This window comes from Haloglycomyces albus DSM 45210 (genome assembly GCF_000527155.1).
Taxonomy (GTDB): Bacteria; Actinomycetota; Actinomycetes; order Mycobacteriales; family Micromonosporaceae; genus Haloglycomyces; species Haloglycomyces albus.
In genome coordinates, this window is sequence record NZ_AZUQ01000001.1 from 917,788 (window position 1) to 1,148,473 (window position 230,686).

General features: G+C 60.3%; 207 protein-coding genes, 2 tRNA genes and 3 pseudogenes (2 of these 212 running past the window's edge). 87 read left to right on the top strand and 125 right to left on the bottom strand.

Going from position 1 to position 230,686, the window contains the following annotated elements:
* Both HALAL_RS0104300 and HALAL_RS0104305 read left to right on the top strand, forming a co-directional pair.
* Positions 1 to 362, top strand: the end of a protein-coding gene (locus tag HALAL_RS0104300) for a sulfite exporter TauE/SafE family protein (protein WP_025272819.1). 571 nt of this gene lie to the left of the window's left edge; only the last 362 of its 933 coding nucleotides appear in the window; its start codon lies off the left edge, out of view; the stop codon is at positions 360 to 362.
* A gap of 24 nt (positions 363 to 386) precedes the next feature.
* Positions 387 to 1,235, top strand: coding sequence for a P1 family peptidase (locus HALAL_RS0104305; RefSeq protein ID WP_211240422.1), 849 nt, complete (start codon positions 387 to 389; stop codon positions 1,233 to 1,235).
* On the opposite strand, the gene HALAL_RS16500 is transcribed toward HALAL_RS0104305, so the two are convergent.
* Positions 1,232 to 2,155 (bottom strand): polysaccharide deacetylase family protein, encoded by a 924-nt coding sequence (locus HALAL_RS16500; protein ID WP_051462726.1) that lies wholly within the window; start codon positions 2,153 to 2,155, stop codon positions 1,232 to 1,234. The two genes, HALAL_RS0104305 and HALAL_RS16500, sit on opposite strands and share 4 nt — an antisense overlap.
* 230 nt (positions 2,156 to 2,385) lie before the next feature.
* Complete coding sequence (locus HALAL_RS0104315) at positions 2,386 to 2,802, bottom strand: hypothetical protein (protein WP_025272822.1); 417 nt, start codon at positions 2,800 to 2,802, stop codon at positions 2,386 to 2,388.
* A gap of 306 nt (positions 2,803 to 3,108) precedes the next feature.
* On the opposite strand from HALAL_RS0104315, the gene HALAL_RS0104320 reads away from it, so the two are divergent.
* Both HALAL_RS0104320 and arfB read left to right on the top strand, forming a co-directional pair.
* On the top strand, positions 3,109 to 4,329 hold the full coding sequence (locus tag HALAL_RS0104320) for a glycosyltransferase (RefSeq protein ID WP_025272823.1): 1,221 nt from the start codon (positions 3,109 to 3,111) through the stop codon (positions 4,327 to 4,329).
* 85 nt (positions 4,330 to 4,414) lie between these two features.
* A complete protein-coding gene (gene arfB / locus HALAL_RS0104325) occupies positions 4,415 to 4,954 on the top strand; it encodes an alternative ribosome rescue aminoacyl-tRNA hydrolase ArfB (protein WP_245598033.1) in 540 nt (179 codons plus the stop codon).
* 263 nt (positions 4,955 to 5,217) lie between these two features.
* On the opposite strand, the gene HALAL_RS0104330 is transcribed toward arfB, so the two are convergent.
* Complete coding sequence (locus HALAL_RS0104330) at positions 5,218 to 6,609, bottom strand: UDP-glucose dehydrogenase family protein (RefSeq protein WP_051462728.1); 1,392 nt, start codon at positions 6,607 to 6,609, stop codon at positions 5,218 to 5,220.
* A gap of 496 nt (positions 6,610 to 7,105) precedes the next feature.
* Between HALAL_RS0104330 and HALAL_RS19170 the strand changes: the two genes are divergently transcribed.
* Positions 7,106 to 7,228: a hypothetical protein gene (locus HALAL_RS19170; RefSeq protein ID WP_281171598.1), complete on the top strand. Its 123-nt coding sequence runs from the start codon at positions 7,106 to 7,108 to the stop codon at positions 7,226 to 7,228.
* Positions 7,229 to 7,605: 377 nt separating this feature from the next.
* Complete coding sequence (locus HALAL_RS0104340) at positions 7,606 to 8,769, top strand: acyl-CoA dehydrogenase family protein (protein ID WP_025272826.1); 1,164 nt, start codon at positions 7,606 to 7,608, stop codon at positions 8,767 to 8,769.
* Between the two features lie 589 nt (positions 8,770 to 9,358).
* Here HALAL_RS0104340 and HALAL_RS0104345 read toward each other — a convergent pair.
* The 3 genes from HALAL_RS0104345 to HALAL_RS0104355 form a co-directional block, all read right to left on the bottom strand.
* A complete protein-coding gene (locus HALAL_RS0104345) occupies positions 9,359 to 9,808 on the bottom strand; it encodes a hypothetical protein (protein ID WP_025272827.1) in 450 nt (149 codons plus the stop codon).
* A 319-nt stretch (positions 9,809 to 10,127) separates the two neighbouring features.
* Positions 10,128 to 12,059 carry an acetoacetate--CoA ligase gene (locus tag HALAL_RS0104350; RefSeq protein WP_029767366.1) on the bottom strand — a complete coding sequence of 644 codons (1,932 nt, stop codon included), beginning with the start codon at positions 12,057 to 12,059 and terminating at the stop codon, positions 10,128 to 10,130.
* Positions 12,060 to 12,197: 138 nt separating this feature from the next.
* On the bottom strand, positions 12,198 to 13,457 hold the full coding sequence (locus tag HALAL_RS0104355; RefSeq protein ID WP_025272828.1) for a CynX/NimT family MFS transporter: 1,260 nt from the start codon (positions 13,455 to 13,457) through the stop codon (positions 12,198 to 12,200).
* A 403-nt stretch (positions 13,458 to 13,860) separates the two neighbouring features.
* On the opposite strand from HALAL_RS0104355, the gene HALAL_RS0104360 reads away from it, so the two are divergent.
* Entirely contained in the window at positions 13,861 to 14,337 is a 477-nt protein-coding gene (locus HALAL_RS0104360; protein WP_025272829.1) for an RrF2 family transcriptional regulator, read from the top strand.
* 93 nt (positions 14,338 to 14,430) lie between these two features.
* On the opposite strand, the gene HALAL_RS0104365 is transcribed toward HALAL_RS0104360, so the two are convergent.
* The gene (locus HALAL_RS0104365) at positions 14,431 to 14,727 is read right to left on the bottom strand and encodes a type II toxin-antitoxin system Phd/YefM family antitoxin (protein ID WP_156937594.1); all 297 of its coding nucleotides are present in this window, start codon (positions 14,725 to 14,727) and stop codon (positions 14,431 to 14,433) included.
* Positions 14,728 to 14,985: 258 nt separating this feature from the next.
* On the opposite strand from HALAL_RS0104365, the gene HALAL_RS0104370 reads away from it, so the two are divergent.
* On the top strand, positions 14,986 to 15,873 hold the full coding sequence (locus HALAL_RS0104370; RefSeq protein WP_025272831.1) for a YihY/virulence factor BrkB family protein: 888 nt from the start codon (positions 14,986 to 14,988) through the stop codon (positions 15,871 to 15,873).
* Here the strand turns inward: HALAL_RS0104370 and HALAL_RS0104375 are convergent.
* Together HALAL_RS0104375 and HALAL_RS0104380 are read right to left on the bottom strand one after the other, a co-directional pair.
* A complete protein-coding gene (locus HALAL_RS0104375) occupies positions 15,870 to 16,934 on the bottom strand; it encodes a PLP-dependent cysteine synthase family protein (RefSeq protein WP_025272832.1) in 1,065 nt (354 codons plus the stop codon). The two genes, HALAL_RS0104370 and HALAL_RS0104375, sit on opposite strands and share 4 nt — an antisense overlap.
* Positions 16,935 to 16,941: 7 nt before the next feature.
* Positions 16,942 to 17,397, bottom strand: a complete 456-nt coding sequence (locus HALAL_RS0104380) for an Lrp/AsnC family transcriptional regulator (RefSeq protein WP_025272833.1) — start codon at positions 17,395 to 17,397, stop codon at positions 16,942 to 16,944.
* 570 nt (positions 17,398 to 17,967) lie between these two features.
* On the opposite strand from HALAL_RS0104380, the gene HALAL_RS16505 reads away from it, so the two are divergent.
* The gene (locus HALAL_RS16505) at positions 17,968 to 18,210 is read left to right on the top strand and encodes a BldC family transcriptional regulator (protein ID WP_025272834.1); all 243 of its coding nucleotides are present in this window, start codon (positions 17,968 to 17,970) and stop codon (positions 18,208 to 18,210) included.
* Positions 18,211 to 18,277: 67 nt separating this feature from the next.
* Here HALAL_RS16505 and HALAL_RS0104390 read toward each other — a convergent pair whose 3' ends face one another.
* Complete coding sequence (locus HALAL_RS0104390; protein WP_025272835.1) at positions 18,278 to 18,952, bottom strand: UbiX family flavin prenyltransferase; 675 nt, start codon at positions 18,950 to 18,952, stop codon at positions 18,278 to 18,280.
* Positions 18,953 to 19,475: 523 nt separating this feature from the next.
* Here HALAL_RS0104390 and HALAL_RS18785 point away from each other — a divergent pair.
* Positions 19,476 to 19,766 carry a hypothetical protein gene (locus HALAL_RS18785; protein ID WP_035534358.1) on the top strand — a complete coding sequence of 97 codons (291 nt, stop codon included), beginning with the start codon at positions 19,476 to 19,478 and terminating at the stop codon, positions 19,764 to 19,766.
* Between the two features lie 296 nt (positions 19,767 to 20,062).
* Positions 20,063 to 21,256 (top strand): amidohydrolase, encoded by a 1,194-nt coding sequence (locus tag HALAL_RS0104400; protein WP_035534945.1) that lies wholly within the window; start codon positions 20,063 to 20,065, stop codon positions 21,254 to 21,256.
* Positions 21,257 to 21,295: 39 nt separating this feature from the next.
* On the opposite strand, the gene HALAL_RS0104405 is transcribed toward HALAL_RS0104400, so the two are convergent.
* Positions 21,296 to 21,748: a gamma-glutamylcyclotransferase family protein gene (locus HALAL_RS0104405; RefSeq protein WP_025272838.1), complete on the bottom strand. Its 453-nt coding sequence runs from the start codon at positions 21,746 to 21,748 to the stop codon at positions 21,296 to 21,298.
* A gap of 62 nt (positions 21,749 to 21,810) precedes the next feature.
* Between HALAL_RS0104405 and HALAL_RS0104410 the strand changes: the two genes are divergently transcribed.
* Positions 21,811 to 23,190 carry an NAD(P)H-quinone dehydrogenase gene (locus tag HALAL_RS0104410; protein WP_025272839.1) on the top strand — a complete coding sequence of 460 codons (1,380 nt, stop codon included), beginning with the start codon at positions 21,811 to 21,813 and terminating at the stop codon, positions 23,188 to 23,190.
* On the opposite strand, the gene HALAL_RS17340 is transcribed toward HALAL_RS0104410, so the two are convergent.
* The 4 genes and pseudogenes from HALAL_RS17340 to HALAL_RS0104430 form a co-directional block, all read right to left on the bottom strand.
* Entirely contained in the window at positions 23,187 to 24,059 is an 873-nt protein-coding gene (locus HALAL_RS17340; RefSeq protein ID WP_025272840.1) for a thioredoxin-like domain-containing protein, read from the bottom strand. The two genes, HALAL_RS0104410 and HALAL_RS17340, sit on opposite strands and share 4 nt — an antisense overlap.
* A gap of 35 nt (positions 24,060 to 24,094) precedes the next feature.
* Positions 24,095 to 24,388 (bottom strand): annotated as a pseudogene (locus HALAL_RS19260) (type II toxin-antitoxin system Phd/YefM family antitoxin).
* Positions 24,389 to 24,717: 329 nt separating this feature from the next.
* Positions 24,718 to 25,167 carry a hypothetical protein gene (locus HALAL_RS0104425; RefSeq protein ID WP_025272841.1) on the bottom strand — a complete coding sequence of 150 codons (450 nt, stop codon included), beginning with the start codon at positions 25,165 to 25,167 and terminating at the stop codon, positions 24,718 to 24,720.
* 1,434 nt (positions 25,168 to 26,601) lie between these two features.
* A complete protein-coding gene (locus HALAL_RS0104430) occupies positions 26,602 to 26,952 on the bottom strand; it encodes a hypothetical protein (RefSeq protein WP_156937595.1) in 351 nt (116 codons plus the stop codon).
* A gap of 914 nt (positions 26,953 to 27,866) precedes the next feature.
* Here HALAL_RS0104430 and HALAL_RS0104435 point away from each other — a divergent pair.
* Both HALAL_RS0104435 and HALAL_RS0104440 read left to right on the top strand, forming a co-directional pair.
* Positions 27,867 to 28,121 (top strand): hypothetical protein, encoded by a 255-nt coding sequence (locus tag HALAL_RS0104435; RefSeq protein WP_025272843.1) that lies wholly within the window; start codon positions 27,867 to 27,869, stop codon positions 28,119 to 28,121.
* A gap of 11 nt (positions 28,122 to 28,132) precedes the next feature.
* Entirely contained in the window at positions 28,133 to 28,735 is a 603-nt protein-coding gene (locus HALAL_RS0104440) for a hypothetical protein (RefSeq protein WP_025272844.1), read from the top strand.
* Positions 28,736 to 29,350: 615 nt separating this feature from the next.
* Here the strand turns inward: HALAL_RS0104440 and HALAL_RS0104450 are convergent.
* From HALAL_RS0104450 to purB, 6 genes are all read right to left on the bottom strand, one after another.
* Positions 29,351 to 29,584 (bottom strand): hypothetical protein, encoded by a 234-nt coding sequence (locus HALAL_RS0104450; protein WP_025272846.1) that lies wholly within the window; start codon positions 29,582 to 29,584, stop codon positions 29,351 to 29,353.
* A gap of 69 nt (positions 29,585 to 29,653) precedes the next feature.
* Positions 29,654 to 30,562 (bottom strand): hydroxymethylglutaryl-CoA lyase, encoded by a 909-nt coding sequence (locus tag HALAL_RS0104455; RefSeq protein ID WP_029767375.1) that lies wholly within the window; start codon positions 30,560 to 30,562, stop codon positions 29,654 to 29,656.
* Positions 30,563 to 30,687: 125 nt separating this feature from the next.
* The gene (gene purL / locus HALAL_RS0104460; protein WP_025272848.1) at positions 30,688 to 32,979 is read right to left on the bottom strand and encodes a phosphoribosylformylglycinamidine synthase subunit PurL; all 2,292 of its coding nucleotides are present in this window, start codon (positions 32,977 to 32,979) and stop codon (positions 30,688 to 30,690) included.
* On the bottom strand, positions 32,976 to 33,659 hold the full coding sequence (purQ, locus tag HALAL_RS0104465; RefSeq protein ID WP_025272849.1) for a phosphoribosylformylglycinamidine synthase subunit PurQ: 684 nt from the start codon (positions 33,657 to 33,659) through the stop codon (positions 32,976 to 32,978). The genes purL and purQ overlap by 4 nt, the downstream gene beginning before the upstream one ends.
* A complete protein-coding gene (gene purS / locus HALAL_RS0104470; protein ID WP_025272850.1) occupies positions 33,656 to 33,907 on the bottom strand; it encodes a phosphoribosylformylglycinamidine synthase subunit PurS in 252 nt (83 codons plus the stop codon). Before purS ends, purQ begins: the two co-directional genes overlap by 4 nt.
* Positions 33,908 to 34,227: 320 nt before the next feature.
* Complete coding sequence (purB, locus tag HALAL_RS0104475; RefSeq protein ID WP_029767378.1) at positions 34,228 to 35,649, bottom strand: adenylosuccinate lyase; 1,422 nt, start codon at positions 35,647 to 35,649, stop codon at positions 34,228 to 34,230.
* Positions 35,650 to 35,854: 205 nt separating this feature from the next.
* Here purB and purD point away from each other — a divergent pair, with 205 nt between their 5' ends.
* Both purD and HALAL_RS0104485 read left to right on the top strand, forming a co-directional pair.
* Positions 35,855 to 37,075, top strand: a complete 1,221-nt coding sequence (gene purD, locus HALAL_RS0104480) for a phosphoribosylamine--glycine ligase (RefSeq protein ID WP_025272852.1) — start codon at positions 35,855 to 35,857, stop codon at positions 37,073 to 37,075.
* Between the two features lie 173 nt (positions 37,076 to 37,248).
* A complete protein-coding gene (locus tag HALAL_RS0104485; protein ID WP_025272853.1) occupies positions 37,249 to 37,977 on the top strand; it encodes a ComEA family DNA-binding protein in 729 nt (242 codons plus the stop codon).
* Positions 37,978 to 38,094: 117 nt separating this feature from the next.
* Here the strand turns inward: HALAL_RS0104485 and HALAL_RS0104490 are convergent, their stop codons facing one another.
* Together HALAL_RS0104490 and HALAL_RS17345 are read right to left on the bottom strand one after the other, a co-directional pair.
* Positions 38,095 to 38,514, bottom strand: a complete 420-nt coding sequence (locus HALAL_RS0104490; RefSeq protein ID WP_025272854.1) for a DUF4190 domain-containing protein — start codon at positions 38,512 to 38,514, stop codon at positions 38,095 to 38,097.
* A 56-nt stretch (positions 38,515 to 38,570) separates the two neighbouring features.
* Positions 38,571 to 39,137: a DUF4190 domain-containing protein gene (locus tag HALAL_RS17345; protein WP_025272855.1), complete on the bottom strand. Its 567-nt coding sequence runs from the start codon at positions 39,135 to 39,137 to the stop codon at positions 38,571 to 38,573.
* 491 nt (positions 39,138 to 39,628) lie between these two features.
* On the opposite strand from HALAL_RS17345, the gene HALAL_RS16515 reads away from it, so the two are divergent.
* Both HALAL_RS16515 and hisC read left to right on the top strand, forming a co-directional pair.
* Positions 39,629 to 40,468 carry an RDD family protein gene (locus tag HALAL_RS16515; protein WP_025272856.1) on the top strand — a complete coding sequence of 280 codons (840 nt, stop codon included), beginning with the start codon at positions 39,629 to 39,631 and terminating at the stop codon, positions 40,466 to 40,468.
* A gap of 74 nt (positions 40,469 to 40,542) precedes the next feature.
* Positions 40,543 to 41,607, top strand: a complete 1,065-nt coding sequence (hisC, locus tag HALAL_RS0104505) for a histidinol-phosphate transaminase (protein ID WP_025272857.1) — start codon at positions 40,543 to 40,545, stop codon at positions 41,605 to 41,607.
* Between the two features lie 648 nt (positions 41,608 to 42,255).
* Here hisC and HALAL_RS0104510 read toward each other — a convergent pair.
* On the bottom strand, positions 42,256 to 42,609 hold the full coding sequence (locus HALAL_RS0104510; protein ID WP_025272858.1) for a hypothetical protein: 354 nt from the start codon (positions 42,607 to 42,609) through the stop codon (positions 42,256 to 42,258).
* 407 nt (positions 42,610 to 43,016) lie between these two features.
* On the opposite strand from HALAL_RS0104510, the gene HALAL_RS0104515 reads away from it, so the two are divergent.
* From HALAL_RS0104515 to HALAL_RS0104535, 5 genes are all read left to right on the top strand, one after another.
* Positions 43,017 to 43,736, top strand: coding sequence for an FHA domain-containing protein (locus tag HALAL_RS0104515; protein ID WP_025272859.1), 720 nt, complete (start codon positions 43,017 to 43,019; stop codon positions 43,734 to 43,736).
* Positions 43,737 to 43,970: 234 nt separating this feature from the next.
* Positions 43,971 to 44,453: an FHA domain-containing protein FhaB/FipA gene (locus HALAL_RS0104520; RefSeq protein ID WP_025272860.1), complete on the top strand. Its 483-nt coding sequence runs from the start codon at positions 43,971 to 43,973 to the stop codon at positions 44,451 to 44,453.
* Positions 44,454 to 44,483: 30 nt separating this feature from the next.
* Positions 44,484 to 45,770 (top strand): PP2C family protein-serine/threonine phosphatase, encoded by a 1,287-nt coding sequence (locus HALAL_RS16520; protein ID WP_051462736.1) that lies wholly within the window; start codon positions 44,484 to 44,486, stop codon positions 45,768 to 45,770.
* A 245-nt stretch (positions 45,771 to 46,015) separates the two neighbouring features.
* Entirely contained in the window at positions 46,016 to 47,686 is a 1,671-nt protein-coding gene (locus HALAL_RS0104530) for an FtsW/RodA/SpoVE family cell cycle protein (RefSeq protein ID WP_025272861.1), read from the top strand.
* On the top strand, positions 47,683 to 49,152 hold the full coding sequence (locus HALAL_RS0104535) for a penicillin-binding transpeptidase domain-containing protein (RefSeq protein WP_025272862.1): 1,470 nt from the start codon (positions 47,683 to 47,685) through the stop codon (positions 49,150 to 49,152). Before HALAL_RS0104530 ends, HALAL_RS0104535 begins: the two co-directional genes overlap by 4 nt.
* A 167-nt stretch (positions 49,153 to 49,319) precedes the next feature.
* Here the strand turns inward: HALAL_RS0104535 and HALAL_RS0104540 are convergent, their stop codons facing one another.
* The 4 genes from HALAL_RS0104540 to HALAL_RS17350 all read right to left on the bottom strand — a co-directional run bounded on the left by HALAL_RS0104540 (position 49,320) and on the right by HALAL_RS17350 (position 53,053).
* Positions 49,320 to 49,652 carry a DUF1416 domain-containing protein gene (locus HALAL_RS0104540; protein ID WP_025272863.1) on the bottom strand — a complete coding sequence of 111 codons (333 nt, stop codon included), beginning with the start codon at positions 49,650 to 49,652 and terminating at the stop codon, positions 49,320 to 49,322.
* A 39-nt stretch (positions 49,653 to 49,691) separates the two neighbouring features.
* On the bottom strand, positions 49,692 to 50,540 hold the full coding sequence (locus HALAL_RS0104545) for a sulfurtransferase (protein ID WP_025272864.1): 849 nt from the start codon (positions 50,538 to 50,540) through the stop codon (positions 49,692 to 49,694).
* 551 nt (positions 50,541 to 51,091) lie between these two features.
* On the bottom strand, positions 51,092 to 51,820 hold the full coding sequence (locus tag HALAL_RS0104555; RefSeq protein WP_025272865.1) for an LmeA family phospholipid-binding protein: 729 nt from the start codon (positions 51,818 to 51,820) through the stop codon (positions 51,092 to 51,094).
* Positions 51,821 to 51,838: 18 nt separating this feature from the next.
* Positions 51,839 to 53,053 (bottom strand): hypothetical protein, encoded by a 1,215-nt coding sequence (locus HALAL_RS17350; protein WP_025272866.1) that lies wholly within the window; start codon positions 53,051 to 53,053, stop codon positions 51,839 to 51,841.
* A gap of 508 nt (positions 53,054 to 53,561) precedes the next feature.
* On the opposite strand from HALAL_RS17350, the gene HALAL_RS0104565 reads away from it, so the two are divergent.
* Positions 53,562 to 54,290 carry a winged helix-turn-helix domain-containing protein gene (locus HALAL_RS0104565; protein ID WP_025272867.1) on the top strand — a complete coding sequence of 243 codons (729 nt, stop codon included), beginning with the start codon at positions 53,562 to 53,564 and terminating at the stop codon, positions 54,288 to 54,290.
* Here HALAL_RS0104565 and nagA read toward each other — a convergent pair.
* Positions 54,287 to 55,396, bottom strand: coding sequence for an N-acetylglucosamine-6-phosphate deacetylase (gene nagA / locus HALAL_RS0104570; protein WP_245598036.1), 1,110 nt, complete (start codon positions 55,394 to 55,396; stop codon positions 54,287 to 54,289). The genes HALAL_RS0104565 and nagA overlap by 4 nt on opposite strands.
* Positions 55,397 to 55,543: 147 nt before the next feature.
* Here nagA and HALAL_RS0104575 point away from each other — a divergent pair, with 147 nt between their 5' ends.
* Entirely contained in the window at positions 55,544 to 56,329 is a 786-nt protein-coding gene (locus HALAL_RS0104575) for a DeoR/GlpR family DNA-binding transcription regulator (protein ID WP_025272869.1), read from the top strand.
* Between the two features lie 17 nt (positions 56,330 to 56,346).
* Here HALAL_RS0104575 and HALAL_RS0104580 read toward each other — a convergent pair whose 3' ends face one another.
* Positions 56,347 to 57,411, bottom strand: coding sequence for a glycosyltransferase family 2 protein (locus tag HALAL_RS0104580; RefSeq protein ID WP_025272870.1), 1,065 nt, complete (start codon positions 57,409 to 57,411; stop codon positions 56,347 to 56,349).
* A 363-nt stretch (positions 57,412 to 57,774) separates the two neighbouring features.
* On the opposite strand from HALAL_RS0104580, the gene HALAL_RS0104585 reads away from it, so the two are divergent.
* Positions 57,775 to 59,043, top strand: a complete 1,269-nt coding sequence (locus HALAL_RS0104585) for a nucleotide sugar dehydrogenase (RefSeq protein ID WP_025272871.1) — start codon at positions 57,775 to 57,777, stop codon at positions 59,041 to 59,043.
* Between the two features lie 84 nt (positions 59,044 to 59,127).
* Here HALAL_RS0104585 and HALAL_RS0104590 read toward each other — a convergent pair whose 3' ends face one another.
* The 9 genes from HALAL_RS0104590 to HALAL_RS0104635 form a co-directional block, all read right to left on the bottom strand.
* Positions 59,128 to 60,933: an ABC transporter substrate-binding protein gene (locus tag HALAL_RS0104590; protein ID WP_025272872.1), complete on the bottom strand. Its 1,806-nt coding sequence runs from the start codon at positions 60,931 to 60,933 to the stop codon at positions 59,128 to 59,130.
* The gene (locus HALAL_RS0104595; RefSeq protein WP_025272873.1) at positions 60,930 to 61,118 is read right to left on the bottom strand and encodes a hypothetical protein; all 189 of its coding nucleotides are present in this window, start codon (positions 61,116 to 61,118) and stop codon (positions 60,930 to 60,932) included. Before HALAL_RS0104595 ends, HALAL_RS0104590 begins: the two co-directional genes overlap by 4 nt.
* A complete protein-coding gene (locus HALAL_RS0104600) occupies positions 61,115 to 62,128 on the bottom strand; it encodes an ABC transporter ATP-binding protein (protein WP_029767390.1) in 1,014 nt (337 codons plus the stop codon). Before HALAL_RS0104600 ends, HALAL_RS0104595 begins: the two co-directional genes overlap by 4 nt.
* Positions 62,121 to 63,164 carry an ABC transporter ATP-binding protein gene (locus tag HALAL_RS0104605; RefSeq protein WP_029767391.1) on the bottom strand — a complete coding sequence of 348 codons (1,044 nt, stop codon included), beginning with the start codon at positions 63,162 to 63,164 and terminating at the stop codon, positions 62,121 to 62,123. The genes HALAL_RS0104600 and HALAL_RS0104605 overlap by 8 nt, the downstream gene beginning before the upstream one ends.
* A gap of 7 nt (positions 63,165 to 63,171) precedes the next feature.
* Positions 63,172 to 64,056, bottom strand: a complete 885-nt coding sequence (locus tag HALAL_RS0104610; protein WP_025272876.1) for an ABC transporter permease — start codon at positions 64,054 to 64,056, stop codon at positions 63,172 to 63,174.
* A complete protein-coding gene (locus tag HALAL_RS0104615) occupies positions 64,056 to 65,159 on the bottom strand; it encodes an ABC transporter permease (RefSeq protein ID WP_025272877.1) in 1,104 nt (367 codons plus the stop codon). The genes HALAL_RS0104610 and HALAL_RS0104615 overlap by 1 nt, the downstream gene beginning before the upstream one ends.
* A 545-nt stretch (positions 65,160 to 65,704) precedes the next feature.
* Complete coding sequence (locus HALAL_RS0104620; protein ID WP_025272878.1) at positions 65,705 to 65,995, bottom strand: type II toxin-antitoxin system prevent-host-death family antitoxin; 291 nt, start codon at positions 65,993 to 65,995, stop codon at positions 65,705 to 65,707.
* A 1,320-nt stretch (positions 65,996 to 67,315) separates the two neighbouring features.
* Positions 67,316 to 68,077, bottom strand: coding sequence for an ABC transporter permease (locus HALAL_RS0104630; RefSeq protein ID WP_025272880.1), 762 nt, complete (start codon positions 68,075 to 68,077; stop codon positions 67,316 to 67,318).
* Positions 68,078 to 68,083: 6 nt separating this feature from the next.
* Positions 68,084 to 69,049, bottom strand: a complete 966-nt coding sequence (locus HALAL_RS0104635) for a daunorubicin resistance protein DrrA family ABC transporter ATP-binding protein (protein ID WP_025272881.1) — start codon at positions 69,047 to 69,049, stop codon at positions 68,084 to 68,086.
* A 167-nt stretch (positions 69,050 to 69,216) separates the two neighbouring features.
* Between HALAL_RS0104635 and HALAL_RS17355 the strand changes: the two genes are divergently transcribed.
* The 3 genes from HALAL_RS17355 to HALAL_RS0104650 all read left to right on the top strand — a co-directional run bounded on the left by HALAL_RS17355 (position 69,217) and on the right by HALAL_RS0104650 (position 73,503).
* On the top strand, positions 69,217 to 69,876 hold the full coding sequence (locus HALAL_RS17355) for a PadR family transcriptional regulator (protein ID WP_025272882.1): 660 nt from the start codon (positions 69,217 to 69,219) through the stop codon (positions 69,874 to 69,876).
* A gap of 95 nt (positions 69,877 to 69,971) precedes the next feature.
* Positions 69,972 to 71,711, top strand: a complete 1,740-nt coding sequence (locus HALAL_RS0104645; RefSeq protein WP_025272883.1) for an acetyl/propionyl/methylcrotonyl-CoA carboxylase subunit alpha — start codon at positions 69,972 to 69,974, stop codon at positions 71,709 to 71,711.
* A 337-nt stretch (positions 71,712 to 72,048) separates the two neighbouring features.
* Positions 72,049 to 73,503 carry a GuaB1 family IMP dehydrogenase-related protein gene (locus HALAL_RS0104650; RefSeq protein WP_025272884.1) on the top strand — a complete coding sequence of 485 codons (1,455 nt, stop codon included), beginning with the start codon at positions 72,049 to 72,051 and terminating at the stop codon, positions 73,501 to 73,503.
* 420 nt (positions 73,504 to 73,923) lie between these two features.
* Here HALAL_RS0104650 and HALAL_RS0104655 read toward each other — a convergent pair whose 3' ends face one another.
* Positions 73,924 to 74,952: a C40 family peptidase gene (locus tag HALAL_RS0104655; RefSeq protein ID WP_156937597.1), complete on the bottom strand. Its 1,029-nt coding sequence runs from the start codon at positions 74,950 to 74,952 to the stop codon at positions 73,924 to 73,926.
* A gap of 219 nt (positions 74,953 to 75,171) precedes the next feature.
* Here HALAL_RS0104655 and HALAL_RS0104660 point away from each other — a divergent pair, with 219 nt between their 5' ends.
* The 6 genes from HALAL_RS0104660 (at position 75,172) to HALAL_RS0104685 (ending at position 77,481) form a co-directional block, all read left to right on the top strand.
* Positions 75,172 to 75,522, top strand: a complete 351-nt coding sequence (locus tag HALAL_RS0104660) for a metal-sensitive transcriptional regulator (protein ID WP_025272886.1) — start codon at positions 75,172 to 75,174, stop codon at positions 75,520 to 75,522.
* 91 nt (positions 75,523 to 75,613) lie between these two features.
* The gene (locus HALAL_RS0104665) at positions 75,614 to 75,871 is read left to right on the top strand and encodes a heavy-metal-associated domain-containing protein (protein ID WP_211240426.1); all 258 of its coding nucleotides are present in this window, start codon (positions 75,614 to 75,616) and stop codon (positions 75,869 to 75,871) included.
* A 131-nt stretch (positions 75,872 to 76,002) separates the two neighbouring features.
* Positions 76,003 to 76,554: a TetR/AcrR family transcriptional regulator gene (locus HALAL_RS0104670; protein WP_025272888.1), complete on the top strand. Its 552-nt coding sequence runs from the start codon at positions 76,003 to 76,005 to the stop codon at positions 76,552 to 76,554.
* Positions 76,551 to 76,904: a DMT family transporter gene (locus tag HALAL_RS0104675; protein ID WP_025272889.1), complete on the top strand. Its 354-nt coding sequence runs from the start codon at positions 76,551 to 76,553 to the stop codon at positions 76,902 to 76,904. Before HALAL_RS0104670 ends, HALAL_RS0104675 begins: the two co-directional genes overlap by 4 nt.
* A complete protein-coding gene (locus HALAL_RS0104680; RefSeq protein WP_025272890.1) occupies positions 76,901 to 77,221 on the top strand; it encodes a DMT family transporter in 321 nt (106 codons plus the stop codon). Before HALAL_RS0104675 ends, HALAL_RS0104680 begins: the two co-directional genes overlap by 4 nt.
* Positions 77,222 to 77,280: 59 nt before the next feature.
* Positions 77,281 to 77,481: a hypothetical protein gene (locus HALAL_RS0104685; RefSeq protein ID WP_025272891.1), complete on the top strand. Its 201-nt coding sequence runs from the start codon at positions 77,281 to 77,283 to the stop codon at positions 77,479 to 77,481.
* Positions 77,482 to 77,529: 48 nt separating this feature from the next.
* Here HALAL_RS0104685 and HALAL_RS0104690 read toward each other — a convergent pair whose 3' ends face one another.
* Entirely contained in the window at positions 77,530 to 79,059 is a 1,530-nt protein-coding gene (locus HALAL_RS0104690) for a peptide MFS transporter (protein ID WP_025272892.1), read from the bottom strand.
* A gap of 361 nt (positions 79,060 to 79,420) precedes the next feature.
* Here HALAL_RS0104690 and HALAL_RS0104695 point away from each other — a divergent pair, with 361 nt between their 5' ends.
* The gene (locus HALAL_RS0104695) at positions 79,421 to 80,068 is read left to right on the top strand and encodes a GNAT family N-acetyltransferase (protein ID WP_025272893.1); all 648 of its coding nucleotides are present in this window, start codon (positions 79,421 to 79,423) and stop codon (positions 80,066 to 80,068) included.
* 402 nt (positions 80,069 to 80,470) lie between these two features.
* Here the strand turns inward: HALAL_RS0104695 and trxA are convergent, their stop codons facing one another.
* The 6 genes from trxA to murJ form a co-directional block, all read right to left on the bottom strand.
* The gene (gene trxA, locus HALAL_RS0104700) at positions 80,471 to 80,812 is read right to left on the bottom strand and encodes a thioredoxin (RefSeq protein WP_025272894.1); all 342 of its coding nucleotides are present in this window, start codon (positions 80,810 to 80,812) and stop codon (positions 80,471 to 80,473) included.
* Positions 80,813 to 80,840: 28 nt separating this feature from the next.
* Positions 80,841 to 81,770 carry a thioredoxin-disulfide reductase gene (gene trxB / locus HALAL_RS0104705; RefSeq protein ID WP_029767400.1) on the bottom strand — a complete coding sequence of 310 codons (930 nt, stop codon included), beginning with the start codon at positions 81,768 to 81,770 and terminating at the stop codon, positions 80,841 to 80,843.
* Positions 81,771 to 81,908: 138 nt separating this feature from the next.
* Positions 81,909 to 82,718 (bottom strand): hypothetical protein, encoded by an 810-nt coding sequence (locus HALAL_RS0104710; RefSeq protein WP_025272895.1) that lies wholly within the window; start codon positions 82,716 to 82,718, stop codon positions 81,909 to 81,911.
* Positions 82,719 to 83,381: an RNA polymerase sigma factor SigM gene (gene sigM, locus HALAL_RS0104715; protein WP_025272896.1), complete on the bottom strand. Its 663-nt coding sequence runs from the start codon at positions 83,379 to 83,381 to the stop codon at positions 82,719 to 82,721. It abuts the gene before it with no gap.
* A gap of 95 nt (positions 83,382 to 83,476) precedes the next feature.
* A complete protein-coding gene (locus HALAL_RS0104720; RefSeq protein ID WP_025272897.1) occupies positions 83,477 to 85,048 on the bottom strand; it encodes a protein kinase family protein in 1,572 nt (523 codons plus the stop codon).
* A 65-nt stretch (positions 85,049 to 85,113) separates the two neighbouring features.
* Positions 85,114 to 86,745: a murein biosynthesis integral membrane protein MurJ gene (gene murJ, locus HALAL_RS0104725; RefSeq protein WP_025272898.1), complete on the bottom strand. Its 1,632-nt coding sequence runs from the start codon at positions 86,743 to 86,745 to the stop codon at positions 85,114 to 85,116.
* Positions 86,746 to 86,833: 88 nt separating this feature from the next.
* On the opposite strand from murJ, the gene HALAL_RS0104730 reads away from it, so the two are divergent.
* Positions 86,834 to 88,261 (top strand): CCA tRNA nucleotidyltransferase, encoded by a 1,428-nt coding sequence (locus tag HALAL_RS0104730; protein ID WP_025272899.1) that lies wholly within the window; start codon positions 86,834 to 86,836, stop codon positions 88,259 to 88,261.
* 67 nt (positions 88,262 to 88,328) lie between these two features.
* Here the strand turns inward: HALAL_RS0104730 and HALAL_RS17360 are convergent, their stop codons facing one another.
* From HALAL_RS17360 to HALAL_RS0104770, 7 genes are all read right to left on the bottom strand, one after another.
* Positions 88,329 to 89,957, bottom strand: coding sequence for a hypothetical protein (locus HALAL_RS17360; protein ID WP_025272900.1), 1,629 nt, complete (start codon positions 89,955 to 89,957; stop codon positions 88,329 to 88,331).
* Positions 89,958 to 89,960: 3 nt separating this feature from the next.
* Entirely contained in the window at positions 89,961 to 90,746 is a 786-nt protein-coding gene (locus tag HALAL_RS0104740; RefSeq protein WP_156937598.1) for a hypothetical protein, read from the bottom strand.
* 27 nt (positions 90,747 to 90,773) lie between these two features.
* Positions 90,774 to 91,103, bottom strand: coding sequence for a hypothetical protein (locus tag HALAL_RS0104745; protein ID WP_025272902.1), 330 nt, complete (start codon positions 91,101 to 91,103; stop codon positions 90,774 to 90,776).
* Positions 91,104 to 91,504: 401 nt separating this feature from the next.
* Positions 91,505 to 91,840 (bottom strand): hypothetical protein, encoded by a 336-nt coding sequence (locus HALAL_RS0104750; RefSeq protein WP_025272903.1) that lies wholly within the window; start codon positions 91,838 to 91,840, stop codon positions 91,505 to 91,507.
* 323 nt (positions 91,841 to 92,163) lie between these two features.
* Positions 92,164 to 93,627: a glycosyltransferase family 87 protein gene (locus HALAL_RS0104755; protein WP_084472071.1), complete on the bottom strand. Its 1,464-nt coding sequence runs from the start codon at positions 93,625 to 93,627 to the stop codon at positions 92,164 to 92,166.
* 30 nt (positions 93,628 to 93,657) lie between these two features.
* Entirely contained in the window at positions 93,658 to 95,034 is a 1,377-nt protein-coding gene (locus tag HALAL_RS0104760) for a hypothetical protein (protein ID WP_156937599.1), read from the bottom strand.
* 1,332 nt (positions 95,035 to 96,366) lie between these two features.
* Entirely contained in the window at positions 96,367 to 99,627 is a 3,261-nt protein-coding gene (locus tag HALAL_RS0104770) for a transglycosylase domain-containing protein (protein WP_156937600.1), read from the bottom strand.
* A 779-nt stretch (positions 99,628 to 100,406) separates the two neighbouring features.
* Here HALAL_RS0104770 and HALAL_RS0104775 point away from each other — a divergent pair.
* From HALAL_RS0104775 to HALAL_RS0104790, 4 genes are all read left to right on the top strand, one after another.
* Positions 100,407 to 101,066 (top strand): PadR family transcriptional regulator, encoded by a 660-nt coding sequence (locus HALAL_RS0104775; RefSeq protein WP_025272907.1) that lies wholly within the window; start codon positions 100,407 to 100,409, stop codon positions 101,064 to 101,066.
* Positions 101,059 to 102,144 carry an inositol-3-phosphate synthase gene (locus tag HALAL_RS0104780; protein WP_025272908.1) on the top strand — a complete coding sequence of 362 codons (1,086 nt, stop codon included), beginning with the start codon at positions 101,059 to 101,061 and terminating at the stop codon, positions 102,142 to 102,144. The genes HALAL_RS0104775 and HALAL_RS0104780 overlap by 8 nt, the downstream gene beginning before the upstream one ends.
* A gap of 247 nt (positions 102,145 to 102,391) precedes the next feature.
* On the top strand, positions 102,392 to 103,714 hold the full coding sequence (locus tag HALAL_RS0104785) for an MFS transporter (RefSeq protein WP_025272909.1): 1,323 nt from the start codon (positions 102,392 to 102,394) through the stop codon (positions 103,712 to 103,714).
* Positions 103,689 to 104,675: a peptidylprolyl isomerase gene (locus HALAL_RS0104790; RefSeq protein ID WP_025272910.1), complete on the top strand. Its 987-nt coding sequence runs from the start codon at positions 103,689 to 103,691 to the stop codon at positions 104,673 to 104,675. The genes HALAL_RS0104785 and HALAL_RS0104790 overlap by 26 nt, the downstream gene beginning before the upstream one ends.
* Before the next feature lie 10 nt (positions 104,676 to 104,685).
* Here HALAL_RS0104790 and HALAL_RS0104795 read toward each other — a convergent pair whose 3' ends face one another.
* The 8 genes from HALAL_RS0104795 to HALAL_RS0104835 all read right to left on the bottom strand — a co-directional run bounded on the left by HALAL_RS0104795 (position 104,686) and on the right by HALAL_RS0104835 (position 112,752).
* Positions 104,686 to 105,369, bottom strand: a complete 684-nt coding sequence (locus HALAL_RS0104795; protein ID WP_245598038.1) for a lysophospholipid acyltransferase family protein — start codon at positions 105,367 to 105,369, stop codon at positions 104,686 to 104,688.
* A gap of 119 nt (positions 105,370 to 105,488) precedes the next feature.
* Positions 105,489 to 106,157, bottom strand: a complete 669-nt coding sequence (locus HALAL_RS0104800) for a bacterial proteasome activator family protein (RefSeq protein ID WP_025272912.1) — start codon at positions 106,155 to 106,157, stop codon at positions 105,489 to 105,491.
* A 191-nt stretch (positions 106,158 to 106,348) separates the two neighbouring features.
* On the bottom strand, positions 106,349 to 107,044 hold the full coding sequence (locus tag HALAL_RS17365; protein WP_156937601.1) for a peptidoglycan-binding domain-containing protein: 696 nt from the start codon (positions 107,042 to 107,044) through the stop codon (positions 106,349 to 106,351).
* A 674-nt stretch (positions 107,045 to 107,718) separates the two neighbouring features.
* A complete protein-coding gene (locus HALAL_RS0104810) occupies positions 107,719 to 109,659 on the bottom strand; it encodes a DUF7927 domain-containing protein (RefSeq protein ID WP_169732404.1) in 1,941 nt (646 codons plus the stop codon).
* Positions 109,660 to 110,066: 407 nt separating this feature from the next.
* Positions 110,067 to 110,149 (bottom strand) — tRNA-Leu (locus HALAL_RS0104820).
* A 123-nt stretch (positions 110,150 to 110,272) separates the two neighbouring features.
* On the bottom strand, positions 110,273 to 111,253 hold the full coding sequence (locus HALAL_RS0104825; protein ID WP_025272916.1) for an asparaginase: 981 nt from the start codon (positions 111,251 to 111,253) through the stop codon (positions 110,273 to 110,275).
* A gap of 10 nt (positions 111,254 to 111,263) precedes the next feature.
* Positions 111,264 to 112,313, bottom strand: a complete 1,050-nt coding sequence (ygfZ, locus tag HALAL_RS0104830; RefSeq protein WP_029767408.1) for a CAF17-like 4Fe-4S cluster assembly/insertion protein YgfZ — start codon at positions 112,311 to 112,313, stop codon at positions 111,264 to 111,266.
* Entirely contained in the window at positions 112,306 to 112,752 is a 447-nt protein-coding gene (locus HALAL_RS0104835) for a Fur family transcriptional regulator (RefSeq protein ID WP_025272918.1), read from the bottom strand. The genes ygfZ and HALAL_RS0104835 overlap by 8 nt, the downstream gene beginning before the upstream one ends.
* A 38-nt stretch (positions 112,753 to 112,790) precedes the next feature.
* On the opposite strand from HALAL_RS0104835, the gene HALAL_RS0104840 reads away from it, so the two are divergent.
* Positions 112,791 to 113,639, top strand: a complete 849-nt coding sequence (locus HALAL_RS0104840) for an aminotransferase class IV (RefSeq protein ID WP_025272919.1) — start codon at positions 112,791 to 112,793, stop codon at positions 113,637 to 113,639.
* 422 nt (positions 113,640 to 114,061) lie between these two features.
* Here HALAL_RS0104840 and HALAL_RS0104845 read toward each other — a convergent pair whose 3' ends face one another.
* Positions 114,062 to 114,964 carry a serine hydrolase gene (locus HALAL_RS0104845; protein ID WP_156937603.1) on the bottom strand — a complete coding sequence of 301 codons (903 nt, stop codon included), beginning with the start codon at positions 114,962 to 114,964 and terminating at the stop codon, positions 114,062 to 114,064.
* 205 nt (positions 114,965 to 115,169) lie between these two features.
* A complete protein-coding gene (locus HALAL_RS0104850) occupies positions 115,170 to 116,195 on the bottom strand; it encodes a hypothetical protein (protein ID WP_025272921.1) in 1,026 nt (341 codons plus the stop codon).
* Between the two features lie 389 nt (positions 116,196 to 116,584).
* On the opposite strand from HALAL_RS0104850, the gene HALAL_RS0104855 reads away from it, so the two are divergent.
* On the top strand, positions 116,585 to 118,384 hold the full coding sequence (locus tag HALAL_RS0104855) for a hypothetical protein (protein ID WP_025272922.1): 1,800 nt from the start codon (positions 116,585 to 116,587) through the stop codon (positions 118,382 to 118,384).
* A 5-nt stretch (positions 118,385 to 118,389) separates the two neighbouring features.
* Here the strand turns inward: HALAL_RS0104855 and HALAL_RS0104860 are convergent, their stop codons facing one another.
* Positions 118,390 to 118,872 (bottom strand): nitrogen regulation protein NR(II), encoded by a 483-nt coding sequence (locus tag HALAL_RS0104860; protein WP_025272923.1) that lies wholly within the window; start codon positions 118,870 to 118,872, stop codon positions 118,390 to 118,392.
* Positions 118,873 to 119,113: 241 nt separating this feature from the next.
* Between HALAL_RS0104860 and HALAL_RS0104865 the strand changes: the two genes are divergently transcribed.
* The 9 genes from HALAL_RS0104865 (at position 119,114) to HALAL_RS0104905 (ending at position 132,835) form a co-directional block, all read left to right on the top strand.
* Positions 119,114 to 119,992: a hypothetical protein gene (locus HALAL_RS0104865; RefSeq protein ID WP_025272924.1), complete on the top strand. Its 879-nt coding sequence runs from the start codon at positions 119,114 to 119,116 to the stop codon at positions 119,990 to 119,992.
* A 242-nt stretch (positions 119,993 to 120,234) separates the two neighbouring features.
* Positions 120,235 to 121,875, top strand: coding sequence for a chaperonin GroEL (gene groL / locus HALAL_RS0104870; RefSeq protein ID WP_025272925.1), 1,641 nt, complete (start codon positions 120,235 to 120,237; stop codon positions 121,873 to 121,875).
* A 397-nt stretch (positions 121,876 to 122,272) separates the two neighbouring features.
* Positions 122,273 to 124,225, top strand: a complete 1,953-nt coding sequence (locus HALAL_RS0104875) for an ATP-binding protein (RefSeq protein ID WP_156937604.1) — start codon at positions 122,273 to 122,275, stop codon at positions 124,223 to 124,225.
* A gap of 71 nt (positions 124,226 to 124,296) precedes the next feature.
* A complete protein-coding gene (locus HALAL_RS0104880; protein WP_025272927.1) occupies positions 124,297 to 125,958 on the top strand; it encodes an ABC transporter substrate-binding protein in 1,662 nt (553 codons plus the stop codon).
* 219 nt (positions 125,959 to 126,177) lie between these two features.
* Positions 126,178 to 127,005 carry a prolipoprotein diacylglyceryl transferase gene (locus tag HALAL_RS0104885; RefSeq protein ID WP_156937605.1) on the top strand — a complete coding sequence of 276 codons (828 nt, stop codon included), beginning with the start codon at positions 126,178 to 126,180 and terminating at the stop codon, positions 127,003 to 127,005.
* 207 nt (positions 127,006 to 127,212) lie between these two features.
* Positions 127,213 to 129,816 carry an ATP-dependent chaperone ClpB gene (gene clpB, locus HALAL_RS0104890; RefSeq protein ID WP_025272929.1) on the top strand — a complete coding sequence of 868 codons (2,604 nt, stop codon included), beginning with the start codon at positions 127,213 to 127,215 and terminating at the stop codon, positions 129,814 to 129,816.
* 125 nt (positions 129,817 to 129,941) lie between these two features.
* Positions 129,942 to 130,313 (top strand): holo-ACP synthase, encoded by a 372-nt coding sequence (locus HALAL_RS0104895; RefSeq protein WP_025272930.1) that lies wholly within the window; start codon positions 129,942 to 129,944, stop codon positions 130,311 to 130,313.
* Between the two features lie 11 nt (positions 130,314 to 130,324).
* Complete coding sequence (locus tag HALAL_RS0104900; RefSeq protein WP_025272931.1) at positions 130,325 to 131,758, top strand: NAD(P)H-hydrate dehydratase; 1,434 nt, start codon at positions 130,325 to 130,327, stop codon at positions 131,756 to 131,758.
* A gap of 120 nt (positions 131,759 to 131,878) precedes the next feature.
* A complete protein-coding gene (locus HALAL_RS0104905; RefSeq protein WP_025272932.1) occupies positions 131,879 to 132,835 on the top strand; it encodes a C40 family peptidase in 957 nt (318 codons plus the stop codon).
* Positions 132,836 to 132,841: 6 nt separating this feature from the next.
* Here the strand turns inward: HALAL_RS0104905 and HALAL_RS0104910 are convergent, their stop codons facing one another.
* Entirely contained in the window at positions 132,842 to 133,543 is a 702-nt protein-coding gene (locus tag HALAL_RS0104910; protein ID WP_245598040.1) for a CDP-alcohol phosphatidyltransferase family protein, read from the bottom strand.
* A gap of 425 nt (positions 133,544 to 133,968) precedes the next feature.
* On the opposite strand from HALAL_RS0104910, the gene HALAL_RS0104915 reads away from it, so the two are divergent.
* Both HALAL_RS0104915 and HALAL_RS0104920 read left to right on the top strand, forming a co-directional pair.
* On the top strand, positions 133,969 to 135,465 hold the full coding sequence (locus HALAL_RS0104915; protein ID WP_025272934.1) for a glutamate-cysteine ligase family protein: 1,497 nt from the start codon (positions 133,969 to 133,971) through the stop codon (positions 135,463 to 135,465).
* A 320-nt stretch (positions 135,466 to 135,785) separates the two neighbouring features.
* Positions 135,786 to 136,856: a type I restriction endonuclease gene (locus tag HALAL_RS0104920; protein ID WP_425402655.1), complete on the top strand. Its 1,071-nt coding sequence runs from the start codon at positions 135,786 to 135,788 to the stop codon at positions 136,854 to 136,856.
* A 149-nt stretch (positions 136,857 to 137,005) separates the two neighbouring features.
* On the opposite strand, the gene rplI is transcribed toward HALAL_RS0104920, so the two are convergent.
* From rplI to rpsF, 4 genes are all read right to left on the bottom strand, one after another.
* Positions 137,006 to 137,467: a 50S ribosomal protein L9 gene (gene rplI / locus HALAL_RS0104925; protein ID WP_025272936.1), complete on the bottom strand. Its 462-nt coding sequence runs from the start codon at positions 137,465 to 137,467 to the stop codon at positions 137,006 to 137,008.
* Positions 137,468 to 137,482: 15 nt separating this feature from the next.
* Positions 137,483 to 137,728 (bottom strand): 30S ribosomal protein S18, encoded by a 246-nt coding sequence (gene rpsR, locus HALAL_RS0104930; protein WP_025272937.1) that lies wholly within the window; start codon positions 137,726 to 137,728, stop codon positions 137,483 to 137,485.
* 24 nt (positions 137,729 to 137,752) lie between these two features.
* Complete coding sequence (locus tag HALAL_RS0104935) at positions 137,753 to 138,241, bottom strand: single-stranded DNA-binding protein (protein ID WP_025272938.1); 489 nt, start codon at positions 138,239 to 138,241, stop codon at positions 137,753 to 137,755.
* 64 nt (positions 138,242 to 138,305) lie between these two features.
* Positions 138,306 to 138,596, bottom strand: a complete 291-nt coding sequence (gene rpsF / locus HALAL_RS0104940) for a 30S ribosomal protein S6 (RefSeq protein WP_025272939.1) — start codon at positions 138,594 to 138,596, stop codon at positions 138,306 to 138,308.
* A gap of 243 nt (positions 138,597 to 138,839) precedes the next feature.
* Here rpsF and HALAL_RS0104945 point away from each other — a divergent pair, with 243 nt between their 5' ends.
* The 4 genes from HALAL_RS0104945 (at position 138,840) to HALAL_RS0104960 (ending at position 145,186) form a co-directional block, all read left to right on the top strand.
* Complete coding sequence (locus tag HALAL_RS0104945; RefSeq protein WP_025272940.1) at positions 138,840 to 140,483, top strand: fumarate hydratase; 1,644 nt, start codon at positions 138,840 to 138,842, stop codon at positions 140,481 to 140,483.
* Between the two features lie 378 nt (positions 140,484 to 140,861).
* Positions 140,862 to 142,526 (top strand): hypothetical protein, encoded by a 1,665-nt coding sequence (locus tag HALAL_RS0104950; protein WP_156937606.1) that lies wholly within the window; start codon positions 140,862 to 140,864, stop codon positions 142,524 to 142,526.
* A 360-nt stretch (positions 142,527 to 142,886) separates the two neighbouring features.
* Positions 142,887 to 143,756, top strand: coding sequence for an MHYT domain-containing protein (locus HALAL_RS0104955; protein ID WP_025272942.1), 870 nt, complete (start codon positions 142,887 to 142,889; stop codon positions 143,754 to 143,756).
* A 473-nt stretch (positions 143,757 to 144,229) separates the two neighbouring features.
* Entirely contained in the window at positions 144,230 to 145,186 is a 957-nt protein-coding gene (locus HALAL_RS0104960) for an MHYT domain-containing protein (protein ID WP_025272943.1), read from the top strand.
* A 70-nt stretch (positions 145,187 to 145,256) separates the two neighbouring features.
* Here the strand turns inward: HALAL_RS0104960 and HALAL_RS0104965 are convergent, their stop codons facing one another.
* The 3 genes from HALAL_RS0104965 to HALAL_RS0104975 all read right to left on the bottom strand — a co-directional run bounded on the left by HALAL_RS0104965 (position 145,257) and on the right by HALAL_RS0104975 (position 148,033).
* Complete coding sequence (locus tag HALAL_RS0104965; RefSeq protein ID WP_051462751.1) at positions 145,257 to 146,510, bottom strand: glycosyltransferase 87 family protein; 1,254 nt, start codon at positions 146,508 to 146,510, stop codon at positions 145,257 to 145,259.
* Between the two features lie 54 nt (positions 146,511 to 146,564).
* The gene (locus HALAL_RS17370) at positions 146,565 to 146,957 is read right to left on the bottom strand and encodes an ATP-binding protein (protein WP_025272944.1); all 393 of its coding nucleotides are present in this window, start codon (positions 146,955 to 146,957) and stop codon (positions 146,565 to 146,567) included.
* A 272-nt stretch (positions 146,958 to 147,229) separates the two neighbouring features.
* Entirely contained in the window at positions 147,230 to 148,033 is an 804-nt protein-coding gene (locus HALAL_RS0104975; RefSeq protein ID WP_084471860.1) for a glycerophosphodiester phosphodiesterase family protein, read from the bottom strand.
* Between HALAL_RS0104975 and larB the strand changes: the two genes are divergently transcribed.
* Both larB and larC read left to right on the top strand, forming a co-directional pair.
* Positions 148,006 to 148,725, top strand: coding sequence for a nickel pincer cofactor biosynthesis protein LarB (gene larB, locus HALAL_RS0104980; protein ID WP_025272946.1), 720 nt, complete (start codon positions 148,006 to 148,008; stop codon positions 148,723 to 148,725). The genes HALAL_RS0104975 and larB overlap by 28 nt on opposite strands.
* The gene (gene larC, locus HALAL_RS0104985; RefSeq protein ID WP_245598042.1) at positions 148,722 to 149,915 is read left to right on the top strand and encodes a nickel pincer cofactor biosynthesis protein LarC; all 1,194 of its coding nucleotides are present in this window, start codon (positions 148,722 to 148,724) and stop codon (positions 149,913 to 149,915) included. Before larB ends, larC begins: the two co-directional genes overlap by 4 nt.
* Here larC and HALAL_RS0104990 read toward each other — a convergent pair.
* Positions 149,900 to 150,166, bottom strand: coding sequence for a hypothetical protein (locus HALAL_RS0104990; RefSeq protein ID WP_025272948.1), 267 nt, complete (start codon positions 150,164 to 150,166; stop codon positions 149,900 to 149,902). The two genes, larC and HALAL_RS0104990, sit on opposite strands and share 16 nt — an antisense overlap.
* Before the next feature lie 111 nt (positions 150,167 to 150,277).
* On the opposite strand from HALAL_RS0104990, the gene HALAL_RS0104995 reads away from it, so the two are divergent.
* The 3 genes from HALAL_RS0104995 (at position 150,278) to HALAL_RS0105005 (ending at position 153,273) form a co-directional block, all read left to right on the top strand.
* A complete protein-coding gene (locus HALAL_RS0104995) occupies positions 150,278 to 151,423 on the top strand; it encodes a cystathionine gamma-synthase (RefSeq protein ID WP_025272949.1) in 1,146 nt (381 codons plus the stop codon).
* 205 nt (positions 151,424 to 151,628) lie between these two features.
* Complete coding sequence (locus tag HALAL_RS0105000; RefSeq protein WP_169732405.1) at positions 151,629 to 153,068, top strand: amidase family protein; 1,440 nt, start codon at positions 151,629 to 151,631, stop codon at positions 153,066 to 153,068.
* A 129-nt stretch (positions 153,069 to 153,197) separates the two neighbouring features.
* A tRNA-Ala gene (locus HALAL_RS0105005) sits at positions 153,198 to 153,273 on the top strand.
* Between the two features lie 66 nt (positions 153,274 to 153,339).
* On the opposite strand, the gene HALAL_RS0105010 is transcribed toward HALAL_RS0105005, so the two are convergent.
* Genes HALAL_RS0105010 through HALAL_RS0105020 form a run of 3 tightly spaced genes read right to left on the bottom strand, consistent with a single transcriptional unit; the run spans position 153,340 to position 156,538 of the window.
* Positions 153,340 to 154,527 (bottom strand): site-specific integrase, encoded by a 1,188-nt coding sequence (locus tag HALAL_RS0105010; RefSeq protein WP_025272951.1) that lies wholly within the window; start codon positions 154,525 to 154,527, stop codon positions 153,340 to 153,342.
* Positions 154,524 to 155,897, bottom strand: a complete 1,374-nt coding sequence (locus tag HALAL_RS0105015; protein ID WP_211240427.1) for a replication initiator — start codon at positions 155,895 to 155,897, stop codon at positions 154,524 to 154,526. Before HALAL_RS0105015 ends, HALAL_RS0105010 begins: the two co-directional genes overlap by 4 nt.
* Positions 155,894 to 156,538 carry a hypothetical protein gene (locus tag HALAL_RS0105020; RefSeq protein ID WP_025272953.1) on the bottom strand — a complete coding sequence of 215 codons (645 nt, stop codon included), beginning with the start codon at positions 156,536 to 156,538 and terminating at the stop codon, positions 155,894 to 155,896. Before HALAL_RS0105020 ends, HALAL_RS0105015 begins: the two co-directional genes overlap by 4 nt.
* A gap of 109 nt (positions 156,539 to 156,647) precedes the next feature.
* Between HALAL_RS0105020 and HALAL_RS0105025 the strand changes: the two genes are divergently transcribed.
* On the top strand, positions 156,648 to 157,370 hold the full coding sequence (locus HALAL_RS0105025; protein ID WP_211240428.1) for a helix-turn-helix transcriptional regulator: 723 nt from the start codon (positions 156,648 to 156,650) through the stop codon (positions 157,368 to 157,370).
* Complete coding sequence (gene cutA / locus HALAL_RS19440; RefSeq protein WP_051462756.1) at positions 157,354 to 157,674, top strand: divalent-cation tolerance protein CutA; 321 nt, start codon at positions 157,354 to 157,356, stop codon at positions 157,672 to 157,674. The genes HALAL_RS0105025 and cutA overlap by 17 nt, the downstream gene beginning before the upstream one ends.
* 790 nt (positions 157,675 to 158,464) lie before the next feature.
* On the opposite strand, the gene HALAL_RS0105030 is transcribed toward cutA, so the two are convergent.
* The 4 genes from HALAL_RS0105030 to HALAL_RS16545 form a co-directional block, all read right to left on the bottom strand.
* Entirely contained in the window at positions 158,465 to 158,860 is a 396-nt protein-coding gene (locus tag HALAL_RS0105030; protein WP_025272955.1) for a hypothetical protein, read from the bottom strand.
* Between the two features lie 128 nt (positions 158,861 to 158,988).
* Complete coding sequence (locus HALAL_RS0105035; protein WP_025272956.1) at positions 158,989 to 160,227, bottom strand: ATP-binding protein; 1,239 nt, start codon at positions 160,225 to 160,227, stop codon at positions 158,989 to 158,991.
* 854 nt (positions 160,228 to 161,081) lie between these two features.
* Positions 161,082 to 161,315, bottom strand: a complete 234-nt coding sequence (locus HALAL_RS0105040) for a hypothetical protein (protein ID WP_025272957.1) — start codon at positions 161,313 to 161,315, stop codon at positions 161,082 to 161,084.
* Positions 161,316 to 161,499: 184 nt separating this feature from the next.
* A complete protein-coding gene (locus HALAL_RS16545; protein WP_025272958.1) occupies positions 161,500 to 162,690 on the bottom strand; it encodes an MFS transporter in 1,191 nt (396 codons plus the stop codon).
* 851 nt (positions 162,691 to 163,541) lie between these two features.
* Between HALAL_RS16545 and HALAL_RS17375 the strand changes: the two genes are divergently transcribed.
* The gene (locus HALAL_RS17375; RefSeq protein WP_025272959.1) at positions 163,542 to 164,819 is read left to right on the top strand and encodes a L,D-transpeptidase; all 1,278 of its coding nucleotides are present in this window, start codon (positions 163,542 to 163,544) and stop codon (positions 164,817 to 164,819) included.
* 111 nt (positions 164,820 to 164,930) lie between these two features.
* Here HALAL_RS17375 and HALAL_RS0105055 read toward each other — a convergent pair whose 3' ends face one another.
* The 6 genes from HALAL_RS0105055 to HALAL_RS0105080 form a co-directional block, all read right to left on the bottom strand.
* Positions 164,931 to 165,944, bottom strand: coding sequence for a cation diffusion facilitator family transporter (locus HALAL_RS0105055; RefSeq protein ID WP_025272960.1), 1,014 nt, complete (start codon positions 165,942 to 165,944; stop codon positions 164,931 to 164,933).
* A 238-nt stretch (positions 165,945 to 166,182) separates the two neighbouring features.
* Positions 166,183 to 167,019, bottom strand: coding sequence for an ECF transporter S component (locus HALAL_RS0105060; protein ID WP_025272961.1), 837 nt, complete (start codon positions 167,017 to 167,019; stop codon positions 166,183 to 166,185).
* Entirely contained in the window at positions 167,012 to 168,616 is a 1,605-nt protein-coding gene (locus HALAL_RS0105065) for an ABC transporter ATP-binding protein (RefSeq protein ID WP_025272962.1), read from the bottom strand. The genes HALAL_RS0105060 and HALAL_RS0105065 overlap by 8 nt, the downstream gene beginning before the upstream one ends.
* The gene (locus HALAL_RS16555) at positions 168,613 to 169,710 is read right to left on the bottom strand and encodes an energy-coupling factor transporter transmembrane component T (protein ID WP_084471862.1); all 1,098 of its coding nucleotides are present in this window, start codon (positions 169,708 to 169,710) and stop codon (positions 168,613 to 168,615) included. The genes HALAL_RS0105065 and HALAL_RS16555 overlap by 4 nt, the downstream gene beginning before the upstream one ends.
* Entirely contained in the window at positions 169,697 to 170,317 is a 621-nt protein-coding gene (locus tag HALAL_RS17380; protein WP_025272963.1) for a hypothetical protein, read from the bottom strand. The genes HALAL_RS16555 and HALAL_RS17380 overlap by 14 nt, the downstream gene beginning before the upstream one ends.
* Before the next feature lie 180 nt (positions 170,318 to 170,497).
* Positions 170,498 to 171,679, bottom strand: a complete 1,182-nt coding sequence (locus HALAL_RS0105080; RefSeq protein WP_025272964.1) for a prenyltransferase/squalene oxidase repeat-containing protein — start codon at positions 171,677 to 171,679, stop codon at positions 170,498 to 170,500.
* A 259-nt stretch (positions 171,680 to 171,938) separates the two neighbouring features.
* On the opposite strand from HALAL_RS0105080, the gene HALAL_RS0105085 reads away from it, so the two are divergent.
* On the top strand, positions 171,939 to 172,544 hold the full coding sequence (locus HALAL_RS0105085; protein ID WP_025272965.1) for a TetR/AcrR family transcriptional regulator: 606 nt from the start codon (positions 171,939 to 171,941) through the stop codon (positions 172,542 to 172,544).
* Here the strand turns inward: HALAL_RS0105085 and HALAL_RS18455 are convergent.
* Positions 172,448 to 173,257 carry a hypothetical protein gene (locus HALAL_RS18455; protein ID WP_156937608.1) on the bottom strand — a complete coding sequence of 270 codons (810 nt, stop codon included), beginning with the start codon at positions 173,255 to 173,257 and terminating at the stop codon, positions 172,448 to 172,450. The two genes, HALAL_RS0105085 and HALAL_RS18455, sit on opposite strands and share 97 nt — an antisense overlap.
* Positions 173,258 to 173,670: 413 nt before the next feature.
* Positions 173,671 to 174,861: pseudogene (locus HALAL_RS16565) on the bottom strand (ISAzo13 family transposase).
* Between the two features lie 191 nt (positions 174,862 to 175,052).
* Here HALAL_RS16565 and HALAL_RS0105100 point away from each other — a divergent pair.
* Entirely contained in the window at positions 175,053 to 175,772 is a 720-nt protein-coding gene (locus tag HALAL_RS0105100; RefSeq protein ID WP_025272967.1) for an endonuclease V, read from the top strand.
* 61 nt (positions 175,773 to 175,833) lie between these two features.
* Here the strand turns inward: HALAL_RS0105100 and HALAL_RS0105105 are convergent, their stop codons facing one another.
* The 5 genes from HALAL_RS0105105 to HALAL_RS0105125 form a co-directional block, all read right to left on the bottom strand.
* Positions 175,834 to 176,283 (bottom strand): toxin-antitoxin system YwqK family antitoxin, encoded by a 450-nt coding sequence (locus HALAL_RS0105105; RefSeq protein ID WP_025272968.1) that lies wholly within the window; start codon positions 176,281 to 176,283, stop codon positions 175,834 to 175,836.
* 12 nt (positions 176,284 to 176,295) lie between these two features.
* A complete protein-coding gene (locus HALAL_RS0105110; RefSeq protein ID WP_025272969.1) occupies positions 176,296 to 176,823 on the bottom strand; it encodes a YwqJ-related putative deaminase in 528 nt (175 codons plus the stop codon).
* 220 nt (positions 176,824 to 177,043) lie between these two features.
* Positions 177,044 to 177,763 (bottom strand): WXG100 family type VII secretion target, encoded by a 720-nt coding sequence (locus tag HALAL_RS0105115; protein WP_025272970.1) that lies wholly within the window; start codon positions 177,761 to 177,763, stop codon positions 177,044 to 177,046.
* A gap of 1 nt (position 177,764) precedes the next feature.
* Positions 177,765 to 178,085, bottom strand: a complete 321-nt coding sequence (locus HALAL_RS16570) for a WXG100 family type VII secretion target (RefSeq protein ID WP_169732406.1) — start codon at positions 178,083 to 178,085, stop codon at positions 177,765 to 177,767.
* A gap of 12 nt (positions 178,086 to 178,097) precedes the next feature.
* Positions 178,098 to 178,532 (bottom strand): YbaB/EbfC family nucleoid-associated protein, encoded by a 435-nt coding sequence (locus HALAL_RS0105125; protein ID WP_156937609.1) that lies wholly within the window; start codon positions 178,530 to 178,532, stop codon positions 178,098 to 178,100.
* 375 nt (positions 178,533 to 178,907) lie between these two features.
* Between HALAL_RS0105125 and HALAL_RS0105130 the strand changes: the two genes are divergently transcribed.
* Both HALAL_RS0105130 and HALAL_RS16575 read left to right on the top strand, forming a co-directional pair.
* On the top strand, positions 178,908 to 179,798 hold the full coding sequence (locus tag HALAL_RS0105130) for an HhH-GPD family protein (protein ID WP_025272973.1): 891 nt from the start codon (positions 178,908 to 178,910) through the stop codon (positions 179,796 to 179,798).
* A 1,041-nt stretch (positions 179,799 to 180,839) separates the two neighbouring features.
* Positions 180,840 to 181,346 (top strand): hypothetical protein, encoded by a 507-nt coding sequence (locus tag HALAL_RS16575; protein WP_051462761.1) that lies wholly within the window; start codon positions 180,840 to 180,842, stop codon positions 181,344 to 181,346.
* Positions 181,347 to 181,665: 319 nt separating this feature from the next.
* On the opposite strand, the gene HALAL_RS19445 is transcribed toward HALAL_RS16575, so the two are convergent.
* The 4 genes from HALAL_RS19445 to HALAL_RS0105160 all read right to left on the bottom strand — a co-directional run bounded on the left by HALAL_RS19445 (position 181,666) and on the right by HALAL_RS0105160 (position 184,672).
* Complete coding sequence (locus tag HALAL_RS19445) at positions 181,666 to 181,956, bottom strand: helix-turn-helix domain-containing protein (protein WP_084471866.1); 291 nt, start codon at positions 181,954 to 181,956, stop codon at positions 181,666 to 181,668.
* 53 nt (positions 181,957 to 182,009) lie between these two features.
* Positions 182,010 to 183,023, bottom strand: a complete 1,014-nt coding sequence (locus HALAL_RS18460; RefSeq protein ID WP_156937610.1) for a hypothetical protein — start codon at positions 183,021 to 183,023, stop codon at positions 182,010 to 182,012.
* Between the two features lie 104 nt (positions 183,024 to 183,127).
* Positions 183,128 to 183,559 carry a hypothetical protein gene (locus tag HALAL_RS0105155; protein WP_025272976.1) on the bottom strand — a complete coding sequence of 144 codons (432 nt, stop codon included), beginning with the start codon at positions 183,557 to 183,559 and terminating at the stop codon, positions 183,128 to 183,130.
* A gap of 219 nt (positions 183,560 to 183,778) precedes the next feature.
* The gene (locus tag HALAL_RS0105160; protein WP_156937611.1) at positions 183,779 to 184,672 is read right to left on the bottom strand and encodes a hypothetical protein; all 894 of its coding nucleotides are present in this window, start codon (positions 184,670 to 184,672) and stop codon (positions 183,779 to 183,781) included.
* Between the two features lie 479 nt (positions 184,673 to 185,151).
* On the opposite strand from HALAL_RS0105160, the gene HALAL_RS18005 reads away from it, so the two are divergent.
* The 3 genes from HALAL_RS18005 to HALAL_RS0105180 all read left to right on the top strand — a co-directional run bounded on the left by HALAL_RS18005 (position 185,152) and on the right by HALAL_RS0105180 (position 188,861).
* Positions 185,152 to 186,393 carry an efflux RND transporter periplasmic adaptor subunit gene (locus HALAL_RS18005; protein ID WP_084471867.1) on the top strand — a complete coding sequence of 414 codons (1,242 nt, stop codon included), beginning with the start codon at positions 185,152 to 185,154 and terminating at the stop codon, positions 186,391 to 186,393.
* Positions 186,390 to 187,607 carry an ABC transporter permease gene (locus tag HALAL_RS18010; protein WP_025272980.1) on the top strand — a complete coding sequence of 406 codons (1,218 nt, stop codon included), beginning with the start codon at positions 186,390 to 186,392 and terminating at the stop codon, positions 187,605 to 187,607. Before HALAL_RS18005 ends, HALAL_RS18010 begins: the two co-directional genes overlap by 4 nt.
* A gap of 408 nt (positions 187,608 to 188,015) precedes the next feature.
* Positions 188,016 to 188,861 carry an alpha/beta fold hydrolase gene (locus HALAL_RS0105180; RefSeq protein WP_025272981.1) on the top strand — a complete coding sequence of 282 codons (846 nt, stop codon included), beginning with the start codon at positions 188,016 to 188,018 and terminating at the stop codon, positions 188,859 to 188,861.
* Positions 188,862 to 189,329: 468 nt separating this feature from the next.
* Here HALAL_RS0105180 and HALAL_RS0105185 read toward each other — a convergent pair whose 3' ends face one another.
* The 8 genes from HALAL_RS0105185 to HALAL_RS0105220 all read right to left on the bottom strand — a co-directional run bounded on the left by HALAL_RS0105185 (position 189,330) and on the right by HALAL_RS0105220 (position 194,934).
* Positions 189,330 to 189,614 (bottom strand): hypothetical protein, encoded by a 285-nt coding sequence (locus HALAL_RS0105185; protein WP_025272982.1) that lies wholly within the window; start codon positions 189,612 to 189,614, stop codon positions 189,330 to 189,332.
* Between the two features lie 139 nt (positions 189,615 to 189,753).
* Positions 189,754 to 190,188: a hypothetical protein gene (locus HALAL_RS18790; RefSeq protein WP_025272983.1), complete on the bottom strand. Its 435-nt coding sequence runs from the start codon at positions 190,186 to 190,188 to the stop codon at positions 189,754 to 189,756.
* A 635-nt stretch (positions 190,189 to 190,823) separates the two neighbouring features.
* Complete coding sequence (locus HALAL_RS0105195) at positions 190,824 to 191,075, bottom strand: hypothetical protein (protein ID WP_025272984.1); 252 nt, start codon at positions 191,073 to 191,075, stop codon at positions 190,824 to 190,826.
* Positions 191,076 to 191,867: 792 nt separating this feature from the next.
* Positions 191,868 to 192,410, bottom strand: a complete 543-nt coding sequence (locus tag HALAL_RS0105200) for a hypothetical protein (RefSeq protein ID WP_025272985.1) — start codon at positions 192,408 to 192,410, stop codon at positions 191,868 to 191,870.
* A complete protein-coding gene (locus HALAL_RS0105205; protein ID WP_025272986.1) occupies positions 192,407 to 193,009 on the bottom strand; it encodes a hypothetical protein in 603 nt (200 codons plus the stop codon). Before HALAL_RS0105205 ends, HALAL_RS0105200 begins: the two co-directional genes overlap by 4 nt.
* Positions 193,010 to 193,042: 33 nt before the next feature.
* Positions 193,043 to 193,297, bottom strand: a complete 255-nt coding sequence (locus HALAL_RS0105210) for a hypothetical protein (RefSeq protein ID WP_025272987.1) — start codon at positions 193,295 to 193,297, stop codon at positions 193,043 to 193,045.
* 19 nt (positions 193,298 to 193,316) lie between these two features.
* Entirely contained in the window at positions 193,317 to 193,574 is a 258-nt protein-coding gene (locus HALAL_RS0105215; RefSeq protein ID WP_025272988.1) for a hypothetical protein, read from the bottom strand.
* A gap of 316 nt (positions 193,575 to 193,890) precedes the next feature.
* Positions 193,891 to 194,934, bottom strand: a complete 1,044-nt coding sequence (locus HALAL_RS0105220) for a hypothetical protein (protein WP_156937613.1) — start codon at positions 194,932 to 194,934, stop codon at positions 193,891 to 193,893.
* Positions 194,935 to 195,170: 236 nt separating this feature from the next.
* Here HALAL_RS0105220 and HALAL_RS0105225 point away from each other — a divergent pair, with 236 nt between their 5' ends.
* Complete coding sequence (locus tag HALAL_RS0105225) at positions 195,171 to 195,857, top strand: hypothetical protein (RefSeq protein ID WP_025272990.1); 687 nt, start codon at positions 195,171 to 195,173, stop codon at positions 195,855 to 195,857.
* A gap of 185 nt (positions 195,858 to 196,042) precedes the next feature.
* Here HALAL_RS0105225 and HALAL_RS0105230 read toward each other — a convergent pair whose 3' ends face one another.
* From HALAL_RS0105230 to HALAL_RS0105265, 8 genes are all read right to left on the bottom strand, one after another.
* Complete coding sequence (locus HALAL_RS0105230; RefSeq protein WP_025272991.1) at positions 196,043 to 197,707, bottom strand: beta-N-acetylhexosaminidase; 1,665 nt, start codon at positions 197,705 to 197,707, stop codon at positions 196,043 to 196,045.
* A gap of 105 nt (positions 197,708 to 197,812) precedes the next feature.
* A complete protein-coding gene (locus tag HALAL_RS0105235) occupies positions 197,813 to 198,829 on the bottom strand; it encodes a hemolysin family protein (RefSeq protein WP_025272992.1) in 1,017 nt (338 codons plus the stop codon).
* Complete coding sequence (locus tag HALAL_RS0105240; RefSeq protein WP_025272993.1) at positions 198,826 to 200,178, bottom strand: hemolysin family protein; 1,353 nt, start codon at positions 200,176 to 200,178, stop codon at positions 198,826 to 198,828. The genes HALAL_RS0105235 and HALAL_RS0105240 overlap by 4 nt, the downstream gene beginning before the upstream one ends.
* A gap of 81 nt (positions 200,179 to 200,259) precedes the next feature.
* The gene (locus HALAL_RS0105245; protein ID WP_029767431.1) at positions 200,260 to 200,682 is read right to left on the bottom strand and encodes a heat shock protein transcriptional repressor HspR; all 423 of its coding nucleotides are present in this window, start codon (positions 200,680 to 200,682) and stop codon (positions 200,260 to 200,262) included.
* Positions 200,683 to 200,802: 120 nt separating this feature from the next.
* Positions 200,803 to 201,927 carry a molecular chaperone DnaJ gene (dnaJ, locus tag HALAL_RS0105250; RefSeq protein WP_025272995.1) on the bottom strand — a complete coding sequence of 375 codons (1,125 nt, stop codon included), beginning with the start codon at positions 201,925 to 201,927 and terminating at the stop codon, positions 200,803 to 200,805.
* A gap of 91 nt (positions 201,928 to 202,018) precedes the next feature.
* A complete protein-coding gene (gene grpE, locus HALAL_RS17385) occupies positions 202,019 to 202,729 on the bottom strand; it encodes a nucleotide exchange factor GrpE (protein ID WP_025272996.1) in 711 nt (236 codons plus the stop codon).
* Positions 202,729 to 204,582 carry a molecular chaperone DnaK gene (gene dnaK / locus HALAL_RS0105260; RefSeq protein ID WP_025272997.1) on the bottom strand — a complete coding sequence of 618 codons (1,854 nt, stop codon included), beginning with the start codon at positions 204,580 to 204,582 and terminating at the stop codon, positions 202,729 to 202,731. The genes grpE and dnaK overlap by 1 nt, the downstream gene beginning before the upstream one ends.
* A 304-nt stretch (positions 204,583 to 204,886) precedes the next feature.
* On the bottom strand, positions 204,887 to 205,363 hold the full coding sequence (locus tag HALAL_RS0105265; RefSeq protein WP_156937614.1) for a hypothetical protein: 477 nt from the start codon (positions 205,361 to 205,363) through the stop codon (positions 204,887 to 204,889).
* 329 nt (positions 205,364 to 205,692) lie between these two features.
* On the opposite strand from HALAL_RS0105265, the gene HALAL_RS17390 reads away from it, so the two are divergent.
* The 3 genes from HALAL_RS17390 (at position 205,693) to HALAL_RS0105280 (ending at position 207,157) form a co-directional block, all read left to right on the top strand.
* Positions 205,693 to 206,292 (top strand): copper resistance CopC family protein, encoded by a 600-nt coding sequence (locus HALAL_RS17390; protein WP_025272999.1) that lies wholly within the window; start codon positions 205,693 to 205,695, stop codon positions 206,290 to 206,292.
* Between the two features lie 87 nt (positions 206,293 to 206,379).
* Complete coding sequence (locus tag HALAL_RS17395) at positions 206,380 to 206,751, top strand: hypothetical protein (RefSeq protein ID WP_025273000.1); 372 nt, start codon at positions 206,380 to 206,382, stop codon at positions 206,749 to 206,751.
* Entirely contained in the window at positions 206,738 to 207,157 is a 420-nt protein-coding gene (locus HALAL_RS0105280) for a hypothetical protein (RefSeq protein ID WP_025273001.1), read from the top strand. The genes HALAL_RS17395 and HALAL_RS0105280 overlap by 14 nt, the downstream gene beginning before the upstream one ends.
* Here HALAL_RS0105280 and HALAL_RS0105285 read toward each other — a convergent pair.
* Complete coding sequence (locus tag HALAL_RS0105285) at positions 207,150 to 207,764, bottom strand: hypothetical protein (protein ID WP_025273002.1); 615 nt, start codon at positions 207,762 to 207,764, stop codon at positions 207,150 to 207,152. The genes HALAL_RS0105280 and HALAL_RS0105285 overlap by 8 nt on opposite strands.
* Positions 207,761 to 210,178, bottom strand: coding sequence for an FtsK/SpoIIIE domain-containing protein (locus HALAL_RS0105290; protein ID WP_025273003.1), 2,418 nt, complete (start codon positions 210,176 to 210,178; stop codon positions 207,761 to 207,763). Before HALAL_RS0105290 ends, HALAL_RS0105285 begins: the two co-directional genes overlap by 4 nt.
* A gap of 281 nt (positions 210,179 to 210,459) precedes the next feature.
* On the opposite strand from HALAL_RS0105290, the gene HALAL_RS0105295 reads away from it, so the two are divergent.
* Positions 210,460 to 211,101, top strand: a complete 642-nt coding sequence (locus HALAL_RS0105295; RefSeq protein WP_025273004.1) for a hypothetical protein — start codon at positions 210,460 to 210,462, stop codon at positions 211,099 to 211,101.
* Here HALAL_RS0105295 and HALAL_RS0105300 read toward each other — a convergent pair.
* Positions 211,087 to 211,701, bottom strand: coding sequence for a TetR/AcrR family transcriptional regulator (locus tag HALAL_RS0105300; protein WP_025273005.1), 615 nt, complete (start codon positions 211,699 to 211,701; stop codon positions 211,087 to 211,089). The two genes, HALAL_RS0105295 and HALAL_RS0105300, sit on opposite strands and share 15 nt — an antisense overlap.
* 151 nt (positions 211,702 to 211,852) lie before the next feature.
* Between HALAL_RS0105300 and HALAL_RS19265 the strand changes: the two are divergent.
* Positions 211,853 to 211,976 (top strand): annotated as a pseudogene (locus tag HALAL_RS19265) (TFIIB-type zinc ribbon-containing protein); the annotation flags it as partial.
* 314 nt (positions 211,977 to 212,290) lie between these two features.
* On the opposite strand, the gene HALAL_RS0105310 reads toward HALAL_RS19265, so the two are convergent.
* Positions 212,291 to 212,674: a VOC family protein gene (locus HALAL_RS0105310; RefSeq protein ID WP_025273007.1), complete on the bottom strand. Its 384-nt coding sequence runs from the start codon at positions 212,672 to 212,674 to the stop codon at positions 212,291 to 212,293.
* Positions 212,675 to 212,928: 254 nt separating this feature from the next.
* Here HALAL_RS0105310 and HALAL_RS16595 point away from each other — a divergent pair, with 254 nt between their 5' ends.
* Positions 212,929 to 213,438 (top strand): DUF3995 domain-containing protein, encoded by a 510-nt coding sequence (locus tag HALAL_RS16595; RefSeq protein ID WP_025273008.1) that lies wholly within the window; start codon positions 212,929 to 212,931, stop codon positions 213,436 to 213,438.
* A gap of 350 nt (positions 213,439 to 213,788) precedes the next feature.
* On the opposite strand, the gene HALAL_RS0105320 is transcribed toward HALAL_RS16595, so the two are convergent.
* The 4 genes from HALAL_RS0105320 to HALAL_RS0105335 form a co-directional block, all read right to left on the bottom strand.
* On the bottom strand, positions 213,789 to 214,964 hold the full coding sequence (locus HALAL_RS0105320) for a mechanosensitive ion channel family protein (RefSeq protein ID WP_084471869.1): 1,176 nt from the start codon (positions 214,962 to 214,964) through the stop codon (positions 213,789 to 213,791).
* A 78-nt stretch (positions 214,965 to 215,042) separates the two neighbouring features.
* Positions 215,043 to 216,896: a glutamine--fructose-6-phosphate transaminase (isomerizing) gene (gene glmS, locus HALAL_RS0105325; protein ID WP_025273010.1), complete on the bottom strand. Its 1,854-nt coding sequence runs from the start codon at positions 216,894 to 216,896 to the stop codon at positions 215,043 to 215,045.
* A gap of 153 nt (positions 216,897 to 217,049) precedes the next feature.
* Positions 217,050 to 219,035 carry a PQQ-binding-like beta-propeller repeat protein gene (locus HALAL_RS0105330; protein ID WP_025273011.1) on the bottom strand — a complete coding sequence of 662 codons (1,986 nt, stop codon included), beginning with the start codon at positions 219,033 to 219,035 and terminating at the stop codon, positions 217,050 to 217,052.
* A 113-nt stretch (positions 219,036 to 219,148) separates the two neighbouring features.
* Positions 219,149 to 219,871, bottom strand: coding sequence for a glycosyltransferase family 2 protein (locus HALAL_RS0105335; RefSeq protein ID WP_025273012.1), 723 nt, complete (start codon positions 219,869 to 219,871; stop codon positions 219,149 to 219,151).
* Positions 219,872 to 220,056: 185 nt separating this feature from the next.
* Between HALAL_RS0105335 and HALAL_RS0105340 the strand changes: the two genes are divergently transcribed.
* The 6 genes from HALAL_RS0105340 to pstB all read left to right on the top strand — a co-directional run bounded on the left by HALAL_RS0105340 (position 220,057) and on the right by pstB (position 226,195).
* Positions 220,057 to 222,228, top strand: a complete 2,172-nt coding sequence (locus tag HALAL_RS0105340; protein WP_156937615.1) for a hypothetical protein — start codon at positions 220,057 to 220,059, stop codon at positions 222,226 to 222,228.
* A 50-nt stretch (positions 222,229 to 222,278) separates the two neighbouring features.
* On the top strand, positions 222,279 to 222,854 hold the full coding sequence (gene dcd / locus HALAL_RS0105345) for a dCTP deaminase (RefSeq protein ID WP_025273014.1): 576 nt from the start codon (positions 222,279 to 222,281) through the stop codon (positions 222,852 to 222,854).
* Between the two features lie 123 nt (positions 222,855 to 222,977).
* Complete coding sequence (locus tag HALAL_RS16600) at positions 222,978 to 223,769, top strand: mechanosensitive ion channel family protein (protein WP_025273015.1); 792 nt, start codon at positions 222,978 to 222,980, stop codon at positions 223,767 to 223,769.
* Positions 223,770 to 223,999: 230 nt separating this feature from the next.
* Positions 224,000 to 224,260, top strand: coding sequence for a hypothetical protein (locus HALAL_RS0105355; protein WP_025273016.1), 261 nt, complete (start codon positions 224,000 to 224,002; stop codon positions 224,258 to 224,260).
* A 68-nt stretch (positions 224,261 to 224,328) separates the two neighbouring features.
* A complete protein-coding gene (locus HALAL_RS0105360; protein ID WP_025273017.1) occupies positions 224,329 to 225,210 on the top strand; it encodes a DUF6042 family protein in 882 nt (293 codons plus the stop codon).
* 163 nt (positions 225,211 to 225,373) lie between these two features.
* A complete protein-coding gene (gene pstB / locus HALAL_RS0105365; protein WP_051463048.1) occupies positions 225,374 to 226,195 on the top strand; it encodes a phosphate ABC transporter ATP-binding protein PstB in 822 nt (273 codons plus the stop codon).
* Positions 226,196 to 226,262: 67 nt separating this feature from the next.
* On the opposite strand, the gene HALAL_RS0105370 is transcribed toward pstB, so the two are convergent.
* Positions 226,263 to 227,708, bottom strand: coding sequence for an aldehyde dehydrogenase family protein (locus HALAL_RS0105370; RefSeq protein ID WP_035534378.1), 1,446 nt, complete (start codon positions 227,706 to 227,708; stop codon positions 226,263 to 226,265).
* Between the two features lie 211 nt (positions 227,709 to 227,919).
* On the opposite strand from HALAL_RS0105370, the gene HALAL_RS17400 reads away from it, so the two are divergent.
* Entirely contained in the window at positions 227,920 to 228,582 is a 663-nt protein-coding gene (locus tag HALAL_RS17400; protein ID WP_156937616.1) for a single stranded DNA-binding domain-containing protein, read from the top strand.
* Positions 228,583 to 229,192: 610 nt separating this feature from the next.
* On the opposite strand, the gene HALAL_RS0105380 is transcribed toward HALAL_RS17400, so the two are convergent.
* The gene (locus HALAL_RS0105380; protein ID WP_025273021.1) at positions 229,193 to 229,438 is read right to left on the bottom strand and encodes a DUF3073 domain-containing protein; all 246 of its coding nucleotides are present in this window, start codon (positions 229,436 to 229,438) and stop codon (positions 229,193 to 229,195) included.
* A 204-nt stretch (positions 229,439 to 229,642) separates the two neighbouring features.
* On the bottom strand, positions 229,643 to 230,686 hold the 3' portion of the coding sequence (locus HALAL_RS0105385; protein ID WP_025273022.1) for a Glu/Leu/Phe/Val dehydrogenase dimerization domain-containing protein. 36 nt of this gene lie beyond the right edge of the window; only the last 1,044 of its 1,080 coding nucleotides appear in the window; the start codon falls outside the window, past its right edge; the stop codon is at positions 229,643 to 229,645.

Sequence of the window (230,686 nt, forward strand, 5' to 3'; positions counted from 1 at the left end):
GCTTCTGGTACTCCCTGGCGGACACCATGACGGTCATGTGGCCCGTCGTCATCGGCCTGGTCGCCGGCGGAGTCGTCATATCCCCCCTGGCCGCCTGGGCGACACGTCGCATCCCCACCCGACGCCTCGGCCTCGTCATCGGGTTCCTGGTCGTCGTGCTCAACCTGCACAAGTTCTTCCAACACATCGACATCGCCACCGCCGCTGTCGTCGTCATCTACCTGTGCATCAGCGCGGCAGGGGTGTACCTCCTGATCGCCGGACGCCTTAAATCGCGTTCCAGCACGAAGGTGCCCGCTCCCCGCGAGACCGAACCCGCTCACACGGAACAACCGGTGGAGCAAGTGTCCAAGGACCAATAGGCTCACGTGGCCTACGATTGACCGGTGACGATTCAACAGCATGTGGGCTTTCGGCTCGGACACGGCGAACGGGACCATTCCGGCTGCACGGTCGCGCTATTCGACCGGGCAACCGTAGCCAGCGGCGAGATTCGCGGCGGCTCGCCCGCCACACGCGAGTTCGATCTCCTCGAGCCACAACGAGCCAACCAAGGCATCGACGCGGTGGTATTGAGCGGCGGATCGGTGTTCGGCCTCGCCTCCGTCGACGGCGTCGTACGTCATCTCGCCGAGCAGGGCCGAGGAGTACGTTTCGGCAACCAGACCATTCCCATCGTCCCCGCCATGGGAATCTTCGACCTCAACCAGTCCCGACCCACCCCACCGACCGCAGAGACCGGTATTGCCGCCTGTGAGAGCGCCACAGCGGACATCGGACCGTTCGGCCCCGTGGGAGCCGGCCTCGGTGCCACCGTCGGTCAATGGCGCGGAATCAGCCGACCGTCCGGAATCGGCTGGTCGTACACGCGGTTTCGCGATGTCATCGTAGAGGCCGTCGTCGTGGTCAACGCCTTCGGAGAGCCCGGACAACACTCGGCAATCCAAGCGAAAGACCGCTTCCACTGGCCAGAAGAATCATTCCTCCCCGCCGAAGGCGGCAACACCACCATCGGAGTGGTATCCACCAATGCCATGCTCAATAAGCTGGAATGCCACCTGATCGCGCAAGGTGCCCACGACGGACTGGCGCGGGCGATCACTCCCCCGCACACCCGCGCCGACGGCGACGGATTCATCGCCGCGGCCACGGGCACCGCGAAAACCCGCCTCGACCCCGACGTCGTCCGGACCATGGCCATGACCAGCGTGGAAACAGCCATACAGGAAGCCTAAAGAGCGGTATAGCCGTAGCCTCGATCGGCGAACTCAGAGACGATCGCCTCCAACGCCGGGAACATGCTTTCCTGATTACCCGCACCGTCATGAAGCAGAATGATCGCGCCCGGCGAGGACTTCTCCAACACATGGTCCTCGATATACGAACGGGACGTCCCGCTGTTCCAGTCCCCTGGATCGACCGTCCAGTGAATCGACTCCATACCCAACTCGTCAGCCACCGAAATGACCCGCTCAGTCCACTGCCCGCCAGGCTGGCGATAGTAGGGAATCTCCACGTTCGGCCCCGCCGCCTCGCGAATCGCGGCATTGGTACGCAACATGTTCTCTTCGATATCCTCACGATCCTGCGAACCGAGATCGTGCTCGTGATACCAAGCGTGATTGCACAAGGTATGCCCCTCAGCGGCTATCCGCTTCACCAAATACGGATAATCCTGGGCATACTGCCCGATCAGACAGAACGTAGCGTTAATGTCGTTCTCCGCGAGGAAATCGAGAACCGTCGGGGTCCACTCCGGGCTGGGGCCGTCGTCAAAGGTAAACGCCACCTCATCGGCACCAACGAGGTCGCGCGTTCCCAACGGGCCACCGTACAAATCCTCGTCGGCCACCGGTTTGCCCTCAGGCTCGCTCGGAGACGACGGTTCCGGTTCGACCTCTTCCGGATCAGAAGAATCGTGAGAGCTTGGGGACGAATCGGGACTCGGCGATTCAGAGGGAGTCGTTTCGTCATCGCTCGGTCCGACAGAATTGGCAGGAGCCGATGCCGCAAGGATCGGCTCATCCGTACTGACGACGTCATCGGCGGTCTCAACCGCTTCACCCTGCCAATACCAGGTCCCCAGACCAAGAATGGCAAAAACGGCCAAGATGCTTATCAGCCAACGATGTCGCCCAATAAATGAGGACACCATTTTCACAGTCTACGGTCAAAAACCTTCGGAAGGAACCGAGTTATATTCTTAAATTCAATTTCGATCGGGCCACATCGCCGCCAATCCAATACTCAACATAGTGAATGCCCTGCACAGTCAGACCACGAGTGCAGCCGGGAACCATGGGAATCCAGCTGAACAACGAACGAACACATACCGTTCAATAGTGACCAATCCGGGGCAAAACGACGATTGCCGACAAGTGGCCCTCAACCACGCCGAATGGCCGTAGCCTGAACGACCGCACAGACACCGACCACCACGAACAGCTCGAACCATCCCGAAAACAGCGCATTCGCAAGGGAAACCACAGCCACCATGAAAACTGCAAGAACTACTGCTATACCGGCGGAAAGCGCCTGCACGGCTTGGAACGCCGTCCGAGACACGGAACGTCCGGTCAGCAACGCCGCCTGGTAAGCAAGCGACACGGTCCAGATTGCCGTCGCAGCAAAATACAGCCCCAATGAACCGAGATTGTCATACGGCCAGAGAACAATAGGTATGAACAGGCGGATGACAAACCCGAGGTTGACGGCCGTCGCTATCGCGCAGACCAGGGTCCATCGCACCTGTTGCTTGTCGATACGACTCTTGTCCACGGGTTGCTCAGCACTCTCCGCCATAGGCCGATTCTATGCCGGTCGTCCGATTCAGCATTGGACGGCAAGAGGAAAGCGCGATTTTCGGTGCTGCCGGAAAGAACCCCCACTTCACGCTTCCCATGGATGAGCCGATTGGCGGGCCACTCACAGCATGTGCCCCAGACGTATGAATGCGTCGGTAGAGCCGAAATGGGCTCTCCCTCCTTGGGGTCTCCAGTATATCGAGGTATTCGAGCCTGTCCGCTCCCGCTGGGGGCCCGATATGACCTGGTACTTCGTGCATACTCGGCGCATATCAACGGAAACCGCGGAAGGGAGCGGCACGGAATGCGTGTGGTTTTGTCGGCCTACGGGTCAAGGGGAGACATCGAGCCCATGGTCGGGCTCGGAGTGGAATTGAAGGCGCTCGGGGTGGAGGTCGTGGTGTGCGCACCGCCGGACTTCGAGGAGCGGCTGGCAAGGGACGGCCTGGAATCGGTCCCGGTCATCCAGTCGGTGCGTGAACTGGTGTCCTCCAGGCCGCAGAAACCGGGCCAGTCCTACATTCAACAGGTCGCGACCGGACTAATTGCAGACCAGTACAACGCGATCATGGAGGCGGCGGATGGTGGCTGCGACGCGGTGTTGGGAACCGGCCTGTTCCCGGCGTCGGCGGCGGCGAGGGCCGCTGCGGAGAAGTTGGGCGCTTACTACACCCTGGTCGGGTTCTACTCGAAGGTGATTCCGTCGCCGCACCACGCTCCGATGGCATATCCGGGACATCCGCTGCCGGAGGGGGTCACGGACAACCGCGCCCTGTGGGAGCACAATCGTGAGGCCATGAACAGCCTGTTCGGAGGCGTGGTCAACGACTTCCGGACGTCCATCGGGATGGCGGAGGTCGACGACGTCCGCGGCCACGTCTTCACCGACCGACCCTGGATCGCTTCGGACCCGGTGCTGGACCCGTGGAAGAACGCGGCGGGGTACGAGGCGTTTCAGACCGGGGCGTGGATCCCGTCGGACGAGCGAGCGCTGCCGGACGAGCTGGAGGCCTTCCTGAACGACGGTGAACCACCGGTGTACGTCGGATTCGGCAGCATGGCAATGCGGGAGGCGGAAGACGTCGCTCAAGTAGCCATCGAGTCGGTGCGAACACAGGGACGCCGCATCCTGCTGTCCAGCGGTTGGGCCGGCCTGGACCTGAACGAGGCGCGGGACGACTGCTTCGGTGTGGGAGAGGTGAACCAGCAGGCCTTGTTCGGCAGAGTCGCCGCCGTGGTCCACCACGGCGGAGCGGGCACCACGACGACCTGCGCCAGAGCGGGAGCACCCCAGGTGATCGTACCGCAGATCGCGGATCAGCCCTACTGGGCGGAACGAGTGGCGGACCTGGGGATCGGCGCGGCGCACGACGGTCCGGTACCGACGGTCGAGTCCTTGTCGGCGGGGCTGGAGAAAGCGCTCGCACCGGGGGTGGCGCAACAAGCGGAGTCCGTGGTGGAAAAGGTCCGCACGGACGGAGCGTCGGTGGCCGCAAAACGCTTGGTGGACCTGACCGACCGGTAGGCGGATACCGGCACCGGATTCGGTGGCGGAGCGCGTCGACGGACGGGGCATCAATTTGAGGGCCGTCCGTAGCAGCAAGGAGTTCGTGGACGAGAGGAACCAGGGATTCGGGAGGGCGGAAACCCCGACGCGTCGAGGAGACGCCTCGGGTAGTCTGGCCCGGTCCCCACCACCCACGACCAGAGGAAACCGGCGCGCCACCATGTCACCGATCTATCTCACCGAGGGCATCGTCATCCCTGACGCGGACCTCTACTGGCGCTTCTCACGTTCAAGCGGGCCGGGCGGCCAGGGCGTCAACACCACCGATTCGCGCGTCGAATTGTCCTTCAACCTGGCCGGGACCACGGCTCTCCCGCCACACCTGCGCCAACGGGCAATAGAGAATCTGCGGAAGCGGATGGCCGGAGGAGCGGTGACGGTCGCCGTCTCCGAACACCGGTCCCAGCTCCGCAATCGTCGGACCGCCCTGGAGCGGATGGAGGCGCTGCTGCAGAAGGCCATCGCCCCGCCCCCGCCGAAACGCAAACCGACGAAGCCGACGAGGGGATCGGTGCGGCGGCGTCTCAAGGAAAAGAAGCGCCGGAGCGACATCAAGAAGCTGCGGCGCAACACCGAGGATTAAATGAGCCGCAAGCACTGAAAGTGCGACGCGGTGGTAGAGCTACCTGCACTTTCAAGACCAACTCGACCACCGCATAAGCCCCTGACTGAACTGGCGAGCCGCGAACGAAGCGCCACAGGCGCAAGTGCAGCGGCGGTAGAGCTGGAGAAGAGCTCAGGTTGTTCCAGGTGCTTCAGATTTGCGCGAGGAGGATTCGTCGCGACCTTCAGGTCGTGAGAATCCCCCACAGCGTAAATATGGAGTGCCTGGGGCAACCTGAGCGGTCACCGTCCTGTCCCCTTGTAGGTCCATCCGGCTGCGCGCCAGCGGGCTGGTTCCAGAACGTTCATGCCGTCGAAGATGCGGCGCTGTCCGACTTGGGCTCCCAGGCTTTCGGGGTCAAGGGTTCGGAATTCCTCCCACGGCACGAGCATGCTGATGACATCGGCGTTCTCGACCGCGTCGGACAGGGTTTTGGCGTAGGACAGCTCGGGTGCTTCTACTCGGGCGTTGTCCAGGCCCTCTGGGTCGTAGACGATGACCTCACCGCGTGCGGCGGCGAGTTTGCGTGCGATCGCCAGGGCTGGGGAGTCGCGGACGTCGTCGGTGTCGGGTTTGAAGGTCGCGCCGAGGACGGCGACTTTCAAACCTTCGAGGTTGGGCCCGGCCGGACCGCTGGGACGGTCCGCGAGTTCGGAGATGGCGCGAACCGCTTTGGTGCGACGCCGGGTGTTGATGGTGTCGACTTCGTTGAGGAAGTGGAAGGAGTCGCCGACGCCGAGTTCTTCGGCGCGCGCGGTCAGGGCGCGCAGGTCTTTGGGGAGGCAACCGCCGCCGAAGCCGATTCCGGCGCGGAGGAATTTGTTTCCGATGCGACCGTCGTAGCCGATCGCGCGGGCCAGACCGGCGACGTCGCCACCGGCGGTTTCACAGAGGTCGGCCATGGCGTTGATGAAGGAGATCTTGGTGGACAAGAATGCGTTGGCGGCGACCTTGACCAGCTCGGCGGTGGCGAAGTCGGTTTCGACGACTGGAACTTCGCGGTCTTCCAACGCGGCGAGCTCGAGAATTCCCTGGTGGGCGGCGCGCAGGAGGTTGAGAGCCCATTCGCTGCGGGCGGCGTAGACGATGCGGTTGGGGCGCATGACGTCGTGCATGGCGTTGGATTCCTGGAGGAATTCCGGGGACCAGCCGACTTCGATACCGTATTCTCCGCCGGTGTGGCGTTCGATGAGTTCTTCCACCCAGGTGGCGGTTCCTACCGGAACGGTGGACTTGCCGACCACGAGGCACTTGCGCTTGAGGTGCTGTGAGAGTGAGACGACGGCCGATTCGATGTAGGTCAGATCGGCGCTGTGTTCGCCGGGGCGTTGCGGGGTTCCGACGCAGATGAAGTGCACGTCGGCGGCGTCGGCTACGTCGGCGATGTCGGTAGTGAAGCGCAGTCGACCGGATTCCAGGTTACGCCGCAGCATTTCCGGCAGGCCTTTTTCCACGAAGGGCAGAGTGCCGGTATTGAACGCGTCGATTTTTTCCTGATCGATGTCGTATCCAATGACTTCGTAGCCCATCTCGGCGAAGCAGATGGCATACGTTGCTCCCAGGTAGCCGCAACCTAGGAAGGATACTGTAGGGCGCGCGGTCGGTGTCTGGTTCGAATGCGCCTCATAGCTCATTGAGAAGTCCTTACGTTGATTGGTCGAATGCCGTCGGCGTTTCGCCGGGGTGGTGACGGGCCTGTGAAGGCGATCCACCGGTAGGCAGCACAGTGTCAGGTTAACTCACGGATGAGGGTTACACGCTTTCACGGCGAGGTGAGAGTGGCGCGAACGTGATATGAAGCTGGTGCTCAGCCAGGTTGTCGAGAATCGCGTTAAGTGTCATTCATGTTATCGCTCGCATTAATTCTCAATCCGTTCATTTGCAACACCGCGCAAGGCACGGTTTGGTTGCAGCGGACATTGAGCGGCCTGACTCAGATACCGCTCTCGTTCCACGCGTCATGGTAAGAATATGTACCGGGAGAAACGAAAACTCTGATGACCAGCACATCGACATGTGCCGACAAAGGATACGACCATTAAAGACCCGCGTTATCGCCGCTCCGAACCCCAGATTACCTCCGTGGAATATAGCATTGATCGACAGAATTCAGAGGTGTTCTGGTGCCGGATGGGGATCGCAAATGCAACCGAGGGAGAGCGTGAGCGGCTGTGTGCCGAGGTGGAGGAGGCGGCGAATACCCTCACCGAGGGCTTGGCCGACGAGGATTGGAGCCGTCTTGAGCAGGAGTGAGGTGTACTCGCTGTTCTCAAGGCCCCAAGGGGACACGAAGCCGGCGCGACCGACTCCCTTTCTTCCACACCACCCCATGACACCGGACTGGTCGTTACCATCGTTCGTTCTCGCCATCTGGACGGAAACACGGCGGAGGTCCCGAACGGCACCCCATGGACGAACCGCACAGCGATCGATTGACGAGCTTACTCTGGTTCCTTATATGCTGGTAAGACGCCCAGTTCCGCAGAAGAAAGACCTGTGAGCCATACTTGGCTTTAACTCCATCACAGATGGAGCCGACATTCTCACACCGTGCGCGGCTTCACGTGGTCGCGGTTCGCACGGTAGAATTGTTATAGAAATTACTGACTAGTAACAACCGGGAGCCATCGATGACCACCGGATTCACTCCGTATGAGATGCCTGACGACTACGCCGACATTCGTTCGGGAGTTCGTGAGGTCGCTGAAGCCGAACTTGCGCCGCGAGCCGCCGAGGTCGATGCCACGGCCTCGTTCCCGCAAGCCTCCTATGACGCCTTGAAGGCCGCTGACCTGCACGCTCCCCACATCCCCACCGAATACGGTGGAGCGGGGCTGGACGCACTTGGTTTTGCCATCGTCATCGAAGAGCTCTCCCGCTGCTGCGCGTCGACCGGGCTCATGCCGGCGGTCACCAAGCTGGGCACCACCCCCCTGTTGCTGGACGGGTCTGAGGAGCTGAAGCAGAAGTACCTGCCTCCGGTAGCACGAGGAGAGGGACTGTTCTCCTACTGCCTGTCCGAGCCCGAAGCCGGTTCCGACGTGGCCAATATGAAGACCAAGGCCGTTCGCGACGGAGACGGTTGGATTCTCAATGGCGTCAAGCGCTGGATCTCCAACGCCGGGGTCAGCGACTACTACACCGTGTTCGCCGTGACCGATCCGGAGGCCGGACCACGCGGTATCACCGCGTTCGTCGTGGAGAAGTCCGACCCGGGCGTCTCCTTCGGCGCTCCGGAAAAGAAGCTCGGCATTAAGGGTTCACCCACCTGCGAGGTCTACCTGGACGACGTCCGCATCCCCGGCGACCGTGTGATCGGCGAGGTCGGCAAGGGATTCCACCTGGCCATGAAGACGCTGGACCACACCCGCATCACCATCGCCGCACAGGCCCTCGGCATCGCGCAGGGTGCTCTCGACACCGCGACCGAGTACGCCAAGGAGCGTGAGCAATTCGGTAAGTCCATCACGCAGTTCCAGGGCGTCCAGTTCATGATGGCCGATGCGGCCATGCGCATAGCCGCAGCACGCGAGCTGACCTACTCGGCCGCCGCCAAATCGGAGCGCGTGGAAGAGAATCTCACCTTCTACGGTGCCGCCGCCAAGTGCTACGCCTCGGACGCGGCCATGGACATCACCACCGACGCCGTCCAGATCCTCGGCGGTTACGGCTACACGAGCGATTTCCCCGTCGAGCGCATGATGCGCGACGCCAAGATCACCCAGATCTACGAGGGAACCAACCAGATCCAGCGAGTGGTCATGGCCCGCGAAATGTTGCGTGGGAAGAACTAAGCGCTGACCTACCTGGAATACGGTTTTCGCAACTGAACTGAGGCGGCACCGACGAGGCGATCCGGTGCCGCCTCAGTTCTGTCTCAGGATCGCGCGTCTCGGCCACAGGAGACCCCGATCAGGTGTCGCCCCGGCATCGACACCAACCCAACACTTTGAGAATTGCCGATTCCTCGCTTTATTGAGGCTGTTCAACTGTGGCGATCCTGAACGATCCGCCCTACCCGTTGACGTCGGTGGGCAATGTGAGTCATACTGAAGCGGGCATTTGTTACTCACGAGTAGGTGGCAGGAATTTCGTAGAGACTCCTGCCACCGGCGGAAACGGATACGATCCGTTTCCGCCGGGTTGACGGGCCCAATCGGAACCTACGAGTGGCCTTGAGTCGTGAGCTGCTTAAAGGCAAGGTGTAGATCAGGACCACAGCATAGGCCGGGTTTGAGCACCCCAACTACTGTTGTCAAACCCGGCCCGGTCACTCGTGGCGTGAGGGGATGCGTTCAGAGCCGCATCCCCTCACGTATTTGAATGAACAACCAGTATGGCCTATTCGATCAGCCGCGCGATGGCGGCCGACGACCTGCGTGCCTACGAAGCGGAGTGTCGCAGGTTTTCCGGTGGCTTGCGCCCCGGCAGTAGCGCGAGGAACGCCAGGCCGATGAGCCCGAAGGAAAGTCCCACTTGTTTGGGTGTGGACATCTCCAGCCAGGCGTCCGATTCCGATCCTTCCTTTCGGTCGTCGCCGGCAGGAGTACCGTCCTCTTCGGATTCGGTATCGCTATTGTCCGAATCGGACTCTTCACCTTCCGGAGGCTCGGCCTCCTCAATGATGTTTCCCTCGCGGTCCACTTTGTTTCCGTCTTCATCGATGTAATACGGTGGCAAGGAAGGCGGGTCTTCCTCATTGACTCCATCGACCAAGACCCAAGCGGGTTGCTCGGGTGCGGAGTCCGTCGGGGTTTTAAGCAGCAGAAGACCGGTCACCGCCGCGCAGGCAATGACCAGAGTTCCCAGGATCAAACTCCGTTCGGTACGCACAAACTCACATTATCCTGTTATTGCCACCTTCGCTCTGTATTACATCCCATTCGACGCACGACCGTCTCAAAACGAAAACAGCTCGCATTAACAGTGCTCACGGCATCTCCCACCTGTTCGAATCCCCTGCGGTTCAAGCCTAATCGCCGGGTAAAGCTCCCGACAAGTCGTCGGGCCGTTACCCTTCTTTCAGGTGAACGTAACGATAGAATCAGGAAACACCCACGCGGAGAACGTCCTCCACTGTGGACAAAAGAGTCGAAGCCCCGTCACCGCGCACTCACTGACGGACAGGGCTTCAACTACGTCTCTTCAACGTCTAAGGGGCCCACTTCAAAAAATCGTTCATCGCATCCGGGTTGGCCAGGGACTCCAATGACACCGCTTGTGACACTGGGATTCCCTTGAGGATCTTTTTCAGGGGGACTTCGATCTTCTTCCCACTGAGGGTGCGCGGAACCGCGCCGACCTCGTGGATCTCGTCGGGAACGTGCCTTGGGGACAGTTCCGCACGGATCGCCGTCGAAATCCGGCCACGCATGTCATCGTCCACTGACACGCCCTCCGTAGGTTGCACGAATACGATCAGGCGATCGTCGTCATCGTCGAGGTGCACCACGAGGGAATCAACGACACCGTCGATACCTTCCACCACGGTGTAGAACTCCGAAGTTCCCATCCGAACCCCGCCCCGGTTCAAGGTGGCGTCCGACCGTCCCGAAATGATCGCCGAGCCGCGATCGGTGATGGTAATCCAGTCACCGTGACACCAAATCCCGGGAAAGGCGGTCAGATACGTATCGCGGTATCGATCGCGCAGAGGGTCGCCCCACAGGCTCACCGGCATCGAGGGCATCGGTTTGGTGATTACCAGTTCCCCTTCGCGCTCCAGTGCGTGATGCCCATCGGGGTCGAAGGACTCCACTTTTGCGCCCAGGCACAGGCACGACAGTTCCCCGCGCCATACCGGTACGTTCGGGGCTCCACCTACGAACCCGGTGCACAGGTCGGTGCCGCCGGACAGGGACTGCAGTTGCGCAGTGTCACTGATGGCCTCATACACGTAGTCGAAGCCGACACCCGGCAGTGGGGCACCCGTGGAGCCGATGCCGTGAATCCGGGACAGATCGGCCACGTCCTTGGGAACGATGCCTCTGTCACGACAGGCCATGAGGAACGGAGCCGAGGTACCGAAGTACGTGACTTCGGCGTCTTCGGCCATGCGCCACATGCCTTCCGGATCCGGAGCACCGTCGAACGTCACCAGAGCCGCTCCCACCAGCGGAGCGGAGGCGAGATAGTTCCACATCATCCAGCCGGTCGTGGAGTACCAGAAGAAACGGTCTCCCGGGCCGAGGTTCTGGTGTAGCCCCAGCATCTTGGCGTGCTCTAGGGCGATTCCGCCGTGCCCGTGGACGATCGCCTTGGGCAATCCGGTCGTTCCGGACGAGTAAAGGATGTAAAGGGGATGTTCGAAGGGGAACATCTCAAAGTCCAGTTCACCTTCGGCGGCGGTGAACTCTTCCCAGCTCTTGCCGACCCCGGTTTTCGAACCGAGGTAGTTGAACGTGACGATGGAGCGCAGGTCTTCCTCCATCGTCTCCACGACCTGTTCGATCTCCTGGCGACGTTCAATCCTCTTCTTGCCGTACATATATCCGTCGGTAACGAACAGGATCGTGGGTTTGACCTGCTGGAATCTGTCGATCACGGCCTTGGCCCCGAACTCCGGAGCGCACGAGGTGAACACCGCACCGATAGAGGCCGCGGCCAACATCAAGGCGTGGGTCTCGGGAATGTTCGGCATCCACGCCGCCACGCGGTCGCCCTTCTGCACGCCGTGGGCCAAGAGCCCCGTTCGCAGACGCGCGACCATGGAACGCAACTCGTCGAGAGTCCACTCGAAGGTGTCCCGTGTATCGGAATAGGCGCGAATCGCCACATCGGTATCGGCCATGCCGGGTGCGTTCAGGACGGCCTTGGCGTAGTTAAACCCCTGGTCGGGAAACCACACCGCTCCCGGCATGGAATCCTCCGTCAAGACGCGGTGTGAAGGGACCGGCTCGCCCAGTTGGAAGTACTCCCACACCGCGCCCCAGAACGTCGCCGGATCATCTACCGAGAACTGCCATAGATCCGGATACGAGGTCAGGTCGGTTCCGACCTGACGGGACAACCGGGAACCGAACTCCCCGATATTGGTGGTGTCCACCGCGTCCGGGCGCGGCAGCCATAGAACCTCGCTGGTCACTAATGCCTCCCTGTATCTACAACTCAACCACGGCCTTGTGGTTTAGCGCACTCCCATGGTGCCAAAGAAGGGAGACGGTGACGCTACCGGGTGGACGGCGCGAGGTCGGCGTCGCCGTCGACATGATTCCGAGAGCCGTTACCTGGCCGCGGCGATCTCGTCCTCCACATAGCGATTTCCGGACACGTAGAATCCGGCGACCACCTGAACGGCGATTAGGACGAACATGAACATGAAGGGCAGGTCGAAACCGCCACTGGCTCCGAACAGCGCTCCCACCGCGAAGGGCCCCAGCCCGGCCATGAGGTAACCGGCCGACTGAGTGAAGGCGGAGAGCGCTTCGGTTCCTGCGGGAGTGCGGGCGCGCAGCGTAAACAGGGTCAAGGCCAAGGGGAACATCCCCATTCCGAAACCGAAGAGAACGACCCACAACCACGTCAAGGGCCCTCCGATGAACCACAGGCCGAGCAGCCCCAAGGGACTGAACGTCGACAGGCAGACGAAAAGCAGTCGTTGGCTACCGCGAGAGGCCGCCAGCATGGGAACCACCATGCTCGGCACGATGACCACCAGGGTGTACAGGCCGAAGAGCGCACCGGCCTCGTGGGCGTCCAAGCCGTTGTACCGCAGGATACGCGGCAACCAGCCCATACCGATATAGGCGATCGACGCCTGGCCTCCGAAGAACAGCATGAACATCCACGCCAGTTTCGTGCGCAGGACACCGTCCAGCTTCGCGTTCTCTCCCCCGGATTTCGCGGCCGCCGGCTGTGGCCACACCAACCAGACCGAAGCCGCCAGCAGAGCGGGGAGAGCCCAAATAGCCAGCGTGAACGCCCACGAATCGGTCATATCGTGGATCGGGACGGTCGTAGCGGCCGCGATCGCCGTTCCCACGGCCAGCGAAACCGAGTAGGTCGTCATGAGCGGACCGATTTTGGAGGGAAAATACTGTTTGACGATCCCCGGCACGGCGACGTTGCCGACCGCGCCGCCCGCCAAGGCACAGGCGGAAAAGACGAGAAAAAGAAGAGGTCCGTCCACGCTGACCCGCGCCAACAGGCCGAAGCCCATCACCAGCAGCGACCCGGACATGACGGCCTTGGCACCCCATTGGCGCATGAAGCGCGGGGTCAATGCCCCGAGGAAGGCAAAGGCGATGACCGGGAGCGTGGTCAAGACTCCTGCGAGTGTCTCCGACATTCCCAGGGCGCGCTGAATCTCGGGAAGCACGGCACCCACGCTGGTAATGGCCGTACGGAAGTTGAAGGTCGCCAGCACGATACCGGCGATCAAAACCCAGGCGGCGGCACTGAAGGGTCGAGCGTAGCCGCCTGCGGGCCGGTTATTCCGTTCCCCGGCCTCCTGGGCAGGTGTGGACTGGGCTTGAGTCACCATGGGCGAAGTTCCTCATTCTGTAGAATGTAGACACAACAAAGGCGTCATGGTCAGCGCGAAACCTCGGGGGTCACCGCTCGGTCCGCACTCGGTTCGAGTCAATGGAGAGGCAGGTCATACGACCTTTTTCGGGACCTCACCCAGGACGAACCGATCAAAGCTAACGCCGTGGCGAGGTGAATACCGCCCATGGTGCGGTTAAACACTAGTAATGTTCATTATTTTTTGCCGGCCCTCAATATTCAGAACAATATTCATTTCCTGGTCACGGGCCGAATCACCGCCGAACGCAGGTACTGAAACACACCTCGGTTCAACCAAGGCGTTAACCTGGAGTGGAGCACAGACGTTCAGGAGCGGGACGACGGTGACGCGACATGACTGACCGGTAAGGAGCACACAGGTGAGACTGAGCGCGCGGGTGGATTACGCGCTGCGGGCCACGGCCGTATTGGCCGCCGCACCCCGTGACGAATGGGTCAGGGCCGATTCGATCGCCTCCGAACAGGAGGTGCCCCGCAAATTCCTGGAATCGATCCTGGTGCAGCTGCGCAACGGATCGATCGTGCAGTCCAAACGCGGTGCCGACGGAGGCCATCGCCTCTCGTGTCCCGCCGACGAGGTTTCGCTGGCCGATATCATTCGCTGCGTCGACGGTCCCCTGCTCGGTGTGCGCGGGCAGCGTCCCGAACACATCCGCTACCGCGGAGCCGCGGGTACCTTGACCGACGTGCTGATCGCACTACGAGCAGCCGAGCGCAATATCCTAGAGCACGTCACCTTGGCCGACATCGCGGCGGGAACCCTGCCCGGCCCGATTGCCGATCTGGTGGACGATCCGGACGCATGGACCATACGCGACCTGCCGAAATCGGAGTGAACTCCACATCAGGCAGTCCAATAACCGATGACGATGTTTGGAGGCATCGACGTTTCACCGGCGAAATCCGTTGTTCTCATCGACCACTGGAACCTACCCGTAACGCGCAGTGGCATAACGCTCCATTAGCACCGAAAGCGGAGTATAAGCATCGTCTCCCTGTTCAGCACGGGCTTCATCCGCCCGACGTGCCAGATAGGCGTCTTCAGCCTGTTCAAGCGCTTCCGCATCCTCGACCGGGACTAGGGCGGCGACATGATTCCCCTCCTCAGTCAAGTAGAGACGGTCACCGCCCCGTACCCGTGAAACCAGTTCGGACAGCCGGTCACGGGCAATGTTCATCGATACTTCGCCCACTTTGTCCCACTTTTCGTCACTCGGCACAGTCACAAATGTCGCCCCTCAACCGTCATATGGAACGTCCACCGAAACCGCACTCAAACCCCTTATTCCGAGACTTTCGGTTCTTCCCGAAACCGACGGTCGTCCGGTACCGATTTTGAAACCGGCACGTCCCTACCGGTGATATCGCGCCTTGCACTCTAACGCCGTGAAGTGACCTTCACCGCACTGAATCCGAGTGTCGTGTGAACTGCTTTTTCACCGCGCATGCCCGCAGAGCGCATCGCTTTCTGAGAAAATCCCAACGTGAAAACGCCCGACCTTGGAGCGTGGTTCGACGCGTACGTCGAACGTGTCCGCAAACGCTCTCCGTTCGCCGACCATTCCTGGCGATCCGGCGAGCGCTTCGCGGCTACCGACGGCGGTCTGCTCTCCGCTTCAATCGCCTATTACGCCTTCTTCGCGTCGTTTTCCATGTCCTTGCTGGCGCTGGCGGTATTCGGTTATCTGTTGCACGTTCCCGCGATCTATCAGGCGGTGGAGTCGTGGCTGGCGCAGAATCTTCCCATCGTGGACATCGGCTTGTTGGAGGAGTCTCGGCAGCAGGTGGGGATCTTGGCGGTCGTGGCCTTGATCGTCGCCGGGGTGGCGTGGGTTCAGGCGGTGCGCAATTCGGTGCGGCACGTCTGGGGTTTGGAACGCGCACCCGGTAATCCCTTTTTGCGTTGGTTCATTGACCTGGGTGTCTTGGCGGGGTTGTCGGTTCTCCTGTTGTTGACCATTGCCGCGTCGGCGGGTTTTCACACGATTGTCGGCTGGTTGAGTTTGGATTCGGTGATCGATTCGCCGTCGTTGTTGTCGGTCTTGTCGCTGGCGACGGCTTTGATCACCGATATGGTTCTGGCAATGGTGATGCTGATCGCGTTGCCGCGCATGTCGATGTCGCTGCGGCGCGTGCTTCCGGCGGCATTGATGGTGGCGGTCGGCTTGGAGGGTTTGAAGACGATCGGTCGGCTTTTCATTTCCAATGTCTCGGATCGGCCCGCTTATCAGGCGGTGTCCACGGCGGTCGGTCTGCTGTTGTTCTTTTACCTGTTCAACTTTGTTCTGTTGTTCGCTGCGGCGTGGACGGCGACGTCGCGGCACGGGCAGGTGCGGGATCTGTACAACGGCCGTTTCATTCCCAATTCTTAAGGCAGCAGTGGGTTCAAACGCTCTTCGGCTTCGGTGAGGTCGATGTCGTGGTCGGCGATCCATTCATCGTTGAAGTAGGTGGTGGCGTAGCGCTGCCCGGGGTCGCAGATGAGGCTGACGATGCTGCCGGTGTCACCGTTTTCCCGCATCTGGGCTATCAGTTGGAAGACGGCGACGAGGTTGGTTCCGGTCGATCCGCCCAGGGGGCGGCCGAGGCGTTTGGAGGCCCAGCGCAGTAGGTATATCGATTCGGCGTCGTCGACTTTCACCATGGCGTCCACCAGGCTGGGTATGAAGGAGGCTTCCACGGTGGGACGGCCGATTCCTTCGATGCGACTGCTGGGTGCTTCGACGGCGGGATCGTGGTCGCGCCAGGAGGCGAAGAAGGCGCTGTTTTCCGGGTCGACCACGCACAGCCGGGTGTGGTGGCGTTTGTAGCGGACGTAGCGTCCGATGGTGGCGGAGGTTCCGCCGGTTCCGGCTCCCACCACGATCCAGTCGGGTATCGGGTGTTTCTCCAGTTCCATCTGTTCGTAGATGGATTCGGCGATGTTGTTGTTTCCCCGCCAGTCGGTGGCGCGTTCGGCGTAGGTGAACTGGTCCATGAAGTGCCCGTTGACCTTGTTGGCCAGGGCGCGGGCTTCCGCTACGACCTGGGTGCCGTCGTCGACCAGATGGGCCTGTCCTCCGTAGAACTCGATTTGGGAGATTTTGGCTCGTGAGGTGGAGGAGGGCATGACGGCGATGAACGGGAGGTTCAGCATGCGGGCGAAGTAGGCTTCGCTGACGGCGGTCGACCCGGACGACGCTTCGATGACCGGGGTGTCGCGAACGACCCAGCCGTTGCAGACGGCGTACAGGAAGAGCGATCTGGCCAGGCGGTGTTTCAGCGATCCGGTCGGGTGGACCGATTCGTCTTTGAGGTAGAGGTCGATGCCCCATTCCGTGGGCAGGGGGAAGGGCAGGAGGTGGGTGTCGGCGCTGCGGTTGGCGTCGGCCTCCACGGTGGTGATTGCCCAGTCCGTCCAGCTGCGGTCCAGGGAACGGTCGATGAGGTGCATGGCGTCGTTACTCCTCTGGGGTCAACAGCTTAGGACGTCCTTCCCATTTGGTGGACAGGGTAATCGTAGTACGGGTGCGGGAGACGCCGTCAATGCGCCCGAGTTGTTCGATCAGGCGCTCCAGGTCCTCGATTTCGGCGACGCGGACTTTCAGCATGTAGCATTCTTCACCGGCCAGGAAGTAGCAGTCTTCGATCTCTTCGATCTGCGAGAGCTGTTCGGTGATGTCGGAGTAGTTGCGCGCCGAGTTCGTCACCAGTCCGATCAGGGCGGTGACCGGAGTTCCGATGGCGCTGTGGTCCACGACGGCGCGAAATCCGGTGATGATATTGGCTTTTTCCAATTTCGTGACACGGTCCTGTACGGAAGGGGCGGTCAATCCGACCTGTCTGGCCAGCTCGGCGTAGGAGATCCGGCCGTCCTCCCGAAGGAGATCAATGATTTGGGAGTCGATGCTGTCCACAGCACCGAGCATAGCGCGGACGGTCGTTGCCAAGCGGGACGGCGAAACCCGGGTGGGACAATCTCAACTCATTCTTGGTACCGATCGTTGCCGCCACAACCTCCTCCTGTAACGAAGTTTTCTCAGGCGGGTGCATTTCGGGACCCAATAATAGTGCGTTTGAGTCAAAACACAACGTAACTGACTTCGTCCCTTATATACGCCTTTAAAATCGGTCAAGTTACGTTTCCGCCTCAGGTGATGACAGAACATGCTACGGTACTTGTCCGGTTCGCGTAATGACACAATCGTATTTATGTAAGCTCCACACCCTGCAGGTATTTCAGCTAACGTACCGCTCAAAAGTATGTCCAAGAACTCATGGCGGTTTTGACGTAAAAGTGTTGTAATGGGAATAACCGCACTATGTGAGTATTCATCAGGAAGTAGCGAACATGCCTCAATGGAATGAGATATGGGCACGAGGTTCACGGGATTGAACGCCTCGCGATACTTACTGAGCAGCCTCATCAATAGGCTGGTATATGAGCGCAGTTCCACGGAACTGCACAAAACGGGGAGGATACATAAATGGAAACCGACGACCGACTCCTGACGCCGGGTGAAGTGGCCGCACTATTTCGTGTTGACCCCAAAACGGTGACACGCTGGGCTGCCGCTGGCCGGATCGGCTCGATTCGGACTCCTGGAGGCCACCGACGCTTCCGCGAATCCGAGGTGTACGCCCTGCTTAACGGCAACCCGGATATCGTCAATGCGCTGCCGGGGGAGGGTATGCCCGCCCCGTCGGAAGGACAGCGACCCGCCCAATAGCGGCCTGGTCCCGCGCACCTTCAAGCCGTCGGGGACGCCGTGGCGCGTCCCCGAAGTGGAGCCGGGTTTACTGCCGCGCCGCTCCAAGTGTCCCGTTCCAACGTTTATACAGGTCATGATCGACCGCAGCCACATCCAGAATCCGGCCCGCCAAAAAGTCCACCACCTGCTGCAGATCCCTGCTTCCCGCATAGAAGGCCGGGGTCGCCGGCACCACCGCAGCGCCGACATCGTGCAGCTCCAACAGATTCTGCAGATGCGACCGGGAAGCCGGAGTCTCCCGAGGAACGACGATGACGGGACGTCCTTCCTTGAGATTGACCTCACCGGCTCGTTGAATCAAATCCTTCGACAGTCCGAGCGCGATTCCCGCGCAGGCAGCGGCCGTCGCCGGTACGACGATCAAACCTCGCGCCCGATACGAGCCCGAGGACGGACCGGCCGCGAAATCATCGGCTCTCCAATACCGCAGATCCGCCGTCGCCAGATCGATGCCCAGCCAAGCGGCCACGTCGTCCTTCCACTGCCGGTCGCGAAGATTCCGTCCCGTCTCATCCAACAGGGTCAGTCGCGCCGCCTTGGAAATGATCAAATCCACCGGATGCCCCGCCTGGATCAACGCACGCAGTACGGCGGCGGCGTACAGGGAACCCGACGCTCCGGTAATCCCCACAATCCAGGGCTGACGAGAGGGCTCGGTCGCACCGGCGGTCGCTGAGTTGGAGGACGGCTGTGAATCCATGTCTCCAGGGTGCCTGAGCGACAGCCGGTCGGCATTAGGACCTGCCTCACCGTCAACAAGCGATCGGCACACGGAAAACCATAAGTCTGTTGTCCGATTACCGGCAGCGATTCGTTAGGCTGAAACCGTTGAGGCCGACGCACGACTTCAGGAGGTCGCGCTACGGTCGTCCCCACGGGGTCGACTGCGATGCGGAGCACTCACATGAGGAAATTGTTTCTCCACCGTCGCAGACGCCACGACCCGACGCGTTCCACCTACGTCCCATCCCTGCCGGGTGCCGCTTCTCCGGAAGTCGGTGAGCCCGCCCGGTGCGCAGGTCCCTCACCCCAGAGCCGTCTCGACCTCACGACCGAAGAATCTTCGATACTCCCTCGGATCGGCGTCATGGGCCCGCGCTCAAGTCGTCCATACAGTAAGCCTCGACCACCGAGGACGTACCAAAGAGAAGCCCACAGAGAAAGGTCCCAATGGAGCCGTAACTTTCGACCTGTTGTCGCGTTAAGCATCATGTCGAACTTGTTTGGGGTACAACAGCTCGAATCAGTCGACACGATTGCGGTCGCTGCGACGAACCACCGTCGGATACGTCATCACCGGTGACCGTCCGGGCACACGCCTCATGAACCCTGGCTTTGGTGGCGCTCGACCGCGTGACAGCTACCTGACGATCTGCCGGACACCAAGGAGACGATTCGTCGCCCTGACCGGTAAACGTTCGTCTCAAAACGATACCGTCTTCGCCTCCGATATCGGAGGCAACTGTCGGCTATTTGACGAACTCTCAGGACAGGCCGAAATTAATCAGGTTTAATCAGACATACCCTTTCAGGCTCTGGTTGGACTCAACTCGCGATTTTTGAGAGGCGCGAAGCCATAATGGAGACGCTCAAAGCGGAAAACAACACCACATCGAATCTGAACCTGCCTGAAAAGCCCAACCCTCTGACCGAGAACGAATCGACCGAAACCGAACCGCTCGGCACACACCCGACTTCCGCCCCTGAAGCGCTTCCGGTCTCGAACGGCGCGGCTCAGAGTGCGACCGACGCCGCCGACCCGACCGCTCCGGCCAATCAGAAGGCGGACTCATCCAAGGCGGAAGGCACCATGTCAACGTTCACGCTTCCCGACTTCCTCGACGGCTGGATCAGCGAACACTACTCCGACCTCGTGCGCGTCCGGCGCCATATTCACGCCAATCCCCGGCTGTCCCGCCAAGAGCAGGACACGGCCGCCTACGTCGCGGACGAACTGCGCGAAGCCGGGCTCAAGCCGGAGATGATTCCCGATGGAACCGGTCTCACCTGCGACATCGGCGACGGCGACCAGGTCATCGCGATTCGAGCCGACATGGACGCCCTTCCGATTCACGATCCCAAACAAGTGCCGTACCGTTCGACCGTGGACGGCGTCTGCCACGCCTGCGGCCACGACGCCCACACCTCCATCGTCCTGGGCGTCGGCAAGGTTCTGGGCGCACTCGCCGCTCGCGGTGAACTGCACGGGCGCTTTCGACTGATCTTTCAACCCAGCGAGGAACGGTTCCCGTCCGGAGCGCCGACCATGATCAAGCACGGTGCGCTCCAAGACGTGTCGGCGGCTTTCGCCTTCCACTGCGACCCGAACTTCCTCGCCGGTCAGGTCGGCATCCGCAACGGTGGGCTGACCGCCGCCTGCGATCTGATGGAGGTGAACATGACCGGGCGCGGCGGCCACACGTCCCGCCCTCACCTCACCACCGATCTGTGCGACGCCATCAGCCGTGTGGTGGTGGAGGTTCCCTCCATCGTCAACCGCCTGCTCGATCCGCGACAGAACGTCGCGATCGTCTTCGGCTCGGTCCAGGCCGGTGAGGCGGCCAATGCGATTCCGCAGAAGGCCTCCGCCAAGGCCACCATCCGCATGCAGGGACGCGAAATGAGCGAGGAGGTCCCGCGTCTGGTCCAAGACGTCACGCGCAACGTCGCCGCTGCCGCCGGGGCCACCTGCGACATCACGTACACGCGCGGCGTTCCGCCAGTGGTCAACGACCGTTCCGCCGCCGCCACCTTCGCCGGGGCCACCTCTGCGGCTCTCGGACAGCACGCCGTCGCCGAAGCTCCCGCCTCCATGGGAGGCGAAGACTTCGCCTATTACCTTGAGCAGGTGCCCGGTGCGATGGCCCGCCTCGGAGTAGGACGGCCCGGCGAAAAGCTCGACATTCACCAGGGCAACTTCGACATCGACGAGAAGGCTCTGGCCTACGGAGTTCGAGTCATGACACACACCGTCTTGGCCGCTGCCGCCTCGCCGGTCTTGTAGACATATCGGCTGGTTCCGCTCGGGAGTGGAACCAGCGTCCTAGAAACCGTAATCGGAGGTCGGACGCTTCCGCAGAGAGTCGATGTATTCGGTGGGGGCTCCGCCCGCCTCCGCCGAACGAACCAACTCGTCCAAATACCACTGCGACGGCAGACCGCCCTCGAAACCGTCGAAAACGTACACCCATACGGGTTGTATGCCCTCGGTCGTGGTAGCGTGAGTTTGCAGCCGACGGTACAGACCTGCGGTATAACCCTCCAGCTCATCAAGCACCCCCTGATCGAAAGAGTCCAACTCGTACAGAGCCGTGAACACCCTTTCGACCGGAGATTCCACAACGGTGGTGACGGCTGATTCCCAGCCCAGATCACCACCGGCGAAAGTCAATCGCCAACCTTCCAACCATCCCGTGCCCATCAGGGGAGAGCGCGGACAGGTACCGCGCATGCGAGCAGGGTCAAGGTTTGAGCCATACGCCGCGTAGAGAATCACACCCTAAAGATACTCTTTAAACACCGATTCAAACAGCAGCAACGCCAGAAAGGTGGAAGCCCGTGCCACGTGTAGCGATCATCGGGGGCGGACCGGCAGGATACGAAGCGGCCCTGGTGGCGGCACAGTTGAATGCCGAGGTAACACTCGTGGAGTCCACGGGCGCGGGAGGGGCCTGCGTCTTGACCGACTGCGTCCCCTCAAAGACCTTCATCGCCACCTCCAACGCCGTCACCGAAATCGACGAAGCCGGTGACTTGGGTGTGGAATCGCCCCGTCCGACCGTCAACGCCAAGGCCGTCAACGCGCGCGTGCAGCACCTCGCCTCACAGCAGTCGAGTGACATCGCCGGGAAACTCACCACGGCCGGCGTCAACCTCGTACACGGCAAGGCTTCACTCTTCGGGGCCGAAGGGCACCGCCACCTGGTCGAAGTCAAACCACACGAGGGCGACGCCTATTCTTTCAGCGCCGACGTGGTTCTCCTGGCGACCGGCGCGACTCCCCGGGTACTGCCCAGCACCCCCATCGACGGCGAACGCATCATCACCTGCCGCGAGCTGTATGAACTGGACGAGCTCCCCGAACACCTGATCGTAGTGGGGTCTGGTGTTACCGGTGCCGAATTCGCCTCCGCCTACCTGGCCACCGGTTCACGGGTCACCTTGATCTCCTCCCGCGACCGCGTCATGCCGCACGAGGACCGCGACGCCGCCGAGGCGATCGAGTCGGTATTCCGCGACCGGGGCATGGACATCCGTTCTCACGCCCGCGCCAACGGGGTACGCCGTACCGACTCGGGCGTTGAAGTGGAACTGTCGGACGGAACGCTCATCAACGGCTCCCACGCATTGATCACGGTCGGATCGGTACCGAATTCGGAAGGCCTGGGCTTGGAATCGGTCGGCGTGGCTCTCAACGAACGCGGGCACGTCCCCGTCGACAAGGTCTCGCGCACCAACGTTCCGGGAATCTACGCCGCCGGTGACCTCACCGGCGTCCACGCCTTGGCCTCGGTAGCGGCCATGCAGGGTCGCATCGCCGTCTGGCACGCCTTGGGCGAGGCGGTCCGCCCGATCAAACTGCGCAACGTCGCCTCGAACGTCTTCTCCGACCCCGAATTGGCCACCGTCGGCGTCACTCAAGGCGATGTGGACAACGGCAAGGTCGACTGCCGGGTCGTGAAGGTTCCACTGTCGTCGAACCCGCGCGCCAAAATGCTGAACCGCTCACGTGGTTTCGTCAAGCTCTTCGTGTGGCGGGCATCGGGAATCGTCGCCGGTGGTGTCGTCGTAGCGAGCCGTGCGGGCGAATTGATTCACCCCGTGGCGATCGCGGTGGAACAGCGTCTCACCGTAGAGCAGTACGCCCGCACGCTAACGATTTACCCCTCGGTATCGGGATCGTTCGCCGAAGCCGCCCGGCAACTCATGGAGTACTAGACCGTCGTTTTGTTGCCCCGGCTGCAGACGGCGCCCGGTTCGGGCGTGTAGTCGGGGTTCTGCCGATAGGCGTCCAGGTAACTTTCGACCATTCCCGTGTCGAGCTCATCAAGCTTCATCTGCACACCCCACGACTGTAGTGAGACGGGCGAATCGAGTTCCGGATACGGACTCATGAAGAGGTAATCGCCTCCGCCGACGAGCTCGGCAAGCGTGTCGATGTCCGACTGAGGCAACTCGTCCGGGTGGTAGGTGATCCAGACGGCCCCGTGCTCTAGGCTGTGCACGGCATTGCCTTCGTGTACAGGGGCGTCGTAGACTTTTCCGTCGCAGCTCTGCCAGACCGACAGGTGCGGCCCACCTGTCGCGGGAGACGTGGCATAGCCGTCGAAGTCGGCCTCGCTGCTGTCGGTATCACCCAAGTCAAGCTCGGTATCTTCTTCCAGTTCCTCCAGATCGACCGAGAGTTCATCTTTATCGAGATGGTCGAGCTGCACGACCCAGGGGTGATCGAGTTCTTCGGCTTCCAGTTCCTCGTTCTCGATGAGGTCCTGGATTTCCCACATGCCTTGATACGGCGCCGTGAAGTCGGTCAGCCCGTCGGGCGGATTATCGGCGTCGAATCCCTCCGCTGACGATTCGCCGTCCGAATCCTTGTCGTCGGAATCTTGGCTGAGGTAAAAGTACGCTCCTCCCCCGGCGAGCAGAAGCACCAGGACGGAGGCGTTCAGCCAGACCCAGAACGGGACACCGCTTTTTGACGGTTGTGGTTGCTGATAGGGCTGTTGTCCCGGAGGCATACCGGGCGGCGGCCCCGGAGGTTGTTGTGGCGGTTGCCCAGAAGGCGGCTGCTGCTGGTTGTCGTACATGGTTTCCCTTTCGAAACGCCAAGTCGGTGTCCTCCTTAGAGTACCGAACCGGGTTTTCGGTTCCCCTCATACGAATTCGCAGCGTCGCAGGCGCGCTCGGCAGGACTGTTGCCCCTGTCGGCCTCTTGTATCGACTGCATCAATCGCTCGGCGTTCTTGCGCGACCGCAGCAGAAACATCGTCTCCTGCCAGGCCTCGTAGTCCTCTTCACTGAGCAACACGGCATTGCCGTATGTCGACGTAATCCGTACCGCAGCATGCTAATCATTGACACGCTTAATCAGCTGCAACCAGTTCTTTCGGGCTTCAGTTGCCGTAATCGTTTCCACGACGTTGCACCTTTCACCTTGAGTCAGTATTCCTTATGCACAGAAAACTGCACCATTCTGGAATGTTATTGAATTAGGTCCTATATCTGGCCGCAATCCGATTCAGAATCGATTCGGTGGCTGCACACGAACGGTGCAGCCACTCTCCACACACGAATAGGGGTCCTGTCGGGGCTGCCCACCTATCTGAGCCCCGACAGGACCGGGGTTCTCTCTCCCGCAGCGCCGGTTACCGGGCGAGAGAACCGGGAGTAAAGATCATGAACCGCAACGCGACGCACATTGGCGGACGTGTTGTTTCGGCGCGGGTTCGTTGGTTGGTGACGGGATCATGTGGGTCGCCACTTGTTGTGGCGTTGTCCGGGTAGACGGTGTCCTTTCGGTTGTGTCCGGTCGGGGTCGAGGTGTGGTGTCACCGTTTGGTGGAGTGTGTGGGCGAGTCGGTGGATCCATCCGGCGTCGGTGATGGTGTGTTGGAAGAGTCGGTCGTCGTAGAGCACGATGGTGGGTGTGAGTGGGTTGGTGCAGTTGGCCAACACGTCCGGAGGTCGGTACTCCACAATCACACTGTCATCGTGCAGCTTGTCCGACAGGCTCTGAAAGTCACCGCTGCCCACGCCAGGCTCGTCCCCAGAGTCGGGATTGGTGTGGTTGGTGGTGAGGAACAGGAACACGTTGGAAGAGGCTACGTCGAGTCGTCCGTGGAATCGGTAGGACTCGTGGGTGATGGTGCCGAGGTTGAACGTCCCGATGGGGAGATAACGAACCGACATAAGCATTCACCGCCTCCGCCTGTGTCTGCGCTCTTACTTCTGTTTTCGTTCGTGTTGTTGCTGGCGGTCGGGTGTGTGTCTGTTGGTGTCTGTGTCGTGGTTGTGCTGGCATCGTCGCTTGTGGTTGTCTCTGTGTTGGTGTGTGTATTGGTGTTGGCGGGTTGGCGGTGTTTGGTTCGTGGTTGTCGTGTCGCGGTGGTGTTGTGGTTTGTCGGTGGCAGACCGCTTCGACTGCTTGGAGGAGGCGGTCGGTGAGTTGCATCGATTCCCGGCTGTCCCGTGGTACGAGTTGTTGTTGGGCGGGTCTGCCGGTCCAGGTGGGCGAGTGGCAGGCTTGGGCGTCCCACTGCACCGCACCCAACACCGTCGGCGTCCTGTCGGGGCCAATGGCAAGGAGGGTGGCTGATCTGAATGAGGCTTGCCGCGCCTCGATGCGGTAGTCCCGCCAGGGAATCGTGGTCAACACCGGTCCGTGGGTGGGATAGTCGCTTTCTACTTCTGTTGTTTCCGTTGGTGTCTCAGGGCTCGTTCGGTGGCGTTGCACCGGGATCTCTTGGCGTTCATACACTGACGGCCGGGATGATGCCGAGCTTGACCCGGGTTTTCGCACGTGGGTATACGGGCGAGACAACGCTGTTCTGCGGTAGGTGGGCCACTGGTAGGTGGAGCGTTGTCTGCTCAATGGTTGGCTGGTGGGCCGGTGGTGGGTTTTGTGTTTTGTCTGGTGGGCGGGGCGCTGGTAGGCACTGCTGTAGTAGGTGACAGGTTGACTGACCGTGTTCCACCGCTCCAACCCCCGCGACGGGTGCGGCGACTTGGTAAGGTGGGAGGCTGCTCGTTTCGCTACCGTATGCCGCCCTTGCGATGAGCGGACCGTTGCTTGTCGGTCTCTCCTGTCGTGGCTGATGAGGGCAGCGTCGGTGGCATGGCGAGCCTCGGGACGGTAGTTGCCGACCGGCAGTGTGAGGGTATGTCCTTCGGCTGATTCACGATTGGCCGTGTCCGTCTCGGTCGCGCGGTGACGTCCTGAACTGTTGCCGTGCGAGTACTGTGACCACGGGTCTTGGTCGGGCCGGTTATGCTGGTGACCAATGTGGTTCTGGTGCGTGGTTGACCATCTGGTGCTGTCGGGCTCGACCGAATCGTTCTGTTGCGGTGTACGGTGATCGCCTCTCCCGTTCAACGGAACATGGTGACGGTGGGATTCACGACGATGCGATGTGTGTGAATCGAAACCAGGACAATAGGTGTTTGTTCTGGTGGTAGTGACACGTGGCCAACGACTGGTGCTTGTGGTGTCTTTCTGGGATGTTGTGGCGACGGCGGTGATGCCTGAACGCTTATCCCGGACTCGGTCGTGGACCAAGATCATTGGTACCGCCACTAGGTAGGCGATGAGAATGACCTCGTAGAGGGCGAACAGGTTGTGAGAGTCGATGTTCATTGCACCGCCTCCACATCACGACCGACCGACGGGTTCGGACTGGCATCTCGACCAGCTGGTGAGGTCGGTTCCCTGTCGTGGTCGGAGGATTCGGCCGGTGTCGTCGGTTCGATGTCTGGACAGACGCGAACCTGGTTGGTCTGTGCGGTAGCGGCGAGGCGCATGAACCAGGATTGGATTTCGTCAAGAATCGTCCAGTTGTTATGTGGACGGAGGCGAGTTCCGGACGTGTGGACGAGCGCGGCCAGTTTGCCGTCCACGGTGACCCATAGGGTTTGTCGTCCGAAGTGTTGAACAATGTCGACGCGGGAGCCTTCCCACGTCACAGTGCCTATCAGTTGAGGCATGTCGGTGATCTCCATTCTCCCCGGGGATCGGGGGATAGGTGAGAAACAAAGAGGCAGTCGAATTGAGCCGGCTCCACCAATCACCGCGTTTCCAGTCGAACCCCGCATTTCAACGACCATTCCCAAAGCAGAGGCATGAGTGGTTTGAGTTCACTCGTGGCCCGCTTTGTGGGCATGACGGGATAGCCGCGTGTCCTCAAGGCGACCGTGGCCGTCCGTTCTTTGGACACACGCGGATTGGGAATTAGCTGGTATAAACGGTGATTATGGTGAATATGCCGGTCAGGCGGCGGGTTAGTAGTAACTGACGCGCCCGGTGACACCGGCTCGTGACTGGAATTGAACGTGCGAATGCACTACCATGTGTGAGAACACGAGACCTCCTTTCGAGGTTTTGTAGTTGGGGGCGACTCGCCAGTCTCAAGTTGCTAGCTAGGTCTGGCGAGTCGCTGTCGTCGGCAAACTAGATGCTTGCCTAAGACCCCGGGAGATCATCGGGATCACCCAGCGATCGTTAGTGTCGCGTATTGCTAACACATAGTCAACAATCACAAGCGCGTGTCGCGCAAACAAAAACCCGAGCCAGGTGTCAAATACCCGACTCATTTGTTGAGCAGCTTCTACACTTACAGGTGTATTCACTCCCAGTATCGATATCTCTTCGATGCAGTAAATCTACTTTGTGTTATCTCGTTCAAACGTGCTGAACTGGGACATCGATTGTCTCCGAGACAGGTGACCGCTTTCCCGGAACATGTATCTGCGTTTAGATTCGCAAGGTCCGCTTCGAATACAGTCTGGCGTCATTTTGCTACGCTTTAAAACGAAGCTTCTTTATATGTATTTCCAATGAGATGTCTCTAGGTTGACTAGTACAGACGTGGCTTAGATCATCGGACCTATGGAGCACGTATATGACGTTTACGGTCAAGCTCGACCTCAAGAACGCCGTAGAACAGCTGCGCCACGCCCAGAGCGCGCTCAGTTCCAGTGTTACCGCGTTTGAACAACATCAAGGTGCCTTCAACCTTGTGGCCGACGGCTCCAGCGCCTCAGAGGGAACGGAAGCCGCCAGCGACTTCGGGCGTTGCAGACAGGAATCGGAGTCCATTAATGCTGTAATTGACCAGATTATTTCCGTAGTCGAACAGTACGAGAACAGCATCTAGGAGGCCGCAGGATGACGCCCATCATTATCCCCGTGGGAAAATCTCTCGGCCCGGTTCTCAACGAGAAGTACGGAATAGACCACTACGAGCTTCTCATCGGTGACGAGATTGAGTTGTTGGACGAGCCCTCCTGGGCGGTATGGAATATCGCCCACTCCGAGACCGCTACACAAGGCGAATTGAAGTTCGATCGGGAACGTCTCACCAAAAGGGTGCTATCTGACGTGGACAAGATGGACCGCTACAAGGTTCAGCAGACTGTCGACCGTCTAACGTCGCTTCACGCGCTTGTAGAGTTCGATCCCGACGGAGCTGGAATCGAAACGGTTCTTCGACAACACATCATGGTTCCATCGGGTGTCTCTTATGGTTCGTCACCGGATGACTCGGATTTGTTCCGTATCGGTGACGCCTCCGGTGATTGGCTGGACCTTGACGGTTGGGAGCGGGCCGTCTGGTCTGGGTCATACCGCGACCGATCCATGTGGCATGCGTGTGAGCAGTTGGCCGAATATTCCGACGGCGGCTCCGCGCTCAATGTCGCAGAGGCGATACTTCCGGCGATGGCAATGGTGAACGCAATGTTCTTGGGTCATTGGGAGCCTGCGAAATGAGCGGACGTTACCAAAACAAGGGTCGAAAAAATCGGAAGCGTCGATTCCGTGAAGAGGCGGAAAAGAACCGCCCCATGTTCGCCGGTGACATGTTTAAAGGCTTCGGATCGGCGGTCGGTTCCGTTGTAGGCGCAATTGGCGGAGTCAAAGCCATGGGGCCGGTCGGAGCTGGAGCAGGAGCCATAACAGGCTCTGTATTGGGTGAGACGGGGAAGCACTATCTCACCTCGTGGATGAATTCAAGTTCAGGCCCGTCAGTGGGATCGTTCAATTCAGTCGCCGAATTGAAGTCTTCTGTATACGGTCTCATTGACTCCGTGCGAGCCGACTGTGACACAAGAATTAAAGCCGCTCGGGGAAACGCTGAGACTGCTCTTGACCTTATCGAACGTGCTACTGACGGATCGACGAACAGTCTCGTTTCCGACGCGATCACGGGACTTCACGAAACTCTGATGCGCATGGAGGAAGTCCTGTCAGCTTCTGACAGAGGGAAATCGAATGCGGAGACATGGGTGGAAGGGTTGTAGGGGGAAGCTCCATTAGATCTCGGTAGAGCTCGGAAACATGACTGCTAGTAGTAGCTAGGCGTTCAGAAGCATCTTTTGTCGCAGTTTATTGGCGGTTAATCTCGTCATCTGTGAAATGCCAGCGAATAACGACATCAGCATCATCATAGGGACAGATATCCATGACATCGAGATAATCGCGCACCATATGTTTCGCCTTGACGGTTGTCACTGTCTGCGTGCAGCCGATGCCGTCAATGTGCAACTCCCACATATCTTCGACGCCCTCATCAGGCACGGCATCGACGGTGTAGATCGTCGCCTCTACCGTGCCTGTCACTGCAATCGCCCTATTTCAGGTTCATTGCCCGGTTTTGAGAACGTTCGCCGTTTCCGGCGTTAGCGCTGCTTAGCTGCGCTCGACCAGACGAGTGCGCGGTCCGGCCTTGTAGACACCGCTGGGCAGTTCGTGGCCGACCATCTCTTCGGCCATCTCGGCGACCTCAAGCAGCTTGTCCAGGTCGATTCCGGTGTTGTAGCCCATGTCGTGCAACATGTGGACGACTTCCTCGGTCGCGACGTTGCCACTCGCACCGGGCGCGTAGGGGCATCCACCCAGCCCGCCGACGCTGGCGTCAAACTGATCGACCCCGTAGTCCAGCGCGACCATGATATTGGCCAGAGCCGTACCTCGGGTGTTGTGGAAGTGCATGAGGCGCGGCAGATTGGTGTCGACGGCCTCCAGCAGGTCTTTGACGCGCTTGGGCGTGCCCATCCCGGTGGTGTCGCCGAAGGCGATGCGGTCGATTCCGGCGGCTTCGGCGCGCTCTACGATCCCGGCAACCCGCTTGGGGTCGGTGTCCCCTTCGAAGGGGCAGCCGAAGCTGGTGGCGATGACCAGCTCGATGAAGACGTCATTGGCGTGGGCGAGTTCCACGAGCGCGTCCAGTTCCGCCACGGAGTCCTCGGTGGGACGGTTGAGATTGGCGCGGTTGTGCGTGTCGGAGGCCGACAGCACGACGTTGACCTCTTTGAATCCCGCGTCGATGGCCCGTTGCAGCCCACGCAGATTGGGGATCAGGGCGCTGTAGAGGACGTCGGGGTTGCGGTCGACCTTGCTCCATACTTCGTCGGCGTCGGCCATTTGGGGAATCGCCTTGGGGTGTACGAAGCTGACGGCTTCGACGCGCTGGTGGCCGGTGCGGGAAAGAGCGTTGATGAGCTCGATTTTCTGGTCGGTCGCGATGGGCGGCTCGTTTTGGAGTCCGTCGCGCGGTCCGACTTCCCGAATATGGACATCAATCGGTTGTGACGCCATTGTCGCGTTCTCCTTCACATCGAATGCGGTACCTGAAGTCTAACGCGATTGTGGCCGGTCCCGACAGGACGGCATAGAGCAGCGGCCCCGGGGGCTTCGCCCCCGGGGCCGCAATGGCTCGGATTCTAGTCCTCCGAAGGTCGCAGCGCTTCGGCGATCCGACCTTGCCAGGCGTCCCGCAGTTCATCGCGGGTGGCGTCGAAGTGTCCCTTGATCGAGAGGCCGTCGACGCTGTCGTCCACGACCCCGAGCGGGGTGAAACCGAGATCCTGTTTCTCCAGCGCACCCTTGACCGCTACGGTGTGTCCCTGTGGAATGGTCACCAGAATGCGTGCGGTCGACTCGCTGAACAGGGTCACGAACGGGTCCTGCCCCGAGGGAAGTTCGATCGCCGCACCCTGACCGGAGTTGACGACCGCTTCCACCAGCGCCTGCGACAGTCCGCCTTCGGACAGGTCGTGAGCGCCGGTGACCTGCTGGGTTCCCGCCAGATAGGCCATGACCTCGGCGAGTCGCTGCTCGCGGCCCAGGTCGACGGCCGGGCCGACTCCCCCGATGTGGCCGTGGCGCACCCAGGCCCATTCCGAACCGGAGAGTTCCTCCTCGGTCGGGCCACCGATGAGTGCGATCAGGTCGCCGTGGTGTCCGAAACCGGTGGGGACGCGATAGGACACGTCGTCCAGAACCCCCAGCACACCGAGTACCGGCGTGGGGTGGATGGCTTCGACCCCGGTTTGGTTGTAGAACGAGACGTTTCCGCCGGTCACCGGGACATTCAGCTGCCGGCAGCCGTCAGCGATACCGGTGACGGCCTCCTTGAACTGCCACATCACGTGCGGGTCCTCTGGGGAGCCGAAGTTGAGGCAGTCGGTGACGGCGATGGGGCGGGCTCCCGTGGCCGCGACGTTGCGGTAGGCCTCGGCGAGCGCCATCTGCGCCCCGCGGTACGGGTCGAGGCGCGCGTAGCGTCCGTTGCCGTCGAGGCTCAACGCGATTCCGGCTCCGGTGTCTTCGTTGATGCGCACGACTCCGGCGTCGTGGGGCATGGCCAGCACGGTGTTACCGAGAACGCTGGTGTCGTATTGTTCGGTGATCCAGCTGCGGTCGCAGAGGTTCGGGCTGGCGGCCAGGTCGAGGACGGTCTGTTTGAGTTCGGCGTCGTCGGCGGGCCGTTCCAGGGTTTCGGCGCGGTCGACGGCGACGAGGTCGCGGTCGTTCGGTTCGGCGACCGGACGTTCGTAGACGGGTCCTTCGTCGGCGAGCGTGGTGGGTGGGACGTCGACGACGGTTTGACCGTGGTAGTCGATGACCAGGCGTCCTCCGTCGGTGACTTCTCCGATCGGGGTGGCCAGGAGGCCCCAGGTTCGTGCGGTGTCGAGGACCTTGTCCACCTTGCCGGGGTCGACGATGAGGAGCATGCGCTCCTGCGATTCGGAGGCGAGGATGTCGTGTGGTTCCATCCCGGTGGCGCGGAGGGGAACGCGGTCGAGGTCGACGTGCATTCCTCCGGTTCCGGCCGCTGCGGTCTCCGAGAGCGCGCAGGTGAGTCCGGCCCCGCCGAGGTCCTGGATGCCCACGACGTCGCCGTTTTGATACAGCTCGACGCAGGATTCGATGAGTAGTTTTTCGGTGAAGGGGTCGCCGACTTGGACGCTGGGTCGGGCGTCGGAGTCGTCGTCCTCTTCGAAGGTGGCCGATGCCAGTACCGAGACTCCGCCGATTCCGTCCTTACCGGTTTTGGCACCGAGGAGGATGACGACGTTCCCCACTCCGCTGGCTTGCATGGTCTGCAGCTGTTCGCGGGGCAGAACTCCGACCGATAGGGCGTTCACCAGTGGGTTTCCCTGGTAGCAGGGGTCGAAGTAGACTTCGCCGCCCACGTTGGGGAGTCCGACGCAGTTGCCGTAATGGCTGATGCCTTCTACCACGCCGGGGAGGACTCGGGCGGTGTCGGGGTGGTCGGCGGCGCCGAAGCGCAGCGAGTCCATTACCGCGACGGGTCGGGCGCCCATGGCGAGGATGTCGCGGATGATGCCGCCGACGCCGGTGGCCGCGCCTTGTTTGGGTTCGATGTAGGAGGGGTGGTTGTGCGACTCCACCTTGAAGGTGACGGCGGTGTCTTCGTCGACGGCGACGACGCCGGCGTTCTCGCCGATTCCGGCCAGCAGCCGGTCGGTGGTGGGGTTTTTCTGCCCGAACTGCTTCAGGTGCACGCGAGACGACTTGTAGGAGCAGTGTTCGGACCACATGATCGAGTACATGGCCAGTTCGGAATGAGTCGGTCGGCGTTCGAGGATCGACCGGATACGTTCGTACTCGTCGCTTTTCAGCCCCAGGTCGACGTAGGGCTGCTTTTCGTCCGGCGTCGCCGAGGCGGCCCCGACGGTGTCCAGTGGTGGGGTCGTATTCCCGGTCACGGTTTGACTCCTTCTACCAAGTGGGACAGTACCGAGGCGATCACGCCGCGGCCGTCTTCCGACGGTCCGGTCAGCGCCTCGACGGCGTGTTCGGGGTGGGGCATGAGGCCGACGACGTTGCCGCCTTCGTTGGTGACACCGGCGATGTCGCGTTCGGAGCCGTTCGGGTTGTCGAGGTAGCGGAAGACCACTTGGCCGTTCTCCTCGAGGCGATCCAATACGGCCGGTTCGGCCACGTAGCGTCCTTCGCCGTGTTTGGCGGGGAATACGACTTCCTGACCGGCGTCGTAGGCCCGGGTCCAGGCCGTTTCGGCGTTGTCCACCCGCAGGCGGGCCGGACGGTTCCGGTAGCGCAGGTGTGCGTTGCGCACCAAGGCCCCCGGTAGCAGGTGCGATTCGCACAGCACTTGGAAACCGTTGCAGACGCCGAGAACCGGCATCCCCAGGTTGGCGGCCTCACGGACGACGTCCATCACGTCGCTGAATCGCGAAATCGCTCCGCAACGCAGGTAATCCCCATAGGAGAAGCCGCCGGGGAGGAACACCGCGTTGACCTTGTGCAAGGCGGCGTCGTCGTGCCACAGTCGTACCGGTTCGGCTCCGGCCAGCGCCACCGCTCGAGCGGCGTCGCGGTCGTCGAGGGAACCGGGAAACGTCACAATTCCGATGCGTGCGCTCATTCGTCGCCGTCCTCAACCACGACGTTGAAGTTTTCGATCACGGGATTGGCGAGAAGCTCGTCGGCGACCTTCTCAGCCTTCTTTTCAATATCGACGGTACTGTCGTCGAAGTCCAGCTCGATGCGCTTACCAACACGCACCGAGTTGACTCCTTTGACCCCGAGACGCGGCAATGCGTTCGCCACGGCCTCGCCCTGGGGATCAAGGATCTCGGACTTCAGCATTACCTCGACCACAACACGACTCACTGATACTCCTTCTGGGTGGGTGAGTGCCCGCTCGGCTTGGTTGGTGGGTGACCGCCCGGTCCCTCCGTGGCTCAGACGCCGTATCCCGCCTCAGGCGCGTACGGGTCTATGTCAATGGAGTTATTCGGTTGATTTCTCAGAAGGACGTTGCCCCGGCGGGCTCACGCCTCATCGTCGGTCCACATACCTCTTCGACGCGGGATGTTCCTACGTCGATTCCGAGCCGGTTCGTTTCACCATCGCTTGGATCGTTCAATCCTCGTTTAGAATAACCGGACCACTCTGTCCGCTCGGCTTCGTTAGCGCTGCTACGCCCTGGGTCACAGGATGTCGGTAGGGCGGTACGCAGCGGCTTCAGGGTGCCGTTCCGCCACCTCGGCGATCCGGTGAACCACCTGATCCACTTGGCGGCCTGCGGCACCGGTGAATTCACCCGGATCGGCGACCAGCTGCTCCAGCGCCCGACGGTCCAGGGGAAGCCGATCGTCATCGGCCAGACGTTCGACGAGGTCATTGACACGTTGACCTTTTTCACGCATGTCCCGTGCCACAGCGACGGCGTGTTCCTTGATCGCCTCGTGCGCGTCCTCTCGACCCGCACCCTGTTTGACCGCCTCCATCAGGACTTTCGTCGACGTCAGGAACGGCAGGTAGCGGTCCAGTTCGGTACCGATCACCGCCGGGTAGGCCCCGAACGAGTCCAGCACGGTCAAGAAGGTCTCGAACATGCCGTCGAGCGCGTAGAAGATATCCGGCAGCGCCACACGACGCACCACCGAACACGACACGTCCCCCTCGTTCCACTGGTCTCCGGTCAACTCAGCCAGCATCGAGGCGTAACCGCGAATGATGACGGCGAAACCGTTGATGCGTTCGGACGAGCGGGTGTTCATTTTGTGCGGCATGGCCGACGACCCCACCTGGCCCTTGGCGAAGCCCTCGGTCACCAGCTCCTGCCCGGCCATCAGCCGGACGGTCAACGCCGCCGACGACGGGCCACCCGACACCTGAACCAAGGTCGAAGCGACCTCGTAGTCAAGGGAACGCGGGTACACCTGACCGACCGAGTGCAAGACCCGATCGAAACCGAGATGCTCCGCGACGCGCTGTTCCAATTCGGCCAGCTTGTCCGCGTCGCCGTCGAACAGATCCAACTGGTCCTGCGCGGTTCCCACCGGTCCTTTAATCCCCCGCAAGGGATACCGCCGCAAAAGATCCTCCACACGCTCCAGCCCGACCAGAAGCTCCTCGGCCCATGAGGCGAAACGTTTCCCCAATGTGGTCGCCTGAGCGGGAACATTGTGCGAGCGCCCCGACATCACCAGGTCACGATACTGCTCGGCGCGAGCGCCCAAGCGCACCTCACTCGACACGATCCGATCGCGAATCAGTTCCAGCGAGCGCCGCACCTGCATCTGCTCGACGTTCTCGGTCAGATCGCGACTGGTCATGCCCTTGTGGATCTGCTGATGCCCGGCGAGCTCGTTGAACTCCTCAATCCGGGCCTTGACGTCATGCTTCGTAACCCGCTCGCGGCGTGCGACGGAATCCAGATCGACATTGTCGACGACCGCTTCGTAATCCGTCATAACCTGTTCGGGGACGGAAACACCCAGATCGTTCTGCGCGCGGAGCACGGCCAACCACAGCCGACGTTCCGCAACGATTTTCCCTACCGGGTCCCAGATGTCACGCATTGTGGGAGAAGCGTATCTACTTGCGAGAATATTAGCGGTTACCACTCGCCCATTGTCGCAGGTGGCACGCCATTCCTCGGTAACTCGGCCCGATATGTTGCTCTCGGTCACCCGAAGCCGACTCATCCTATCACTGGATGTATTCACTGGTCACACCTAAAAATACGGGTTTACCTCGAATGGCTGTCACACTACGAACCGCCGTTCAGCCGAGCCGCTGACCGTTCGGCACACCACGTAAACTGAACGTATGCGAGTTCTTCTGATTGGAACGGGCGGACGCGAGCACGCCCTGGCACAAGCGCTGGTGCACGACCCGGCGGTCGAATCGTTGATATGCGCACCGGGCAACCCCGGCATGGCGTCAATCGCCGAATGCAAGCCCGTCAACTCCAACGACCCCGGCTCAGTAGCCGCGCTCGCCGTCACCACCGGTGCCGACCTGGTCGTCATCGGCCCCGAGGCACCGCTCGTCGCGGGTGTCGCCGATGCGGTGCGCGCGAAAGGAATCGCCGTATACGGGCCATCGGGCGAAGCCGCTCGCATCGAAGGATCCAAAGCTTTCGCCAAAGATGTCATGGCGGCCGCCGACGTCCCCACCGCACAATCGCGCGTCTGCTCCTCAGACGCGGAACTCGAAGCGGCCCTGAACGAACTGGGTGCCCCGTACGTCGTCAAAGACGACGGACTCGCCGGAGGCAAGGGCGTCATCGTCACCGACGAACTCGACGCGGCGCTCGCGCACGGCCGCGAATGCGATCGAGTCGTGGTCGAAGAGTATCTCGACGGTCCGGAAGTATCGCTGTTCGTCATCAGCGACGGAACGAACGCCGCCCCCCTCCTCCCCGCACAGGACTACAAACGCGTCGGCGACGGCGGTGCCGGACCGAACACCGGCGGGATGGGTGCCTACACACCACTGCCGTGGGCTCCGGATACCCTTGCCGACGAGGTCATGGAAACCGTCGCACGGCCGACCCTGCGGGAACTCGCTTCACGCGGCACCCCGTTCGTCGGAACGCTCTACTGCGGACTGGCACTGACGTCCAAGGGCGTCAAAGTAGTGGAATTCAATGCCCGTTTCGGCGACCCCGAAATCCAGGCGATCCTTCCGCTGTTGGAATCACCGCTGGGCGACCTGCTGTACAAAGCCGCGAACGGCAACCTGGACGAGTCCGAAGCCCTGCAATGGAGCAACGATGCGGCCGTCTGCGTCGTGGTGGCCAACGAAGGCTACCCCGGAGAGGTCGTCAAGGGCCGCCCTATCGTCGGCACCGACACCGAGGGCGTCGTACACGCCGGGACCGCGACGGACGACGACGGACGGATCCTGGCGACCGGAGGGCGCGTGGTCAACTGCGTCGCTACCGGAAACGACGTCGCGAGCGCTCGCGACGCGGCGTATCGCGTGGTCGACGCGGTAAAGCTTGAAGGCGGACATTACCGCAACGACATCGCGCAAGGTATATAGAATTGCGGCTCTGAAATACGGTCCGGGCGCAGGGACGCACCCGGGCCGATTCCATCTACCCATTGAGGATACGTTCAGCGATCGACCACAACCCGGGCGGCTGCATACGCCCGTTATTATGGAGCGGTCCAGAACAATAATTATTGCCCACCGGTTACAGGACAAGGTAACTCATGGCCACCCCGAACGAAACCTCCCAGGACACCGCCGGAAGCGAGCGAATCATCCGGTCTCTCAAATCATGGGTCTGGGCGCTGACACCGGCCTACACCATGGGTCTTCTGACGGCAGCACCGTTCCTCATCGCCGCTGTCAAACGGAAAACGATATGGATGTGGTTGTCCGCCGGACTGTATATCGCTGCGTTCGTTTCCATTTTGATCGGGCTGAGCCTTCCCGTTTACGGTATTGGAACCATCTATACCAATGCCGGATTCCTCGTCTCGCTGTTCGGAGGTTCCGTCCATACCTTGTGTATTCGCCGTATAGTCTGGGATCTGCCCAGCAAAACCGACATTGCTCCGCCCCCGAAGAGTGAAAGGCAAAACCTTCAAGACCACCTCAACCACACCAATCAGACCATTGATTCGCGTGGAGAGCTGCGTACCAAGTTCCGTGACATCGCAATGAACGACCCGATGTACGCCAAACTCACCTTGAAAATCGGTCGCCCCGACCTGGCCGACAGGCCGGTTGACGACGGCGGTTTGGTGGACGTCAACCACGCCCCCGTCGATGTTTTGGTAACGCTGCCGGGCATCAACGCTGCGGTCGCGCAGCACATCAATGACCACGTAGCGGGTGGAAACACCTTTACCGATATCTACGAAATGACCCACCACATCCCCGTCGACACTCAGTACCTCCATATCCTGGACGAATACGCCATCTTCCTGCCTTAGTCGAATCCATTCATCGGGCGACGTCGACTGTCGATGTGACGGCACAAAAATACGCGCACCGCGACCTCGGCCGAGTGACGCGATACGCGCAGAGACGGTTGCGGCAATCGATGCCTATTACATCGACATTGTTCCCGCCATGCCGCCCCAGAAAATCATTCCTACGACACACGGCAGTACCAAAGCCAGAATTCCTGTGGCCAAGCCACCAATGGCCATCCCCTTGTTCGTGGCCTCCCCTTTGTTTGCCTTCGCAAGACCGATCGATCCGAAGATGATGCCCAGAATGCCGAGCACCCAACCGAAGAACGCGATAAAGGGAATCCATGCGAGAGCAAGGCCGATAACACCACACACCAGACCGGCAGTGCCCAGCCCGTTTTGTGGCAGTTGCTGTGGCGGTCCATAGGGAGACTGTCCCGGTGCGGGCGCTGGCCCCATCGAATAGCCGGGTTGTTGCTGCTGGTAGGGATCGCCCGGTGTTCCCTGAGGTCCTTGCGGGCTGGGGCCGGGTGGTCCGGGAGGCATGTTCGTCATTTATTTCCTTACGTTCGTCCGGAGACGTCATCCCCGGAAAGTCGTGAACATCTACATTATGCTATTGTCGACAAATAGCTCGCACACCCATTATACGCTGCGACATCATCCGGCACAGATCCGTTATTGCCCACATGTTCGACTCCACCCGACGCTTGACGACGTGGAATTTTCACGACATTGATCGGCAATAAGCCCCCGATCGGTCCGAACAACAGATTCCAGAAGACGGTCAACGCCACGATCGGAGCCGCCAAGGCCAATACCCCGGTTATCAGACCGGTCACGGCCATCCCCTTGTTGCTCGCCGCTCCCTTGCTCGCTTTGACGAGACCGACGCTCGACAGCACGATCGCCGTCAGCGCCAACAGCCACGCCAGCAAGCTCAGTAGCACCATGGGCACGAGGCCGATCAGCAATCCACCGATCCCACACAGCATGCCCGCCGTCCCGAGACCGTTCTGCATCGGCCGTTGCGAGCCATAAGGAAACTGCTGTCCCATCGCATGGCCGGAATGCGGCTGTTGCGAGTAACCGGGATACGGTTGCTGTTGATAGGGAGCTCCACCATACGGCTGTGGCTGCTGGTAAGGCCCCGGTTGTCCGGGTGGCATCTGCGTCACGGGTGCCCTCGTTTCGATAAGGGTTGGTATAGGGGATTACGTATCTCTCGTATGCCTCGATCCTACAAACGACCGTCACACCACCGCATAACTCCGTCTAGACGGTTCTGAAAGAATTTCCTGTAACCGCTTTACTACTAGCGAGTACAGGCGTACAAATGAATTACGGAATCCAAGGGACTTCAGTAAGGAAGATGCTTCCAGAAGACCTGAGGGAACCGTACACAGCCACCGAGAACCCACGTGCGACTAGAGCCGTCGGGAGGCAAGAAGGGCTAAACGCTGCAGAGTTAAGCCCCGATAAAGAGACTCACGCTTGGTAACTCGGCACGGATGTGACAGCGAAATATCGCAAATACGGCCCAATCAGCGGAGCAACGCAGGTTGGGCCGTATATTTTGCCTCACCGATCATGATTTCAGGTGCCGTATCGCCACACCTGGATTGCCGCTCAGGACACATCGCCGAATCCAGCTGGCAGAATAGAGCCGATGAGTGCGATTGAACCTGGGTGGTACCCCAATCCGTCCGACCCCACCGAACAACGTTACTGGGACGGCTCCCAATGGGTCGGTAAAGCGGTTGCCATCGGGGAGGAACCGCCCGACACGCCCGAACCGCTTGACCCCGAACCGGAACCCGACCTCAACGATCATACGCACCCCGATGCGTCCTCCCCCACCATCATCCCCAAAGCCCCCGGCAACTATCCCCCGAAAGACGCCGTGGAGATCCGATCCATGGGCGCACTCGTCGGGTGGATCGCCCGACGCGATGTCACCCGCATGCTTCAAGGACGCGCTCTCGCTCCGCCCGGTTCCCGTCTCGGGGCCCGGCTCGTCGACATCGCCTGTGTCGCGTTCCTTTCCCTGGTCGTCAATTTCTATTTCCTGTACCAGCTTTACCAGGAACTACGCCCGAGCATTGACCAAGCGATGGCGGGAACCCCGTTCTGGGAAATCGACACTCCCGACGATCCCGGGCTTACTATGACCATCATTCTTCTCACCGTCGGCGTCTGGTTCGCCTACGAAGTCCCCACCACTCTGAACAACGGCCAGACACTGGGGAAACGCATTTTCAAGATTAAGGTCGTATCCCTGGCTCCCAATGATCCCGGGTGGGGTCGCAACATCATTCGGTGGATGTACACGGCTCTGCCGCTCGTCTGCTTCCCCTGGGGAGCGTTCGTGTGGCTGATCGACGGCATTTGGTGCTTGTCCGACCGTCCCTTCCGGCAGTGCCTGCACGACAAGTCACCGGGCACGATCGTTGTCGACGCCTCCGCGGAGCCCGCCGAGCCGTCGAACCCGACTAAAACCATCGACTGACCACACGGGTCGGTCAACCATATTGCCCCGGTTCCGCCGTACAGTAGGTACATCTACTACCACAAGGAGCAACATTGATCAAGCAGACGTCCAGTCCGCTTCGTGCGGACCTCGATGCCATTCCCGCCTACGTTCCCGGTAAAACGCATCCGGACGCGGTGAAACTCTCCAGCAATGAGATGCCCTTTGGCCCGCTTCCGGGAATCCAGCAAGCTGTGATGGACGCGAGCGCGAACGTGCACCGCTACCCGGACATGGGTGTCGTCGCGTTGCGTCAGGCCTTGGCCAGGCGTTTGGGAGTCACCGAAGAACAGGTTGCGACCGGTTCCGGTTCGGTCGGATTGTTGCAGCACCTCTTGCAGGCGATCGCCGAACCGGGCGCTGAGGTTGTGCACGCGTGGAGATCGTTTGAGGCGTACCCGATTCTGACGGCCGTGGCGGGTGTCAAGAGCGTTCCGGTTCCCAACACCGAGGACCACCGTCACGATCTGCCTGCGATGGCTCGAGCGGTCGGACCGAATACCCGAGCGGTGATCGTGTGTAACCCGAACAATCCGACCGGGCAAGTGGCGACGGCTGCCGAGCTGGATGAATTCGTGGAGGCGATCGACCCGAATACGCTCATCATCTTCGATGAGGCGTATCAGGAGTTTGTGACCAGTAATGACGTACCGGATGCTGTGGAACGCTACAGCGACCGCCCGAACGTCGTCGTCGCTCGGACCTTCTCCAAGGCGTGGGGCATGGCGGGCCTGCGTGCGGGTTACATGATCTCGTCTCCTGACGTCGTCAGAACGGTATCGAAATGCATTCTGCCGTTCTCTGTCAACATGCTGGCTCAGGTAGCGGCCACTGCCGCGCTCGAAGTCGAAGAAACCATGCGGGAACGGGTCGCGGCGAACGTCGTCGAACGGCAGCGTGTCCTGGCCGCTACACGTGACATCGTGCCCGGAGTGCCGGACACCGAGGCGAACTTCGTGTGGTTGCCGTTGGGGGACGCGGCGGCCGATTTCGCCGCGCACTGTACCGCTCAGGGCGTCATCGTCCGTCCGTTCGCCGGAGACGGAGTCCGTGTGACGGTCGGCCTCCCCGAGGAGAACGATCTGTTCCTGCGGACTCTGGCGTCGTTTGAGTCTTAAACACCGCTCATCCGTTCAGGGGATCAACACCTGCCCCCTGAACGGAATCGTCTATGATATTGGTCATATTTCACAGTATTGCGCCGAGGAACCCACTGAGCTGCATTCCTCGGCCACAGTTCATACGCCCGGACGGAAGTCGCAGCACCAATTCGGACTCACGGCGCGCAGAGCGCGTCATCGAACGAACGACGCGACAACGGAGCCGTCTGCGCTTTCCAATGAACACAATCCCGTTCACTATCCCCGGCTAAACCAACTCGCGAGCAGCTAACAGCACACGTCGACGCTGTGGTCGAACTGCCTGCGTTTCCAAGAAAACTCGACCACAGCGTAAGTTCCCTACGTAACCGGCAAGCCCCAGCGAAGCGCAGAAGCGATAGAGCCGACTGTGCTCCCTAAAGAGCGCTGAAAGCACAACGCGGCGGTAAAGCTACCTGTACGGCCAAGCAGAACTCGACCACCGCATAAATCCCTTACGTAACTGGCGAGCCGCAAGCACTGAAAGTGCGACGCGGCGGTAGAGCTGGAGGGGAGCTCAGGTTGTTCCAGGTGCTTCAGATTTGCGCGAGGAGGATTCGTCGCGACCTTCAGGTCGTGAGAATCCCCCACAGCGTAAATATGGAGTGCCTGGGGCAAGCTGAGCGGTCACCCACCACGTACGTTTTCGTGGATGAAGGTCTCGTAGATCTCGGTTAGGGTTTGGCGTTGTTTGGGAGTGAGACGTTTGTCGCAGGCTATGGCCTTGGGGGCGTCTTTGTGTCCGCTTGGGTTGGACATTCCGGCTTTCAGATACATAACCGGGGTGCGCATCTGGAGTGCGCTGGTGATGTGGCGCATCATGGCGCTTCGGGAGGTGCGTACGGCGGATTGCGGCGTTTTGGCACGCCGACTGGCGATCCTGGTTAGGGCCATGGAATTGATGATTCCTGCCTGTTCAGCAAGTTGCCGCATGGACACGCCTGCGCGGCGGCGCATGGGCACGCTGCGATGTTTCAACATATACAATTAACCTCTTTAATTCCACGACAGTCGCGATAGAACTCGGAAGTTGACGCGGTGACCGTCGCTCAAGTCACCTTACGCCATCAACCGGACGACTGTAAATGGGCCGCTCGGTTAAATACCTATAGGAGGCCTGTTCACAGCGCCACACGGGATGTGGGTCACCACGGTGGTAACTGGAGACTGTACCAGCTGGACGCGTTTGACCTCCGCACAGATTATGCACCACCGACACGCGCCCCGCACCCGGTCTCCAAAGTGATTTTGGCGGCGCCGGGCAGGAGGACGACCGCACATCCGAGCATTTTGTGAGGTATTTTCCGGCTTGCACGTCCTGGAATGGTGTCAACGCTCGGTAGTATAGGAAACAGCCCAACGGAGGCTGTTGAACAAGGAGGAACCCGGTGAGCGTACTACAACGCTTGGAGAGACAACTGGAAGGGCTGTTCGAAGGCACTTTCAACAAAATGTTTAAGGGCGTTGTGCATCCTGTGGAAATCGCCAGCGCTATGCAGCGCGAAGCCGAATCCCACAAGGCAGTCCTGGCGGGCGATCGAGTACTGGTGCCGAATCGGTACGTCATTGACCTTTCCCCGCCCGATCACGATCGTCTCGCTCCCTACGCGGCGGCCTTGGCACAGGAACTCGCACAATCACAGGCCGAGTTTATCGGCGAGAACGGCTGGACGGTCTACGGCGACGTGATTGTGGAAATCGAGCGAGGCGAGGGCCTTGACTCCGGCATGTTCCGAGTCACCGCCGAAGTGGCCGCTCTGAACGAGGGCGCGGAGCAGGAGCCGCCCGGAGGCATGGGTGGAGGCTACGGAGGCCAACCCGCGGCGCCGTCCGGTCCGATTCTGGCGGCCGGGGACGGCCGGCAGTTCAGCGTCGCCCACGGCTCAACGGTCATCGGACGAGGGGAACAGGCGCAGATTCGCCTGCCCGACGTCGGTATATCCCGTCAGCACGCTCGGGTGGACTTCGACGGGAGGCAGGTGTCGGTGACGGATCTCGGTTCGACCAACGGCACTTTGGTCAACGGGCAGCGGATCACAACCGTGTCGATACAGCCGGGAGACGTCGTTCAACTGGGAACGACGTCCCTGACCTTGCAGGTGGCGTAGCGCCACCGTCACGTCCCATCGCCAGGTGGCACCTCCATGTGACACGCTGGACCGGCGGCGGCCCTGTTCGGGTCGCCGTTTTAGCCTGTGGCGGGGTTTTTCCACGGTGTCGCCGCCATCGCCGGTTCCGTCTCCGCGGCCGGATACGCATATTCCTTCAGCTGCCGCATCGGGGCGGTGCGTTCGGTACCGTGTGAGTACTAGTCCACCCACCCTCATGACTCGGGAGTTGTCATGCCTGAAGCGATTGTGCAAACAGTGGCACGGTTCGGTTTCCTCGCTTTGCTGTGGCTTTTTGTCTTTTTGGCCGTCCGCACCATCACGAAGGATCTTCTCGTTCAGCGTCGTGCCGCACCGGCTGGAGGCGCGCCCGGCATGGCCCCCGGTTCGGAGCAGCCCCAGCGTCGTGGTTCGAAGAGACCGGCTGTGGCGCAATGGCTTGTGGTCACGACCGGCGCTTTGACGGGGCAACGTTTTCCGCTCACCGGGCAGCCGATTTCCATCGGTAGGGCAAAGGACTCTACTATTGTGATCAACGATGATTTCGCTTCCAGCCATCACGCTCGCATAGTGCCGCGTGAGGGACAGTGGATGGTGGAGGACCTCGGGTCTACCAACGGCACCTATCTGGGGCGTGAGAAAGTCTCGCGACCGACTCCGGTACCCATCGGGGTTCCAATCCGCATTGGACGTTCGTCATTCGAGTTGCGGTCGTAAGGTAATTTTCTGTCAGGCGGTTGATATTCGATGGCTTTGAGTCTGCGCTACGCGGCGATCTCCGACCGGGGTGTCGTACGCAAGGGTAACCAGGACTCGGTGTATGCCGGACCACACTTTATCGCGGTAGCGGACGGCATGGGCGGCATGGCCGCGGGTGACCTGGCCTCGGCCATCGTCATCAACACCATGCGCACCATCGACCGCCCCCCGCCGGACGAAGCGGTCGACGACGAACTCGCCGATACCGTCGCCAGCGCCAATCAGCACATCCGCCACACCGTCGAACACGACCCCGGCAAGGAAGGCATGGGAACCACCCTCACGGGAATGTGGTTCGACGGCTCCTGGTTCCATCTCGTCCACATCGGCGATTCACGCGCCTACCGCCTGCGGTCCGACACCTTCGAACAGCTGACCATGGACGACTCCTACGTTCAACTGCTCATCAACGAAGGTCAGATCACCCCCGAAGAGGCCGAAACGCATCCGCAGCGGTCACTCATCCTCCGCGCGCTCGGAGCCCCCGAGGTCGAACCCGCATTTCAGACGCTCGCCGCGCACGCGGGCGACCGCATACTACTGTGCTCGGACGGCCTCTCCGGCCCGGTCAGCGATAATCGCATCCACGAGGTGATGCGCGACGCCGACAGTCCCGACGAGGTCGTTCAAACCCTGACTCAGGCCGCCCTCGACGCCGGCGCACCCGACAACGTCACCGTTCTAGTGGCCGACGTCGTGGAGTCCGACGACGCCTCCGAACGCACGATCATCGACGGCGCGGCGCACGACCTCGTACTCGCCAACTCCGATACCACGTCCCTGCCGCGTATCGGCTCTGACTCCGAGGATTCCGACGCCGACGACGACAGCGACGATCCCGACTCCGACGACGCCGACCGCGCTCCGTCCAAGGGACGCGGGCGTGTATGGCGCACCGTTCTCGTCGGCGTCTTCGTTCTCGCCCTTATCGCCGGTGCCGGGCTCATCTGGGTACGCAGCCAGTATTATCTCGGCGTTTCCGACGACGACAGCGTCAGTCTCTACCGAGGCCTGCCACACGAGGCCTTCGGCGTATCGCTCTCCTGGGTCGAAGTCGAGACCGACCGGTCGATCGACGACGCCAACGAAGGGATACAGGAGGATCTCAACGACGGTTTGCCGGTGGACTCATACGAGCACGGCATCGACAGACTCGACGAGATCACCGATTCCAGCGCCGATAACACGTACCTCCTGCCGCTGTGCGCCGAGAGCACCGACGACGACGTCACCGAAGCCCAACAGGTGAACTCCGACGGCTGCCGCACCGAATGACCGTTCCCCTCCCCCGTCATTTCCCGCACCCCACGAAATGCGAGCTCCGCTTCTCACTCCCTCACGCGGTCACTTGCCGCCGTCACGCCAAACGGTAAGGTTAGTAAGGCGACGCGGTTTCGCTTGAGGTACTTCGCATTCACTGCCACAGCGCAAGAAGCCGAACAGCGCCTCAGAAGCCGGGCCACCCGCCGGGAACCGAGCCGGCCACGTCGCACCAAGGCACGATAGAGGACACTGTATTTATGTCGCAATCATTCTCAGCGGTCGCTACGGCCTCTGAACCGAGTGAACCAACGACGGTGCCCAAATCCGGCATGCCGCGAGACGACGCCCTCGCTTTGGGGATGATCGTGGTCGCCGGTCTGGCGCTTGTGTGCCTCCAAGCCTCGATCGAACAGGCCGTCGCCGACACACTGACTCTGAACACCCTGTTCATTCCCGGTGCGGTGACGATAACCGGATTCGCCGCCTGGGCCGCCACCAAGAAGTGGGCGCCTTATGCCGACCCGATTTACGTCGCGCTTGCTACGATCTTCTCCGGCGTCGGCATCATCTTCATCCGTCGCCTGGCGCTCACCCGAGCCGAGGAGCCCCTGGCTATCGACGCAAATATGTTTGCCGACACCGGTGGCCGACAACTTATTTACTCCTTCATCGGGGTGCTGGCGTTCGCGATCATCCTGGGGGTGTTGAAAGACCACCGTGATCTACGCAAGTTCGCCTACATCATCGCGGCGGTATCGCTGATCGGCATTATCCTGCCGCCGCTCCTGCCGGCCTCCATCTCCGAGGCGGGAGGAGCCAAGCTATGGCTTCGACTGGGGCCGATTTCGATCCAGCCCAGTGAGTTCGCCAATATCGGCCTCATCGTATTCTTCGCGCACTATCTGATCAGCAAACGCGACGTCCTGACCGTCGCCGGTCGCCGTTTCCTGGGGTTTCAGTTTCCCCGTCTCCAGGATCTGGTTCCCGTCATCATCGTTCTGGTCACATCGCTGTTCGTACTGGTATTCGCCCGCAGTCTGGGCCAGTCGCTGATGATCTTCGCGGTCTTCCTCGCCATGCTGTACATGGCGACACGGCGCATCTCGTGGCTGTTCATCGGAGTCCTGTCCTTCGCGGCCGCCTGCGTCGCGGTCTATCCTCTCTTTTCGCACCTACAGGTGCGCGTGCGGATTTTCCTCGACCCCTACAACCCCGACTACGTCAACGGGCAGTCCTATCAGCTGGTCAAAGCCTTGGACGGGCTCACCGAGGGCGGGCTCCTCGGAGCAGGGCCCGGGCAGGGCAAGGCCAATTCGATTCCACTGGCCGAATCCGACTTCATGTTCCCGACCCTGGGCTATGAAATCGGACTTTTCGCTCTGACGGCGCTGCTACTGCTGTATCTGATCATGGTGGGACGCGGATTCAAAACGGCCATGTTGGTGCGCGACAACTTCGGGAAACTACTGACCGCCGGATTGTCGTTCCTCATCGCCTTCCAGGTCTTCGTCGTCATCGGCGGCGCCACCGCCCTCATTCCCATGACCGGAGCGACGACGCCGTTCTTGGCGGCGGGTGGTTCGTCCGTATTGGCCACCTGGATTCTCATCGCCCTCCTGGTGCGGGTCTCCAATGAGGCCCGGAAACCGCACCGCGGCAGCAATCGGCTGGAAAAAGTTACGCCTCCGCCGGAATGGTTGCAGCAGAAAGAAAACGAACGCCAATTCGAGGAACGTCGTGCCGCCGCCCAAGCCGAGGGGGAATCAACGCAGGTAGTCGATCTCAACCAGCTGCGTGGACGGCAACACCCCTCGGGAGACCCTTCTCCACCCCTGCACGGCGGTAACGCACCGCCACAACCACCACCGCAATCCCGACCCTACGGTCCAGGAGCACAACCCCGTTCGGAACGAGAGGACGAAGCGTGAACCCGACATTGCGCCGCACCGCCATCCTCAGCCTGGTCCTGTTCGCCGCGCTGTTCATCCACATCAACCGGATTCAGTTCTTCGGGCTCTACGCCCAAGACGACAACGGCTGGTGCACAGTGGAAGACGACGACTACGAGCACCCGCGCGGCTCAATCCTGGCGGGCGACACCCCCATCGCCGAGTCGATGGAGACGGAAGACGACTCGTACCTCGATTACACGCGTAGCTACCCCGACGGCGAATACTTTGGAAACATCACCGGTTTTGCCTCCATCCTTTACGGGGCCAACAAGTTGGAATGTGAGACGGCCGGTTATCTCGACGGCAGCGACGACGTCTTCTTCACCGACAAGATCCTCGCCTCGTTCAAGGAGGACGAACAGATGCGCGGCAACGTCGTTACCTCGCTGGACGCCGGCCTACAGCGCACCGCCTACGACGCACTGGCCGCCGTCTCCGACAGCGGTGCGGCCGTTGCCATCGAACCGTCCACCGGGCGCATTCTGGCCCAGGTGTCGGTTCCCGGCTGGGACCCCAACCGGATTTCCAACGCCGACACCGATGCCGCCGGAGTCGCCTACGACGAGCTCAATGACGACGAGTCCAAGCCCATGGTGGACAAGACCGTTCAGGAACACTACGCACCTGGTTCGACGTTTAAGACCGTGGTGGCCGCCGCCTTTATCGAAAACGGTCACGGAGACGCCGACAGTATGGTTCCGGCCGGTAACCGCTACGATCCGCCCAATACCGAACGCGACATCACCAATTCCACAGATCAGTGTCCCCAATCCGAATTGACGCTGGAAGAGGCGTTCGCCCGGTCGTGCAACACCACGTTTTCCAAAATCTGCAATGAGGTCCTCGAACCAGGAGAAGTGACCGAGATCGCCGAACAGTTCGGCTTCGGCGAGTCCTTCCGCACCCCCTTGACGACCCCGGCCGACTCCCGGACCCCCGCCAATATGGACGACCCCGGGATTCGGGCGCAGGCCTGCATCGGACAGAACGACGTCACCGAAACGGTCCTGCAGAACTCCATCATCGCCGCCACCGTTGCCAACGACGGCGTCCGCATGGACCCGCAGTTGATCGACAAGGTCACCAATTCCGAGGGTGAAACCATCAAGAAGGTCGGTGAATCGGACAACGGCCGGGCCGTGTCCAGCGACACCGCCGCGGAATTGCGACAGCTTATGCGGGCGACGGTGGATCGGGGCACCGGCGGGAACGCCCAGATATCCGGCTACGACTCCGGAGGTAAAACCGGTACCGCCGAGCACTGGGACTCTAGCGGCGACCCCCTCCCCGACCACGGCTGGTTCATCGGGTGGGCCGGTCCCGACGACGGGGAACCCGAAGTGGCCGTCGCCGTACTACTGGACTCCTACGGCAGCGGCGGCTCGGCGACCGCCACCGACATCGCCGGACAGCTCATGCAGCAATACCTGCAGAACGACTGATTGACACGCGCGGAGCGCACCGGCGGAGGTTCCTCCCGCTCGTCCACCCGACTGAATGACTATTTCGCCTGCCAGGCAATGAAAAAGGGGTGGCAACCATCGGTTGCCACCCGGTTCGTCCCACCGAAACGAGACGAACGATACCTAACGTGCTTGGCAATCCCTCTCTAGCGGCTCACCTCCACTGTGTACTCGTTCAAACCCTGTTCTGCTTCAACCTCATTGGTTGAGTCTCCATAACGGGACAGGGAGCGCAGAGTCCACGCCCCCGGTGCCGCGAAGAACCGGAAACGTCCCCCGCCACCGGTCACCACCTCGGCGGTGAACTCACCCGAAGCGTCCAGAAGCCGCACGTACGCACCGTCCACTTCCTCGCCTTCGGGATTGACGACCGTGCCGGTCAAAACCGTCTCCGTCTCCAAATCCACCGCACTCGAAATCGAGCCTCCCTGAGCGGGCGCACCGCACCCGGCGTTCGCTTGTGCCGTCGCCATGACCATTACCTCTTTCCGTCGATCGCTACAGTCCCATCCGAATGCTTACTTCTCGCCCGGCTCATCGCCGAGGGCCACCGGCACACCGACCAGCGAGCCGTATTCGGTCCACGAACCGTCATAGTTCTTCACGTTGTTGAACCCGAGCAGCTCCCGCAGGGCGAACCAGGTGTGCGAGGAGCGCTCGCCGATACGGCAGTACGCCACGATGTCCTTGCTGTCGTCCAGCCCGGCCGCCTTGTAGAGGTCGGCCAACTGCTCGTTGGACTTGAACGTGCCGTCCTCGTTGGCCGCCTGACTCCACGGCACATTGATGGCCGTGGGAATGTGGCCCGCACGCTGCGACTGTTCTTGAGGCAGGTGTGCGGGCGCGAGAAGGCGACCGGCGTACTCGTCGGGAGAACGCACGTCCACCAGATTGGCCTGTCCGATCGCGGCGACGGCGTCGTCACGGAAGGCGCGGATCGAGGTGTCGGGGGCCTTGGCCACGTAGTCGGTGGCAGGACGGTTGGGAACCTCGGTCACCAGCTCCCGGGCGTCCAGTTCCCACTTCTTCCGTCCGCCGTCGAGCAGACGAACGTCCTGATGTCCGTACAGTTTGAAGTACCAGTAAGCGTAAGCGGCGAACCAGTTGTTGTTGCCGCCGTATAGCACTACCGTGTCGTCATTGGAGATTCCGCGTTCACTGAGCAGCGTGGAGAACTGTTCGGTGTTCACGAAGTCGCGGCGAACGGGGTCCTGGAGGTCCTTCTTCCAGTCGAGTTTGACGGCACCTTTGAGGTGTCCGGAGTCGTAGGCGGCGGTGTCCTCGTCCACCTCGACGAATACGACACCGTCCTTGTCGAGATTGTCCTCTGCCCAGTCAACGGTGACGAGTACGTCTTCACGAGCCATGTTGGCACTCCTAAAAGTGTAGATTTTTAATTATTGGACCGTTCGAACCACCACACGAGTGCGATCACATCGCAAGTACTCGTGACCGGCGGCAAACCGAACGGTTTGGTCGTTCGAACGCCCGCGATTCCCCGGCCAAGTGGCGCGGGTGTATCACTGACGGTCATTTGTATTCATTGATTTGGATATAATGGAATTCAGATGTCCCGAGTGGGAAATGAAGTGATGAAAACGGCTGCCCACCATGCGCTTCGCACCGAGGAAGGTCTGGAATACAGTTCTCTCCCCGAATGGAAAAATCGATGAGTTGAGCCGCGTGAGCGGCAGAATGCAAGCCGTCATCCGGCGACTGGCTCGTGCCAGCCGCCTAAAACATTCGACACAGTGTGGCGGCGACGTAACAGAAGTCGATCGCACGCCGCCTGGTCAACAAAGGCGAGCGCATGACCTATAACGTAACAGACAATCCTCGCCTTTGCCATAGACGTTCCCGGTATTTGGAAACGAACTCCACCTACGTTCCGCGTTCCCGGCGCTGGGCTTGGCCGTGTTCAGCGCAGTTGGACGTCGTCGGCCGACATGTCCAGATGCAGTTTGGTGCCGTCGACTCGCAAGTCGTCCAAGGTCGTTCCGTACGGGAGCTCGGGTAGTTCCACGACGGTGTTGAGACGGTCGGCGATGCGGTTGATGAGTTCCTCTACGCCGGACGGTAGGTCGGTGTCGTCGGCCGAGCGCACGTTTCGCGCGGAGAATTCGATGCCGTTCGACACCTGAGTGATGTCGACGTCGCTGGTGAAGTTCAGTTCCCGACCCAGCAACTCGGTGGTGATGTGGGCGGTCAGGTCGTCGCCGGACTGCTCGAACGAGATATCGCTGTCGTCGAGCAACACGTCGTCCAGCCCGTCGAGCGGTAGGACGGCGGTTCCGCTGACGCGTTGCGCGGTGATGTCTCCGTCGGCTCCGAGATAGGTAAGCGTGTCGGCTTCGAGGTGACGTGCGGTGAGGTTGAACTCCTCGAACGTCAGTGAATTATAGGTGACCTCGCTGAGCTCGATGTCCATGGTGTCGATGTCGTTCCGGGTGACTTGGGTGAGGAACGGGAAGCCCGCGACGTCGACGTCGACGCGTTGGCTCGACCATGCGCCCTCTTCGGCGGCCTCCTCGGCGACTTGGTCGGCCGCCTTGCTCTCGAAGACGTTGGCGACGATGCGGTCGGCCAAGAGTAGGAGGAGTGCCGCGATGATGAGTCCGATGACGATTCGGACCAGAATTTTCGCCATGGTGGTTTCCTTATCGGTTTAGGCGATGATGTAATACGCGCTGAGTAGGTACACGACCGGCCCGGTCATTCCGAAGGCGAAGAGAGGCCCGGCGATCCCGGTTACCGGCCAGGGGGCGCCGCCGTCGCCGTCGATACGGCGGGAGGCGACCAGATAGGCGACGGCGATGTCGGAGAGGATGGCCGTCAGGGCGATGATGAGGCCGCCGATGGCCGCCGTGGCGGGTTCGGGTCCCTCGATGACCATTCCGGCGTAGGCCGCGGCGGCGGTCCCGGCCATGGTGCCGAGGACGACGCCGAACGCACCACGGGGTATTTGGCGGTTGATGCGGGGGTCGGGCAGACTGAGGTCCACCGCGCGCGCGGTGACGATGGCACATCCGGCGGCCAGTAGCGCGGAGTACATGGCGGGGGGTGCCGCTCCGAGTCGGGAGAGCACGAGGTAGCACCCGTAACCGAAGACGGCGACGATCGCCAGGGAGGCGGTTCCGGTGACGTTGGTGGTGTCGCGGCGGCGTGGGTTGAGCACTTGCATGAGCAGTGCGGCCTGGACGGCGAACGCCAAAAACACCAGGAGGGGCGTGATGGAGGGTCGTGGCCACTGGACGACGAGGGCGTTCCCGGCGACGATGCTGAGCATGCTGGAGGCCCAGACGATCCAGGGGTGTGGGACGGATCGGACCCACGTCAGGCACACGACCGCGGCCGTTTGGAGGACACCGATGCCGAGGGCGTAGAACCAGCGTTCGGTCTGAGTGCCGAGGATGATGCTTCCGGTGATGGCCACCGTCAGGCAGATGGGCGGTAGACGGTGGAACCATTCGGGCGTGGGTGGTGGGTTGGTGTGGTCGGGCCGACGGACTTCAGGGGTGGTGGGTGGGTTGTGGTGGATCGAGCCGTCGGTGGCGACGTCGCTCGGTTCGCCGTCAGGGCCGGGGCGAGGCGGGGCGCTCGTGAAGGTCGGCGGGGCGAGCCCTGCGGTCGGCCGCGGGCGGGGTGCGTTGGGGACTTCGGCTTGCGACGGTACGCGAGCGGCGGCCTGCGGTGGGACCGGTTGTTGATACGGCTGCCCCCACTCGTTGTCGTCGGCGGGTGGTGTCGCGGTTGCCGGCCCCGTCCACAGACGGCCTGATTCGGGCCGCTTCGGCTCGGGCCAATCGGATTGGTCCGCCGATGGGGCCCAAGGACCTTCCTGCCGGGGTCGATCGCTGTCGCCACTTGAATGTTTACCCACGTGTACAGATTAAACAGCCGTCGGCTGAGTACTTGCTCAGAGGTCGGCATGGCGCGCCAAGGCCACCGGTTCAAGTGAAAAATGTCGCTGTATTCCAATACACACCTGCCGTAGGGGCGTGGAGTCGGCTATACTGTCGCTTATCGCGACGGTGTTTGGTCGGCTCGGCAGGGCCGCCGACACCGCAGGCGCAATGAGGCGCACGATTTGGACAGACCGCTCACGGGTTCGCACCGACGGCATGAGACACGTCGGGTTTGAGCCGGTGAGACCCGCTCCACCTCATCAATCCACCCCGGCAACGACGCCATAGCGGAGTCACCGGCGCATCAGCGCGAGATGATGTGACGGCTGGAGAGGAGCTCAGGTTGTTCCAGGAACATCCGGTTGACGCACGGAGGTGGTGTCATGACCTCCCCGTCCTGACGGGGTTCCTGTGGCAAGCCGAGTGGTCGCCCCCTACCTACCGGGTTCGTTCAACGACAAGCCTGTCTTTCGGAGGCCGCCTGTGGAAATTCTGGTTCTGACCGGGTATCCGGTTCCTCAGTTTCCTGAAAACATTCTTCCCGCCATCACCTTGCTGCCCCACAACGTGCGCTATGAACCCCGTGACGCCCGTTCTCTGTTGGACGGGCCGTCACCCGATTTGATCGCCGTCGACGCCCGCGACGATCTCGCCGACGCCCGTTCGACCTGCCGTATGCTGCGGACGACCGGAGTGAGTGTTCCCGTTTTCCTCATCATCGGTGAGTCCGGGCTGATCACTCTGCAGGCCGATTGGAAGGTGGACGACTTCCTCCTGTCCGGCGCCGGTCCCGCCGAGGTCGAAGCTCGTCTGCGACTCGCCGTCGGGCGAGAGGACTCCCGCAAACTGGAAAACTCCCGCATGGTGAAAATCGGGGATTTGACCATCGACCCCGACATGTACGCCGTCAAGATCAAAGGCAGCCCCATTGATCTGACCTACAAGGAGTTCGAGCTGCTGCGGTACCTGTCCGAACACCCCGGTCGGGTGTTCAGTCGCGAACAGCTGCTGCGCGAGGTGTGGGGCTACGACTACTTCGGCGGCACCCGCACGGTCGACGTGCATATCCGTCGTCTACGCGCCAAGTTGGGTGCCGAGCACGAAAGCCTGATCGGTACCGTGCGGCAGGTGGGCTACCGCTTTGTACTGCCTCCGTCGGCGCGGGACAAGCGCACCTCGCCCGCGCCCGACATCACTCCGATGGAGGTTTAGGCGGCGTCCAGCCACTCGCCGGCCCGCATGACGCCCTTCAGCTCCAGATCATTGTCCAGTACCAGCAGATCGGCACGCTTACCAGGATCGATCGTGCCGACGTCGGTGAGTCCGAAGGTCTCGGCGGGCACTTCCGAGGCCATGGCCGAGGCCGCCGGGACCGACTGCTTACCGAGGTGGACGGCGTTGCGGAAGGCGTCCAGCAGGGTAATGGTGGATCCGGCGATCGCGCCGTCCTTCGTGCGGGCGGTTCCGTCCTCGACGTCGACGTCGAGATTGCCGAGCTTATACGATCCGTCGTCCAGACCGGCGGCGTCCATCGCATCCGACACGAGGTGCACCCAGGTAGGCAGGGCGGTGTCGAAGATGAACTGCATCGTACCGTGGTGCAGATGGACGGGATCGGCGATGACTTCCGAGATGGTCCGTTCGTCATCCAGCAAAGCGGGGATCGGGCCCGGATCGCGGTGTTTGAACGGGCGCATCGCATTGCACAGGTGGGTGGCGACGATCGCTCCCGCGTCCATGCCGTCCACGGTCTGTTCCCACGTGGCGTCCGTGTGGCCCAAGGCCACCACCACACCTTGGGAGGCCAGATATTCGATCGTCTCCACGGCACCGTTCAGTTCCGGCGCGACGGTCATCATCTTGGCGCTGCCGTCGGCGGCGGCCATGAGCTGCTTGGCCTCTTCCACGGAGGGGTCGCGCAAAACCGAGGGGTCATGGGCTCCGCGCCGTTCAGGTGAAATGTACGGACCTTCGTAATGCACACCCATGATCGTGCCGTCGTCATACAGCGGTTTAAGATTTTTGGTGGCCTCCAGCAGAAAGTCCTGGGAACCCGATACCAGCGACGCCATGACGGTCGTCGTTCCCCGGCTCGCGTGAAAAGCCGCCGCTTGGCGCGCCTGTTCGGCGTTTCCACCGGTGAACGAATACCCGCCGCCCCCGTGAGTGTGGGTGTCGATGAATCCGGGTATGACCCAACCGTCCGGCTCTCCCGACGTCTCCTCAATCCCGGCTATTCGATCACCATCGACGATCACGGTGCCGTTCATCACGCCTTCGCCTGTCACAACATGCGCATGTGCGGGCAATTCGTTCACAATTAGCTCCTAAGCAAGCAAGGAGGCGTGTTGCACTTCACGCCAACTGACATAATCGAGCCCTAATGTGCATTATTTGAGCACCCAGGTGTCCCACTATGAACAATAACGCGCGATAATTGAGCGTGGACATGGGTTAGGAGAAAGATGGACCGTTACGCACGATGGAATACCCTGCTGGAAATCCTCGCAGAACAGGGGCGCATCACCGTTGAGGAGGCGGCCACGAAACTCGAAGTCTCCCAGGCCACCATCAGGCGGGATTTTGATCAATTGTCACAACAGCAAATGATCACCCGCACGCGCGGCGGCGCGGTGGCGGGAGGGATTTCCTATGATCTGCCCTTGCGCTATAAGACCGCCAAACACGTGCAGGAAAAGAATCGGATAGGGCAGGCCGCCGGTCGCCTGGTGCAACCGGGACAGGTGATCGCACTCAACGGCGGCACGACGATCACCGAGGTCGCCCGCGCTCTGGCGACGCGCACCGATTTGGTTGCCACGCCCGGATCGACCGGATTGACCATAGTCACCAACGCGCTCAACATCGCCAACGAACTGATCGTCCGCCCGCATTTGAAGGTGGTCGTCGCCGGCGGCGTCGTTCGCCCGCAGTCCTATGAGCTCATCGGCCCGCTCGCGGCGCCGATTCTCAGGGAGATCACCTTGGACATCGCCTTCCTCGGCGTCGACGCGGTGGACTTCAAGCTCGGGGCCACCTGCCATCACGAGGGCGAAGCGGCGATCAACGCTCTCATGGCCGCCCGGGCACGGAAGGTCGTCATCATCGCCGACGGCTCCAAAGTCTCCGGACACGCCTTTGCCCGCATCTGCTCCAGCGACCGTATCCATACCCTGGTCACCGACACCACCGCCCCACAGGAGCAGTTGCGCGACTTCGAGGCCGCCGGGGTACGCGTCGTCGTCGCGTAACCGATAACGGTGCGTTTTTACGCCTCGATCGAGGAGGCCGGCGACCGGCTGGTACGACGCTGCGGCGGGGTCGGCGGTTCGGAACGGGGTCGACGTCGGCCCCGCACGAGACGGACCAAGCGCCACACCCACCGGAAGAACATGTAGCTGCGAAAGGACCGGGCCAGAAGCAAGCGCTGTTTCAATCCCTTCGGTTTCCACGACGGCGGTCGATACCGTGCACATATGTCGTGGGCGGCAAGGAAGAACTCACGGCGATGCGAGGGCACGATGCGGTCGGTGTTTCCCATGACGATCAACAAGTGCCACACCATGTGCTCGAAGAGTGCCGTTCGCAGCCCGTCGTCCTCCACGGCGTCCCAGTCACGCCAAGTACGTTCCCATTGGACGAATACGTCAAAATGCTTACGGTCCTGCGTCAGGGTAATCGAGCTCTGTGGACGTTGATGCCACAGATAACTCTCTTCCAGCACCAGTCCGATTGAATTCACGCGACGCAACAACCCGTAAGTCCAGGGAATGTCGGTATACCAACCACTGGGAAATTCCAGTCCACCGTCGGCCAGCAGTTCTCGACGGGCAATTTTCGTCCACGGCGTATGCGTATAGGGAATGATCCCGGTCCATTGCTGGAGTGCAAAGAAGTCGGTGTCGACAGGCGACTCCTCAGCGAGACGCGGTAGAAAAGCGGGGCGCTGGACACCGTCAGAGGAAATACGGGAATGCTGAATCAACAAAAGATCCGGACACCGATCGGCACCGATACGTTCCACGATCCGCTCGACCGCTCCGGGAGCCACGCGGTCATCGGCGTCGACGAACCACACGTACTCTCCTGTGGCCTGCCGGAGGCCCTGGTTGCGTGCGGCACCCGATCCACCGTTCGCTTCGGTGCGACTCAATCGAACCCGCGAATCCCGCCGGGCGAATTCGGCGGCGATGCGACCCGAATCATCCGGGCTGCAGTCGTCTACCACGACCACTTCCATACGTTCCGTAGGAGACTGCAATACGGAGCGTAGGCAATCAGCCAAGTATTGTTCCGCCTTGAATACGGGCACAACAACACTCAATTCAGCCATTTTTCAACATTATCTTTCCGTGGCAGTACTAGCGAACAACAGTGACACAGAAGAATTTTCGCATAGTCTCTCCATAGGGTACGCCGGTTCAATTTTTTCGACAGTGGAATATTCTCCCATCCCGGCTATATCACGAATCCGACTCACCTGAAACCGACATTCCGCTGTATCATGGGTTCCATCGTGTCGATCTCAGTTGATCCCCCGATGAATTGATATTGACCATTCAGTGGAACTTCCTCAAACACCAAACGAATACCAAGGTCACAACCTTCGCGTACTCACTTCACCAGCGCTCACCGAGTGTTAACGTCGCTGTTAAGAATACCCTTCACCACTACCCAGCCAAGAAAGCCAAGTCATATGTCCGACAGTAAAAACACCACATTGGACCTCGTCGTCATCGGCCTCGGATACGTCGGCCTCCCCCTGGCTCACGCTGCCGGACACTCCGGGCTACGCGTGGCCGGTTTCGACCTCGACGATGACGTGACACAAGGACTCAACCACGGTCACAGTCATATCGACGACCTTTCGGACGGCGCGGTGCAATCCCTCCGCGACCACGGTTTCCATGCCACCACCGACCCGGGTGTCATCGGCCGAGCCGACACCGTCATCATCTGCGTCCCCACTCCACTGTCGGAAACCGGCGGACCCGATCTGACCGCCGTCAACGGTGCCGCCGACCTGCTTGCCGACCATATCCGTTCCGGTAGCCTGGTCATCCTGGAATCGACCACCTACCCCGGTACCACCGAGGAAATCCTGCTTCCCCGTCTCGAGAAGAGCGGATTGCGCGCCGGACACGATTTTGACCTGGCCTTCTCCCCCGAACGCGTCGATCCGGGGAACGCCGTCTGGGGTATCACCAATACCCCCAAGGTCGTCGGGGGCATCAACGCCACCTCGACCGGTCGAGCGGCCGATTTCTATCGCCGTTTCATCGACACCGTGCACGGGGCTCGCAGCCCCAAAGAGGCCGAAATGGCGAAGCTGTTGGAAAACACCTACCGGCACGTCAATATCGCGCTGGTCAACGAGATGGCCGTCTTCTGCCACGAACTCGGCATCGACCTCTGGGAGACCATTCGACTCGCCTCCACCAAACCCTTCGGGTACCAGGCTTTCTACCCCGGCCCCGGTGTGGGTGGACACTGTATCCCCATCGACCCCAACTACCTTTCCTATAAGGTACGCACCCTCGGTTATCCGTTCCGTTTCGTAGAACTCGCCGGTGAAATCAACAATCGCATGCCCGAGTACGTCGCCCAGCGCGCGATGGAGATACTCAACAACGATCGCAAAGCGCTGTCCGGATCTCGAGTGGTCCTCCTGGGCGTCACCTACAAACCCGACATCGCCGATCAACGGGAGAGTCCAGCGGTCGCGGTGGCCCGCAAACTGATCGCTTCGGGCGCCGAAGTGGCGTTCCACGACCCGTACGTCGACGACTGGGACGTCGGGTCCGGCCCCGTCGAGAAGGTCGCTGAACTGAACGATGCCCGGGCCGACCTCTATGTGCTCCTCACCCACCACCGCGAATACGTCGACTCTCAGCTGCACGACTGCCGTCCACTGCTGGACACCCGAGGCGTCGTCAACTCTCAGGAAGGCGTCTCACGACTCTAGACGAACCGAGGGCGCGGCGCAGGCACTTCGATGCCCGCCGCCGCGCCCTCGGTCCACTGGACTCCGGAGGTTGGACCGTGGTTATCAGGCCGGTTTCACGTCACCGGTCAGGATTCCCAGAATCAACGGGTTGTCCTTCGTGGGGTTGTTCTCGTCATAGGCCGAGTTCACCGTGACCTCGCCGAGACGGTCGCCCACCACGTAGTGCGAGGTGTGCTGCTCCTCCCAGATAGGTAGGCGGGGCAGCGTCTCATTGAAGATGACTGCGAGCTTCGCATTCGCCTCCCGCAACTTTTCCGGGTCGGATGCTGAAACGGCATCGTCGTAGATGTCGTCGACGTTGACCGTCCCGTAGGCCTCGGTCTCGATGTCCTTGGTCTCCACACCCATACCCGGCGATTCGTCGGTACGGTCGTTCTCCCAGAAGAAGTTGAACTGTGCCGCACCCGAGTACTGCGGACGCAGCGGGTTGCCCCAGTGGCGAATGGTCATGTCGTACTCACCACTCGGCCACATGGCCCAGACGCTGCTTTCGGGGACCGTCTGGAACTCGACGTCCAGACCGAACTCCTGCAGCTGATCGGCAACGGCGATGGCCGTGTCGGTCCAGTCGTCCCAGCCGTCTGGAGCGACGAGGGTGTACGACTTCGGGTCCTCACCCTCGGGAGCCCACTTGCCGTCCTGCTTGGACCAGCCGGCCTCTTCCATGAGTTCGGCGGCTTTGTCCACATCGTAGTCGTAGTGGGTCAGCTTGCTCTCGGGGTCGTCGAGCAGGTCCTCGGTTACCAGGATGGCGCAGCCGGAGTCGTAAGTGTTGTTCAGGAAACCGCCTTCACCACGCGCGGCGACACCGATCGCCTCCCGGTCCAGCGCGTGCAGGATCGCCTTGCGAACCCGGTAGTCGGCCAGTTCGGGGTGGCGGTTGTTGTTCAACGCGATGCCCCCACCGCTGAGCGAACCGTGCTGCAGCTGCTCGGAACCGTCGATGTCCTCCAGAATCACGTCCCGGTCGTTGGGGTTCAACACGTGAGTGGAGTAGTCGACCTCGCCGGATTTCATGAACGGCACAACGTCCGAGTTACCGGCTGCACGGGCGATGACCTCGTCGAACAGAACCTCGTCGGCGAACAGACCACCCTCGTGGTGTTTGAAGATGACCTGGTTGTCGGTCTGCTCCTCGAACTTGTACGGCCCACAACTGATCCAGTCATCGAAATCCAGGTCGGCGAGATCAGAGTTGAACGACTCCTGGTCGCCACTGCCCCACACGTCGGTGCCCTGCTCCATGAGTCCCTTGGCGCGCTCCATGAAGTCGCCGTACCGCGCCGACGAGTGAACCTGAGTTTCCCCGGCTATATAGCCGATTCCCTCATAGGAGTGGTTCAGAACCAGTTCGACGGTGTAGTCGTCCGTCTCGTTGATCTCGTCCACATACGGCCACAGGGTGTTGGCGGCATTCGCCCCGGCATAGGCCATTCGATAGCTTCCCGCCAGATCCTTGGCGGTTACTTCATTACCGTCGGTCCACTTGACGCCTTCGCGCAGCTTGACGGTAATAAGCTTTCCGTCCAGGTCGACGTCCAGCGACTCCGCCAGCATAGGGATGTATTCCTGGCTGCCCCAGTTGTAGTTGGCCACCTTGGGGTAGAAGAGAGGAGCAACGGCCTGACCGATGAGCAGGGCACCATCGCTGAAGGGCGGGTTCTTGTGGTTTTCCACGGGGTTCATGTCGGCGGTCGCGACGAAGCGTCCGCGGCGCTCGCCGTCTCCGCCACTCGTGCCATCGGCCTTACAGGCGCTCAACAATCCGGCGCCCGCTACTCCGGCCGCGCCGAGGCCGGTAGCCTGCATGAGGCGCCTACGTGACATTTCCATTCGCTGAGAGGTCATTGCCTCTTCCTTTCAATCAGGATCGTAACGGTACTGATGGCGCTGAGAAACACCCCGAGCCCTATATTCATTACACTCAATGTGAACTCAGCCGTTCCGGTAGGGTGATAGCACGCCGACAGCCCGCCCAGAATGATCAACAGCATCCCGAAGCCCAGCCCGAAGCGCGCCATCAGATAGATCATGTCTCTACCTTTTCCAAAGCCGCCGTGTGGTTTCGACTCACCACAGTGCAAGCCAGACGCCGACTCTCCTCAATCTCGGTCAGAGAGGGCGTCATAGTGTCGCAGGTTCCGCTTTCAAACAGCGGACAGCGCGGATGGAAGGTGCAGCCGGAGGGAAGATCCGTCAAGTTCGGGATCTCGGCGCTGCGCAAACCACCTGATTTGTCTCCGCTCTTGGCCAGACGCGGATCCGGTTCGCAGACCGCGTCGATGAGAGCCTTCGTGTAGGGGTGCTGCGGGTTGTTGATCACCTCGGGAGTGGGTGCCTGTTCGACCACCTTCCCCAGGTACATGACGGCGATTTCACCGTCCCAGGCAAAGTATTTCGCTACGGCGAGATCGTGGGTGATGAACAGGAATCCCACGCCGAGTTCATCGCGTAGTTTGCCGAGCGTGTTGAGCATGCTCACGCGAATCGACACGTCCAGCATCGAGGTCGACTCGTCGGCGATCAGGACCTTGGGGTCGAGGGCCAGTGATCGCGCCACGTTCACCCGCTGCCGTTGACCGCCCGACATCTGGTGCGGGTACTTGTCGAGGTACGTCTCCGGCGGAGTCAGATCCACCAACTCCAGCAGCTCCCGGGCCTTTTGGCGCGCCTGCCTCTGAGTGGTCACCACTCGGTGTTTCCGCACGGCCGCCGTCAAAGTGGACACCACGGTGCGGATCGGGTTGAGCGCCGCGTACGGATCCTGGTGAATGTACTGCACGTCCAGGCGGAACCTGCGGAAGTCACGCTTCGACAAGGAGTGGATGTCGCGACCCAGGTACTCCACGCTTCCCCCGGTCGGCTTCGTCAGGCCGGCCGCCGCGCGAGCCGTCGTCGTCTTACCGCAGCCGGACTCTCCCACCAGGCAGACGACCTTTCCAGGCACGACGTCCACATCGATCCCGCCCACCGCGGGCACCGCTCCGGACTTGGTGCGGAAGGTCTGTTCCAGGCTTTTCAATCGCAGTATTGCCTCAGACATGAGTGTCCGCCCTTCCCTGGAATTCAACTTGGTCATGGTGTCGACATTGCACGGCGTGAGACATGCCTTCACCCCGCTCTCGGAGCACCTCCAACCCCGGCATCTGAGAAACGCACTCCTCGGTGGCGTATCCGCAGCGCGGGTTAAATGAACAACCCGAGGGGAGACTGTCCAAACCGGGAGGAGAACCCGAAATGGACGAGAGGTCTCTTATCCCGCCTTTCACCGGCAGAACCGCGTTGATCAGTCCCGCGGTGTAGGGATGTTTGGGGTTGTAGAAGATGTCGTCGGCGTTTCCGGACTCGATGATCCGACCGGCGTACATAGTAGAGACTCGATCGGCCAACTCGGCGGCCAGACCGAGGTCGTGGGTCACGAAGATCATCGTGAAGCCGTACTCTTCCCGCAGTTCATGCAGCTGCTTGACGATTCCTCGCTGTGTCAACAGATCCAAGGCCGTGGTCGGTTCATCGAGGACCAGCACCTGCGGCTCCAACGCCAACGACAGGGCGATGAGGGCACGTTGCTTCATACCGCCGGACAGTTCGTGCGGGTACGAATCGAGTACGCGATCGGGATCCAAGCGGACCCGCTCCAGAAGTTCGGTCGAACGCCGCTCGACCTCCTTCTTCGACAAATGCTTCTCCGCGTGGTCTCGCATGGTCTCGGCGAAATGCGCCTTCATCTTCAGCACCGGGTTGAAGGCGTTCATGGCTCCTTGGAACACCATCGCCGCCTCTTCCCAGCGAAACTTGCGCATTTCCTTGGCGCTGAGCTTGAGAAGGTCGACTTCACGACCGTCCTTGCACTGGTAGATGATCTCGCCGCGCGGAATCCGTCCCAGCTTGGGAAGCAGCCGCAGCAGACCGAGCCCCAAAGTGGTTTTACCGCAACCGGACTCGCCCACCAAGGCCATCGACTGACCGGGATAGAGGTCGAAATTGATGTCATCGGCCGCGACGACCCGGCTGTTCTTACCGGTTTGATACGCGATCTGCAGGTCGCGGACGGAAAGTATCGGTTTGTTGACGTCCATGGTCATATCACCTCTCGCGCAGCCTGGGGTTGAAGATCTGTTCCAGCGACCGTTGCAGGGTGATCAGGCCGATGGTGAACAGGATGATGAGGGCCAAGGGGACGACGATGTACAGCAACCCGGCGGTGGTGTAGAAGGCATTGTCCTCCCAGCCGGAGTTGACCATGACTCCCCAGTTGTTCTCGGTGTACGGGAGCAGACCGAGGACGTACATACCCACCAGCGCGTAAATGGCGTTGTTGACCGCGATGATGAAACTGATGATGATGAAGCCGACCATGTTGGGCAGGATCTCCACGAAGATGATCCGTCCCTTGCCCAGATCCTGCAGCCGGGCCGCCTCCACGAATTCACGTTCCTTCAGCGACATCACCTGCGCCCGGATCGAACGGGTCAGGTAGGGCCAAGCGGTGAGACCGATGATCAGCGCCACCTGCCAGGAGTTCAAGGTGTCCAGTACCGATATCAGCATGATCATCAGGACCAGAGCCGGAATGGTGACCACCACGTCGGTGACGTAAAGGACCACCGTATCGATCCAGCCGCGCAGGTAACCCGCCAAGGCACCCAAGACGATGGCGACTATGACGGCGATGAACCCCGCCAGGAAGCCGACGGAGATGGGCTGCACCCCACCGAGCATCGTCTGTTGAAAGATGTCCTGGCCGAATTTGTTGGTACCCAGCCAGTGGTCTCCGGAAGGATCCTGCCAGGGATTGCGTAGATCCTGAGCATTATCGCTGCCCATGATCAACGGTCCCAAATAGGTGATGGCGAGAATGAACAGGACGATCAACCCGCCCACAAAGCCGGACTTCGATCGGGTCATTCCGTGCAGGAACCGCTTGAATACACCTGGTTCGTCGTCAACGACCGTCGGGGTGGCACTCATCAGGCTCCCTCCTTGCTGTTGAGGCGGATCCGGGGGTCGAGACGGGAGTTGATGATGTCGACGAGCAGGTTCGCGAACACCACCGCCGACGTCAAGAAGATCGTCATCGCCTGTACGACCGGATAATCGTGTCGCCAGGTGGCTTCGAACAACATGAGGCCCAAGCCCTTGTACTGCATGATCTGCTCGACCACGATGGCACCGCCGATGATGGTTCCCAAGGCGAGCGCGATTTGAGGAACGACCGGGAGGATGGCATTGCGACCGACGTACTGGGTGCGAATGCGCCCTTCTTTGAGCCCGCGAGCGCGAGCGACGGTCACGTACTCCTCTCCGAGTACTTCTGCGGTCGTGGACTTCATGGTGAGCATCCAGCCACCGGTGACGGTGACGGCGTAGGCGATGATGGGAAGCATGGCGTGGTACAGGGCGTCTCCGATGAATTCGAAGGTAAACCCGACTTCCACATAGGGCGACAATCGCCCCTGCATGGGTGCGTAATCGAAAAAGCCGAGCCAGACCGAACCGACGAGGATCAGTACCGCGAGAAACAGGTAGTTGGGGATTCCGGCCATGACTCCGGCGATGGGACTGACGATCTGATCGAGGAGACCGTTACGGCGGTAGGCGAGAACCATACCGACGAAGAGTCCGAAGACGACGGCGATGGTGATACCCGCGCCGACGCTGAAAAGCGTCCAGGGGAGGTATTCCATGATGCGGTCGAGGACCGGTTCGGTCCGGCCGGTCAGGGTGGTTCCGAAGTCGCCGCGTAGCGCGTTGGCGAGGTATTCGAAGTACTGCTGTATCAGTGGGGCGTCGGGGTCGTAGGAGATACGGGCACGAGCGACGGAATAGGCCTGATCGGGGTGCGTGCCGTTAGCGATGAGGGAGTTGGCCATTTCCTCGACGGGGTCGCGGGGCATTGCCCGCAGGAGAAAGAAGGTCCCGGTAATAACCAGGTAGATGGTAAAGAGCGAATGGATCACGCGCTTCAGTACATAGCTGCGCCGTAGGCGTCTCCACAGCGACGGCTTGTGCTCCTTCGGGGACGGCGGAGACCCCTCCACCGCTGGGTCCGAGGACGTGGTGTCTGTTGCCACGTTGGCACCCCTTCGTACTCGCTATTGGCATTCAAATAAATGAGAAAGAAAACTTTCTGTTTTTGAACGTACCCGTGATCACGTAGCGCACGCCATAGCGGGGGCGTAATCTTTATCATTCTTAACTGGTGTTGATACGTTTCTGTAACACGATCGAGAAACCCGGTTAAACGGTCCAACATACGGGACGATTCCGGTGCACAGACCTCACGCGGTCGAATCAGCGTCCTTCCCGACGATCCACAAATCCGACGCTTAAATACCCACAGGCAATAAAAAAGCGGCTCGCCAAAAAGCGAGCCGCTGTGCGTTCGGTCCCAGTCTAACGTACGAAGTGGAGGTTCTCGACGGCCCCTTCCATTGCGGGCAAACAGTAACCGCCACACGCACCTCAAAGCTCCGAGTGCGAGAAACCGACTGGCGCACAACAATCACACAGTCCACCGAGCCGCAATTGCAGAGCACGACGCGGCGGTAGATCAGCCTTTGATCAATCGTAGTTCGGGGGTCGAGAAGGACACCTGCGAAAAGTACGCTCGTCCTCGTCAATAACGGCGATAGATCTCGCGACGGTGCCCTACCTCGGTCATCAGTGCTTCCAACGATGTACCCGGCTTATCGCCCTGTGCGGAGAGAGCAGGCTTGGCGCGTTCAGCCCAGTACGCGTCCTCCACCTCCTCTATTAGGCCGACATCTTCTACCGGGACGAGTGCCGCGATGCGCCGCCCTGCGCGAATAACAAAAATGCGCTCTCCCTGCGAGGCCGTTTCGAGCACGCCCACCGGGCGCGAGCGGAGCTCGCTCACCTGCACCTCATATTCCGAGTACATATCCATACATACAAAGTAGAGGCTGTACAACTTGTCAAGCCAGCACCACTCCTCAGACCGAACAAGTATTCGGAATAATCAGCGTTTCTTGCCGAAAGTAGGCACCTTGCCACAGGTGCGACGCTCTTTCCAACAAGCCTGGCAGCACAGAGTGGGGTATCGAACGATGCTGATTCCGCCCACTCTCGCACTGCGTTTAGACTGCAGTCCCAGGCGAGAGGGTATAAGATGTTGCGCCGGAGAGAAGCCCGATGATCAGAATAACGACAACGGCAAGGTTGACCGCGACAATGCCACCCCTGACAGCCGTCGAGCAGTCGCGCAGGCGTGTAAACGCCAGAACGAGGGCCCCGACCACGCCGGTACCGACAAGCAGACAGTTGGAAATTGCGGTCACTGCAAACCATGTTGTGACTTCAGCTCGAGTTCTCGTGTTCACTTCGGATTCGATTGGCTCCCCCTGGATTATCCGTGAGACATGATGGTTCCGGTGTGGCAAATGACTGGCACAATGCACTTTCTTTTCGGATCAGGATGGAGTTGAAGTGGGGAATGAAGATTTCTCTGTGAAACTCCGTACCCTTCCAGAAAATCATCATATCGATAGTCGTAACCTTCACACTGCCCCACTGTTGTATCTCGCCAACGGTCAGCGATGTTCCGCTCATCCGTTGTGATGGCCGGACAGTCCATTGTCCTGTGGGTCGACCAAATCCGCATCGTCAGCGTCCACTGTGTCTGTCGTTGGTGAAACGGTCGAATACCAAGGTCATGACGATACGGTCGCTGGCACGATCAGACACCCTTCGGCATGAAACCGCCTCGAACGATAGGTACCCTGGTGAAACGCTGTATACTCACAGAGGTTCTCACGTCCACAGTGCTACAACTTCATGATGACGCGGTGAGGATAAGTAGCACGATGACCAAAGCTAGAATCCACTCGACCCGGTTGCTCCAGCCCGACAAACAAGCCCAACGTTCGCAGTTCATTTTCACCGCCGCTTTTAGAGACGAGAATAGGAATGATGACGGTACGCCGTCTTCATTCCTATTCTCTCTTTCAAGTTTTCTCTAGGCTTTAGGACGGATGACGCGCCGGTAGAGTGCCTGGCATTCTTAAAATGCCCCACCACCGCACATTCCCCACAGATATACCAACTGGCGAGCTTCCAGCGAAGCGCAGAAGCGGTAGAGCTGGAGAGGAGCTGGGATCGGCTGAGGTGCTGCGAATTCGCGTGAGGAGGACTCGTAGCGACCTTCAGGTCGTGAGAGGCCCCCGCAGCGCGAAGGCGTAGTGCCTCAGCCGATCCCAGCGGTCACCCACTACGCAGCTGCTTTGGAGAACTTTCGGGTCGACCAGAACATGGCCAGGAGCATGAGTCCACCTAGGAATACTCCGGCCTGCCAAATCGTCGGATCCGACAGGTCTCCCGCGAAGAGGGACCGTGCCGCTTCCACCGCGTAGTAGAACGGGTTGAAATCGGCGACCGTCTGCAGCCAGTTGGGAGCCAAGGCCATGGGCAGCATGATTCCCGACAGCAGCATGACCGGCTGAACCACAGTGTTTACCACAGGAGCCAAGGCATCTTCACTACGCAGAATGATTGCCAGCGCATAGGAGACGCTTCCCAGAAGGAATGCCACCAGCACCACGATCAACAGCATCATTCCCAGGCCCTTCCAGTGGATGGTCAGGCCCGCGATGGGTGCGGACAGCAACACCAAGACCAGGGCTTGCACCACGGTGGTGGAAACGGTCTGCAGGACACGTCCCGCCGACAATGCGGCCCGGCTGACAGGTGTCACCCGCATACGTTCGATGATGCCTTCCTTCAGCTCCGCGATCAGGCCGAAGCCGACGAAGGTGGAACCGAACAGCGCCATCATGATGATCAGTCCGGGCACGAACGTCTCCATCGCACCGTTTTCGAATCCGGGCATGGATTCGAAGCCGTTCAGCAAGGGCGCGAAGAGAATGAGGAAGTACAGTGGTTGAACCAGCATGACGACCAGCCATACCGGCTGTTTGAGGTTCAGCAGCATGGAGCGCTGATATACCAGCCAGGTATCGCGCAAGAATTTCATGGTGTTCTATTTCCCTTCTCGGAGGCTGCGACCGGTTTGTTTGAGGAAGACGTCGTCGAGGCTGGGGCGGTGCAGCTCAATCGAGGCCGGAGCGATATCGGCCTTGTCAAGCAACCGCAACATGGTCGGAACCGCTTCGGCGCCGTCTTCGACGTAGAGACGGATCTCGGAGATCCCCGTGGTCGGGTCGGCCTCCTTGCGCTCCACCTCCCGCACGAATTCCTGGCCGGTCAGGATGTCTTCGGCTTCGGCGGCTTGACCGTTGACGCCGACGGAGACGACGTCTCCGGCCACATCGTGCTTGAGGCTGCGTGGTGTTCCCTCCACGACGATCTCGCCGTGATCCACAATGGCCATGCGGTCACACAGCACATCGGCCTCGTCGAGGTAGTGGGTCGTGATGAAAATACCGGTGCCGCCCTCGCGCAGCCCTTGGACTTCGTCCCACATGTGCGCACGGCTCTGCGGGTCGAGACCGGTCGTCGGTTCGTCCAGAAACAGCAGTTTGGGGCGATGCACGACGCCGAGAGCGATGTCGAGGCGGCGACGCTGGCCGCCCGAGTACGTCTTGGTGCGGCGGTCGCCGTATTCGCTCAGTTGAAACAGATCGAGTAGTTCGGCCGCGCGCTCGCGCGCCTGGGCCTTTGACATGCCGTAAATGCGGGCCTGCATGATCAGTTCGTCGCGGGCACTGACGTCACCCCAGGTTCCGCCGTGCTGGCCCACATACCCAATATCGCGACGTACCGCTTCGGCGTTCTTGCGCAAATCGTGTCCGACTACCTTCGCTTCACCCGCGCTGGGCTCGAGGAGAGTGGACAGCATCCGCATGGTGGTGGTTTTTCCGGCTCCGTTTGGACCGAGGAGGCCAAAGATCTCACCTTCGGCGACCGACAGGTCCACGCCTTTTACGGCTTCCACCGTCTCGCCGCGGGCTTTGAAGGTCTTTTTGAACCCCTTGGTTTCGATCAACATGATGATGTTCCCTTGTTTGCATGATGACACTATTATGATGTCATAATGAAGTCTAATATATGCTCGCCTTTTGTTCAACTTTGACTATAGGCGCGACCATAACCAGTAGTCCAACGAATTTCTGGTGATACACATGATAGTCAAGGCTGGTATATTCTAGAACCATGTGGAGCACTCGACTGACGGTTTTGGGACTGGTGCGTTGGCTCGGTCCGGTTCACGGCTACCTCATTCGCCACGAACTCGAACGATGGAGCCCACCCGAGAGCCCGAACAAGCTCAAGGCCGGGTCGATCTATCACGCGCTGAAAAAGTTGACCTCCGACGGCCTTGTCGAGATCGTCTCCACCGAATCGGTCAACGACCGTCCGGCCCGCACCAGCTACCGCATCACCACCGCAGGCGAGCGCGCCTTCCACACCGAGCTGCGTCGGCAGCTGTGGGAGTTCACCCCGGCCACCGACCCCTTCGAAGCCGTCTGGGCGTTCGCCCCGGCCCTGGGAACCAAGGAAGCCATCGCCGTGCTCCGTGAGCGCGCCGACGCGCTCTACGGGCACATCGAACAGCTCACTCAGTGCTTGGCGAATACCACGGGTGAATGGGAATCTCAGGACCTCGATTTCATGCCCGACCATGCTCGTGCGATGATGCGACGTCGGGCCGAAATGCTGGCCGTGGACGCCACCTGGTGTGAAGAGACCGCCGATCGCATCGCCAATGGGGAGATCGATCTGGGGACGGACATGAACTCTGACATGTCGCAACAATGGCGCGAAGCGATTCAGCACGACTATCAGAAAAAATCCACAAACGAATCTGTGTGAACCCTACAAATTATGCCCGGTTTATACCGAAATAACTTCACTAAATTGCTCTAGCCGTAGCAACCGGGTGAAGGCCACCCATTACACTGCCTAACGTGCGTAAGGTATTGATCGCCAACCGCGGCGAAATCGCGGTGAGAGTAATCCGAGCTTGCAAAGACGCGGGCCTCGAATCCGTCGCAGTGTACGCCGATGGCGACCGGGACGCTCCTCACGTCCTGCTGGCCGATGAGGCGTACTCCCTAGACGGAACCACGGCGGCCCAAAGCTACCTCGATATGGACAAAATCCTAAAGGTAGCCAAGCGCTCCGAATCCGATGCCATCCACCCCGGCTACGGCTTCCTGTCGGAAAACGCCGACTTCGCCCAGGCGGTCATCGACGCCGGAGTCACCTGGATCGGCCCCAACCCACAGGCCATTCGCGACCTCGGCGACAAGGTGACGGCGCGAAAAATCGCCGAACGAGCCGGTGCGCCATTGGTACCCGGCACCAAAGACCCCGTCGACACCGCCGACGAGGTACTGGCCTTCGCCGACGAACACGGCCTGCCCGTAGCCATTAAAGCGGCCTTCGGTGGTGGCGGACGCGGACTCAAAGTCGCCCGCGAGCGCGAAGAAGTCGCCGATCTGTACGAATCGGCCGTCCGTGAAGCCGAATCCGCCTTCGGACGCGGAGAATGCTTTGTGGAGCGCTACCTCGACAAACCTCGTCACGTCGAAGCGCAAGTCATCGCCGACCAGCACGGCAACGTCGTCGTCGTGGGAACCCGTGACTGCTCCCTGCAGCGTCGCCACCAGAAGCTGGTGGAAGAGGCACCCGCGCCCTTCCTCAACAAAAAACAGCGTTCAAATATCCACGAAGCCGCCCGCAGCATCTGCAAAGAAGCCGGTTACTTCGGCGCGGGAACGGTCGAATTCCTGGTCGGCCAGGACGGAACCATCTCCTTCCTGGAAGTCAATACCCGCCTTCAGGTCGAACACCCGGTCAGTGAAGAGACCACCGGCATGGACCTGGTCCGCTACCAGTTCATGATCGCCGACGGGGAAAAACTGCCCCTGACGGCCGACCCCGAGCCGCGCGGCCACTCCATCGAATTCCGCATCAACGGCGAGGACCCCGCCCGCAACTTCCTCCCGGCTCCCGGCACGGTCGAGAAGGTCAGTTGGCCCTTCGGACCGGGCGTACGCATCGACACCGGTGTCGAACCGGGCACGGTCATCGACGGCAACTTCGATTCGATGCTGGCCAAGCTCATCATTACCGGTGCCGACCGGCAGCAGGCGCTGGAGCGCTCGCGTCGGGCGCTGGACGAGCTGCACGTCGAAGGATTGCCGACGGTGATCGACTTTCACCGTGAGATCGTCCGCGACAAGGCCTTCACGGAAGACTTCACCGTCTTCACCCGCTGGATCGAGACCGAATGGGCCAATAACCTGGAACCGGCCCCCACTCACGCTCCCGACACCGAATCCGAGGAACGCACCACGGTCCTCATGGAGGTCAACGGCAAGCGCGTAGAGGTCTCCATGCCCGCGAACCTGGTGAAACCGGCGGGCAACTCCAAACCTCGTAAGCGTTCCAAGTCCAAGGACAAGGCGTCACCCGCCGCGTCCGGTGGCAGTGACACCTTGGACAGCCCGATGCAGGGTACGATCGTGAAGCTCGCGGTAGAGGATGGACAAACCGTTACCGCTGGTGATACCGTCGTAGTGCTCGAGGCAATGAAGATGGAACAGCCGATTGAAGCCCACAAGTCGGGTACGATCGCGAAATTGGACCTGTCGATCGGTGACACCATTGCCGCAGGTGATTCCATCTGCGAGATTTCCTAACGAGCCCGTAATCTCATAAATATGCGCAGCCCACCCCGTTCGGGGGCTGCGCATATTTGTGTGTCCTGGTGTGCAGCCGGTCGGTTCCCGCATCAGGCCGCTTTGACTGGTCAGGTGATGGCTTGGTTTACTGCCGCATTGCTCTTGCGGAAGGCCTCTTGCCGCCCGGAACAACATCACGCTCGGCGTGCGGTCCTGGCATCTGGCAAGTCTCCGATTTCAAACAATGTAAGACACCGCTGTTTCATTCGACAGCGGTTCCAGCGATGACCGTAAGGGCCGGACGGCACCGGTTATCGTGGCAGAGTCGGCTCTCGCATACATGTTAGGAACAACCATGCGTTTCATTCAGGGACCGGACCCGGTCACCCAACACGACCTCACCTATTCCGACGTATTCATGGTCCCGGCCCGCTCCGACGTGGGTTCACGCCTGTCCGTCGATCTCTCCACCTCCGACGGCACGGGAAACACCATTCCGATCATCGCCGCCAATATGACCGCCGTGTCCGGCCAGCGCATGGCCGAGACCATCGCACGGCGCGGAGGCTTGGCCGTGATCCCACAGGACATCCCTCTCGACGTCGTCGCCGATACGATCCACACGGTGAAAAAGCGCCCCATCACCTGCGATACTCCAATTACGCTGTCTCCCACCGCTACCGCCGGCGAAGCGCTGAACCTCATTCCCAAGCGTGCCCACGGTGCCGTGATTCTCATCGACAACGGCAACCGTCCGGTCGGAATCGTCACCGCCGGCGACTGTGAAGGGGTCGATCGCTTCACGCCCTTGGCCGAGATCGCCTCGACCAACGTCATCACCTTGCCGGAGGGCATCAGCGATGAGGAGGCGTTCAACCGGCTCAACGACGCCAAGATCAAACTGGCTCCCGTGGTGAACGTCAACGGTCAGCTGGTCGGCATGCTGACCAAACCGGCGGCCCTACGCAACACCCTCTACACCCCTAATACCGACCATCAGGGACGACTGCGCATCGCCGTGGCCGTCGGCATCAACGGCGACGTCGCCGCCAAGGTGTCGGCCCTGGCCGACGCGGGCGCCGACCTGATCGTCATGGACACCGCCCACGGGCACCAGGGACGCATGATCGATGCGATCGCCATCGCCAAGAAGACCGCCCCGCACCTGTCCATCGCCGCCGGAAACGTGGTGACGGCCGAAGGTACACGCGAGCTGATCGAAGCCGGTGCCGACATCGTCAAAGTCGGCGTCGGCCCCGGAGCCATGTGCACCACCCGCATGATGACCGGCGTGGGACGTCCGCAGTTCTCCGCCGTCCTGGAATGTGCCGCAGCGGCTCGCGAGCTGGGTAAGAGCGCATGGGCCGACGGCGGAATTCGCCACCCGCGCGACGTGGCCTTGGCGCTGGCGGCTGGTGCCTCCAACGTCATGGTGGGCTCCTGGCTGGCGGGAACCTACGAGTCCCCCGGCGACCTGCACTACGATTCCGAAGGGAAAGCCTACAAGGAGAACTTCGGCATGGCGTCGGCTCGGGCGGTACGGCTCCGCAATACAGGGGACAACCCCTTTCAGCAGGCCCGTAAGGCCCTATTCGAAGAAGGAATCTCCACCGGGCGCATGTATCTAGACCCGACTCGGCCCGGTTTGGAAGATCTGCTGGACTCCATCGTGGCCGGAGTCCGCTCGGCGGCAACCTATGCCGGAGCGGGGAACCTGGAGGAATTCCACGAACGTGCTCAAGTGGGTATTCAAAGCGCCGCCGGATTCAGCGAAGGCGCACCCGTACCCCGCAGCTGGTTAACCACCTGAAGCACCACCAAGACGTCATGTGAGAGAGCTGTGGTGTCCGACCTCCTTATAGGTCGGACACCACAGCTCTCTCACATGTTCGAAAGGCGGCGATACAACGATCCACGATAGACCACGTATCCGTGCAGAGGCGGCGACAAGGGCGGCTGCCCGGCCGCCTTACGGAGAAAACAACCGGCGAGCTGCCAGCGAAACACAGAAACGGCAGAACTGCCTGTGCTTTCACAGCAAGACTCGATGTCCCGCAAACCCTTACGTAACTGGCGAGCCGCTAACAACGCGCGCAGCGCGTGTGCAGCGGCGGTAGAGCTGGGATGGGCTGAGGTGCTGCGAATTCGTGCGAGGAGGATTCGTAACGACCTTCAGGTCGTGAGAATCCCCCGCAGCGCGAAGGCGTAGTGCCTCAGCCCATCCCAGCGGTCACGGACGACCAAAGCCGGCTATGCCCATCATGTCCATATCGGCCACTCGGACTACGTCACCGGTTTGCGGTGCGTGTACTACTTCGCCGTTTCCAATGTAGAGGGCATTGTGGCTCAGTCCGGAGTAGAAGACGATGTCACCGGGCTGCAGTTCACTTCGGGATACTTTGGCAACCTGGTTCCACTGCATGTTGACGTTGTGCGGCAGGCTAACGCCCGCTTGTTTCCAGGACCCGAGGACCAATCCCGAGCAGTCCCAACTGTCGGGCCCTGCCGAGCCCCACACGTACGGTTCTCCCTGTTGGTTGAGCGCGAAGTTGACTACCTCGGAGTTGTCTCCGTTGTAGTTGGGTTGGCGCGCGTCAGGGACCTCCGGGGCCGTCACCTGGTCCAGCAGGTATTCCAGGTCGGCGACGTCGGCTTCGATCTCTTCTTTTTGCTCTTCCAAGTCGCTGATGATCTCATCGGCGTCTTCCTGCAGGGTTTCGAGCTCCTTTTTCTTCTGCTCGAGTTCCTGCACATTGTCGACGAACTCTTGGAGGTCGGCCTGTTCGTTGGCCGTCAAGGTCTCGAGGTAGCTCATCCGGTCGGCGATGTTGCCGGAATTTCCACTGAGCACCGCGTTGACGAACGCCGTGTCGCCGTTGATGTGGGCGTTGGTGACGAGGTCGGCGATTTGATCGCGGGCTTCTTCAACGGCCGCTTCAGACTCGGGCAGGTCTTCGTTGATCTGGTCGATCAGGTCTTCGGCGTCCTTGAGCTCTTCACGTTTCCCGTTGTATTCTTCGATGACCTCTTCGAGCTCGTCGTTGCGGTCTTCGATTTCCTCGCGTAGCTCTTCTTCGCTGGGTTCGGCTTGGGCGACGCCTGAACCGAAGAGTACGAGTCCCGCCAACACGCCTGCCGTGCCGACGCTGAGGATACGTTGCCAGGAGGAGCGTCCTTCAGACTGCGATGATGTCCGGGGCGGGGCAGTCCCTGAAGTGGAGTGGGGGCGCGAATCGGTCATTGGTTCACCGTCAAGCACGCACTGTGCTCCTTTCTTCTGAATACGCGGGTCCGGTTCATCGGGTCGGGGTTACGTCGGACTCCGCGCCGGGAGAAATGAACCATTCTGACGTTAGTCCGGGGTGTCACGCTTGACAAGGGCTAGGAGAGGAATTCTCAATAACTGGCACAATTTAATACGGACGGGTCGGGGTGTGTTACGGGCCGCGATTTGCATGATACCCCCTAGGGGTATATAATGAACGATGAGGAGGTCGCGATGGAACAACCGCAGGAAACGCTCAGTCACGAAGAGACTGGCGAACACTACTGGTATCACGATGACAAGGACGCGATCGTACGCCGTCTGAAGCGTATTGAAGGTCAAGTTCGGGGCCTGCAACGCATGGTCGATGACGATAAGTACTGTATCGATATTCTGACCCAGATATCAGCGGTCAATAAGAGCCTGCAGTCCACTGCGGTGACCCTCCTCGAAGGACATTTGGCTCACTGCGTGGCCGACGCCCAAACCTCGGGTGACGCGCAGGAGGCCGAAACCAAAGTCAAGGAAGCCAGCGCCGCCGTCGCCCGCCTGCTGCGCGGCTAACGCCGACACGGCGTGTCCACCAGCGCGGAATCGTGGTATTCGACGACGACACTCCCTCCCGCCGACCACCATTGGAAACAGGAGATACATCATGCAGAGCACCTATAAAGTCGAAGGAATGAGCTGCCAGCACTGCGTCAACAGTGTCACCGATGAGTTGAAGGGCGTTTCGGGAGTCACCGGCGTGGACGTCAACCTTGAATCGGGCACCGTCACCGTCGCCAGTGACGCCGAGTTGGCCCTCGACAAGGTACGCGAGGCCGTGGACGAGGCCGGTTACGAACTCACCGGGAAGGTCGCGGCCGAACTCAACGACACCAAGGAGGGTGGCGGCTGCGGCTGCTGCTAAGTCCCATACCTCACCAAGCGGGTTGGTTTCAGCGTATGCGCTGTTCACCAACCCGCTTTTATTATGTCGCGAGCCGATTGAGGGCGACGTGAATCCTCGACACTTTACCAACCGGATGGTAAAGTAATTTTATGAGCACCGATACCAGGGATCGCATCATGACGGCCGCACGCAGCCTCGCGGAAGAAGATCAGTCGGTCAACGGCGTGACGATCTCGTTGAATTCCGTCGCGCAGCGGGCGGGCTTGACCAAGGCCGGGTTGCTGTATTACTACGGCACCAAGGAGGAGCTTATGCTCGGGCTCGTCGACCACACCGCAGAGCGATGGGCCGAAATGCTGCGTAAAGCAGCGGGCGCGGGTCCCGACGAGCTCACGCCCTTCGACAAACATCGGGCGTACGTCGAAGTCGCCACGGCCAACGAATTGTCGCGCGGAGACTACTGGATCTGCACCGATACACATTTCCTTCCCGTCCTGGCCGAACCCTGGCAACGACACCTCGGTACGTGGCTCACCACCGAAGGACTGTCAGAGCAGGCCACGGCACTGCTCGATACCGCACGATTCGCCGCCGACGGCGCTTGGATGGCGAATGCGACCGGCGTCTTTCCCGCACACAACCTGGAGTCGGTGCGCACGTCTGCTTGCCGACTCATCGACGACGCGGAGGTGTTGCCGTGAAGAAATGGCTTTTGCTGAGCGCGGCGATCGTCGCCGAAGTAGTGGGCACGATGTCCCTGCGTGCCGTGGTCGACAACGCAATATGGGCACCTGCTGTGGCAACCAGTTATATCGCGGCGTTCGTCCTGCTGGGGTTGACACTGCGGTCCGGACTCACCATCGGCGTGACCTACAGCATCTGGGGCGCCAGTGGTGTCGCACTAACAGCACTCCTCGCGGCACTTCTGTTCAACGAGCTGCTACAGCCCGTCTCCATCGCGGGAATCGCGCTCATCGCCGCCGGCGTCATCATGATCGAAAGCGGATCGCATTCCGCCGCCACTCGCGTGTCTAAGGAGTCCCTGTCATGAGCTGGATCTGGCTGATTGCCGCCATCGCGTGCGAAATCATCGCCACCCTGGGGCTGCGCGTCTCCGACGGACTCAGGAAGCGTATCTGGATCGCGCCGGTCATCGGCGGCTACCTCATCGCCTTCTTCTTCCTCGCACTCGCGCTGGACGAAGGCATGGCGATCGGAGTGGCCTACGGCATCTGGACGGCGACCGGGATCGCGCTGGTAGCGCTCTTGGCACGGGCCATTTGGAAAGATCCGCTGACGATGCGTATGGCCTTGGGCATCGCGACCGTCAGTGCCGGTGTGGTGCTCGTGGAATTGGGAGCACACTAACCACGACACCGCCGCAATCCGATTGTGTCCCGTCACCTGGCAGCGCTATCCTCTGAATCATGGCTCAATCCGACGATGACCGCCCTGTTGAATTCGGCGATGATGACCTCTCCGTCATTCCTGACCAGACCTCGGACGATACCGACATCGGCTGGGGTGAACCTCCGGAACGGATGAGTTCCCGCAGCGCCCGTAAGGGCCCCAAGCTATCGGCACACGACCTCGACATCCTCAACGAACGACCACCCCATTGGTCCTAATACCGCCTTGGGCGCTCGATTGAGCGGGCGTCCAAGGCGTTGTTGTCGCTAATGATGCCCGGCGGACACCAGCAGGCGACTCAGTTTCGGGACCGACACCAGCATGAGCAAACCCGCCACACCTGAAATCGCGGCCATCGCGAAGAAGAAACCCGACTTACCGATGTGCGGTACCAGCAGGGCGTACAACTGCCCACCCACCGGAGTGCCGACCGCCGGAGCCAAGAACCACACCCCCATCATCTGCCCACGCAGCTTCTGCGGAGCCAGTGCCGACGTCACGCTCAAACCAACCGGCGAAATGGTGAGCTCGCTCCACGTCATCAGCAGATACACTACACCGAACCACAACAGCGCGATCGTCGCGCCCCCATCGGCGATGATCTGCAGCGAACCCAACAGGGCAAAGGCCGCTGCGATCAACACAAGCCCGACGGTGAACTTCTTGACCGTGTTGAAACGGTCGCCCAGTTTGACCCACAGCCCCGCGGCCACCCCACCGAACAACAGGATGAAAAGCGTATTGAAGTTCTGTGTTGCTCCGGCGGGGATCTCCCAGCCAAACAGATCCAGGTTGACCTCCTCATTCGCGAAGACGGTCAACACACTGCCGATCTGCTGGAAAAGCATGAAGAACACGACGGCAGCGAGGAACAGGCCCACGTAGACCTGCATACCGGTGAACTCCGCAGGCGTCATCTGGTGTTTCTGCGCAAAGATGTAGACGAAGTAACCGACGACCACCAGCACGCCAAGCACGGTGATGACTGTGGGTACGGTGACCAAGTTAAACGTTCCGCTCGCCACCCAGACGACCATGACGACGGAAACCATCGCCAGACCGATCAGGATAGAGCGCAGAGCCAATGAGCGCTCACGCGGGTCGAGCGGGCGGCTGGGGCCGTTGCCAGGGCCGGAAATGCTACTCCACCCTCGCATGTACCACAGCAGACCGATGGCCATTCCCACCGCTGCCGCCGAAAACCCGAGGTGCCAACGATCATCGCCGGCAAGGAACGGGGTAACGATCAGACCGAGGAGCGCCCCGATGTTGATGCCGATGTAGAAAAGGGAGAACCCCGAGTCGCGGCGGGCGTCCTGATCTTCGGGATAAAGATTCCCGACCATCACGGAAATATTGGGTTTCAACAGCCCGGTTCCGATGATGACCAGAGCCAGTCCGGCGAATACGAACGCCGGCCCCGTTACGGGCAGGGCCATGGAGATGTGGCCGAGCATGATGACGATCCCGCCGATGAGTACCGCACGCCGTGATCCCAGTACTCGGTCGGCGAGCCATCCTCCGGGAAGCGCGGTCAGGTACACCATTCCGGCGTAGATGGAGGCGATCGGCACCGCCACGGTGTCGTCGAGACCGAGACCGTTATTGGCCAAGGTGGCGGTCAGATAAAGAACGAGGATCCCTTGCAGCCCGTAGAAACTGAACCGTTCCCACATTTCCGTACCGAACAGGACCGCCAGGCCGCCCGGATGCCCGAGAAAGCGACGGTCGTTCGCAGCGGGCACCGCGTTGTTACGCCCGGAGTCGGCGACTCCGGCGGGTTCGGAATGACGCATGGGGAGCTCTCCTCGCTGTCCAAATACCGGTCACAACCGCTTACTCACACAGATCCTCCATAACGGAACGACGTGGTCAGGATCGGCGTAATGTCGTCGGGCAATAATCACGTTCACCTCCAGGTCGTCTCACCGGCGTGAACCCCAGTGTGCTCGTGACGGTACCCAGCGTGCGGTTGTTTTTCGAATCTAACTCTCAAAATCCTCCGCGACGAGAAAATGTTTCGAACAGAACACCAGGTGGCATATGACAACCGAGCTGATGGCAACAGGACGGCACTAACCCTCAAGAGTCGTAAACCTGACAGGGTGCGGGCGTGTTCGGCGACCATCTCTCGGTAAATCGAAGTAACCTTGACAGGTGGAACAGAGGCGTATTGAGAACCTCACCTTGGACTCCCTGGATCGGCTACCACGCAAATGCCGGCACTGCATATTCTGGGAGCTCTCCCCCGTCTGTGCCGATGCCGCCGCTGAGGTCGGAGACCCCTCACTGGAGAAGGAAGCCTGGATTTCACAGACGCTCCTCCAATGGGGATCATGCGGACGACTCGCCTTCCAGGGTAAAAAACTCGCCGGATTCATCATGTACGCCTCCCCCAAGTTCGTCCCGCGTGCCGAGGAATTCCCGTCCGGACCGGTATCCACCGACGCCGCGCTCATCATGACCGCCTACGTGGCACCGGAACTGACAGGACGGGGTCTCGGGCGACAACTGATTCAAGCGGCGGCCACCGACGTGCGGCGCAAAGGACTGTACGCATTGGAGGCTTTCGGCGACGCACGGGGAGAAGGGGAAGCCTGCGTGGCTCCGGCCGACTTCTTCCGCTCGGTAGGGTTCAAAACCGTCACTCCCGACCACGGCTACCCCCGATTGCGCCTGGAGATGCACAGCGCCATCGCCAGCGACGCCGAAGCGGCCAACGAGAACGACATGGAATCCGAATTCGACCTACTGCTACTCGATACCGGGCACATCGACATGATTCGCGAATACGAGTCCTCGTAGTCAGAGCTCATCGCTCGGTCTCATCGACACCGACAGGGCACGCAAAAGCCGCGAGCGCCATTAGCGCTCGCGGCTTTAAATCTATGGAACCGCTCCACCAAGACCTAGGAAGCTTCCAGCGAAGCCTCGACTACCACACAAGTCCTTTACGTCACTGGCGAGCTTCCAGCGAAGCGCAGAAGCGGTAGAGCTGGCTGTGTTCCCTACAGAGCTCAACCACCATGAATACCCCGACGAAACTGGCGAGCTTCCAGCGAAGCGCAGAAGCGGTAGAGCTGGAGGGGAGCTCAGGTTGTTCCAGGTGCTGCAGATTTGCGCGAGGAGGATTCGTCGCGACCTTCAGGTCGTGAGAATCCCCCACAGCGTAAATATGGAGTGCCTGGGGCAAGCTGAGCGGTCACCTTACTTCAAACCAGCGAACTTTTTGATGACCGGTTTGGAGTTGGCTCCTACCATTTGGTCGGCGGCTTTGCCGTCCTTGAACAGGATCATGGTCGGAATGCTCATGACGCTGAACTGACGGGCAATGTCCGGGTTGGCGTCTACGTCCAACTTGCGGATGTCGACCTCGTCGGTTTCGTTGGCCAGTTCGTCCAGGACCGGCGCGACTTTGCGGCACGGGCCGCACCAGGTCGCCCAGAAGTCGACCAGAACCGGTTTGTCCGACTGCAGCACTTCGGCTTCGAATTCGTCGGTGGTTACGGGTACGGCCTTACCGGCGGCTCCGGATTTCGTGTCAGCCATGATTTCTCTCCTTGCGATCGGGAAGGTACTACAAGTAGTTGTCAACGTCGAGCGCTGCCATGCAACCGGTTCCGGCTGCCGTCACCGCTTGTTGATAGAACGGGTCGGTCAGGTCGCCGGCGGCGAAGACGCCCGGCAGGTTCGTGCGAGTCGAGCCCGGCTGCGTGACGACGTAGCCGTTGTCGTCGAGGTCGACCTGGCCTTTGAACAGGTCGGAACGCGGGTCGTGGCCGATTGCCAGGAACACCCCGGTCACATCGTCCATCACGCTTTCCTCACCGGTCACGGTGTCTTTGATCTGAAGGCCGGAGACCTTCTTGTCTTCGCCCAGAATCTCGGTAACGACGCTGTTCCAGCGAACGTCGATCTTCGGGTTGTCCATGGCCCGCTCGGCCATGATGCGTGAGGCCCGGAAGGTGTCACGGCGGTGTACGATCGTCACCTTTTCAGCGAACTTGGTGAGGAACGTGGCTTCCTCCATGGCGGTGTCACCGCCACCGACCACGACGATGTGCTGGTCGCGGAAGAAGAAGCCGTCGCAGGTGGCGCAGGCCGACACTCCGTGCCCCATGTATTCGTCCTCGCCGGGGACGCCGAGTTTACGGAAGGCCGAGCCGGTGGACAGAATGACCGTACGGGCACGGTATTCCTGGTCGCCGACCCAGACGCGCTTGATGGTGTCTTCCAACTCCATGCGGCTGACGTCTTCGGGAACGAGCTCGGCACCGAAGCGTTTGGCTTGTTTCCGCATTTCATCCATGAGATCGGGTCCCATGATGCCGTCCACAAACCCCGGGTAGTTCTCCACGTCGGTGGTGTCCATCAGCGCCCCACCGAACTGCGAGCCTTCAAACACCAGCGGTTTGAGGTCCGCACGTGCGGTGTAGACCGCAGCGGTGTAGCCTGCCGGTCCCGAACCGACGATGATCACGTCTCGTACTTCTTCAGTCTCGCTCACAGCAATCTCCTGGGGCTTAAGTCTGTTTCAATTAGCTAACGCCAGTGCCGGTTGGCCTATTCCCCTCTAGGCTGACATGTGCCGCCAGTCACGCACCGGGCACGTCCGGCCGCTGTCGGTCCGCTCCCGTCGGTGTGTTCAGTCGGAGATGTAGAGCTCGTTGATGATGCCGTCGCTGCATTCGGGACCTACCGCTACTGCGGTGTCTCCCGAATCCGAGGCCAGTAGGAACACCACGGCCGGTTCGCCGTCGAAGGTGGCGAAATCAGCCACGAGTGGGAGGGCGTAGGTTTCCAGGATCGCTTTCTGGCAATCCCGCCAGGAGGATGAATCCGCGATCATTTCGCGCAGGTCTTTCGGTGCCTCGCTGACCTCCGCGGCGGGGTCGTTCTCCAGAGTGCGGAGCATCTCTAGGACGTTATCGCTGGAATCGTATTCCGTACCGCTGGTCACACGCTGAATGGTGCCGCCGCTCTCGTCGGTTTCGCCGGTCGTGTCGCCGTTCTCTCCGTCTCCCATCGCGCCTAGGTCGTCCTCATCGGTGGCGTCGGGGCCGGAGAATTCAGGGCCGGACTCCGAGTCTCCGTTCGCCTCCTCGGTCGCGGTGGCGTCGTCTTCGTCGTCCTGCGAACCGACTGCGCTGTTGGGAGCTTCCTGTGGCCGCGAATTCAATAGAATCGGTGTCGCCACCACTCCCACTACCAGGATCGCAAGCGCTGAAAACGCCACGGTGGCGACCGCGAGGCGCGGTCGGGTGGCGCGGAGGCGGTCGGTCCATCGGGCGGTTTTGGAGACCGGGCGGAGTTTCTGCGAGTCGGGAAGGTTGTCCAGCACGCGGTCCAGTTGCCGCTCCACCGATTGGGGAATATCGTCGTAGTCTGCGCTGCTGCGGCGAAGGACGGAGGCAATGTCGTCTTGGCTCCAGGGTGACTGGCTGGGGGACGTCATTCAGGCCCTCCTCCTTTCTGGTGGCTGTGGCGGCGCGGCTGTGGGGTGCGGTGGTCTCTTCTCTGAGACGTCTCGCTGCTCGGGTGGGTTCCCGTCCCATCCGACCGAACGTAGATGGGACGCCATCTTCTTTCTGCCGCGTGCGGCACGGGATTTGACCGTGCCCGGGCGGATCGACAGTATTTCGGCGACTTCGTCGACCGGGTAGCCCAGCATGTCCACGTAGACGAGAATGGTGCGTTGATTGGCGGGAAGTTCCTGGAGTGCTTGGCGTACCGTCACCGACAGGCTGACGTCTTCGTGGTTGACGTAGGCTTCCTCGGGGTTTTCGCGGATATTGCGTTCGGCGAGTGCGCGGCGGCGCTGGTTGGAGCGGATGCGGTCGAGGCAGGAGTTGACCACGATGCGGTGCAGCCAGGTGGAGACGGCCGACTTCCCTTTGAACCCCCGCGCGGATTGGTAGGCCTTGATCATTGAGTCCTGTAGCGCTTCGGCGGCGTCGTCGGGGTTGCCGAGAGTGCGCACGGCGACGGCCCAGAGCCGATTGCGGTGGCGTCGAAAGAGTTCGCCGAAGGCCTCCCGGTCGCCGTTGACGTGTCGGTCGAGTAGTTGGGCGTCGGGGAGGTCCGGATCCGGGGGCCGGGGTGTGGAGGACTGGGTCATGGCATCACCACCCTTAGGTGACCCCGTCGCTGTGGTGGGAGGCTTCGGTGCAGTGCGAATGCGCAGGGTCGGGGTGGGACACCGCCATCGCGTCGTTATTCGCGTACGTACACATCAATCGAGCTCACTGTCACCTTGTATCCGCTGGGCACCTGGGGCAGGTGGGTTATCCATACCACTATATACCGCGCCTCCAAATCACCGTCCGGGCGCAGTTCCAGGTTGGAATTGACATTGTCCAACGGTTCGACGACGGTGTCAAAGGCGTCGACGATCTCCTGGTCACCTGAGGTGCTGTCACCTGGATCGTCGCTTCCCGTCAGCAGTCCGACCGTGGCACCGGGCGAGGTCATGGTGACGCGTACGGAGGAAATGTCCTGTTTTTCCCCCAGGTCGACCAGTATCCCCATTCCGGGTTTCAGGTTTCCAAAGTTGGGGTCGCGTTTGTAGGTGTCGGTCGTCCAGCCGGTCGCTTCGTCGCCGTCGAAGAGGAGGTCGGTTCCCCCGAGTTCGGTACGTGTTCCTTTCGGCGGATCGACGATACGCACCATATCGGCGCTGAGGTCGATCGCTTCGGGAGCGGCGGGCTCGTCGGAACCTTCCTCGCCGGAGCCTTCCCTGTCGGATTGTTCGTTCTCGCTGGCGGACTGGGCGGTCTCGGGTTCCTCTTCGAAGAACACCAAACCGCCGATGACGACCACCAATGCCAAACAGGCGGCACCGGCCGCGATCAGGGCCGTACGTTTCATCGACCGGGGCGGTCGGTCTGTTCCAATGGAGACCTCGGAGCTTCCGGTGGCGGTGTCAGAACCCGCGTGACCTCCGAGCTCGGCCGCAGCGACGTCGTGTTCTCCAGAAACGTCCACCCGAGTCGGTTCCTCAACCGCGGCCGGCGTCACCATAGCCAGACCGCGTTCCTGCTCATCACTTGCCAGGTCACGCAGACGCTCGGCGAGACGACCCGCCGACGGCGGTTCGGCGGAAGGATCTACGAGCCCAGCGACGACACTGGATACCTCTGCCCCGACCTCGGGGTTCAGTTCGCGTACGTCTTGGGGTCGGCCCTGTTCATCCGGCGGGGCAGCAGGCAGGTTGACGTTGACCGGTACGTCGCCGGGCCAGGATCCGGTCAGTGCCGCGTAGAGAATCGACCCGAGCGCTCGTACGTCGTCGGATTGACTGTGTCCGGTCTCCCCATACGGTTCGGTCACCATGATGCGGTCGTCTTCGGACAACAGCAGAGAATTGGTGTGCAGATGGCCGTGAGCGATTCCCGCGTCATGAACGGTTTGCACGGCGTCGGCGATGGAAGCGGTGATTTCGAGCGCGTCCGATTCCGGCAGGGTTCCGTGCCGGAGGACCTTGGTCAGAGGTTCGCCCTCCACCCATTCGCGTACGACGTAGGCGAACCGGTGTTCGTCGACGGCGTCGTAGACCGACACCATCGAGTCGGTGATCACTCGGGAGGCCGCGACGGCGGCGTTCATGGTCGCGGACGCCTCTTCTCCGCCGGGGATCCGAACGACGACGGCCACGGTTCGATTCAGGATGATATCGGTACCACGCCACAGGTTCCGTGCCCCGCCATCGCCTCCGATGTGCTCGTCCAGACGATAGCGTTGGGCGAGAAGCTCCCCGACCTCTGGCAGGTCAGCGCTGACAGTCATCCAAACCCCTCATCCTATAGTCCGGGCCCACGTCGCCTCATCACACTCCACTGACATTCTACTGTTTAGCGCCCCAGTTTAGAGCGCACCAGGGTGTGAAGATCACGCACCTCGTTCACCCGCAATGCCATGCAAATCAGGACGTATACCAGCAATGCCACCATACCGGGCACGGCCGTGCTGAGGATTTGGCTGAACTTGTCGTCTAGCGGACTCGGCCAGACTTGGTAGACCAGCCACGCCACTCCCGCCGCACAGACGGCGGCGAAGGCCATGACCGCCTGCCCCTTCAGGACCCCGAACATGCCCAGCAGTCCCATGCGGCGCCGCAGAATCACAAACGCCAGGAATACCGACACCAGATAGGAAACTCCGTTGGCGGCGAACAAACCGACCACGATCCATTCCAGTGGCAGTAGCACGAAGGCGAAAATGTAGCAGCCGACGCGAATGGCGATGACCGGAATGTTGATCAGGGCGACCATACGGGTGTCGGTCTGCGCGAAGAAGGCGTACAGCTGCATTTGGCTGATCCCGAACGGAAGCAACGACAGCGCGGCCGCGACCAGTACGTAACCGGTGGCTTCGGCTTGGGCGGGGGTGTATATCCCCCACTGGAATACCGCGAAGGCGGCGGGCTGGTTGAGGGCGACCAGTATCGCGGCGGCGGGAATGACCAGGAACGACATCATGCGGAGTCCGCCACGTAGATGCGCCTTCAGATCCTCCCAATTGGAATCGTCGGCCGCACGCGTCATACGCGGCATGAGGGCGGTCACGATGGAAACTCCGATGATGCCGTAGACCATCATCATGATCAAATACGAGTTGTTGTAGACGGTCGCACCGGCGACGAACGGTCCGTCGTCATCGGCACTTCCTGCGGCGCCGTTCGCGAACCGCAGCACGGCCGCCACCGACGCCTGGTTCAACACGACGAACACCATCGACCACGTCGCCATGTGCGCGATCTCCCGCAGCGGCAGAGCCCGGAAGTCAAAGCGCCACTTCCAGTGGAAACCGGCCTTCCGCAGGGCCGGGAAGAGCGCCATGACCTGAATGACGATACCGGCCGTCGTACCCGCACCCAGCAGCATGATCATCCCCGGCGTCACTTCGTCGGGCGACTCGATTTGACTGGAGCCGGTGAACAAGACGTAGAAGGCCACACCGACCGAGATAACGACGATGTTGTTGATGATCGGTACCCACATGGGAGCCGCGAAACGCTCTCGCGAATTCAAGACACCGCCCAGAATGGCGGCGAGACCGTAGAACATGAGCGCGGGCATCATCCAATAGGTCAGCTTGGTGACCAGGACCGCCTGTTCCGCGTTTTCGGACATGGCGCGCGCGATCAGAGGTGAGGCCAGGGTAGCGGCGACGGTTGCCAGAGCCAGCAGCAGGAACGCCAGGGTCAACAGTCGCTGTGTGAACGCCGCACCGTCGTCCGGGTCGTTCTTGCGGGCCTTGACGAACAGGGGCAGGATGATACCGGTGAAAATACCCCCCATGACCAGCTCAAAGATCATCTGAGGGAAGAATTGCGAGGTGGTATAGGAGTTACCCAGCAACCCCGCGCCGATCGCCGCCGAAATAACGACGGTACGCCCGAATCCGGTGATGCGACTCACCAGTGAGCCCAACCCCATTATGACGCTTGACTTACCAACACCTTCTGTAGCGGTTGCGCTCACTACAGTCCTTTCTTCGCGAAACTGGCTCTTCACACCCTTGACATTCACGTCCGCACCTGAAAAGGAGGGTCTGTAAGCTTATGGGGCGATGTCTGAATCTAACCATAATGCAATTACCGTTCCGCCCCTAGCCGACGACCTTGGCGAGCTGTTCACCGCTGCCGGTCATCAGCTCTATCTGGTCGGTGGGCCGGTACGTGACGCCATCCTGCGTCGAGGAGTCCACGACTTGGACTTCACCACCGACGCCCGTCCCGATGAGACACTGCGCCTCCTCAAAGCGGCTTGCACCGCGACCTGGACCACCGGCGCAGAGTTTGGAACCATCGGCGGCGTCTTTCGTGGCGAACAGGTAGAGGTTACGACTTTCCGGGCAGATGCCTACGACGGTATCACCCGCAACCCCATAGTCGCGTTCGGAGACAATATAACCGACGACCTAAAGCGGCGCGACTTCACCATCAACGCCATGGCCGTCTCACTCCCCGACCACAAATTCGTCGATCCTCACGGCGGTATCACCGACCTGGTCCAAGGGACGATTCAGACACCGGGATCGGCCGAGACGTCGTTCCGCGACGATCCCCTGCGCATGTTGCGAGCCGCCCGATTCTCCTCTCAACTGGGATTCGACATTGAATCCTCAACGTTCGAAGCGATGCACAACCTCGCCGACGAACTTCAACGCATCACGGCTGAGCGTATCCGCGACGAATTCGTCAAACTCATCGCCACGCCCGACCCCGTACGCGGCCTGAAGGCACTGGTCAATACCGGCCTCGCCGACAGGTTCCTTCCCGAACTCAGTGCGCTGCGTATGGAGATCGACGAGCACGCCCAGCACAAAGACGTATACGAGCACTCCCTCCAAGTGCTCCAGAACGCCATCGAGCTCGAAAACCGATACGACGACACCGGGCCCGACACCATCCTGCGCATCGCGGCCCTACTCCACGACATCGGCAAACCGGATACCAAACGCGTACTGGCAGGTGGCGGCGTCACCTTCTACCACCACGACGTCGTCGGGGCCAAAATGGCCCGGAAACGCATGCGCGCGCTCAAATTCCCCAAGTCCGAGATCGAAACGGTCGCCCACCTCATCTTCCTGCACCTGCGCTTCTACGGCTACGGTCAGGACGGCTGGACCGATTCGGCGGTGCGCCGCTACGTCAACGACGCCGGAGACGATCTCGATCGGCTCCATCTTCTGGTACGTTCCGACGTCACGACGCGGAACAAACGCAAAGCGGCCCGCCTCAAAGCCGACTACGACTCCTTTGAGGAACGCATCGCCGAAATCCGCGAAAAAGAGGATTTGGCCGCCGTACGACCCGATCTCAACGGCAATGAAATCATGGAGCTACTGGGTATCGGACCAGGACCCCAAATCGGCAAAGCCTGGAAACACCTCAAGGAGCTGCGCCTAGAGCACGGACCCATGAGCCGAGAAGAAGCCCGAGCGCACCTGACTGAATGGGCCGAAAAAGAAGGGATCCGCCCCGAAGAACACTAAACGTGTTCCCAGGCAGGATCCCTTTAAGGAAGCGTAAGGCGCTCCACTGAGAACGCCCTAGCGGTGTCTACGCGTACGGGTCGTCGTCCTCGTCGGTAACGCCCCAGACATCGTCGTCTTCGACAAGCCAAGCGTCGGCTTCGCCTTTGCTCTCCTTGTCGCCGTCGTTCATGCCGCGCATACCGCCGCCGCCACCGCCGCCGCCCATCATCATGCCGCCACGGCCGCCGCCACCGGCACCAGCACCGGCCGCACCGGCACCGCCCATACCGGGGCCTGCACCGGCCATACCCGAACCACCGGCACCGGGACCGCCGCCTACACCAGGCACGCCGCCGCCGGGTCCACCGATTCCGGGAGGAGCACCGGGTCCGCCGGCGCTGGCCAGACCGGCTCCGCCGGACCCGGACCCCGCCGGTACAGGGTTGCCGTTCTCATCCCATTCCCAGCCTTCGGGGTCGTCGGGGTCGTATTCGCCAGGTGCCGGACCGGTCCCTGGGCCACCAGGACCCGGATAGCTCGGGCTGCCCGGTCCACCACCGGAGCCGCCGCCTCCCGGCATGCTGGGTGTCTGCCCTGGTGCAGTGGGTGACTCGTAATCGCCGGTTCCCGGCGCACCTCCGCCTCCAGCGGGTGCGCCTCCAGCCGGAGGAGAATACGGCTTGGGGCCATAGTCCTCGGGGTTCATATCCGTGTCGTTGGAGGGGCTGACATCGTTTTCAACCTGCCCGGCATCATCGCTGGCGATATTCATGCGCTCTACGATGTTGCGGTTCAAATCGGTCGCGCGAGCCTCATAATCGTCCTTCGGATCGTAGTCACTTTCCGACCGAGACTGCTGGTCTAGCTCATCTTTGGCCTGTTCGGTCGCCATGTCCATGGTGAACCAACCGGGTTCTTTGCCTTCGGATTCGGCCACCTCGGGACGATTCTTGTACTCGTGCAAATATTCAGCACGATCGGCCGTCCAGTCCTGAACCTCTGTAACCGTGCTGGTGTCGAATCCCGCCAACTCGGCCACATCATCGGCTTTGTCACAGGTCTCATCCTGACATTCGGCGATGTACGGTGGACGAACATGGATCTCGTCCCACCACCACCAGCGGTCTCCAACGGTCGTAATGTGCACAGCCGGGTAGGGAGTTCCCTCGGATCCTTCTCCCCCTTGCATGCTGGCGATAGTGGTTTCCCGCTGACGGAGATTTTCGATCATACCGTCATCCTTATTTTCACCGCCGATCTCAGCAGTTAGCCGTTTCAGATCATCTACTAGACCTTCCACCTGGTCGGCGAACGCATCGGCATCATCACCCGTCCAGTTGTCATCTATATCTTTTAGCTTTTGTTTGAGTTCCGATTCCGAAGGGCTCAGGGTATCGAAGAAATCTCCCCATTTTTCCCGAATATGTTCTATAGAGTAATCGTTCTGCTCGGCAGGGCGCAATTGATTGACGAATTCCGTCACAGTCCAGCCGCTCGGCATTTTCATTTCCGAGCTCCGCATTTGAATTTCCTGGTTTTTAACCGGAATCGCAGACATGAGGCGCAGCCACGCGTCTTCTGCTTCAGAGTCCTCTATATTCTCGCAGTCACCGTTCTTACACGACCCGATATTCAAAAGACGGGAAGACAGGTCATTGTAATAGTTGGCCGATTCTGTAATTCCGCCGTATTCTTCTGCTTGATACTCTGCCATGGATCAGCTCTCCATCTCCTCGTTCACAATGTCTCTCAAACCGGGGAGGTAATCCTCCAAGACGAAGGTGCCTAGCTCGTCATACGTAAAGTCGTAATAGGCATACTCTTCGGGACTCTTATTCGGGTCATACCAGGAATATTCTGGAAGATCCGGGTATTCGGCAGCAGTTTGAGCTTGCGTGTAACCTTGGTCCTTATCAAGTTCGACAGTGACCTTGTAATAAGTAGGTCCGTCACGGAAACCAGCGAATACATATCCTCGCCTGGAGTCATCATCCTGTTCTATAATGACAACCGCACTATCGTCTCCTAGAGACGAGCTGAGATCGGTGCTGGTGTAGTTGTCATCAGAACGGAAATTATCGATCTGATCCAACAACTTCTCGTGATCACGTTCTGCAAGATCGGTCCGATCGCTTTCATACGCCGATACGTCTACATAGAATTTGCCGCGCGCACCGTATCCCCGTTCCGGACCAAGTTCCTCATTGTGCTCAATTAGAGGTGATCCACTGCAGCGCGCGCCCAGTTCCCCGTCAATCGGGCTACTCTCCCACGCATCGGAGCCGTCGTTGATTCCATCAATGTCAATGAAATCGACCAGTGGCTGCAAATTGTCATACGTCTTGCATGGATCCGCCCACGATTTCACAACTTGTCGAACCGAATCGCCGTCACTGCCACCTGAGGAGTCCGACCCGTCCTCCGAATTACACGCCGACAGCAACACCAACGAAGCCGCACCGATAGCGGCCAACCCGGTGCGACCGAACTTATTCACAGTCACTTCAACACTCCTTCATCACGACCGCGCCTACTGCGCGGCGTTGTCCAGTCCAGTCGTATTGGCGTCTTCGGCGCTTCCAGAGTTGTCGATCGACTTCTGGAGCGATTCCTGCAGTCCGTAAATCGTCTTGCGGATCTTCTCCAGGTTCGACCAAACCGTTGAATGGAACTCACCGTAATTGGTTCGAGCGGTGTTCGAACCGTCCATGTACCCGAATGCGGGTTCCTTGTGCAAGTCTCCGCCGTCCTGCATCATAGGCTGAAGCTCGTTCTCCAGCTTCTCGCGCTGACCGTCCAGGAGTTCAATCCACTCACGCAGATACTCTTCGTCAAACTTTCTCTCACCACTGCCCGCCATGGCCGTTCCTTTCCTCACTGAGGATCGTGATTGAGTTTTCTTGGCGCTCAAGCAGACGTTCCCGCACAACCGTCACGCCGATCCGACACGAGCGCCAAGTTACCGCTCGCAACCGGTACATACACCTTGCAGCGCAAATACTCAGAGTATATGTCAATCACTATTATATTGACAGTCCCTTCTGATAACGCTCCTGGTGCCTAGGAGGAGTCACTCGCCTCAAGGGCGCTCACACCCATTTTACGAACACTCCACAAATTCCATTGCAGCCCAGTCCTCCCAATGTGGCAACCCGTTATCGCTCACGGCTTAGGTACTTGTCGCGTAGGCGACAAGCAGGTTTCGCGGCATAGCAAACGGCAAAGGGTTGGCCGACAACCCCTCCTAGAGCATTGTCCCCATTAGGTAAGGTCGTCAGCGGCTTTGTTGAAGCCGTATTGGCTCGCATCCTCATCGGTCCTTGAACTCTCAATAGCCTTCTCTGCAATATCGATCAGACCGTAGAGATTGAGCCTGAAGTTCTGTAGGTTGTCCCAGGTCGAACGATGAAACCCTTCATACGTCTCCTGTGCCGAATCCGAGGAACCCAGGTGCCCGAATGCCGGTTGCTTTCCCAGCACTTCACCAGGACGGAGCTTTTTGACCAGCTCATCTTCAATAACGTCTATCTGTTCGCGTGCCTTGGTAATAAATTCTTCCAAAGCTTCGGGGTCAAGTTTTCGTTCACCGCTACTCACCGCCGGGCCTGCCTTTCCTCACTAGCGGTCATGTTTCAGTTTCCTTGGTGGTCTTCCGAATAGGGGCGTTCAACCAACTCGCTGAATCCCTTCTCGCGCTGAAGAGCATTCACCAGCAAGTCGTCTATAGATACAAGGCACTTACATCAAGTAAGCGTTGCTCATAGCGACCGACCATTTGAACAACGGGAATCGTACTCGCAAGCATCAATGGCCGCCATGGCATTCGGCTCCATTCTACGAATGCCCCACAAGCATTATTACAACCCCGGCCAGGGAGAAAAGCACGCAATAAATATCGACAAACGTATTGCTGTCCGCTATTAGACCTTCGCTTTGGAGTCAGCATCAGGAGGTGTCTCGCTTGGCGTTTCAGCGTCGGTGGGGGTTGGTTCAGATCCGCCTTTACCAGTCGCACGATAGGAGTTCGAAAGTACGTCTCTGACAACAAACCCACAGACCACCGCCAATGCGACCCACCGCAGTCCAGCCGCCGCCAAGAACGTCGCTTCACTAATACCGCGCTCCGCATCAGTGCTCACCTGCAACATCTTGCCGTAGAAGGCGAAGAAGTAGACCAGTTCGCAGACCTGCCAAAATACAAAGAGCGTCCAGCGAGGTCGCGCCAGTACCAGCAGAGGCAGCAACCACAGAACGTACTGCTGCGACCAGACCTTTCCGGTGAGAACAAAAGCGGCGACAACCAGGAAGCACAACTGCGCCAGCTCCGGCCTGCGCGGCGCGAAATAGGCTAGAGCGGCAATCCCAAGGCAGCACAAGGCAAAGACCACGAAGTAGGCCGTATTGACCCACTCCACGTCGTGGAACTGCTCGACCGGAGTCACTTCCTTGAGGACGTACCAGAGAGTGCCCCAGTCAATGTAGCGCTCGGAGTTCAGTTCAAAAAATCGCATCCACGATTCGGGCCACAGCCATGCCACCGGGCCGTTGACCAACGTCCAGGTGAACGCGGCAACGGTGAGTGTCGTCAGGGTGTGCCGCAAGCGAACCTGAGAGAATCCCTCCCGTCTGAGCGCCAATACGAGCATCGGCCCGGCGAACAGCAAGGGGTAGAACTTGGCGGTCACCGCCAAGCCCAGAAAAAGCCCTGACGTGACGTGTTTTTCTCTCTGCCAGAAGAAAAAGAACGCCACCACACCCGCTACGGCGAGGAGATCCCAATTGACATACGCGGTCACGATCATGACCGGCGTCGCGACGAGCATCATTGCGTCCCAAGGCCGGGACGCTTCTCCGTCGCGACGGTACCGGGTCCGCATCAAATAAATCATCGTGATCGTCAGCAACGCCAAAGCTCCCAGCACTATGGCGTTGAGATTGAAAAACAGGGCACCGCCGTTGACTCCGAATATCGTTTCCGCTTGGAAGGCGATCTGGCCCCACAGGCCCATGAACCACCCGGTGAGCACCGGATATTCGACCGGATGGTCTTTATAGGGTACGGCGCCTTCATGGAACCGTTCGGCTCCCCAGAGGGCACGGACGTCGCTGTAACAGCCGGAACTGTACTGGATATTGTCGGTCCACCCGCCGTCGACACACGGCGATTTCTGTAGCCAGGCCAGGGCCAATACCCCGATGGCAACGGCCATGGTCACGTAAAACGGGCTCCAGAAACGCCGTCGTGGCGGATCGACCGCGTGGGCTCCCAATGGCCCCCCGATGAGTTGCGATGCGAAACGCACAAAACGATCGGTTCGGGAGGGCGCGACGGGTCGATTGCGATCGCCTGTCGGCGCCTCAAGGTAAGCCCTCTGTTTATCCATCATCGTCGAGCTTAACGGAGTAGCTTCCCGTCACCCTTGAGGTGGGAAGGGATATTGATTGTGCCCTTGATGCGGCGGCTGTTGCGGTCCGGGGTTTGGTGGAGGAGCCGGTGGCGTTCCCCCGTTCGTGGGACCGTACTGCGGCGGTGGAGCCTGTGGTGCAGGCCCATACTGCGGCTGAGCTTGCTGTGGACCACCATAGGTTCCTTGCGACGCTCCCCCAGGACCTGCCTGCTGCTGTGACTGTGCCAGAAGCATTTGTTTGAACGGTGACGGCTTGGCCGGAGTCCAGGCTCGACCAGACCGTCCGAATAGAAAGATAAAGCTCAGGACAATCAATAGGAAACCGATGCCTAGGAGGACTACATTGACGGTGAATGCCTGCGTGGCGACTTCGGCACCGTCTGAGGGTTGGCCGCTCGCACTGGTAGAGGAGCCGGCATCGACTTCGTCCTGTCTCTCCGAGAGAGTGAAGAGTACCTGCTGAATGAAAGGGAGAACCAAGATACCGAGGGCGATGGCCGAATAGACACGTCCCCAGAACTTACCTTTCGCCAATCCGATCATGGCCGGGACCAGAAGCGCGATCATCACGGCCATCACGATGACCGAAACGATGACGAAGTCGTTGAACTCGGCCACATCCTCCAGCCATGTGTCTATCGCGTCCGACCACGTACCCTCGGCCCGGTATCCGGTGGCGGCGTATGCAAGACGCATGAACACGGACACCGCGATGGAGATGAGAATCAACGACGTCATCGCAAGCAGGACAAAAGTGATTGCGCCGGGCCGCTTTTCCGGGCGTTGTGGTTCTCCATTTCCGTCCGTCCCCGTCGCCTCACCGGAAGGCACCGTCAGGCCACTACGCCGCATGCGTTGCATCAGAATGTATTCGCGCGCCGAAGAGCTGACCAAGAGGCCGAAGAACGTACCAAAGTAGGCGGTATAGGCGAGCGCGACGGCGAAAACCAACGGCCCGTTCGATCCCGAAGGCATGGCCAGGCTGGCTACGATGCCCACCAAACCGATTAGTGTGCCCATGATCGACCCGATCAACGACCAAATCCAGGCCCACCGTCGTCCTCGGGAGATATAAACGGGGTTGATCAATCCTTGCACGACACCGTAAAGCCCGATCGCGGCGCTGACGAATCCAAGCGGATTGGGATATTGAATGAGTACCGATATATTGTATAGCTCAATCAGCAGGTAGAAGACCGCTGAAATGTAGAGCATCACGACGAGGGCTTTGATCGTTCCCGGTTTTTCGTCGCGCAGTCTCGGATCGGGCCCTTGTCCGGGAACCGGTTGCCCAGCCGGTCCGGTCGTCGACGTTCCGTACGCACCCGCCGGTCCTGGCTGCGGCGGCATAGGTTGGGGCGGTGGGGCGGGAGGATAACTCACACTGGTCCTTTCGTGTAAGGCGCACGGTAATACCATCGTATCCCGCTGCGACAATGTGAAAAATACTGCCTTTGCCCTAGTCCAGAATCGGGAAGAGGCCGGCGCGACTATTTAAGGCAACTGTGGAGTATTGACGACTTCGTTGTTGTTCTCTTATGCCCCAGCATGGTTCATCTTCTGATGGGAACCGTTTGAGAGTGGCGTTCATTCAAATCAGTCCGTATTGTCACGACGTGGTGTATACGGTAATGGATGTCGAAGACATCGCAGCCGACCAAGTGACTTCCTGAATGTGGCGTTTTGAAAAGTACTTCGGGTGGATGGCGCATGAAGTCGCGTACTACTTGTGCGTCTGTTCCGGCAGGGCCGACCATATTCACACTGATGTCCGTCGCCGGGACGCGCTGCGGCATCCGATGAAGTCCAGAGACAATGCCTACTAGGCCCGAACGTGGAGCCTAGGTACCGGTATATCGTGATGGCCTCCTACACCACTGCATTCGTGGCCATCAGCACAATCGGTGAACCTCGATCCCAGGCAGACTGCCCAGCTTCCAGCGGCCGGCCCGGTTTCCCCGAATCGAGAATCTCCACGCCGTCTTTCTCGATCGTGGTCCGCCGGTTGTCAATCAATTTCGTGTAAACTCCGAACAGCTCAACGATCTCTACATCCGAAACCCCTGCGCGAATCGCCCCTACTCAATATTCACGCAGGGCCCTCCTTATAAGGGACAGGATTCTTATGTCGGACTTCAACTCATCAGCACTAATGCCACGTAAAACTACTCAGAAATCTTAAAGCGACGGATCAATATTATGAGTCGTAAACCCTATTTCTATACTCAAACCTCGTCCATACCACTCGAAACAATAGATATAGGCACCGACCGAACACCATTGCGATTCCAATACCAAGCAGCACGGGAAGCAACTCATTCAAAAATACGGGACCTATGTGCTCTTCCGCATTACAGGGTAGACCAATTTCCTGGGTATCGAAATGTTCCCACCAATAGTCAGGATCCAAAGAGGCACCAAAGCGCCTACACTGGTCATGGGCCGAGTATCCACCATATTTCCATAGATAATATAGACGAACTAGATACAGTATGAATAGCATACCGATCGTATAAAGCCAGTAATGTCTCCGATATCGGACCCAAGACCGTTTAATATTCCAGACAAGACTCATTTGCACATAGCCCTACGAATTCGATGTACGGTCCATTATTAAAACCGCATATCCCTCAAAACGTGTCACTTCGATTTGCTCTTTACGCAAATTTAAAGGGCCGCAATCGATGTCGATTGCGACCCTTTACTTCAGCTGGTTCAGTTGTTCAGAAGTTCTCGCGAAGAGCGAGGCTCCGTCTCATCGAAGACGCCGGGTCCGTCTTGGCGGTTATCTTCGCCGCCACCGGGAAGATCGTCTTCACCGCCGCCTTGGCCACCGTCTCCGTCTCCGTCACAGAGGAATCCACAATCTTCTTCCTCGTTGCCGCCGTCTTCCTCTCCAGGGCCGTTACCGTTTCCGGGACCGTCCCCTTCTTCGCCTTCGTTCTCACCGTCTTCATCGCATTGGTCAAAGAATTCGTCCACCGCAGAACATTCGTCGTCATCATCGTCTTCGCTCACACAGCGTTCATCCTGGGAGCCTTGCTCTGTCCTACAATAAGGACTGTCGGCGTCGATGGTGCCGTCTTCGTTCTCAATGTCGAAGGCCGTCACGTCCCCGACTCGGGGTGCCTGTTTCCAATCGACGACTTCATAGGACTTGGCATCGATGACCTTAGTCATGAGGTCGTACCATACTGGTTGAGCCAGTTCAGAACCGTATGAACTCCCCATGGCCCAACCGTCCTTGTTAAGCATCGGGAATACGTCCGACCCTACGTTTCCGACCCAGGCGGCGATGGACAGCTGTGGAATCGCACCGGCGTACCACGCGTGGGCGTTGGCGTCGGAGCCGAAATCGTCATGCGCTTCCCAGGTACCCGTCTTACCGGTCTTGGGACGTCCGATATTTCCACCGGCACCACCGATTTCGGAACCGACTTCTTGCAGGTCCTGGGCGATACCGGGGTCGAGTACCTGGTCTTTCCGATAGTCGTCGATGGGTTTGACCACGTTGCCGTCACGGTCGCGGACCTCTTCGACATAATGTGTCTCGTTGTACTCGCCGTCGGCGGCGAGAGTGGCGAACACCGCCGACATGTCACGAACGCTGACTCCGTACTGTCCGAAGGCAATTTCCCGGTCGAAAGGGAATTTCTGCCGAGACATGTCCAGGTCGTACCAGACCGGTTCACCGTCATCGGTGGCGTACACACCCGCGTTGGAATTATCCGGATCGGCCCATTCCAGGTAGGCCATGGAGTCGATGGTTTCGTTGTCGGTCAGGCTCCATTCGCCGTCGGCTGTTTTGGCTTCACCGCGCAGGGCATATTGCGTACCGTCCTCGCTGAATTCAAAGGTGGCGGTAATATCCTGACCGTCTTCCCAAGCTGCCTTGACCGGACGCTCCATGTGCTCGACACCCATATCGATGGCGACCTTGAGGAGGTTCGTGGCACCGAATTCGTCCGCGATGGCGTACATGGGGGTGTTCAAGGACCATTTAACAGCGTTTTGCAATGTGAGGTCCCGGTCGGGTTCATCGTCCCCCGCATTGTGCACTGGCCCAGCCGGGTCGTCCTCGGTACGCCCTTCGAATTCGCGAGGAGAACTGCCGTCCCACCAGGAATCGATCGACGACTCATTAAGGATCGCCAAAGAAGCGGTGATCATCTTGAACGACGATGAAGGCGGCTGCGCACCTTCTATACCCGCTCGGTCGATACCCATACCGTCGTCGCCACCGTAATACCCCAGCACACGGCCCGTGCCTGGTTCGACGACGACCACTGCGTCGGCCATGGACGGATGCCGGTCATACAGAGCCGCTTTCTCATTGTCGTTCTCGAACCGCGGCATTTCAAGCGGTTCGTCGTTGAACGTCAGTTTGTCGCTTTCGAAGTATTTCGGAGCGGCGGCAGCCTTCGAATCGACGACTTCACCGTCAAAGCCGATCCATTCGTCGTCTTCATTCTTCTTTTTGATCAAGTCGCCTCGGCTGGCCGTCTCCTCAGTCAATTTCTGGATTTCCGGGTCGAGAGTCAGAGAGATGTCATAACCGCCCGGGCCGTTCTCGCCGCCGTACAGATCGGACTTCGTCAGCCCGTAATGTTCTTCCAGTTCGTCGAAGACGTAGCCGTCAACCTCGTTGGTGATGAACCCGGTTGGGGAGTCTCCACCCCAGGTCGGGCCGTGCCCCTCGATTTCGACGGTTTCCGGGACCTCCGCGTTTTCGTATTCCTCCTTGGTGATGCCACTGTCGTCGCGGATCTCCCAGAGGTTGTCCATGACGTATTGCCACCGTTCGGCCGATACGGTGCCGTCCTCGTCCTTCAGCTTCGGATCATAGGTCCCGCTGGGGGCTTTGACCTGCATGACGATAAAGGCCGCTTCCTCCCAGGTCAGTTCCTGGTAGTCCTTGTCGAAATAGGCTTGGGAAGCGGCGCCGATACCAATGGCGCCACGTCCGAAGGGAGCGATGTTGAGGTAGTGGCGCAGGATTTCCTTCTTGCCGTATTCCTTCTCCAACTTCATCGCCATGACCGCTTCTTGAGCTTTACGGCCGTAGGAGATGTCGTCGCGGAAATCGGCCAGCGCACCGGCGTACTGCTGACTGATGGTCGAGGCACCCTGTTGTTCCCCGCCGGTCACGTTGTTGATGAACGCCCGAAACGTACCTTTCATGTCGACACCGTCGTGTTCGAAAAACTTCTTGTCTTCCGAGGCCAACATGGCCCAGATGACGGTATCGGGCAGTTCGTCGTAGTCGTCGACCAGAATACGGAACTCGTCGCCGTAACCGCCGACTTCTCCCTCGTATCCGGCATAGTAGAACGTCGTGTTCTCCCCGTACGGAGTGTCGTCGGGTGTCTCCACGTTCTGGAAGAACATCGCACCGACTACGGTTCCCGCGCCCAAAAGCAGGATCGACACGGCAATCAGCACCGCATAGATGCGGCGACGCACTTTCTTGCGCTTCTTCTTTTTCTTGCCTTTGAGGTCGTCTTCACTCATGGCACCGGGACGCTTGGACCCTACCGAGGCACGTCCGCTTCCGGAACCCGCCGGCCCTTCCGGCCCCGACGACGCCGCACCCGATGGTCCATTGCCACTGCCGCCACTTGGCGGTACAGAACCACCGCCACCTCCTGGCGGTGGTACGGAAGCATGGCCGCCTCCAGGCGGCACAGAAGAACTACCACCTGCTGATCCGACACTGACGCGGCCGCTCTGATTGGGGTTGACGCTTGCCGAGGCCCGGCCCGGCGACGGGTTCGGGTTGCCGGGCGGCACGGAGGCATTGCCACCGGCCGGTGGAACCGCGGCCCCGCCGCGTGCGGGACCGGGATTGTTCTGCGGTGTACTGTGCCGTCCCGTGTCCGGGCGGTCGCTACCCTGACCCCAACCGTAGGAGCCCCGCGGATGAGAGCCTCCGCTGGAGTCGCCTCCGGTGTCAGGGCGGTAACCATAATCAGTCATAACGTTTTACCATCCACATAGGTCGTCGTAACCGTCACGATGTCGGTTGCGCCGGTCGAATCATGGTGCCCGGGATCGGCCCGGACTCCATCGGGGTAGTAAACACTCCCTGGGAAGTCAGGAGCGGCGGATTCTAATTTCGGTCAATTTACAGCAGTGTGCCATAGGCAGCCTGAAAACCAACTGACAGGCCACTGAGTCCGTGACCCCTTCGCCTTCCAGGCTCGTCGCCGTCCGGTGGCGTCATCGACACAGAATTCGCGCCTGTATTTACCACGCCTGGCGGCGACTGAAGGTTGCACTTCTTATCTAATTGTTATATCCGACTCAGGCCGCCAAACACGGCATACGCGGCATGGGGAACTTCCAGACTACTACAAGCCATAGACGACCTTAAAATTTTTCGTTTTATGCAAAGTTGCGACGACATTCGGTTGACAGCCGCGAAACGCGCTTGTACCGTACAATTGTTATATCGCTTCGATACATCAGACCGATATGGGAACCTCGTCTCGGCGAGCACGGCCCGTCGTCCTCCGGACACGGCGTCGTGTGACTTACGGGACGCGTTACTTGCTCTGAGACACCCACCACCGCCTCATGGCAAGCCGACCTGCCAGTACCGAACAGGCAAGGACCCCAGCGGACGATCGGTTGAGCGTCGAACGAAGCCGGTCCGAAGGCATCGCTGATTCCCTCGGTCGGCCCGGTCGGTCGGGCATCGCGTTCCGACCGGCGACGTAGACAGACATGCCATGGAGAGCTCCTGAGGAGGACGGATGTTGGAGTTGGCGATCCTGGGCCTTCTTCACGAGTCGCCCATGCATGGATACGAGCTCCGGAAACGACTTCTGTCGCTTCTGGGGGCGATTCGGGCCGCCATCAGCTATGGATCTCTGTATCCGACCCTTCGCCGCATGCGTCAGCGAGGCTGGATTGAGGAGGAAACGCCACGGAAACAGGAGGCCGAGGCGGGTATTCTGACCGGCCGCCGGGCCCGAAAGGTCTATCGTCTGACCGCTGCCGGTAAAGAGCACTTTGAAGAACTCATGTGTGATTCCGGTCCGGAAAGTGCCGATGAGGCAATGTTCGGGGTTCATTTGGCGTTCTTCTCACGGACGGATCCGGCGAACCGCCTTCGCATTCTGGAGGCGCGTCGTCAGCGTGTCCAGGAACGTCTGGAACGGCTCAGTTCCGTCCTTAAAGGCAAGGCCGAGCGTTTCGACGCCTACGGTTTGGCTCTCCAACGCTACGGCTTGGAAACGGCCGAACGGGAGGTGCGTTGGCTCAACGAGCTCATTGCGTCAGAGGAGAATCACAACCTCGGTCACAGTGACCTCGGCGACCGGCTGATCAGTCCGCGTCATTACGAGTCTGAACACCTGGACGATACTGAAGGAAGCAGAAACATCAGTAAAGGAGACAAACGCGATGAGTAAAATTCGCGTGGCCATTGTTGGCGTCGGTAACTGTGCCTCGTCACTGGTGCAAGGCGTCGAGTACTACAAGGACGCTGATCCGGGCGACCGCATCCCCGGCCTCATGCACGTCCAATTCGGTGACTATCACGTCAATGACGTCGAGTTCGTCGCCGCCTTCGACGTCGATGCCAAGAAAGTCGGGCACGACCTCTCCGACGCGATTGTGGCTTCGGAAAACAACACCGTCACCTTTGCCGAGGTACCACCCACCGGCGTGACCGTACAACGCGGCCCCACCATGGACGGACTCGGACAGTACTACACCGACATGATGGAGGAGTCCACCGAACAACCGGTTGACGTGGCGCAGGAACTGCGTGACGCCCAAGTGGACGTGGTGGTCTGCTACCTTCCCGTCGGCAGCGAGGAAGCCGCGAAGTTCTACGCCCAGGCCGCCATCGACGCCGGGGCCGCCTTCGTCAACGCGCTTCCGGTATTCATCGCCTCCGACCCCGAATGGGCCCAGAAGTTCACCGACGCCGAACTGCCCATCGTCGGTGACGACATCAAATCCCAAGTCGGAGCCACGATCGTGCACCGCGTACTGGCGAAGCTGTTCGAAGACCGTGGAGTCCGCCTGGATCAGACCTATCAGCTGAACTTCGGCGGAAACATGGACTTCATGAACATGCTGGAGCGCACGCGACTGCAGAGCAAAAAGATCTCCAAGACCCAGTCGGTCACCAGCCAGATCCCGCACGAAATGCGCGGCGCCGATGTACACATCGGACCGTCGGATCACGTGCCATGGCTGAGCGACCGAAAATGGGCCTATATCCGTTTGGAGGGAACCACTTTCGGTGATGTTCCGCTTAACGCCGAACTCAAGCTGGAGGTGTGGGACTCCCCGAACTCCGCCGGCGTCATCATCGACGCGCTACGTGCGGCCAAGATCGCCAAAGACCGTGGCCATGCCGGCCCCGTCCTCAGCGCCTCTTCGTACTTCATGAAGAGCCCGCCCGAACAGTACAGCGACAATGAGGCCCACGCGGCCGTGGAGGAGTTCATCGGCGTCAAAGCCAACGTCGCCGACTAGATCGACACACTGGTCAGGTGCCTTCGGAGGCCATCGGTCACCGCGCCGGTACCAACGCTGTCACCTCACCACAGCCGATCGGTGGAGGAGCAATTCAATCCACTCCGGTCGTGAAGGCACATCGACCGTCACGACCGGAGAACGTTACTTGTGAAACCAAAACCCGCCCCCGCCCGTCACCCCATCCGACGAGGCACAATCTCGCGTAGTCTGTACACGGTCGGACGTCACCGACTATCCTCGCCCTGTGAGAACCGAGGGCCATCTACGTAAAGCCATATCCCAGCCACTTTTTCGTCGCCTGCTGGCCGTTCGTCTCACCAGCCAGGCCTCCGACGGCCTTTTTCAAGCCTCCCTGGCTCTCAGCGTCTTCTTCAACCCCGACATCCAGGCCGATCCGCTCTCCTACGCCGTCGCGTTCACCATTCTGGTGGGACCCTATTCTCTCCTCGGCCCGTACGTCGGGGTGGTCCTCGATCGGTTCAGCCGACGCAACCTCACCATCGCCGCCAACCTCACCCGCGCGGCCCTCACCCTGATGGTGGTGATGGTGTTGCCCATCGGCTTCGAATGGTTCTGGGTCGTCTGCGCCATGGGGGTTCTCGCCCTCAACCGCTTCGTCCTCGCCGGTCTCACCGCCGCGCAACCTCACGTAGTGGCCGAACCGGAACTGGTCACCGCCAACTCGGCCGCCTCCACCCTTGGGGCAGTGGCCTTCGGACTCGGCATCGCCTCCGCTGGTGCCGCGCAGCTGTTCCACAGCGGACTCTCCTATGCCTTCCTCGCCTTTCTGGCCGCGATCGGCTATGCCGTCTCCGCCGCCGTCGCCTCCCGCTCGTTCCGTCCCGCCGCTCTAGGTCCCGAAGGAGGCGAGCGCCCCTCCTCCGGAATATGGCAAGGCGTGCGGGACACGACACGGGGATTGATTGAAGGACTGCGCTACCTGCGGCACGCCGCGAAACCGGGTTGGGTCATGGTTCTGCAGGGCGTGCATCGCATGCTCTACGGCATCGTTTTCATTGTGGCGATCGTATTGTTCTTCGGTTTCTTCCACAATCCCAATCTGCACCCCAACGGCGAGGACTCCCTGCGGTGGTTGCTGATACTCGCCGTTCTGGGCAATCTCGGCGTCGCATTGGCCGCCTTGACCACTCCCCGCGCTACCCGATGGTTCGGGCCCCGACAGTGGGTGCTCGGATTGGCGCTTACCTGCTCGATCATGGCCGCCGCCCTGGCGGGAACCATGCTTCCCGCCATGTTCGCCATCGCCGTCATCTTCATCAACATCGCCTCGCAGGGCATCAAGATCACCGTCGACACCTCCATCCAGACCGAAGTCGCCGATTCCTATCGAGGTCGAGTGTTCAGCCTGAACGACACGATTTACAACGTCGGCTATCTCGGTGGGCTGTTTCTGGGGGCCCTCTTCGTCCCGGGCGACGGCTACACCCCTCGCACGCTGGCAGGGGTCGCGCTGGCGTACTTGATAACCGTAGTGGGGTACGGCTACGCCTCCCGAAACGCACCCCCGTACGATACTCATCATGAGCACCACAGCAAAGCGCTCTGAACGCCCCGGACGCTCCCCGGAAGAGGAGCCGGTAGCGTCCAACCCCTTTCGTACCACTCCTCCATGGCAACGCGAAAACGCCGGTTGGAAAGGCGCGCTCGCGGGGCTGACCGTCTTGATCCTGGCGTTGGGTAGCATCGCCGGTGTCGTCTATCTGGCCTGGTACGCGGTGGGCGACGACGAGTCCTCTGACGCGGCCACACCCATTGCGACCACCGGTTCCTGTGGAGCCGTGACGGCCGATGACACCGAACCGCTGGCGTCCGAGCCGGATCTGTCACCACCTCCGGACCGATCGATCGCCGTGGTGAACACGAACTTCGGGCCCTTGGAAGTGTTGTTGTTCGGGGATTTGGCGCCGTGCGGCGTAGCGGGATTCAGCGAACTGGCCGAAGCGGGCTTCTACAACAATCACGCGTGCCACGGGATGACCGTGCAACCCGAACAGCCCACCTCCACCGTGAACTGTGGCGAACCCGGACGCGCCTCGGCGCATCTCGAGGAGTTGGACGACTGGTCGGACGACGGTGAAGCGACCTTCGGGCCGGGCTGGCGTTTCCGTTCGGAGGTGGACGGTTCCGGAAACCTCGTCGGAGACGTTCTCGCTCTGCCTTTGGACGACACCGGGAAAGCCGGTAGTGAATTCACCATAGTGCGGGGAAGCGCCGTCCCCAGTTCGCAGTTGAGCGTCGTAGGGCAGGTCGTCGACGGTTTCCGTACCTTGGACGACATCGCCGCCACGTCACCGTCCGAATTGTACGAGGGTTATCCTCCGCAACAGGTCATCGTCACCGGAGTACATCTCCAGGACGTGGAGGCCAACGGCGACGCTGCACCCGGCGGAGACGAAAGCAGCGCATCGACCGACACTCCGGAACCGACCGACGACGACGCGTCGGAACCCGTACCGGGGGCCGATGCCTCGAACACCACCGATACGGGACGCCGTGAAGACGGCTAAGAACTCCGGCTCAGTCCTCGGACGTCGCCTCCGGCTCGGAGTTTTTCTTGGAACGCTTCTTGGCGGCATTACGTTTGGCGTACTTGTCCACGTATTCCTGACCTGTCAGACGTCGAATCGAATCCATGATCTCGTCGGTCACGGTACGCAGTACCACCCGGTCGTTGGCCATGTCGGAGAATCGACTGAAGTCGAGAGGTTTGCCGACTCGTACCCCGACGGGTGCGACGCGGGGTCGTGACTCGCCGATGGGGAGAACCTTCTCCGTGCCGATCAGACCGACCGGAACGACCGGAGCGCCCGATTGGAGAGCCAAGCGTGCCACCCCGATCTTGCCGCGGTAGAGACGGCCGTCCGGAGAACGCGTGCCTTCGGGAAAGATCGCGAAGACGCGGTCTTTCGCCAGAACCTCCAGGGACGGCTCCAGAGCGTCGGCGCTGCGACGCCCTCCCGATCGGTCAACGGCCACTTGCCCCAGTGCTTTGACCGTGCGTGACACCATTTTCCCTTTGATTCCCGCTCCGGTGAAGTACTCGACTTTGGCCATGGTGGCGATATGCCGCTTCGTCGTCAGCCCAAGGAAGTAATGGTCCGCCACCGACAGGTGGTTAGCGGCGAGGATGACCGGGCCCGTGGCCGGAATGTTTTCCCTACCGTCAATCCAGGGACGCCAGATCATGTTGATCGTTGGCACAGCTGTCCACTGCAAAGTCTTATAAAGCACGCTCGCTCAACTCTCCATGAAGTCTCACCCAGGATTGGGGAAGGCCGGATGTCCTCTCGGAAATTCGAGTCTATGACATCACAACAGCCCTAGAGATATTGGCCAGGATGTGAGTCGTGATCCTCACCGCGTGCGGCTCGTTCGGCCATGACGGCACGCAGCTGGGGCGACATATTCGCTTCCGCCCCTGGCGGAAGTGCCTTCATGTCTCCGGTACGCATTTGTTCCAGCTGCACCCGGGCGGCCATCTGCTGGGCGACCAGGGCGGCTTGGATGCCGTGGAACAGTCCTTCCAGCCAGCCGACCAGTTGCGCCTGAGCGATGCGCAGCTCCGGCTCGGACGGGGTCTCCTCCGCGCTGAAGGGCAACGACAGGCGCTCCAACTCGTCACGGAGTTCAGGGGCCAGGCCGGACTCCAATTCGGCGATGGAGCGCTGGTGGATGTCGCGCAGTCGCTGCCGACCCTTGTCGTCCAAATCGGCGGAGCGCACCTCCTCCAGCAGTTGCTTGACCATCGAACCGACCCGCATGACCTTGGCGGGCTCGGCGACCAGCTTCGACGGGTCGGGTTCAAAGGTCTCGTCGGATTCCTCGGCGGCCTCGGCGTGACGTGCTTTGGCTTCCTCCAACGACACCACATTGCCCTCGGCGTCTACAATCTGAAGTTCCTCGTCCGCGCCGCCTTCTTGGTCCTCGGTGCGGTCTTTTTCATCGGTGGCGTCCGATTCGGGATTCCTCTGGTGGGTGTTGTCAGCCATTGGGTTACTCCCTGTCGTTGAATTTCGCATCGAATCGGTGGGCGACGGTGTCGCGACGGCTGCGGGATCGTGCCCACGGCCCTCCGCGTCGCCCGATTCAATTCTAGTGACCTTCCCAATCGGTAACGACAGGCAACCTGGCATTCCTTCCCGGTTGTGACCTTTGTTTCGATCCACCGGGACGTGTGTTCTCAGTCCGACACCTGCTCCGGAACGGTCCGTGTCGCCGACTCCTGTGCCCGCGCACCGCCTTTCTCGTCGATCAGAGCCCACATGAGCTGGGCATAGGCCCAACCGGTCATGGCAGTGGCGGAATCGACGCCCGACCCGACCGATTTGCGGGCCCGCAGCAGGGCCGCCGAGGTCTTCGGTCCCCAGATTCCGTCGACGGCGCCCGGAGAGTGCCCCGAGTAACGCAGTAGGACCTGGACGCCCTTGACGCCTTCTCCTTCGTCGCCTTCTTTCAATCCGATCACTGACGTTCCTCCTATCGGTGATATGGGAGCGATGCCCCACGATCCGGTGTCGTCGTACGGGGGACGCGAGCGCCCGTCGGGTCCGCGCCCCACCGACACGTGCATGTGGCGGGTATGGGGATTGCTTCCGTGGTAGGCCCACCAGTTCCAATTGGTGTGGATACCGGCGATCCAACGGTTGAAGATGCAGTACTTGAGGGCTGGATTGCGGGTGGAAGGGTCGACGAGCACATCGGACAACCGCTCCATGTCGGCCCCGGCCCCCGGGTCGTGGGTGAAATCGGCGGCACAGACGACCCCCGCCGAATTGGGGTTGTGATCGCTGGCCGTCCCCGCATGGGCCGAGTCACCGATCGTTCCGTCACTGCGACGGGATCGGTGTGGGGCCAGAGCGTCGATCTCATCTCTCAATACTTCTAGACTGGTGGCAAGTCGCCAGGACATCGTGGATTCTCCAGATCGCTGGGTGGGCACCGGCCGGATCGCTGGAACGTGTACGCACCTCTGGGCGGGCGTGACATGCGTATCGCTCAACGACCAAGACGGTATTCATCGGTCGCACCGGGCAGGGTCGAAACGAATCCGCGGGGACGGCGGCGACGAGGGTGCGTATAGCACCATCAGTCCGTTTCGGCCGATAGACGAATTTTACGATGCTTTCGGAGGAAATGGAAGTGTCCCGGCTGGTTTCGCCTGCGGAAAGCCCATAATTCCGTCGTACGGATGACGCGATACACCTCACGACTGCGACCCGGCCGCCGGTGCCATCGCTGATCGGAGATTCCAGCGGCGCAGACCTCCGGATTTGTCCGTGGGGAGGAGGTCAACCGGTCCTAGCAGGTCACGTCAAACTCGCTCGCAATAGCGGCGGGACCGGAGTCGGTCCGCGCAGTCATCACAGCTGAATCCGGTGTTCACTGACAGATCGCGCACTCGGTTAACCTGTCGGGATCGCAGAGCGGTGGGATAGAAGCGCCATCATCGACCGGCAGATCCCTGTTCGACTGACTATCGTAGGACTCGACGTCATCCCCGTAACGCCTGTCGCCCGAAGTGAGTACTTCGGGCGACAGGCGAAAGTCCCCTTATTCGGCCGGCTTCCGCTTCGCGGTTGCGATGAGAATTGCCGCCGCGCCGACTACGAGGGCCGTCACGGCGAATGTGATCACGCGTGTTCGGTCATATCCGGTTTGGGACAACGTCGGCAGCGTCAGTGTCACCGATGTGTCGTGGACAAGGTAGTTGGGCGGCGGTTCTTTCTCCGGGTTCCAGACTCCGTCAGGTGTGTCCGGTTGCTGCGGTGGACTGACAATTTCGCATGTACTGTCGGCGCTGTCTTCGCAGACCGCTCCGGGGGCGGTGGTCACGACGGCATTCGACAGTTGAACGCCGGGTTGGATGTCGGGCGCGACCGTGACTGAGTAGGTGAGGGATACCGTATTGCCCGTAGAGATCGGCCCGCTCCAAGTCAATACCGGTTCATCGTAAGTTACCGATCCGGTTGTCGCTGTGGCGTCGTTGTTGTAAGTGGCATGCTGAAGAACCTCGGTGAGGTCGTCGGTGATGGTGAAGGGGTGGTTTTCGGTGTAGTCCACTTCTCCTGTGTTGGTCATTTCGACCTGGTAGGTAATCGTGTCTCCGGGGCCGGCAGTGGTGGTGTCGGCTGTTTTACCAATAGTGACTTCAGAGCAGGGCAGATGGATGGGAATTTCCGCAGAGCGTATGTTGGCTTTGTTGAATGCCCAGTCTTGGATATCCCTGTTGTTGCCCCACGAGTTCCTGGAATAGTCCCAGCCGTGAACTCCCCCAGTGGAATTGATACCTTCGGTGCCGTCTTTTACCGGTGTCGAGTTGGAACGATCGTCGGATAGTGCGGTGTCGTTCCAGTACACTGTGTCGTCTCCGGTCTGCGGTCCGTTGAGATGCTCCAGTTCGAATCCACCATCGCGCCCTTCGACGTCGTGGTTGACGAAGTAGATCGGTGCCGCCTCGTCGATGAGGGCGACGGCCGAAAGCTCGCGGCAGTTTTCTACCGGCAGGCCAGTGCCGTCGAGTCCGTCCCAAGCGATTTCGACGTCGCTGGTTTCACTGACGGTAACGCCCCATGAGATTTCCCGGTCGGTATCCGGGTCGAAGGTCCCATTGTTGTCTATGTCCAGTCGGATGTGTACGGTCCCATTGAAGTTGCTGACTTCGAGGTGGAACGTACCTTCGCTGCTTATGGGCGATGTCGGCCGGTAGGAGAGCTCTCCCAGCGACGGAGCCGATATGGGGTTGAGCAGCCAATCGCCGGTTCCATCAGGCAGCGTGACATTGGCGGGTAGATCGGTTGCCGGAGGTGCGAAGAAGATTTTGTACAGTCCGCAGGCAGATCGGTCCGCGATCACGCTCGAGGTGTGTTCAACACTGGCGTTGACCGGTACGCACGTGTCTTCGATGGTGACACCCGTGGCAGTGGATTGGAAGTCGGACCAGATGCCGTCGTAGTCGCGATACGTGCCACGATACTGGTAGCCGAACTCGGAAAGATAATAGAGGTTGAAATCGTCCGCTTCCTGCTGTTGTACAGCGTATACGGAAGTCCAAACGCGACCGGGTACGGCGGTTCCGTTGTCGGTTACGCTGATGTCCCAGTGCGCCGGCGGGCTTTTCCTGGAGGTGCCGTTGAGGTAGGAGATCTGCCATGTGCCCGCGGTGGCTGAGGACAGGCCGGAGTATGAGCAGGTCTTTCCTACCGGGTCGGCTTTGGTAATGGTGCAGGAGGGCAGGGCGGTTCCATCTGGACTGGTGACAGTGAGAACCGAATCGATGTCACGTTCAGTGGAATCAGCTTCGGCTCGTGTGAAGGCCACATCAAGCGTTTCTCCCGGCAGCACGTAGGCGTAGAAAGTGTTCTGAGCCCGGGAGGACGCAATTTCTCCTCCGGTGTACTCGGCGAGCGGTTTGGTCGGCGCATCGGTGATGACCGGGCCGACGCTTTGAGCCTGAGCCGGCAGTGCCATCAGCGAAGCAATCGTCGCTATCACGAACACGAAGATAAGCAGAGTCCGGCACGTTCGCATTTGATCAGTCACAAGAGACTAAATATCATATTCAGTGCGCAATTATCATTTAACATGCGGAATGAGGGCAATGCGGATTCCCTAGCATTAATGTCCCTCGTCAATCCGATGACGTTCACGGTGGCGGCGAGGCGTGCGTAGAACCGGGCGAGCTCGGACGGTAGGGAGCCGCAGGAGCCCGATCCGTTGGGCGGGTTTATATCGGTGTAGATGCTGAGATGAGCGGTCATTTCTGACGGGCTCCCGATCGGGCCCGGCCTGATCTGGTACGCAGTCCGCCGATTTCTGAACCGGTACTTCACACAGCTCAAATGCATTTCGGCGCCTACCCGCTTTACCAGGTAGGCGCCGAAATCGCTGTTCATAATCAGTGCGCGAGGTGGGAGTTGAACCCACACGTCCTATCGGACACTGCCACCTGAAGGCAGCGCGTCTGCCATTCCGCCACTCGCGCTCATATACAATTTGCCGACCACGCTCTTCCGCGCGGTCCCCACCATCATAACCGATGCCCTCATTGGAATCCGGCGCGGGGGTACCGCCGCCGTGACGCACACTGCACCGGCACCCGAAACCTCTAAATCAACGGACGCAAACGCCCCACCGGTTGGCCGCCACCGTAGATTTCCGGCCACGACAATTCCTCGATCACCTTGTGGGCTTCGTGGCTCGGCAGGAAATCGGTGTGCTGCACCAGAGCACGCAAGGCCACCGGCATCGCCGCACGTTGACCCCCGTCGTCGATCTTGACCACCACGGTGCCGACACCCGGAATCGACAGCGCCTGCACCGCCTCGGCTCCGCCCTTCGATACCAGGCCGTCGATCGCGATCATGGCCTTGGAATCCACCCCGTCGGAGCCCTGGATCAGTTTGGGGTAATGCCGCATCGCATCGGCGATCGCACGCTCCTCGGTTCCCTCGACCGCCGCAGTCAAGCGATGGAAAGCGCGCCCCAGGCCGGTCAGGCTGTAGGCGAACAGAGGTGCACCGCAACCGTCGACCCCGGTCGCGGCGATGTCCTCACCGGTCATCTCCTCCACCGTCGCCGCGACCTGCTGCTGCAGCGGGTGCTCCGGATCCAGATACGACGCCGGATCCCATCCGTTCAGCTTGCTCACCGCCACCATGGCCGAGTGCTTACCCGAACAGTTCATGTACACCCGACGCGCGGCCCCACCATGCGCCACCACAGCGCGGCGAGCGGCCGGGTCGCCCGGCAGGTCCGGCGGACACTGCAGAGCCTCCTCGCCCAGCTCGGCGCTGCTCAACAGGCTGTCCACCTCGTCGACGTGGAACTCCTCGCCTCGATGGCTGGCGGCGGCGATCGCCAGATTCGCCTCCGTGGCCGGCTTCCACCCCGCCCGCAGCGCGGCCAAAGCCTGAAAGGGTTTGGCCGAGGAACGCGGGAAGACGGGCGATGCGATATCGCCCACGGAGTGGACCACCGTGCCTTCGCCATTGAAGACGGCGACCGAGCCGCGATGGAAGCTCTCCGAAAAACCGGAACGAACGACTTCAGCGACCAGTTCGCCACCACAGTAATGCTTAGTTGTCATACTGGGCAGATTAAAGGTCCGTTTCCGCGCTCGCGCTCTGATCGCCGACTTTGTAAGTTACGTCCGAGCGTTCGACCACATTACGTTTCAGCAACGCGAGCGCGATCTGTCCTTCATCCACGTGCTGAACAGCTGTTCCAATCGTTCCGACCTGTTTTTCGCCGGCGAAAACCGGCGTACCGGGCTCGGGTGGATTCTCGTCCGAGCCGTCCAGGTGTAGTTTCACCAATCGACGAGGCGGCTTGCCGAGGTGGTGGACCCGTGAGACGGTTTCCTGTCCTCGGTAGCAGCCTTTGTCCAGGTGGACGGCGGCGTCCAGCCAGGCGCCGACTTCGTGGGGAACGGTCTTGTGGTCGGTGTCGACTCCGAAGACCGGTCGTCCGGCGGCCACGCGGAGGGCGTCTTCGGTCCAGGTCCCGGCGATCGGCTGGTCGTCGGGCATCGCACTGCGCGGCACGAGAACGTCGGTGGTCTGTTCCACGAGGTGGTCGGTCCGGCGGGCCCATCCCGTCTCGGTGGCGGTTCCCGGGTACCGCTGGGTGGTTTCGGCCAACAGGTCCTTGGAGGCGAACTTCGCCGGCGGGACATCCTGTCCGCTGGGGGCGGCGAGGTCCAGATCGCGACGGCCTCGGGTGTAGGTGACCAGGGCGTACTGATCGGAGACGTCGACGATGTCGACTTCGGTGCGGAATTTCATCATCTGGAGGAACGTCAGGAACGGCTCCACCGAGTCGGGGGCGACGTCCAGCCACGTGGTGGTGCCGTCGTCGTAAAGCCCGGCGTGATGTTCGATCCGTCCGGTCGGCGAGAGAACCATCACCTCGGTCCCGGTGTGCTCCGGAAGTTTTTCGATGTGCTGCGTCATCAGTGAGTGCAGCCAGGTCAGGCGGGCGTCGCCCGTTACGGTGACGATGTGGCGGTTCGAGCGATCCAGGATCGCTCCGTCCTCGAGCGCTTGCCGCTGTTCCTTCAACGGCTGGCCGAAATGCCAGGCTCGGTCACCGGACGCATTGGGCACTGCCCCAGGTAGGTCGAGGTAGGGAGAACGATTGTTATCCATGAGTTCCATCTTTCTTGTCGAGACATTGCGCGCAGGTGCCGAACAGGGCCACGTGTCCGATATCGAGTACGAACCCGGAGTCCGAGGCGATCGCGTCGCGGGCGGAGGAAAAAACGGCGGGACTGACTTCTTCGGTCTTTCCGCAACGGTGACATACCAGATGGGCGTGGCCGCGATCTCCCGCCAAGTGGTAGGTGGGGGCACCGTGCGACAGGTGCGTATGCGTCACCAGGTTCAACTCTTCCAGGAGGTCGAGGGTCCGGTAGATGGTGGTGATGTTGATGCCTTCAACCCGTTCGGCGACGCTGTCGTGGATGTGCTCCGGTGTGGCGTGTCCGAGATCAGCGATGGCATCAAGCACCAATTGCCGCTGCGGTGTCATTCGCATGCCTCGAGAACGCAGTACTGCGGCGAGATCGACGGTGTGGTTGGCTGACATGTACACCATCCTAATTTCCCGACCGTCACAATGGAGCCATGGCTGAAGTGACTGTTGCTATGGGTAGGGGCCTCGTACCGCCCGACCAACCGATCGTGTGCGCCGACGACCTGGGTGTGGTGCGGGGCGACGGCGTCTTCGAAACGATCAATGTGCGACACGGCGTTCCTTTCCTACTGAAGGAACATCTGGAGCGAATCCAAAATTCCGCCCAGGCGATGGAGATCGACGCACCCGGCTCGGGGGAACTGCGCGGTTTGGTGGAATCGGCGGTGGAGGAATGGAACACGCGTTCGGCGGAGGAAGCGGCCTTGCGGTTGGTGGTGACGCGGGGACGGCCGAGCGGCGGCGGGCCGACGGTTTTCGCCACGGTGGACCGCGTTGACGATTTGTCGAAGCGCCCCCGCACGACCGGGGTCGCACTCAGGTCGGCGTCGCTCGGGGTGGCGGCCATGGCCCGAAAGGACGCGCCCTGGCTTCTGGGCGGCGTCAAGGCCGTGTCCTATGCGACCACGATGAGCGTGTTGCGCTGGGCCAAAGGTCAGGGTGCCGACGATGCCCTGTGGGTGTCGTCCGACGGCTATGCCTTGGAGGGGCCGACGTCCTCGCTGTTGTGGCTGCGGAACGGCACGCTCTACACGACCTCCACTGAAACCGGGGTACTTCCGGGCACGACCAGCACGTTTCTTCTCAATCAAGCCGCGCGCATCGGCCTGGACGCCAAGAGCGACGTCATCGGTTTGACCGATCTCTTCGAGGTGGACGCCGCGTGGCTGAGCTCGTCCGTCAGAGGTGTGGTATTTATCACAGAAATCGACGGCAGGCCCATGCCCCAACGCCCCGATATCCACTCTGAGCTGCAAAAACTTAGTGGTTTTACCGCCTGAGCATCACAGTTTGGTATCAATTTTCAGGGAACTCTCAGGTACAGCCCAGCGCCAGCCCAGAGTCATGAACCAACATAATAATCGTTCCGGTCACGCCGACACAGAACTCGAAGAGTTCACTCGATGAAACACGGGCAGTTTTGTCGGGCTAACGTGTACAGCAGCGAACAGCCTGCCACACAGGCATATCGCGACAGACAGGAACAATCCGGGGGCACAAAACCGGTTCGGGTCATCGGGCACAACCCAACCGGTGCCATAGAAAAGTGGAGCTCCTCCACTTTAACGAGGGTGTAGTGAATGGGCAAGCACTACACCCTCATCTTTTACTCAGATCACTCAAAGAATTCTTATTATCCCAGCGCACAGCCATTAGTATCGTTTAGGTATCGATACGGTCACGAAACGGTCCACTGACCGCTCTATACGTCCTCGGCCCTGGCCATCAGGTCTTGCGCTTCGGGAGCCAGCGTCTCGATCACGTCAATCGCCTCAGCCTGAGTGTCGAAGCCACTGGTCATAATCACCAGGCGAATCGGCTCCCCGGCTTCGTCGGTAACCTCGCCGGACGAATGCACCACCCAAGGCACTCCGAATTCATAACGGGTGTCCCAGCCGTTCTTCACCCAACCGGATTCGCCGTCCTCGACGGCGGCACTGACACCCCACCGCTGTTCGGGTACCACCTCGGCGAGCACACTGCGGAAGTATTCCCGCTGTTCAGGGTTGAAGTATTCGGACTCTTCAGAGAACATGACGTCCAATAGGCGCTTCTGATCCCCCGCCGTCGACTCGGTGTAACCCCAGCGCTGTTCGGGGTGCTCGTGAGTGGAGTCCATCCCGTAGTGTTCGTGGGCCTCACGTAGAGCGGAATGGCCGTCCAAGATGTTGAACAACAGCCTGTTGGTGGCCTCATTGTCGGACTTGCCGACCATGTCGTGGATGAGTTCGTCGACCCAGCCGGGAATCTCCGCCGGCGAGCCGTAGTGCTCCACCAGCATCGCCAATACCTCCAGCTTGACGATGGAGGCGGCCGAATGCGTCTGGTCGGCGTTGAAGTCCAGTTCGTACTTACCGTCACCCGCCGCTACCGATACCGAGACGTTCTCATCGAGGTCCATATCCGCGACGACCTCGGAGAAGGTATCGGACAAGGTCTCATTGACGGCTTGACGCCGGTCTTCTTCGTTCGGCATCAGATCCGACCCCGACAGATCCTCGGGGTCCATCTGCGAGGAATGACGTTCGCGGTCATCGCCGCCCTCGGCACCCTGACCGTCGGTCTCGTCGGCATCCCGATTGAGTGCGACGACTACGGTAGCCACAACCAGTATCAGGACAATCGGAGTTGCCGTGAAAAACCAAAAATTCGGTCGAGTCAAGAATCGTAGACTCAATTTCCACCTACCCAGCCACATAACCGTTGATGTGGATTAACTGATACGCCGTCGGCTGGGCACCGCTGGTGTTCGTGGGGCGGGGCCATGACCGGGGGCTATTTCCACAGCCTGGCCGCGCCGCCACGCTGCGTTATGCTACTGAACGTACCTTCGACTTCAGAACAATTCTCATCACCGCTGCCGATACTCCTACCAGGCAGGCGATGGCGACAATCGCGAGCAGTCCGGAGGCTCCGTCGGACAGAGCGTCCGGATCGACCGCTGCCGCTTCCTCACTCATCTTAGCAAAATCGTCGTCGGACCCGAAATCCTCGGAATTCGCCGACTCGCCGAAGTTGAACGTTTGCTCCTGGTCATCCCCGGTATCATCCTCGGTCTCCGGCTGGGTGCCCTGAGTCTCGGTATCCGACGACACATCGGAATCGGTCTCTGTGGCAGGTTCCGAATTCGACGGCTCGCTCGTCTCAGAAGCGGGGGAATCGCTCATTCCGGAATGTTCGTCAACCTGCGGCTGTGGATCGGACCGAGTGTCGTCCGCAGGGGCCTGCGCGTCTTGCGCTGACTCGTCGGCGTCCTCCTCATCGCTCGCGGTCGCCTCGGAATCCGAATCGTCGGTCTCTTCGTCGTTCTCCGCCTCCACGGAGGCCTCATCGACGACGATTTCCGCCGGTTCATAATCGGGAAACAGCCCGCGGCATTCGGGAATCATGGCGACCTCCGCCGAGGTGTTCATGGTGAAGGTGTGGGTCTGGCCCGCCTGTATCTCATACGTGTCCTGACCGACGTGCAATTCCGCGTTCGTGTCCAGGTCATTGGTGTATCCGACGTGCGTTCCGGCCGTCACCGACAGGGGATTCTCGCTGGGAGCCGACGAGGCGGAAACAATGTTCAGAACGCCGCAACCACCGCTGAAGACGATTTCGTTCTCCGCCCCCGTCTCCGTGGTATCGGCGAAGGCGATACTCATGGTGGCGGCTCCCCCGATCGTCATCACCGACGCCGACAGTGCCGCGACACGACCCCGTTTACGACGCTCGCGCTTCATCTGCGCCTCGCGCAAACGCGGTGACATTCGGCCGTCGTTCACCGGATATGGCAAGGGCGGACGATTGTTGGACATTGCCGTGCGACGGTCAGCCTTACTGTGTTTCCCCATGATCCGTCTCCTGGACGATTAGCGTGTGATGTTTGAGAGATAGCCGCCGTACAGGTTCGAGGGCATGTTCTTCGGCTCCCCATCTCAGTGGCCCTGCGACGACGGGGTCTGGGCCAACCTGGAACACACGACCCGGGCGGTCTCACATTTTCCGGTCTCAACCTGGTACAACGAACCACCGCCCCACAGGTGACGCCCCCGAAGCCAAAAAGCGAGCGAATACCACCCGACCGAGTGCGGACCTAGGACCGAAACGCCCGCCCCGCCCGCAATCATCACCCCGCCGTCACCGCCCTATCGGGCGAAATCACAGCACACAGACGTCGATAGCACGGCTGTCCCCATCGCATAGACTCTCTGCAGACGCATCGTCAGACAAGAGAGGTCCCATGGCCGCGGAAACGTCCCTCAGCGATCAGGACAAGTGGGAGGCCTTCGTCTCCCACGCCCAAGCAGATCCCGCACCACCACGGCTCACGTGGTGGAAACGCGCCCTCCACCGCGTCATACGCTGCGAATCCCTCTACGCACTCGTCATCAGCGTCGCCGCCGCCGTGGCGTTCACCTGGCCACTGGCCGCCCACCTCGACGACGGCGTCCTCGGCGACCTGGGCGACCCCATGCTGCAGACCTATACCCTCGCCTGGCTCGGACACGCCCTCAAGGAGGGACTACCGGTCTTCGGCACCAACACCCTCTGGCCGGCACCCGATTCACTGTTGTTCTCCGACACCCTACTGGGCTACCTACCCGCCGGGGCCCTGATACACGACCAAAGCTCGGCACTGGTCGTATACAACCTACTGTTCATCGCGAGCTTCGCGCTCGCCGCCTTCTCCGGTTACGTACTCCTGCGTCAGTTGGGGGCCCGCATGGCCGGATCGGCCGTCGGCGCCGCCGTGTTCGCCTTCGCGCCGTGGACGATCAGTCAGTTCGGCCACATTCAGGTGCTCTCCTACGGCGCGATCGCGCTCAGTCTGGCCATGCTCGCCCGCGGACACGGCTGGTCACTGCGCGAGGGATTCAAACCGGAACGTCAACGCCCGATATGGATTCTCCTGGGCTGGCTGACAGCACTGTGGCAGTTCAGCATCGGTGCGGGGCTGGGGGTTCCCTTCGTCTATCTCCTTGCCGTGCTGGCCTTGGCCTTCGCACTGGCGTGGCTGGTGAAACGCCCCCGCCTGAAATGGGGCACACTCGCCGCGAACGCTCTCGGCGGAGTCACCTTCAGCCTCGCGGTGCTGTGGTTGGCCGACAAACACGCCGCCGTCGCCGCCACCCGGCCCGAGGCGAGTCGCGACCTGGACTACATACAGCATTTCTCCCCTACCTGGCAGAGTTTCATTCTGGCCCCGGAGAAGTCCTGGCTCTGGGGAGACGCCCACGCCGCCGCCCGTGCCGACCTCACCTGGCAGCCGGAACAGACTCTCCTCATCGGATTCACCGCCCTGGCGTTGGCCCTGGCCGGACTGGTCTGGTCCAGCTGGAGTCGCACCAGCCGGTGGGTCCTGGGTCTGTCGATTCTGGTCCTCACCGCCCTGTCCCTCGGCCCGAACTTTCTCGACAACGGCGCGTGGGCCTGGGGGCTGTTGTACGAGTACGTGCCCGGGTTCGACGCGATACGCACCCCGGGGCGTTTGATCATCTATCTGACGCTTCTGGTGGCGATTCTGGCAGCGGGAACGCTGACCCACCTGGCCGATCGAGCCGATCGGATCGCGCATCTGGGTCGCATCGATCCACGGCGTCGGGGCCGTGCTCCACGTCGGGTCCAGGCGCTGTTCTTCCTACCTCTGCTGCTGGTGGCCGTCGAGGCCGTCCATACCGATCAACGGCATTCCCCTCCAGCGGCTCCCGTGGAGTTCAGTGCTCTGGAGGAGCCGATTCTGGTCCTTCCAACCGGCGGTAACGACGGCATCGTGCAATTTTGGTCCATCGACGGCTTTCCCGACACCGTCAACGGGATCACCGCCTTCACCCCAACGGAATACACCGAGATCCAGCGAAGGGCGGAAGGCTTCCCGTCGGTCGAATCGGTGCGATCGCTCCAGGAAGCGGGTATCTCCACGGTGGTCGTCATACCGCAATGGGCACGCGGCACGGAGTGGGAACAGCTCGACGTGGACGATCCTCCGGGGCATGTGGACGTCGAACGCCGCCCGGGCGCGGTGGTGTACTCCCTGGACTGAGCCGGTTAAGTACCGACTTGACGCAGAAACGCCACGACTCCCGAGGGTTCGGACTCGTCGTGGCGATGCAGTGGGCTGGCGATGATGTCCATCGTCAGCCGCGAACCGTCCATCTCGATCCGTGCCAATCCCCGTTCCAAGGTGTTGCTCTGCATGGCTCGCAGCATGGGGAGGCGTCCCAGTTCGGGCGTGCCCAGCCGATGTCCGCCGGGGCTGAAATCCACAAACCGTATCCCGGCGTCCAGAAACCTCGGCATTGTCTCTTCGACCTCCGCCGAGAGCCCGAGAAGCCGCAAGGCGGATATGGACATGGCCCGGATACGGAGGTTTTCGTCCAGCAGAGCACAGGGATCCCCACTACCTTGAATCGCCGACTTCCACGGAATGAGGTTTGCCGGCAGTGGAGCGGAGTGGGCGTAACGCGAACGCGCCGCCAGACGCGAGGAATTGTCGTTTCCCTGGGGCAGAGACATTTCCAGTTGGGTCATCGACGCAAGCGCTCCTCGTCCGACCCCTGGACGGACCAGTGGTCGATATCAGGGTGTGATCGCGATCTTCGGCTCTTCCAACGGTAAGCGATCAGTGACAGTGAAATACTCTCAGTTCACTCAAGTTAACACATACTCGCTAAGATTGGAAAGCACTGGACAAAACCACCAGAGTTCGCAGGGTCACGCGAGCCGCCGCGTCATGCGTCATTTCCCTGGTTTATTAACTAGTATCTGCCCTATGACAGACAATCCGTATTGGAATGAATCGGACCAGTCGCGCTTCGACGAGTCCAGCGATCCCATCGTCACCGGCGACTTCTCCTCCTGGTGGAACGCCGGTATCAATGTGGTGCAACGGTCCTGGCGTTCCATGGGAACGATCCTCCTCATCGGGGTGGCGATCCCCGGCTTCGTGCTGAACCTGCTCAATACCCTGGCCTATCAGGACACCGAATCCGGCATGTTCGACATGGGGGCGGCCAATGCCGAGACCTACGACCCCGGTGCGGCCCTCGGCTTTTCCTTGCTGGCCATTCTGCTCCTGTATCTCTACGCCGCCGCGACCATGGCCGCCACCCGTACCGCCGCGGCCGACGCCGCCGGCGGTTTTGTGACGACCTCAGAGGCATTGAAAGCCGCGTTTCGAGTGGGCTGGAAGCTATGGCTGTGGATGGTGCTGGGGTACCTCTGCGTCTCCATTGGACTGGTTTTGCTGGTCGTTCCCGGATTGTTGGTGGCCTTCGGTCTGGCCGTGATCGTTCCGGCCGCCACGTTCCAGAAGAACGTCAATCCGTTCGCACGGTCGTTCGCGCTGACCTATACGAATTTCGGCCCGGCCTTGGGACGTGTGGTCGTCACCGTCATCATCGCGGCCGTCATCAACTGCCTGATTTCCGTCTTCATGGGTTTCCTGGCCGATGTGTTCCTACAGCACGCCCCGGTGGCGATCGGAAACATCATGGCCGTGGTGCTGTCGGCGCTCACCGCTCTGCTGATGTTGATTCCCATGCTGTGGATGACGGCGGCCAATCTCTGTACCTATGCGGCCCTACGCGGTCGATCCGAGGCGATTTCCGCCGTCTCGCTGTCGTCCGAAGCGACCGACGTCGCCCGCTGAATTCGTCTACGACACAATTCACATCCTGAATCACCAGGAAAAATTCCCCCCAGTTTGGCACTCGGAACCGGAGAGTGCTATACCTGAATTGGCACTCGAACGCTGTGAGTGCTAAATAATCGTGCGCGCTGAGGTGGCCGTAAGCACTGGGCCGTGTGGGCCCACAATGCTTGAGTCGTCGCGGGCTGCCGCCTCACCGTCGAAACAATGTGTAACGACGCATCCGAAAGGAAGCCATCAATATGGCAAAGATGATCGCATTCGACGAGGAGGCTCGCCGCGGCCTAGAGCGAGGCATGAACTCCCTCGCCGATGCCGTAAAAGTCACCCTCGGACCTAAGGGCCGCAACGTCGTTCTCGACAAAAAGTGGGGCGCACCCACCATCACCAACGACGGTGTTTCCGTAGCCAAGGACATCGAACTGGACGAGGCCTACGAAAAGATCGGTGCCGAGCTCGTCAAAGAGGTCGCGCAGAAGACCGACGAGGTCGCCGGTGACGGTACGACGACCGCTACCGTTCTCGCCCAGTCCCTGGTGAAGGAAGGCCTCCGCGCCGTCGCCGCCGGTGCCAACCCGATCGCCATCAAGAAGGGCATCGAAAAGGCCGTTTCCAGCGTCGTCGAACAGCTCCACAGCATCTCCACCGAGGTGGACACCGAGGAGCAGATCGCCAACACCGCCTCCATCTCCGCCGGTGACACCACCGTCGGTGCCATCATCGCCGAAGCGATGGAGAAGGTCGGTAAAGAAGGCGTCATCACCGTTGAAGAGTCCAACACCTTCGGGCTGGACCTGGAGCTGACCGAAGGTATGCGCTTCGACAAGGGCTACCTGTCCGGTTACTTCGTGACCGACCAGGACCGCATGGAAGCCGTCCTGGAAGACCCCTACATCCTGATCGTCAACCAGAAGATCAGCGCCATCAAGGACCTGCTGCCGACCCTGGAGAAGGTGACGCAGACGGGCAAGCCGCTGCTGATCATCTCCGAAGACGTCGACGGTGAAGCGCTGGCCACCCTCGTGGTCAACAAGATCCGTGGCATCTTCAAGTCCGTCGCCGTCAAGGCTCCCGGTTTCGGTGACCGTCGCAAGGCCATGCTGGGCGACATCGCCGTCCTGACCGGCGGTCAGGTCATCAGCGAAGAGGTCGGCCTCAAGCTGGACAACGTGGACCTGGACATGCTGGGTACGGCTCGCAAGATCGTCATCGACAAGGACGAGACCACCATCGTCGACGGTGGCGGCGACCAGGACCAGATCGACGGTCGCGTAACCCAGATCCGCGCCGAGATCGAAAACAGCGACTCCGACTACGACCGTGAGAAGCTGCAGGAGCGCCTGGCCCGCCTGGCCGGCGGTGTCGCCGTCATCCGTGTCGGTGCCGCCACCGAGGTCGAGCTGAAGGAGCGCAAGCACCGTATCGAAGACGCCGTGCGCAACGCGAAGGCCGCCGTCGAAGAGGGCATCCTCCCCGGTGGGGGAACCGCGCTGGTTCAGGCCGGTGCGAAGGCCTTCGAGAAGATCGACACCGCCGAGCCCGACGAGGCCACCGGTGTGGAGATCGTGCAGCGCGCCCTGGGCGCCCCGCTGCGCGCCATCGCCGAGAACGCCGGATTCGAAGGCGGAGTCATCGTGGAGAAGGTGAAGAACCTGCCGGTCGGTGAAGGTCTCAACGCCGCCACGGGCGACTACGTCAACATGTTGGACGCCGGTATCCCGGACCCGACCAAGGTGACCCGCTCGGCTCTGCAGAACGCCGGTTCGATCGCCGGTCTGTTCCTGACCACCGAGGCCGTCGTCGCCGACGTTCCCGAGAAGGAAGGCGCCGCCCCCGCAGGCGGTGCGCCTGACATGGGTGGCATGGGCGGTATGGGCTTCTAAGCCGACACCGTTCCGCGTTTCGACGCGACATGCTTTCCGCCGTGTGGCTCCGCGCCACACGGCGTTTTTCATGCTCGATTCCCTGGGGGCCATGGATAGAACCCCGCCGATCCGCAGGATACGCCTACCGCCCAGGCCTTCCTGTCATAGTTCCGACATTTTCTATATTGTTCGGTTGGCATATGTTGGGTAACCTGGTATATGACGCGGCAGTCGACTGACTCACGTTTGAGGTGTACATCCGTATTAGTAGTACGTACCGTCCGCCCCCGAATCACCTGCCCGTTCACCGCGAAGTCAGCCACGCCCGGAGGCGGTCCACGGCCCTGAACGTCTCCGCCCCCGATTCACGAACTCGACCGGCCCGAGCTGAGGTTTCATGTTCACGCAAGTAAATATGACAGGTACGACCGTCCTACGGCGCGAACTACACGACATCATCCTGGAGGCCTGCCCCCTCGACGGCGGCAAGGCAGCACCTCATAATCTCGTTTTCCACGGCCCCACGGGAAGCGGCAAAACCACCTTCCTGCAGCAGGCCAACGAGCTGTTCGACCTACTGACCAACACCGGATTCGTCGACTGCGAAGAGCGTCATCCCGACGATCTTCCGCAGATCCTCAACGACCTGCGCCTCAGTCTCACCGTGACGACCTCCGGCGTCACCCCTCTGAAGCTTCCTCACCTCGAAATCGCCCTCGCCGCCTACGAAGAGAACATGGAGCCGGACGGAAACTTCGAGCAGGAATGGCCGAACATCCTGGAAAGGCTGAAAAAACGCCGTAAAGACGAACGACGCAAGCGCAAAGGGAGCCGAGCCCCGTCCCCCATCACCCTGAAACTGTCGTTCAAGCTACTGTCGATCCTGAACATCGACCTCGAACGTCGCCTGATGCCGCGAGGAACCGTCACACCGCGTTTTCCCGCACACGTGGAAGAGTGGTTCAAACGCAAGTCGTGGGGAGTCATGATCAACAGCGTCCCTCCCAAACCGACCACGACGACGCCGGAGGTGGATCGAGACGACCCGCAGAATGTTCACCACCTCCACAACTGGGAAACCCGCAAACGACTCGCCCGCAACGAATGGCTCGTGCGGGCGTTCGTGGAGGACTTGAAGCACCACCGGGCCTCGTCCAGCGAATACCGGAACATCGTTTTCCTCGACGACGTGGCCGTCCCCTCCACACATGAAGCCAGCGCCGGACAGGAATTCATCGACCTACTTCACTCCGCCCAGGCCTCCCCCCGCATCGACCGCGACCTGCCGCTTCTGCTCGTGGCCACTGGATCTCGCTTCGTCCGACGCCCACTCACCAAGGGCATACCCATGCCGGACTTCACAAAAGACGACCTCGATCGACTGTCGAAGGTCTACAACTACCCCATCGACCGCTTCTTTCCCGAACTCATCGGAGAGCTCACCGGAGGATACGCCGCCGCCAGCGCCTTTCTCATGAGCAATCACGCCATTTCCCAGCAGAAACCCCACAACGGACTCGATGCCCTACTGCGCACCGAACTGCCCACCGCCTCCCCCGACGGCCTCCCACAGACTATGGAACAGGATCTCTGCCGTCAACTGATCGAACACCTGCTCCCACCGGAAGTGGCCGTCCACCCCGAAGCGGTCGCCATCTGCTCCCTCGCCAAGGATCGCGACGACGTGGAATACCTCATCCACACCTACGAACTCTCCCATGCCCTCGACCGCCTCAACGACTATTCCTGGCTGGCCTGGGACGCCGATTCCGGTGCGGCCCAATCCGCCCACACGCTCCTCATGCGGCTGCTCCTACGACGCTGGAACCAAGAGCCCGATTGGAACCGATGCGACCGGTTCATGGCCTTCCGGCGTCTCGCCGCGCTCGCCAAGACTCGGTATCGCCGCCACAACGACCACGCTCAACTGCGAAAGTGGTTCTATTACAGCCTGGGAGCCGGGCATATTCGCGAGGTCGGCCATGCGCTGCGTACCGTACTGGACGCACCGTCCGGAGAGCTGGAATTCATCCGTCTCATCGATTACGCCACCAAGGTTCCGCAACCGCCGCCGGACCCCGGTGACGATCTCACCCCGCTGCAGCGGTTCGAATTGATGGCCGAAGCGCTGCCGGGAGACGACTTCCGCCTGGTCCGCATTCTGCGAGTGGTAGCCGGGAAATGGATCATCGAAGACCCCATGGAAAGCATGTACACCCGCGATATCCACCAGCGCGTCAAACGCGCCTATCGCGACCTGGCCACGACGTGCGGCGACCCCGCTCTGCTGGAGGAAGAGGCCGAAATCCACGATCAGCTGGCGCTGGAACGTCCCTTCAACCCGTTGGACGCCCATTTGCACGCCTGAGTTCGCCATCGCAAGTCCTCTTGCCCCGGACGCCAAACCGGGCACAGACCCTGCCCGAGGAGTGAATCACAGTGACAACGGAAAGAACGCTCAAGAACCTCGACTTCCCCATCAAGAAGAGCCGACTGATCATGCGGTTCGGTTCGGATCGCCAGCGCAATCGGATTCGACTGCGACGGCGCTTGGGAATCGTGGGAACCGTGCTCGTACTCGTCGCGACGACGGCGATCACGGTCGTCGCCTGGCCGTACGTGGTGTGTGGGTCCGGGCTGCAACGAGTGGAGGGCGAATGTGTCGGCGTCAATGACGGCTCGGCCTCCTTCCATCCGGATCTCGATTGGCTGACGAACCGGATCGAGCGCATGAACAACGAAGTGGCCGAACGTAGTGCGACGGTCGAGGGGGTCAGCGCGGTTCGGATCGCGCTGATGACGTCCTTTTCTCTGGACGGAGACGCCGACCTGGGTCAACGCCAGATCATACGCGCGGTGGAGGGAACCTATGCGGCGTTCATGCGAGAGAACGACTTTAAAGAGAACGACCTGGGTAGTTCCATCTCCGTCGAATCGAACCGTGCGCGACTCTTTCAGCTGTATTTGGCCAATGAGGGCAGTACGCAGCAAGGTGCCGACATCGTGGTGCAGGATTTGGAGGGCATGATCGACGATGACATTCCCCTGACCGCCGTCATCGGACAGTCCTCGACCACGGCCGTGACCGAACGTGTCGCGCGGGAGCTGTCGCAACGCAACATTCCCATGATCGCCGGATCAAGTACCTCCACCACCATCAATAATGAGAATTCCCCGGGCCTCATTCGGGCGGCGCCCAACAACGAGGACTATGCCGTCGCCATCCGGGATTATCTCGACGGGCAGCAGGCCGACCGCGATGACCTGTCCGACGGGATGCTGGTGTCGGACGAGAACGAGGCCGACATCTTCTCTCTCGATCTTCGCGATCAACTCCACACCTATCTTGAACCCTATTTGGTGCACCATGAGAAGACCTTTGAAGGCAATGCCGGTTCGGGTAACCGCGAGGTGTACTTCGATTCGATTGTGAACGAGATCTGTTCAGCCGACCCCGACATGATTTTCTTCGCGGGTCGATTCTCCGATCTGGAGAATTTCTTGGAGTCGTTGGAGCGGCGGAACTGCACTCGCTCCGATCAACTGCGCGAAATCACGGTGTTTTCCGTCGAGATCGGGCTGCATCCCGGGGTCATCGACGATTACGCCGCCTCCGATTGCACTGCCGACGATGAGGATTCCAGTGGCTCCCAGGTCAACCTGATTCAGGCCAGCGCCTTCGATCCCGCCTGGCTGAACGCGGAGTCATGGCGGCCGGCGGGATTCAGTCGGTTCCATGCGGCCATGACCGAGATCGTCCAAGGGGAGGAACGCAGTGCGAATACCGACAGCGATTTCTATAACGGCTACGCTTTGATCTATCACGACGCCGCCGTGGCGGCGATAGCCGCCACCAAACGCGGATTGGAGGCCGCCGACCGCGATACGGTCGCGGAAAGCACCCGAGGGCAGCTGTTTCGGGTGAGCGAACTGCTGACCGGCAGTGGGCACCTGGATTATTTCGAGGAGTTGGAGGGGCGAGTAACCGGCCGCCATGTCCCGATCGTGTCGTTCCCCTGCATTGCGGAGACGGAGAACGGCACGCCGTTCCAGATTCCCGACCAGCCGTATCCCGAACTCTACGACGATATCGAGGATTAGCCGGTTCGTCTTGCGCTGGAATACATTTACTTCGATTGAAGGATTTGACTCCGCTGTGGGTGAGGAATCGATCGCTTTCCACCCACCTGGTCTTTCCTTCTGTTTGAATGTAGTTCCAGGGGGCAATCCTCGTGGCGAGCCCGTATCCGCATCGCGGTGTTAGGTATTATCGCAATTGTCAGACTTGCCCACAATTATCGTCCTTTTAGGGAGGTACCGGTGCCTACAACGACCGGAACGAAGTTTAGGGTTCTTGTGCTGGGCTCCGGCCCGGAGGCGGACGAGGCTCGCTCACTGGCAAACGACCGCAGCGAAATTTCGGTTGCCGCCAAATTCACCAAGACCGTCACGCACCTCATCGTCGACGACACCGTCAAGAAGTCGGAGCCGCGCCTGAAAAAGGCCGCCGACGGCGATGTCCCCGTGATTCGCGTGGATGAGCTGAAGGCTCTTGTGGACGGTGACGGCGATACCACTACGGCTTCCACCCGTTCGACCGATAAGCCCGAACCGACGTCCGATGCCGACGAGGCGGACGCTACGTCGGAGACGGACACCGAGGTTCCCGCGCAGGCCGAAGCCCCGGAAGCGGAGACGGAAGCGGACGAGGTCGACACCGATACGACTGCGGAAGCAACCTCCGAGCACGTCTCGTCTACCGCCGCCGAACCCGACAGCGATTCCGACGGTTCGGCCACCGCCGACCCGGAGGCCTCCATCGAAACCGACGTTGACGCCAACGAGGTTTCCCCTGAGGCCGCTTCGAGCGAGGCGATGGTGGAGCCGACGTCTGACACGGAGTCCGGCTCGCTCTCCACTGAGTCCGACTCAGAGGTCCGCGCCGAGGAGTCCGAAACGCCGGACGATTCGGAAGCGGACGCCGACCCCGGCACTCCCGAGTCACGCACTCAGGAGACCGACGAAACGGAGTCGACGCCCTCGACCGACGGTGCCGCCGAGGAGGCACCGGAGGCCGGCAATGAGGAGTCGACTCAGGCAAAACCGGGCCTGTGGGCCCGTATTAAGAGCATGTTCGGACTCAAATAGGTGATGTAGACGATAACTTCATCCTATTCACCCGAAAGGCCCAGGCCAGAGCGCCTGGGCCTTAGTCTGTTCGCATGACGGAAACAACGCGTCGGAATAATCGCTCGCCAATGGCGCTTGTTCCTCGTAAAGTTGAGTCTAGGCGACTCAACTTTCGCTGTGTTGTTCCGAGCAATCATGAGTCATGACAGAAAAGGATGATGACCAGTGGATGTCAATCGTTTGACCACCAAGAGCAGGGAGGTCATTACTCAGGCGGCCCGACAGGCGGCCGCCAACGGCAACGCCACGGTTGAACCTTGGCACCTACTCGACGCCCTGATGACCGTCGACGGATCCACTGCACCGGGCCTACTGCAGATCGTAGGTATCACCCCCGGAACCGTGTCGGCCGAGACCGAGCGCCGCATCGATGAAATGCCCTCCGCCCAGGGAGCCTCGGTGGCGGAACCCTCCATGGCGCAGGTGTCGGTCCGGTCCATCAACTCCGCTGACAAATCCGCTTCCGACTACGGCGACGACTACGTGTCCACCGAACACATCCTCGTCGGCCTGGCCTCCAGCGGCGGAGAAGTGGCCGAATTCCTCAATAAGCTGGGAGCAAGCGAGAAAAAACTGGTCGGGGCGTTTCCCCAACTGCGCGGCGGTGACCGTAAGGTCACCAGCCAGGACCCGGAGGGGTCGTATCAGGCGTTGGAGAAGTACGGCGTGGACCTGACCGAGCGCGCCCGTTCCGGGAAAGTCGACCCGGTGATCGGCCGTGACCAGGAGATACGTCGCGTCATTCAAGTCTTGTCGCGCCGTACGAAGAACAACCCCGTCCTGATCGGTGAACCGGGCGTCGGAAAGACGGCGATCGTGGAGGGCCTCGCCCGCCGGGTCATCGCCGGGGACGTACCCGAATCCCTCCGGGACCGCCGGATCATCGCTCTGGACCTGAGCAGCATGATCGCCGGTGCGCAATACCGTGGTCAATTCGAGGAACGCTTCAAGTCCGTACTCGACGAAATCAAACAGTCCAACGGGGAGGTCATCCCCTTCATCGACGAGCTGCACACCATTGTCGGCGCGGGCAAGACCGAGGGGTCGATGGACGCGGGCAACATGATCAAGCCCGCCCTGGCGCGCGGTGACCTGCACATGATCGGGGCGACCACCCTCCAGGAATACCGCGAGAACGTCGAGAAGGACGCCGCCCTGGAACGTCGCTTCCAGCAGGTGTACGTGGGCGAGCCGTCCGTTGAGGATACCGTCGCCATTCTGCGCGGACTGAAGGAACGCTACGAGGTGCACCATTCGGTGCGCATCACCGACTCCGCTCTGGTATCGGCCTCGCAGCTGTCGGACCGCTATATTCCCGACCGGCAGCTTCCCGACAAGGCCATCGACCTCATCGACGAGGCCGCCAGTCGTCTACGCATCGAAATCGACTCCCGTCCCGAAGCGATCGACGCGGTCGAACGCGACGTCCGACGCCTCGAGATCGAGGAGACCGCGCTGCAAAACGAGACCGACGACCCCGGCAGTGCCGAACGTCTGCGCACTCTGCAGCGGGAACTGGCCGATAAGCGCGAAGAACTCGCCGCCCTGTCGTCGAAGTGGGAGCACGAGAAGGAACGCATCACCAAGGTCAGCGACCTCAAGGAGCAATTGGACGATCTCCGTACCGAAACCGAACGCGCCGAACGTGAGTACGACCTCGAAAAGGCGGCTCAACTGCGGTACGGACAGATTCCGCAGTTGGAAGAGGATCTGGCGACCGCCGAGCAGGAATTGGTCACCGCCTCCAGCGAGTCCAAGGGAAATCCCATGTTGAAAGAGGAGGTCGACTCCGACGAGATCGCCACCGTCATCTCCTCGTGGACGGGAATTCCCGTCGGCCGCCTGCAGGAGAGCGAGACGCACAAGCTCCTCCGTGCCGAGGACGAACTCGGCAAACGCGTGGTGGGTCAGGCCGAGGCCGTCCAGGTCGTCTCCGACGCACTGCGCCGGGCGCGCGCCGGACTGTCCGACCCGAACCGCCCCACCGGATCGTTCCTCTTTTCCGGTCCCACGGGTGTCGGTAAAACGGAGCTGGCCAAGGCTCTGGCCTCTTTCATGTTCGACGACGAACACGCCATGATTCGCATCGACATGGGCGAGTACGCCGAGCAGCACTCGGTGGCGCGCTTGATCGGCGCTCCTCCCGGCTACGTGGGTTACGAGGAAGGCGGGCAACTGACCGAGCCGGTTCGCCGACGCCCCTACAGTGTGGTGCTACTGGACGAAGTGGAGAAAGCGCATCCCCGAGTGTTCGACACACTGCTTCAGGTGCTCGACGACGGTCGCCTCACCGACGGGCAAGGGCGCACGGTCGATTTCCGCAACGTCATTTTGATCATGACGTCCAATCTCGGTTCCCAGGCGCTCACCGATCCGGCTCTGGAGGAGCACGCCAAGCGCGAGACGGTCATGTCGGCGATTCGCGGTCACTTCAAACCGGAGTTTTTGAACCGACTCGACGACATCGTGGTCTTCCACGCTTTGGGTGAGGAGAACTTGAAGGCCATCGTGCGCGTGCAGTTGCGGCAGCTCCAGAAGCGTATGGACACCCGTCGCCTGACTCTGAACGTGGACGACGCGGCGACCGGCTGGCTGTCCGAACGTGGATTCGATCCCGTCTACGGAGCCCGTCCGCTGCGGCGTTTGATTCAAACGGCGATCGGAGATCCCCTGTCGCGTGAATTGCTGGAAGGCAAGATCGTCGACGGCGACACTGTCAATGTTACGACCGCCGAGGCCGGTTCCGGTCTGGCGGTATCGAAGGGATAACCACGTATGCGCCGGTCCGGGACGGACGACTCCGGTCCGGCGCACCATCGTCTTAGTCTGCGCCGGTTACATATTTTGCACGCCTCGTAGTGTCGATAGCGCATTTTGCATGGCACTCTGGAATAGTGATTATCTCGGTGGGCATAGACGTCGTGGCGTTGCCACGTTTCGAACGAGTCGTAGAACGGACGCCGCATATCGTGGAGCGACTTTTCACGGACGTCGAACGAACGGGGCGGGACGGTTCACGCCGACGCCTGCAGTCCCTGGCGGCACGGTTTGCCGCGAAGGAAGCGATCGCCAAGGCCCTGGGCGCACCGGACGGTCTACATTGGCATGATTGCGAGATTCATTCGGCCTCCAGCGGTCGACCGGAGATCGTCCTCCACGAAACCGTCGCCCAAGCCGCCGAGGATCGCGGCATCAATCGTTGGCACGTCTCATTGACACACGATGGAGGGATAGCCTCCGCCGTGGTGGTAGCGGAAGCTGTGTAAAGGGGTCTCTCATGCGCCGAGCGTGGTCTGTCACGTCAATCCGAAAAGCCGAAGCCGCCGCCATGTCCGAACTGCCGGAAGGAACGCTCATGCAGCGGGCGGCGGCCGGGCTGGAACAGCAATGCGTCCGCCTGCTGAAACGTTACTGGGGCGGCGTTTACGGCCGCACCGCCGTTCTTCTGCTCGGCAGCGGCGACAACGGGGGCGACGCGCTGTTCGCCGGAGCTCGCCTAGCCCGCCGGGGCGTGCAGGTGACCGCCCTACAGGTGCTCGGCCAGGACTGTCACGCCGGAGGAAAAGCGGCCCTGCTGGCAGCCGGAGGCCGCCTCGCCGACGCCGACGAGGCCGTCCAATGTGACATCGCCGTCGACGGAATCACCGGAATCGGCGGACGACCGGGTCTCCCGGTCGACACGATTCAACGACTCAAGGCCATCCGCGCCGGAATCATCGTGGCCGTCGACGTCCCCAGCGGGGTCAACGTCGACACCGGCGAAGTCATCGGGCAGACCGTACGCGCCGACGTCACCGTCACCTTCGGAGGCCTCAAGGCCACCCACGTGATCGGAGAGGCCGCCGCGCTGTGCGGCGACGTCCGCTTGATCGACATCGGCATCACCACCCAGCTGACCCACGACCACCCCGCCTTGACTCTGCCGCAGGCGCACGACGTCGCAGGCTGGATTCCCCAGCCCCGACCGAACGACAACAAATACAGTCGCGGCGTCGCCGGAATCGCCGCCGGATCACCCGAATACCTCGGTGCACCCCTGCTCGCCTGCCACGGGGCCCGATCCGGAACGGCGGGAATGATCCGATACGCCGGACCCGCCCGAGAACAGGTCGCCGCGCGGCACCCCGAAGTCGTCACCACTCCCTCCGTGGCCGACACCGGCCGCGTCCAGGCCTGGCTGGCCGGACCCGGCATGGGCACCGACGAGCGCGCCGCAAACGAACTGGCCGACGTACTCGGCGCCGAACTCCCCACCGTTCTCGACGCCGACGCCCTGACTCTGGTGGCGCGGAACCCGTGTCTACTGGCCGAGCGAACCGCACCGCTCATCCTCACGCCCCATGACGGCGAATACGAACGCCTCTACGGTTCCAAGCCGACGTCCGACCGAGCGCGCTCGGCCCAGGCGCTCGCCGCGCGACTCAATGCGGTGGTACTGCTCAAGGGATTCCACACCGTCATCGCCGACCCGCACGGCACCACCCTGGTCAATCCCACCGGACACCCGGCTTTGGCCACGGCCGGGAGTGGAGACGTGCTGAGCGGTCTGACGGTGTCGCTATTGGCTTCGGGAATGGACTGTACACGCGCGGCGGTCACCGCCGCCTACCTGCACGGAGAAGCCGGAGCCATTGCCGCGGAACGGGGACGACCGGTCAGTGCCTCCGATATAGCCTCCGCCTTGCCGACGGCGTACGAACGTCTCTACTGAAAGGCATTCAGGTAAAAGATCACACGGGTGTCGGTCATGTTCTCCACCGGGCCTTGCGTAACTCGTTGCTGAAGCGAGATATCCTCGCAATAGTTCAATGATTTCCGCAAGGAGCCACCCGTGACACCATCACTCCGCAAACCCCAGCGTGTTCTCACGTGGACGGTGACCCTCGGCCTGCTGTCCACCCTGGCGGCCGGTCCCGCCTTCGCGCAGCGGGACGTCGATGACATCGAAGACGACATCGAGCAGGAGGACGAGACCCTCCAGGCCACCATCGAAGAGTACAACGCTCTGTCGGAGGACATCTCCGATACTGACCAGGCCATCACCGAGGTAACCGACGAGCTGGAGCCCTACGAGGAAGAGCTGGAGGAACTTCGGTCTCGTGTCGCCGATTACCTGGCCGAAATCCATATGAATCAGGGTCAGTCGGAGTTGCGGACGGTATTGGAATCCGGCTCTCCCGACGATTACGTCGAACGCCTGACACAGATGGGTGCGGCGACCATGTACCGTTCCGACGACATCAACGATTTGGTCACCGTCGCCGAGGACTACCAGGAACGCCTTGAGGTGCTGGAAGAACTGCAATCCGACCAGGCCGAACAGGAAGCCGAACTCGACGAACTGATCACCGACATCGAAAGCCGTATCAGCGACCTGCAGGACGAGTGGCAGACCGCCCCGGGAAACGCCATCGCCGACTACGGAATCGACTATATTCCCGGCGATCGTGGGGACATCGTGCGGCGTGCATTGAACAATGTCGGCGCTCCCTATCGCTGGGCCGAATCCGGTCCCAACGGCTACGACTGCTCCGGTCTCATTCTCGACGCCTACCGCGAAATCGGAATCTCCTTGCCGCACAACGCCCGGATGCAGTACAACCAAGCGGCCATCATCTCCCGCGACGAACTACAGCCCGGAGACCTGGTCTTTTACAACGGACTCAACCACGTCGGCATGTACATCGGCGAAGGAATGATCGTCCACGCGGCCACGTTCGGCACTCCCGTCCAGGTGGTCTCGATCGACCACGGCAATTCCTACTACGGTTCCGGACGTATTCTTTAGCTCCGACTACCAGGCCTTCTTGGCCGCCATGGCTATCGAGGCGGCCAAGAACAGGCCGTTCACCGTTCCGAAGAACAGCATTACCCACACCATCCCGGCAGGCCACACGATCAACACCACTCCCACGACCGTGATCACGAAACCGTAATCGCGCACCAACTTCACCACTCGCACCGGAAGATTCTCACGGCTCACCAAAGACTGGCCCCCGCCGTCCTTGGCCATGACCGCCGTGACCAGATTCGTCATCCACAAGGCGGCAAAGGCCGGACCGACCCAGGCCGGAACGTCGTGAAACGCCTGCGAGACGGTTACAATGGCGGCGACCAGGGTGGTCTGCGTGGCAATGTCGGCCAGGACGTCCACCCGAGCGCCCGACTCCGAACCGGTGCCGGTAGTACGAGCCAGTTGGCCGTCGGCGCAGTCCAGGCTGTAGGCGAACTGCCACGCAACCAGGGCGACCACGCCCATGGGCCACCAGAGTGCGTTCGTCTCCGTCTGGGAGGCAAAGACGATCACCGCGACCGACACCGCGATGCCCACCACGAGGTTCACCAGCGTTAGATGCGTCGGACGCAAATTGAGCCGCCACCCCAACCAGGCCAAGGGCGCGGCGATACGTTGATTGACCAAGGTGGCCAGTCCTCCGCCTCGGTGGTTCGCGTAGAAGTCGGCGGGTTTCAACTGCGGCGTGGGTTGTTCAGACACCACCGCATGGTATCGCCTCGACCGGATCGCGTCCCGCGCTCGCCGGCCGGACCTCCCGGCCGGTCACCCGATTGATTCCAAGCTCTAAGTCTGCCAAGCACATCACACCGGTTGAGCCGCGAATCGAAGTTTCCGCAACGGAAATTCCGGGGCTTCAGTCCAGAATTCACACTGTCTTTTCCGTACAGCCACTTTTGTATTCATGACACAAAATTTAGACAAACATAAGACCCAAACCTGTTTGTGTCAGCTGCTTGACATTGCGAATGATTCTCGATCCCTAATATGTGTTACACCCTGGCCAAACACAGTAAGCTCTCATACCGGTTACTCGGAGCCACCAGTAGCCGTTGTATCCCGGTTCTTCCATTCCCGGAATCCATACATGTGAGCTTCTGTCACCGTGACGACCCCGGGAGGGAATGATGGGTGACGAAGTAAATCGGGCCGCTCTCCAGCGTAGTGACCCGCAAAAATACCTCCATCAGCTCGAAACAGGTCGGGACGCATTGGAACGCATGGTCAACGACGGACACATGGAAGACAATTCGCCCTATACCGGAGTGGAGCTTGAGCTCAATTTGATCAACGACACGGGAGGTCCCTCATACAATAACGACGCCATACTCAACCGCCTCGAAACCAGTGGAAACGAAGAGGCGTTCTACGCCGCACAACCCGAACTGGGCAGCTTCAACATGGAGCTCAACCTGCCCCCTCGCTTGCTGGAAGGCCACGGTCTGACCTGGTATGAATCCGATATGGCCGCCGCGCTGGCCGAAGTGCGGCACGCCGCGAACCGCCATGACACCGGGCTCCTGCCGATTGGCACGATTCCCACGCTGTACGCCGAGGACATAGGCCCCAAGGCCATATCCAGCGCACCGCGATACCGCCTTTTGGACGAACAGATCCTGAACGCGCGTGGAGACAATATCCAACTCGACGTGCAGGGCGCCGAATCGCTGACCTTTTCCTGCGACACCATCGCCCCGGAAGCGGCCAGCACGTCGATTCAATTTCACCTCCAAGTACCGGCGAGCTCCTTCGCCCATTATTGGAACATCGCGCAGGCACTGTGTGGACTTCAACTGGCCGTTGGAGCAAATTCACCCTACTTGTTGGGGAGACAATTGTGGTCGGAAACCCGCGTCATTCTGTTTGAACAGGGAACCGATACCCGCCCCGCTCCCATGCGCGCCAATGGTGCGATACCCCGAGCGTGGTTTGGAGAGAAATGGATCGACACTCCGGTCGATCTCTTCGACGAAAACTACAAGCATTTCGCACCGCTTTTACCAATCACGGACGAGGAGGACCCTCTAGGAGAAGTGGCCGCGGGGAACCCGCCCAATCTCAATGCGCTGCGCTTGCATAATGGCACCGTCTACCGCTGGAACCGTCCGGTGTACGACGTTATGGACAACAAACCGCACCTCCGCATTGAGAACCGGGTCGTTCCCTCCGGTCCAAGCCCGATCGACATGACCGCCAACATGGCGTTCTATTACGGGCTTTTGCTCTATTACGGTACGGTCGGCGAACCGATCTATCACCAGTTGGACTTTCCCAGCGCCACGGCCAACCTGCACATGGCATCGCGGCATGGAATCCACTGTGACCAGATCTGGCCGTCGTTCGGTCAATTGCCCGCCCGTTACCTGATTTTGGATCATCTGCTGCCCTTGGCGGAAGAAGGGCTGCGGGTTCTGAAAGTCGATACACGCGATATCGAGCGCTACTTGGGGGTGATCGATCAACGCTGTCGACGCGGGGTCAACGGCGCTACCTGGCAGGTAGCCCGCACTTACGTGGCCGAGCACCGCGATCGACTCAGTCGAGCGAACGCTCTAAAAGCGATGACCTGCGACTATTCCAAATTGGCCGAATCCGGTCTGCCGGTCCACGAATGGCCGGTCTGACCGCCGATACACGAGAATCCGGCTGGGATGCGATGTTTTAGCCTTTCCCAGTCGGATTCTCGTGAACGCCAATGAACCGCGATACCGATGCCGGCTACAAGCGGCGTTTCAACATCTCAGCGTCGCCTTCCACGATTCGATCGCACTTCACCTCACTGAATAGTCGGTACAGTCATGCCGTCCGCTTGTTACGCAGTCGAAATTTGGTATAAATGCTACCCATAATTGTTTTGAACTCTTAGATACATAATGAGATCACTGCGAGAAACAGCGGTGATGACAGGCCATCGGAGGTAGAAGGCGTGGACTTCACGGACAATATTGAGTCATTGTCGGAAAAAATCAAGACACAGGCCGGGTCGGTAACGACGGAGGAGGCAGCGAAGAACGCCTTCATCATGCCCTTCATATCGAACGTCCTGGGATACGATGTATTCAACCCAAATGAAGTGATCCCAGAGTTCACAGCGGACGTAGGCCTAAAAAAGGGCGAGAAAATCGATTATGCGATCGTCCGCGACGACGATGTACAGATCCTGATTGAATGCAAGAAATCGAATCAAGCATTGACCCTGGAAAACGCCTCCCAACTCTACCGATATTTTTCCGTCACACAAGCGCGCATCGCCGTACTCACCAATGGAATCGAATACCAGTTCTATACAGACCTGGATTCCCCCAACCGCATGGACTCCAAACCATTCCTGGTTCTTGACCTCTCCGACATCGATGAAACCCTACTCCCAGAGTTGAAAAAGCTGACCAAGGAATTCTTCGATCTCAATTCCGTTATCAACGCTGCCGAAGAACTCAAATATCTAGGACAGATTAAGAAGCTGCTCGCCACGCAGTTCAACGAACCCAGCGACGACTGGATCCGGTTCTTCACCACTCCGGTTTATGACGGCTCCTTCACCCAAAAGGTTAAAGAACAGTTCCGTCCTCTGGTGAGGAAGGCGGCCACGCAGTTTCTCAACGAACAGGTTAACGATCGATTGAAGGCCGCCTTGGAACCGAGGGGCGAGGATCCATCTACCTCGCCCGCCGAGAACGCCGAGCCGGAATCCTCCTACGACGAAAACGATACCGATAACGGCATCGTCACCACTACCGAAGAGCTGAACGGCTACCAGATCGTGCGAGCCGTGGTCTGCTCGGAGGTTGCCATTAACCGCATCACCTATCGCGACGCGAAGAGCTATTTTGCGATTCTGCTGGATGACAACAACCGGAAGACGATCGCCCGCCTGCATTTCAACTCCAAATCTCGCAAAAACATCGGAACCTTCGATGAAGACAAGAACGAGACCAGGTACCAGATCTCCTCACTTGAGGACATCTATCTGCATGCTGAAACGCTGCGGAAAACCGTACGGCGCTATCTCGACTGACTCGTTGGGCTCCACTGAACCACCGAGATTCCAATCGGCCGCAATCGACGGTCCCGGAAAGAGGAAAAGCCTCGTCATGTAATAAGACGTAAAAAAATCCGGGGTAAGGAATACTCTCCTTACCCCGGACAACGCTTCAGCGAACGCGACTACTTCTTGGTGCGCTTCGCCGGAGTCACCTGCAACTTGAATCGTCCAGTCACCTCGGGGTGCAGACGAATCTGGATGTCATAGGTGCCGAGCGCCTTGATGGTACCGGGCAGAACCAACCGACGACGGTCGATTTCCGGACCACCGGCACGCTTCACCGCGTCAGCGACATCGGCGGCGGTGACCGAACCGAACAGACGGTCGTTCTCCCCCACGCGGGCGATGATGTGCGCGTCGGTCTTCTTCAACTTCTCGGCCACTTCCTTGGCCTTTTCGAAGTCGTTGATCGCACGGGCGTGACGGCCACGACGCAGCTGGTCGACGGCCTTCTGTCCACCCTTGGTCCACGCCACGGCCAGGCCCTGCGGAACCAGGTAGTTGCGGGCGTACCCGGGACGAACCTCGACGACTTCACCGGCAGAACCGAGATTCGAGACTTCGTTGTTCAAAATGACCTTCATTTCAGTCTCTCCTCTCTAGCGGTTCTGGCTCGTGTAGGGCAGAAGAGCCATCTCGCGCGCGTTCTTGACGGCGGCCGCGATCTGACGCTGCTGCTGCGAGGTCACACCGGTGACACGACGAGCGCGGATCTTCCCCCGGTCGGAGATGAACTTCCGCAGCAGCGCAGTGTCCTTGTAGTCGATGTAGTTAATACCCTCTTTGGTGAGAGGGTTCGGTTTCTTCTTCAGCTTCCGTACCGGAGCCGGCTTTTGGTTAGCCATGTCTGCCTTCTTTTCCTCAAGATCTTAGAACGGCGGGTCGTCATCGAATCCGCCTGGACGAGGTCCAGCCGGTGCCGCTGGGGTGGACTGCGCCCACGGGTCTTCGGCCGGTGCGGAACCACCGGCGAATCCGCCTCGTGAACCGCCCCCGGAGGCCTTGGTGACCTTCGCGGTGGCCCAGCGCATTGACGGCCCTACTTCATCAACGGTCATTTCGACGACGGTGCGCTTTTCACCTTCACGGGTCTCAAACGAACGCTGTCGTAGAGATCCGGTAACGACGACGCGCATACCGCGCGAGAGTGACTCGGCAACGTTCTCCGCCGCTTGACGCCAGATGCTGCACCGCATGAACAGTGCTTCGCCGTCTTTCCATTGCCCTGATTCACGGTCGAACGTCCGTGGGGTGCTGGCGACGGTGAACGAGGCGACTGCCGCCCCGCTGGGCGTGTAGCGCAGTTCCGGATCAGCGGTGAGATTGCCGACGATCGTGGTTACTGGTTCTCCTGCCATGACCTTCTCCTTTTCGGTCGGAGTCAGCCCTTCCCGGTTCGCGGCCGGGAGGGTTCAAGTGCGATTAGCGAATCTCCGGCCGTAGCACTTTGGCCCGCAGAACCGATTCGTTGATCCGAAGCTGACGGTCCAACTCAGACACCGGTGCCGGCTCGGACTGCAGGTCGATGACAGCGTAAGTGCCTTCGGTGTTCTTGTCGATCTCGTAAGCGAAGCGGCGACGACCCCATACGTCGATTTTCTCGACGGAACCACCGTTGTCTTTGACCGGCTTGAGGGCCTTCTCCAGTATCGGGCTCACTTGGTTTTCATCAACCTTCGGGTTGAGGATCACCATGACTTCATAGTGACGCAAGATCACTCCACCTCCTCTGGTCTCATCGGCTGCGGTCGGTCCGCAGCAGGAGGGTCTTGCCGTTACCCGTCTGTGGGTAACTTCTGTATCGTACCTGCATTTGCGCGCTGCGCCCATCACGCAGCGCAAAATGTGACTCTACCGTGCGCCTGTGACGTCGCCGGGGAGGCCGTCGCGGTGGTACGCGCGACTGAATCGCGCAGGTGTGGGACCGAATGTACTTTCCGCGCTATTTTGGAGACTGTGACAGGCGATTTTAATTACACAGATCTGCTTCCCATCGGCCCGGACAACACGAACTATCGTCTTCTGACGACCGAGGGCGTGTCGGTTACCGAGGCCGCAGGGAGACGTTTCCTCACGGTCGAGGGTGACGTTTTGGCTGATCTCGCAGCCGAGGCCATCCACGACATCTCGCACTACCTACGTCCCGCCCACCTGGCGCAGCTACGTTCGATCCTCGACGACCCCGAGGCGAGCTCGAACGACCGCTTTGTGGCGATGGACCTCCTCAAGAACGCCAACATTGCCGCCGGCGGCGTCCTCCCCATGTGTCAGGACACCGGGACCGCCATCGTGATGGGCAAGCGTGGTCAGCATGTGCTGACCGACGGACGCGACGCCGAACACCTGTCCAGGGGAATCGGGCAGGCCTATCACGACCTGAACCTGCGCTACAGCCAGATGGCTCCCCTGAACATGTGGGAAGAGAAGAACACCCACACCAACCTGCCCGCTCAGATCGAGTTGTACGCCGACGGCGACGACTCCTACAAGATGCTGTTCATCGCCAAGGGCGGCGGCAGCGCCAACAAGTCATTCCTTTACCAGGAAACGAAGGCGATTTTGAATCCGGATTCGTTCATGGAGTTCATGGACGAGAAGCTGCGCTCGCTCGGTACCGCCGCGTGCCCGCCTTACCACTTGGCGGTCGTGGTCGGTGGTACGACGGCCGAGTACGCCGTCAAGACCGCCAAGTACGCCTCCACGAAGTACCTGGACACTCTGCCTCTGGAGGGATCGGAGTCGGGTCACGCCTTCCGCGACGTGGAGATGGAAGCCGAGATTCTCAAGCTGACGCGCAATTTCGGAATCGGCGCACAGTTCGGCGGAAAGTACTTCTGCCACGACGTCCGCGTCATCCGTCTGCCGCGCCACGGTGCTTCTCTGCCGGTGGCGGTGGCCGTGTCCTGTTCAGCCGACCGCCAGGCGCTGGCCAAGATCACTCCCGAGGGCGTGTTCCTGGAGCAGCTGGAGACCGAGCCGTCGAAGTACGTTCCTGAGATCACCGAGTCGGACCTCGACGAGGACGTCGTTCACATCGACCTGAACCGGCCGATGGACGAAATCCGCACGGAGCTGTCGAAGTATCCGGTGAAGACGCGACTGTCGCTGACGGGACCGTTGGTGGTGGCCCGGGACATCGCGCACGCCCGCATCAAGGAACGCCTCGACGCCGGGGAACCGATGCCCGACTACCTGAAAGATCACGCGGTTTACTATGCCGGTCCGGCCAAGACGCCGGAAGGGTACGCCTCGGGGTCCTTCGGTCCCACGACCGCCGGACGTATGGACTCGTACGTGGAGCAGTTCCAGGCGGTCGGCGGTTCCATGGTCATGTTGGCCAAGGGAAACCGGTCCAAGGTCGTCACCGACTCGTGCCAGGCGCACGGCGGTTTCTACCTGGGTTCGATCGGTGGGCCCGCCGCCAAGTTGGCGCAGGACAACATCAAGTCCATGGAGGTTCTGGAATACCCCGAGCTGGGCATGGAGGCGATCTGGAAGATCGAGGTGGAAGACTTCCCGGCGTTCATCGTGGTGGACGACAAGGGTGGGGACTTCTTCGCCGCCACCTCCAAACCGACCTTGCGCATTCAACGCAAATAAGTAATACTTCGTGACGAGTTGTGGGCGGGGCTTTGCCCCGCCCACAACTCTCTGCACAAAATCCCAAGAGATCTATACCCACGTCCGAGAACTCTCCTCTGTTCAGGATTCGTCATCACCATTGCAAGGCGTCACGCAGCACGCTTTCATCGCGTGTCCTTGGCCCTCAATTTAATTGCGCTACTTGGATTCATTACCTTACGAACAACTATTCAATATTAAGCATTATCACTGTTAGTGATCGCTATTTCCAGTCCATCTCGGACTAATAACACTTGCACAACATCCGAAAAATAGTGAAACCCCTCGTCTTACCTAAGTGTCTAGTGGGTGAACCTTGAAAGCCCCCGTGATTAACGGGCGAAAGAGGAGGAACCCTTGACCTCATTCTCTACCCGCATCTTGCGTGCTTCTGCCGCAGGTGTTGTCGGGGCAGGAATGATCGCAGCGCTCCCCGGAGGAACTGCGATTGCCCAAGAAGACGAATCGAATCTACCTTCGAATGCTCATCTCGCGTTTTCCGATTCTGAGCCACTAAAAATCGGTGGCTCAGAAAACGACCCACAGCGTATTGCATTTGAAATAGCTACAGAGGACTGGACGCCCGGCGACAATCCACCTGACTTTGCGCTCGACCTTAACGTCGAGTTGAACGGTGAAACCGCCCAACTTAGCACGGACGACTACACCTGTGAAGCGTCCAATGGAAACATACGCTGTGAAGACTACATTCCGAGCTCGAATGGGGACTCGTACTTCAGTTTCAAGTTGGAGGAAGAAGTCGCCACGTACTCTGAACTGTCCATTAGCGGTTCGGTGCTGATCAAAAGCGACGACGGAGTGTTCCAGGATTGGAAGGGTGTCGAGGCATCCACCACCGCTTTTCCCGACCCAGACGAGTTGAACGAAAAGTTCGTCAGCCAAGTCGCCGACCTCGGTGAGATTGAGGCAGGCTCCGAGCATGTACTCAATGCTCGATACGAGAATCAGTCGCCAAGCGACTATAGTGATCGTTTCGCGCTCACTTTCCGAAGCTCCGAATTCGACATCGACTTTAAGAAGTACGACAATTGTGCAAGTGCCGAGTTGAGTTTCACAGGCTGCGTATTCACCGACCTCACCTTGACGTCTGGCGCAGTATACGAGATCTCTCCGGACACCCCCGTCACCGTTAACGTTCCCGCATCGGTACCCGGCCCCGCCAAATATTCGGTGGATTCGCGTATCCAGCCACTCGATGATTACGATCAGGCCGCAGTCGACCAATCTGATGCTTTCGAATTTTCCGGGGACAACCAGCTGGTCCTTTCCGCTACGTCACAGGATTCCATTGAGACGTACCCCAGCGCTCAGGCTGTTGTTAAGGAAAATCCCTACGATGTAGAGGTTTCGGACACCGCTGTCAACGGCGAGTCGGGTGATACAACCGAACTCAACTTCACCGTCACCAATACCAGCGACGCTACAGCGATCTTTCCCACTACGCCCGGTCGAGGTAACGGCAGTTTCCAAGCTCGGATTAACCTTCCCAATGGTGTGGAACCAGATGCTACCGAGTTCAGTGAATACAACATGTACTTCAACGAAGAGCTCGGGCACCGTTGTTACGTCATCGAGGGCCGGGAACCGCATCCGTCTGAATCCGCTCCGGTGGCAGACTATGACCTCATGTGTGACGGCCCCGACCGAATCGAAGTGGGTGGGGACTTCACCTTCGGTATCCCAGTCGAAATCACCGACGAGTCCGCCGCTGACGACGGTTCTGTAACAGTCGTCGACGGTCCTCAGTATTGGGACCAGGAGTACTATGAAGAGCACTTCAGCGACGCCGGATACGTATTCGATCCATACTACTTCGAGACCATGGACGGCAACCTGGACAACAACACGGCGACTCTGTCACTGAACCCGTCCACCGATGACGGCGGCCGTTTGGACAAGACCGGTAGCAGCCTGACGACCGTACTCGGTGTCGCGGCCGGAGCGATTGTTCTGGGCTCCGGTGCCTTTATCTGGTCACGTCGTCGCAGCGTCAGCGCTTAAGATCCACAACGCCAAGCGTAACCGGACCCGCCGGTTACCAGGCACCAATTTAGCAGCGACTCTTGTGTCGCTTTGGGGCGGAGGAAACTCCGCCCCTTTTTTTGTGCTCACACAACCGTATTCCGGATATATCCGGCTATTCGCCCACCGCTTGACAAACCCATCAAAACAGCGAACCCTATTGGCGGGGCACGAACTCCTTGCCCCGAACTTTTGAATACCCGTCACCGACAACCCACCCCGCCCGGTTCACCCCCACGGGTTCGCGCGACGGTAATTGCCGCACAACGGGTGCGACAGACGTGTTTGTCACGCCGTCACAATGAGAGATAACCGAAATACGCGAGGACGGTAACCCACATGACAACTGAATTCTTGTCTCTGGCCGCCGGGCCAGAGCACCATCACTTTACCTACGGCATGATCAACCCGGTAATGGCGTTTTTCTTCTCCATCGCCGGATCGTATCTCGGGCTGACCTGTGCGCGATTTGCCCGCGCCGCCACCAATACCGCTACGCGGATCCGCTGGATCGCCCTGTCGTCCTTCGCCATCGGCGGAATCGGAATCTGGATGATGCACTTCGCCGCCATGATCGGTTTTACCGTGGACGGCAAGAACATCACCTACGACTTGGGCGTGACGGCCCTGTCGTTCGTCATCGCCGTGATATCGGTGGCGGTGGGATTGTGGATCGCGGGCACTCGGGACCAGTCGTGGTTTCGGTTGATTCCCGCCGGAACGGTCTGCGGTGCCGGAGTCGCCTCCATGCACTACACCGGAATGGCGGCGATGAACTTCGCCGGACGCCTCGATTACAATACCGCGATCGTGGCCAGCTCCATCGCCATCGCCGTCGTCGCCTCGACGGTGGCCTTGCGTTTCAGCGCCGTCATCGCTCGACGCGGCAGCATGCTCGCGGCTTCGGTGATCATGGCGATCGCAGTGTGCGGCATGCACTACACCGGAATGCTCGCCATTGTAGTCAGTGACGCACAAGCCGCCCCGCCCGGCGGAATCGAGCCGCTGACTTTGATCATTCCGATCCTCATTCTGGCCGCCGTGGGAATCATCGGTCTTATCATCGCCGTGCTCGGTGCTCCGCAAGATGCAGTCGCACCGATCAATTCTCAGCAATCCAAGGCCGACGCACAACAATCGAACGCCTCGGTTCCACGGCAGCCCACGAGTCTCTACGACTCCACAATGGCCGACAGTCACCGCCGATGACGTACCACCAGGGGTTGTCGAGCGTTGTCAGCCTCAACCCCACCGACTCTGCCCGGTCGTCTAACCACCACAATTCGCACACAACAGGAATGGAGAATAAAACGATGCAAAATGCGTCTAGTGGACAATAACCCACTGCTACCGAATAGTATTCTCCTAAGGCTTGTGCCCGATCGCTTAATCTCGCGGTTTCCCATCACGATGGGTAGAAAGGAAACGGCATATGACACCGATCGGTTCCTCTCGCGCCAAGTCTTACCTTTCGACAGGTCAAGTGAACCCGGATTCGAGTCCGTGCGGAATGTATCGCGCCGACTTAACAGAACCGATGCCCACTACCGTTCCACAATGGCCGCTTCTCGGATCCGCAACGGACCGAATAAGACACGGCCATACCCATATACGAACGGCGTAACCCCAGAACCGACACGAAACGTCGTCTCGTACTACGACCCTGGAGAGGAAACCTGAATATGGAAGAGGTTAACCACTTCACGTACGGGTGGATCAATCCGGCCATGGCCTTCGGATTCGCCTTTATCGGCTCCCTGCTGTCACTTGCCTGCATGAATCGAGCTCGGCTCGACCAAAACCCCATCCGCTCACTCACCAGCCCACGTATCGGGTGGATCGCTCTGGCATCGCTGTCGTTGGGTGGAACGGCGATCTGGATGATGCACTTTACGGCCATGATCGGTTTTCGAGTCATCGGCTCCCGCATCGCCTACGACCCGTTCGTGACCTTCCTTTCGCTGGTGGCCTCCATTACGGCCGTATCGTTCGGGCTTCTGCTGGTGGGTGCCGGCCGGAGACGCTCGATACTTCGAGTCCTGATCGCCGGACCGCCGACCGGAGCGGGCGTTGTTCTCATGCACTACATGGGGATGCACGCCATCAATATTTCCGGCGTCCTACACCACGATCACAGCTTCGTCATCGCGTCGATCGTCATTGCCCTGATCGCTGCCACCGTGGCGCTGTTCTTCGCGTTGTGGCTCAAAGGTTGGGTCGGACAGATCGTGGGTGCGTTCATCATGGCGATCGCCATCTCGGCAGTGCACTACACCGGCATGGCGGGAGTGCGAGTCACCGTTCACGACCAAGGACGACAGCAGGTCGACGGTATCGACCCGATCATGTTGACCATTCCGATTCTCATCTTGGCAACCCTGCTGATCATCGTCGTGCTCTTCACTCTGTTCACGCACCCGGTCCGCGTACGGTCGACGTCCACCGAGTCGGAACAGACCCACCCGGCGATCGATGAGACGCCCGCCCCGCAGCACCCGGAAGGCGAGCGCCACCCCAGTGATTACGGGGATCTGGATCAGATGGTCGACGACCTGCGTCCTGTTCCACCCGAGGCGACCGCCGCTCCGGCTCCGTCGCCCGGACCCCGCACGGACAATCCCTACGGACCGAGCTACTGACCGATACGGCGGCGGCTCCGCCCGTCACCGGTCGATACGGGCAGAGGCTCCACGACGTGCTCTGCGTGGTTCAGCGCCACCATTCGATGATGCGCCGACCCATGGGGTCGTCGGGGGCCTCTTCATCCGTCTCATCGGGTTCGCCGTCGCGCCACACCAACCACCATCCCAGCAACACCACTGGATACACCACGTATCCGAAACGGGTGGCGGGCATGAGTAGGAAGGCGGCGGTCAAACCGACGATGGGCCACAGGGCCGCCGTCGAGATCATGCGAGGTGGTCGACGCCAGAGAGCGACGGCGAATCCGGCGGCGGTAAGAAGCAGGAGACCCGCCGCCCATAGTTCCCCGTTCGGGGCGTGTTCGGCGATGAGGTTTCCCGGTAGTGGGGATTGGGCCGGAGAGGGTACGATTCCCTGCCCGAAACCGAAGCCGATCGTGTTGTCCCACCAGTCGCGCCAGCCCCACACCGCCAGTGGGGCGAATCCGACGACCAGTGGCACTATCGCACCGAGGCCGAAGCGGGGCAGGCGTTGGCCACGCATGGCGACCACTGCCAGGACCACGAGCGCCGGTAGGGCGAACAGTTTCAACGCCACCGCGACGGCGGCAACGACTCCCGCGCTCGCCCAACGCCGGCACCAGGCGAAGCTGAATGCCAATACCAGCAGTGACACCACGGTGAGGTCATTGGACGATACCGCGAAGTTCAGGGCGCAGGCGGGGAAGATCAGTGCCGCCTGCCAGGCACGCAGCAGGGGTCCTTTTCCGGCGTGCCGGTTCAGCAGTACCGTTGCCCAGACGAGTGCGGCGAGGGTGACGATGGCGAAGTACAGGCGGGGGTCGGTCCACCAGTGGGTGTCGAACCAGGCGGCGGGGAGCCCGAAAAGGCTCATAAGGGGTTGGTAGGGGTTGTATCCCAATACGGGTTCGGACAGTTGGGATATCTCGGGTGCGCTCATGTACGGCCCGGATCCCTCCATCATGCGGCGTGCCGATTCCTCGATGACGGGGATTTCCTCTTGTACCTCAGCGGAGCCGCCGCCTCGCAGGACGGTCATCCCTAGAAGGGGTATGAGTGCGACGGCTCCGGCGAGGCCGAGAATGACCAGCCGCCGCAACTTCCATGTCTGTGGCCAGAGTCGGTAGAGTTGCACGGCGATCAACGCCGCCGGAAGGTAGCCTCCGATCGCGGCGAAAGCCCAGAACTGGTGCGGGGCAAGGTTGCTTGCCCAGGCTGTCCATACGGCGAACCCGAGGCCGCTGAGGTACAGCACTGTGTCGATGACGATGGGCCTGGCGGTGTTGATCGGATGGGTCACGCCTCTAGATTATCCGGGACTCACCAAGGCTTTTCGAACCGTGGCCGGTTACGGTCAGAGCAGCAGGGTTGCCTGTATCCAATGTGTACCGTCGGGGGCGTTTCGACTTTGCCAACAATCGGCGATCTGATTGACCATGTACATCCCCCGCCCGCCCGGTGAGGAGAGGTCGATGGTGCGCACCGACGGACGTTGAATCGAACCGCCGTCGGTGACTGTGATCGTTATCGAATCCGCTCTGAGGTCATAGGACACTTCGAGTATTTCGCCGGGCAGGGGGCGCGCATGCCGCACCGCATTGGTGACCAGTTCGGTCGCGATGACCAATACGTCCGCCAAAGCGTCGTCGTTCAAATGCAACGGAGCCCGTCGCAGCCAGCGACGCACATCTCCGGCGGCGGTGGCCTGCGACCGAACTCGACACTTCGCGGAGGTGGTGGACGGCACGGGGTTCCTCCGTTCGGCTGGACCGATTGGGTCGACACCAGGTCACTGTGACCGAAGCGCTGCGGTGTCGTGGAGTGACACCCCAACCCAACCAGCCTCATATCGGCTATTGCAGTCAACGCACGCCCGGGAGCTCCCACGGAACCCCACGGCGGGTCCGCGTCGGGAATTCCCGAACATGGCCTAGCCTAACCCGACGGCACCTTCCATACCACTGGATTCGCTCCAGAAACCGTTTCCACCCGCATTGCCGACACTGACCGGCTATCCGGTTAACCCTTTAAGGCCAGCGCCTTCTTGATTTCTCCGGGGCGGTCGCTGAAGAGAACGTCCACGCCTTGGTCGGCGAGTCGCCGTGCCTGGTCGGGGTCGTTGACCGTCCAGCTCAACAGCCCGTAGCCGTCGTCTTTGGTGGTTGCGGCAAAGTCGGCTGCCGATTCGATGTAGTCGACCTTCGACGACAGCATTTCGACGCCGGGCGGGATTTTCCCGTAGGGGAATTCGAAGATCCACACCAAACCGCGTTCGGGGTCGAGTTCATGCCAACGTTTGAGGGCGGCTTTGGAAAACGACATGACGACCACGTCGAGTTCCGGCCAGTCGCGTAGAAATTCGAAGAAGCGTGTCTCCAGCTCGCCGCCGAATCGAGAGGGATGTTTGAGTTCGGCGTACAGTTTCACGTCTTTTCCGGAGTCGGAGACCAGTTTGAACAGCTCTTCGAGGGTGGCCAGTTCCCGGGCTTCGGGGTCGTCGGGAACATTGTCTCTATTGACCGAGAAATCGAATTTCTTCAGCTCGTCGAGGGTGAGGTCGGCGATCGCGCCTCGGCCGTCGGAGGTGCGCCGCACGTTCCGATCGTGGTGGAGTACGAGCTGACGGTCGGCGGTCAGACGCACGTCGAATTCGAGACCGTCGGCGTCTTCTTCCAAGGCTTGGCGGAACGCGGCGATGGTTTGTTCTGGCAAAAACTCGTTTGATCCGCGGTGTGCGGCTATCAGTGGTGTGGACACTCTAAAAACATACCGAAACTCAATGGCATTATCGACTGGTGCAGGAACATCAGCAATACAACCCACCCGCGCAGGGCTATCTCGATCTCGACGACGTGACCTTGGACGTGGACCGGCCGCGCCGTACCGGCTCGGCGGAGGCGGTGTTCGCTTCAGGTAAGACGACGTCGCAGGTCATCACCGCGCTCGAAGGTCTGCGTTCGGCCCACCCGGATCTACCGGCGTTGGCGACGCGGTGTAGTCGGCAGCAGTTGACCGCCATCGAGGAGCGTTTCGGCGACGCCGTCGTCGTCGACGGTCTGGCCGTGGTCGGTGGCCTCCCCGATCCCACCGTCGGCACACTTGGGGTGGTTTGTGCGGGAACATCGGATTTGCCGGTGGCCCGGGAAGCCCAGTACACCGCTCGAGCACTCGGGATTGAGACCGAACTCATAACCGACGTCGGAGTGGCGGGGATTCATCGTCTCCTGCGGCACAGCGAACGCATCGGTCGATTCGACGTGCTCATCGCCGTCGCCGGAATGGAGGGCGCGCTGCCCAGCGTCGTCGCCGGTCTCACGTCCAGTCCACTGATCGCCGTACCGACCTCGATCGGCTACGGGGCGTCGTTTGACGGCCTCGCACCGTTGTTGACCATGCTCAATTCGTGCGCCCCCGGGATCACCGTCGTCAACATCGACAACGGCTTCGGGGCGGCCCAAGCCGCCCTGCGCATGTTCCACGTATCCAATGGCACGTCAGCGGAGGTAGACGAGTGATTCAGTCTCAAACGATCGGGTGGATCGACGCTTCCGCCGGAGCCAGCGGCGACATGTTCCTCAGCGTCCTCCACGACATCGGCGTCCCCCTGCGAGTCATGCAAGAGGCCATCGACGTGCTCAACGTCGATGAGACCATCGAGCTCAGCCACAGCCCCGACTCACGTCACGGACTGCACGGCAGCCGCGTGACCGTTACCGTCCCCGCCAGCCACAACGACCGGCGCTGGTCGGCCATACGGCAGTTGATCGGCAACGCCGACCTCGCCGACGGAGTCCGCGACATCGCGCTCACAGCCTTCGAACACCTCGCCCGGGCCGAAGCGCACGTGCACGGAATGGACGTCGACGACGTGCATTTTCATGAAGTCGGCGCGCTCGACTCCATCGCCGACATCGTCGGTGCCGCCGCCGGAATCCACCATCTCGGTCTCGACCGACTCCGCTGTTCGACCGTCACCACCGGCACCGGAACCACCCGAGGAGCCCACGGCTCCATCCCACTCCCCGCGCCCGCCGTCGTGGCCATCGCCCACAACGCGGGCATGCCCATCACCGGGGAAGTCCCCTATGAAGCATGTACCCCCACCGGGGCGGCCCTCCTCGCCGCCGTGGTCGACGATTTCGGTCCCACCGACGCCATGACCGTCACCGCCACCGGCACCGGAATAGGCGTCCGCGACCCGAACGAACGCGCCAACATCCTCCGCCTCTTCACCGGCCGCCCACAATCGCAGGCCGCAGCGCGTCCGGTGGTGCTGGAGACGAACGTGGACGACTTCGATCCGCGTATGTGGCCACCCGCGCTCGACCGAATCTTGCGAGCGGGAGCGTCGGACGCGTGGCTGTCGCCCATCGTGATGAAAAAAGGACGGTCGGCCCACACTCTGCATGTTCTCTGCCGCCCCGAGGTGCGCGATCGTGTGGAGGAAACGATCTTTCACGAAACGTCCACCATCGGGCTGCGGGCGTGGGAAGTGGAGAAAACCGCCGCCAATCGCGAATTCGCGGCGGTCGAACTCGACGGTCACACCGTCTCGGTCAAAGTGGCGCGCTGGAACGACAAGGTCGTCAATGTCAGCGTGGAATACGAAGACGTCGTCACCGCCGCTCACGCACTCGATCGACCAGTCAAGGCGGTGATGGCGCGCGCCAATGCGCTCGCGGAACGCTTCTACTCTTCGGAGTGAGTGGTGTCGAGCTTGCCGTCGCCGCTGGTGTCGGCGACCGAGGTGTCGAATTTTCCGTCACTGTCGGTGTCGGCGAGGACGTGGTCGATATTGCCGTCGCCGTCGACGTCCACGGCCTTCATGTCGGCGACGCCGTCGCCGTCCTTGTCGATGTGGTATTCGGTGGAGCCGTCGTCGTTGCGGCGAACGCCCACCGTCTCGTCGTTGCCGTCGCCGGTGATGTCCATCTTGTGGACTTCGTCAAAACCCATTTGATACACCCAATCTAGAGGTATTTGTTCCGTTGCTACTGAGACTAATACTTCGCCACCAACGGACTATGCCGAGGCCCAATCACGTCGAACTTCAGCTAGGTTTAAGCCATGCATGCAGACTCAGGGTTTTCGACACGCGCCATTCACGCCGGATCCGAGCCCGATCCAGTGACCGGCGCGGTCATTCCACCGATTTACGCGACCTCCACGTTCAAACAGGACGGCGTGGGAGGACTACGTCAGGGCTACGACTACTCCCGTTCGGGAAACCCCACCCGCACGGCCCTGGAACAGTGCCTCGCCGCCGTGGAAGGTGGTCGGCACGGACTCGCCTTCGCCTCCGGTCTCGCCGCCGAGGACGCCATCATTCGGGCGTTGTTGAAGCCGGGCGACCACATCGTCATCCCCGACGACGCCTACGGCGGTACCTTTCGACTGTTCGACAAGGTGGCCAAGCGCTGGGGCGTCGACTACACTCCCGTACCCATCTCCGACACCGCCGCGATACTGGCCGCCTGCACCGACCGGACCCGCCTGGTGTGGGTCGAGACTCCGACCAATCCACTGCTGACCGTCGCCGACCTGGACACGATCATCGAGCAGTTGGCGCAGCACGACCTGTATGTGGTGGTGGACAATACCTTCGCCACGCCGTATTTGCAGCAGCCGCTTCGCCACGGCGCGGACATCGTGGTGCACTCCACGACCAAATACCTCGGCGGACATTCCGATGTAGTGGGAGGCGGAGTCATCGTCGACGACGACGAACTCGCCGATACCCTCGCTTTTCACCAGAACTCGATGGGTGGAGTCCCCGGGCCGTTCGACTCCTGGTTGACTCACCGGGGCCTCAAGACGCTCGCGGCTCGCATGGACCGCCACTGCGACAACGCCGAGCGCATCGCGTCCTTCCTCAATGAACACTCCAAAGTATCGCAGGTGTACTACCCGGGGTTGACCGATCATCCCTCCCACGACGTCGCGAAACGACAGATGCGCCGCTTCGGGGGCATGGTCAGCTTCCGTCACGCCGACGGAGAAGAGGCCGCCGTCGATCTGTGTGATCGCGCCAAGGTGTTCACTCTGGCCGAATCGCTGGGCGGAGTGGAATCGCTGATTGAACATCCCGGACGGATGACACATGCCTCGGCAGAGGGATCCGAGCTGGAAGTACCCAATGACCTCGTGCGACTTTCCGTCGGCATCGAGGACGTTGAGGATCTGATCGGCGATCTCGACCAGGCTCTAAAATAAACGGTGCGAATATAGTTCATAAAACACTCGGCACCAGACGGATCCGAGTGGAACTATAATCCACTGTAGACTAACCCCTCACACAGGTGAGACCGGCAAAGTAGCCCAGCGTCCCACAGCGATGCGACACGGCAACGGCCAGTCGGCACACACCCGACTGGCACCGGCCAACCGTCACCGACCGACACAAACCGAGGAGACGCACGTGACTTGGGCGGGTGCCACAGCACAAGACATTGCCACAGCGGTCAGACGCAACGACGCCACAGCCGTCACCATCCTGCACGACCACCTCGAACACTTCAAACGCCAACCCGGCAACGCCATCCACCACCTGCGCTACGACGATGCCGTCACCGAAGCCCAACTCATCGACGCCCTGGAATCCAGCGCCGACACCGGAACCAGCGACGGCTCCGCCGAGCTCTTCCCCGCGCCCCCGACCCCGGTCCCCGAACCCGACCGCTCCGCGCTCCCCGCCGCCGGAGTGCCCGTCATCAGCTGCCAACAGCTCCCCATCGCCGGACAGGAAAGCCAACTCGGCTCCAACGCCACCACCGTCCCCTCCGCCGAGCGCGACCACGAAGCCGTCAACCGCTTCAAGGGAGCAGGGGCCCTCATCTACGCCACCGGACACTCCTCCGAACTGGGACTCTGGCCCGCCACCGACCAACCCGGACAAATCGTCAACAACCCCCACCACCCGTACTACTCCCCGGCCGGCCCCTCCGGCGGCCTCGCCGCCGCCGTCAGCCTCGGAACCGCCCCCATCGGCATCGGCCTCGACGGGCCCGCCACCGCCGGAGGCGTCCGCACCGCCGCAGCCGCCTGCGGACTCTTCGCCTACAGCCCGGAAATCGCCCCCACCGGACAATACGACCGCACCAAGGACGCCAACGACCGCCTCAGCCACAAACCAGGCGTCATCGCCACCACCGCCGGAGACCTGGCCCTGGCCGTCAGCACCCTCACCAACAGCGAACACCAACTCAACCGCGAACCCACCCCACTGCGCATGGCCGCCACCACCTACACCCCCATGCCCGGCAAAGCCGACGACGACAACACCGAACTACTGCTGAACGTCGTACGTGAACTCACCGGTGGTGGGCACGACGTACAGCACGCCAAACCCGACTGGGGCAAACGCCTCCCCACCGTCTCCTCGGCTGTCTGGGCGACCGCCGCCTACGAGCGCTCGCGACAGTTTCGGGCGCTGCAGCGCCGCACGCGCCACCTGGCGACCGTCGGAGCCGGACTACGACGCCGGGGGACGCTCACCGGCCTCCTCGGGCAAGGCGAGCGCGCCCGTCGCCACATGGAGGACTGGTTCGCCGTCAACAACTTCGAGGCGCTGTTGACCCCGGCCTTGCCCGGACCTCCACCCTTCGCCCGTTCGTGGTCGGAGGCCACCCTGCGGGCGAACATCAACGGGCTGGCCTCGGCAGCCGCCTACAGCGCCCCGGCCAGCGTGACCGGACTGCCCGCTGTAACGGTTCCGATATCGATGCGCCACGACGGGCTCCCGGCGGGAGTGCAGATCATCGGACCGGCGGGATCGACCGAGCGCCTCCTGCAGATCGCGCGGATACTGCAGGCGGCCTTCGCCCCTCGGCGGCACGCCAAAACCGTGTCCTGGGACTGAGTTTCGCTCTGCGGTGGCGAAACTCTGGAATGTGATCGCGACCTCGCACCCCCGCTTGGCAATGCCGAAGACGGATGTGTAATATAGTCAGCGTTGCAGGGCGCAAGACCGATTCAGGTCAGCTCGCACGGGGCTATGGCGCAGTTGGTAGCGCGCTTCCATGGCATGGAAGAGGTCAGGAGTTCGAATCTCCTTAGCTCCACCAGCAGAAACGGGCCTCGGGAGTGACTCCCGAGGCCCGTTTGTTACTCAATTTGTTACTCAATTCAGTCTAGAAATCCTGGTCAATAACCTTATCGAGCACCTCAGCTCCGGACGTGATCACGGGCCGGATTTGATGCCGGTAGATCGTTCTTGTCGTACTGGTTCGCTTGTGTCCAACAAGGTCAGCGATGAGTTCCTCCCGCGCCCCCTCATCCGAAAGCAGAGAGACAAAGGTATGCCGGAATTCACGTGGAGTCCAGTGGCCCCGAATCCCCGCTTCCTTAATCACTTTGCGGAGGTCCCGCCGTACATTCGCAGCATCACGAATGCTTCCAACTCTCGTCGAGAACACGTAATCGTCACCAGACAGCACAACACCTGAGCTTTCCCTCTCAAGTTCTGCGCGCACCTTGTGAGCAGTAAGAATCACGACGACCTGTTGAGGTAGTGCGATCGTCCGGCGGCTCTTCGGAGTCTTGGTTTCAGCCTTGTTCCTCACTGAACGCCAAACCTCTACATGCGGTGCTGATGTCTCACGATGGGCCGTTCCGCATGAACATTCTTGTTCCGCAACGGGATTCAGATGAACATGCTTCCACTGGAGCGGTCGAGCTTCCTCTGTTCGAACACCCGTGAAGACGGAGAGAGCAATGTAGGCATGAATCCATGAACCGCGACTTGCCTCAAGGCACTTCTTAGCTTCTTCTCGAGTCATTGATTTGCTGGGACGACCGGCTTTACCGTCAGGAGAATCTACCAGCATTGCAACATTACGACTGGCCTTCCCACGTGCTTCAGCGAAACGAAGGATGCGCCGCAGCATACTCAGCAAAAGCCTAAGAGTCGAGGTAGCGTGATCCTGAGCCAGGACTTCGAGCCATTCATCAACCTGCTCAGCCCTAAGTTCCTTGACCTTAGCAGCTCCGAGCAGTGGAATTATGTTAGCTTTCGCCAGGCTTTCGTACTTATCACGAGTCGTTTTCCCCTGCCGCTTAAGGCCATACCGTAGCCAATCCAGCGTCGCCTGCCGAATGGAGTACTGCTTCCCCGGCTCAATAGCGGCGTTGTACTCGTCCTTGATCTTTCTGAACTCCCGACGAACCTCCGCACGAGAGGCCCCCTCAGCCACACGAACATCACGTCGACCATCAGGACGAAAACCAAAAGACAAGCGACCCACAAACTTGCTCCGACGTGTATCCCAAAAGATCGTTCCTTCACCGTACCGGTTCTTCTTTCGGCCTTCATTACTCATGAGTGGTGATCACCTGTGGTTTGTTTGTCGTGTTTGGAGAGTCGTTTGTGGAGTTGTTGTTCAGCGATAGCGGCGGCGTACTCGCGTTCGGCGTCATTGTCGTGACCGAAACCCACAGGGTGCCAATCGTTGACGATCGTGACGTCGTGCTCATCGACATCGAGTTCGGCCAGTAGTTCGTCCAACCGCCAGCGGGCGCGGATGTCGCGCAGTTGCCCGAACGTGAGGCTCCAGGCGCGGGATTTGGTGAGGAAATGTCCACGGAAACCCAGCATGTGTGCCCACCGGCGGAGGTTGAGACGCTCATACTGCACCAGTCCCCCAAGCCGCCAGGCCATCTCGATCATGCGCCGGTAGTGATCGGCGACCGCTACCATCTCCAAATCAAGGTGGGATTTAATGCGCCGGTCGGCCCCATCGGTGACCCCGGTGGATTTGGTGGCGTACTTGGCGATATAGCCCGCCAAAGCCTGATCCGACAGGCCTTCCTTCGCCTTCGCTTCGGTGGTGATGTCGCGCAGATCCACCTGGGTGCCCCATTCCAACACCAGCGTCTCACCGTTCGGACGGGCCGCCTCCACACGTGTATCGGTGACGGCCCGACGGATTGCCGTCTCCAAGGTGTCTTTGGTGGCCCATGTCGGTGGAGTCGAGCCCGGCCCGTCGGGGCCGTCGAGTCGGATGGCGGCGTGGAAATGCACCAGTCCCCGACGCTGGAACTCCGCCACCTTCGCATACGACAGCCGTACCTTCTCGGGTAGATCTTTAACCCGCAACCCGGCCAGACCCGCTAGGGTTCGTTTCAAGCGCCGGGTGAACTGATGCCACAACTCGCCCGCATGAGCGTGCCACAACACAGCGGCTTCGTAATCATAGTCGCCGGCGTCGACGGCGTGACCCAAACGCGGATCGGCTTGGGAATGCCAAGAGCCACAAGAACAGGGGCGGTAGAGCTTACCGCGAGCGTTGACCGACCGTGAATGGACGGGGCCGAATGACGGCGCCGTGAGCGTGACGAACCACCGTGGGCACTCCGCCACCCCCGAATCCACCCCTTTGGAGGCGTCACCGGCCAGACCGGAACGGATCAAATGGTAGGCGTCTTGTGCGTACCAGGCCGAGCAGGTCTCACACATCGACTCGCGGCGGGTTCCGCACGGCACCCACACCGAACCGGACGTGTCTTTCACAACGGTGCCGGTGGCGTTGTCGGTGACGGTCGAGCCGCCACGCAGTTTCACTGGATGAGCACACCCGTGCGAGGATTTCACCTTCTCTTTCCAGGCCTTGAAGCCCGGGCGGGTGATCAGTGCGCGTAGCGGATCGACGTCATCGTTAGTGTCGGCGACAGTAACGCTGCCCGAGTTCACTCTTGAGTCACCGTCCCACCGGTCAGGCCGGGCAGGAAATCAGACGACGCCGGTGTGCCTTGGCAGGCGCAGACGTAGCCTTCCTCGCCCGCCTTCCACGGCACACGACCAGTGGAACCCAGCGAGATCGAGGTGACCTCTCCGGCCTGTAGACGCTCCAGTTGAGTGTCCAACCATTCTTTATAGCCGGGTTCGCCCCACTTGCCGGGAGGAGTCGTATCGGTCGACTGCGGCTCCGCGACGGGGGCCGGGGGTTCGTGGAAGACCGGTTCGTTCGCATCCGGACGGGCGTGACCGAACGGAGACGCCAACGCCAGACGAGTCGCGTCCTCGTAGCGGTCGTCATCGGGCCAGAAGTCCACGCCAGTGGTGGGGTGGACCGAGAAGTGCAGAGCGTTGGCCGCACGGGCACGCAGCCAGTCCCGACCGACACGCTGCACGCCGTTCCAGGCGATATCAGCCACCACGTCGGTGGAGACCGTGTCACCAGCAGGGAGAGTCTCGCGGTCGGAGTGGTAGATCGCCGTGATCAGTTCCAGGAACGTCAAACCTTTCAGCAGGTCACAGACAGCATCCTGATAGCCAGAGCTGAAAATATCGATTTGAGCTTCCAAAGCATCATTGCTAGGCTTGGTAATCATTGTGATCTCCAATCACACGTGATAAGCAGAATTTGGGTCCTGGCGAGCTGCAACTCGTCGGGACATTTTCGTCCTTGCGGAAGGACTTATATGACCTATACTAGAGGGCATGATAGTCCGCGTCAAGGGCATATATAGCCTTTTTCAAGAAAATTCGGGTAGCTCCGCAGGAAAGCACCAACGTCCTGGCGAAATGGAGGAAGTTGAAGTGGAAATGGCCGACGTGATCCGGCAGCGCCGGAGTGAACTCGGCCTGTCGCAGTCTGAACTGGCAAGGCTCGCTGGTATTGACGGACGACAGATCCGTAGGTATGAAGCCGGGGACTCACACCCATCACTTCCCGCCGCTGTAAAAATCGCTCAAATTCTTGGCATTACAACAGACGAGCTCGCTGGACTGGATGAACCCCACAGGATCGACCTGTCAGGCGATTGGTGGGCCAGCTGGCAGACCTCTAAGGACTTTGAAGAGGTCATTACTGCCCAAGAGGTTCGAGTTACTCAAACCGGTGACGACCTTAAAATCCGAACCACCACTAGAGGTATTGCCGTTGAAGACGGTGGATACCACTGGAATGGCGAGTTCGCACTTTGGGGAAATGAAGTCCTACTGGGTTGGTACACCGCTAATGATGGTGCAGTCCGGTCGAAGGGAACCTTCTATTTCACTGTCCATCCACACGGTGCTTACCTACTCGGTCGTTGGGTTGGGATGAGCTATGACGGCAAAATTCGTACCGGTTGGGGAGCCATCGGCAAGTCAGAGGAAGAAGCCCGAAATCTGATCCAGAAACTCAAGGTAGAGAACGCCGAAGATGATCCAAATCAGTGAAGTACTGATCATCGGCCCAAAGGTTGCTCTAGCTGAGCTTGGCACGATTCTTGTAGAAGAGCGATTGGCTGCCTCATGTCATCTCCCTACCGAAGTTGATTCGCTCTACTGGTGGGAGGGAACCATTCAGCGTAACAACGAGGTTCGTCTAACTCTACATACACGTACCGCACTAGTGGATTTGATCGCACAGAGAACCCGACAGGTCCACCCGTACGAGCTTCCAAGCGTCACTCACTACGAGCTTCACACGACAGATAATAAGTATCGACAGTGGATAGCTGAGTCCACAAAAGAATTCTAGTACCCATAAGGAAGGCCTCCAGACCTATGGAGGCCTTTTCCATGGGAACCGGATAGTCATAGCGTTCGTGTCCAAACTTTCTATACCTAATCAAGGGCCGCCTGCGGCGGCCTGTCGGCAGGGCTTGGGAGCCGGGCGTGCGGCCTGGAGGCCGGTCCCGACTCCAGCCCGCCGACCCACAAGGCACCAGAGCCGTAGGAGCGCTTCCCGTTCCAGGCGGGGACTCAGGGCGCTGCCCTGAAACCCGCCAGGACCTCCAGTCCTGGACCAGGAGATCCGAGGAAGGTAGTCAGGCTCGTGGTCCAACCTCCGGAGAGCTGGCCGAAGGCCTATCACGGAACCCAGGGGCCGCTACGCTATGTCAAACCCTCCAGCAACTTTTTCGCGCTCCACACCCAGCATCCGTCACCTCAACCCATGCGAAAAAGCCGCCTCCGAGCCTGACATACCCCTGGAACCCGCGATAGCAAGAATGCAGCTCTCCAGAGGAAGGACCACTCAGAACGAGACCCGCATGAGTCGTCAGTTGTTACTCAATTTGTTACTCAATTCAAAGGGCAACAAGGGGCAACACCGGTAAACAGGGGTCAAAACCGAATCCAACATATCCAGGAGAATCGCGAATCGTTGCAGCTCAAGGCTTCCGCCAAATATAAATGGCATGGAAGAGGTCAGGAGTTCGAATCTCCTTAGCTCCACCAGCAGAAACGGGCCTCGGGAGTCACTCCCGAGGCCCGTTTTGTTACTCAATCGATCTCAACGTTCCTCAACAATCACACAGCCGAGCACATCAACACTGGACGCGGTCCAGATCAAAGTACCTGCTGCCGAACAACACATCGTACCCCCGCTGCGAATGATCAAAGCACGTTGCGTCAAAGACGCCATTGATGGATTCCTGGTACGAGCCGTCTACCAGCCAACTACAGTACTCGTCGACCCGTTTAAATCCATACGAGCTAATCGAATGGATGACGAGGTTCAGCGTACGGGTCCATGTGGCTCGATCCCGAACTTTCATAGTGGGCCACTGGTCACGCGGAAGCCTTGAAATCGCCATGTACAGAGCGGCCACAACCATGTCCTCGCTCATCGCGAAAACGGTATCGGACACAGGGATCATATAGTTGGACAAAGCCGAAGACTTGGCGTCAGCAATGGAAGATGCGGCCAGGCAGTCGGTCATGGTTCCCTCCTTCGACAGTCAGCGTCTGTGATGCCATGAAATAAGGGGCTAGCCTCAGACTGGTATGTAGACCTGATCAACTAACGAAACTGAGACTTATTCGGTTATGGGTCAGTTTCACATCAATATCACTGCCACAGGGCACTGATCGGGACCGCATGAATCTTGTCGCCTAGAGGGAATGCATGTGGACCCGTATGAAGTACGACCCCGGCTTCAAAGCGGTCCCCGATTTCCGAAGCAAGCCATTCAAGGTGATAAGCAGCTTTACGGTTTGGTGCGGAGTCGGCCTTGATCTCTACAGCGATGATTCGATCTCCGGGAAGCTCAACTATAAGATCAACCTCATGACGGCCTTGCTGCTGCCGGAGGTGGTAGAGGCGGGGAGACAATTCCGAGGCCTCGAGCTCAGCGCGCCATTGGGCTATTACGAACGTCTCGAGAACCTGCCCCACCAGTTTCCCATCGCGGACGATCGTATCCATATCCAGGTTCAGCGCTGCAGCAAGTAGCCCGGAGTCGGTGATGAGACGTTTGGGAGCCTTGGCCAACCTCTTGAGTCGACGTTGTGTCCAGGCGGGAATCGTCTCCACGAGAAAGAGATTCTTCAGAAGCTGTTCATAGTCTTGGGCAGTGTTTCTAGACAACTCGGCGGCTTGCGCCAGTTTAAGGAGTTCCACGGTCGAACCACTGTTGAGCGCGAAAGCATGCACGAATCGGCGCACACGGTCTGGATCGCGGTCGCTATTACCCGAAACGGCGTCACGGGAGTAGATCTGGTCCCAGTATCCTCCATACCATCGTTCCCTCGCTCTACGTCGATAACGAAGTGCCGGTTCAGGAAATCCACCCCTTATTGCGCGCTCAAGATAGTCTCGCAGGTCCAGCGACGTGGAAGGAGCCTGCAGAGCTCCGGCCCCTTCACGCGCTATTACATCAATGAATGATGAGTGGTGCTGTTTTCCTTCTAGTTCCCGCTCCGACATCGGTGTGGCGTGTACAGGAACGACACGTCCCGTTCCGGCCCAAGTCTGTGACGTCAGCCGAGCATTGACTGATCCGGTAAGTAGGAAACGGCCTTCGCCCGCATCTGCATCTACTGAGCGTTTAACCGCTCCAAGCACAGTGGGGACCTCTTGCCACTCGTCGATAAGAATCGGTTCCGCCGATCCCCGCAAAATGGCATCCGGATCGGTGTTGAACGCTTCCGCAGTAGCCGGAACCGATAGTTCAAATATCGTTCGAGAGAACTGCCGTGCAGTCGTGGTCTTTCCGCACGCACGTGGGCCTACAACCATGATGGCGGGCAAGTCGGCAACCAGTTCAGTCATTACGGGATCGATGAGACGCTGCAAGTAGTCGGTCATAACTGCGATTATACATTTTCCGCACCTGCTGTTGAGCATTTCCCGCGCCATCTACTGAGCAAATTACACACGACTCACTGAACAAATTCCGCACCTGATACTGAACAAATCCCGCATGCCCTGGTTTCTCCGAGTAAAAGTGCCGAACGGCCGTAATGAATGAGAATAAGAGGTGATGAGATCCAGGTTCGGGAAGCTGACCGCTTCATAGAAGTGGTTTTCACACCTGGATCATCACCGCACCCCAATCTCCGAACCACCACCATCACTCTAAACGGGTGTGCACATCTATGCATCGCGTAACAGGCATTGAGGAGGTTTGACCTCGTGGCCGTCACGGAGACTAGGCAACGGCTTTTCGGTGAACACTGGGATCACTGGCAATGAGCTCAATAGTATGGTCCGCAGTGAATCACGCTATACGGATCTCTGCTACGAGTTCGAACCTCCTTAGCACCACCCGTAGAGGAGGGTTTGGGAATCACTGCTGAGGCCCTTATTGCTACCCAATAGGTCTCATAGATCCTCAGTTAGTCACACTGCCGAATACCTCAGCGCCAGTCATGAACACAGATATGCCAGACGGTGGTCAAACCTTCTGATCTTGCCGATCCGCTTATATCCTAGAGTTCAGAGCCTGTCCGCGCGGAATCTCCTCCTACGTGAGGAAAGCAGACGATTTGCGTGGTTCGCGAAACAAGCATCCTATGCACCTCTACCTGGGAATTACCATTCTGGAACGCCTATCACTGCCAATTTCGCCCATCATCTACTGACGAAGATCCGCGCACCGTACCTCCTTCAAGACAGACATCAGTATCGCAGGCATAGAAAACCCGAAGATTGTATAGGCATCACCGCGAGCGCCCCACCTCGATGCATGAGCAGATCTCATCCGTTGTTACCTGTATCGGTTCCTCAGCCTCGATTCGCCGGATTACCTCAGCATTCGTAGGATCGGTAACTATTTCATGCAGTAGTTTTCGGAGGTAGGCCGAGAGCGATACTCCCTCGCTGGCGGCACACCCCCGAAGTTCTTCGACATCAGCAGAGTCCATACCATAGATCTGCAACTTCACGCTTGACATGTGCTAATTATTTGGCAATCTGCGCGCATAGTCAATTTCCAGGGCATGGGAGTTTCCCCTACGAAAGCAAACGTACAGCCTCAAGTGGTGACATAACGACGCCTCACCCTTGACGACGTCGCGTCGGGGTAGAAAGAACGTCGCCAGTGCCATGACGCACGCGGCAAGTATGAGGGCCACACGATTACTCGCGAATACTCGCGAACGACGCCACGATGCCTCCCACTACGATGAACGCCGGTTGGAGCGATGTCGTCGCGAACGACCAGAGGGCAGATACTCGGGTGAGGAGGTGGTCAGGCGTTACGGTCTGTCGATACGTCGTCATGATCGAATTGGCCAATCCCGCAAACAGCAGTAGTCCCCCAAACCCAAGACACGCTACTGCAACTCCGCTGTAGCCCGGGACCGCAAGCGGAACCAGGAAATACCAGGGACAGCGGGCGAGGCTTGCCAACCATAGACCGCGAATCGACCCGAATTTACTCGCCGTCCTCCGAGCAAATCGCGCTCCCACAAATCCGCCGACGGACGGTACCCCCAATATGATTCCAAGTTGAAATGCGGACATCTCCAAATCATTGAGGTAGAATACGATTGCGATAGGTGTCGCCAACGCACTCCCACCGGCGAACAATATCCAGCTGATAAGCACTCGGCGCAAACTCGGGTGCCTCCGCACGAATCGAAATCCCCCGAGTAGCTGGTCACGTTTACGTTCTCCCTCGATTCGCTCGGGCGGAGGCTCCTCTTTCGACCGCAACAGCAATACCGCGACGGCACTTGCCAAAAACGAGACGGCTTGTATCAAATATCCTGTCAGCGCCCCAAGCCATCCGATTATGACGCCTCCCAGGCTGGGCCCAACGGATATACTCAACCAGTTTGTTGACTCGAGTTTGCCGTTCGCGTCCGCCAGTCGTTCCTGGCCCACCAGCCCTTTGACATGAGGCTGGGCAGCTGACATATAGACAATCTGGCAGGCACCATTAACGACGGCAACGCCACATAGGTACGGGAAGCTGAGCAGTTCCAGGTATCCTGCCACCGCAACACTCGCTAGAGCACTAAACCGAAGTAGATCCGCAGCAACCATAATCGGGCGCTTATACCGGTATTCCGTATAAACCCCCACCGGGAACGACAGCACAAGAATCGTGACCGTTGTGAGGGCGGCAAGAACAGAGACCTGCATCGCGCCGGCATCCAAGATACCCACTGCAACCAGAGGAAATGCCACGCTGCCTATAGCTGAACCAAACTGGTTGATGCCACGACCAGTCCACAGTATCGAGAAGTCGGTGTGCCCTCGGGTGCTGCGATGGACCTCGGTCAGAGTTTCAGAGCTTGCCACTGGGAATCCTTTCGGGTCCATTGAATCGGTGCCTGCCGAGGCGACTCCATAGAGTCGACTCCGACAATCTCGCCCCTGGCAAAGGCTCTCTTATCGCATTCAAGACCTCTCGCTTGATTCTTTAGGGGGGGGTCGAGAACGTTCGGGAACATCGCGGAGCTTGCAATAGCATGTGGTGGGGGTCTTCTGTCATCACTCTGTATTTGCCTACCAGCGCTGTAATCTACTTACTTAGCAGTCGCTAGGCAATGGTCCTGTCGACCAATACTGGTTCCTTCAGAGTGGTCAATACAGCATCCGTGTGACAGATATAGTCGGTTGATCTCAAAGTGAACCAGCGAGCGGCCTCATCTGGTCCAAACTGGAATCTCCCAAGTGGGAGCACCTGCGTTATAGATCTTTCTCGACGCAACGCCGCTGAGCAACCATCATCGATTCGCCCCATACGATGGCTCAGTCCATGGATTGTTACCTGCCGCACCGGTCGAATCGCAATAGAAGCAGTTTGCGGCACACACTGGGCCACGCTAACGGCCCCTCGCCGCCCATTCATCGCCGCGGTGACACTTAGTTGACAGCGTCCGATCCACGGGATCAGTACCTTTTTGATATGCGGATTCGATCAAGTGTTGTATTATACCTCACGACTTGGGATACCTGGTACGCATCTTTCACCTTTGTGAGGGTCGCATACGTTATGCTGGAATGCGAATCAGCGGCATGACGTTAGCGCTAGGGCAACTTCAAGCCAATGGGAAGGTGTCCATATAATTGCATACGGAATGTTGTCAGAGATGTCACGATACGACCCATTAGGTATATCGATGGCCGCCGACTGAGACGTAGCACGAAAACGGCCCCTGGAGGAACCCATGGCGATGCCTAACGATGGGAATGGAAATCCCCAACCAGACCACAGTCGCACAGGGACGCCCGACGATACCCACCTGCTGAACACCCAATCCCCGTCCCCCACCCCGATCAATCGACGTAACGCCCTCATCGGCGCCGGAATCATCGGAGCCGCCGGAGCCGTCGGCGCTGGAATCGGCGTCGTCGCCGCCAATCAAGCTTCCTCGCCCGTCTCCAAGTACACTCCCCCACCCGTTCGCGCCAAGGTGGGCATCAGCGCCGAGGACGGAATCCACCCTGGTAACAGCTTTACCGTCGATGTAGCCGACGGTCACCTGAAATCGGTGACGGTCACCGACTCCGAGGACCGGGAACTTGCCGGTGAGTTGAACGACGAAGCCACGCAGTGGACGTCACAGGGCACCATGCTGGCCGAACAGGAATACACCGTTGCGGCCACCGCTGTCAGCGACGACGACCTGGAAGAGGACTTCACCGAAAGCTTCACCACCGGTGAGGTCGAGGCCGGAAACTTCGCCGTCTCCTGGGCCGCTCCGGTCGACGACGATGCCGTCGGTGTCGGCGCGCCGATCATCGTGCAGTTCACCAAGCCCGCCCCCGACAAGGTCGAGGTCGAGAAGCTTCTCCACGTAGAGTCCGAAAAAGGACACAATGGAGCCTGGCGGTGGAAGGACAATACCACGATCATCTACCGCACCGAGGAATACTGGGACCCCAATCAGACGGTCACCTTCACCGCCAACTTCAAAAACGCCTACCTGGGCAACGACGAGTGGGGCACCGAATCGTTCTCGACCGAGATGAAGATCGGCCGGGAACGCATCACCAAGATCGACATGCCCACCTGCGAGATGGAGATCTTCGTCGACGGGGCTAAGGACCGCACCTACCCGACCAGTGGTGGCAAGCCCGGGTGGGAGACTCCTTCGGGAACCTACCTCGTGATGAACCACGAGGGGACCGTCCGAATGCGACCGAACGTTCCCGAGGACGACCCGGAGTACTACGATCTGGACGTGGACTGGTCGACGCGCATGAGTAACTCCGGAATCTACGTTCACTCGGCCCCGTGGTCCGAAGCCGACCAGGGGAAAAATAACGTCTCGCACGGATGCCTGAACCTGATGCCGAAGCGTGCCAAGTGGTTCCATGAAACGTCACTGCGGGGAGACCCGATTCAGGTCACCAACACCGACTCACATCTGGAATGGTGGGACGGCTGGTCGTACTGGCAGCTGACCTTCGACGAGTGGAAGGAAGGCTCGGCGCTCGTTTAACGGTGCGGCCTCACACTTCCTCACTGTCATAACCGTTCCCGAGTGGTGCCGTGAGTCGGATGTTCATTCGATTCGGCACCGCTCAAAGCCGGACACCTCATTCTCCGCCGCTCACCGATGATGTTCCAGGCGGCGATGCGCTCCTTCCACGTCCGGATCGGTGTGCACCGTCGCGCGTTCCAAATGCCCGATCGAGTGCAGCAGCTCGTGTTCGGCTTCCACCGCGATATCGTGGGCCTCGGTCACCTGCAATTCCGGACTGACAATGACCTCAACTTCCGCATACAGGCGATGTCCCACCCATCGCATTCGAACCGAGCCCACCGCGCGGACCCCGTTCAGTTCCGCCAGCGCCGTCTCTGCCTGCGATATCAAGGCAGGATCCACCGCATCCATCATCCGTCGGTAGATCTCCACCGCCGCGTCCTTCAGAATGAAGAGAATCGCCAACGCGATCGCCAGTCCGATCACCGGATCGACCCAGTCCCAGCCGACAGCCAGACCGATCGCCCCGACGACCACGGCCAGCGAGGTGTAGCCGTCGGCCCGCGCGTGCAGACCGTCGGCCACCAGCGCGGCCGAGCCGATCCGGCGGCCCACTCGCATCCGGTAGCGCGCGACCGCTTCATTGCCGATAAACCCGATCACCCCGGCGGCGGCGACCGCCCACAGCAGCGATACGTCATCAGGGTGCCGCAGCCGGTTGATGGCCGCGTACCCGGCCGCAAACGCCGAGGCGGCGATGAAACAGACGATGACGATTCCCGCCAAGTCCTCGGCACGCCCGTATCCGTAGTTGAAGCGGCGATTGGCCGCTTTCCTGCCCAGCAGGAAAGCGATTCCCAGCGGTACGGCCGTCAGCGCGTCGGCGACATTGTGGAGAGTGTCGCTCAGCAGGGCGATCGACCCGGTCACCACAAACACCGCCGCTTGCGCGAGCGCGGTGATTCCCAGCAGGCCCAGCGATATCCACAGCGCTCGTAGTCCTTCGCGGCTGCCTTCGAGGGCGGAGTCGGTCTTGTCGGCGGAGTCGTGTCCGTGGGGTATGAGCACGTGTGTGACGCGGTGCCAGAGACCGGTGGTTTTACCGTGGTCGTGGTGATGGTCGTGGGAGTGGTCTGTCATGAGCGACATTCCTTCGGTGGTTGGAGTGTGGGGTGCCGTCGCACTCGATCTTCGGGAACGCAAGCGTCAATGAGTAGGTTTCACACTCCCCATTGTAAGCCTTGGTTAATCCGATTAACCAGCAAGTATTTACTTCCAACTATCTTGTAGTTGCACAATTGTGGCCTTAGCCCATCGGTCACAACACTGAAATGAGGTCGCAGGTGAAGCGGGGTCGAACGTGCGCGGGGACGGTCGTTTAGACCCAACGGGCCTTTCGCGCGGCTCGTCGGAACACTCGCAGCAATACCGTACCGGTCGCCACGATGAGAAGAGCGGTCGTGATGGCCCGGCCGATGTCCCATCCCAAGGACGTCGCCAGAGAGAACACGACGAGATTGCGCAGGTTGTCGCCCATTCCGGCGGCGGGGTCGTAGGCGAGCGCACCCGTGGTGACGGTGAACGGCCAGAACGACAGGTTGAGCAGTAGCCCGAAGACCAGGGAGGTGACCGCGGCGTAGACGGCGAGGAGGGCGATCTCTCCGATCCGTCCGCCGCGGGTTGTGGGCCCGGGTTGGCTGCTGTCGCGGCGTGCTCCGGGCAGTAGTCCGGCGCCGAGTCCGATGAAGGCGGCGGCGAACATTTGGTACGGCAGCCAGGGGCCGATTCCGCCGGTCAAAAACGCGGAGGTGAGTAGTCCGGTAGTGCCGAGGAGGAATCCGAAAGCGGGTCCGAAGACGCGTCCGGCCAGGATGATGAGGAAGAAGACCGTTTCCACTCCCCCGGCTCCGGCTCCGAACGGCCGGATGGCGGCGACGGCCGCCGAGAGGACTCCCAGCATGGCGATGGCGCGGGGGTCCAGTCCGCCGCTGGTGATTTGGGTGAGGGCGACGGCCAGCACGAACGGCAGCATGAGGGCGAATATCCAGGGTGCGGCGTTGTTTTCGGTGACCGATGAGCCGGGTTGGGCGAACAGTGGCCACGTGGTGGCGGCCAGTCCGAACACCGCCGCGAGCGCGAGTGTGAGGGCGGGGACGCGGCTGACGGTCGCGGCTGCGGGGGTGTGTTGTGATCGTAGGGCCGGGGTGTCACTCATCGAGTGTCGCCTTGACTTCGTCGACGGTCATCCAGCCGGGGAGGACTTTGGCGACTTGTGGGGCGAACATGGGTGAGGCCGAGATCATGTCGCGGGCTTCTCCGGTGGCGACGACCTCTCCGTCGGACAGGAGGACCACGTCGGTGGCGTATTCGGCGATGAATTCGACGTCGTGGCTGGCCAGCAGCACGGCTCCGCCCGCTGCGGTGTGTTCGTGGAGGAAGTCGGCGAGGATTTGTTTGGCGGGGTAGTCGAGTCCGCGGGTGGGTTCGTCGAGCAGAAGGAGGGGCGGGGCGGCAGTGAGGGTGACGGCGAGCGCGAGAGCGAGCTTTTGCCCTTCGGAGAGGTCGCGGGGGTTGGTGTGGTCGGGCGGGGTGTCGCCGCGCAGGACGGTGCGGAAGATTTTGGCGCAGCTGCCCTTGACCGCCTGGGTGTCATGGTCGGCGGATCGGCATTCGGCGGCGACGGTGTCGTGGTAGAGGAGGTCGGTAGGTTCGGAGGGGATGAGTCCGACGAGGTCACGGCGTTTGTTTGGTTTGAGTCGGGTGGGGTCGGTGCCGTTGATCGTGACGGTGCCGGCGGCGCGTTTGCGGGTTCCCTGTATCGCCCACAGTAGGCTGCTTTTGCCGGAGCCGTTGCGCCCGGTGAGGGCGATGCTTTGGCCGCGTTGCACGGTGAGGCCGACGTCGGTCACGGCCGGGAGCGTGCCGTAGGTGACGCTGAGGCGGTCGATGGAGGCCAGGACGGTTCCGTCGGGGGTGGTGGGTTCGTGCGGGAGGCGACCGGCGAGCGCTCGGGTGAGGGGACCGCTGAGGCGGCGGGTGTCGCGCACGGTCACGGGGACGGTGTCGTCGGGTTTGCGCAGGCCCGCTGTTTCGGCGAGTTTGACGACGGGTGGGGCGATGTCGGTGCCGGTGAGGGTGTCGGAGAGGCTTCCGGCTTGGATTCGTCCGTTGTGGAGGCGTAGCCCGGAGTCGGCGTATTGGATGACTCGTTCGAGGCGGTGTTCGGAGATGACGGTGGTGATGCCGAGGTCGTGGACGAGTCGGTGGAGGATGGACAGTACTTCGTCGGCTCCGGCGGGGTCGAGGGCGCTGGTGGGTTCGTCGAGGATGAGGACACTGGGTCCGGCGACGAGTGCCGCGCCGATGGCGACGCGTTGGCGCTGTCCGGCCGACAGGGTGGACAGTACGCGGCCGCGCAGCGGCGCTAGCCCGGTGAGGTCGATGATTTCGGTGAGGCGTTTACGGATGGCGTGGGCGGGAATGGCGAGCTGTTCGGCGGTGTAGACGAGTTCGTCGACGACGTCGTCGGTAACGAATCCGGCGAGCGGGTCTTGGTTGACGTAGCCGATGTGGTCGGCGGCCTGCGCGGGGGTGGTGTGGCGGACGTCGAGGCCTTTAACGGTGATCGAACCGGCGAGGGTGCCGCCGCTGAACTGGGGAACGAGGCCGTTCATGGTACGCAGCAATGTGGTCTTGCCTGATCCGGTGGCTCCGGTGAGTAGGCAGAATTCCCCTTCGGGGACGGTGAAGGTGGCGTGTTCGAATACGGGTTCGGTGCCGTATTGGAAGGTGACGTCTTGGTATTCGATCACGGTTGGCCCTTCACGGTCGCGTGCTTGGGGACGATGACGGCCGGCGCGATGGCCGACAGTACGCCGATGAACCCGAGAAGCGGCAAAGGTGGCGGTGTGAGTCCCGGGGTCGGCCACAATTGTGCGGGATCGACCGCGTTGTTGACCACTGCCAGGATGACCGTCACCGCGGCGATGCCGAGAATGAGACGGTCGCTCGTTTGGGGTTTGTCGTCGCGGTAGCGGGTGTGGCGCAGGCGGCGGGAGGCGTAGCGGAGGGCCGCGATGGCCCCGGCGAGCCCGAGTGCGAGGAACACCCACGTGATGGGGTTGTTGGTGGACGTCAGCAGCCCGTAGGTTCCAATCAGCAGTGCGACGAGGGCGACGAGGCTGAGGACGGCGACGCGGCGATGATTGGCGGCGTCGCTGGCCGTGGCGCGACCGTAGCCTCGGGACGCCATGGATGCGGCCAGCTGTAGCGACCGGTCGAGCGCGTCGGTCAGCACCGGGGTGAGGACGGTGCGCATGAAGGTGACCGGCCCGCGTTTGGAGTTGCCGCGTAGGGATTTGGCCCGCCGGATACGCGACACCGACGCGGCAAGCTGGGGTACGAGGGTAAGCCCGACGACGATCGCCAAAGCGATCTCGTACAGCGCGGTGGGCATGTTTTTCAGCAGGCGACGAGGGCTGGCGAGAGAGTTGGCCGCTCCCACACAGATCAACAGGGTCGCCAGGCGGAGTCCGTCATAGAAAGCGGCCAAGGCCCCCTCAGCCGTGATGGGGCCGCCAATGGAGAACCCGGTCGACCCCAGGCTCCACTCCGGCAGTTCGAACAAGACGGTCGTTCCACCGACACCGCCGAAGACGAGATAAAAAGTGAAACGGATGGCGATGACCGTCAATCCGATGTAGAGAAAAATTCGCCAGGTACCCGACCACGGTTCATTACCACGGCACGTCGTCACCACCAGCGCGGTCACGGCAATGATCAGCAGATTCAGCCAGGGATTGTGGTTCAGAGCGGCCACGGTCGCCAAACTGAGCGCCCAACCCCACCACGCCAACGGGTGCGCCGCGGCGGCAATCGAGCCGACCAACGCCTTACTCGTCGTCACGACGTTTCTTCACCGCCAAGGTGAGCAGAATCAACGCGATGACCAGCATTGGAGCAACCAACCACCAGTATTTCCCGTTCTCGTCCTCATCGTCGGCACCACTGTTCGACGCGGTATCGTCAGACGCCGATTCGTCCGCGCTCGCAGTGGACGGAGCATCGCTCGGCTCATCGCCCGCGCCAAAGGCCCACCCCTGTGCGCTACCCGCCTCGGGCTCCACGACCGTCGGTCCGGCGGGCGAATAATCCCAGGCCGAATCCCCGGGGTCGGCCGTCCAATACGACCAGTAATCTTCCGGAGGCGGTGCTTGCGAACACGACGTATCGGGTAGTGCATTAATGCGGCACACCATTCCCGGCTGACTCGACACCTCGGTAACGGTGAAACCGGCCTGACGCAACGCGTCGAGACCGTCGGAGGGATCGGCGGCGCAACCGCGCTCGCTGTCGCCGTCGGGAAATTCGACGACGACGGTGACGCCGTCGCAGGTTTCGTCTTCTTGAGCGACGGCAGGCTGTGCCGGGCTCGTCAATGCTGCCGTCGTGCCGATGAGCACCGGAACCACGAACACCGGACCGATGAGTGTGGCGAGTGCTTTCTTGAGCATTCTGTTCCCCTAACCTGTCGGTGACGTGTTTTGCGGTGCGGGTTCGGGCTCCACCGGGAGCCGGTGGCGGCGGTTGACCGGGACACCCGGGACGGATCGAGCGAGACGGATCGGTTCCGGGAAACGGCCGGAGCACATCGTGCCCCGGCCGTTTATATTGCATTCGTAGTGGTCAGCGACCTATTCGCTGCCTTTGGCACGCTTGGCACGGATGACCAAGAACGCGGCCATCGCGGCGATGACCACGGCCACGGCCACGATGATCCAGGGCAGCCAACCATTGTCGGAGTCGGACGAAGAGTCGGAGTCGCTGACGGCCTCTTCCGGCTCGCAGTCGATTCCTGGCACGTCAGACGCGGCGTCGGAGGCGTCCAACTCGGCCAAGTTCTGCCCGGCCAGCGGAACCAACGCCTGACCGGTCGCCATGATCCGAGCGTCTTCACCCCAGTCGGGGTCTTCCTCAGCTTGGAACTTAATAGCGCCCTGCGCGTCGTCTCCACAGGGGATCTGCAAGGTCAGCAGGTAAGAGACCGCTCGCTCGGCCTCTTCGGCATTGCCGGTCGCCAGCAGCGCCTGAGCGGCCATCGCGGTGGAGTTGGCGTTCGCGGTGGATCCGTCGGTGAACGCACCGTCTTCGTCTTGGTTGTCGAGCAGCCACTGCTCGGCGTCGGTCAAAGCGTTCTCGGCGTCGTCGCCTCCCAGTACCGACAGCGCCGACACCATCACGCCCGTGTAGTCGGCCGACGAGGCGCATTCCTCACCGGACTCCCAGCTGAATCCACCGTCGGGACATTGCAGATCGGCGATCGCCGCAGCGGTGGAATCGTCCAGCTCGGCACCGGCGCGATCCAAACCGAGCACCGCCCAGCCGGTGGCCAGCACATCTCCGCTTTCTCCGTACAGCCCGTCGTCGGTGAGGCTTTCTTCCAGTTCCTCGGTGAGGTCGCGTTCGGCGAACTGGGTGGCGTCGCCGCCCGAGGTCTCGATGACGTAGATGAGCTTACCGATCTGACCGGTCTTGAGTTCTTCGTCTTCGCCGGATTCGGCTCCGGTGTAGATGAAGCCGTCGAGAACGTCCGGATCGCTCAGCCAATTAAGGGTGTTTTCGGCCTGCTCAGCACCGACGTTCGCGGCCAGCAGGCCGATCACGCCATCCAGCGAAGCCGATTCCGAGGCTTGGCCGCCGTAATTCCAGTAGTCACCGTCGGACTGGTTTCCCAGCCAGGAAGCGGCCGCCTGGTCCGGATCGGCGAACACTTCGTCTTCCGCGACGGCCGCCGTGGTCGGCAGGAGCGCGGCGACGGGGGCAAGCATGGCCGCCACCGCAAGGGCACGTTTGCCGTTACGTCGGTTCTTTAGCATGATGTCGTAGGCACCTTTCTTTCCAGATCCATAATGAGCCTACCTGAGACCGCCTGCGAGGACGCACCATCAATCCGTTTCCTCCACCACGTACCAAGGCGCCCGCACCATCGCGATTCGACATGTTTCGGCAGTTCACGCGAGTGGTGAGCCGAGCTGTGCACAAGAAGACCACCGGCAGGGACGGTGACGACGGATCTCCGGTCGGTCACGTCAACGCACCTTGACCCCTAGTGCCGTCGGTCGATACCGTTCAAACATGAAGCACACAAACGTAATCAAACCGCGCAACCCTGACGAGTGGCGCATTTTGACCGCTGCGAGCAAGACGTTTTTGGAAAAGGGCTTCACCGCCACCACTATGACCGACCTGGTGGCCGCCACCGGGTTGAACCGCGCCACCCTCTATTCCGGCTACGGTTCCAAGCACCAGATCTACATCATGTCCATGGAGTTCCTGCGCACCGAAATGCGTTCCGAGTGGGAATCCGTGCTGACACTGGAGCCGAGCCCCACTCGGCGACTGTCCAGCATTCTGACCGCTCTCATCGACACCGCTCCGCACCTCACCGACGGCGACTTCTACACTCGCGCCGCGCTCGAATTGGGCGACGACCCCGCGACGGCGCAACGCATCATCGAGTTCTGGCAACAACTCCACACTGACGTCAGCGAACTGTGCAAACGCGCTCAGGTGAGTGGCCAGCTCGCCGAACACGCCGACCCCGACTCCATAGCGGCCATGGTCGTATCGCTCATCCAGGGCGTCTACGTCAACCGCAGCATTGACGCCGCCCAACAGCTCAACCTGGACAGCAAGCCCGGCAGTGCCTCCCGAGGCCTGGTCGAGCTGCTCGAATCCTGACCGGGCGGCTTCGTTTCGGTTTCCCCTAATTTCAAACGCAGCAAGGTCGTGGCGTCAGACTCCCCCACCGACGCGTTCAAATCGTATTCTCCAGCGGGCAAACGGCGTTGTTTGCCCTCACAATCCGCATCGCTGGCTCGGGCCGGAAAAGTGAACTGCACGGTCTCGCCGTCGCCCGGCTCCAATTCGACCCGGCCCTCATTCGGCTCGGAACAATGCGTCGAGGAGTACACCACGTCGTCGCCCTTCGACGCCCGCAATTCGATACGCCGCATTTCCAGCACGCACGCGACGTCTTCCTCATTGACCGCCAGGACACTGACCGGAACCTTGGTTCCCACGTACGCTTCGTCCAAAGCCGCGACGACCTGCATTCGCAGCCCGTCTTCGCTGCACTCGGCGGGTGGAGTGTCCGTCTCGGGCTCCGGTTCGGGCTCCTCCATCTCCACATCGGGCGAATCGGCCTTCTCCGGCGGGGTCGCGGGGCTATCGGAAGGAGTAGGACTTATCGGACGCTTGTGATCGGCGTTTTCCACAGCGGTGGGATCGTCGTCTCCAATCGATTTCACAGCCGCGGCCATGGAGGTGACCAACACGACTACTGCGGCCACAACCAATCCGCGCCGCACCCAGTACGTCCGCGCCGCCTCTCGCCCGGAGGGCCGTATCGCCTTCTGTACGGCTTCCCTCGCTGTATTCCACCAGTCCCGCATAGTGCGAGACGATATAACATTATGGCGCTGCGCGCAGGTATTTACCAGGGTTTCGGCGGCACACGTTGGGGTCCTGTCGAAAGATCCACCGGAGGAGCCACCGAATACGTGGCCGGTCTCCACCACCCGCCTCTCCCGAAGTGCATTGGCAATAGCTGCTGGTTTGCGCCGGTAAATCGTCCCGGAAGTCGGGACGTAGACGATATGACGCGCGAAAATCGGGCGATTCAAACGTCAACGTGAGGTCCTTGCGAGATAACGGGTTCCGCGGTTCACGACCGGCCTGCACACCGTCTTTAGCGGGACATCGTTCCTCTGATCCGGGATTGACCTGGGAATACTCTGCACCAAGCCGACTAAGGGTGCGTTGGTAAATTAGTGGTCCATGTGGGGTTGAGTGTGGTTGGTGGCGTTCATCGTGGGTAGATAGTGTAGTTCCAGTCTGGATGGAATTGGTGCCGTTCCATAGGGGTGTTTTCGAGGTCCTTGTCGCTGACTTTGATACCGGTCTGGTAATCAGTGTCATCGAGGTAGGACTCGACTTGGAGTCCTGTTTCGGTGGTGGTGCCGGCGATCAGGTCGAGGATGACTTGGTAGGAGGTCAATGGGCGGCCTCTGAACTGTCTACTAATGAAAGCAAATAGTCGATGTTCGATACGATTTCATTTGCTGGTGCCGGGTGGGTAGTGGCAGACGGTCACGGTGATATCAGTCTGTGCGGCGAAGGCGGCCAGTTCGGCTTTCCAGAGTCGACGGTTGTATCCGTTTGAGCCACCAGCATCGGCGGTGATCAGCAGCCGGTCGACGGGTCCATATCGATCTCGTCCATGGTGGAGCCACCAGTGGCGCAGTGCGTTGACGGCGAATTGGGACGTCTCTGCAGTCATCCCGACCGTCACCCATCCTTCGTTGTCACCAACGTCGTAGACCCCGTAGGGGATGGCTTTGTCTACCCCTGCAGGGAAATCGTGGACATTAACATCGACCGGGTGGCCCTGTCGTTGCCATTCGACGCCTTTCTGAGCGTAGTTGCCGACCAGTTCCTTCTTTTTCGCATCGACGCTCACGACCGGATCGTCGTCACTCAAGTACTGACGGGCTAGATGGTTGATATAGCGAAATTGAGCGTCACGGTCGGGGTGTTGATCACCTTCTCTCGTTTTGACCACTCGTTGTAGGCGGAATCCGCACTCGGCCAGCAACTTACGAACGGTCGTCTTGCTGGAACGAAACCCTTTCTGCCGCAGTGCGGTGACCAGACCAGCGAGGCTCTTTGTCGTCCAGCGCAGTGGGTTGACCGGATCCCCACGCGATTGCTCATCAGCCAACTGTTCCAACGCGGATGTGATTCCCGGTTGCTCATCTTCAATCGAGGGGCGTCCCGCACCGGGAGCACGGATACGGTCCCCACGGTCACACTCGACATTGAGATCGGCGATCCCGTGACGAACCGTGCGACGATGCGCACCAACCGCCCGAGCGACCACTGAAATACCTCCGCGCCCCAACGACTGGGCCAGCGAACCCAACGTCATTCGCCACTGTTTCTCGTTCAAATGCGGTTTAAGCGGCTCCAACATGACCGAGATAGCGTCTTCATCCATACCTTACTAACGACCATCACAACCACCCAGAAACGAACCACTAATTCACCAACAAACCCTAAGGCTAAGACGTAGTCAACGAAGGGTCCTTCGTTGATTCATGCCCCGGATCAGGCGAATCATGGTGGACCCAAAAAGCCGGCGGAAAAGCCGTGCTCTCTGGTCGGTTCGAACCCATTCATACTAGGTTCATGGAGAAGTTCACGCTACCGGCCGTCAACCCTCGAGATACAGATTCCATACACCGCTACCGGCAATGGCAGATTGAGATGTCGCAGCAGGTAGTCATCGCCGACGTCGCCGATCACGTCGAGACCGTCCTCGGGCTCGACGTTCAGTACGAAGGACAAGACAGGCCTGCCGTGGCAGCGGCAGTCGTTCTTTCCTACCCCTCATTGAACGTTATTGAGAAGCGGACCATTACCTCCGTGCCTCAGTTCCCGTATGTTCCCGGTCTTCTGGCGTTGCGCGAGCTTCCACTGTTGCTCGAACTATTCGATTCACTCGAGTCCAAGCCGGACGTCGTGTTCTGCGACGGGTTCGGACGCGCGCATCCCCGCGGATTCGGTTTGGCAAGCCACCTTGGCCTGGCGAAGACGGTACCCGTCATCGGAGTGGCGAAAAATCCGCCGTACCGAGGCCGAATTCCCGACCCCGGTCCTCAACGAGGTGACACCGTCGATCTCGAACCTTCGCCGGACTGGGACGAGTACAATGCCGAACCGGTCATCGGACGTTCCGTCAGAACGAGGGACGAGGTCAAGCCGATTTACGTGTCGGTCGGACACAGAATCACCCTCGACTCGGCCGTCGACCTTGTTCTCGGATGCACCCGAGGTTTTCGCCAGCCGGATCCAATTCGATTCGCGGATCAATTGGCCAGGGCAGAATCAAAAAAGCTGAGGGAATAGTGGCGTATTTTGAAGCGGACGATCGTCGTGGAGACCTCTTCGCGGGCGTCCGCTCTTCGCATTATTCGATTGGAGTTCCAATCGCGGGTGCCGAAGGTATAGGCGGCAAAGGAGTTCCCTTACGGGCCCATCCGAGATCCTCCCTTTGGAAATCGGTGAGCGAAGACTGGTGAACGTTGGCGACGAGGCCGTTGGCGTCGATATCGGCGGTCCATAGAATGTAGCCATGGTCCTGTGCCTTCACCAGGGTTAGCCGACCCTCGGTATCGAAGTCGCGCTGAAGTCCGTGTTTGGCACCCATTTCGTAAGTGACCTCCTGGATAAGGCGGCCTTCGGAATCGTATTCCTTCCAGATACCGTTCGGAACGCCGCGTAGGTAGAGGGCATCCAAGCGATTGTCTTCGGGGACATCGGGGTCGATGTCAATAGCCAGGCCGGTGAACAACTCACCCCGGTAGAGTAGGCGCTGTTCGCCATCGTATTCGGCTTCGTTTCTATCAATTGTCTGCACTGAATTCACCGATCATTCTTTATCGGCGTCAATGACGCCGTCCAGCAGGTAGCTGCAATTGGCGCAGCAGCGAGCAAACGTGTCCCTCTTGGACCCGTCATTCCAAACATTGTATACGAGGAAATCGTTCGCGTTAGGGTCCGAATCTGCTCCTCGCTGATTGAGCAAGTCGCTATAGGCCCATACTTCTGCATGGGACCCGGGCCGGCTCTTCTGGTCAGGAGCGTACCCCTGCCCGTTGGTATCCTGCATCATCTGGTCATAACGCTCCTTGACCTTGGGGTGCATGTCCGGAGGCGGAGTGTCCTGGTTGACATAAACGCGAGACTCTCCACTGGTGCGGTCTATGACGCCCCCGGTTACAGGACCCCGTTCGTTCTTGGTCAGTACGAACGGTTTCTCTTCACGGGTGGCCCTGGCTGACTCTTCCACCTGGTTCTTCAATTGATCCCGGGCCTCTTCGGGAGACTGCGGACAATTGTTCGGTGGGAGGTCGGTCGGCTGCTGAGTATGGTTCCGCTGCCCTTCCGGAGTCTCCACTTTCTTCGGATGTCCTTTAAGCTGGAGATCATGCCCTGAAGTGACAAGCTCTGAATAACTCGAGGCCTTTTGGATGTTGTTGCGCTTGTTCAGGCGGGTCGTATTGTCGTCGCCCCTATTAGAAGGGCCGTTCCCACCGTCTCCGCCGCCTCCTGAACGCCTAACGGCGAGGATTCCTACGGAGAGAACAAGACAGAGCGTTTTCCAAAGTTTCAATGTCTCATCCCATGATCTTACTCAGGGCCTGGATCGACGAGATCAAAGCCGAAACGAATCCGAAGGCCGTGCCGACCCACTTCACAACAAGAGCGACTACTTTTCCGATCACCCACCCAGTCCCGACGCCCACCGTGACGGAGATCTCGAGCAGCCATTCTGGAACACGGATCATGAGTGTGGCGACGGCATCCGCAATCAGGTCTCGGACCAGCTCTCTGGTAATTTGGACAAGAGTTCCCGCACCTTCAGTGGCTTCCTTCAAAGTCTCCGCCATTGCCCCGAGAAGTCCCGCATATTCGACGTTGAAGGACTGCATTTCCTTATAGCCGTCAGAACCCTCACCATTCCAGGCCGAGGCTCCGGAGTCGACTGAAGTCTGCAATGACTCTCCGATGAGATAAAGCTCGTTGGCAACGTTGGACCAGGTCTGCGCATGCGAACCGACTAGATCGGGATCTCCGGTCAGCCAGTCGAGAATCTCGCTCAACGGCTCAACCTGTTCCATAAGCCACGAGATGCCCATCGAGGCGAGCGTTCCTATGGGATCTATGGCCAATGAACCAGCGTCCAAGGCCGCCCCGACACCGGCTAGCGTTACATCAATCCATGTGCCATCGGAGATCGCATCTCTTACTCCCGTGTAGTCCTCCCAGAGACCGAAGCCGGTGCCGTCGATGCCGTCCTTTTCATCGGCGGAGGCAACCAATGGGTTCTCGCTCATGTCATCCCTCCAACTCAGACATGATCTTCTGCAGGCTCTCGCTCACGATTTGGTCGGTCTCTCGATAACCTGCAGCCACATCACCCAGATTTCGGGAATGCGCCTCCAGATTCTCCTTGAATCCGGAAACCAGATCTTTGAACTGCTCTTGCTTCGATTCGAGAAGCGATGGAAGCCACTCGCAAAACAGGCCGTAAGCCTCATCATCCTGAACTACAGTGTCTGCGGCGCTGAGAACAGGGGCCACTTCTTCTGCCAGGCCCTTGATTTTAGAACTGTGATCATCCAGTTCGTCCGGGTCGACGTTGAATCCATCCGTCATAATCATCTCTTTTCACGAGTTACGAAGAAACGCCTGAGCGGTTTCAGAGTCAGCGCCAAGGGTTTCCTGCACTTGCTCACGCACTTGCTCTGCAAGTCGAGTGCGGGCCGCCTCGTAAGCATCTTTTACCTGACGTGCCGTATGCTCAGCAGACTGTCGCTGGACAGCCGACCCCATGGAAACGTCGAGGAGCTCTCCGGAAGAGTTCACCTTGACGGTCACGTTGCCGTTCAAATCACTGCCCTCTCCCGTTAGCTGCTGCAATGACTCCGCCACCTCTTGGGTCTGATGTAGCCGCGCTAGAGACCGGTCGCGCCATTCTTCAAGGCGACGCCTTGCCGATTCACCGTTGTCAATCACGAGATTCTCCTTCGAGTGGGTGGGTGTGTGGTCGGGAATTTTCAGCTTGTGAGTTTCACTCATTATCATGATGCGGCGCTGCTGCAACGAAATTTCCTTCAATATTATTGTCTTAGGAAGCACGCCAACAGGTTTCCGTCTATCGATCGCGAAACAGACCACAGTGGCGAGGTCGTTGTGCCCGGTTGAGAGCGCTGCACAGGGCAGGATGACGACTGTCAGCAGAAGATGCCGCCGTACACACACCACGCGGACCGTCCCGGCGCGCAACCGGACCGAGAAGCCCCGCCCATCCAAACTCCAGAGCGAGGCCCTTGCAGTACAACGGCTTCCTCGTTTAAGACCGGCCTATGCACAGTCGTAAACGAGGACGTCATTCCGGCGCTCCGGGATCTGCCGGGGAAGCCTCAATCCAAGCGGACTTTGGGTAGGCCGTGTTTCTGGAGGTGCACAATAGGAGCCATGTCGAAAAATCCACCGGAGGAGTCACCGGGCACGTGGCCGGCCAATGCTCTACTACCTTGGTTCGATCGCCATCAACGAGCCGACCTGCCCTGGCGTCATCCGGGAACCGGGGCCTGGGGAGTTCTGGTGTCGGAGGTGATGAGCCAGCAGACCCCGGTGCGTCGTGTCGTACCAAGTTGGGAAGCCTGGATGGAGCGCTGGCCCGAACCCGCCGACCTGGCCGAGGCGTCGGGCCCGGACATTCTCACCATGTGGGGGCGGCTGGGCTATCCACGTCGCGCGCTACGCTTGCGCGACTGTGCCGCCGCGATCGTGGAGCACCACGGCGGGGTGGTGCCGAAGGACCCCGAACAACTACGCAAGCTTCCAGGTATCGGCACCTACACGGCGGCGGCCGTGGCCGTCTTCGCCTACGGGCAGCGCTACCCAGTGGTGGACACGAACGTAAGGCGGGTGGTCGCTCGACTCAAAGGCAAGCCCGACTCCGGCAAGGCCACCTCGCAGGCCGACTTGGACGCCACGGAAGAACTGCTTCCCGAGGACCAGGCGACCGCCGCGAAGCTGTCCATCGCCCTGATGGAACTGGGTGCGCTGGTCTGTCGCGCCAAAGAGGCCGACTGCGCGGCCTGTCCCCTAGTGGATGACTGTGGATTCGCCTTCCAGGAGATTCCAGCCGGACCGAGCCGGAAACGCCAGAAATACGTCGGCACGAATCGGCACGTGCGCGGTAACCTCATTGAACTGCTGCGCCAGCAGGCTCCACGGCAGCGCCAGGAATTGGACATGGCATGGAACAACGAGGTCATGGTGTCGGAAGCTCTGGCCCAATTGATCGACGACGGCTTGGTGGAAACCGATACCGAAGGACTTTTTCACCTCGGATCATGATTGCCCGAAATCTCCCCTGATGCGTTACGAAACAATTTCAAATAGTAATGACACCAGGCCAGAGTAGTGATAATCTCTCTTAATAGATACAACTTCATTGTGTTTGGTTGGGGTTGCCCATATGGGGTAACCGCTTCGGTCCTTACCGGGCGGGCTGTGTCTGGGGCCCGTTCTCATACCGGCGCTGAAGCGAAAAACCAGTCGTCACGGCCAAGCCGGTCTGGCGAGACACGACAACGCGGCTCGCGCCACCACCGCCGCGTTGACCGTGGTGACCGGCCCAACCTGACGATTGCGACCCGGCTTGAACACGGGGGAACACCGGGAAGCAGCCAAACAGAAAGAAGCCGTTGGAACCGAGCGCGATTCCAACGGCTTCGTTTTGGGTGACCGCTGGGGTTAGTTGAGGCACTACACCTTCGCGCTGCGGGGGATTCTCACGACCTTTGGTGGGTGACCGCTCAGCTTGCCCCAGGCACCCCATATTTTCGCTGCGGAGGCTTCTCACGACCTTCAGGTCGTGAGAAGCCTCCTCGCGCAAATCTGAAGCACCTGGAACAACCTGATCTCCTTTCCCGGTCTACCGCCGCTGCACACGCGCTGCGCGCGTTGTTAGCGGCTCGCCAGTTGCGTTAGGACTGATGTGGTGGGTCAGGATATCGGAATCACTAGCCAAACAGGGGGTTTCTGAGGTTTGGAAACTGCCTAATACGTATTCCGCACCTCAGAAGGTCGTTCAGATGGCCCTATCGGAGTTGCCCACCTTCCAGAGCTCCGACAAGGCCTGGGTCCTCTTTCCCGCAGCGCCGGTTGTTAGGAGAGAGAACCCGGAATAAAGACACTGCACGCCTCACGGCTCGTTCGATTTGTGGTGCCGTGTGACGTGAACCGGCGTGATCACCTGGGCCGCAACATCCGACACGGTCGAGGTTGGCTGCCCGTGCGGGGTACCCGCGCTCGTTGGGGATCAAGATGCGGCCCAACCGTCTGCTGGAGCGTGGCGGCTAGCCGGTGTAGCCAGTTCGAGTCGGTGACGGTCCGATGGAACAGCTCATCGTCATAGAGCACGATGGTGGGCTTGATCAGATCAGTGCAATTGGCCAACACATCCGGCGGCAGTTGTTCAAACGAAATCTGGAAGAAGCACGCATTCGGAATGTGCTGGAAGTGAAGACCAATCACATGATCTCGGACGCCGGCGGACGAAAGAGAGAAATCCGAAGTCTGTTCGCCGAGGCGCCTGGTCGGGCGTGGACTCGTCTCCCCCAGGGCGAGGGAGAACGTGGTCCCCGTGAATACGATTGGGCTTGGGGTTTGCTTCCCGGTCAGAGCGACGTCCATGACGGCTATGAGCGCTCCGTCCTCGCCCGCCGGTCACCGAACGATCCTGACGACATCGCCTACTACTTGTGCTTCGCCCCGATCGGGACGACCAAATCCAAATTGATGAGCATTGCCGTGGCACGCTGGGGCATCGAATCGTGCTTTGAAGAGGCCAAAGGCCAATGTGGGCTGGACGACTACCAAGTCCGACAATGGAATTCCTGATACCGGCACGTCACGATGGCCATATACGCATATGCATTCCTTGCCATCACCGCAGGCGGCAACCCTAAGGCACAGGCGGTCGGGGTAGGCTCACAACGCCGATCGTTCGGCGTTTGCTGGGCCTGATCCTCCTCACAGCCCGCTCGCTAGAGGAAGTTCTCGCGCCTGTCAACTGGCGACGACGCTGCCGCGAAAAGATCCGACAAGGCCGCTACCAGCGTAAGATACGTTCCACCCTTAAAATTTACGATAGTCGTGCTAGCAGCAGTGACAACTCCATCGTCGCCCCGAGAGTTCCATGTACCCCAACAAGGTCGGATCACGTTGAGTACCTATCACATTGTCCAGAGTCACTCGCCACGTAGCCAACTATTGCTAGAACTGCTCGAGACTGGACTCCAAGGCGCGTTCTGATATCACGATTGTAATTCTGAACCGTATTCAAAGTAAGTCCAAGCCTGTGTGCAATCTGACGGTCAGAAAGACCTTGTGAAACCAAGAGTAGCACCTGTTTCTGTCTACTAGTCAGATCGAGTGCAGAATTGCGAATCTCATGAATCTTACTAAGAAACTCTTGAGGCAATCGGTTATCGGATTCGGGGGGGTACAATCTATATCCTGTACACTAACATGTCTTGGTGATCGGACGCGATGCTTCACTGGCTACTCTACATCGTTCCAGTAGCTACTGTCTTCGATACTTTCAAGTTTGTCCCGCAATTCCATTGCTTGTTGTTGTGCACCATAAAGTTCAGATTCCATCTCCACCACAGCTTCACGAATTGCACTGTCCAATGCATCTTCTCTTTTTTCGTTGGTCTGGAGCTTCTCAGCACATTCTGAATCTGCTTTTGCCATATCAAGTTCATCTGGCTTCGTCAACGCCGGTCGACCGTCGGAATACATATTCCGAACCTCATAGATCGTGTCTTTGGGGTGTTGAATGGACTTGAATCCTCTATCATCCATACATGATGCCCATTCCTCAATTGCAAGCTGGTTGTCCTCATTTTCAATGAAAGAATCCTCAACAGCTTCCCCGAATATTCGGAATACCCGCTCAACTTCTTTATTTTCGCCATCTTCTCCAAAAAGGTAATTTGACACGAGCCGCTCGCATCCTCCTGTCGAATCACCTTCCTCTATCTGTTCATCGGAGTAAAGACCTCCAGAGGACGTGGAACCTTCCAGATACCGCTCACCCGCGCCTTCGCCCCACCAAGCATCATAATAAGCAATCTGATCGGTCATTGGTAGCTCGTCAAATTTACCCTGCTGTTCCTGAGCGCGCGGAGGCAACGACTCGGACTCTACTTCAGATTCTGGATCAACCGGATGATCCTTTTCATATTGTTGAATCGCTTCTTCCGAGAAGACATAGCCGTATTTCCCAGCATCTTCAACAGAGGGCGACCGGTGCATCTGGAACGGGACCAGGTTTTCAAGCTGGAATTCTACTTCAACCTGTCGGTCTGAATATGGGTGAACAGCAAATCCAGCAGCTTCAAGGCAATCACGTTCCGCAGATAGAATCATAGAATGCAATTCATTGGTTGCCTCGTAGGTTGATTTAAGCTGAGCTAGCGCACTCTCAACAGTAGGTGTGTCGGAATCTCCCCCTCCCATCGAACAACCTGACAACACAAACACCGTGGTAGCTACTACAGAAAGTCTCATTCTATATCCAGTCATGCATCCTCCGAATCTCTCCAGACAATTGATGAAAATGCAGCCTGTAGGTTGTAAGGGAGCATCGGGCTACTCCCTTACAACCAGTTACGCTAGTTGGCGCCGTCCCAACCGTCCAGGCTTTCACAACGGGTCTCTGTCACCCAATAGTGACGAGAGGCTCTGTTGTCGAACTCCGTACTGGCATTCTCGTAGTCGCCGCGCACGGCACAGACGTGCATACCGCCGCTATTGTAGGTAACGAACTGCTGCATGACAACCCCGTCATAGGTAGCAGAGTACCCATTGTTGTACCAGCTACTAACCGAATTATCGAGCCACGACACCGCATCCGCATAAGCGTATACGTCACCTTCGTAGCTAGCTTTGTAGCCTTCATGATCGGCATACCGGTGTAGACAAATGTAGCCGCTCGAACAGGCGTCGGGGTAGGCGGCTTCCGCCATCGTAGGCGGAAGCACAGCCACGCCAGCAGCTCCAAGAGCCACAGCGATAGAACCCTTAATCTTTTGCTTCACGTTCATCCGTGGTACCTTTCTTCTAGGGATAACATCAGGTGGAGCTAGGAGCGCATTCCCAGCTCCACTTCATCGCGTAAGCGACGAAGACTAGTATTAAAAGGAAACTGCTATGTGGTACGCAACTTAGGTACCCCTACCTGCAATGGAAATTGCTACGTGGTGCCACTTGTGCGTTTCCCCTTAATAATATGAACTTTCGAGTCTCGACAGAATTTGAGAACCCTAATTTGACTTGTTGTATCGTTCAAGCACTTTCTGAGCCTGCCCATTCCCCTTTTCCTTAAGCTCATTCAAGAGGTCATACAGATTCTCGTTTTCTTGACGAAAACGATCCAACTCAGTACTGTGAAGGTCCACAATCTTCGATTCAAAGCTGGTTACGGAATTGCACTCAGCGTGGGAAATCGCCATCGCACGGGATTCGTTATCAGACATATCTTCTGACTTAGAGTAGGCACCCTGAGGCGTTGCTACTTGCGGATAACCGCGTTGCTCCATGCAGACCGACCATTCCTCCAGCAAATCATGGTATTCCGAGCGTTCCCCTACTCTCATATGCATGGCGTTATTTACATCTATGGACCGGAGAGAACCTTCTGCCATCAACCATTTCTCAGGATCCCCATAAAGTTTCTCCATAGCTTTAACTTCACAGCCACCTGTCCTATGGCCACCCGTCGATCCATCCGGATTCACGATTTCTACATCAAGCTCTCCATTGCCCGAAATCACGGATTGCCGGTCTCTCTTTTGACTGCCGGAAAGCTCCTCCATATAGTCATCGATCTTAGATTGGGGCCGTTCAGCAGGCCCACCCTGATTTGCGGTCACATTATCATATCCAACGGATTCGACAGTCTCTTGGTTCGGAATCAGATAAAGCGACCTAAGGTAGGAGCGGCTACCGTACGAAAATTCGGACTGGTCTTCCCATAGAACCTCGTAGCTATAGCCACCATCGACCACACATTCCCCTGTAAGGATATCCTCGGCCCAACTACGAAGCCGATCTTCATCGGGGTCAGTAGGCGGAAATCCCGTAAGAATGAGTTCCGGGTCGGGAAGCTCCTCTTTGCCTTCCGCACATCCTGACAAGGCCACAATAGAAAGAACCACGGTTAGCGTTGACAATGTAGATACAAAGTAAGCTCTAACCTTGGGGTGACGGGCTTTTAGTCTCATCATGCTCGCTAATTGGTGGGGGGCAACACTTTGCAGGTTCTTTGACTATAGCCGCCCGAATCACCCTTTTACAACCCATTGGTTTCAATGTGGTTCTGGCCAGGACGATACAGAAGCCCTATCGACCGATAGCCTTGGGGGATAGGGGACAATTGAGAACACGGAGCCTCCTGTATTGACGTTACAGATGCAAAAACTCCATTTTCCCCAGGAGTTTACCTTGCATCCCACGGAGTTACGGACACTCTGAGTATGCATCACCTTGCCCGGAATCACTCACTAGACCAAGACCCCCTAATAGTGCCCTATAAACATGAAGATATCCTGCACCCTATGTTTGATCCGTCTTGCTCAGATCATCAATTTTCTCACCGGTAGACCGATCTTACTCCGAAGGGATATCCCTGACCACTATGAATATCAATAAGAATCGGATAGCACTTGCTATGCTTATGGTGGCGCTTGTCGGCACGACGACTGCAGCTTGGTACTTTGCTAGCAAGGCCCGCACAGTCGATCAGATTGCGGCTGAAGCTTCGCCTCCTGACGACAGTATAGTTGGCGTAGAAATTGAACAGGGCCAACTCGTAGACGTTGAATCCCTAGCTGGAACTCTCGAACGGACAGGCAATGTCAAAATCGAAGGACCCAGTTCTGTATCCGAAACTTCTAAAGCAATTGTCTCAGGTGTCCCAGTCAAAAAAGGCGATGCTGTTAAAAACGGCTCATTGCTATTGGAAATATCAGGAAGACCGGTCTTTACTCTACAGGGGGAAGTCTCGACATACAGAGACTACGTCGAGGGGGAGACTAGAGGCGATGATGTCCGACAATTGCAATCAGCACTATCTCGGCTTTATGGCACACCAATTACTGGCACCTTCGATGCAGAAACAGCATCTGCTGTTAGAAAACTCTATGGTGCATGGGGATACAACACTATTACTGCCGACAGTGCAGACTCTAGATCAGAGCAAGATGTAAATGATAGTGACACACAAGATGGTTCGCAAGCTCGGAATTCTAATTCAGAATCTCGGATTGTTGTTCCTGCCGGGGAAATTCAATTTATCCCTTCCTTTCCAATGAAGGTTAGTCAAGTTCACGCATCCACCAATGATCCTTCCGGTGAGTCCCCGGCCCTGACTCTTTCATCTGGCGATTGGCACGTTGCCTTCAAGCTTCCGAAATCCCTGGCAGAGGATATTAAACAAACCGGAAATAGTTGGACGTATGAATTCGTTAGCAACAATATTAAAGATGTTAGTCCCGGCGATTATACAATGAAAATGAGGGAGGTCGACTCGCAGTCTCATGACGCATCCAAGAATGACAAGCAAGCTACCACGCCGTTCCTCATATTTGATCTTAAAATGGACGATGTGCCAGAAGGCTCGATGGCCGGAGATAAAGTAATTCTCGATATTATAAAGGAACGCAGTGCTAATAACGCACTGATTGTTCCGGTTTCCGCGCTCTGGAGCAATGGTGAAAAGACATTTGTGACCGTCATCGACAACAATAAGGTAGAGTCTCGACAGGTTCAGGTCACTCCGACGATTAGCAATGATGGACGCACGGTCATCAAACCGATTAATGGATCTCTCCTTCCGACTGAAACCGTAGCGGTTGGAAAATTGGATCGCAAAGAATGATTCGTTCACATAGAAAGTTTGAAAAGAGAAGTCGATTCATTGGGACCTGCACAGGAATTGCACTTGAGGCGAGCCAGTCCATTCGTGGTAGAGCCATCCGAACTTGGTTGACAGCCCTCGGGATCGCCCTTGGAATAGCAGCTACTGTCGCCACCGTTGGACTATCATCAACAGCTGCCAACGCCATCAGCGACCGGTTCAATGAGGTTGAAGCCCGGTCGATTACCGTTTCCTATTCTGAAACGCTTCGTGACCAGGGGCATGCTCCTACTATCGAGTCGACGCAACGTGTTAGAGACATTAATGGCGTCGAACAAGCCGGCATATACTGTGAGTCCACTAGCGAGGTTCCAGTGTCCCGGACGAATGAAGCAAATAGTAGGTTTAATCATAAGATCTACAGTTCGGAACCAGAAACACTGATTGCTTTCGGAGTCGAAATACTTGAGGGCGGATATTTTGATCGTGGCCACCTGAATAGAAATGATAACATTGCGTTGATAGATTCCATGATTGCAGATGAATTGGGCTACTCTTCCCTCGAAGGTGCCCCAGTAATTTATGTCGATGGAATTGAATATGCAATTGGCGGAGTTTTCGAATCTACTGGCCAATCGTCAAAGTTTGATGGAACTGTCGTTGTCCCGCCAACGCACTGTTTGAGAGCCTCCGAAGAGTTCAATCCTGCTTCCATCTATGTACGAACCGATCTCGGCGCTGCGGATAAGGTTCTCGAATCCGTGGCTGTGGCTGCATTCCCAGAGGCACCGGGGAAATTGGACATCGCAAGCCCGATCGGTCTAGATAAGCTTCGAAGTGGTGTTACCGGAGAGATGAAGTGGCTCGTCATTGCAATGGCAATCGTCTCATTGGTAATTGGGGCCGTATCAGTATCCAATACTTCGCTCGTAGCTGTAATGGAACGTCGAGGCGAAATTGGCCTTCGTAGAGCCGTTGGAGCAAGTCGTATTGCTGTGGCCGCTCAATTTCTATTCGAGGCTGCGATTACTGGAATCCTAGGTGGAATTACTGGGACAATACTTGGAATAAATGCGGTAGCAGGCGTGGCCCTGCTACGTGATTGGCAGCTAGTCTTTAATCCGGCCCTCTTGGCTGCTGGTCCTGGATTGGGCGCGGCAGTAGGGATTGTTGCGGGCATGTACCCCGCCTGGCGTGCTTCAAAAATTGCTCCCGCAGTAGCTCTCCGCACATAGATGTATTCGTACGTAAGTGCCGGGGCGCGGCAAAGTCCAAGAAGTCCGGGTAGATCGGCCTGAGGCGCAAGGTGGAAGCAGGGGGAAACTCAGGGAGCTGTCGGAAAATTACTGTTCGATCCTGATATATGTCCTTGCCAGACAGCGTATGTGCTCGTCGAGCGGTAATATTTCGACAGCTCCATGGGGGGGGGGGGAAGCTCCGGTGGCATCTGAAGTGCTGGACGAACGCAGTGTTGATGTTGAACAAAGCGTAAGGCTGTGATGCACGCAGCGTGCAGAATTTAATGGGGTGTTGACGAGGGTGGGAAGAGGGATATTGGTTTCGTGGAATTTCTCGAAACCCCTACCTGTTGCTGTGCAAAGAAGTAATTCAGGTTCGCACCCTCAAGGAGAAAATACTCTGTGATGACTGATACACTTGCTGAGTTTAATCCTCTTCCGCACACTTTCGACTGGGAAGGTCGTCATGTCCGTTGGGCTAGCTTTGGCGCTGGTCCAACTGTAGTTTTCTGTCATGGGACACCCTGGTCGTCAGCGTTGTGGCGGTCAATCGCAAACGCTACTGCGGTGGGGTACACCGTCTATCTGTGGGATATGCCTGGCTACGGCCAATCCTCCAAAGATGAAGACCATCCTGTTTCTCTTGACGTTCAGGCGCGACTTTTTGCGGACCTACTCGAGTACTGGGATCTGGATGCTCCGCATGTGGTCGCGCACGACTACGGTGGCGCCGTTTCCTTGCGGGCTCATCTTTTGCATGGTTGTGAATACACTTCCTTGTCGCTTATTGATGTTGTGGCCCTTAAACCGTGGGGTTCGGATTTCTTCCGTCTTGTCAGAGACAATGCCGACGTGTTCAAGCAGGTACCGCCCGCCGTTCATGAAGGTGCTGTCAAGGCGTACATTTCTACGGCGTCTCACCGAGGACTAACGCTCGAGATGGAGAACTTGCTGTCACTACCGTGGCTCGGAGCTGAAGGGCAACGGGCTTTCTATCAGCAGATCGCTGAAGCGGACGAACGTTTCACCGACGAAATTGAGCCGCTATATAAGACCATACGGACACCGACGACGATTATGTGGGGCGAGGACGATACTTGGATACCCGTGGACAGGGCTCACCGGTTGGCCGAGATGGTTCCGAATGCCCGACTCCATCTGGTGAAACGCGCAGGTCACTTGGCTCAAACTGATCAACCAGAAGCTCTCACCGCAGCCATATTGGAAGCGCTCGGCCGAGCCGAAACATGACATCGGAACACACGCATTCGTGCCACGTAGTGTCAGATTTGGTTATAGTTCTACGTCTACTTGCGACTATCCGATTGAAGTTCCCGAATCAAGCGGCCTTGACTAGTCCAAGAACCCTGCAATATTACTTCTAAATGGCGCTATAACTCTATAAACATGAGTGGTATAGCGCCAATCCTTACCATCTCTGCGGAACTCCCGGGCTAATGTAGCGGGTGAAGATATCGGAAGCACTGGGCCAATACGGTTCTTCTGCGATTTTGGAGGTGTCTGGTTTTCAGTCTGCATCTTCTGAAGATTTCGAGGTGGCCCTATCGGAGTTGCCCACCTTTCAGAGCTCCGATAGGGCCAGGGTTCGCTTTCCTGCAGCGCCGGTTGTCAGGAGAGAGAACCCGGAATAAAGACGTTGGCCGTTTCATGGTCACGGCTTGTCGCGCTTCTTGTGCCGTGTGAGGCGGGTGGGTGTGTTCATTTGGGTCGCAGTCTCCAGCGTGGTGCCGGTGGGCTGTTGCGCCTCGATGTTGTTCGGTCAGGGTCGAGGTGTGGCGCGACCGTTGTCCGAATAGTGGCCGCGAACCGGTGTAGCCAGTTCGGGTCGGTGACGGTGCGTTGGAACAGTTCGTCGTCGTAGAGCACGATGGTGGGTTTGATCAGATCGGCGCAGTTGGCCAACACATCCGGAGGCTGACGCTCAAACGAAACATCGACGTAGCCGGGGCCTCCACCCCAATCGTCACTGTTACCGGCAGGCACCCTAGAAACAGTGCGGGATGTTGTCGGCACGTTGGGTCTCCGCGCAGTATCGACCGGGCTGTGGTTCTTTGCTTCAGTGGTGTGGAACAGGAACACGTTTGAGGAACTAACGTCCAGGCGGCCGTGGAAGCGATACTCCTCATGTGTGATGGTGCCGAGGTTGAATGTGCCGATGGGCATGTAACGCACTGGCATACGCGTCTGTCACCTCCCCAGTATCAGAGACCACCGAGGCCGGCCGGGTGCGGTCGTGGAAGACCTTCTCCACCCGAGCGATGACGCGTTCGTTGAGCCAGAAGAAGTTGAAGCTTCCATTCGGTACCAGGCTTTGGCGGGCGGGTGTGGTGGTCCAGAGGACGTGGTCGGCGTATTTGGCGTCCCACAGGATCGAACCCAACACGATTCGTTGTCCGCCGGTGGGGTGGACGGCGATGATGGTGGCCGACATGAGCGTCACGCGCCGGATCTCCACCCGGTAGCCGAGGAAGTCCACGCTGGTCATCAACTCGCCGTTCATGGACCGGTGCGGGTCGGTGTTGGGGCTCAACCATCGGCGACGCGAACCGATAAACACCGCTGGACTTTCCGGCAACCCCCGATTGTTGACTGGCCGCACCACCGTCCGATAGATGACGGATCGACCAGGAAAGTAACGGTGCGATGTAACAGACCGGCCTGGTGTTGTGTTGCGACCGGATTGGTGGGAATAGGAGTCTGACCGGCGCAACGCCCGATGACGACCCGGGTTGTATTTCTGACGCCCTGCACCTTGGTTGCGATATACCGAACTCCAAACCCCGAGGCTTGAATCCTGATCTCGGTGGACAGAACCCCCCAGATCATCTGCCTGGTACCGCTGTTGCCCTGATCCGGCCTCTGGCTGCGAGCCACTCGAATCAGCAGCTCTCGTCTCCTTCCAACGTGATGACGGCTGAGCGGTGAAAGTGGAGTTCCCCGACCAAGTGAAACGACCAACCGACGCTTGATCGTAGGTGTCGTTGCGGCGGAAGCGTTCCAATAGTCGATGGGGCCAGGCATTATGATCATCACTCGAATTGTGGTTGGGCGGGTTACCTCCAGAGACGGTCTCGGCAGCAGTGGTAGGTTGCGCCTCCCATGCCCGGGCACGGAAGAGAACGAGCGGAACAGCCAGCAGGTAAGCGATAAGCAAGACCTCGTAGACGGCGAAGAGTGTTGAGGTATTGGTGTTCATCGGTCGGCCTCCTCACCAGTGCGAAGGAAGGTTTGGAGGATATGTGCCGCGATGGCTTCGCGTAGCAACCAGGTTTGGATCTCGTCGGGAATCGTCCAACCGTTGTGTGGACGGATGAAATGGCCTTTGAGGTGGACGATGGCGGCCAAATCACCATCGATGACGATCCAGGCGGTGTCGCGTCCGAACCGTTGCGTGATATCGACACGGGAGCCGTCCCATGTCACGGTGCCCAAGAGTTCAGGCATGATGGTGGGTCTCCATTCTCCCCGGGGATCGGGGGATAGATGAAAAACAATGAAAAGCACAGAACAAGCCGTCGAGACCAGCCACCACAAACCCAATGAACCCCAGCTAATGACCACCCACGATTGGTGCCACTTGTTCCCGTCCAGGCGCTGCCCACTGGCTCAACAGCCCGCATTAAGGCATGACGGGGTAGACGAGTGTCCTCCAACGGCGACCGTGGCCGCCCGTTTCAAGACACACGCGAATTAGGAATTAGCTGGTATCAGTGGTGAATGTGGCGAATAGGCCGGTCAGGAGCTACGTCAGTAGTAACTGACGCGCCCGGAGACACCGGCTCGTGACTGGAAAAGACGCGCACGATGCATTACGATGTGTGAGAACACGAAACCTCCTTTCGGGGAGTTGTGTTTAGGGGCGACTCGCCAGTAGGAAGTTGTCAGCTATCTCTGGCGAGTCGCTGGGTTCGGCAAATTGGATATTTACCAAAGACCCCCTGGACGATCATCGGGATCACCCAGCGTGCGTTAGTGTCGCGCATTGCTGACACAAAGTCAACAACCACAAACGCGTGTCAGACAAAGAAAAACCCGAGCCAGATGTCAAATACCCGACTCGGGATCTACGTGGTCCTTCGCAGCGTGAGATGTTCGGTCGCTTTCAGGTGGACGACTGGAGGTCAATCCGTCGGCAGGATTGGTACCCGTGGAAAGTCCATAATTTCGGTGCGTCACTTGTCAAGACGACTGCCAAACGTTGATTTGCCGAAGCTATACTCCTCAGACGGAATACGTCTAGAGTCCACTCGCCCACGACTCAGCGCTTTCCTTCGCGGCATCCGACGCGGCCAACACGTCGTCCATTTTCGCAAGCGCCTCTTGAAGACCGTCAAGTGCGTCAGAGACGAGGCTATTACTCGAACCGTCGGTGGCGTGCTGAACCAAATCCAGCACTTGCTCCAACTGACCGCGCCCAGCTTGGACCTGAGCGTCGGCTTCTGAACGAACCGAGTCGACAAGCCCATGAACGGCTGACTTGGCCTCGCCGATACTTGCAAAATTCCCAGCAGATGCGACAGAGCCCGAACCGAACCTGGAAGTAATGTAGTACTTCGCCGACTCACCAACCGCAGAGCCTGCCATCGCACCCATTCCAGCACCAGCCGGTCCCATCGTCTTCACTGCGCTAACAGCACCGAGAACAGCACCAACGGCACCGCCAGCACCCTTAAACAACTCACCGACATAAAGAGTCCGAGCCTTCTTAGCTTCCTTCTTATCAGTCCGATGTTGGTATTCCCGGGATTTCTTCCTTTTCCCCTGTCGCCAGTTACTCATCGTGCAGGCTCCAAATGACCAAGAAACAGCGAATTCAGAATCAAAATGCTAGGGAGAGTGGCCATCGCCACCGTGGACGAACTTTCGCCTTCCGAATTTTCTGCAAGTTGCTCACAGATGTACCACATGGAGTTGTAGTAAAACGATACCGCCCAAATAGGTCGCTCCCAGCCGTCGACGTCTGCCCAGTCTCCGGAGGCATCCCCAATACGGAACAAGTCCGGGTCTTCTGGTGAGGAGCCGTGGGCGATTGCCGAGGGAACCATGAGATGTTGCTTGAAAAACTTCTCAAGCTCCCCGTCCTTCGGCTCTATCTCTACGATCGCGCCAACCGCGAGCAACTTCCTGATCGCTTCCTCTATCTGGAGCCGGTCGACGCTATCGGTGATGTCGAGGGTCGTGCTAATCAGGCGTTCACGGTCAAACTTGAGATCTCGGTGAGCGTCAGTATCAGAGTGGGCCACATTCCAAGTGCCCCACTCAAGTTCCGTCAGATCTTCGATTTCGCCGCCTATCAGCAGCTCGAAATGATCGATATCCTTCTTTTCATCCTGAATAGGGCCGAGTGATTTTCCTATGGGAATAATGATCCTCGCCATCGAGCGACCTCCTTCCGAGCGATTATATTCGCTCTATATTGTGTCCCTGTATTGTTCTATTACCGTAATGGTTTGACTTATTACCGCACTAGCAGATTCGGTTTCCTGTTGACAACGGGTAAAGTTGCCAGATGCTTCGGGAGCTTCAGCGCCGCTGGAACCTTCTGACAGCGCCGAAAGGGCACCTTGAAACTGTTCGTAGGCGGAGCCTGCCGCACTCATTGCACCTTGGAACTGTTGCAGCTGTTCGATGGCATTTTCCAGATCGAGCTTTACTGTAAAAGTCACCGGGGAGAACTCACTTCCTTTAAATAGAGCTATTGAACTCTTCGCCTCTCGTATTGCCCTCCTGAAGAGTTCGGGCGGCCTCCTCGAGTTGTTCGAACGCCGTCTGATACATAGAGATCTGTTCGCCGGGCAGTGGGTTGCTCGTCTCCTGGGTCGCAGCGCTCACCGCGTTCATGGCTTCCTCGATCTTTGAGCGCACGCCTTCCAACATGCCGCTCGCCTCGTTCGAGTACTCCATTCCCTGCTGGACTTGATTCTTGACATCGCCAATTGACATAGTGAAACCTTGCTTCCTGTCATAACGCGTGGGTTACTTACAATTAGTAGCGTAGCGAGCGCACACAACCGCAAAGTGACTGGGGCTATTGATATTCAATACCGGAGGTGGAATTTAAATAGAAGTCCTGCCAGACACTCTCGCCCCTATAAGAGCCCAGACTCCGAGACGATTAGAACGATATTGTGGAGCGATTGCGCCGTGTAAGACCACGCTAGGGTGATACTTTGATTGGTGCCCAAGGGTTCACGAAGATAAGTCCAGCGTGGCTCTTTTAGATTACCGCCAGCGGTTTTACCGATAGAAGCGTTGCATTCTAATACATCTCATACCGTGGTGAATGCGTGGCGCTACTGGGACAGTAGAAGACTTGAAATTGATACCAACGGCCAATAACCACCTGAGGTGGATTCCCAACGTGTTCAGGTGCACCGTCTTCATCACGGCGCCTCCACGTGCAATCGTTTCCGTTGCTTTCCGCAGAATCAACTGTAATCAACGGCTGCATTGGCGAGTCGCAGGTATGACAATCTATCGGATACGGATCGATGGCTCCCCACTCTCCACCGTGGCCGAAGAGTTTCCAACCGGGAGCACTTGCGAATGCGTCAATGTAAGAGAACTCGTCCATCGCTGCTTTGTCGATGTAAGTGTCAATCTGCGTCGATAGGTCCGGTTGGTTGGCTTCAAGTTCACGGTCATCAGGGTATTCGGTGACTTCCTCAGGTTCGAGGACACATGGTTCGGGCACATAGTTATCTAGGCCAACAAGGCTGGGAAGCGGTGGCGATTCGATACTGGAGTTGATTACGGTGGAGTCACGCCAGATCAATAGCGGTGCCGGATTATAAGGCGGGTGGATATCGGTGTGATCGTATGGGCACCATAGTAGCTGCAGAAGGTCATACTGATCGGGAAACGGAAGATCAAGAACATCACTGCGATACACCTGTAGCACCGGCAGCAACGGAGTTGCACCGTGGTGCTGGTAGTTCGCCATGGAATATCGTTCTTTGACAACCTCAAGACGCGGGATTGCCCAATCCGACGGAATATCCTCTCCGGCCGCGACCTTCGCATCGCGTTCAGCTAGGACCGCTCGTCGTGCATATACAAGATCCAATGGTTCCTCGAAGTTAAATTCTTGATGAGAAGGAAACTGAAAGGTGGGGTGCGATTCGCCCCCACATAGTGGCCACGGTTCGTCGCTCGGCCACAGGAGCGGTCCGCCAATAGACGACTCCTGTTGTTGAGGCGAGCCGTTGCGGGGATGAAGTCGTATTGCTGATCGTGCCAGTCTTTTGAGCTCTGGGAACGGCACAGTAAAATCATGTGGACGGCTCGGGGTGGAGTAGACCATCGGATTATCCTTTCAGCAGGGTGACAACTCATTCCATTGTCTGTGCTCCCTGTGACATCAAAAGAGTCGGCATAAGCGACTTTGAGACCCGAGCCCATATTGGATTTTCCACAAGATCGCCTCATCCTGCCGCTCAGGTAGTTTCAGGCGTACTACACTAGAATTCGCAGAAATCTTCATATTGCAGAACTCTAAACTGATCATCTTAACGTGCTTCCCCGGTGAAAGTGAGACTCGTGCCCGACCTTGAAAAACAAATCCGCGCCGTCACCTCCCGCTACAACTGGCAAGACTATCCATGCCCACACGGATGGCGTCAACCCGATCTAGGTAACCAATTGGCCGAAGCAGCACTCGGTCGCAAGGACCTCGGTCAAGTTATCAGCGTCCAAGGCTCGATATCGGAAATAACGGTACCGGCGTGCGCCGTCGTCATGTCGCTACTGCGAAACAATCTCTTCACCACGAACTACTATCTCTACGGTCTCGTGGATGAACTTTTGGGTTGTTGTTGGACTATACCGAACCGGGCGGAGCTAAGCGCGGACGACTACATGCGCGTATACCGCCTCGATGAGCCAATCTTCCATATCATCTGCATGGAGATCCCGACGATTCTCCACCATTTGAAAACCATGCATATGAACCAAAGGCTCAATGACAATTTGATTTATACCGTAGAGAACCTCTGCGAGCGCTATCCGACGCTACTACCGGAGTTGCGAACTGCTCGCGACAGTTGCCCTGCGGATTGGCATCCATTGTTTGACGAACGTATCAACGAGCTATACCGGTTGTACCGCGAATATCCAACTGAACGGGAGGACGATCCTGCCCGATTTCTGGAATGGATTTTCCCTGATGACCCGATCAGCACCGATGACTGGCCGACTCGCGCACGCAAAGCCGGAATCGATATCTAATGCCACAGTCCTGCTGCTGGCGTCGGGTGCTTACGTTCGGCGGTGACAGCCGTCCATTGGACGCGTTGAAAAGCGATGCCGCGCATCCTGTCTGGAGGGATACGCGGCATCGCTCACTGCACCGGTAGGTTTTGGTTTTGTTCAGCATCGTCTTTTCGCTGCCCCACAAGGGCAACGTAGACGGATTACTCGTCGGCGGTGTAGACGAACTTTTCTTCGTCCATCTCCATCGCTACATACGTCCGGTCCCAGCGACGGCGCACTCCCGTGCCGCCCTGCTGCCACGGCAACGGACCGTCCAACGGCCGATGGTTGACCCCCTGCGCCTCCAGGCGCTCGATGTAGCCTTCGGCGATTCGCTCCGACACCGGGTCGGCTTGGCGGACCTCCATTTCCGACCAGGCTGCATCGGAGAACGCGGCCAAGCGCGGGAACAGAGCGTACTCCACATCCCGTGGCGTAGGCAGATACTCGGCCCACAGCTGGCACTGCGCACCGTAAATCTGGCTGCCGTCCAGTCCTTCCGGTACCGGGTCCCATTTCTCGATCTTGCCGACACTGGTCTGCCCGTGAATCCGCAAGGGCTCGTTCGTGTCTTCCGATTCGTAGTGGTCGAGGTAGGCGTACGGTTCCGGCGCGACGATCGCGTCATAACCCTTGTCGGCGGCGCGAACGGCATAACCTTCGTTGCGCCACACCGTCACTATCGTGTCATTGGGAGCACCGGCTCCCAACACTTCGTCCCAACCGGCGATCCGGCGGCCGTGCTTGGCCAGCTGTTCCCCGAACGCTTGGGCGAACCAGCCTTGCACCTGACGCAGGTCGTCGTAGCCGTGCCGGGACATGATCTCGGCGGCATTGGACGACTTCTCCCACTGTTCCAGCGGCACCTCGTCTCCACCGATGTGAATGACCGGCGAGTCGAATACGTCGGTGACGACGGCGAAGACGTCTTCGCTGAATTTCAGAGTCTCCTCGGTCGGCTCCAGTACCTCGAAGAAGACCCCGAAGGTAGTGGCGACCGGCTGCTTTTCGGCCAGGCCGAGTTCCGGGTACGCGGCCAGTGCCGCGCGAGTGTGGCCGGGCATGTTGATTTCGGGAACCACGGTAATGTGGCGTTGCCGCGCGTACGCCACGATCTCGCGCAGGTCGTCGAGCGTGTAGTAACCGCCGTGCGGGGTCCCGTCGCCGGGCCCCTCCAACAGCGCGTGTCCCGTAACGGTCTCGCTGCGCCAGGCCGATACCTCGCGCAGTTTGGGGCGGCTGGGGATGTCGATGCGCCAGCCCTGATCGTCGGTCAAATGCAACTGCACCACGTTCATCCGGTGCAGCCAAGCCTGATCGATCAGATCGAGGATGAAGGCCTTCGGCTGGAAATGACGTACGGTATCGATCATCATTCCACGCCACCGCAGACGCGGTTGGTCTTCAATGCTCACGAACGGAATGGTCGCCGCGGTCGTACCGCCGCCTCGGCGGAAGGCGTCACTGGGCAGCAATTGCTTGAACGTCGCGACGGCACGCGACAGTGCGGCGGGAGTCGCCCCCTGCAACACCACGCCGTCGGAGTCGACGGTCAGTTCATAGCGTTCCTGAGCGACCTCGGCGATCTCCGAGGCGTCCAGGTCAGCGTCCGATGAGAGGACGACCGACCGACCGTTGCCGGATTTCTGCTCCACCACGGGCAGGTAATGCCCGGTTCCGGAAAAAAGCCTCTGCGACAGCAGTACCGCTAGGTCACGGTCTCGCTGCTGAGAGGCGACGATTTCAGTGAGATCGGAAACGGCCAATTGCCCGTCAGCCTCGCGCATCTTCTGAGGCTGTGGGATGAGGCAAATGCGGCGGCGCATCGGGGGCTCCTAGCGGATAGACAGAATTTTTTTAGTGTACTTTCTTTAGCATAACTCTGTCCACCCACTCAGCTGTAGACGGTCGGACGCCCGGGCGTCCAGTCCCTATCCGCGATCGGTCTCGTCGTAAAACTCCCCCATGATCTCCTCAAGCAGATCTTCCATTCCGACCAGACCTACGACCTGGTAATCCGCCCCGGTCACCAGGGCCAGCTGCGCGTGTTGGCGCTTCATCAACGCCACCGCCGCCGACACGGTCATATCGGTCGGCGTCAACAAGGGAGCCACCGCCAAGTCACGCGCGGTGGTGCCGTGCGAGGCCAAAACCGCCTGACGTACGTGCACCAGACCGACCGGGCGATTGTCGAGCCCGACGACCACCAGGCGCGAGCGCCCCGTCTCGCGGGAACGCCGTTCCACCTCCGGCGCGGTTGCCTGGACCGACACGGTGACCACGTTGTTCCATGGCACGGCCACTTCTCCGACGGTGCGTTCCTGCACTTCGATGGCATGGGTGAGGATGTCGCGTTCGGGTTCTTCCAGGAGTCCCGCTTCTGCCGAGGTACTGAGGAGATAGCGCAGTTCCTGCGGTGAGTGGGCTTGTGCTTTCTCGTCGGCGGGTTCGACCTTCATGAGGCGCAGCAATCCGTTGGCCATGGCGTTGAGGGCGACGATGATGGGTTTGGCCAGGATGATGAAGCCTCGGAAGGGCCAGATGAGAATGGTCGCCGAGCTTTCCGGGTGGCTGATGGCCCAGGATTTGGGCATCATTTCGCCCAGCACCATATGAAGGAAGACCACGATGATCAAGGCGATGGTGAAGGCGACGGGGTGCGCGGCGGCTCTGAGGCCGACCTCGTGCAAGGGAGGTTCGATGAGTTTGGCGATGGCGGGTTCGGCGAGCGCACCCAGTCCGACGGTGCAGGCGGTGATGCCGAGTTGCGCCCCGGCCAGCATGATGGACAGGTTTCTGGTGGCGTCGAGGGCGTTACGTGACGTCCGGGTTCCGATTTGTTCCAGGCGGTGGCTGCGGGAGGCGACGAGCGCGAACTCCGCCGCTACGAAGAAGGCGTTGAAGATGAGCAGGGCCACCGACACCACCAGTGCCGTTGTCGTGGTCATGAGCTCTCCTCTCGCTCGTCGGCCTCGAGCGGTCGCAGTTCGACGGCCTGAGGTACGTGGCGTCCGATGGAGATGACGATCAACTCGGCCCGCATCGGCTGCGCGTCCTCACTTTCGACGGGAACGGTGACGGCGTCGTCTTTATACGGTATGCGTCCGAGGTGAGCCATGACGAGGCCGCCGATGGTTTCGTAGTGGGGACTGTCGGGGAGTTTGATTCCGGTGGCGTCGGCGATTTCGTCGATACGCCAGCGTCCGGGAATGATCCAGGCTCCACCGCGCAGTGCGACCGGGCCGGCTTCGTAGCGGTCTTGTTCATCGCGGATGTCGCCGACGAGTTCTTCGGCAAGGTCTTCCCAGGTGATGATGCCGTCGAAGCCGCCGTATTCGTCGACGACGCACACCATTTGGCGGTGTTGGTGGCGCATGTTGTCGAGCACTTGCGGCAGCGGTAGCGAGCCGGGCACGAGCAGGGCGGGGTCGGCGACGGCCACGGCGGGCGTCGAGGCGCGTTGTTCGCGGTCGACTCCGACGATGTCGGCCAGTCCGATCACGCCGCGTACGTCGTCGACGTCGTTTCCCACGATGGGGAAACGGGAGTGTCCGGTGTGCAGGGCGGTGACGGCGTCGGCGACGGTGGCGTCGGCGGGGAGGGTTTCCACTTCGACGCGTGGTGTGGAGGCCTGTTCGGCGGTGATGTCGCTGAAGTCCAGTCCCCGGTCGAGTAGTTGGGACAGTTCGGCTCCCAGGGTTCCCTCGTCGCGCGAGTGGTCGATGATGTGGTGGAGGTCTTCGGTGGTGGCGGTGTGTTCGAGTTCTTCGACCGGATGAATCCCGATCATACGCAGCATTTTCGTGGAAGCGGCGTCGAAGAAGCGAATCAGGGGGCCGAACACGGCGAGGTAGACCTGGGTGGGGCGCGACAGCCAGAGCGCCAGGCTTTCGGTGCGGGCGATGGCGAGGTTCTTGGGTCCGAGTTCCCCGATGATCATTTGGATGGCGTTGGCCAGCAGGAAGGAGAGGACCACCCCGACGGTCGTGCCGACGGCGGCGGGGACTCCGGCGAGACCGAAGACGTTGGCCAGTCCGCGTCCCAGGTACGGTTCGGCGAAGAAGCCGACGAACAGCGCGGTGACGGTGATGCCCAGTTGGGCGCCGGACAGGGCGAAGGAGAGTTTGGAAACGATGTGGAGGGCCCGTTTGGCCTGTGGAGCACGGGACGGATCGTTGTCGTGAATGTCGTGCAGTCTGGTTCGATCGACCGCGGTGTAAGCGAATTCCAGGGCAACGAAGAACCCGGTGGCGGCCGTGACGGCGAGGATAATGGCGAGCCCGAACAGTATTAGCACGTCGCCTGCGCTTTCGGAAGGATACGTCTCACGCCACGAGTATAAGGCCCGTTCGGGGACCGTCGCACTCGTCGGTGGTCTCTAGCGCTGTTTGGGTCTCCATACCGCGATCTCGCGGGTTTGGCGCACGGCGACCTGTTTTCCGAACATACTCGCCATGGCGTGGACTTCGGCGAGTTCGGCCTGGGCTTGGCGGAGTTTGTCGACCAGGGTCGCCGTTTGCGACTGGGCATTGCTCAACTCGCGTTGCAGGTCGAGAATGCGTTTGATGCCGGCGAGGTTGATGCCTTCGTCTTGGCTGAGGCGTTGTACCTCGCGTAGTTCGCGGACGTCGCGAGCGGAGTAGCGTCGTGCTCCGCCGGGGGTGCGGCCCGCTTCGACGAGGCCGATCTGGTCGTATTGGCGTAGGGTTTGCGGGTGCATCCCGGCCATGTCCGCCGCAGCGGAGATGGTGAGGATTTTGGCTTCGAAGTCGGCGTCGTCTTCCGAGACTGTAAACCGTATGACAGTGCGCCGTTTTCCCCGTCCTGGCGTTGCCACAGGCTCTCCCCCTTTCCCCGGTCACCGTTGCCGGGCTTGACGCCCTCGCCGACCGATTTATTCCCTATCGGCCGCCCCGGGCGGTCAGTGCGCGGTGAATTGTTGTAGTTTACTGCGATCGGTCGGAGGTTCAACAGACGCATATTTTTCCAGAGCCTCCTTGGCTTCGGAACCGAGCTTCGTCGGAACGTCTACGTCGACGGTCACCATCAGGTCGCCTTTGCCGGGTACGCCACGTCCTTTGACGCGCAGCACTCGGCCCGAGGGGGTTCCGGCGGGAACGCGCATGGTCACCGTTTCGTCGAGGGTCGGTACCGAGATCTTCGCACCCAGAGCCGCTTCGGTGTAGGTCACCGGTAGACGAAGGGTCAGGTTGTTACCGTCGCGCCCGAAGATGGCGTGGGAACGCACGTGCACGTCGACCATGAGGTCGCCGGTGGGTCCGCCGCGTTCGCCCGGGGCGCCGCGTCCGGCCAGCCGGATGGTTTGTCCGTCGCGCACTCCGGCGGGAATCCGCACGGTGATGACGCGGTCCTTGGTTACCGCGCCCGAACCGCCGCATTCGGGGCACGGATTGGGTACGACCGATCCGCTTCCGCCGCAATCGGGACAGGTTTGCTGGAACGAAAAGCCGCCCTGATTGACCGTGATCATTCCGCCGCCGTGGCAAAGCCGGCAGGTTTCGGGGCTGGTACCGGGTGCCGCACCCGAGCCGTGGCAGGTGTCGCAGACCCCGGGAGCCCGCATCCGCAGGTCGTGGGTGGTTCCCTTGACCGCGTCGGTGAAGTCGATGGACATGTGGGTGCGCAGGTCGTGTCCCGGTTTGGGGCCGCGACGACCGCGTCCGCCGCCCATACCGCCGAAGAGATTACCGAAGATGTCTCCGAAGTCTCCACTGGTGGAACCTTGGGAGAAGACGTCGTCCATGTTGAAGCCGCCGGTGGAGCCGCCCATACCGCCGAATCCACCGCGCCCGGACTTCATCAGTTGGATCTCGTCGTATTCGGCGCGTTGTTTTTCGTCGTGCAGGACCGAATAGGCCTCCGATATCGCCTTGAAGCGGTCTTCGGCCTCGGGCGAATCGTTGTTGTCGGGGTGATACTGGCGGGCCAGTTTCCGATACGCCTTGTCGATGTCCTTCTTGGAGGCGTCGGAGGGCACCCCAAGCTCGGCATAGAAGTCTTTTTCAAGCCAATCCTGCGATGCCATGGACTCTCCTTAGCGCTGTGATTGAATGCGATTGTCGGGCCCACCTTGGAGTGAGGCCGTATGCGGCCTCACTCCAAGGTTTCGGGACGTATTACTTCGACTCGTCGTCGGAACCGGATTCCCGGTCGGCCTCGTCGTTAGCGGAGCCTTCCGGAGGCTCGGCGACGGCGACCATGGCCGGTCGAATCAACCGTTCCCCCATGCGGTAGCCACGACGCATGACGTCAATGCAGGTGGGACCGTCTACGGTCGCATCCTCCATGTGCGCCACCGCCTCGTGAATCGTGGGGTCGAACTCGTCGCCCTTCTCCCCGAACGATTCCAACCCCTGCTTCTCCAAAGCCGAGGTGAGGCTGTCGGCCACGGCGGCGAACGGACCGGTCAGATCCCCGTGTTCCCGGGCCCGGTCCAGGTCGTCGAGGACGGGCAGCAGGGTGTTGAGCAGGTTGCTCACCGCCAGTTCGGCGGCACGGCTCTTATCGCGCTCCACCCGTTTGCGGTAGTTCTGGAATTCGGCGGTAATGCGCCGCACGTCGGCGGTGCGCTCTTCCACCGTCCGTTCCAGAACCTTCATGGAGTCGTCCGCGGCGGCGTCGGCGTTGTCGGCGGCCGCCAGGATGTCGTCCACCGTCAGGCCGTCCTCGTCCGTTTCCTCGGATTCGCCCGACTTGTCGGTCGAGGCCTTCTCCGCGGCGGCGGACTCGTCGGGAGTGGAATCGGCGGCGGATTCCTCCGCCTGCGATTCCGTCCCTTCGCCGTCGGCCGCCTCGGAGTTCGGCTCGTCTTTTCGCTCGTCGCTCACTACTTCTTGTCCTTGTCGTCATCGACGATTTCGGCGTCCACCACATTCTCGTCGCCGCTGTCGGAGCTCTGCTGCCCGGCATCGCCACCGGCGGCCTGCTCGCCCCCGGCCTGCTCCTGCTGCGCGGCGTACATGGCGGCACCGGCCTCCTGGCTGACCTTGGACAGCTCTTCGGTGGCGGTCTTGATCTTCTCAACGTCGTCGCCGGCCAGGGCTTCCTTCAATTCCGAAACCTGGTCGTTGAGCTTGGTCTTGGTCTCCTCCGGGATCTGCTCCCCGTTTTCGGAGATCAGCTTCTCGGTCTGGAAGACCAGCGACTCACCCATGTTGCGGGTCTCGGCCTCTTCGCGACGCTGCTTGTCCTCGTCGGCGTGCTCCTCGGCCTCGCGCATCATGCGGTCGATGTCCTCCTTCGGCAGTGAGGAACCGCCGGAGATCGTCATCGACTGGGCCTTGCCGGTGGCCTGGTCCTTCGCCGACACGTTCACAATACCGTTGGCGTCGATGTCGAAGGTGACCTCGATCTGCGGCACGCCGCGCGGAGCGGGAGGCAGACCGGTCAGCTCGAAGGTGCCGAGTTTCTTGTTGTAGGCCGCGATTTCGCGTTCACCCTGGAATACCTGGATGAGCACGGACGGCTGATTGTCGTCGGCGGTGGTGAACACCTCGGAGCGCTTGGTCGGAATGGCCGAGTTGCGCTCGATGAGCTTGGTGAAGATACCGCCCTTGGTCTCGATACCGAGGCTCAGCGGGGTGACGTCGACCAGCAGAACGTCCTTGACCTCACCCTTGAGAACACCGGCCTGCAGAGCCGCACCGACGGCGACGACCTCGTCGGGGTTGACGCCCTTGTGCGGGTCGCGGCCGAGCATCTTCTTGACCATCTCGCTGACGGCGGGCATACGGGTGGAGCCACCGACCATGATGACGTGGTTGATGTCCGACAGCTGGATCCCGGCGTCCTTGATGGCCTGGTCGAACGGCTTCTTGGTCCGGTCGAGCAGGTCAGAGGTGATCTGTTCGAACTCGGCGCGAGTGATGGAGATGTCCATGTGCATCGGTCCGTCGGCGCCCGCGGTGATGTAGGGCAGGTTGACGGTGGTGTTCGTCGCGCTGGACAGCTCGATCTTGGCCTTCTCGGCAGCCTCCTTGAGACGCTGCATGGCCATCTTGTCCTTGGACAGGTCCACGCCGTACTGACCTTCGAAGGTCTTCACCAGGTGCTGGATGATCCGCTCGTCCCAGTCGTCACCACCGAGGTGGTTGTCACCGCTGGTGGCCTTGACCTGAATCAGGCCTTCGGAGATTTCCAGGAGGGACACGTCGAACGTACCGCCACCGAGGTCGAAGACCAGGACGAGCTCTTCTTCCTCGCCCTTGTCGAGGCCGTAGGCCAGCGCGGCGGAGGTGGGCTCGTTGATAATGCGCAGCACGTTCAGACCGGCGATCTCACCGGCTTCCTTCGTGGCGGTACGCTGTGCGTCGCTGAAGTACGCCGGAACGGTGACGACCGCGTCGGTCACGTCTTCACCCAGGTAGGCTTCAGCGTCGCGCTTCAGCTTCATGAGGATACGAGCGCTGATTTCTTGAGCGGTGTAATTCTTACCGTCGATTTCCACGTCCCAATCGGTACCCATGTGGCGCTTCACCGAACGGATCGTCCGATCGGGGTTGGTCACCGCCTGGCGCTTGGCCACTTCACCAACCAGCACTTCGCCGTTCTTGGCGAACGCCACGATCGACGGCGTGGTCCGCGATCCTTCGGCGTTGGTGATGACGGTGGGCTCGCCACCTTCGAGTACGGATACACAAGAGTTCGTGGTACCTAGGTCAATACCGACCGCACGTGCCATGTTCTTCTCCTGACTTCTAAATGTCGCTTTATTCGTTCCAAGTGACCCCCAGGGCGCAATGAGAGTGTCATGGTCGGGTGACCGCTGGAATTTCGACCGGCATCGCCGGTCGGTCCCTCCAGAAGCTCTCACGCTTCTGTATTTACGCTCGGGTTCCACTCCCAATCCCGGACCACAACAGAGACGGCCCGTCATCTCAAAACTTGAGTCCGCTAGACTCAATATTGATGACGGGCCGAGCTACTGTCAAGATTTTTGGGTAATTGTGATTAAGCAGACAAAGTTGAGCTGCGTTGGCTCAACTTTACTCTTCGGGGTTCGCGCCGTGATGGCAGTCGGTCAAAATCCCGTTGGCCAGTTCCCAGGCGTCACACGGCCAGGACGAACCGCAGGCCGCACAGTCGACGCCCAACAACTGTTCCGGGAGATGGTCCCGCCACAGGCGTGCGGCCAGTTCCCAGCCCATGACCTCGGCAACGCCGGACGGTGCTTCCAGGGGCGGCGGCCGTTCGGGCGAATACAGGCTGTCGACGCGCCGCCGTCGGGTACGGCGCTGCTCGGTCGGAACCCGGGTGCGAACGGTGGTCTGTTCCGCCGACCTCCGTTGCGTGACGGGCCTGCTGAGGCGCACCTCCGTGCGCCGAATCGATTCACGGTCGTGGCGAGCCACGGTCTCATCGCCTCCTCGCTGGGCCGATGGCTTGAGAGAAACAGTCGTGGCTATTTCGGTCGTATCGTCGTCGACGGCCACGTCGCTGACAGATGTGTTCTGGATTGACACTGCATCCAACCAACCTTCAATGGTCTGCCCTTTCTCGATACGTATGCGTCCTGTCCACAACGGAAACGTGGAGGCACGGGCCGACGGCCCGATCGCAACGCACGAGATTTCGTACGATGATTCACCCTTAGTCTGATAACGATTCAATTACGTTCTTGGTCACGGCTGAGCCGAGTCCGTCACGGTTTTTCGGGCCGGGCACGTCGTACGTATGACTCTCGCCTGGACACGAGTGGTGCGCATACCCCGCAGTGGTATCGAATGTGAGCTGGGCGGTGAGGCCGAACTGTGAGGTGGCGCGAGGGAACGGCCGTGACAATATTCCCATTATGAAGAAACTGAAGATTTCCGCCGTCGTTCTGGGTTTCCTCGGCGCACTCGCCATGGCCGGAACCGCCTCCGCGCACGCCTCGCTCACCGAGGCCAACCCCGCCGACGGGGACGAACTCGACACCGCGCCCGACGCCGTCAGCCTGACGTTCAACGAGGAACTCGACGCCGACAACTCCGACATCGCCGTCGTCGACCCCGATGAAGAAGTCCTGGAACTGGCCCCCGCCGAAGTGGACGACGGCACCATCACCCAGCCGATGGAATACACCACCGCCGGCACCTACACCGTCAGCTACCGCATCCTCTCCGCTGACGGACACAACGTCGAAGGCAACCTCAGCTTCACCGTCGACGAGGTTCCCACCGCGACGACCGAGGAAGACGCCACCGACGGCACCGACGACGAGACCGCCGACGAGTCGAACGCCGACGACAACGTCGAGGAGACCGCCGACGCCACGGACGAATCCGCCCACGACGACGGCCAAGACGACGAAAGCGGCAACTTCACCAAGATGCTACTGGTCCTCCTCGGGGCCGCCACCGTCGTGGCGATCGTGATCGTGTTCGTCAAATCCACCGGGAAGCAGAAGTAACACCGTCCATCGAATCGACCGTCGCTCACGACACTGTGAGGCACCGCAGGAGTGCGTCACAGTGCGGCGACGTAATAACGTACTGACGTGATCGACTGGCTTTACTACTGCGCCCTCGGCGTCACCGGAATCCTCACCGTCTGGTTTCTGGTCGACACCGCCCGCTGGGCCCGACCCGGATTGGCGCACGCCATCGGCATCGGCGTCCTGGAAATCGCCCTGCTGGCAGTGATCATCGGTGGATTCACGCAAGTGCCCTCCGCCCCCGGCGACGGTAAGGCCCTCTTCTTCAGTTACCTGGTCGTCGCCGCGCTGACACCGGTCGCGGCCTTCCTGTGGGGACGCATCGACCGGAGTCGCTGGGGCATCGGCACCGTCGCCATCGCCCCGGTCGTCGTCGCCGCCCTGCTCCTGCGCTGCGACCAAATGTGGGAGATGAGCATCAATGTCGTCACCTGACCGCACCACCACGCCCCACCCACAGCTGGCCTCCGGGCCGGGGCGACTCATCGCACTGGTCTACGTCGTCTTCGCCGTCTCCGCCGGAGTCCGTGCCGTCTACCAACTGGCCGTCAAATTCACCGACGCCCCACTGAGCTACTCACTGTCGGCACTCGCCGCCGCCGTCTACATCATCGCCGCCGTCGCCATCGTTCGCGGACGACGGACGCTCGCCCAAATCGCCGTCGGCATCGAACTCGTCGGAGTCATCGCGGTCGGTGCCGTCAGCTACCTCGTCCCCGACTGGTTTCCCGAAGCCTCGGTCTGGTCGCACTTCGGCTCCGGATACGGCTTCGTACCGCTCATCCTCCCCATCGGCGGGCAGATATACCTCTGGCACTTTCGCCGCAAACAGGTCAGCTGAACGCGGCGTAAACGGCGACCACCAGCGTCGATGCCGCGATCGCCCAGCCGAGGCGGGGATTCTTCTCCAGCTTCTCGCCCTCTCCCAGACGAGGACGGGACGTCACACCAATAGCCAGCCAACCGGCAATGAAGCCGGCCAAGGGGAACGCCACCAGGATTCCCAAAAGCAGGAGGAGGCTCACCAGCCCGTCCCCGGTCCACGAACGAATCACGGCCAGCTGAACCACCAGAAAAACCAGCGCCACAACGCCGTACACCACGGCATTGCGCTCGTCGCTGCGCCAACGCGGAAGCAGACGCGGACGATGGGCCAGATACTTCGCCTCCTCCAGAGCCTCAGTGGCCCTCCGCATGTCCGTCTCCACGATCGCCAGATCGTCCCTCGGAGGCGGCACGGGACGCTCCGCCTCCGCCGACACGCGCGCCGCCTGACGCAAGGCCTCGGCCGTACCCAGCGACTCCTCCGCCGCCACCGCCACGTCCCTAGAACGTTCCGCCTGATCATCACGCTGGCGATGTGCGGCCTCCACCCGATCGGTATGTTCCCGCCGCGTACCGTCGAGACGCTGCACAATCAGGCGATAACTATCATCGACGCTGCTCACAATGGATTCCTCTCGCTATCGTCGGCCTCGAGCTGACTGGGCGGCTGTGGAACCGAATCATCCTCGGCCCGAGTAAACGGCACGATCAACCGTCCCGCATGGTCATCGGAATGCCGGTCGATCAGCAAGGCACGCCCCTCACGTGGAGCCCAGTGCTGAAACTGTTGCCCGAAATGCCCGGCGATCTCGCTGCCGGGAATGTTCCCCACCAGATTCACCGCGCAATCCTCGCGCCCCGACGCACCACCGACATCGTCCAGATACCGCCGGAACACCCGCCACCAGCCGAGCAGATGAATCCCACGTTCGGGCCCGCGCCGCATCAGATCCCGCAACGCGGCCAATTGCTTACGGTCCCAGCTCACCGCGTCGGCACCGAAGACGGCGACGAGCTGATCGTCGTGCGGGTCATCAATGAACTCCCGCCAACGATCTCCGTCCCAACGCTCCACGTTCCCGGGTACCCGCGCGCGACCGGTCACGTCCACCACCGCAATCCGCTGCCGCTCGGCCACCGCGGCGACAACCGCCTCCAAGGTCTCGCCGAGCTTCACGTCCGAGCCGAGGAGGGCGAGATTGCGGCCCGGAGCGCCGGTGATGTCGGGAGCGGCCACACTCAAACCGATGTCGACGTGTCGTCCCAAGGGGAAACGTCGGCCCGCGCGCTCGCCGGGCAGAGTATCCGACAGATGGATGGGTTTATAGCCGTAGAACACTCGCGGCGGACGGGAGTCGTCGTACTGTTCGTTCAAGCGTTGTCGCAGGGTCTTCATTCGCTCGTCGTCGGAGTTGGGGAACCGCACGACGCGGTCGGCGCCTTTGACGCCCCCGTCGGTGTTGACGACCACCTGACCGAGCCCGATGCCCTGCGCGGCGGTGTTGTCCGGCTCCAGGATCGTGCGGGCCCCCGGCAGGGCAATACGCATGGGGAACTGGCCGAAGATGGAATCCTTCTTGGCCCAGAGAGATTCGATGCCCGCCAAGGTCTGCGAGGCGAGAACCAGGTGCACACCGTAGGAACGCCCCTTGCGGGCGATGGTCTCCAAAAGCGCGACGGCCTGTTGCGCGACGCGGTCATTGCCCGCCAGCAGTACTTGAAACTCGTCGGCCACACACACGATGCGGGGATAGGCTTCGTACTGCCGTAGCCCGGCGAACCCGGATACACCGTGACGTTTCATGACTTGGCTGCGGCGCACCATTTCCTCCGACAACGCCGACAGGACCGCCAGCCCGTATTCGCGGTCCGATTCCACCCCGACCGCTCGGGCGTGCGGGATGTAGCTGTCGTCGTGTCCGGTGGGGATGAATTCGCTGAATGACACGCCTTCCTTGAAGTCCAGCAGGAACAACGCCAGGTCGGACGGACGGTAATGTGACGCGAGTCCATAGAGGACGTCAAGCAGGAAGACCGTCTTACCGCCTCCCGTTCGTCCTCCGATCAGCCAGTGCGGGGTGAGGTCGTCGAAGTTCAGATACACGTCGCCGGTCATGTCGCGACCGATACGAACCTCCAGCCCCTGCGCGGGGTCGAGGCGCTCCGGCTGCGGGGGAATCAAATCGGCGAAGGTCAACAGGCCGGCCGCCTTAATGCGATCGGCCAAGCGCTGCGCCTCGGAGCGTACGTAATCGGTGGAGGGAACCGGATTCGGTGTGACGGGCACGGCGTGAACCTCGGCGGTCGTCCAGGCCTCTCCCGGCGGATTGGACACCCGCAGACACTCCCCGTCGCATTCCAGACGGGTGGAGTGGGGCAGTTCGGGATACCCGGCGGCAACGATGCTCACACCGTGTTCGCGGCCCGAGCGGGCCAGAGCCTCCAGGCGCGACAACTGCGTGCGTGGCACCTCGCCGGTGGACGCCACCGCCAATATCAGTCGGTCCGCACGTTTTCCGCTGATACGGTCGGCCACGTGCCGCTCAGCGGCCTCCAAAATCGACCCCAACGAAGCGACGTCCGTACCGACCTGTTCGATCGCCCCGACCTCCCGTAGAGCGGTCAAGGGCGCGAAAGTGGAGCCCAAGGTGGCGATGTCGACGCCGAGGACACGCACATCCCCCGGCTGCGACCGGTCGAGCACGTGCAGGAGGACGTCGCGCACCACCGCCGCGACGCCGTCGTCTCTGGCGTCCCGATCCAAGGCCAGATGTCCGTGAGACCCGAAGGGAATCAAGGCGGGAATACTCGATCCGCTGTGCGCTCGGAACGTTCCGACGGGGAGACGATGCGGGTCGGATTTCAGTCTCTCTACTATGGATTCCGCTTCCCGCGCCAAGCGGTCCTCGTCTTCCACCAAACGTGGTTCGACGGGAACGGACCGGTGATTCGACAGGTTGTCCAGCGCCTTCAGTCGGTCCGGTATGACACTGAAGGCTCCGAGGGCGTGACTCAGGTGAGCGCGAAGACTCGGCACAGCGGCGTTTCCTCTCGTCGGTCGTCAACTATAGAATAGTGTGTCGGCCTTGTGGCGGTAAACTAAGCCACTATCGAAACAAGACCGCAACCAAGACGGGGATTCAGATGTTTCTGACACTGAGACTCGAGCCCCGTCGCCCCTAGACGACAGCGATACCCTCAACATGGGAGAGACGGTCCCGTCGATCACGGGAACCACGCACTCCGACGCTCGCGATCGCCCGTCGCGCGCCCATTCCCTCACGATTGCCCACACCATGCCAACAAAGGATCTCAGTAATGCGAGTGCTCATCGACCTGACCCTGTCGTTTCCGCCGATCATCTTCACCGTCGGCATGGGGGTGCTGCTCGTCTATTGGGTCTTGGTATTGCTGGGCGTTTTCGACATCGACGCCATCGGCCCCTCGAACTCCGCAGGAAGCGACGGGTTTCCCTCGTCGCTGGGTTTCGGAATCGTTCCGACCCCCATCATCGTCAGCCTGTGGATATTGATCGCGTGGCTCGTCACTCTCTTGGGGTCGATGTGGCTGCGTCCGTCCAGCGGAACCGCTCTGTGGTCGGCCGTCGCCGGTTCGGCCGTGCTGTTGGCCGGGTTGGGACTCGGTATTTTGATCACCAAGCTGGTAGCCCTGCCGCTGTCCGAGATCTTTCTCAATCCGCCGTTGATCGCGCGGCATGATTTGGTGGGACGCAATTGCATCGTCACGACCGAATCGGTCTCCACCGTTTTCGGGCAGGGCGAAATCCCCGACGACGGGGGCACGTCTCACGCGGTCAACATCCGCCGCACGGAACACGAGCCTTCGCATGTCCGCGACGAACAGTTCAAACGCGGTGCCACCGTAGTCATTTTCGACTACGACGAGGCGTCCGATACCTTCTCGGTGATACCAGCGGAGGTCGGATTAGTCGGTGTTTGAGCCGTATCCGTGCAGGAGGGCGGACAACGTCGCCTCCTTCAACAGCGTGACGATGTCCCGGGCGGAAACCTGTTCGCCCACCGCCTGGTAAGGAGTGGAGTTCATCAGACCGAACGCTCCGTGCGCGAGCACGCGGGCTTCCTCCGGTTTCATCCCGATATGCAGATCCACCAGGACGTTCACCCACTGTTCCACGTATTCGCGCTGAAGTTTACGGACTTCCCGGCGCGTGGATTCGGGCAAGCGGTCCAATTCCTGGAGGTGCACGATGATGATTTCGGGTGATTCGACGGCAAAGGAGACGTGGTAGTCCACCAGGGCCTCCAAGGTCTGACGCGGATCTCGATCCGCCGTGGAGACGCACCGCTTACCGCCGTCCAGCATGCGTTCGCTGACCGGTACCAACGCTTCGGCCAGCATCTGTTCCTTGCCGTCCTTGAAGTGGTGGTACAGAGCGGGACCGGTAATGTTCGCCGCGGCACCGATGTCGTCCATCGACACCCCGTAGTATCCGTGCTGAGCGAACAGTCGCACCGCCACGTCAAGTATTTCGCGCCGGCGACGAGACCCGTTGCGGCGACCGATACGATCCTCTTCCATTCAGTACAGACTACCCGTTTCAACCTTTGAGAGAATGCCACGGTCACGATGCCGGTGCTGGCAGAGACGCACACGAGGGGTCAATGTCGGTGACTCCATCCACCAACCCGGGATGTGAACAGTATTTGCGTTACCGCATTACCATGGACGGATGAGCATCACATGTCCCAAATGCACCGGCGCCATGCGCCAGATCGAACGCAACGGTATCGTCATCGACCTCTGTGTGGAGTGCCGCGGTATTTTTCTCGACCGGGGAGAACTCGAGCACCTGCTGGACAACGAACAGAAGGCTCAAGGGTTCGCACCCGAACCGGTCGACATGGGCAAAGACGACTTCAAGGACAAGGGCAAGGACAAGAAGCGTAAGAAGAAGAGCTCAAAACGCGAAGGAGTTCTCGACTGGATTCTCGACTTCTAAAAATATCCCCGGTCGCGCACAAGTGCGTTCTTGCTCGTGCGCGACCGGGGATATTTCGTTCAATACGGATCCAACTACGGTCTCAGCGTAGCCACGCCCGACCGACTCCATCTCTGGCGCAGTCTCAGCGATTGGTCGGACGCGCCCGTGATCGCTGCCGAATACGGTCTAGGACGACACCGCGGACCAGTTATTGCGGCACAGGCAGAAGGGATGACCGACCGGGTCGGTGTACACCTTCCAGCCAAAGCCGCTGTCTGCGACGAAACTCTTATGGAACGTCGCACCGAGATCGATCACACGACGATGCTCCGGCTCAAACTCATCGACTTCAAAGTCAATGTGGAACTGTTTGGGGTGCTCATCATCGGGCCAGCTGGGGCGATGGTATTCGTCCACGCGATAGAACGCCAGCTCCATGTCCCCAATCCGGATGCTGGCCCAAAAGTCGTCACTGCGCTCGACGATCTCGAAGCCGGTCACCTTGGAATAGAAGGTCGCCAGCTTCATCGGGTCCGGGCAGTCGATGATGAAATCGGTCAATTGCAACATACGTCGATCGTGGCACGGGCACGGCGGAGCCGCAATTGATTTTTCAGCGGCGCAACGAACCCGATTCCACGTTCCCCCAACGTATAAAACCCGTGCGACACTAAGAACCGGAGCAACACGATCCAGCACATTGATACGCGCAACGCCGTCCTCGAAATCATGAACATCGGCACCTCAAGCGAGGTTCAATATAGACCGTGCGAGAACGCAAGCAGCCAAAAAGGAGTCACCTAACGAATGACGGGACGATTGACGTGACAACCAAAACGAACCCCACCGCGATCAACCCGGCCGCGTGGCTACTCATCGTGTGGTCGGCAGCGTTCGGTGGACTCAGCGTTATCTGGGCCTCCGGCGGAACCTGGCTAGTGGATAAAGTATCCCCCGGACTACAGCAAATGGCGGACGACCCCGTCTGGTGGTTCATCCTCCTTCTGTGGGGCACAGCGGTAGTCAAGTTCGGATACGGAGTCTGGGCGCTCGCGATCACGAGGCCCTGGGGACGAGTCTTCCCGCGTTGGCTTCTTCTGTTCGGCGGTTGGACGGTCGGCCCACTGACGCTGGCCTATGGTTCTGTGCAGTTCGCACTGGCCTATCCCGTCTATATCGGTAAAACGGAATATCCGGACGCCCCTGACCCCGAGACGCTCTGGTGGTATGTCTTCGTCTGGGACCCGATTTGGATTGTCGGAGGTGCGTTGACGATCGCCGCGGTTGTCACCTATCAACTTCAGAGCCGCCGGAAAACCGAGCCCGAACAATAAGCGGCGCGAAGCGCGTTATGCCCCAGTAGACCTGTCTGCGCTGCCAAAAGAGCGCTGCCATCACTCCATCCCCAGGGACGAGCCAACCGGCGAGCCGCTAACAACGCGCCATAGGCGCGTGTGCAGCGGCGGTAGAGCTGACTGTGTCTCCTAAAGAGCTCAACCGCCGCACAGGTCCCACGGATATACCAACTGGCGAGCTTCGAACGAAGTGGAGAAGCGGTAGAGCTGGAGAAGAGCTCAGGTTGTTCCAGGTGCTGCAGATTTGCGCGAGGAGGATTCGTCGCGACCTTCAGGTCGTGAGAATCCCCCACAGCGTAAATATGGAGTGCCTGGGGCAAGCTGAGCGGTCACCTAAAATCGTTAGAGGCGCTGGCGTCGATCTCTTGCGCTCGGCCGGATCCGCGCGCGGCGGGTACTTCCAGAGCCGGGGCCTCGTCGCCCATCCAGTAGTCTCCGCTGGTCTCGTAGGTGTTGATGTGCATGCGGGGAATACACGTCGGGTGCTCTTCGACGATCCAACGAATGATGTGTTCGCGTGTCTCGCAGCGCAGGTCCCATTGGTTGGAGGGGCTGTCGGCCGACACCAGGATCCGCAGCTGCATGTACGGGCCGACCGAGTGTAGGACGATGATGCCGCATTTTCGTCCGTCCCACTTAGGGTTGTCCTCCAGGAATCGGCGCAGTTCGACTCGGGCGTCGTCCACCGGCAGGCGCCAGTCCACGTCCATCCGGATGGTTCCCAGAACCTGGGGATTGTTGCGTGTCCAGTTGACGTAGCTGTTTTCTTTGAAGTGTTGGCTGGGAAGCACGAGGCGGCGTTCGTCCCAGATCCGGACGACGACGTATGACAGCGTGATCTCCTCGACCGTTCCCCATTCACCTTGGATGACCACGACGTCTTGGAGCCGCAACGCGTCGCCGAAGGCCAGTGAGAGGCCCGCGAAGACGTTCGACAGCATCGTCTGGGCCGCCAGCGCGGCGACGACACCGGCAAGACCGGCACCGGCCAGCAGCGACGTTCCCAGAACTTTCAGGGATTCGACGTTCATCAGGATGATCCCGGCCGCTACCAGCCAGATGGCCGACGACAGCAGGCGGTATACGACGGTGATCTGAGTGCGTCGCTTGCGTCCGTTGATGTCACCTTGTTGTAGTGAACCCCAACGGCGCTGTACGGGGGCACGCATGACCGAGAGGAGATTGGAGATAAGCCAGGCACCACAGGCGACGGTGACGAACAGGAGGATGTTCGCCAGTCGGGGATTCCATCCTTCGGCGGTACCGTCGTCGGCCAGGGAGTAGCCCCAGCCTTCCTTGTGTTTCTGCACCGCCAGGAGGATCTGGACACCGCCGGTGGCCGCCAGGACCTGGGCAGGACGAAGCGCCTTGGCGATCACCAGGGACCGAGTTTCCGAGTGGTGTCGGTGCAAAAGCCACTTGATGATCAACCGAAGCAGGCTGACCACAACGGCGGAACCGATTGCGACGACGACAATCCACATCCAAGGTTCTATCGTGGGCATAACTCCAGAATAGCGACTGCGACCCGGTCGATACGAGACCGGGTCGCATTGACGTCTGAACTGTGAGGCTATGCGCTGCTATTCCACTGTGACTGATTTGGCGAGGTTGCGTGGCTGGTCAATGTCGTGCCCCAAGGCTCCGGCGTACTCCACGGCCAGGTATTGCAGGGGTATGGCCGTCAGGATGGGGGCCAACAAGGTCGGGGCCTGTGGTACGTAGACGGTGTGGTCGGCGTGCGAGGCGGTCACGTCGTCTCCCTCTTCGGCAATCGCGATCAGTTGCGCCCCACGCGCTTTGACTTCTTGCATATTGGAAATCATCTTATCGTGCAGGACCGAGCGACCGGCCGGAGACGGCACCAGTGCCACTACCGGTGTGCCGCTTTCAATAAGCGAAATCGGCCCGTGTTTGAGTTCACCGGCCGCGAAGCCTTCGGCATGGATGTAGGCCAGTTCCTTGAGTTTCAGGGCACCTTCCAGGGCGACGGGATAGCCGACGTGACGCCCGATGAAGAGCACCCGCTGATGCGCGGCGATGTGCTGGGCAAGATTGCGTATGCTCTCGCCGTTGCCGACGACCGATTCGATCTTGTCGGGCATCGCCTTCAATGACTCGACGACCGCGGCGACTTCGTCGGAGTACATGACTCCGCGCCGTTGCGCGATGTGCAGCGCGACCACGTAACACGCGGCGGCCTGAGTGAGGAAGGCCTTGGTCGAGGCCACGGCGACCTCGATGCCCGCCCGGGTGTAGACGACCGCGTCGGACTCACGGGGAATGCTGGAGCCGACCGTATTGCTGATCGACAGAATCCGAGCGTTTTGGGTGCGGGCGTGACGAACGGCCATCAGCGTATCCATCGTCTCGCCCGACTGCGAAATGGCCACGACCAGGGTGGAGCGGTCTAGAACGGGGTCGCGGTAGCGGAATTCGCTGGCCAGTTCCACTTCACAGGGAATGCGAGTCCAGTGTTCCAAGGCGTACTTGGTGACCAGTCCCGCGTGATACGACGTGCCGCAGGCGATGATGAAGACCTTGTTGATGTCACGGAATTCCTGTTCGGACAGACGTACTTCATCGAGTGCGATGTGGCCGTGCTGATCGATACGACCGCGCAGCGTGTCGGCTACGGCGGTGGGTTGCTGGTGGATCTCCTTCATCATGAACGTGTCGTAGCCGTCCTTTTCGGCGGCGTTGATGTCCCAGTCGACCGAGTAGGGCTTGCCGTCCACGGCGGCACCATCGAGATCGTGGAGGGCGATTCCCTCGGGGGAGATGGTGACGATCTGGTCTTGACCCAATTCGACCGCCTCGGACGTGTGCGAAATGAAGGCGGCGACGTCGGAGGCAAGGAAGTACTCCCCGTCGGCGACCCCGGCGACGAGCGGCGAATTACGCCGCGCCCCTACGATCACCTCGGGCTGGTCGGCGGCCACCGCCAGGAAGGTGAACGCTCCTTCCAGCCGTTGACAGAGGCGGCGCATGGCGGCGGTGAGGTCACCGTCCTTGGCGTATTCCAATCCCAACAGGTGTGCGGCCACCTCGGTGTCGGTCTGCGAGTTGAATTCGACCCCGGTGTTGGTCAATTCGCTGCGCAGCTGACTGAAATTCTCAATGATTCCATTGTGAACCAAACTGATGCGGCCGTCCTGCGACGTGTGCGGGTGGGCATTGTCGTCGGAGGGGACTCCGTGCGTGGCCCACCGGGTGTGACCGATCGCGGCCGTCGGTGTTGCCGCTCCCCGATCGGAGGCCTCCAATTCCGCCTCCAAATTAACCAATTTGCCGGACTTCTTCCACACGTCGATCCCCGTCGGACCGGTCGCGGCGATGCCCGCCGAGTCGTAGCCGCGATATTCCAGACGACGCAATCCCTCCAGCGCGATGGACAGAGCGTCCTTGGGACCCGTGTAACCGATGATTCCGCACATGGTTTCAGCCTAACTAGTATCGATCAAATATTTTGCTCAATCCTACGTACTATAATCACGTATCATGTTCGATTGTGACGTACATAATATCAAGCAATCTATAGATCGATGAACTCAGTTATATCGTCTATCCGATACCGGGCAGTCGGTCCCTCAGCGGACGACCATGTGCCGCATCGTTCCGTCCTCCCCCGCATAACTGACCACGACTGATCCTCCGTTGGACCGCAATCGGGCACTGTGGCACCAGTCCGGTGCGGCACCTTCCGCGCTCAAGTCCATGTGTTCGGCCTCGCCGGAACGGATCTGCCACAGGGTGCACCGAGGTGAGTTCTGATTGTTGGACCGATCGGTGGCGACCACCGTGCTCCCGTCGGCGAGCGCGGTCACCCATCCGCGCGCCAGTTCCGTGTCGGTGGGGGTGAGCCCCATCGGCAGGCTTTCCTTCGACACGAGGCTGCCGGTGGTGGCTTCGAAGACGCGCACTCCCATCTCCGTGTTTCCCGACGGGCTGTTGTAGCACTCGGCGATCTGTATCGTCTGGTCGTCGCGTGTGGCGTGGTCGCCGTCTGCTTGGTTGTTGTCGGAGGCGGCCGCCATGGCCGCCGAGTGCTGTTCGAGGTTGTTGAGGTGAAGGGTACCGCCGCAGGCGGAGGTATGGGTGCTGCCGAAGTGCTGTTCATCGAGGCGCCATTGCAGAGTCCCGTCGGCGATGGAGACGGCCTCCAGCTGATGGCCGAAGCGGCGTGCGGAGTAGGGCCCGTCGGTGACACGGACTTCGCGGCGAGCGTTGAGGACCACGTGGGTGGCGGTGGTGACGAAGTTGGTCTCGTCGACTCGGCGGTCCGGGTCGACCTGGTAATTCCAGTCCTGTTCGCCGCTGTCGGCCGCGATACCGAAGACGTATGAGGCGGCTTGGCGGCGGTCGGGGGCCGGGGCGCAGTCGGCCAGTGCGACGACGGTGTCTTTTTGTAGGGCGTAGTCCAGTCCCCGGCAGTTTTGGGCCAGGCTGCGTGACCATAGTTCTTGACCGCGGTCGTCCACTGCGGTGAGGTGAGTGGTTTCGGGGGAGGAATAGTCGGCGAATACGAAGGTGTCGGAGTCGTAGGCGGTGAGTTCGCCGGGGTCGTAGTCGAGCACGACTTCATTGCGCAGACTGCCGGTGGTCATGTCGAGGGCTCTGACTCCGTACGTGTCGGCGTTGTCGATGCGACGTCCGGCCATGGCGACCTGGGTTTTGTCGGCGTTGAACACCGGCCCGGGGTTCATGATCCAGTTCCAGCGCCGGTAGTACCAATGGGTATCGCCGGTCTCGGGGTTGATGAGGGTGAGGGCTTGTGGGGTACGGCCGTCGTCGGGGTCGTCGATGCGGAGGAGGCCGCTGGGGGTGGAGACGTATTCGTCGATGTCGGCGGAGAGGAAGTCGACCTCCGACATCGATCCAACCGAGGCCGGAGTGGGACTGGAGTTGTGCTGTTTTTCGGTGTTGGCGATTTCGGCCCATTGGTGCATGGCGGGGATGAGGGCGATGGAGGTGATTCCGACCGAGGCGAGGGCGATGGCTCCGACTTTGATTCGGGTGGGGCGTTCGGCGGGCATCCGGGCACCGCCGTAGCCGTCCACCACGAATTCCGCGAGCACGATCAGGCAGGAGCCGACGATTCCGAAGGCATAGGCCAGCATGGCGATGCCCTCCCGGTGGGTGATGAACGATCCGGGTCCCGCGGTGGGTATCGAGTGGTACACAAGCCAGCCGGAACCGGCTGCCAGCAGGGCCGTCAGGAGTCCCACGAGGATCACGCGCGCCCCTTGGTACGCCACGGCCGCCGAGATCGTGGTTCCTACGAGGAGGAAGGCGAGAACCACGCCGATGACGGCTCCGGGTCCGCCGGTGCCGCCGCTGACCGTTTCGGTGAAGGTGGAGAACGCCAGGATGACCACCCAGGCGATGAGGGCGGTCATGCCGATGGCCCGCATGAGTTGGTAGGCGGTGATGCGACTGTGATTGGCGGCGGGTGGTTCGGAGTCGGTTTGTCGACTCTGGGCCAGGTTGCGCGTGGTGATGGGTGTGGGCCGTACGGGTGCGCGGCGGGCTCGGTCGTTGCGGCCGCCGTTTGAGGGCGAGGCGTTCTCGGACATAACCCCGTTTGTACCGCTCGTAGAGTCCGGTATTGCGAATTTACTCAAGTCCGGAGGCGTTTCTGTGACCAATGCCCGTGGTCACAAATAAGCTGAATATCAATCGTGTAATTTCAGGTATTCGACACTCGACGGGTTCTCCGTACGCGTGGTTTCCGCATCCGCTCCCGCCCCAGAATCCAGACGGCCTGGACCCCGTCGCGCCACGAGATCTTCTTTCCGTCCGCCCGACTGCGCGCCTTATAGGATATCGGCACTTCATAGGGGCGGATACCGCTGCGCAATACCTTCGCGGTCAGTTCGGCCTCCATGCCGAACCCCTGGGAGACGACGGTCAAATCCAGATACAGCCGACGCGGCAACAGCTTATAACAGGTCTCCAGGTCGGAGAGGTACGAGTTGAACAGCATGTTGGCCGCCAGGGTGATTCCCTTATTGCCCAAGACGTACCAGAAACTGTAGGCCGAATGCGGGCCGAACGACCGCGAGCCGTAGACCACCGAGGCCTTACCGTGCAGTACCGGCCGTACGAGGCGCACCAGATCGGCGGCTTCATACTCCCCGTCGGCGTCGTATACGACTATGTACTCCCCCGACGCCGCCTTCGCCGCCGTGCGAATCGCCGCGCCCTTACCGCGATTGCCCTGATGACGCCGCAGCACCACCCGTTCGTCATCGCTCAGAGACTGCAGTAGCGCCCAACTGTGATCCCGCGACCCGTCATCGACGACCACCACCTCGGTTTCGCAGGGGAAGTCCACCGCCAACAATTCCTTCAGTGCCCGCATCAGACGGTGCTGCTCATTGAATACAGGCACCAAAATGGACAAATACACGGCTCAAGCCTCTCCGAGTCGTCGAATATGTCGTTCACCTCACACTGTAGCGATGAAGCGTTCAATTGGAAATACCGCGAACGAGCGGCGTCACTCCCCGGCGACGCACCCCCTCACATCGGCAATTCAGGTGTGTCCGGTGGGGCTTAACATAGAACGTCACCGTTATCCGGTTCAATGGAACCGTGCTACTGATGCTGTGGCCGATCGCGGGACTCCTGGTACTCGCTTGGGCCGTCCGACCGACTGACCGCAATCCGACAATCGCCCCGCTGCGTCTAGCAATCGTGCGCGCCGCACTCATCCTGGGAACCGTCGCCGTCGTCAGCGTGGAAACCCTCTCGATATTCCACGCCCTCAACACCGCGGGAATCGTCGGCATCTGGGCACTCACCACCATCGGAATCGTACTCGCCGCCACAGCACGCTACCGACACGACACCGAACCGCTCGCCTCCCGCACCTGGCGGCGCGTCACCGCCACCGCAGCGGCCGCCACCACCGGACAATGGGCCACCGCAGGCATCATCGCCATCATCGGCCTCAGCGTGGCCCTCCTCGTCGTCATCGGCCACCCCAACAACTTCGACAGCCAGACCTACCACCTGCCCCGCATCGAACACTGGGTACAAAACGGCACCGTCGACCCCTTCGCCACCCGCATCCACCGTCAGATCGACATCGCCCCGGGAGCCGAATACCTCCTCACCCACCTACGCCTCATCAGCGGAGGCGACTCCGCCTACCTGGGCCTCCAATTCCTCGCCGGAGCCGGATGCCTCGCCGCCGCCTCCCGACTCACCGCGCAACTGGGCGGCAATCACCTCGCCCAGCTGGCCACCGTCTTCTTCCTCGCCACGACCCCCGAAGTCATCCTGCAGGCCTCCAGCACCCAAGTCGACCTGGTCACCGCCGCCTGGGTGGCCTCCGTCGCCACCATCGCCCTCAACGACCCCCTCCCCCGCCTCGCCGCCCGATCCCACGAATCCCAACTCGACGTGGTGTACCTGGGAATGGCCGTCGGACTCACCGCCCTCACCAAAACCTCCGGCCTCATCGCCGCCGGAGTGTTCTGCCTGTGGTGGCTCCTGCGCCGCCTCCACCGCCACCACGACCACGCCCCACCATGCCTGTGCCGCCGCGACAACGAATGCACCCGGTCGACCGAACGGCGCGGTGCGACAGCGATCCGCACACTCGCCGCGAGCGGCGCGGTCGTGCTCATCGCCTTCACCATCGTCGGCCCCTTCCTGGGACGCATGCAATCCACCTTCGGAAATCCCCTCGGACCCGACGTCCTCACCTCCTCGATCGGAACCGGCGCCCACGACCCACGTCTGCTCAGCGTCAACCTCCTCAAAATCGCTCACACCGCACTCGACACGCCACTGCCGCCACTCTCGGATCTCGGATCGCAGGGAGTGGAAGGCTATGCCGATGCCATAGGGGTCGACGTCAACGACCCCGCCATCACCTTCCCGGGAACGGCCTTCCCCGTCGACGCCTGGTACCCCGACCAAGACCGGGCGGCCTTCCCCATCACCGGATACGCGGCGCTCGCCGGATTCGTCTACTGTCTCGTCCGAGCACGCGCCCGATCCCGACCGCGACCGGCACCGTCACGCACCGTCTACGCGCTGGCGATCGCCCTGATCGTCCTCGGTTTCGCCGCCACCGTGGCCTGGCAGCCCTGGATCAACCGCCTGCTGCTGTTCATCGTCGTACTGGCGGCCCCGATGGCGGGGCTGCTGGCGGCGGCTCTGGTGGAGAAGGCCGCCGCCTTGAGTTCGACACTGCGACGACTGCGCGGACAACGAGGAGGTCAACGTCATCGCGTACGGCTCCACACCGTTGCCGTCTGGGGCGTCGTCGCGACGGTGTCCGGCTTGGCGGCTCTCGCCGGAATCCTCACCACCACCTACGGCTACCCGCATCGACTCGCCGGTTCGGGTTCGGTCCTGACCGTCTCGGAAACCGAAGAGCGCTTTCTGCGGCGAGCGGCCTGGCAGGCCCCGTACGAAAGCACCGCCGAAGCCGTGGCCGTATATCTCAATACCGACGCGCCGACCGCACACGTCGGACTGGTGCAGAGTAACGACTCCTGGGAATACCCCTGGTGGTTCCTGCTGCGCGAGGAACTCGACGACCCCGATCGGCTACGCCTCCACGCACTCCAATCCGACATTCCCGATCACTCCCCTGCCGCCGCCGAGGACATGGACGCCATCGTGTGCGCCGAAGATCTCGTCACCTGTCGGGACCTGGTGCCTCCCGGCTGGGATTGGAAACGGCACGGCATCGTCGCCTATGCCCTGCCGGGCTCCGACGAGGACGACGGTGAGACCTCGTCGGGCTGAGCAGACCACTCCCGTACGAGTCCGCTACAGGTCCCGGCTAAGCTGGGGGCGTGTTGTTGAGTGACGGAGACATTGCGGAGGCTTTGAAGGACGGACGACTCGGGCTGGAGCCGTACGAACCCGAACTGATTCAGCCGTCCAGTATCGACGTACGCCTCGATCGTCGCTTTCGGGTCTTCAACAATCAGAAGTACACCCACATCGACCCCGCCGAACGCCAAGACGACCTGACCACCGAGGTCACCGTGGAGTCCGGCGAACCGTTCGTGCTGCACCCCGGCGAGTTCGTCCTCGCCTCCACCGTCGAGGTGGTCTCGGTGTCGGACTCCTTGGCCGCACGGCTGGAAGGGAAATCCTCTCTGGGGCGCCTCGGCCTCCTCACCCACTCGACGGCCGGATTCATCGACCCCGGCTTTTCCGGTCACGTCACCCTGGAACTGTCGAACGTGGCGAACCTACCCATGACTCTGTGGCCCGGAATGAAGATCGGCCAGCTGTGCGTCTTCCAACTGACCACCCCGGCGCAATACCCCTACGGCTCGGGGGCGAGCGGATCGCGTTACTGGGGACAGCGGGGACCGACCCCGTCGAAATCGTGGCAGAACTGGAAAACCTGGGAGATTTGAACCGTCGGTTCCAACGGACACGGAACCGCTGAATACATACCCAGGACTCAACAAGTCGTGTAAAAGTGACGCGAATGCTCTGATTTCCGCATGACGTGGCCTTCTGTGTCTTAGTCTTCCGGTATGGATATAAGCCAAAGTTTCCAGAACCTATTGGATGACGTCATCACGTTTATCCCGCGTGCCCTGGCTTTCCTGGTCATTCTGATCGTCGGCTGGTTCATTGCCCGCTGGATTGGAAAACTGGTCGGCAAAGGGCTCGCCAAGCTCAAACTCGACGTGGCGGCCAATAAATCCGGCCTGCGTCGTTTCACCGGAAATTACGAGGTATCGCAGCTGTTGGGAATGCTGGTTTACTTCGCACTTTTCCTGGTAGTCCTGCAACTGTCGTTCGGCGTCTTTGGACCGAATCCGGTATCGACCCTGCTGAACGACCTGGTCGCCTGGCTGCCCATGCTGTTCGTGGCAATCATCATCACGGTGGTGGCCTTCGCCATCGCCAAGGCCGTCCACGAACTCATCGCCGGAACCCTGAGCCACACCAGCTACGGACAGACCGTCGCCCGTGTGGTGCAGGCCGTCATCATCGTCGTGGGTGTCTTCGCCGCACTGGGTCAGGCGGGCATCGCCACCACCGTCACCACGCCTTTGTTGTGGACCGCTCTGGCCATCGTTGCCGGGGTCAGCATCGTCGGTATCGGCGGTGGACTCATCCAGCCGATGAAGCAGCGTTGGGAAACGGTGCTGCGCACCGCCGAGCACACGGTGCGCAACGAGGGTGGCGCGAGTGGAGCGTCCTCCAGCACCGAGCAAATGGGGCGCGGCTACGAATCGACCCGCTACAGCAGCGGCACCAATGTGCAAAGCGAGTCCACACGCGCCGAGGAGTCGACACCTCCCGAATCGCGTTCGTAGCACTCGGACCGTCACAACGATAATTCACCTTCCACCGAGGGGGCCGGCAGCGACCGGCCTCCTCTTTTGTCGCCGTGACGCCCCCGTTTTCCACCTTTTCGGGGACATTCCGCGTGTCTGCCCCTCTTAGCGGCCCTCAATGTTCTACTTTGACTCTCATCGGACATGTTTCCCCCGCCGATTCACATTTCGGATGACATTTCCACGCCATCGACAGAAAAGAGCCATTCATGCATTCGACCTTGGACACCGACACGGCGACTCCGGCACCCGCGACCGACGACCTTCCGCCCGTCTACGGAACCGACGAATGGAACGAACTGGACGAGCACGTGCCGTCCCAATATCACAGTCTTCTGGTCCTCAACCCCGCCGAACAGCTGGTCGAGCTGGGCGGCCTCATACGCGAGGGCGCGCGCCCGGCCAACACCTCCGCTCCGCACCAGGTGGGAGTCGAAACGCGATCCGAGCTCATCACCATGTTGGTGTGACGGATTCGGAAGCGCCGGCCCGACAGTGCGCTAGGAATTCGTCACCGACGGACTGCTAGTGTCGTTGAGTGGACGGATTTGACTCATTCGACGGTGACCCGCCGGAAGACCAGCCGGTTCTCGCACCCATGCATCCCGCCTGGGTCCGCTGGCTTCCTTGCAGCATCGAATTGTTCCGGGTAGTGCCACATTTGGATCCATTCCCCATTTCCTGGTGGGACACGGTCCAGTCCCTCGACGACGTGGAAAAGCAAAACGACCCCACCGAACTGTGGTCACAACCCGTCTGGTGCGATCCCGGCGACATCGAGGAATGGATTTCCACCAGTCAGCGCGACTTCGCACACCTCAATCCCACTATCGTCGAACAACAGGTCCGCGACGCCTACGACCATTCGATGGAACAGCGTTCCGAACGTATCCGCAGACTGAGCGATATGTGCGCCCGGATGGAGGTCCCCGTCCCGCACACTCGCCGCGACCTGCTGGAATTTCTCATCGTCATCGGACTGTACCGACGAGTGGAGGGCCCGGAAGGGGAATCCTGGGTGATTCCCCAGCTGTATCTCAACCCACTCGACATCTTGGCGCTGACCGGAATTGAAGCCATGGACGAAAGCGTCGAACAGCGCGCCGACTACCAGGAACTGACCGTCATCGCCCTCCGCAAACTGGGCCACATCGAATTCGAACAAGACGACAACGGCGAGTTTCAACTCCCGAACGAATCCGAGCAGATCACCACCTCCATCGACGACGTCTCCGCACACGCCGAGGTTCCCGAACCCGTCGTCCGGGGCGCGCTGCTGGAGTTGGCCGAAGGCGGTCGCATCAAGACCGACGTCGACCTCTACCGCATCCCGTTCCCCACCGAATTCGACCTCACCGTCTCCTCCGACCTGCTCCTCGACTACCCGAACGACTGGTTGGCACCGCCGGAACACCGCTAGCCTCTAGACGCCCGACGACGTCACAAGAATTGTTCATTTTGCGTTTACTTCAATGATCGTTACCGGCCACCTACAGCGGTTGCAATGAACCTGGAACGGCAGGAGATTCATTCGAAGTTTGGAGTCGCACGTGAACACCTCATCGGCCACGGGCCACAGGGTGATGCAACAGCCCACCACCGCCGCACCGGCCACCTCCCCGGTCAGCACACACACCATCGCGGAACTGGCGAACGTCGGCGTCCACTACGGCGATGTACACGCCGTGCGCGGAGTCGACATCCCCATCGCACAAAACCGCATCACCGCCATGATCGGCCCGTCCGGTTGCGGTAAATCCACCGTCCTGCGCGCCATCAACCGCATGAACGACCTCATTCCCGGAGCCCGGGTCACCGGTACGGTCACTTTCGACGGTCAAGACATCTACGGACCCAACGTCGACCCCATCGCGGTACGCCGCCACATCGGAATGGTGTTCCAGAAGGCCAACCCCTTCCCGAAATCCATCTTCGACAACGTGGCCTACGGACTGCGGGTCAACAAAATGACCGACAATCTCAACGAACGCGTCGAGAAGGCCCTGCGCGGCGCGGCCCTGTGGGACGAGGTAAAAGACAACCTCAAAAAGAGCGCCCTGGCTCTGTCCGGGGGACAACAGCAGCGACTCTGCATCGCCCGCGCCATCGCGGTCGAGCCCGAGGTTCTCCTCATGGACGAACCCTGCTCCGCGCTCGACCCCATCGCCACGGCCAAAATCGAAGAGCTCATGAACGAACTGGTCAATGACTACACCATCGTCATCGTCACCCACAACATGCAGCAGGCCGCCCGCGTGTCCAACTCCACCGCCTTCTTCAGCGCCGAAATCGACGACGCCAACCAGCGCTTCGGCCACCTCGTGGAATTCAGCGAGACCAATAAACTCTTCTCCAACCCGTCCGACCCCCGCACCGCCGACTACATCTCCGGCCGCTTCGGCTAACGACCACGTCGACTCCAAACACTGAGGGCCCGCGTCACTCCTCCCGACGCGGGCCCTCAGTGCGTTCTCAGAAAACATCCGGCATGACCAGCACACGTTCGCTGGTGTAATCCTCAATCGCACTGCGTACGCCTTCACGCCCCACCCCGGAATTCTTCATTCCGCCGTACGGCATCTGATCGGCGCGGAACGACGGCACGTCCCCGACGATCACCCCGCCGACCTCCAGATCCCGATGCGCTCGCATGGCGGTGGCGATGTTGTCGGTAAACACCCCGGCCTGCAGACCGAACTTGGAATCGTTGACCGCCGCCAGACCTTCAGTCAGGTTCGCAACCTCTTCCAGGATCAACACCGGTCCGAAAACCTCGTCACCCACCACCCTCGTTTCACGTGGAACATGGGTCAACACCGTGGGAGCCAGCTCCGCACCTGCCGGCTCATCTCCACCGATGAGGCACTCGGCACCCGCGGCGATCGCCTCCTGAACCCATTCGTGCACCCGATGCGCCGAACGCACGTCGATCAAGGGACCGACCTGGGTCGTGGGGTCGAACGGGTCACCGGTACGCAACGCCTTGACGGCGGTGACGAGTTTCTTCTTGACCTCTTCGAAGATCGGGGACTCCACGAACACTCGCTGAACCGAAATGCACGACTGTCCGGCCTGGTAGTTGCCGAAGGTCGCAATGCGTTCCACCGCCCAGTCGAGTTGGGAGTAGTCGGCGCACACCAATGCGGCCGCATTCCCGCCCAGCTCCAACGTCACGTGCTTGTCGGGTACGGCGTGTTGAATTTCGTGCCCGACGGGTACCGAACCGGTGAACGAGACCAATGGGAGTCGTGCGTCCGCGACCATACGTTTGGTCAGTTCCACCGAAGCGGGCAACACCGAAAAGGCCTCATGGGGCAGCTTCGTCTCGGAGAAAAACGACGCCAATTGCAGGGCCGCCAGTGGAGTGGACGGGGCCGGCTTGACGACGATGGGGCAGCCGGCCGCCAATGCCGGGGCGACCTTGTGGGCGACCAGATTGAGGGGAAAGTTGAACGGGGTGATTCCCAGGACCGGGCCACGGGGGAAACGCCGGGTATACGCGAGTCGCCCCAGGCCTGAGGCGTCGGTATCCAGACGTTGCACTTCCCCGGACATACGACGGACCTCTTCCGCCGCCCAGCGAAACGTGGACGCCGCTCGCGCAACTTCGATGCGAGACCACAGAATCGGTTTCCCCGATTCGGCACTGATCAGTTCAGCAAGCGTTTCGGCCTCTTCCTCAATGCGTCGACGCATGTACTCGAGCGCCGCGGCACGATCGTAAGCCGAGGTCGCGGCGAATTCCGGGGCGATCGAGTGGGCGGCACGTATCGCCGTTTCCACCTGCCCTTGGGTAGCCCAGGAGGTCGCTCCCACCGGAGCGTCGTTCCACGGATGGGTTACCAGGAACTCGTCCTCACCGTGCTGCGGACGACCTCCCACCCAAATTGGCGAGACTGGACGTTGACGTAGAGACATAGTCTTCACTGTACGGCTTCAATGTTTTGCGTCGCACGGTTATAGACGGGCGAAACCGGGGTACCGCTCGCCTCTTTCCAATACGGCGAGAAATCGGGCGATTCAGACGAAACGCCTCGTTCAGGGGGATGTCGCGCTTGCTCTTTCGGTGGTCACCACCTCGACGAACCCTCCCTACACGATGTGGCGCGGGCAAGGCATCATAGAAAGCATGAGTGAACAACAAGCAGGAGCGGGCTACCCCCAGCAGCCCGCACAATCGGGATACCCCGGTCAGCCCTATTCCGCCCCGCAGCAGGCTGGATACCCGACGCAGCAAGCGCCGTATCCGTACCAGGCTCAGGGGCCAAACGCCTTCGACAAGCTGGGTGTACCCATGCTGCCGGCCATTTTGGCTCTCTCAGCATTCGGTGCTCTCATTCTGACCGGTCTGTTGGCCGGAACCAGCGACGACATCTCCACGCCGTACGGATTCCTCGGTACCGGCATCGGCGGCGTACTGTCGGGATCGCTCTTCACCCTGATCATTCTGGTCGGACTGGCTCTCTTCACGCCGAAGAAGTACCTTCGTCTGTGGCAGTTCCTCTCGGTCGCGATCGCGGCGCTGTTCTTGGGCCGCTTCCTCTTCAACCTGATCACGGACAAGCCGGAAATGGACGCCTCGTTCTACCTGAGCGCCTTCCTGCTTCTGATTTCCTACGGCCTCCTGGCCACCGCTGCCATCCTCGTTCCCAGCGATGAGCAGAAGGCCAATGCCGCTCCCGGCGTTCCGCAGGGTGGCATGCAGCAGGCTCAGGCCGCACAGCAGCAGATGGGTCAGCCGATGCAGCAGCAACAGCAGCAGTGGCAGCAACAGCAACCGCCGCAGCAGTAACGGCGACGGTTCGCTTGTTGGACGAGTAAGTCCGGAATGGCTCGCCGTGCTGGACGGGTAGACCGGAAAAACTCGCCGTGTTAGACGGCGGAAACCGGAAAAACTCGCCGTGTTAGACGGCGGAAACCGGAAAAACTCGCCGTGTTAGACGGCTCGAGCCTTCCGGAATTTCTGAATAGGGTGCGTTTCGGACAGGCCGTCGTCGGCCTGTCCGAATGCTTGCGCGGAGTGGGGCACCGCCAGCGGACAGCGATTCCACGGTCCACTCTGGCAAAGCGCAGGTAAAATCTGCTTAAAAAAGGTGGTTGGAGTGCCTACTCCAACCACCTGAAATTCTTTGGTGAATCATTATTGCATTATCGGTTGAGCCGGTCAGTGCAGTTCCGCAAAGTCACGAGGCGAACAGTCCGCCGATATGAACCGTCTACATTCGCATCCGTTGGTCCATCTCGTAACCCGCGTACCCAACCGTTACCGTTCGAGCGCGCGACACACCGGAATAATAGAGGTGTACCCGTACACGGATACCGTCGGCGCGAGTAATCGGGTCGCTGCGCAACCTTAGGCTTCCACAGGCGTGCGGATGTCAACTTTTACGAACGCAGAGTGGTCAGTCTGGTGAACTTAAAGATTTCCGCCCTGGCGGGAGCCATTCTTCTTCACGGAGATCGTCGTCTTCTTCTACGTTGTACCGCTCGGCGTAGATGGCATACGGGTCTTCTTCCCGCTGCTCATCGTCCTGCTTACCGCGACCACTGAGTTCACGCTCGAGTGCGCGCAGATCAGTGTTCGGTGAGTGGTACTTCAGCTTACGGGCAACTTTTGTCTGCTTAGCCTTAGCTCGGCCGCGCCCCATCTGGCTCGACCCCCTCGCACAGAAATCATCGGGAAAGCCTTTCGGCTTCCCGGAACGCTTGCAATCTCTTCGTGGGTCCTACGGTACATGCTACTAGCGCTTGCATGCATCCCACCCCGGCGCTTTCGTTACCGAAATCCCGCCCCAGTGGGACATATTATGCAATACCTCACTTAAGGGCGGGAGCTCTTTTTCATTTCAACATTATGAGAGCCGGATCCGACGCAATCGCGCGATCGAGTCCATGCGTTCTTCGGCAAGCGTGTCAGCAGCGGCGACGGTTGTGGTTCCATCGCTTTCGGCGCGTTGCAAAACAGACGCGAGAGTAGTTCCAATGGCTTCGGTACGACGCTTGGCGCGATCAAAGTTGAACGCACCATAGTACTCGTCCGCGACCTGAATCACTCCGCCCGCATTGACCAGGTAGTCCGGGCAGTACAGCACTCCCGCTTCCCTGAGGTTGTGGGCGATTCCGAGGTCGTCGAGTTGGTTGTTGGCCGCGCCGCAGACGATATCGGCCTTGAGGTTCGATACGCTCTGCGCATTGATCACTCCCCCTAGGGCACACGGCGCATAGATGTGCAAACCCTGGTTCATGAGCATCTCATTGTCATGCACCCAATTCACATGGGGCACATTGTCCTTCACCCACTTGTGGGCCGCCGGATTGACGTCTGTGGCATAGATGTCGGCGCCTGCTTCACTCAGGTGACCGATCAAGTGTTTACCGACCTTACCGACCCCGGCGACTCCGACCTGCTTGCCGTAAAGATCGTCCGTACCGAATCGGTGCCGGGCCGCCGCTCGCATGGAGGTGAATACCCCGAGCGCGGTCAGAATCGACGAGTCCCCTGCTCCACCCGAATCGGGGCTGCGCCCGGTAACGTATTCGCTTTCCCGCGCCACAATGTCCATGTCCTGTACATACGTTCCGACGTCGCAGGCGGTGATATAACGGCCGTGCAGGCTCTGCACGAAGCGACCATAGGCACGCAGAAGCGCCTCCGACTTGATTTCGGTCGGGTCGCCCCAGATAACGGCCTTTCCACCACCGAGGTCGAGGCCGGCAAGAGCGTTCTTATACGACATGCCTTCCGACAGGCGCAGCACATCGTCCAAGGCCTCTTCTTCCGAGGCGTAATTGTGAAACCGGGTTCCGCCGAGTCCGGGGCCGAGTGCGGTGGAGTGAACGGCGATGATGGCACGCAGGCCGGATTCCGGATCGTGGCAGAAGACGACCTGTTCATG

Coding starts and splice junctions, on each gene's coding strand:
- HALAL_RS16500 (WP_051462726.1), bottom strand. CDS start 2,155: ATGGTGTCCTCATTTATTGGGCGACATCGTTGGCTGATAAGCATCTTG.
- HALAL_RS0104315 (WP_025272822.1), bottom strand. CDS start 2,802: ATGGCGGAGAGTGCTGAGCAACCCGTGGACAAGAGTCGTATCGACAAG.
- HALAL_RS0104320 (WP_025272823.1), top strand. CDS start 3,109: ATGCGTGTGGTTTTGTCGGCCTACGGGTCAAGGGGAGACATCGAGCCC.
- HALAL_RS0104330 (WP_051462728.1), bottom strand. CDS start 6,609: ATGAGCTATGAGGCGCATTCGAACCAGACACCGACCGCGCGCCCTACA.
- HALAL_RS19170 (WP_281171598.1), top strand. CDS start 7,106: ATGGGGATCGCAAATGCAACCGAGGGAGAGCGTGAGCGGCTGTGTGCC.
- HALAL_RS0104340 (WP_025272826.1), top strand. CDS start 7,606: ATGACCACCGGATTCACTCCGTATGAGATGCCTGACGACTACGCCGAC.
- HALAL_RS0104355 (WP_025272828.1), bottom strand. CDS start 13,457: ATGGTGACTCAAGCCCAGTCCACACCTGCCCAGGAGGCCGGGGAACGG.
- HALAL_RS0104375 (WP_025272832.1), bottom strand. CDS start 16,934: ATGCACCTCATCGACCGTTCCCTGGACCGCAGCTGGACGGACTGGGCA.
- HALAL_RS16505 (WP_025272834.1), top strand. CDS start 17,968: ATGGAAACCGACGACCGACTCCTGACGCCGGGTGAAGTGGCCGCACTA.
- HALAL_RS0104390 (WP_025272835.1), bottom strand. CDS start 18,952: ATGGATTCACAGCCGTCCTCCAACTCAGCGACCGCCGGTGCGACCGAG.
- HALAL_RS0104400 (WP_035534945.1), top strand. CDS start 20,063: ATGTCAACGTTCACGCTTCCCGACTTCCTCGACGGCTGGATCAGCGAA.
- HALAL_RS17340 (WP_025272840.1), bottom strand. CDS start 24,059: ATGTACGACAACCAGCAGCAGCCGCCTTCTGGGCAACCGCCACAACAA.
- HALAL_RS0104425 (WP_025272841.1), bottom strand. CDS start 25,167: ATGCTTATGTCGGTTCGTTATCTCCCCATCGGGACGTTCAACCTCGGC.
- HALAL_RS0104430 (WP_156937595.1), bottom strand. CDS start 26,952: ATGCCTCAACTGATAGGCACTGTGACGTGGGAAGGCTCCCGCGTCGAC.
- HALAL_RS0104435 (WP_025272843.1), top strand. CDS start 27,867: ATGACGTTTACGGTCAAGCTCGACCTCAAGAACGCCGTAGAACAGCTG.
- HALAL_RS0104440 (WP_025272844.1), top strand. CDS start 28,133: ATGACGCCCATCATTATCCCCGTGGGAAAATCTCTCGGCCCGGTTCTC.
- HALAL_RS0104455 (WP_029767375.1), bottom strand. CDS start 30,562: ATGGCGTCACAACCGATTGATGTCCATATTCGGGAAGTCGGACCGCGC.
- purQ (WP_025272849.1), bottom strand. CDS start 33,659: ATGAGCGCACGCATCGGAATTGTGACGTTTCCCGGTTCCCTCGACGAC.
- purD (WP_025272852.1), top strand. CDS start 35,855: ATGCGAGTTCTTCTGATTGGAACGGGCGGACGCGAGCACGCCCTGGCA.
- HALAL_RS0104485 (WP_025272853.1), top strand. CDS start 37,249: ATGGCCACCCCGAACGAAACCTCCCAGGACACCGCCGGAAGCGAGCGA.
- HALAL_RS0104490 (WP_025272854.1), bottom strand. CDS start 38,514: ATGACGAACATGCCTCCCGGACCACCCGGCCCCAGCCCGCAAGGACCT.
- HALAL_RS16515 (WP_025272856.1), top strand. CDS start 39,629: ATGAGTGCGATTGAACCTGGGTGGTACCCCAATCCGTCCGACCCCACC.
- HALAL_RS0104510 (WP_025272858.1), bottom strand. CDS start 42,609: ATGTTGAAACATCGCAGCGTGCCCATGCGCCGCCGCGCAGGCGTGTCC.
- HALAL_RS0104520 (WP_025272860.1), top strand. CDS start 43,971: ATGCCTGAAGCGATTGTGCAAACAGTGGCACGGTTCGGTTTCCTCGCT.
- HALAL_RS16520 (WP_051462736.1), top strand. CDS start 44,484: ATGGCTTTGAGTCTGCGCTACGCGGCGATCTCCGACCGGGGTGTCGTA.
- HALAL_RS0104530 (WP_025272861.1), top strand. CDS start 46,016: ATGTCGCAATCATTCTCAGCGGTCGCTACGGCCTCTGAACCGAGTGAA.
- HALAL_RS0104540 (WP_025272863.1), bottom strand. CDS start 49,652: ATGGTCATGGCGACGGCACAAGCGAACGCCGGGTGCGGTGCGCCCGCT.
- HALAL_RS0104545 (WP_025272864.1), bottom strand. CDS start 50,540: ATGGCTCGTGAAGACGTACTCGTCACCGTTGACTGGGCAGAGGACAAT.
- HALAL_RS0104555 (WP_025272865.1), bottom strand. CDS start 51,820: ATGGCGAAAATTCTGGTCCGAATCGTCATCGGACTCATCATCGCGGCA.
- HALAL_RS0104575 (WP_025272869.1), top strand. CDS start 55,544: ATGGACCGTTACGCACGATGGAATACCCTGCTGGAAATCCTCGCAGAA.
- HALAL_RS0104580 (WP_025272870.1), bottom strand. CDS start 57,411: ATGGCTGAATTGAGTGTTGTTGTGCCCGTATTCAAGGCGGAACAATAC.
- HALAL_RS0104585 (WP_025272871.1), top strand. CDS start 57,775: ATGTCCGACAGTAAAAACACCACATTGGACCTCGTCGTCATCGGCCTC.
- HALAL_RS0104590 (WP_025272872.1), bottom strand. CDS start 60,933: ATGACCTCTCAGCGAATGGAAATGTCACGTAGGCGCCTCATGCAGGCT.
- HALAL_RS0104595 (WP_025272873.1), bottom strand. CDS start 61,118: ATGATCTATCTGATGGCGCGCTTCGGGCTGGGCTTCGGGATGCTGTTG.
- HALAL_RS0104600 (WP_029767390.1), bottom strand. CDS start 62,128: ATGTCTGAGGCAATACTGCGATTGAAAAGCCTGGAACAGACCTTCCGC.
- HALAL_RS0104605 (WP_029767391.1), bottom strand. CDS start 63,164: ATGGACGTCAACAAACCGATACTTTCCGTCCGCGACCTGCAGATCGCG.
- HALAL_RS0104610 (WP_025272876.1), bottom strand. CDS start 64,056: ATGAGTGCCACCCCGACGGTCGTTGACGACGAACCAGGTGTATTCAAG.
- HALAL_RS0104620 (WP_025272878.1), bottom strand. CDS start 65,995: ATGGATATGTACTCGGAATATGAGGTGCAGGTGAGCGAGCTCCGCTCG.
- HALAL_RS0104630 (WP_025272880.1), bottom strand. CDS start 68,077: ATGAAATTCTTGCGCGATACCTGGCTGGTATATCAGCGCTCCATGCTG.
- HALAL_RS17355 (WP_025272882.1), top strand. CDS start 69,217: ATGTGGAGCACTCGACTGACGGTTTTGGGACTGGTGCGTTGGCTCGGT.
- HALAL_RS0104650 (WP_025272884.1), top strand. CDS start 72,049: ATGCGTTTCATTCAGGGACCGGACCCGGTCACCCAACACGACCTCACC.
- HALAL_RS0104660 (WP_025272886.1), top strand. CDS start 75,172: ATGAACGATGAGGAGGTCGCGATGGAACAACCGCAGGAAACGCTCAGT.
- HALAL_RS0104665 (WP_211240426.1), top strand. CDS start 75,614: ATGCAGAGCACCTATAAAGTCGAAGGAATGAGCTGCCAGCACTGCGTC.
- HALAL_RS0104670 (WP_025272888.1), top strand. CDS start 76,003: ATGAGCACCGATACCAGGGATCGCATCATGACGGCCGCACGCAGCCTC.
- HALAL_RS0104680 (WP_025272890.1), top strand. CDS start 76,901: ATGAGCTGGATCTGGCTGATTGCCGCCATCGCGTGCGAAATCATCGCC.
- HALAL_RS0104685 (WP_025272891.1), top strand. CDS start 77,281: ATGGCTCAATCCGACGATGACCGCCCTGTTGAATTCGGCGATGATGAC.
- HALAL_RS0104690 (WP_025272892.1), bottom strand. CDS start 79,059: ATGCGTCATTCCGAACCCGCCGGAGTCGCCGACTCCGGGCGTAACAAC.
- trxA (WP_025272894.1), bottom strand. CDS start 80,812: ATGGCTGACACGAAATCCGGAGCCGCCGGTAAGGCCGTACCCGTAACC.
- HALAL_RS0104710 (WP_025272895.1), bottom strand. CDS start 82,718: ATGACGTCCCCCAGCCAGTCACCCTGGAGCCAAGACGACATTGCCTCC.
- sigM (WP_025272896.1), bottom strand. CDS start 83,381: ATGACCCAGTCCTCCACACCCCGGCCCCCGGATCCGGACCTCCCCGAC.
- HALAL_RS0104720 (WP_025272897.1), bottom strand. CDS start 85,048: ATGACTGTCAGCGCTGACCTGCCAGAGGTCGGGGAGCTTCTCGCCCAA.
- HALAL_RS0104730 (WP_025272899.1), top strand. CDS start 86,834: ATGTCTGAATCTAACCATAATGCAATTACCGTTCCGCCCCTAGCCGAC.
- HALAL_RS17360 (WP_025272900.1), bottom strand. CDS start 89,957: ATGGCAGAGTATCAAGCAGAAGAATACGGCGGAATTACAGAATCGGCC.
- HALAL_RS0104745 (WP_025272902.1), bottom strand. CDS start 91,103: ATGGCGGGCAGTGGTGAGAGAAAGTTTGACGAAGAGTATCTGCGTGAG.
- HALAL_RS0104755 (WP_084472071.1), bottom strand. CDS start 93,627: ATGGATAAACAGAGGGCTTACCTTGAGGCGCCGACAGGCGATCGCAAT.
- HALAL_RS0104770 (WP_156937600.1), bottom strand. CDS start 99,627: ATGACTGATTATGGTTACCGCCCTGACACCGGAGGCGACTCCAGCGGA.
- HALAL_RS0104775 (WP_025272907.1), top strand. CDS start 100,407: ATGTTGGAGTTGGCGATCCTGGGCCTTCTTCACGAGTCGCCCATGCAT.
- HALAL_RS0104780 (WP_025272908.1), top strand. CDS start 101,059: ATGAGTAAAATTCGCGTGGCCATTGTTGGCGTCGGTAACTGTGCCTCG.
- HALAL_RS0104790 (WP_025272910.1), top strand. CDS start 103,689: ATGAGCACCACAGCAAAGCGCTCTGAACGCCCCGGACGCTCCCCGGAA.
- HALAL_RS0104800 (WP_025272912.1), bottom strand. CDS start 106,157: ATGGCTGACAACACCCACCAGAGGAATCCCGAATCGGACGCCACCGAT.
- HALAL_RS0104825 (WP_025272916.1), bottom strand. CDS start 111,253: ATGACAACTAAGCATTACTGTGGTGGCGAACTGGTCGCTGAAGTCGTT.
- ygfZ (WP_029767408.1), bottom strand. CDS start 112,313: ATGGATAACAATCGTTCTCCCTACCTCGACCTACCTGGGGCAGTGCCC.
- HALAL_RS0104835 (WP_025272918.1), bottom strand. CDS start 112,752: ATGTCAGCCAACCACACCGTCGATCTCGCCGCAGTACTGCGTTCTCGA.
- HALAL_RS0104840 (WP_025272919.1), top strand. CDS start 112,791: ATGGCTGAAGTGACTGTTGCTATGGGTAGGGGCCTCGTACCGCCCGAC.
- HALAL_RS0104850 (WP_025272921.1), bottom strand. CDS start 116,195: ATGGGGAAACACAGTAAGGCTGACCGTCGCACGGCAATGTCCAACAAT.
- HALAL_RS0104855 (WP_025272922.1), top strand. CDS start 116,585: ATGGCCGCGGAAACGTCCCTCAGCGATCAGGACAAGTGGGAGGCCTTC.
- HALAL_RS0104860 (WP_025272923.1), bottom strand. CDS start 118,872: ATGACCCAACTGGAAATGTCTCTGCCCCAGGGAAACGACAATTCCTCG.
- HALAL_RS0104865 (WP_025272924.1), top strand. CDS start 119,114: ATGACAGACAATCCGTATTGGAATGAATCGGACCAGTCGCGCTTCGAC.
- groL (WP_025272925.1), top strand. CDS start 120,235: ATGGCAAAGATGATCGCATTCGACGAGGAGGCTCGCCGCGGCCTAGAG.
- HALAL_RS0104875 (WP_156937604.1), top strand. CDS start 122,273: ATGACAGGTACGACCGTCCTACGGCGCGAACTACACGACATCATCCTG.
- HALAL_RS0104900 (WP_025272931.1), top strand. CDS start 130,325: ATGCGCCGAGCGTGGTCTGTCACGTCAATCCGAAAAGCCGAAGCCGCC.
- HALAL_RS0104915 (WP_025272934.1), top strand. CDS start 133,969: ATGGGTGACGAAGTAAATCGGGCCGCTCTCCAGCGTAGTGACCCGCAA.
- rplI (WP_025272936.1), bottom strand. CDS start 137,467: ATGAAGGTCATTTTGAACAACGAAGTCTCGAATCTCGGTTCTGCCGGT.
- rpsR (WP_025272937.1), bottom strand. CDS start 137,728: ATGGCTAACCAAAAGCCGGCTCCGGTACGGAAGCTGAAGAAGAAACCG.
- HALAL_RS0104935 (WP_025272938.1), bottom strand. CDS start 138,241: ATGGCAGGAGAACCAGTAACCACGATCGTCGGCAATCTCACCGCTGAT.
- HALAL_RS0104955 (WP_025272942.1), top strand. CDS start 142,887: ATGACAACTGAATTCTTGTCTCTGGCCGCCGGGCCAGAGCACCATCAC.
- HALAL_RS0104960 (WP_025272943.1), top strand. CDS start 144,230: ATGGAAGAGGTTAACCACTTCACGTACGGGTGGATCAATCCGGCCATG.
- HALAL_RS0104990 (WP_025272948.1), bottom strand. CDS start 150,166: ATGGGTTTTGACGAAGTCCACAAGATGGACATCACCGGCGACGGCAAC.
- HALAL_RS0104995 (WP_025272949.1), top strand. CDS start 150,278: ATGCATGCAGACTCAGGGTTTTCGACACGCGCCATTCACGCCGGATCC.
- HALAL_RS0105010 (WP_025272951.1), bottom strand. CDS start 154,527: ATGAGTAATGAAGGCCGAAAGAAGAACCGGTACGGTGAAGGAACGATC.
- HALAL_RS0105020 (WP_025272953.1), bottom strand. CDS start 156,538: ATGATTACCAAGCCTAGCAATGATGCTTTGGAAGCTCAAATCGATATT.
- HALAL_RS0105025 (WP_211240428.1), top strand. CDS start 156,648: ATGATAGTCCGCGTCAAGGGCATATATAGCCTTTTTCAAGAAAATTCG.
- cutA (WP_051462756.1), top strand. CDS start 157,354: ATGATCCAAATCAGTGAAGTACTGATCATCGGCCCAAAGGTTGCTCTA.
- HALAL_RS0105030 (WP_025272955.1), bottom strand. CDS start 158,860: ATGACCGACTGCCTGGCCGCATCTTCCATTGCTGACGCCAAGTCTTCG.
- HALAL_RS0105035 (WP_025272956.1), bottom strand. CDS start 160,227: ATGACCGACTACTTGCAGCGTCTCATCGATCCCGTAATGACTGAACTG.
- HALAL_RS0105040 (WP_025272957.1), bottom strand. CDS start 161,315: ATGTCAAGCGTGAAGTTGCAGATCTATGGTATGGACTCTGCTGATGTC.
- HALAL_RS16545 (WP_025272958.1), bottom strand. CDS start 162,690: ATGGACCCGAAAGGATTCCCAGTGGCAAGCTCTGAAACTCTGACCGAG.
- HALAL_RS17375 (WP_025272959.1), top strand. CDS start 163,542: ATGGCGATGCCTAACGATGGGAATGGAAATCCCCAACCAGACCACAGT.
- HALAL_RS0105055 (WP_025272960.1), bottom strand. CDS start 165,944: ATGACAGACCACTCCCACGACCATCACCACGACCACGGTAAAACCACC.
- HALAL_RS0105060 (WP_025272961.1), bottom strand. CDS start 167,019: ATGAGTGACACCCCGGCCCTACGATCACAACACACCCCCGCAGCCGCG.
- HALAL_RS17380 (WP_025272963.1), bottom strand. CDS start 170,317: ATGCTCAAGAAAGCACTCGCCACACTCATCGGTCCGGTGTTCGTGGTT.
- HALAL_RS0105080 (WP_025272964.1), bottom strand. CDS start 171,679: ATGCTAAAGAACCGACGTAACGGCAAACGTGCCCTTGCGGTGGCGGCC.
- HALAL_RS0105085 (WP_025272965.1), top strand. CDS start 171,939: ATGAAGCACACAAACGTAATCAAACCGCGCAACCCTGACGAGTGGCGC.
- HALAL_RS18455 (WP_156937608.1), bottom strand. CDS start 173,257: ATGCGGGACTGGTGGAATACAGCGAGGGAAGCCGTACAGAAGGCGATA.
- HALAL_RS0105100 (WP_025272967.1), top strand. CDS start 175,053: ATGGAGAAGTTCACGCTACCGGCCGTCAACCCTCGAGATACAGATTCC.
- HALAL_RS0105115 (WP_025272970.1), bottom strand. CDS start 177,763: ATGAGCGAGAACCCATTGGTTGCCTCCGCCGATGAAAAGGACGGCATC.
- HALAL_RS16570 (WP_169732406.1), bottom strand. CDS start 178,085: ATGACGGATGGATTCAACGTCGACCCGGACGAACTGGATGATCACAGT.
- HALAL_RS0105130 (WP_025272973.1), top strand. CDS start 178,908: ATGTCGAAAAATCCACCGGAGGAGTCACCGGGCACGTGGCCGGCCAAT.
- HALAL_RS16575 (WP_051462761.1), top strand. CDS start 180,840: ATGGAACAGCTCATCGTCATAGAGCACGATGGTGGGCTTGATCAGATC.
- HALAL_RS18460 (WP_156937610.1), bottom strand. CDS start 183,023: ATGAGACTTTCTGTAGTAGCTACCACGGTGTTTGTGTTGTCAGGTTGT.
- HALAL_RS0105155 (WP_025272976.1), bottom strand. CDS start 183,559: ATGAACGTGAAGCAAAAGATTAAGGGTTCTATCGCTGTGGCTCTTGGA.
- HALAL_RS18005 (WP_084471867.1), top strand. CDS start 185,152: ATGAATATCAATAAGAATCGGATAGCACTTGCTATGCTTATGGTGGCG.
- HALAL_RS18010 (WP_025272980.1), top strand. CDS start 186,390: ATGATTCGTTCACATAGAAAGTTTGAAAAGAGAAGTCGATTCATTGGG.
- HALAL_RS0105180 (WP_025272981.1), top strand. CDS start 188,016: ATGACTGATACACTTGCTGAGTTTAATCCTCTTCCGCACACTTTCGAC.
- HALAL_RS0105195 (WP_025272984.1), bottom strand. CDS start 191,075: ATGCCTGAACTCTTGGGCACCGTGACATGGGACGGCTCCCGTGTCGAT.
- HALAL_RS0105200 (WP_025272985.1), bottom strand. CDS start 192,410: ATGAGTAACTGGCGACAGGGGAAAAGGAAGAAATCCCGGGAATACCAA.
- HALAL_RS0105205 (WP_025272986.1), bottom strand. CDS start 193,009: ATGGCGAGGATCATTATTCCCATAGGAAAATCACTCGGCCCTATTCAG.
- HALAL_RS0105215 (WP_025272988.1), bottom strand. CDS start 193,574: ATGTCAATTGGCGATGTCAAGAATCAAGTCCAGCAGGGAATGGAGTAC.
- HALAL_RS0105220 (WP_156937613.1), bottom strand. CDS start 194,934: ATGGTCTACTCCACCCCGAGCCGTCCACATGATTTTACTGTGCCGTTC.
- HALAL_RS0105230 (WP_025272991.1), bottom strand. CDS start 197,707: ATGCGCCGCCGCATTTGCCTCATCCCACAGCCTCAGAAGATGCGCGAG.
- HALAL_RS0105235 (WP_025272992.1), bottom strand. CDS start 198,829: ATGACCACGACAACGGCACTGGTGGTGTCGGTGGCCCTGCTCATCTTC.
- dnaJ (WP_025272995.1), bottom strand. CDS start 201,927: ATGGCATCGCAGGATTGGCTTGAAAAAGACTTCTATGCCGAGCTTGGG.
- dnaK (WP_025272997.1), bottom strand. CDS start 204,582: ATGGCACGTGCGGTCGGTATTGACCTAGGTACCACGAACTCTTGTGTA.
- HALAL_RS17390 (WP_025272999.1), top strand. CDS start 205,693: ATGAAGAAACTGAAGATTTCCGCCGTCGTTCTGGGTTTCCTCGGCGCA.
- HALAL_RS0105280 (WP_025273001.1), top strand. CDS start 206,738: ATGTCGTCACCTGACCGCACCACCACGCCCCACCCACAGCTGGCCTCC.
- HALAL_RS0105295 (WP_025273004.1), top strand. CDS start 210,460: ATGCGAGTGCTCATCGACCTGACCCTGTCGTTTCCGCCGATCATCTTC.
- HALAL_RS0105300 (WP_025273005.1), bottom strand. CDS start 211,701: ATGGAAGAGGATCGTATCGGTCGCCGCAACGGGTCTCGTCGCCGGCGC.
- HALAL_RS0105310 (WP_025273007.1), bottom strand. CDS start 212,674: ATGTTGCAATTGACCGATTTCATCATCGACTGCCCGGACCCGATGAAG.
- HALAL_RS0105320 (WP_084471869.1), bottom strand. CDS start 214,964: ATGCCCACGATAGAACCTTGGATGTGGATTGTCGTCGTCGCAATCGGT.
- glmS (WP_025273010.1), bottom strand. CDS start 216,896: ATGTGCGGAATCATCGGTTACACGGGTCCCAAGGACGCTCTGTCCATC.
- HALAL_RS0105330 (WP_025273011.1), bottom strand. CDS start 219,035: ATGTCCGAGAACGCCTCGCCCTCAAACGGCGGCCGCAACGACCGAGCC.
- HALAL_RS16600 (WP_025273015.1), top strand. CDS start 222,978: ATGGATATAAGCCAAAGTTTCCAGAACCTATTGGATGACGTCATCACG.
- HALAL_RS0105355 (WP_025273016.1), top strand. CDS start 224,000: ATGCATTCGACCTTGGACACCGACACGGCGACTCCGGCACCCGCGACC.
- pstB (WP_051463048.1), top strand. CDS start 225,374: ATGCAACAGCCCACCACCGCCGCACCGGCCACCTCCCCGGTCAGCACA.
- HALAL_RS0105370 (WP_035534378.1), bottom strand. CDS start 227,708: ATGTCTCTACGTCAACGTCCAGTCTCGCCAATTTGGGTGGGAGGTCGT.
- HALAL_RS17400 (WP_156937616.1), top strand. CDS start 227,920: ATGAGTGAACAACAAGCAGGAGCGGGCTACCCCCAGCAGCCCGCACAA.
- HALAL_RS0105380 (WP_025273021.1), bottom strand. CDS start 229,438: ATGGGGCGCGGCCGAGCTAAGGCTAAGCAGACAAAAGTTGCCCGTAAG.